Annotated in this window: 222 protein-coding genes, 2 tRNA genes, 1 pseudogene and 1 riboswitch (2 of these 226 cut by a window edge); of the genes and pseudogenes, 112 read left to right on the top strand and 113 right to left on the bottom strand. The window is 57.0% G+C overall.

The genetic code is table 11. The annotated features are described in order from the left end of the window. The 4 genes from recJ to DHN12_RS04215 form a co-directional block, all read right to left on the bottom strand. Positions 1 to 1,392: the 5' portion of a single-stranded-DNA-specific exonuclease RecJ gene (gene recJ / locus DHN12_RS04230; protein ID WP_108858993.1), read on the bottom strand. 351 nt of this gene lie to the left of the window's left edge; 1,392 of the gene's 1,743 nt are visible here — the first part of the coding sequence; it begins with the start codon at positions 1,390 to 1,392; the stop codon falls past the left edge of the window. A 90-nt stretch (positions 1,393 to 1,482) separates the two neighbouring features. After that, positions 1,483 to 2,466 carry a class II fructose-bisphosphatase gene (glpX, locus tag DHN12_RS04225; protein WP_058274789.1) on the bottom strand — a complete coding sequence of 328 codons (984 nt, stop codon included), beginning with the start codon at positions 2,464 to 2,466 and terminating at the stop codon, positions 1,483 to 1,485. 70 nt (positions 2,467 to 2,536) lie between these two features. Continuing rightward, positions 2,537 to 3,823 carry a homoserine dehydrogenase gene (locus DHN12_RS04220; RefSeq protein WP_108858992.1) on the bottom strand — a complete coding sequence of 429 codons (1,287 nt, stop codon included), beginning with the start codon at positions 3,821 to 3,823 and terminating at the stop codon, positions 2,537 to 2,539. Between the two features lie 127 nt (positions 3,824 to 3,950). Next, complete coding sequence (locus DHN12_RS04215) at positions 3,951 to 4,199, bottom strand: hypothetical protein (RefSeq protein ID WP_108858991.1); 249 nt, start codon at positions 4,197 to 4,199, stop codon at positions 3,951 to 3,953. Between the two features lie 99 nt (positions 4,200 to 4,298). Between DHN12_RS04215 and DHN12_RS04210 the strand changes: the two genes are divergently transcribed. Continuing rightward, complete coding sequence (locus DHN12_RS04210) at positions 4,299 to 4,886, top strand: TetR/AcrR family transcriptional regulator (protein WP_058277332.1); 588 nt, start codon at positions 4,299 to 4,301, stop codon at positions 4,884 to 4,886. Between the two features lie 14 nt (positions 4,887 to 4,900). Here DHN12_RS04210 and DHN12_RS04205 read toward each other — a convergent pair whose 3' ends face one another. After that, entirely contained in the window at positions 4,901 to 5,812 is a 912-nt protein-coding gene (locus tag DHN12_RS04205; RefSeq protein ID WP_108858990.1) for a pirin family protein, read from the bottom strand. A gap of 158 nt (positions 5,813 to 5,970) precedes the next feature. On the opposite strand from DHN12_RS04205, the gene DHN12_RS04200 reads away from it, so the two are divergent. Further along, complete coding sequence (locus DHN12_RS04200) at positions 5,971 to 6,465, top strand: hypothetical protein (protein WP_108858989.1); 495 nt, start codon at positions 5,971 to 5,973, stop codon at positions 6,463 to 6,465. Here DHN12_RS04200 and DHN12_RS04195 read toward each other — a convergent pair. From DHN12_RS04195 to DHN12_RS04185, 3 genes are read right to left on the bottom strand one after another with little or no spacing between them, the layout of a single operon-like run. After that, positions 6,398 to 7,033: a TadE/TadG family type IV pilus assembly protein gene (locus DHN12_RS04195; protein WP_108858988.1), complete on the bottom strand. Its 636-nt coding sequence runs from the start codon at positions 7,031 to 7,033 to the stop codon at positions 6,398 to 6,400. The genes DHN12_RS04200 and DHN12_RS04195 overlap by 68 nt on opposite strands. Before the next feature lies 1 nt (position 7,034). Beyond that, complete coding sequence (locus tag DHN12_RS04190; protein WP_108858987.1) at positions 7,035 to 7,568, bottom strand: TadE/TadG family type IV pilus assembly protein; 534 nt, start codon at positions 7,566 to 7,568, stop codon at positions 7,035 to 7,037. Continuing rightward, positions 7,565 to 9,346, bottom strand: coding sequence for a TadE/TadG family type IV pilus assembly protein (locus DHN12_RS04185; protein ID WP_108858986.1), 1,782 nt, complete (start codon positions 9,344 to 9,346; stop codon positions 7,565 to 7,567). Before DHN12_RS04185 ends, DHN12_RS04190 begins: the two co-directional genes overlap by 4 nt. Before the next feature lie 325 nt (positions 9,347 to 9,671). On the opposite strand from DHN12_RS04185, the gene DHN12_RS04180 reads away from it, so the two are divergent. From DHN12_RS04180 to rpoD, 4 genes are all read left to right on the top strand, one after another. Then, a complete protein-coding gene (locus tag DHN12_RS04180; RefSeq protein ID WP_108859115.1) occupies positions 9,672 to 11,102 on the top strand; it encodes a Glu/Leu/Phe/Val dehydrogenase in 1,431 nt (476 codons plus the stop codon). Positions 11,103 to 11,255: 153 nt separating this feature from the next. Beyond that, positions 11,256 to 11,552, top strand: a complete 297-nt coding sequence (locus DHN12_RS04175) for a hypothetical protein (RefSeq protein WP_108858985.1) — start codon at positions 11,256 to 11,258, stop codon at positions 11,550 to 11,552. 80 nt (positions 11,553 to 11,632) lie between these two features. Further along, a complete protein-coding gene (gene dnaG / locus DHN12_RS04170; RefSeq protein ID WP_108858984.1) occupies positions 11,633 to 13,582 on the top strand; it encodes a DNA primase in 1,950 nt (649 codons plus the stop codon). Positions 13,583 to 13,696: 114 nt separating this feature from the next. Further along, entirely contained in the window at positions 13,697 to 15,685 is a 1,989-nt protein-coding gene (gene rpoD, locus DHN12_RS04165) for an RNA polymerase sigma factor RpoD (RefSeq protein ID WP_058277324.1), read from the top strand. A 193-nt stretch (positions 15,686 to 15,878) separates the two neighbouring features. Here the strand turns inward: rpoD and DHN12_RS04160 are convergent, their stop codons facing one another. Then, on the bottom strand, positions 15,879 to 16,916 hold the full coding sequence (locus DHN12_RS04160; protein WP_234416544.1) for an AraC family transcriptional regulator: 1,038 nt from the start codon (positions 16,914 to 16,916) through the stop codon (positions 15,879 to 15,881). A gap of 264 nt (positions 16,917 to 17,180) precedes the next feature. Between DHN12_RS04160 and DHN12_RS04155 the strand changes: the two genes are divergently transcribed. The 6 genes from DHN12_RS04155 (at position 17,181) to ribD (ending at position 20,765) form a co-directional block, all read left to right on the top strand. Then, positions 17,181 to 17,615: a thiol-disulfide oxidoreductase DCC family protein gene (locus tag DHN12_RS04155; RefSeq protein WP_108858983.1), complete on the top strand. Its 435-nt coding sequence runs from the start codon at positions 17,181 to 17,183 to the stop codon at positions 17,613 to 17,615. 18 nt (positions 17,616 to 17,633) lie between these two features. Then, positions 17,634 to 18,164, top strand: coding sequence for a DUF4166 domain-containing protein (locus DHN12_RS04150; protein ID WP_108858982.1), 531 nt, complete (start codon positions 17,634 to 17,636; stop codon positions 18,162 to 18,164). Positions 18,165 to 18,224: 60 nt separating this feature from the next. Continuing rightward, complete coding sequence (locus DHN12_RS04145; RefSeq protein WP_234416543.1) at positions 18,225 to 18,644, top strand: hypothetical protein; 420 nt, start codon at positions 18,225 to 18,227, stop codon at positions 18,642 to 18,644. 18 nt (positions 18,645 to 18,662) lie between these two features. After that, entirely contained in the window at positions 18,663 to 19,076 is a 414-nt protein-coding gene (locus tag DHN12_RS04140; RefSeq protein WP_108858981.1) for a secondary thiamine-phosphate synthase enzyme YjbQ, read from the top strand. Positions 19,077 to 19,197: 121 nt separating this feature from the next. Continuing rightward, positions 19,198 to 19,668: a transcriptional regulator NrdR gene (gene nrdR / locus DHN12_RS04135; protein ID WP_058274803.1), complete on the top strand. Its 471-nt coding sequence runs from the start codon at positions 19,198 to 19,200 to the stop codon at positions 19,666 to 19,668. Next, positions 19,665 to 20,765 (top strand): bifunctional diaminohydroxyphosphoribosylaminopyrimidine deaminase/5-amino-6-(5-phosphoribosylamino)uracil reductase RibD, encoded by a 1,101-nt coding sequence (gene ribD / locus DHN12_RS04130; RefSeq protein ID WP_108858980.1) that lies wholly within the window; start codon positions 19,665 to 19,667, stop codon positions 20,763 to 20,765. Before nrdR ends, ribD begins: the two co-directional genes overlap by 4 nt. On the opposite strand, the gene DHN12_RS04125 is transcribed toward ribD, so the two are convergent. From DHN12_RS04125 to DHN12_RS04115, 3 genes are all read right to left on the bottom strand, one after another. Next, complete coding sequence (locus tag DHN12_RS04125) at positions 20,762 to 22,759, bottom strand: capsular polysaccharide biosynthesis protein (RefSeq protein ID WP_108858979.1); 1,998 nt, start codon at positions 22,757 to 22,759, stop codon at positions 20,762 to 20,764. The two genes, ribD and DHN12_RS04125, sit on opposite strands and share 4 nt — an antisense overlap. Then, positions 22,759 to 23,892, bottom strand: coding sequence for a polysaccharide biosynthesis/export family protein (locus DHN12_RS04120; protein WP_108858978.1), 1,134 nt, complete (start codon positions 23,890 to 23,892; stop codon positions 22,759 to 22,761). The genes DHN12_RS04125 and DHN12_RS04120 overlap by 1 nt, the downstream gene beginning before the upstream one ends. A gap of 80 nt (positions 23,893 to 23,972) precedes the next feature. Further along, a complete protein-coding gene (locus tag DHN12_RS04115) occupies positions 23,973 to 25,271 on the bottom strand; it encodes a capsule biosynthesis protein (protein WP_108858977.1) in 1,299 nt (432 codons plus the stop codon). Between the two features lie 141 nt (positions 25,272 to 25,412). On the opposite strand from DHN12_RS04115, the gene DHN12_RS04110 reads away from it, so the two are divergent. After that, positions 25,413 to 26,015 carry a riboflavin synthase gene (locus tag DHN12_RS04110; protein ID WP_108858976.1) on the top strand — a complete coding sequence of 201 codons (603 nt, stop codon included), beginning with the start codon at positions 25,413 to 25,415 and terminating at the stop codon, positions 26,013 to 26,015. Here DHN12_RS04110 and DHN12_RS04105 read toward each other — a convergent pair. After that, on the bottom strand, positions 26,008 to 27,084 hold the full coding sequence (locus tag DHN12_RS04105; RefSeq protein WP_234416542.1) for a phosphatase PAP2 family protein: 1,077 nt from the start codon (positions 27,082 to 27,084) through the stop codon (positions 26,008 to 26,010). The genes DHN12_RS04110 and DHN12_RS04105 overlap by 8 nt on opposite strands. Before the next feature lie 260 nt (positions 27,085 to 27,344). On the opposite strand from DHN12_RS04105, the gene ribB reads away from it, so the two are divergent. Genes ribB through nusB form a run of 3 tightly spaced genes read left to right on the top strand, consistent with a single transcriptional unit; the run spans position 27,345 to position 29,499 of the window. Beyond that, positions 27,345 to 28,466: a 3,4-dihydroxy-2-butanone-4-phosphate synthase gene (gene ribB, locus DHN12_RS04100; RefSeq protein ID WP_108858975.1), complete on the top strand. Its 1,122-nt coding sequence runs from the start codon at positions 27,345 to 27,347 to the stop codon at positions 28,464 to 28,466. A gap of 2 nt (positions 28,467 to 28,468) precedes the next feature. Beyond that, complete coding sequence (locus tag DHN12_RS04095) at positions 28,469 to 29,020, top strand: 6,7-dimethyl-8-ribityllumazine synthase (protein WP_108859111.1); 552 nt, start codon at positions 28,469 to 28,471, stop codon at positions 29,018 to 29,020. Then, positions 29,017 to 29,499, top strand: coding sequence for a transcription antitermination factor NusB (gene nusB, locus DHN12_RS04090; RefSeq protein WP_108858974.1), 483 nt, complete (start codon positions 29,017 to 29,019; stop codon positions 29,497 to 29,499). Before DHN12_RS04095 ends, nusB begins: the two co-directional genes overlap by 4 nt. A 154-nt stretch (positions 29,500 to 29,653) precedes the next feature. Here nusB and DHN12_RS04085 read toward each other — a convergent pair whose 3' ends face one another. Next, a complete protein-coding gene (locus DHN12_RS04085; protein ID WP_108858973.1) occupies positions 29,654 to 30,433 on the bottom strand; it encodes a LuxR C-terminal-related transcriptional regulator in 780 nt (259 codons plus the stop codon). 94 nt (positions 30,434 to 30,527) lie between these two features. Here DHN12_RS04085 and DHN12_RS04080 point away from each other — a divergent pair, with 94 nt between their 5' ends. Next, positions 30,528 to 30,824, top strand: a complete 297-nt coding sequence (locus DHN12_RS04080; RefSeq protein WP_108858972.1) for a hypothetical protein — start codon at positions 30,528 to 30,530, stop codon at positions 30,822 to 30,824. A gap of 255 nt (positions 30,825 to 31,079) precedes the next feature. Here DHN12_RS04080 and DHN12_RS04075 read toward each other — a convergent pair whose 3' ends face one another. Both DHN12_RS04075 and DHN12_RS04070 read right to left on the bottom strand, forming a co-directional pair. Beyond that, complete coding sequence (locus DHN12_RS04075; protein WP_108858971.1) at positions 31,080 to 31,505, bottom strand: SRPBCC domain-containing protein; 426 nt, start codon at positions 31,503 to 31,505, stop codon at positions 31,080 to 31,082. Continuing rightward, complete coding sequence (locus tag DHN12_RS04070) at positions 31,502 to 31,822, bottom strand: helix-turn-helix transcriptional regulator (RefSeq protein ID WP_108858970.1); 321 nt, start codon at positions 31,820 to 31,822, stop codon at positions 31,502 to 31,504. The genes DHN12_RS04075 and DHN12_RS04070 overlap by 4 nt, the downstream gene beginning before the upstream one ends. Positions 31,823 to 31,938: 116 nt before the next feature. Between DHN12_RS04070 and DHN12_RS04065 the strand changes: the two genes are divergently transcribed. Further along, entirely contained in the window at positions 31,939 to 32,370 is a 432-nt protein-coding gene (locus tag DHN12_RS04065) for an MmcB family DNA repair protein (RefSeq protein ID WP_108858969.1), read from the top strand. A 4-nt stretch (positions 32,371 to 32,374) separates the two neighbouring features. Here DHN12_RS04065 and DHN12_RS04060 read toward each other — a convergent pair whose 3' ends face one another. Continuing rightward, positions 32,375 to 32,563 carry a DUF6324 family protein gene (locus tag DHN12_RS04060; protein WP_058274816.1) on the bottom strand — a complete coding sequence of 63 codons (189 nt, stop codon included), beginning with the start codon at positions 32,561 to 32,563 and terminating at the stop codon, positions 32,375 to 32,377. 77 nt (positions 32,564 to 32,640) lie between these two features. Here DHN12_RS04060 and DHN12_RS04055 point away from each other — a divergent pair, with 77 nt between their 5' ends. Together DHN12_RS04055 and DHN12_RS04050 are read left to right on the top strand one after the other, a co-directional pair. Next, positions 32,641 to 33,123 (top strand): GNAT family N-acetyltransferase, encoded by a 483-nt coding sequence (locus tag DHN12_RS04055; protein ID WP_108858968.1) that lies wholly within the window; start codon positions 32,641 to 32,643, stop codon positions 33,121 to 33,123. A 47-nt stretch (positions 33,124 to 33,170) separates the two neighbouring features. Beyond that, positions 33,171 to 33,247 (top strand) — tRNA-His (locus DHN12_RS04050). Positions 33,248 to 33,351: 104 nt separating this feature from the next. Here DHN12_RS04050 and DHN12_RS04045 read toward each other — a convergent pair. From DHN12_RS04045 to secG, 11 genes are all read right to left on the bottom strand, one after another. Then, a complete protein-coding gene (locus DHN12_RS04045) occupies positions 33,352 to 34,158 on the bottom strand; it encodes an ABC transporter permease (protein ID WP_108858967.1) in 807 nt (268 codons plus the stop codon). Then, on the bottom strand, positions 34,155 to 35,042 hold the full coding sequence (locus DHN12_RS04040; RefSeq protein WP_108858966.1) for an ABC transporter permease: 888 nt from the start codon (positions 35,040 to 35,042) through the stop codon (positions 34,155 to 34,157). The genes DHN12_RS04045 and DHN12_RS04040 overlap by 4 nt, the downstream gene beginning before the upstream one ends. A gap of 71 nt (positions 35,043 to 35,113) precedes the next feature. Next, complete coding sequence (locus tag DHN12_RS04035) at positions 35,114 to 35,827, bottom strand: transporter substrate-binding domain-containing protein (protein ID WP_108858965.1); 714 nt, start codon at positions 35,825 to 35,827, stop codon at positions 35,114 to 35,116. A gap of 31 nt (positions 35,828 to 35,858) precedes the next feature. Then, the gene (locus DHN12_RS04030; protein ID WP_058274821.1) at positions 35,859 to 36,635 is read right to left on the bottom strand and encodes an ABC transporter ATP-binding protein; all 777 of its coding nucleotides are present in this window, start codon (positions 36,633 to 36,635) and stop codon (positions 35,859 to 35,861) included. A gap of 125 nt (positions 36,636 to 36,760) precedes the next feature. Then, positions 36,761 to 37,513, bottom strand: a complete 753-nt coding sequence (locus tag DHN12_RS04025) for a PhnD/SsuA/transferrin family substrate-binding protein (RefSeq protein WP_199913464.1) — start codon at positions 37,511 to 37,513, stop codon at positions 36,761 to 36,763. Then, positions 37,510 to 37,947, bottom strand: a complete 438-nt coding sequence (locus DHN12_RS04020) for a TerB family tellurite resistance protein (RefSeq protein WP_058274823.1) — start codon at positions 37,945 to 37,947, stop codon at positions 37,510 to 37,512. Before DHN12_RS04020 ends, DHN12_RS04025 begins: the two co-directional genes overlap by 4 nt. Positions 37,948 to 37,967: 20 nt before the next feature. Continuing rightward, positions 37,968 to 38,417, bottom strand: a complete 450-nt coding sequence (locus DHN12_RS04015; RefSeq protein WP_058276107.1) for a TerB family tellurite resistance protein — start codon at positions 38,415 to 38,417, stop codon at positions 37,968 to 37,970. 110 nt (positions 38,418 to 38,527) lie between these two features. Then, on the bottom strand, positions 38,528 to 39,304 hold the full coding sequence (locus DHN12_RS04010) for an isocitrate lyase/phosphoenolpyruvate mutase family protein (RefSeq protein ID WP_108858963.1): 777 nt from the start codon (positions 39,302 to 39,304) through the stop codon (positions 38,528 to 38,530). A 160-nt stretch (positions 39,305 to 39,464) separates the two neighbouring features. Then, complete coding sequence (locus tag DHN12_RS04005; RefSeq protein WP_108858962.1) at positions 39,465 to 39,947, bottom strand: bacterioferritin; 483 nt, start codon at positions 39,945 to 39,947, stop codon at positions 39,465 to 39,467. Positions 39,948 to 40,069: 122 nt separating this feature from the next. Further along, entirely contained in the window at positions 40,070 to 41,713 is a 1,644-nt protein-coding gene (locus tag DHN12_RS04000; RefSeq protein ID WP_058276105.1) for a CTP synthase, read from the bottom strand. Positions 41,714 to 41,871: 158 nt separating this feature from the next. After that, positions 41,872 to 42,237 (bottom strand): preprotein translocase subunit SecG, encoded by a 366-nt coding sequence (secG, locus tag DHN12_RS03995; protein ID WP_108858961.1) that lies wholly within the window; start codon positions 42,235 to 42,237, stop codon positions 41,872 to 41,874. Between the two features lie 150 nt (positions 42,238 to 42,387). Here secG and nthA point away from each other — a divergent pair, with 150 nt between their 5' ends. From nthA to DHN12_RS03970, 5 genes are all read left to right on the top strand, one after another. After that, the gene (gene nthA / locus DHN12_RS03990) at positions 42,388 to 43,002 is read left to right on the top strand and encodes a nitrile hydratase subunit alpha (protein ID WP_108858960.1); all 615 of its coding nucleotides are present in this window, start codon (positions 42,388 to 42,390) and stop codon (positions 43,000 to 43,002) included. Then, positions 42,999 to 43,676, top strand: a complete 678-nt coding sequence (gene nthB, locus DHN12_RS03985; RefSeq protein WP_108858959.1) for a nitrile hydratase subunit beta — start codon at positions 42,999 to 43,001, stop codon at positions 43,674 to 43,676. Before nthA ends, nthB begins: the two co-directional genes overlap by 4 nt. Next, the gene (locus DHN12_RS03980) at positions 43,673 to 44,008 is read left to right on the top strand and encodes a nitrile hydratase accessory protein (protein WP_058274830.1); all 336 of its coding nucleotides are present in this window, start codon (positions 43,673 to 43,675) and stop codon (positions 44,006 to 44,008) included. The genes nthB and DHN12_RS03980 overlap by 4 nt, the downstream gene beginning before the upstream one ends. 99 nt (positions 44,009 to 44,107) lie before the next feature. Continuing rightward, the gene (locus tag DHN12_RS03975) at positions 44,108 to 45,403 is read left to right on the top strand and encodes an adenylosuccinate synthase (protein ID WP_108858958.1); all 1,296 of its coding nucleotides are present in this window, start codon (positions 44,108 to 44,110) and stop codon (positions 45,401 to 45,403) included. Then, positions 45,403 to 45,645 carry a DUF2842 domain-containing protein gene (locus tag DHN12_RS03970; protein ID WP_108858957.1) on the top strand — a complete coding sequence of 81 codons (243 nt, stop codon included), beginning with the start codon at positions 45,403 to 45,405 and terminating at the stop codon, positions 45,643 to 45,645. The genes DHN12_RS03975 and DHN12_RS03970 overlap by 1 nt, the downstream gene beginning before the upstream one ends. Before the next feature lie 72 nt (positions 45,646 to 45,717). Here the strand turns inward: DHN12_RS03970 and DHN12_RS03965 are convergent, their stop codons facing one another. After that, positions 45,718 to 47,337: a hypothetical protein gene (locus tag DHN12_RS03965; protein ID WP_108858956.1), complete on the bottom strand. Its 1,620-nt coding sequence runs from the start codon at positions 47,335 to 47,337 to the stop codon at positions 45,718 to 45,720. Between the two features lie 151 nt (positions 47,338 to 47,488). On the opposite strand from DHN12_RS03965, the gene DHN12_RS03960 reads away from it, so the two are divergent. Beyond that, entirely contained in the window at positions 47,489 to 48,166 is a 678-nt protein-coding gene (locus DHN12_RS03960) for a thiamine diphosphokinase (protein WP_306418388.1), read from the top strand. On the opposite strand, the gene DHN12_RS03955 is transcribed toward DHN12_RS03960, so the two are convergent. Genes DHN12_RS03955 through DHN12_RS03940 form a run of 4 tightly spaced genes read right to left on the bottom strand, consistent with a single transcriptional unit; the run spans position 48,111 to position 51,576 of the window. After that, positions 48,111 to 49,025 (bottom strand): DMT family transporter, encoded by a 915-nt coding sequence (locus DHN12_RS03955; protein WP_108858954.1) that lies wholly within the window; start codon positions 49,023 to 49,025, stop codon positions 48,111 to 48,113. The genes DHN12_RS03960 and DHN12_RS03955 overlap by 56 nt on opposite strands. 39 nt (positions 49,026 to 49,064) lie before the next feature. Then, positions 49,065 to 49,475: a GFA family protein gene (locus DHN12_RS03950; RefSeq protein WP_108858953.1), complete on the bottom strand. Its 411-nt coding sequence runs from the start codon at positions 49,473 to 49,475 to the stop codon at positions 49,065 to 49,067. Between the two features lie 24 nt (positions 49,476 to 49,499). Further along, positions 49,500 to 50,873 carry an L-serine ammonia-lyase gene (locus DHN12_RS03945; RefSeq protein WP_108858952.1) on the bottom strand — a complete coding sequence of 458 codons (1,374 nt, stop codon included), beginning with the start codon at positions 50,871 to 50,873 and terminating at the stop codon, positions 49,500 to 49,502. Between the two features lies 1 nt (position 50,874). Next, on the bottom strand, positions 50,875 to 51,576 hold the full coding sequence (locus DHN12_RS03940) for a glutathione S-transferase family protein (RefSeq protein WP_108858951.1): 702 nt from the start codon (positions 51,574 to 51,576) through the stop codon (positions 50,875 to 50,877). A 167-nt stretch (positions 51,577 to 51,743) separates the two neighbouring features. On the opposite strand from DHN12_RS03940, the gene rpiA reads away from it, so the two are divergent. The 6 genes from rpiA to DHN12_RS03910 all read left to right on the top strand — a co-directional run bounded on the left by rpiA (position 51,744) and on the right by DHN12_RS03910 (position 58,141). Beyond that, entirely contained in the window at positions 51,744 to 52,529 is a 786-nt protein-coding gene (rpiA, locus tag DHN12_RS03935) for a ribose-5-phosphate isomerase RpiA (RefSeq protein WP_108858950.1), read from the top strand. A gap of 323 nt (positions 52,530 to 52,852) precedes the next feature. Beyond that, the gene (gene gor, locus DHN12_RS03930) at positions 52,853 to 54,211 is read left to right on the top strand and encodes a glutathione-disulfide reductase (protein WP_108858949.1); all 1,359 of its coding nucleotides are present in this window, start codon (positions 52,853 to 52,855) and stop codon (positions 54,209 to 54,211) included. 72 nt (positions 54,212 to 54,283) lie between these two features. Next, positions 54,284 to 55,429, top strand: coding sequence for an FtsH protease activity modulator HflK (hflK, locus tag DHN12_RS03925; protein ID WP_108858948.1), 1,146 nt, complete (start codon positions 54,284 to 54,286; stop codon positions 55,427 to 55,429). After that, entirely contained in the window at positions 55,429 to 56,325 is an 897-nt protein-coding gene (hflC, locus tag DHN12_RS03920) for a protease modulator HflC (RefSeq protein ID WP_108858947.1), read from the top strand. The genes hflK and hflC overlap by 1 nt, the downstream gene beginning before the upstream one ends. Further along, a complete protein-coding gene (locus DHN12_RS03915) occupies positions 56,325 to 56,519 on the top strand; it encodes a DUF2065 domain-containing protein (protein ID WP_108858946.1) in 195 nt (64 codons plus the stop codon). The genes hflC and DHN12_RS03915 overlap by 1 nt, the downstream gene beginning before the upstream one ends. A gap of 185 nt (positions 56,520 to 56,704) precedes the next feature. Further along, a complete protein-coding gene (locus DHN12_RS03910) occupies positions 56,705 to 58,141 on the top strand; it encodes a Do family serine endopeptidase (protein ID WP_234416552.1) in 1,437 nt (478 codons plus the stop codon). Between the two features lie 220 nt (positions 58,142 to 58,361). Here the strand turns inward: DHN12_RS03910 and DHN12_RS03905 are convergent, their stop codons facing one another. The 5 genes from DHN12_RS03905 to DHN12_RS03885 form a co-directional block, all read right to left on the bottom strand. Further along, on the bottom strand, positions 58,362 to 59,030 hold the full coding sequence (locus tag DHN12_RS03905; RefSeq protein WP_108858944.1) for a Crp/Fnr family transcriptional regulator: 669 nt from the start codon (positions 59,028 to 59,030) through the stop codon (positions 58,362 to 58,364). Between the two features lie 160 nt (positions 59,031 to 59,190). Then, positions 59,191 to 59,796 carry an inner membrane-spanning protein YciB gene (locus DHN12_RS03900; protein WP_108858943.1) on the bottom strand — a complete coding sequence of 202 codons (606 nt, stop codon included), beginning with the start codon at positions 59,794 to 59,796 and terminating at the stop codon, positions 59,191 to 59,193. A gap of 16 nt (positions 59,797 to 59,812) precedes the next feature. Beyond that, a complete protein-coding gene (locus DHN12_RS03895) occupies positions 59,813 to 60,715 on the bottom strand; it encodes a DMT family transporter (RefSeq protein WP_108858942.1) in 903 nt (300 codons plus the stop codon). 86 nt (positions 60,716 to 60,801) lie between these two features. Next, positions 60,802 to 61,965: a signal recognition particle-docking protein FtsY gene (gene ftsY / locus DHN12_RS03890; RefSeq protein WP_108858941.1), complete on the bottom strand. Its 1,164-nt coding sequence runs from the start codon at positions 61,963 to 61,965 to the stop codon at positions 60,802 to 60,804. A gap of 58 nt (positions 61,966 to 62,023) precedes the next feature. Next, complete coding sequence (locus DHN12_RS03885) at positions 62,024 to 62,662, bottom strand: lysoplasmalogenase (protein WP_108859110.1); 639 nt, start codon at positions 62,660 to 62,662, stop codon at positions 62,024 to 62,026. A 133-nt stretch (positions 62,663 to 62,795) separates the two neighbouring features. On the opposite strand from DHN12_RS03885, the gene DHN12_RS03880 reads away from it, so the two are divergent. Further along, positions 62,796 to 63,191, top strand: a complete 396-nt coding sequence (locus tag DHN12_RS03880; RefSeq protein WP_108859109.1) for a hypothetical protein — start codon at positions 62,796 to 62,798, stop codon at positions 63,189 to 63,191. Between the two features lie 12 nt (positions 63,192 to 63,203). On the opposite strand, the gene xseA is transcribed toward DHN12_RS03880, so the two are convergent. Beyond that, complete coding sequence (gene xseA, locus DHN12_RS03875; RefSeq protein ID WP_108858940.1) at positions 63,204 to 64,697, bottom strand: exodeoxyribonuclease VII large subunit; 1,494 nt, start codon at positions 64,695 to 64,697, stop codon at positions 63,204 to 63,206. A gap of 74 nt (positions 64,698 to 64,771) precedes the next feature. Here xseA and purD point away from each other — a divergent pair, with 74 nt between their 5' ends. After that, positions 64,772 to 66,034: a phosphoribosylamine--glycine ligase gene (purD, locus tag DHN12_RS03870; protein ID WP_108858939.1), complete on the top strand. Its 1,263-nt coding sequence runs from the start codon at positions 64,772 to 64,774 to the stop codon at positions 66,032 to 66,034. Positions 66,035 to 66,115: 81 nt separating this feature from the next. Here purD and DHN12_RS03865 read toward each other — a convergent pair whose 3' ends face one another. Next, positions 66,116 to 66,838 carry a VCBS repeat-containing protein gene (locus DHN12_RS03865; protein ID WP_108858938.1) on the bottom strand — a complete coding sequence of 241 codons (723 nt, stop codon included), beginning with the start codon at positions 66,836 to 66,838 and terminating at the stop codon, positions 66,116 to 66,118. Next, positions 66,838 to 67,161 carry a 2Fe-2S iron-sulfur cluster-binding protein gene (locus DHN12_RS03860; RefSeq protein WP_058273927.1) on the bottom strand — a complete coding sequence of 108 codons (324 nt, stop codon included), beginning with the start codon at positions 67,159 to 67,161 and terminating at the stop codon, positions 66,838 to 66,840. The genes DHN12_RS03865 and DHN12_RS03860 overlap by 1 nt, the downstream gene beginning before the upstream one ends. A gap of 127 nt (positions 67,162 to 67,288) precedes the next feature. Between DHN12_RS03860 and DHN12_RS03855 the strand changes: the two genes are divergently transcribed. Further along, positions 67,289 to 67,660, top strand: coding sequence for an OB-fold nucleic acid binding domain-containing protein (locus tag DHN12_RS03855; RefSeq protein ID WP_108859108.1), 372 nt, complete (start codon positions 67,289 to 67,291; stop codon positions 67,658 to 67,660). Between the two features lie 51 nt (positions 67,661 to 67,711). Here DHN12_RS03855 and DHN12_RS03850 read toward each other — a convergent pair whose 3' ends face one another. Both DHN12_RS03850 and DHN12_RS03845 read right to left on the bottom strand, forming a co-directional pair. After that, positions 67,712 to 68,194 carry a hypothetical protein gene (locus DHN12_RS03850; RefSeq protein WP_159089957.1) on the bottom strand — a complete coding sequence of 161 codons (483 nt, stop codon included), beginning with the start codon at positions 68,192 to 68,194 and terminating at the stop codon, positions 67,712 to 67,714. A gap of 78 nt (positions 68,195 to 68,272) precedes the next feature. Beyond that, positions 68,273 to 68,644, bottom strand: a complete 372-nt coding sequence (locus tag DHN12_RS03845) for a hypothetical protein (protein WP_234416540.1) — start codon at positions 68,642 to 68,644, stop codon at positions 68,273 to 68,275. Between the two features lie 327 nt (positions 68,645 to 68,971). Here DHN12_RS03845 and DHN12_RS03840 point away from each other — a divergent pair. Both DHN12_RS03840 and DHN12_RS03835 read left to right on the top strand, forming a co-directional pair. Next, positions 68,972 to 69,373, top strand: a pseudogene (locus DHN12_RS03840) (tyrosine-type recombinase/integrase); the annotation flags it as partial. 126 nt (positions 69,374 to 69,499) lie between these two features. Next, entirely contained in the window at positions 69,500 to 72,034 is a 2,535-nt protein-coding gene (locus tag DHN12_RS03835) for a cation:proton antiporter (RefSeq protein WP_108858935.1), read from the top strand. 882 nt (positions 72,035 to 72,916) lie between these two features. On the opposite strand, the gene DHN12_RS03825 is transcribed toward DHN12_RS03835, so the two are convergent. After that, on the bottom strand, positions 72,917 to 73,750 hold the full coding sequence (locus DHN12_RS03825) for a hypothetical protein (protein WP_108858933.1): 834 nt from the start codon (positions 73,748 to 73,750) through the stop codon (positions 72,917 to 72,919). Between the two features lie 35 nt (positions 73,751 to 73,785). Here DHN12_RS03825 and DHN12_RS24350 point away from each other — a divergent pair, with 35 nt between their 5' ends. The 3 genes from DHN12_RS24350 to DHN12_RS24730 all read left to right on the top strand — a co-directional run bounded on the left by DHN12_RS24350 (position 73,786) and on the right by DHN12_RS24730 (position 75,724). Then, on the top strand, positions 73,786 to 73,989 hold the full coding sequence (locus tag DHN12_RS24350) for a hypothetical protein (protein WP_159089956.1): 204 nt from the start codon (positions 73,786 to 73,788) through the stop codon (positions 73,987 to 73,989). A gap of 205 nt (positions 73,990 to 74,194) precedes the next feature. Further along, positions 74,195 to 74,824, top strand: coding sequence for a winged helix-turn-helix domain-containing protein (locus DHN12_RS24735; RefSeq protein WP_234416539.1), 630 nt, complete (start codon positions 74,195 to 74,197; stop codon positions 74,822 to 74,824). A gap of 99 nt (positions 74,825 to 74,923) precedes the next feature. Further along, on the top strand, positions 74,924 to 75,724 hold the full coding sequence (locus DHN12_RS24730) for a hypothetical protein (protein ID WP_234416538.1): 801 nt from the start codon (positions 74,924 to 74,926) through the stop codon (positions 75,722 to 75,724). A gap of 87 nt (positions 75,725 to 75,811) precedes the next feature. Here DHN12_RS24730 and DHN12_RS03815 read toward each other — a convergent pair whose 3' ends face one another. Continuing rightward, positions 75,812 to 76,501 (bottom strand): glutathione S-transferase N-terminal domain-containing protein, encoded by a 690-nt coding sequence (locus DHN12_RS03815; protein WP_108858932.1) that lies wholly within the window; start codon positions 76,499 to 76,501, stop codon positions 75,812 to 75,814. 121 nt (positions 76,502 to 76,622) lie between these two features. Beyond that, a riboswitch (SAM riboswitch) is annotated at positions 76,623 to 76,700 on the top strand. 65 nt (positions 76,701 to 76,765) lie between these two features. Between DHN12_RS03815 and metZ the strand changes: the two genes are divergently transcribed. Together metZ and folE2 are read left to right on the top strand one after the other, a co-directional pair. Continuing rightward, positions 76,766 to 77,956 (top strand): O-succinylhomoserine sulfhydrylase, encoded by a 1,191-nt coding sequence (gene metZ / locus DHN12_RS03810; RefSeq protein WP_108858931.1) that lies wholly within the window; start codon positions 76,766 to 76,768, stop codon positions 77,954 to 77,956. A gap of 169 nt (positions 77,957 to 78,125) precedes the next feature. Next, positions 78,126 to 79,229, top strand: coding sequence for a GTP cyclohydrolase FolE2 (folE2, locus tag DHN12_RS03805; protein WP_108858930.1), 1,104 nt, complete (start codon positions 78,126 to 78,128; stop codon positions 79,227 to 79,229). Positions 79,230 to 79,564: 335 nt separating this feature from the next. Here folE2 and DHN12_RS03800 read toward each other — a convergent pair whose 3' ends face one another. Next, positions 79,565 to 80,287, bottom strand: a complete 723-nt coding sequence (locus DHN12_RS03800; RefSeq protein WP_108858929.1) for a hypothetical protein — start codon at positions 80,285 to 80,287, stop codon at positions 79,565 to 79,567. On the opposite strand from DHN12_RS03800, the gene DHN12_RS03795 reads away from it, so the two are divergent. Together DHN12_RS03795 and DHN12_RS03790 are read left to right on the top strand one after the other, a co-directional pair. Continuing rightward, entirely contained in the window at positions 80,286 to 81,734 is a 1,449-nt protein-coding gene (locus DHN12_RS03795) for a TrkH family potassium uptake protein (RefSeq protein ID WP_108858928.1), read from the top strand. The genes DHN12_RS03800 and DHN12_RS03795 overlap by 2 nt on opposite strands. Next, positions 81,734 to 83,308: a thiamine pyrophosphate-binding protein gene (locus tag DHN12_RS03790; RefSeq protein WP_108858927.1), complete on the top strand. Its 1,575-nt coding sequence runs from the start codon at positions 81,734 to 81,736 to the stop codon at positions 83,306 to 83,308. The genes DHN12_RS03795 and DHN12_RS03790 overlap by 1 nt, the downstream gene beginning before the upstream one ends. A 55-nt stretch (positions 83,309 to 83,363) precedes the next feature. Here DHN12_RS03790 and DHN12_RS03785 read toward each other — a convergent pair whose 3' ends face one another. Beyond that, positions 83,364 to 85,097 (bottom strand): serine protease, encoded by a 1,734-nt coding sequence (locus DHN12_RS03785; protein WP_108858926.1) that lies wholly within the window; start codon positions 85,095 to 85,097, stop codon positions 83,364 to 83,366. 205 nt (positions 85,098 to 85,302) lie between these two features. Here DHN12_RS03785 and DHN12_RS03780 point away from each other — a divergent pair, with 205 nt between their 5' ends. Continuing rightward, the gene (locus tag DHN12_RS03780; RefSeq protein WP_108858925.1) at positions 85,303 to 86,232 is read left to right on the top strand and encodes a glycine--tRNA ligase subunit alpha; all 930 of its coding nucleotides are present in this window, start codon (positions 85,303 to 85,305) and stop codon (positions 86,230 to 86,232) included. An 8-nt stretch (positions 86,233 to 86,240) separates the two neighbouring features. Here the strand turns inward: DHN12_RS03780 and DHN12_RS03775 are convergent, their stop codons facing one another. Further along, positions 86,241 to 86,873, bottom strand: a complete 633-nt coding sequence (locus DHN12_RS03775) for a MarC family protein (RefSeq protein ID WP_108858924.1) — start codon at positions 86,871 to 86,873, stop codon at positions 86,241 to 86,243. Positions 86,874 to 86,964: 91 nt separating this feature from the next. Between DHN12_RS03775 and DHN12_RS03770 the strand changes: the two genes are divergently transcribed. From DHN12_RS03770 to glmM, 9 genes are all read left to right on the top strand, one after another. Next, entirely contained in the window at positions 86,965 to 87,489 is a 525-nt protein-coding gene (locus tag DHN12_RS03770; RefSeq protein WP_108858923.1) for a DUF6446 family protein, read from the top strand. Between the two features lie 7 nt (positions 87,490 to 87,496). Continuing rightward, positions 87,497 to 88,711 carry a sodium/glutamate symporter gene (gene gltS / locus DHN12_RS03765; protein ID WP_108858922.1) on the top strand — a complete coding sequence of 405 codons (1,215 nt, stop codon included), beginning with the start codon at positions 87,497 to 87,499 and terminating at the stop codon, positions 88,709 to 88,711. A 9-nt stretch (positions 88,712 to 88,720) separates the two neighbouring features. Beyond that, a complete protein-coding gene (gene glyS / locus DHN12_RS03760; RefSeq protein WP_108858921.1) occupies positions 88,721 to 90,940 on the top strand; it encodes a glycine--tRNA ligase subunit beta in 2,220 nt (739 codons plus the stop codon). Positions 90,941 to 90,983: 43 nt separating this feature from the next. Beyond that, the gene (locus DHN12_RS03755; protein ID WP_108858920.1) at positions 90,984 to 93,545 is read left to right on the top strand and encodes a putative PEP-binding protein; all 2,562 of its coding nucleotides are present in this window, start codon (positions 90,984 to 90,986) and stop codon (positions 93,543 to 93,545) included. A 186-nt stretch (positions 93,546 to 93,731) separates the two neighbouring features. After that, a complete protein-coding gene (locus DHN12_RS03750) occupies positions 93,732 to 94,373 on the top strand; it encodes a cell wall hydrolase (protein ID WP_108858919.1) in 642 nt (213 codons plus the stop codon). A gap of 73 nt (positions 94,374 to 94,446) precedes the next feature. After that, on the top strand, positions 94,447 to 95,817 hold the full coding sequence (locus DHN12_RS03745; RefSeq protein ID WP_108858918.1) for a multicopper oxidase family protein: 1,371 nt from the start codon (positions 94,447 to 94,449) through the stop codon (positions 95,815 to 95,817). 103 nt (positions 95,818 to 95,920) lie between these two features. Next, positions 95,921 to 96,841: a dihydroneopterin aldolase gene (locus tag DHN12_RS03740; protein ID WP_108858917.1), complete on the top strand. Its 921-nt coding sequence runs from the start codon at positions 95,921 to 95,923 to the stop codon at positions 96,839 to 96,841. Further along, positions 96,838 to 97,836, top strand: coding sequence for a dihydropteroate synthase (folP, locus tag DHN12_RS03735; protein ID WP_108858916.1), 999 nt, complete (start codon positions 96,838 to 96,840; stop codon positions 97,834 to 97,836). The genes DHN12_RS03740 and folP overlap by 4 nt, the downstream gene beginning before the upstream one ends. A 34-nt stretch (positions 97,837 to 97,870) precedes the next feature. Beyond that, positions 97,871 to 99,214, top strand: coding sequence for a phosphoglucosamine mutase (glmM, locus tag DHN12_RS03730; RefSeq protein ID WP_108858915.1), 1,344 nt, complete (start codon positions 97,871 to 97,873; stop codon positions 99,212 to 99,214). Here the strand turns inward: glmM and DHN12_RS03725 are convergent. Beyond that, complete coding sequence (locus DHN12_RS03725; RefSeq protein WP_108859107.1) at positions 99,211 to 100,113, bottom strand: DMT family transporter; 903 nt, start codon at positions 100,111 to 100,113, stop codon at positions 99,211 to 99,213. The two genes, glmM and DHN12_RS03725, sit on opposite strands and share 4 nt — an antisense overlap. Before the next feature lie 73 nt (positions 100,114 to 100,186). Beyond that, positions 100,187 to 101,209, bottom strand: coding sequence for a ketol-acid reductoisomerase (gene ilvC, locus DHN12_RS03720; RefSeq protein ID WP_108858914.1), 1,023 nt, complete (start codon positions 101,207 to 101,209; stop codon positions 100,187 to 100,189). Positions 101,210 to 101,341: 132 nt separating this feature from the next. Between ilvC and DHN12_RS03715 the strand changes: the two genes are divergently transcribed. Together DHN12_RS03715 and DHN12_RS03710 are read left to right on the top strand one after the other, a co-directional pair. Beyond that, entirely contained in the window at positions 101,342 to 101,797 is a 456-nt protein-coding gene (locus DHN12_RS03715) for an Lrp/AsnC family transcriptional regulator (RefSeq protein WP_108858913.1), read from the top strand. Then, on the top strand, positions 101,794 to 102,252 hold the full coding sequence (locus DHN12_RS03710; protein WP_108858912.1) for an Lrp/AsnC family transcriptional regulator: 459 nt from the start codon (positions 101,794 to 101,796) through the stop codon (positions 102,250 to 102,252). Before DHN12_RS03715 ends, DHN12_RS03710 begins: the two co-directional genes overlap by 4 nt. Before the next feature lie 6 nt (positions 102,253 to 102,258). On the opposite strand, the gene DHN12_RS03705 is transcribed toward DHN12_RS03710, so the two are convergent. After that, positions 102,259 to 102,960 (bottom strand): GntR family transcriptional regulator, encoded by a 702-nt coding sequence (locus tag DHN12_RS03705; RefSeq protein WP_199913463.1) that lies wholly within the window; start codon positions 102,958 to 102,960, stop codon positions 102,259 to 102,261. A 230-nt stretch (positions 102,961 to 103,190) separates the two neighbouring features. Between DHN12_RS03705 and DHN12_RS03700 the strand changes: the two genes are divergently transcribed. Continuing rightward, positions 103,191 to 104,318 carry an aminotransferase class V-fold PLP-dependent enzyme gene (locus DHN12_RS03700; protein ID WP_108858911.1) on the top strand — a complete coding sequence of 376 codons (1,128 nt, stop codon included), beginning with the start codon at positions 103,191 to 103,193 and terminating at the stop codon, positions 104,316 to 104,318. 13 nt (positions 104,319 to 104,331) lie between these two features. Here the strand turns inward: DHN12_RS03700 and DHN12_RS03695 are convergent, their stop codons facing one another. The 3 genes from DHN12_RS03695 to DHN12_RS03685 all read right to left on the bottom strand — a co-directional run bounded on the left by DHN12_RS03695 (position 104,332) and on the right by DHN12_RS03685 (position 106,584). Then, positions 104,332 to 105,528 carry a UbiH/UbiF family hydroxylase gene (locus DHN12_RS03695; RefSeq protein ID WP_108858910.1) on the bottom strand — a complete coding sequence of 399 codons (1,197 nt, stop codon included), beginning with the start codon at positions 105,526 to 105,528 and terminating at the stop codon, positions 104,332 to 104,334. 76 nt (positions 105,529 to 105,604) lie between these two features. Next, complete coding sequence (locus DHN12_RS03690; protein ID WP_108858909.1) at positions 105,605 to 105,853, bottom strand: hypothetical protein; 249 nt, start codon at positions 105,851 to 105,853, stop codon at positions 105,605 to 105,607. Between the two features lie 86 nt (positions 105,854 to 105,939). Next, positions 105,940 to 106,584 carry a pyrimidine 5'-nucleotidase gene (locus DHN12_RS03685; RefSeq protein ID WP_108858908.1) on the bottom strand — a complete coding sequence of 215 codons (645 nt, stop codon included), beginning with the start codon at positions 106,582 to 106,584 and terminating at the stop codon, positions 105,940 to 105,942. A gap of 100 nt (positions 106,585 to 106,684) precedes the next feature. Here DHN12_RS03685 and DHN12_RS03680 point away from each other — a divergent pair, with 100 nt between their 5' ends. Further along, on the top strand, positions 106,685 to 107,332 hold the full coding sequence (locus DHN12_RS03680; RefSeq protein WP_058273905.1) for a GntR family transcriptional regulator: 648 nt from the start codon (positions 106,685 to 106,687) through the stop codon (positions 107,330 to 107,332). 3 nt (positions 107,333 to 107,335) lie between these two features. On the opposite strand, the gene DHN12_RS03675 is transcribed toward DHN12_RS03680, so the two are convergent. Further along, positions 107,336 to 109,204 (bottom strand): glycosyltransferase, encoded by a 1,869-nt coding sequence (locus DHN12_RS03675; protein WP_199913462.1) that lies wholly within the window; start codon positions 109,202 to 109,204, stop codon positions 107,336 to 107,338. Between the two features lie 80 nt (positions 109,205 to 109,284). Continuing rightward, positions 109,285 to 110,451 (bottom strand): glutamine-hydrolyzing carbamoyl-phosphate synthase small subunit, encoded by a 1,167-nt coding sequence (gene carA, locus DHN12_RS03670; protein ID WP_108858907.1) that lies wholly within the window; start codon positions 110,449 to 110,451, stop codon positions 109,285 to 109,287. Positions 110,452 to 110,634: 183 nt separating this feature from the next. On the opposite strand from carA, the gene DHN12_RS03665 reads away from it, so the two are divergent. Beyond that, entirely contained in the window at positions 110,635 to 111,120 is a 486-nt protein-coding gene (locus DHN12_RS03665) for a GatB/YqeY domain-containing protein (RefSeq protein ID WP_108859105.1), read from the top strand. Between the two features lie 21 nt (positions 111,121 to 111,141). On the opposite strand, the gene DHN12_RS03660 is transcribed toward DHN12_RS03665, so the two are convergent. The 4 genes from DHN12_RS03660 to ctaD all read right to left on the bottom strand — a co-directional run bounded on the left by DHN12_RS03660 (position 111,142) and on the right by ctaD (position 115,236). Beyond that, a complete protein-coding gene (locus DHN12_RS03660; RefSeq protein WP_108858906.1) occupies positions 111,142 to 111,636 on the bottom strand; it encodes a DUF2244 domain-containing protein in 495 nt (164 codons plus the stop codon). Between the two features lie 44 nt (positions 111,637 to 111,680). Beyond that, entirely contained in the window at positions 111,681 to 112,280 is a 600-nt protein-coding gene (locus DHN12_RS03655; protein ID WP_108858905.1) for a 2-hydroxychromene-2-carboxylate isomerase, read from the bottom strand. A 105-nt stretch (positions 112,281 to 112,385) separates the two neighbouring features. Continuing rightward, complete coding sequence (locus DHN12_RS03650) at positions 112,386 to 113,414, bottom strand: bestrophin family protein (RefSeq protein WP_108858904.1); 1,029 nt, start codon at positions 113,412 to 113,414, stop codon at positions 112,386 to 112,388. A 148-nt stretch (positions 113,415 to 113,562) separates the two neighbouring features. After that, entirely contained in the window at positions 113,563 to 115,236 is a 1,674-nt protein-coding gene (ctaD, locus tag DHN12_RS03645) for a cytochrome c oxidase subunit I (protein WP_058277640.1), read from the bottom strand. Between the two features lie 289 nt (positions 115,237 to 115,525). Here ctaD and DHN12_RS03640 point away from each other — a divergent pair, with 289 nt between their 5' ends. Next, positions 115,526 to 115,945, top strand: a complete 420-nt coding sequence (locus DHN12_RS03640; RefSeq protein WP_108858903.1) for an HIT family protein — start codon at positions 115,526 to 115,528, stop codon at positions 115,943 to 115,945. Positions 115,946 to 115,956: 11 nt separating this feature from the next. Here DHN12_RS03640 and DHN12_RS03635 read toward each other — a convergent pair whose 3' ends face one another. Then, positions 115,957 to 116,382: a MerR family transcriptional regulator gene (locus DHN12_RS03635; protein ID WP_108858902.1), complete on the bottom strand. Its 426-nt coding sequence runs from the start codon at positions 116,380 to 116,382 to the stop codon at positions 115,957 to 115,959. A gap of 84 nt (positions 116,383 to 116,466) precedes the next feature. On the opposite strand from DHN12_RS03635, the gene DHN12_RS03630 reads away from it, so the two are divergent. Next, positions 116,467 to 117,414, top strand: a complete 948-nt coding sequence (locus DHN12_RS03630) for a cation diffusion facilitator family transporter (RefSeq protein WP_108858901.1) — start codon at positions 116,467 to 116,469, stop codon at positions 117,412 to 117,414. 298 nt (positions 117,415 to 117,712) lie between these two features. Here the strand turns inward: DHN12_RS03630 and lipB are convergent, their stop codons facing one another. Continuing rightward, a complete protein-coding gene (gene lipB, locus DHN12_RS03625; protein WP_108858900.1) occupies positions 117,713 to 118,369 on the bottom strand; it encodes a lipoyl(octanoyl) transferase LipB in 657 nt (218 codons plus the stop codon). A gap of 39 nt (positions 118,370 to 118,408) precedes the next feature. Further along, a complete protein-coding gene (locus DHN12_RS03620; protein WP_108858899.1) occupies positions 118,409 to 119,068 on the bottom strand; it encodes a DsbA family oxidoreductase in 660 nt (219 codons plus the stop codon). A 144-nt stretch (positions 119,069 to 119,212) separates the two neighbouring features. On the opposite strand from DHN12_RS03620, the gene DHN12_RS03615 reads away from it, so the two are divergent. From DHN12_RS03615 to DHN12_RS24345, 3 genes are all read left to right on the top strand, one after another. Next, positions 119,213 to 119,299 (top strand) — tRNA-Leu (locus DHN12_RS03615). Positions 119,300 to 119,465: 166 nt separating this feature from the next. Further along, on the top strand, positions 119,466 to 119,669 hold the full coding sequence (locus DHN12_RS03610; RefSeq protein WP_108858898.1) for a hypothetical protein: 204 nt from the start codon (positions 119,466 to 119,468) through the stop codon (positions 119,667 to 119,669). After that, entirely contained in the window at positions 119,670 to 119,837 is a 168-nt protein-coding gene (locus DHN12_RS24345) for a hypothetical protein (RefSeq protein WP_159089955.1), read from the top strand. 467 nt (positions 119,838 to 120,304) lie between these two features. Here DHN12_RS24345 and DHN12_RS03605 read toward each other — a convergent pair whose 3' ends face one another. Beyond that, complete coding sequence (locus DHN12_RS03605) at positions 120,305 to 121,738, bottom strand: cell wall metabolism sensor histidine kinase WalK (RefSeq protein WP_108858897.1); 1,434 nt, start codon at positions 121,736 to 121,738, stop codon at positions 120,305 to 120,307. Positions 121,739 to 122,121: 383 nt separating this feature from the next. On the opposite strand from DHN12_RS03605, the gene DHN12_RS03600 reads away from it, so the two are divergent. Beyond that, positions 122,122 to 123,372 (top strand): cytochrome P450, encoded by a 1,251-nt coding sequence (locus DHN12_RS03600; RefSeq protein ID WP_234416537.1) that lies wholly within the window; start codon positions 122,122 to 122,124, stop codon positions 123,370 to 123,372. Between the two features lie 66 nt (positions 123,373 to 123,438). Here the strand turns inward: DHN12_RS03600 and DHN12_RS03595 are convergent, their stop codons facing one another. Together DHN12_RS03595 and DHN12_RS03590 are read right to left on the bottom strand one after the other, a co-directional pair. After that, complete coding sequence (locus DHN12_RS03595; protein ID WP_108858895.1) at positions 123,439 to 124,572, bottom strand: two-component system response regulator; 1,134 nt, start codon at positions 124,570 to 124,572, stop codon at positions 123,439 to 123,441. Between the two features lie 403 nt (positions 124,573 to 124,975). Beyond that, positions 124,976 to 125,716, bottom strand: coding sequence for an acyl-homoserine-lactone synthase (locus DHN12_RS03590; protein ID WP_234416536.1), 741 nt, complete (start codon positions 125,714 to 125,716; stop codon positions 124,976 to 124,978). 557 nt (positions 125,717 to 126,273) lie between these two features. Between DHN12_RS03590 and DHN12_RS03585 the strand changes: the two genes are divergently transcribed. The 7 genes from DHN12_RS03585 (at position 126,274) to DHN12_RS03555 (ending at position 134,648) form a co-directional block, all read left to right on the top strand. Then, positions 126,274 to 127,215, top strand: coding sequence for a PleD family two-component system response regulator (locus DHN12_RS03585; RefSeq protein WP_108858894.1), 942 nt, complete (start codon positions 126,274 to 126,276; stop codon positions 127,213 to 127,215). Positions 127,216 to 127,974: 759 nt separating this feature from the next. After that, complete coding sequence (locus DHN12_RS03580; protein WP_108858893.1) at positions 127,975 to 128,202, top strand: hypothetical protein; 228 nt, start codon at positions 127,975 to 127,977, stop codon at positions 128,200 to 128,202. Between the two features lie 330 nt (positions 128,203 to 128,532). Beyond that, a complete protein-coding gene (locus DHN12_RS03575) occupies positions 128,533 to 129,516 on the top strand; it encodes a glycosyltransferase family 2 protein (RefSeq protein WP_108858892.1) in 984 nt (327 codons plus the stop codon). Positions 129,517 to 129,521: 5 nt separating this feature from the next. Beyond that, the gene (locus DHN12_RS03570) at positions 129,522 to 130,466 is read left to right on the top strand and encodes a hypothetical protein (RefSeq protein WP_108858891.1); all 945 of its coding nucleotides are present in this window, start codon (positions 129,522 to 129,524) and stop codon (positions 130,464 to 130,466) included. A gap of 164 nt (positions 130,467 to 130,630) precedes the next feature. After that, entirely contained in the window at positions 130,631 to 132,460 is a 1,830-nt protein-coding gene (locus DHN12_RS03565) for a hypothetical protein (RefSeq protein WP_234416535.1), read from the top strand. Between the two features lie 174 nt (positions 132,461 to 132,634). Then, entirely contained in the window at positions 132,635 to 133,633 is a 999-nt protein-coding gene (locus DHN12_RS03560) for a glycosyltransferase family 2 protein (RefSeq protein ID WP_108858889.1), read from the top strand. A gap of 31 nt (positions 133,634 to 133,664) precedes the next feature. Further along, the gene (locus tag DHN12_RS03555; protein WP_108858888.1) at positions 133,665 to 134,648 is read left to right on the top strand and encodes a hypothetical protein; all 984 of its coding nucleotides are present in this window, start codon (positions 133,665 to 133,667) and stop codon (positions 134,646 to 134,648) included. Between the two features lie 3 nt (positions 134,649 to 134,651). Here the strand turns inward: DHN12_RS03555 and DHN12_RS03550 are convergent, their stop codons facing one another. Beyond that, on the bottom strand, positions 134,652 to 134,957 hold the full coding sequence (locus DHN12_RS03550) for a DUF6476 family protein (RefSeq protein ID WP_058277654.1): 306 nt from the start codon (positions 134,955 to 134,957) through the stop codon (positions 134,652 to 134,654). Between DHN12_RS03550 and DHN12_RS03545 the strand changes: the two genes are divergently transcribed. Together DHN12_RS03545 and rpoH are read left to right on the top strand one after the other, a co-directional pair. Further along, positions 134,956 to 135,990: an RluA family pseudouridine synthase gene (locus DHN12_RS03545; protein ID WP_108858887.1), complete on the top strand. Its 1,035-nt coding sequence runs from the start codon at positions 134,956 to 134,958 to the stop codon at positions 135,988 to 135,990. The genes DHN12_RS03550 and DHN12_RS03545 overlap by 2 nt on opposite strands. 146 nt (positions 135,991 to 136,136) lie before the next feature. Further along, complete coding sequence (gene rpoH / locus DHN12_RS03540; RefSeq protein WP_058273882.1) at positions 136,137 to 137,033, top strand: RNA polymerase sigma factor RpoH; 897 nt, start codon at positions 136,137 to 136,139, stop codon at positions 137,031 to 137,033. A gap of 41 nt (positions 137,034 to 137,074) precedes the next feature. On the opposite strand, the gene DHN12_RS03535 is transcribed toward rpoH, so the two are convergent. After that, entirely contained in the window at positions 137,075 to 138,145 is a 1,071-nt protein-coding gene (locus DHN12_RS03535; protein ID WP_108858886.1) for a fasciclin domain-containing protein, read from the bottom strand. Between the two features lie 224 nt (positions 138,146 to 138,369). Between DHN12_RS03535 and DHN12_RS03530 the strand changes: the two genes are divergently transcribed. From DHN12_RS03530 to DHN12_RS03520, 3 genes are read left to right on the top strand one after another with little or no spacing between them, the layout of a single operon-like run. Beyond that, positions 138,370 to 139,344, top strand: coding sequence for a Gfo/Idh/MocA family protein (locus tag DHN12_RS03530; protein WP_108858885.1), 975 nt, complete (start codon positions 138,370 to 138,372; stop codon positions 139,342 to 139,344). 58 nt (positions 139,345 to 139,402) lie between these two features. Continuing rightward, the gene (locus DHN12_RS03525; RefSeq protein ID WP_108858884.1) at positions 139,403 to 139,672 is read left to right on the top strand and encodes a DksA/TraR family C4-type zinc finger protein; all 270 of its coding nucleotides are present in this window, start codon (positions 139,403 to 139,405) and stop codon (positions 139,670 to 139,672) included. Between the two features lie 13 nt (positions 139,673 to 139,685). Continuing rightward, on the top strand, positions 139,686 to 140,573 hold the full coding sequence (locus tag DHN12_RS03520; protein WP_108858883.1) for a DMT family transporter: 888 nt from the start codon (positions 139,686 to 139,688) through the stop codon (positions 140,571 to 140,573). On the opposite strand, the gene DHN12_RS03515 is transcribed toward DHN12_RS03520, so the two are convergent. The 3 genes from DHN12_RS03515 to DHN12_RS03505 all read right to left on the bottom strand — a co-directional run bounded on the left by DHN12_RS03515 (position 140,574) and on the right by DHN12_RS03505 (position 143,736). Continuing rightward, on the bottom strand, positions 140,574 to 142,394 hold the full coding sequence (locus DHN12_RS03515) for a M3 family oligoendopeptidase (protein WP_108858882.1): 1,821 nt from the start codon (positions 142,392 to 142,394) through the stop codon (positions 140,574 to 140,576). 68 nt (positions 142,395 to 142,462) lie between these two features. Continuing rightward, complete coding sequence (locus DHN12_RS03510; RefSeq protein WP_108858881.1) at positions 142,463 to 143,446, bottom strand: alpha/beta fold hydrolase; 984 nt, start codon at positions 143,444 to 143,446, stop codon at positions 142,463 to 142,465. Further along, positions 143,446 to 143,736 (bottom strand): SCP2 sterol-binding domain-containing protein, encoded by a 291-nt coding sequence (locus DHN12_RS03505; RefSeq protein WP_058273875.1) that lies wholly within the window; start codon positions 143,734 to 143,736, stop codon positions 143,446 to 143,448. Before DHN12_RS03505 ends, DHN12_RS03510 begins: the two co-directional genes overlap by 1 nt. Positions 143,737 to 143,805: 69 nt before the next feature. Here DHN12_RS03505 and DHN12_RS03500 point away from each other — a divergent pair, with 69 nt between their 5' ends. The 6 genes from DHN12_RS03500 (at position 143,806) to DHN12_RS03475 (ending at position 149,694) form a co-directional block, all read left to right on the top strand. Continuing rightward, positions 143,806 to 144,375 (top strand): tetratricopeptide repeat protein, encoded by a 570-nt coding sequence (locus DHN12_RS03500; protein ID WP_233494683.1) that lies wholly within the window; start codon positions 143,806 to 143,808, stop codon positions 144,373 to 144,375. 22 nt (positions 144,376 to 144,397) lie between these two features. Then, positions 144,398 to 147,229: a helicase-related protein gene (locus tag DHN12_RS03495; protein ID WP_108858879.1), complete on the top strand. Its 2,832-nt coding sequence runs from the start codon at positions 144,398 to 144,400 to the stop codon at positions 147,227 to 147,229. A 6-nt stretch (positions 147,230 to 147,235) separates the two neighbouring features. Next, positions 147,236 to 147,601 carry an RNA-binding S4 domain-containing protein gene (locus DHN12_RS03490; RefSeq protein WP_108858878.1) on the top strand — a complete coding sequence of 122 codons (366 nt, stop codon included), beginning with the start codon at positions 147,236 to 147,238 and terminating at the stop codon, positions 147,599 to 147,601. A 66-nt stretch (positions 147,602 to 147,667) separates the two neighbouring features. Then, entirely contained in the window at positions 147,668 to 148,006 is a 339-nt protein-coding gene (fdxA, locus tag DHN12_RS03485; RefSeq protein ID WP_058273871.1) for a ferredoxin FdxA, read from the top strand. Between the two features lie 285 nt (positions 148,007 to 148,291). Further along, on the top strand, positions 148,292 to 148,810 hold the full coding sequence (locus DHN12_RS03480) for a CarD family transcriptional regulator (RefSeq protein WP_058277666.1): 519 nt from the start codon (positions 148,292 to 148,294) through the stop codon (positions 148,808 to 148,810). Between the two features lie 116 nt (positions 148,811 to 148,926). Then, complete coding sequence (locus tag DHN12_RS03475) at positions 148,927 to 149,694, top strand: potassium channel family protein (RefSeq protein ID WP_108858877.1); 768 nt, start codon at positions 148,927 to 148,929, stop codon at positions 149,692 to 149,694. On the opposite strand, the gene cobS is transcribed toward DHN12_RS03475, so the two are convergent. Then, entirely contained in the window at positions 149,691 to 150,455 is a 765-nt protein-coding gene (cobS, locus tag DHN12_RS03470; protein ID WP_108859103.1) for an adenosylcobinamide-GDP ribazoletransferase, read from the bottom strand. The genes DHN12_RS03475 and cobS overlap by 4 nt on opposite strands. Before the next feature lie 79 nt (positions 150,456 to 150,534). On the opposite strand from cobS, the gene cobT reads away from it, so the two are divergent. After that, positions 150,535 to 151,548 (top strand): nicotinate-nucleotide--dimethylbenzimidazole phosphoribosyltransferase, encoded by a 1,014-nt coding sequence (cobT, locus tag DHN12_RS03465; RefSeq protein ID WP_108858876.1) that lies wholly within the window; start codon positions 150,535 to 150,537, stop codon positions 151,546 to 151,548. 28 nt (positions 151,549 to 151,576) lie between these two features. Here the strand turns inward: cobT and DHN12_RS03460 are convergent, their stop codons facing one another. After that, entirely contained in the window at positions 151,577 to 153,457 is a 1,881-nt protein-coding gene (locus DHN12_RS03460) for a monovalent cation:proton antiporter-2 (CPA2) family protein (RefSeq protein WP_108858875.1), read from the bottom strand. A 19-nt stretch (positions 153,458 to 153,476) separates the two neighbouring features. Next, complete coding sequence (locus DHN12_RS03455) at positions 153,477 to 153,932, bottom strand: Lrp/AsnC family transcriptional regulator (protein ID WP_058273865.1); 456 nt, start codon at positions 153,930 to 153,932, stop codon at positions 153,477 to 153,479. Between the two features lie 146 nt (positions 153,933 to 154,078). Between DHN12_RS03455 and hppD the strand changes: the two genes are divergently transcribed. Then, entirely contained in the window at positions 154,079 to 155,176 is a 1,098-nt protein-coding gene (gene hppD / locus DHN12_RS03450) for a 4-hydroxyphenylpyruvate dioxygenase (RefSeq protein WP_108858874.1), read from the top strand. 66 nt (positions 155,177 to 155,242) lie between these two features. On the opposite strand, the gene DHN12_RS03445 is transcribed toward hppD, so the two are convergent. Further along, on the bottom strand, positions 155,243 to 157,399 hold the full coding sequence (locus DHN12_RS03445) for a hypothetical protein (RefSeq protein ID WP_108858873.1): 2,157 nt from the start codon (positions 157,397 to 157,399) through the stop codon (positions 155,243 to 155,245). Positions 157,400 to 157,563: 164 nt separating this feature from the next. Here DHN12_RS03445 and DHN12_RS03440 point away from each other — a divergent pair, with 164 nt between their 5' ends. Continuing rightward, the gene (locus tag DHN12_RS03440) at positions 157,564 to 158,259 is read left to right on the top strand and encodes an SIMPL domain-containing protein (RefSeq protein WP_159089954.1); all 696 of its coding nucleotides are present in this window, start codon (positions 157,564 to 157,566) and stop codon (positions 158,257 to 158,259) included. A 2-nt stretch (positions 158,260 to 158,261) separates the two neighbouring features. On the opposite strand, the gene DHN12_RS03435 is transcribed toward DHN12_RS03440, so the two are convergent. The 3 genes from DHN12_RS03435 to DHN12_RS03425 form a co-directional block, all read right to left on the bottom strand. Then, a complete protein-coding gene (locus tag DHN12_RS03435; RefSeq protein WP_108858872.1) occupies positions 158,262 to 158,972 on the bottom strand; it encodes a GNAT family N-acetyltransferase in 711 nt (236 codons plus the stop codon). 3 nt (positions 158,973 to 158,975) lie between these two features. Continuing rightward, complete coding sequence (locus DHN12_RS03430; protein ID WP_108858871.1) at positions 158,976 to 160,268, bottom strand: O-acetylhomoserine aminocarboxypropyltransferase/cysteine synthase family protein; 1,293 nt, start codon at positions 160,266 to 160,268, stop codon at positions 158,976 to 158,978. 72 nt (positions 160,269 to 160,340) lie between these two features. Then, positions 160,341 to 161,336 (bottom strand): hypothetical protein, encoded by a 996-nt coding sequence (locus tag DHN12_RS03425; protein ID WP_108858870.1) that lies wholly within the window; start codon positions 161,334 to 161,336, stop codon positions 160,341 to 160,343. A gap of 166 nt (positions 161,337 to 161,502) precedes the next feature. On the opposite strand from DHN12_RS03425, the gene DHN12_RS03420 reads away from it, so the two are divergent. From DHN12_RS03420 to preA, 4 genes are all read left to right on the top strand, one after another. Beyond that, entirely contained in the window at positions 161,503 to 162,135 is a 633-nt protein-coding gene (locus tag DHN12_RS03420; protein ID WP_108858869.1) for a cupin domain-containing protein, read from the top strand. A gap of 159 nt (positions 162,136 to 162,294) precedes the next feature. Further along, positions 162,295 to 163,629 carry an NAD(P)-dependent oxidoreductase gene (locus DHN12_RS03415; RefSeq protein WP_108858868.1) on the top strand — a complete coding sequence of 445 codons (1,335 nt, stop codon included), beginning with the start codon at positions 162,295 to 162,297 and terminating at the stop codon, positions 163,627 to 163,629. Positions 163,630 to 163,675: 46 nt separating this feature from the next. Next, on the top strand, positions 163,676 to 164,512 hold the full coding sequence (locus DHN12_RS03410) for a methyltransferase domain-containing protein (protein ID WP_108858867.1): 837 nt from the start codon (positions 163,676 to 163,678) through the stop codon (positions 164,510 to 164,512). Positions 164,513 to 164,530: 18 nt separating this feature from the next. Continuing rightward, positions 164,531 to 165,835, top strand: coding sequence for an NAD-dependent dihydropyrimidine dehydrogenase subunit PreA (gene preA / locus DHN12_RS03405; RefSeq protein ID WP_108858866.1), 1,305 nt, complete (start codon positions 164,531 to 164,533; stop codon positions 165,833 to 165,835). 100 nt (positions 165,836 to 165,935) lie between these two features. On the opposite strand, the gene DHN12_RS03400 is transcribed toward preA, so the two are convergent. The 5 genes from DHN12_RS03400 to DHN12_RS03380 all read right to left on the bottom strand — a co-directional run bounded on the left by DHN12_RS03400 (position 165,936) and on the right by DHN12_RS03380 (position 170,379). Then, positions 165,936 to 167,195 carry a TRAP transporter large permease gene (locus DHN12_RS03400; protein ID WP_108858865.1) on the bottom strand — a complete coding sequence of 420 codons (1,260 nt, stop codon included), beginning with the start codon at positions 167,193 to 167,195 and terminating at the stop codon, positions 165,936 to 165,938. Next, entirely contained in the window at positions 167,192 to 167,725 is a 534-nt protein-coding gene (locus DHN12_RS03395) for a TRAP transporter small permease (RefSeq protein WP_108858864.1), read from the bottom strand. Before DHN12_RS03395 ends, DHN12_RS03400 begins: the two co-directional genes overlap by 4 nt. A gap of 63 nt (positions 167,726 to 167,788) precedes the next feature. Then, positions 167,789 to 168,763, bottom strand: a complete 975-nt coding sequence (locus DHN12_RS03390; RefSeq protein ID WP_108858863.1) for a TRAP transporter substrate-binding protein — start codon at positions 168,761 to 168,763, stop codon at positions 167,789 to 167,791. Positions 168,764 to 168,787: 24 nt separating this feature from the next. Continuing rightward, entirely contained in the window at positions 168,788 to 169,330 is a 543-nt protein-coding gene (locus tag DHN12_RS03385) for a 3-hydroxyanthranilate 3,4-dioxygenase (RefSeq protein ID WP_058273852.1), read from the bottom strand. 95 nt (positions 169,331 to 169,425) lie between these two features. Next, positions 169,426 to 170,379: a dihydrodipicolinate synthase family protein gene (locus DHN12_RS03380; RefSeq protein WP_108858862.1), complete on the bottom strand. Its 954-nt coding sequence runs from the start codon at positions 170,377 to 170,379 to the stop codon at positions 169,426 to 169,428. Positions 170,380 to 170,524: 145 nt separating this feature from the next. On the opposite strand from DHN12_RS03380, the gene DHN12_RS03375 reads away from it, so the two are divergent. From DHN12_RS03375 to DHN12_RS03365, 3 genes are all read left to right on the top strand, one after another. Then, a complete protein-coding gene (locus tag DHN12_RS03375; protein ID WP_108858861.1) occupies positions 170,525 to 171,298 on the top strand; it encodes an aspartate dehydrogenase in 774 nt (257 codons plus the stop codon). A gap of 2 nt (positions 171,299 to 171,300) precedes the next feature. Next, positions 171,301 to 172,245 carry a LysR substrate-binding domain-containing protein gene (locus DHN12_RS03370; RefSeq protein WP_108858860.1) on the top strand — a complete coding sequence of 315 codons (945 nt, stop codon included), beginning with the start codon at positions 171,301 to 171,303 and terminating at the stop codon, positions 172,243 to 172,245. Between the two features lie 76 nt (positions 172,246 to 172,321). Continuing rightward, a complete protein-coding gene (locus DHN12_RS03365) occupies positions 172,322 to 173,779 on the top strand; it encodes an NAD-dependent succinate-semialdehyde dehydrogenase (protein ID WP_234416534.1) in 1,458 nt (485 codons plus the stop codon). A gap of 30 nt (positions 173,780 to 173,809) precedes the next feature. Here the strand turns inward: DHN12_RS03365 and DHN12_RS03360 are convergent, their stop codons facing one another. Beyond that, a complete protein-coding gene (locus DHN12_RS03360) occupies positions 173,810 to 174,418 on the bottom strand; it encodes a TetR family transcriptional regulator C-terminal domain-containing protein (protein ID WP_108859100.1) in 609 nt (202 codons plus the stop codon). A gap of 171 nt (positions 174,419 to 174,589) precedes the next feature. Between DHN12_RS03360 and DHN12_RS03355 the strand changes: the two genes are divergently transcribed. The 9 genes from DHN12_RS03355 to DHN12_RS03315 all read left to right on the top strand — a co-directional run bounded on the left by DHN12_RS03355 (position 174,590) and on the right by DHN12_RS03315 (position 183,481). Beyond that, positions 174,590 to 175,840: a Zn-dependent hydrolase gene (locus tag DHN12_RS03355; protein ID WP_108858859.1), complete on the top strand. Its 1,251-nt coding sequence runs from the start codon at positions 174,590 to 174,592 to the stop codon at positions 175,838 to 175,840. A gap of 93 nt (positions 175,841 to 175,933) precedes the next feature. Next, positions 175,934 to 177,388, top strand: coding sequence for a dihydropyrimidinase (gene hydA / locus DHN12_RS03350; RefSeq protein WP_108858858.1), 1,455 nt, complete (start codon positions 175,934 to 175,936; stop codon positions 177,386 to 177,388). A gap of 55 nt (positions 177,389 to 177,443) precedes the next feature. Next, positions 177,444 to 178,241: an ABC transporter ATP-binding protein gene (locus tag DHN12_RS03345; protein ID WP_108859099.1), complete on the top strand. Its 798-nt coding sequence runs from the start codon at positions 177,444 to 177,446 to the stop codon at positions 178,239 to 178,241. Further along, positions 178,234 to 179,163, top strand: coding sequence for an ABC transporter permease (locus DHN12_RS03340; RefSeq protein WP_108858857.1), 930 nt, complete (start codon positions 178,234 to 178,236; stop codon positions 179,161 to 179,163). The genes DHN12_RS03345 and DHN12_RS03340 overlap by 8 nt, the downstream gene beginning before the upstream one ends. Further along, the gene (locus DHN12_RS03335) at positions 179,160 to 180,005 is read left to right on the top strand and encodes an ABC transporter permease (protein WP_108858856.1); all 846 of its coding nucleotides are present in this window, start codon (positions 179,160 to 179,162) and stop codon (positions 180,003 to 180,005) included. Before DHN12_RS03340 ends, DHN12_RS03335 begins: the two co-directional genes overlap by 4 nt. A gap of 56 nt (positions 180,006 to 180,061) precedes the next feature. Then, positions 180,062 to 181,051, top strand: coding sequence for an ABC transporter substrate-binding protein (locus DHN12_RS03330; protein WP_108859098.1), 990 nt, complete (start codon positions 180,062 to 180,064; stop codon positions 181,049 to 181,051). Between the two features lie 153 nt (positions 181,052 to 181,204). Next, on the top strand, positions 181,205 to 181,918 hold the full coding sequence (locus DHN12_RS03325) for an ABC transporter permease (RefSeq protein ID WP_108858855.1): 714 nt from the start codon (positions 181,205 to 181,207) through the stop codon (positions 181,916 to 181,918). Next, positions 181,911 to 182,645: an ATP-binding cassette domain-containing protein gene (locus tag DHN12_RS03320; protein WP_108858854.1), complete on the top strand. Its 735-nt coding sequence runs from the start codon at positions 181,911 to 181,913 to the stop codon at positions 182,643 to 182,645. Before DHN12_RS03325 ends, DHN12_RS03320 begins: the two co-directional genes overlap by 8 nt. Positions 182,646 to 182,665: 20 nt before the next feature. Beyond that, the gene (locus tag DHN12_RS03315) at positions 182,666 to 183,481 is read left to right on the top strand and encodes a substrate-binding domain-containing protein (RefSeq protein WP_108858853.1); all 816 of its coding nucleotides are present in this window, start codon (positions 182,666 to 182,668) and stop codon (positions 183,479 to 183,481) included. Positions 183,482 to 183,485: 4 nt separating this feature from the next. On the opposite strand, the gene DHN12_RS03310 is transcribed toward DHN12_RS03315, so the two are convergent. The 10 genes from DHN12_RS03310 to DHN12_RS03270 form a co-directional block, all read right to left on the bottom strand. Continuing rightward, positions 183,486 to 184,358, bottom strand: a complete 873-nt coding sequence (locus tag DHN12_RS03310) for a helix-turn-helix transcriptional regulator (RefSeq protein ID WP_108858852.1) — start codon at positions 184,356 to 184,358, stop codon at positions 183,486 to 183,488. Next, on the bottom strand, positions 184,359 to 184,484 hold the full coding sequence (locus tag DHN12_RS25055; RefSeq protein ID WP_255415451.1) for a hypothetical protein: 126 nt from the start codon (positions 184,482 to 184,484) through the stop codon (positions 184,359 to 184,361). 14 nt (positions 184,485 to 184,498) lie between these two features. Continuing rightward, the gene (locus tag DHN12_RS03305) at positions 184,499 to 185,761 is read right to left on the bottom strand and encodes a c-type cytochrome (RefSeq protein ID WP_108858851.1); all 1,263 of its coding nucleotides are present in this window, start codon (positions 185,759 to 185,761) and stop codon (positions 184,499 to 184,501) included. Further along, entirely contained in the window at positions 185,762 to 186,967 is a 1,206-nt protein-coding gene (locus DHN12_RS03300) for a formate dehydrogenase subunit gamma (RefSeq protein WP_108858850.1), read from the bottom strand. It abuts the gene before it with no gap. 73 nt (positions 186,968 to 187,040) lie between these two features. After that, the gene (fdh3B, locus tag DHN12_RS03295; RefSeq protein ID WP_058273836.1) at positions 187,041 to 187,634 is read right to left on the bottom strand and encodes a formate dehydrogenase FDH3 subunit beta; all 594 of its coding nucleotides are present in this window, start codon (positions 187,632 to 187,634) and stop codon (positions 187,041 to 187,043) included. 11 nt (positions 187,635 to 187,645) lie between these two features. Further along, positions 187,646 to 190,540, bottom strand: coding sequence for a formate dehydrogenase subunit alpha (locus tag DHN12_RS03290; RefSeq protein WP_108858849.1), 2,895 nt, complete (start codon positions 190,538 to 190,540; stop codon positions 187,646 to 187,648). Positions 190,541 to 190,668: 128 nt separating this feature from the next. After that, positions 190,669 to 190,857 carry a ubiquinol-cytochrome c reductase iron-sulfur subunit N-terminal domain-containing protein gene (locus tag DHN12_RS03285; protein ID WP_108858848.1) on the bottom strand — a complete coding sequence of 63 codons (189 nt, stop codon included), beginning with the start codon at positions 190,855 to 190,857 and terminating at the stop codon, positions 190,669 to 190,671. A gap of 61 nt (positions 190,858 to 190,918) precedes the next feature. Further along, entirely contained in the window at positions 190,919 to 191,530 is a 612-nt protein-coding gene (locus DHN12_RS03280; RefSeq protein ID WP_108858847.1) for a molecular chaperone, read from the bottom strand. Between the two features lie 4 nt (positions 191,531 to 191,534). Next, a complete protein-coding gene (locus tag DHN12_RS03275; protein WP_108858846.1) occupies positions 191,535 to 192,119 on the bottom strand; it encodes a DUF3306 domain-containing protein in 585 nt (194 codons plus the stop codon). Beyond that, positions 192,116 to 192,670 carry a DUF3305 domain-containing protein gene (locus DHN12_RS03270; protein ID WP_082637104.1) on the bottom strand — a complete coding sequence of 185 codons (555 nt, stop codon included), beginning with the start codon at positions 192,668 to 192,670 and terminating at the stop codon, positions 192,116 to 192,118. Before DHN12_RS03270 ends, DHN12_RS03275 begins: the two co-directional genes overlap by 4 nt. A gap of 263 nt (positions 192,671 to 192,933) precedes the next feature. Here DHN12_RS03270 and DHN12_RS03265 point away from each other — a divergent pair, with 263 nt between their 5' ends. Beyond that, complete coding sequence (locus tag DHN12_RS03265; RefSeq protein WP_108858845.1) at positions 192,934 to 194,886, top strand: 4Fe-4S binding protein; 1,953 nt, start codon at positions 192,934 to 192,936, stop codon at positions 194,884 to 194,886. On the opposite strand, the gene DHN12_RS03260 is transcribed toward DHN12_RS03265, so the two are convergent. Beyond that, positions 194,880 to 195,608 carry a cytochrome c gene (locus DHN12_RS03260; RefSeq protein ID WP_108859097.1) on the bottom strand — a complete coding sequence of 243 codons (729 nt, stop codon included), beginning with the start codon at positions 195,606 to 195,608 and terminating at the stop codon, positions 194,880 to 194,882. The genes DHN12_RS03265 and DHN12_RS03260 overlap by 7 nt on opposite strands. 132 nt (positions 195,609 to 195,740) lie before the next feature. On the opposite strand from DHN12_RS03260, the gene DHN12_RS03255 reads away from it, so the two are divergent. Genes DHN12_RS03255 through DHN12_RS03245 form a run of 3 tightly spaced genes read left to right on the top strand, consistent with a single transcriptional unit; the run spans position 195,741 to position 197,973 of the window. After that, positions 195,741 to 196,802, top strand: coding sequence for an Mrp/NBP35 family ATP-binding protein (locus DHN12_RS03255; RefSeq protein ID WP_108858844.1), 1,062 nt, complete (start codon positions 195,741 to 195,743; stop codon positions 196,800 to 196,802). Next, a complete protein-coding gene (locus DHN12_RS03250) occupies positions 196,799 to 197,494 on the top strand; it encodes a biotin/lipoate--protein ligase family protein (protein ID WP_108858843.1) in 696 nt (231 codons plus the stop codon). The genes DHN12_RS03255 and DHN12_RS03250 overlap by 4 nt, the downstream gene beginning before the upstream one ends. Next, positions 197,494 to 197,973, top strand: coding sequence for a DUF6505 family protein (locus DHN12_RS03245; RefSeq protein ID WP_108859096.1), 480 nt, complete (start codon positions 197,494 to 197,496; stop codon positions 197,971 to 197,973). The genes DHN12_RS03250 and DHN12_RS03245 overlap by 1 nt, the downstream gene beginning before the upstream one ends. A gap of 3 nt (positions 197,974 to 197,976) precedes the next feature. Here DHN12_RS03245 and DHN12_RS03240 read toward each other — a convergent pair whose 3' ends face one another. The 8 genes from DHN12_RS03240 to acs form a co-directional block, all read right to left on the bottom strand. Next, on the bottom strand, positions 197,977 to 198,477 hold the full coding sequence (locus DHN12_RS03240; protein WP_058278169.1) for a flavin reductase family protein: 501 nt from the start codon (positions 198,475 to 198,477) through the stop codon (positions 197,977 to 197,979). Between the two features lie 89 nt (positions 198,478 to 198,566). Further along, on the bottom strand, positions 198,567 to 199,979 hold the full coding sequence (locus DHN12_RS03235; protein WP_108858842.1) for a 3'-5' exonuclease: 1,413 nt from the start codon (positions 199,977 to 199,979) through the stop codon (positions 198,567 to 198,569). 1 nt (position 199,980) lies between these two features. Continuing rightward, positions 199,981 to 200,499 carry a hypothetical protein gene (locus tag DHN12_RS03230; protein ID WP_058277703.1) on the bottom strand — a complete coding sequence of 173 codons (519 nt, stop codon included), beginning with the start codon at positions 200,497 to 200,499 and terminating at the stop codon, positions 199,981 to 199,983. Between the two features lie 46 nt (positions 200,500 to 200,545). Beyond that, positions 200,546 to 202,369 (bottom strand): DUF294 nucleotidyltransferase-like domain-containing protein, encoded by a 1,824-nt coding sequence (locus tag DHN12_RS03225; RefSeq protein WP_108858841.1) that lies wholly within the window; start codon positions 202,367 to 202,369, stop codon positions 200,546 to 200,548. 111 nt (positions 202,370 to 202,480) lie between these two features. Beyond that, a complete protein-coding gene (locus DHN12_RS03220; protein ID WP_058273825.1) occupies positions 202,481 to 204,265 on the bottom strand; it encodes a sodium:solute symporter family protein in 1,785 nt (594 codons plus the stop codon). A gap of 5 nt (positions 204,266 to 204,270) precedes the next feature. Further along, positions 204,271 to 204,555, bottom strand: a complete 285-nt coding sequence (locus DHN12_RS03215; RefSeq protein WP_108859095.1) for a DUF4212 domain-containing protein — start codon at positions 204,553 to 204,555, stop codon at positions 204,271 to 204,273. Positions 204,556 to 204,740: 185 nt separating this feature from the next. After that, a complete protein-coding gene (locus DHN12_RS03210; RefSeq protein ID WP_108858840.1) occupies positions 204,741 to 205,424 on the bottom strand; it encodes an adenylate kinase in 684 nt (227 codons plus the stop codon). Positions 205,425 to 205,431: 7 nt separating this feature from the next. Then, complete coding sequence (gene acs, locus DHN12_RS03205; RefSeq protein WP_108858839.1) at positions 205,432 to 207,396, bottom strand: acetate--CoA ligase; 1,965 nt, start codon at positions 207,394 to 207,396, stop codon at positions 205,432 to 205,434. Between the two features lie 427 nt (positions 207,397 to 207,823). Here acs and dctP point away from each other — a divergent pair, with 427 nt between their 5' ends. From dctP to DHN12_RS03190, 3 genes are all read left to right on the top strand, one after another. Beyond that, on the top strand, positions 207,824 to 208,840 hold the full coding sequence (dctP, locus tag DHN12_RS03200) for a TRAP transporter substrate-binding protein DctP (protein ID WP_058273822.1): 1,017 nt from the start codon (positions 207,824 to 207,826) through the stop codon (positions 208,838 to 208,840). A gap of 63 nt (positions 208,841 to 208,903) precedes the next feature. Then, positions 208,904 to 209,533, top strand: a complete 630-nt coding sequence (locus DHN12_RS03195; protein ID WP_058273821.1) for a TRAP transporter small permease — start codon at positions 208,904 to 208,906, stop codon at positions 209,531 to 209,533. Between the two features lie 3 nt (positions 209,534 to 209,536). Beyond that, a complete protein-coding gene (locus DHN12_RS03190) occupies positions 209,537 to 210,940 on the top strand; it encodes a TRAP transporter large permease (protein WP_108858838.1) in 1,404 nt (467 codons plus the stop codon). Between the two features lie 52 nt (positions 210,941 to 210,992). On the opposite strand, the gene DHN12_RS03185 is transcribed toward DHN12_RS03190, so the two are convergent. Genes DHN12_RS03185 through rocF form a run of 3 tightly spaced genes read right to left on the bottom strand, consistent with a single transcriptional unit; the run spans position 210,993 to position 213,883 of the window. After that, positions 210,993 to 212,036: an ornithine cyclodeaminase gene (locus DHN12_RS03185; RefSeq protein WP_108858837.1), complete on the bottom strand. Its 1,044-nt coding sequence runs from the start codon at positions 212,034 to 212,036 to the stop codon at positions 210,993 to 210,995. A gap of 6 nt (positions 212,037 to 212,042) precedes the next feature. Next, the gene (gene ctlX, locus DHN12_RS03180; RefSeq protein ID WP_108858836.1) at positions 212,043 to 212,963 is read right to left on the bottom strand and encodes a citrulline utilization hydrolase CtlX; all 921 of its coding nucleotides are present in this window, start codon (positions 212,961 to 212,963) and stop codon (positions 212,043 to 212,045) included. After that, a complete protein-coding gene (rocF, locus tag DHN12_RS03175; protein ID WP_108858835.1) occupies positions 212,963 to 213,883 on the bottom strand; it encodes an arginase in 921 nt (306 codons plus the stop codon). Before rocF ends, ctlX begins: the two co-directional genes overlap by 1 nt. An 86-nt stretch (positions 213,884 to 213,969) precedes the next feature. On the opposite strand from rocF, the gene DHN12_RS03170 reads away from it, so the two are divergent. After that, on the top strand, positions 213,970 to 214,398 hold the full coding sequence (locus DHN12_RS03170; RefSeq protein WP_058277712.1) for an Lrp/AsnC family transcriptional regulator: 429 nt from the start codon (positions 213,970 to 213,972) through the stop codon (positions 214,396 to 214,398). A 98-nt stretch (positions 214,399 to 214,496) separates the two neighbouring features. Beyond that, positions 214,497 to 217,106 (top strand): bifunctional lysylphosphatidylglycerol flippase/synthetase MprF, encoded by a 2,610-nt coding sequence (gene mprF, locus DHN12_RS03165; protein ID WP_108858834.1) that lies wholly within the window; start codon positions 214,497 to 214,499, stop codon positions 217,104 to 217,106. Between the two features lie 3 nt (positions 217,107 to 217,109). Here mprF and DHN12_RS03160 read toward each other — a convergent pair whose 3' ends face one another. From DHN12_RS03160 to DHN12_RS03140, 6 genes are all read right to left on the bottom strand, one after another. After that, complete coding sequence (locus DHN12_RS03160; RefSeq protein WP_108859094.1) at positions 217,110 to 218,672, bottom strand: efflux transporter outer membrane subunit; 1,563 nt, start codon at positions 218,670 to 218,672, stop codon at positions 217,110 to 217,112. 11 nt (positions 218,673 to 218,683) lie between these two features. Continuing rightward, on the bottom strand, positions 218,684 to 219,829 hold the full coding sequence (locus tag DHN12_RS03155) for an HlyD family secretion protein (protein ID WP_058273814.1): 1,146 nt from the start codon (positions 219,827 to 219,829) through the stop codon (positions 218,684 to 218,686). A gap of 21 nt (positions 219,830 to 219,850) precedes the next feature. After that, entirely contained in the window at positions 219,851 to 220,213 is a 363-nt protein-coding gene (locus DHN12_RS03150) for a DUF3302 domain-containing protein (RefSeq protein WP_108858833.1), read from the bottom strand. A 34-nt stretch (positions 220,214 to 220,247) separates the two neighbouring features. After that, the gene (locus DHN12_RS03145; protein WP_108859093.1) at positions 220,248 to 220,817 is read right to left on the bottom strand and encodes a disulfide bond formation protein B; all 570 of its coding nucleotides are present in this window, start codon (positions 220,815 to 220,817) and stop codon (positions 220,248 to 220,250) included. A gap of 9 nt (positions 220,818 to 220,826) precedes the next feature. After that, entirely contained in the window at positions 220,827 to 220,982 is a 156-nt protein-coding gene (locus DHN12_RS24590) for a DUF5993 family protein (RefSeq protein WP_199528470.1), read from the bottom strand. Between the two features lie 115 nt (positions 220,983 to 221,097). Beyond that, a complete protein-coding gene (locus DHN12_RS03140; RefSeq protein ID WP_108858832.1) occupies positions 221,098 to 221,859 on the bottom strand; it encodes a DeoR/GlpR family DNA-binding transcription regulator in 762 nt (253 codons plus the stop codon). 193 nt (positions 221,860 to 222,052) lie between these two features. Between DHN12_RS03140 and glpD the strand changes: the two genes are divergently transcribed. Beyond that, complete coding sequence (gene glpD / locus DHN12_RS03135; protein ID WP_108859092.1) at positions 222,053 to 223,645, top strand: glycerol-3-phosphate dehydrogenase; 1,593 nt, start codon at positions 222,053 to 222,055, stop codon at positions 223,643 to 223,645. Between the two features lie 48 nt (positions 223,646 to 223,693). On the opposite strand, the gene DHN12_RS03130 is transcribed toward glpD, so the two are convergent. Further along, positions 223,694 to 224,421: the end of an efflux RND transporter permease subunit gene (locus tag DHN12_RS03130; RefSeq protein ID WP_108858831.1), read on the bottom strand. The gene runs 2,410 nt beyond the window's last position; 728 of the gene's 3,138 nt are visible here — the last part of the coding sequence; the start codon falls outside the window, past its right edge; the stop codon is at positions 223,694 to 223,696.

The raw sequence follows: 224,421 nt of genomic DNA, 5'->3' as shown, positions 1-224,421 counted from the left end.
CATGTCTGCAGGACCGCCTTTGCCCGCGCCTTGCTTGGCCAACAACTCGCTGAGGCGTTCCATGGCCGGTTCCAACTGATCCCGCATAACGGTCAGCCCTGCGGCCATCTTGTGCCCGCCGCCTTTGACCAAAAGTCCCTCAGCCGCCAATCGTTGGATTGATGCCCCCAGATCAACGCCAGAAACCGACCGCCCTGAACCCTTGCCTTCATCACCATCAAAGCCGATGACAATGGCGGGTCTGTTGGCGTTTTCCTTGAGGCGGGATGCCACGATGCCGACAACGCCGGGATGCCATCCTTCGCCCGCCGCCCAAACCAGAGGTGCGTCCAATCCGCGTTCCTCGGCTTGTTCCAGTGCTGCCGCTCGTACCGCGTTTTCGATATCACGACGCTCGGTGTTCAACTCATCCAACCTTTGAGACAGCGCTTCAGCTTCGGTCATCGAGTTCGTGCTCAGCAGTCGCGCGCCCAGATCGGCCTGACCGATCCGCCCGCCCGCATTGACGCGCGGACCCAGAAGAAAACCCAGGTGATAGCTGGTAGGGGCTGAATCCATACGCGCCACATCCGACAGCGCCACTAATCCGGGTCGTTGCCTCTGTGCCATGACCTTAAGGCCTTGCCGCACCAGCGCCCGGTTCGCGTCAATCAGCGGGGCCACGTCTGCAACGGTTGCCAATGCCACAAGATCCAGCAGCCCGATCAGGTCGGGACCCTTAACCTCAGCCTCACGCAGTTGCCGCCCGGCCTCAACCAGCATCAGGAACACCACGCCGGCAGCGCAGAAATACCCCAAATCACCGCTCTCATCCTGCCGGTTTGGGTTCACGACCGCCACGCAATCGGGCAGCGTTTCACCACCAAGGTGGTGGTCCAGCACAATGACATCCGCGCCTTTTGCCGCCGCGATAGGTTCATGGCTAAGCGTTCCGCAATCCACGCAGATAATCAGGTCATGCGTGGCCGCCAGTTCCTGCATTGCAGGCACGTTCGGCCCATAACCCTCATCAATTCGGTCTGGCACATACAGCGTGGCTTGCAGCCCCATCTGACGCATCCAGACAAGCAACAAAGCCGCCGAACTGCCCCCATCGACGTCGTAATCGGCAAAAACCGCGATCCGCTGCTTGTTTCGGACAGCTTCCAAAAACCGCGTTGCGGCGGTCTCCATATCTTTCATGGACCGGGGATCGGGCAGCAATTCCTTCAGCTTTGGTTCAAGAAAGCTTTCGGCTTCCATGGGTGGCACTCCGCGCCGTGCCAGAACCTGACATAGCGCACGTGGCAGCCCGGACTGTTGCACCAGCATTTCCGTGGCCCGTTCGACCTCGGCCTCCGGTCCGATCCAACGCCGCCCGGTCAGTGACTGCTCAACCCCTAAAAAGCTCATGCCTGCCTCTCATATGCTAAGGCCGGACCCTCTCGGATCCGGCCTCATTGTATCTATCGAAACCTCTGCCAAAGGCAAAGGTGCAAGCCATCACGCGTTGTCGTGCGGCCAGGTTGGCGTGCGGTAGGACATGCGGCGCACCGACCCGGTTTTGGAACGCATCAGCAGGGTGGTGGTTTCAACCCAGCCCGGCTGGCGTTTGATCCGCGGCAGCAAAGAGCCACCCGTCACGCCAGTTGCGGCAAAGATCACGTCTGCCGTCACCATCTCATCGCGAGAATAAACGCGGTCCAGATCGGTGATACCCGCCTTGGCGGCGCGGCCACGCTCGTCGTCGTTGCGGAACAGCAGGCGGCCAAAGATCTGCCCACCCATGCATTTCAGCGCGGCAGCGGCCAGAACGCCCTCGGGTGCTCCGCCTTGCCCCATGTACATATCGATGCCGGTCTCTTCGCTTTCGGCACAGTGCATGACGCCGGCCACGTCACCATCGGTGATCAGGCGGATCGAGGCGCCGGTTTCGCGCACTTCAGCGATCATCGCTTCGTGGCGGGGACGCTCCAGAATGCAGACGGTGATGTCGGCAGGCTTGCAGCCTTTGGCATTGGCCAGCGCTTCAACGCGTTCACGCGGGCTCATGTCCAGGTTTACGACGCCTTCGGGAAAGCCCGGACCAATGGCCAGCTTATCCATGTAAACGTCAGGAGCATGCAGCATCGACCCGCGCGGGCCCATCGCGATCACGGTCAGCGCGTTCGGCATATCCTTCGCGGTCAGAGTCGTGCCCTCAAGCGGGTCCAGTGCGATATCCACACCGGGACCGTTTCCGGTGCCGACCTCTTCGCCAATATACAGCATCGGTGCTTCGTCGCGTTCGCCTTCGCCGATGACAACCACACCCGCAATATCCAGCAGGTTCAGCTGTTCGCGCATCGCGTTTACAGCCGCCTGATCCGCAGCCTTTTCGTCACCACGTCCGACCAGCGAGGCCGAGGCAAGTGCGGCCTGCTCTGCGACCCGTGCAAGGCCAAGAGACAACAGACGGTCGTTGAAATCGATTTTGGCAGCGCTCATTTTTTCGTATCCTCAGGTCAATAAAGGCGTTTCATCGGGCATAGCCTGCGTTTTGTGCAGGCCGCAAGGGTCAAACCTCTTCAATCCGCAATGCGACGGGCTCACCCGACACGACATCGGTCGCGCGAAGCCCTTCCAATGCGACATCCAGCGTGGCCCGCGTGGTCTTGTGCGTCACAATCAGAACCGGCGCGGTGGCTTCGGTGTGCCCGTACTGGCGCATCCGGTCGATCGAGACACCCGCGTCACCCAGAATGGCGGCCACTTTGGCCAGCGCACCGGGTTTGTCGAACAGCGCGAGGCGCAGATAGTAGGGGGCGGGCAGGCCGGTAATGGCGGGTTTTGCGTCCTCCAACGTTGCTGCAGGGCGGCCAAAGGTCGGAATTTGCAATCCGCGCGCCAGATCGCAGACGTCGCCCATCACGGCGCTAGCCGTTGGACCTTCGCCCGCACCGGGGCCGCGCAGGACGACCTGATCGACTGCGTCGCCTTCGATGACGACCATATTGGTGCCGCCTTCCAGCTGACCCAAGGGCGAGCCGCTGGGTACAAGGCACGGCTGCATCCGCTGTTCCAGACCGCGTGCCGAGCGCTGAGCGACACCCAGCAACTTGATACGATAGCCCATGTCGGCTGCCTGATGAATGTCATCCAGACTGATATGCTGGATGCCTTCGATCTGGATGCCGTCGAAATTCGGTTTGGTGCCAAACGCGATTGAGGACAACAGTGCCAGCTTGTGCGCCGCGTCGATGCCGCCCACGTCCAGGTTCGGGTCAGCCTCGAGGTAGCCCAGCTCGGCACATTCCTTGAACAGCGCGTTATACCCCAGTTCCTGCGATTGCATCCGTGTCAGGATATAGTTGCAGGTGCCGTTCATCACGCCCATGACGCGGGTGATTTCGTTCCCGGCCAGCCCCTCGGTCAGGGATTTGATCACAGGGATACCACCTGCAACGGCCGCTTCGAAACGGACTACACGGCCTGCGGCCTCGGCTTTTTCAGCCAGTTCCTGCCCGTGAATGGCCAACAAAGCCTTGTTCGCGGTCACCACATCCTTGCCAGCGGCCAACGCGGCCTCGACAGATGCTTTGGCGGGGCCGTCTTCGCCGCCCATAAGTTCGACAAAAATATCGACATCGTCGCGCTGCGCCAATGAGACGGGATCAGTCTCCCATGCATATTCCGACAGGTTCACGCCACGGTCTTTGTTTGCGTCGCGCGCAGAAACAGCGGTGATTTCGATCGCGCGACCTGTACGCGCCTGCAGCAGGTCGGCATGGCGGCGCACGATCCGCACGACACCCACGCCAACTGTTCCCAAGCCGGCAATTCCCAGCCGCAGCGCCTGTGTCATCCCGTGGGTTCCTTTCCGCTCGAATGTCCTTGGTTTCGGGCTGTTTGCCCGTTCAAAGGTGCCTTAACGGGTTCGGCGTCGAGGCGCAATCCGAGACAGCGGTAACAGTCGGTTGAAACGCGAAAGGTCAGTTGGTTTGCACGTTCTGCAGCGCTTCGGCCCTTTTGGCCAGCGCTTCGCGGCGCGCGGTCAGGTCTTCTTCAACCTCGGCCGCTTCGTTCACGGGATTTATGGGCGGGCCAAGAATGTCCTGAAGTGGGACCAGCTTCGGGTACGCGGCCGAGCGCACATTCGGCTGTTCGCGTCCTTCCAATTCCGGGAAGTCCGTGCAGGCTGCGCAAGTCAGAAGCAGAACCAAAAGTGGCAGGGGCTTCATACCGAACCCTTTCAATGGAGACTGCCCCCGTGATGCACCTTTTGCGGCGGTCGTTCAAGCGGGGTTCTATATGAACGCTTGTTCATATACGGTGGCGGTATGGCACGTACCCAAGGCTCTCACTCCGATATCACCGGCCCGCGCATTCGAAAAGCAGCGCTGGGGCTGTTTGCTCGACATGGCTATGCCGCTGTATCCATGCGCCAGATCGCAAAAGACGTGGGTGTGCAGGCGGGGGCGCTGTACAACTACACGCCCGACAAGCAAAGCCTGCTGTTTCGCCTGATGCAGGATCACATGCAGGATCTGTTGGCTGCTTATGGTGAACTTGAAAAACCCGCCGATGCCGAGACCGCGCTACGCCGCTTTGTCGGCTTTCACATTCGGTTTCATATGGAGCGACCGGATGAAGTCTTTATTGCCTATATGGAGTTGCGCAACCTCACGCCCGAAAACTTCTCGGAAATTGAAGGCTTGCGCCGGGCTTATGAGGATTCGCTAGAGGCCATCTTGCAGGATGGGCAGAAGTCTGGGCTCTTTTCGGTTGCTGATACCAAAATCGCGACCCTGGCCGTGATCGCCATGTTGAACGGTGTGATGACCTGGTATCGTGCAGGCGGACGCTTGTCGCTGGACGAAGTTGAGCAGGTTTATTGGGATATGGTCAGACGCGCCGTAACCGCCTGACCAACTTTGTTTAATCAGTGCGCGGCGCGGATGAATGTGCCATTGCGGAGTTCTTTGAAAGCCAGTTCTAGTTCGGCACGCGTGTTCATGACAATTGGACCATGCCATGCGACAGGCTCATCAATCGGCGCGCCCGAGATCAACAGAAACCGGACACCTTCCGGACCAGCTTGAACCGTGACCTCATCACCGGTGCCGAACCGAACCAGAGTGCGGTCACCGGACAGATCACGGATGTTGACCTCTTGTCCCGCGACCTCTTTTTCCAAAAGAACGCCGGTAGGTTGTGATGCATCGGCAAAGGCCGCCTGTCCTTGGAACACATAGGCAAACGCCCGCCGGTAGGTGTCGATGCGAAAGGTCTTTCTCACACCGGCCGGAACCTGAATATCCAAGTACTGCGGGTCGGCGGCAATACCGTCTACCGGGCCGGTTTTGCCCCAGAACTCACCAACAATAACGCGCACAGTGGTGCCGTCATCATCAATGACCTCGGGGATCTCTTTGCTTTGAACATCCTGATAGCGGGGGGCTGTCATCTTTTGATCTGACGGCAGATTGCCCCACAGCTGGAAACCGTGCATTTGGCCCGCACCGTTTCCCTTGGGCATTTCCTGATGCAGGATTCCGGACCCGGCGGTCATCCACTGAACGTCGCCTGCGCCCAAATTGCCGGTGTTGCCCAGCGAATCCGCATGCTCGACCGAGCCGGACAGGACATAAGTGATCGTTTCGATGCCGCGATGCGGATGCCAGGGGAAGCCTGCCTGATAATCCTTGGGGTGATCATTGCGGAAGTCGTCGAACAACAGGAACGGGTCAAGCTCGGACGGGTCCTGAAAGCCAAACGCCCGGTGCAATTTGACGCCTGCGCCTTCCATGGTTGGCATGGCTTTGCGGGTTTCCAATGTTGGTCTAAGGGACATGATGGCCTCCTGAATTTGTGGGGATCATGTATGCTGTTGGCGATATGCGTCAATTTGCGTGCAAACACGGGTGCTGTGCGCAATTCCATAGTCGGCTTCCCTCTGTTTTTTGGAAGACAAAGCGGATAAACCCGGACCGAACAGAGCAGGGGACGTCGATGCAACAAGAAATTCTGGCCACGGTCCGACCTTCATCATCCAGACGTTGGATAGGGGTGGGGATGCTGTCGACCGTGGGTGTGCTGGTCATCTATGTCGCTTTGACCACGCCACCGGAACCGGCCTGGCTGGTCTTTTTACTTGTCGTTGGTGTGGCGGCGTTCTGGCTGGCCTATCGCATGTGGCAAGCCACCAGTGACTGGATCGAGCTGACCGAGACTGAATTGCGGACCGGTTCAGGGCAGGTGATTGCGCGTGTCGAAGATATCGAGTCGATCGATCAGGGGGTGTTTGCGTTCAAGCCGTCAAATGGATTTTTGTTGAAGACTGAGGAAAGCGCAGAAAACAGCTGGGCACCGGGACTGTGGTGGCGATTGGGGCGCCGTGTTGGCATAGGCGGCCTGACCACGGCCGCCGAAACCAAATTTATGCTCCAGGTGCTACAGCCACTGCTACATCCTGCTGACAGAAGTGATCAGAAACGCTCCCTTTGACGATGGGAACAAAACGCGGGCGCGTGAAAATGAAATTGTTGAATATGTGATCTCTGTTCAGCCATTCGGTGTTCAGAATTGGAACATAGGGTTTAGACGTTTCAACAATGATCAGTGTGTCTAAATCTGCCATTCTCGGCAGCTTTTCAATCAACGGATCAAGGTTGTCCGCGGTCCAATTGCTCTCAAACCCGCAAGTTGTAGACCACTCTACTCTATATCTCTCTTCTGTACCCTCATCTTGATCCGCGGCAATATACTGGATCGCCGACAAACGCATTTTAAGCGGTGAATTGTCGGTTACCATGCGATTGTAAACCAAATACATGGATTCCGCATAGGTATCCGTAATTTCATTCTCTCCCTCACGTGAAATCAAGTCACTTATTGTATACGCCGCCTTCAGGTTCGCCGTGTTTTCAAGAAAACCATCAAAAAATGTATAGGTAAGCGTGATAGTCCAAACGAGAACAGGAAAAATAAGAGCTGTTTCAATGGACAGGCTGCCGTTGTCCTTGCTCGCAAAAGTGCCAAGCAGGTTACAGATACGTGAAGGAAGACGCATCATTTTAAGGCTCCTGAACAAAGGTAGTCGTCGCCGTAAGTCTGACCAGCCCATCTTCGCCGGATACAGAGCGCCCCATTGCGGTCGTTGGAAAAAGTGGATCGACCTTGGCGCAGGCACGCAAAATCATCAATGCGTTTGATCCGCCATTTTGGAACTCGGTGACAGGTTGAACCTCTTCTGCTCTGTCTACACAGGTTGCTTCGATTGGAAAATTCACACCGCCATATGGGTTTTGAATAATCATCTCCAATAACATGTTGTCGGAACAGTCCCGCATCACTGCCATGTTATCGCAGATGGCATCCTTGATCGTATCGTGATCGGTATCCGTCAAATTGATCCCAAGTCGAATGTCGCGCACGACCAGATCCATAGAGCGATTTAGCATCGCTTTCTGAATTGAGACCATTGAGTATTCAATGACGCCCAGAATGAAGAATATGTACAAAGGGAACAGTATGGCGAACTCGACGGTGAATGAACCGTCTTCTGTTCGTTTAAACCGGACAACTTTTACCAGAGCTTTGCGGATCATTGCGTTAGTCTCAGTTGTTTGATTGCCGTAGCAATAGAATCAAAGACTTGCGGAAGAGTCAGGTCACCCAGTTTGCCGTCGCTTTTGACTTCATAGAAGAATCCGGCGCCGCTGGAGCAGTTTCTGATTGCTGTTACACCTACTGAAGGTGCCTCAAAGGCAATCCCATAGACATCGACATCCTTACCTTTGACCTTGGTGCAGATATCTTGCAGCCGCGTGTCCTTTTTGGTCCGGTAAATCTCGGTAAATGCTTTGTCATACCAAGTTTGATTGTGGTTGGACTGCCAAGCATAGTTATACTCGGCATTCCAGTCCAAGGTGACGCGGTTCCACAACTGCGGGTAGGTCAGGCGCACTGATTGATCTGCCGCCTCACCGCCAAAGGGTTCGGACTGGCCTTCCAGCTCCTGTCTTGTCCAGTAATACTCAGGTGTGTCGCCAGGAGCTGAGGTCCGGACGCTGTATTCGCCGCCGTACCTGTCGGTCCTACAGCGGAGTTGACCCCACCTGTTATACCAACACCTTCTGACCTCGTGCTCATAGTTGGGGTTGTACCAAACATCCGAATCCCCATCGCGGTATGCCTCGTTCAGAACCCAATTTTCGGTGTTCTCGCCGTCGGTCATGACGATCATGATTTTTTTGACATTGGATTCGTATGCCAAGGGGCGATTATCAAAAGTCACCGGAACTATTTTCTTTGGCGCCAAACCCGTGTTGGTGTCTAACCCTGTTTCCGGATTAATTGCGTCAGGGTCGGCGTTCTGTTTCGAAAGCTTGTTTATCACAGGTTGGAACTGAGGATCCAGCAGCGCGGCCCCCCATTTCACCCCGATATCAATCGACGTGTTTCCGCCGGGTGACATGGCCGCGATCTGACTGTGCAAGTCGGAAATGACGTTTGTCACTGCTGTAATATCGCTGCCCGCGCGTGTTGTGCAGACCGAGCGTGAGATTTGGTGTATTTCATCATTGTAGTCGTCGTTATAGTTTCTGCGATCGAAATGGGCCGTGCGATTGAGCTTTTTGTTTGGATCGATCCAGTATTCCGTGAAATCATTATCGACAAAGTCCACGCAGTGCGAATAATTGTGTTCAGTAGTAACACCCGGCATGTTGGCCAGAATGTTTGCGCCGGCATTCACCTGGTTGTTGTAAGGTATGATTGAAATCGAAATCTTGTCCGGGTTCTCTTTCGTGTACATCGTTGTCACGAACTGCGTTGCTGCTTCCTGAAGCACTTCCATTTTTGATTTGCTGTCAGTTGCCGAATCCCAACTCATAGAGCCGGAGATATCCAGAACCATCGCGATTTCGAGCGACCCAATGGCCTCTTCCGCGACGCTCGTGACCGAAGCCGTCAGTTGGGGATACCCGAAGAACCACATAAAATGTGTGGGAACGTCGACTTTAGCTTTTGCTGTGACTTTTCTCGATCCAACCCTGGGATCATCCTCTACTTCAGGTTCTTCCGTAAGCTTGCCGCGGACGTCGGATTTCTCAATATATGACTTGACCACTTCCGCAGGGGGGAGCTTTTGTTTGACGTTGGCCGCCGCAAGAACCGCGCGATCCAGCGTTCCCTGGAGGCTGGCTCTGTCACGTTCAAAGTTCATTATGTCAACGCCGATACCTGCTGTCGCAAATATGAGCAAAAATCCAAGGGTCACAAAGATCGTGAACACGCCACCATCCTCGTCGTGTGAAAAACGACGAGCAGCGGCGGCTGCGTTCTCAAAATTCTTGGTGTTGCACTTAAATACGCGCATTTTCATCTGGCCGACCTCGCTGAGCAGACATCCGGCGCTGCTAAGGAAAAGTTAACGTTTGAAAACTAACGGCGAATCGTGGCGTGAATTGGGCGGAAGCGCCGAAGATATGGCAACTTTGGGTGCGAACCGTAGATAATTGAACGGCTTCTTTGCCTCTGTTTTCGGTCAGGCGACAATTCTTCCAAAGTTAAGCGCCGTGCGCGACTCAGCCCGGTTCGAGAGCTTTCATGACGATTTCGGGTTTTATTGTTGCTTAATTATTGATCGTTTAGCCAATGGGTGCGACAAAACGTCAGAACGCTCGTCGTTCGTCGGCACGGAGGATTACATGACGGCCATTAATGAACCCAGCTTTCGCGAAAGTGTAGATTTGATGTTTAACAGGGCTGCGTCCCTTATGGACCTGCCGCCGGGGTTGGAGGAAAAGATCCGTGTCTGCAACGCCACCTACACTGTTCGGTTCGGCGTCCGCCTGCGCGGCGATATCCATACATTCACCGGTTACCGCTCGGTTCATTCCGAGCATATGGAGCCTGTAAAGGGCGGTATTCGTTACGCCCTTGCTGTGAACCAGGACGAGGTCGAGGCGCTTGCCGCCCTGATGACCTATAAATGTGCTCTGGTCGAAACGCCCTTTGGCGGATCAAAAGGGGGATTGTGCATCGATCCCCGTAAATACGAAGAGCACGAGTTGGAGCAGATCACCCGCCGCTTTGCCTATGAGCTGGCCAAGCGCGATCTGATCAACCCCTCGCAAAACGTGCCCGCGCCCGACATGGGAACGGGTGAGCGTGAGATGGCCTGGATGGCGGATCAATACGCCAGGATGAACACGACGGACATCAATGCACGCGCCTGTGTTACAGGAAAGCCGCTGAACGCGGGCGGCATTGCTGGCCGGGTCGAAGCAACAGGTCGCGGCATCCAATACGCCCTGCGTGAATTCTTCCGCCACCCGGAAGACATGCAAAAGGCCGGGCTGACCGGCAAGCTGGATGGAAAACGTGTCATCGTTCAGGGGCTGGGCAATGTGGGTTATCACGCCGCGAAGTTCCTGAGCGAAGAGGATGGATCCAGAATTGTCGGCATCATCGAATGGGATGGTGCGCTTTATAATCCCGACGGCATCGACGTGGAATCCGTACGCCAGTGGATCGTCAAGCATGGCGGTGTTAGTGATTATCCCGATGCGACACACTCGGCCGAAGGTGGGGCAGTTCTTGAAGAAGACTGCGATATCCTAATTCCTGCTGCGCTGGAGGCGGTCATCAACCTGTCTAATGCAGACCGGATCAAGGCACCTTTGATCATTGAGGCCGCGAATGGCCCAGTGACTGCCGGTGCGGATGAGATTCTGCGCAAAAAGGGTACGGTGATCATTCCGGACATGTACGCAAACGCGGGTGGTGTGACGGTTTCCTATTTTGAATGGGTCAAGAACCTCAGCCATATTCGCTTTGGCCGTATGCAGCGCCGACAGGAAGAGGCCCGGCACGAGCTGATCGTGAGTGAACTGCAGCGGCTGGATCGTTATCTTGGCGATGCCTGGTCGATGTCTCCGGACTTTAAGGCCAAGTACCTTCGCGGCGCGGACGAGCTGGAACTGGTGCGCTCGGGCCTCGATGACACGATGCGCATTGCCTATCAATCCATGCGCGAAGTCTGGCACAGCCGCGACGATGTCGAGGATCTGCGGACGGCGGCCTATATCGTGGCCATTGACCGCGTCTCGAAAAGCTATCGTGCCAAAGGGCTGTGATGTTTTGAAATCAGGGGCAGCCTGGCTTTGTCAGGCCGCCCCAACGGTAAGGGCTGGCCGACTTAACCACGGTAGACACGCCAAAAACTGCAATGGCAGGCCGTGCCTGCGACAGGTAAGCTGCAGCGACAGAATCGATTACCGGAGTTCCCTATGTTGCGTATCGCCATTGCAGCCGCTTTGCTGGCCACCCCATTAGTTGCGGAAGAAACCAAAGAGCAAAGCTGCCAATACCAGGCTGAAGTTGTTGCGGCGATCCAGAAGGCACGGCTGGACCGTGTAAAAGAGCGCAACGTGCCCCAGGCAGTTGCCGAAACCAGCCCGACCTGGCCCGAAAATTACAATGCTGCCATCCCTTTGATCGCGCCTTGGGTCTACGAACAAAAGATGCGCGACGTGCGTAAAAAGGATCTGGGTGCCGCGTGGCTTGAGCTGTGTTTGCAGCAATAATCCACAGCCCCATCATTTCCTTGTGGACAAACGCGCGTCATACCCTTGGCGCGCGTTCCTGTTTCTGTCAGGTTTGACCCATGTCTCTGCCCCCCGGATTTCTGGATGAACTACGCACCCGCCTGAGCCTGTCTCAGGTTGTCGGGCGTAAAGTCATGTGGGATCCGCGCAAGTCCAACCAGGGTAAGGGCGACATGTGGGCGCCATGCCCGTTTCACCACGAAAAGACCGCGTCCTTCCATGTAGATGACCAGAAGGGGTTTTATTACTGCTTTGGTTGTCAGGCCAAAGGCGATGCGATCAGCTTTGTGAAAGAGACTGAGAATGTCTCGTTCATCGAAGCGGTTGAGATTTTGGCGCGCGAGGCAGGCATGCCGATGCCAGCACGTGATCCAAAGGCACAGGAAAAACAGGACCGCCGGTCGCAACTGGCCGACGTCATGGAGCAGGCCGCGCAATTCTTCCGCTTGCAACTCAAGACCGGGGCAGGGGGCGCTGCGCGCGATTACCTGACCCGTCGAGGATTGGATGCACAGGCATTGGACCGGTGGGAGATCGGGTTTGCGCCGGATGGCTGGCAAGGTTTGTGGGATCACCTGCGCGGCAAGAACGTGGCCGAGGACCTGATCCTTGGGGCCGGGCTGGCCAAACCCTCGAACAAGGGCAAAAAGCCTTATGACACGTTCCGCAATCGGATTATGTACCCCATCCGCGATCCGCGCGGGCGGTGCATCGCGTTTGGTGGTCGGGCAATGGATCCCAATGACAATGCAAAATACCTGAACTCGCCCGAAACGGAATTGTTCGACAAGGGGCGTAGTCTTTATAACCACGGCCCTGCGCGTCAGGCCGCAGGAAAAGGGCAACCTCTGATCGTGGCCGAAGGGTACATGGATGTGATCGCCCTGGCCGAAGCCGGATTCGGGGCGTCGGTCGCCCCATTAGGCACGGCGATCACCGAACATCAGTTGCAGCTACTATGGCGCGTCTCGGATGAGCCGATCATCGCATTGGATGGCGACACGGCCGGTCTGCGTGCCGCGATGCGGGCCGTTGATCTGGCGTTGCCATTGTTAGAGGCCGGGAAATCCCTGCGCTTTGCGCTGATGCCCGAGGGCAAGGATCCCGATGATCTGCTGCGGGCCGAGGGTCCGGCAGCGGTGAAAACAGTGCTTGAAGGCGCTATCCCGATGGTCAAACTGCTGTGGCAGCGTGAAACAGAGGGCAAGGTGTTCGACAGCCCGGAACGCAAAGCTGCGTTGGATAAGTCGCTGCGGGACAAGATCAAACTGATCCGCGATCCCTCGATCCGGTCACATTACGGGCAAGAGATCAAAGACTTGCGCTGGCGATTGTTCCGCCCGCATCGCCAGCCGCAAAATCGCCAATGGCAGCCACGCGGCAAGTGGCAACCTCCGAAACAGCCGGCAACCCCCGGTGCGCGCTCATCTTTTCTGGCGTCTTCAGAAACCGCGGATATCCAGATGCGCGAGGCTGCTATTCTGGCAATCGCCATCCTGAACCCCACTGTTGTGGTCCAATTCGAACATCAGCTTGAAGAAATGGAGTGCCATGATCCTGATCATGCCGCCTTACGCGCCGCCATCCTTCGACATGCGATCGACGACCCAGAGCATCTGAAAGACCACATTTTTGAAACTTTGGGCGGCGAAGTCCTTGAAAACCTGCTGGCCCTTCGCCATGTCGCAGTAATCCCTTGTGTATTCAAACCAGGCGACGTCGAAAAGGCCGAGATGACTCTGGCCGAGGAACTCGCGAAAATCAAAGCGTTCCGGGGGTTGGATGCCGAGATTGCCGAAGCTGCAGAGGAACTGTCTGATCTGGCTGATGAAGCGCTGACATACCGGCTGGCCCAGGCCGCCGAAGAGCGCAACCGCACAAGCCGCAGTCAGAACGAAGATAGGGCGGTTTTTGACATCGCCGATAACGGCGCACGAATCAACCGCGACGAGAAAGACGCGTTTCAGGCGATCATGTCTGGCATCAATTTTGAACGGAAACGTCGCTAATGTGGTGTTTTCGTAAGGCACTGGAAAAGAAAAACGGGTAAACGGGTGGCCGAATCACTTCTACGCGCTAATGATTCGGTACAAACGAATCACCCATCCCTGCAGGAGCATTGAATGGCCGCCAAGGATACAAACGAAGACCGCAAATCCGACGAGCAGGAACAGGAAATCTCGCTGGACATGAGCCAGGCCAACGTCAAGAAAATGATCGCCGAGGCCCGCGAAAAAGGTTACATCACCTACGACCAGCTCAATCAGGTTCTGCCGCCTGATCAAGTCAGCTCGGAACAGATCGAAGACGTTATGTCGATGCTGTCCGAGATGGGCATCAACATCATCGAAGATGAAGAGGCCGAGGAAGAAGAGAACAAAGGCTCGACCGAACTGGTTGCCGCAGAAAGCAACCGAGAGGTTGCGCTGGCGGGTGCTGGTGCTGAAAAGCTGGATCGCACAGATGACCCGGTCCGCATGTATTTGCGTGAGATGGGCAGCGTCGAACTGCTGAGCCGCGAAGGCGAGATTGCCATCGCTAAGCGGATCGAAGCCGGTCGTAACACCATGATTGCCGGTCTGTGCGAAAGCCCGCTGACCTTCCAGGCGATCACCATCTGGCACGACGAATTGTTGTCCGAAGACATTCTGTTGCGTGACGTCATCGATCTGGAGGCCACGTTTGGCAACCAGTTAGACGAAGACGGCGATGTGGAAGAACCGGTTGTCGACACGTCTGCGGTTCAGGCGGCAAAACCCGCCAAGGACACCGGCCCCGAGCTGGACGCCGATGGCAACCCGCTGAACAATGATGACGACGACGACGACGACGAGCAGGCAAACATGTCGTTGGCCGCGATGGAAGCCGCGCTGAAAGATCAGGTTCTGACTACACTGGAACGGATCTCGACCGACTTCTCGATGCTGTCGGAAATGCAGGATAGCCGGATCTCGGCGACCCTGAACGAAGACGACACCTTCTCGGAAAAACAAGAGGCGACCTATCAACAGCTGCGGTCTGAGATCGTAGAACTGGTGAACGGTCTGCATCTGCACAACAACCGTATTGAAGCGCTGATTGACCAGCTGTACGGCATCAACCGTCGTATCATGTCGTTGGACAGCTCGATGGTGAAACTGGCGGATCAGGCGCGCATCAACCGTCGCGAATTCATCGACGCATACCGCGGGCGCGAACTGGACCCGAACTGGCTGACCGAGATGGCAGAAAAACCGGGCCGGGGTTGGCAGATGTTTATCGAACGCTCGACCGCCAAGGTCGAGGAACTGCGCAACGATATGGCTCAGGTCGGTCAGTATGTCGGCCTGGACATCCCTGAATTCCGCCGCATCGTGCAGCAAGTTCAAAAGGGTGAAAAAGAGGCGCGTCAGGCCAAGAAAGAAATGGTCGAAGCCAACCTGCGCCTAGTGATTTCGATTGCCAAAAAGTACACGAACCGTGGCCTGCAATTCCTTGATCTTATTCAGGAAGGCAACATCGGCCTGATGAAGGCGGTGGACAAGTTTGAATACCGTCGCGGGTACAAGTTCTCGACCTATGCGACCTGGTGGATTCGTCAGGCGATCACGCGGTCTATCGCGGATCAGGCCCGTACGATCCGTATTCCGGTGCACATGATCGAAACGATCAACAAATTGGTCCGGACCGGTCGCCAGATGCTTCACGAGATCGGCCGCGAGCCGACGCCGGAAGAACTGGCCGAAAAGCTGCAGATGCCGCTTGAGAAAGTTCGCAAGGTGATGAAAATCGCCAAGGAACCGATCAGCCTCGAAACTCCGATTGGCGACGAGGAAGACAGCCAACTGGGCGATTTCATTGAGGATAAGAATGCCGTGCTGCCTTTGGACAGCGCCATTCAAGAAAACCTCAAGGAAACGACCACACGGGTTCTGGCCTCGCTCACACCGCGTGAGGAACGTGTTCTGCGGATGCGTTTTGGCATCGGCATGAATACCGACCACACTCTGGAAGAGGTTGGTCAACAGTTCAGCGTGACCCGCGAACGTATTCGACAGATCGAGGCGAAAGCACTTCGGAAACTGAAGCATCCCAGCCGATCGCGCAAATTGCGGTCCTTCCTGGATCAGTAATCAAAAAGGCGCCTCGATTGAGGCGCCTTTTTCTTATCCGTTCACGCGATGATCACGGTGACCGGTTCAAACCTCAAATTGGCGAGAACTCACAAGGCAAGCGACGTTGTGGTCCCTATTTCTGATTTGTCCACTCATGGGACAGGCCGGGGCGAGGCTGTGCCGCAGACGACCCCCGGCCACCCAGATTGTCTTATGGTTCCAACCGGGTGCGGAACGTGCTGGGCGCCTGACCGGTCCAGCGTTTGAACGCTGTCGAGAACGCAGGTTGATCCGCATAGCCCAGAGAATAGGCGATTTCCGACAGAGGCATCCCGTTGGTGATAAAGGTCTGCGCCAAATCGCACCTCAGGTCTTCGACAATCTCACGATAGCTTGTCCCTTCATTGTTCAACCGTCTGGCAAACGTGCGCGGACTCATCCCAAGGTTCGAGGCTGCGTCGTCCGCCTGAATAATCGCGCCGGGCATCGACCGGGTGATCAGCCCCTCGACTTGCGCCCTGAGTTTTTGCGCAGGCTGGTCACTTTTTGCCTGAACCCTGTCGCCATATGACAGAAGATGCTCGCGCAGGGAGGGGTCATATGTCGGCACCGGCAGATCCAATGAGGACAGCGTCAGTATAATTTCCAACCGTTCTGCACCAAAGGACACAGGAAAGCCCGCTAATTTCTGAAACTCTTTTCTGGCTTCGCCGACCTCGTGCTGAAAGCGGATTTCGATAGGAAAAAAACTTGTCTGCGTTAACGAGCGTATGCGGGCGAGGGCCGCGAAAATCAAAAATTCGGTTCGACGGTGATATCGGGCAAAACTGGCATCCTTCCAGTCGGCTTCGATTGAAGCAAAGTTTCCGGAAACGCGCAGGCTGAAGTACAAAGCCGGGTCGATCATCCCGTGAAACCGCGACGAGTTTTCGACCACTTGCTTCAGATCGCGTGAGTATTTGCTGATATACGCCGTCAGGCTGGAGGACGACCTGAAGCCAAGCCCAGCACTGGCCGAAAAGGTGATGTCATTCAGCGCGTCGCAGGCGTAGCGGACAAACAACGCCTCTTTGTGCGCGCTATAGGCTGTTGCAGGTGGCGCAATGTCGCTGCGGCTCAGACCGGATTTGGCCAGCACGCGATCACCAATCGAAGGATCTTCTGCCCTTTGATCTAGTGTTTTGGACAACACTTGAATGCGGGCAATATCGACGTCCATGTTCAAACCCGAGTTAGCAGCGTATTTCATTTCGCGGCATTTGTTCCGGCCGCTGTCATCTATTCAAATAACAATGGCAGAATTTCGCAAGACTACATTGGGTGTCATACGTATTTTCCGCGTGCTGTCGGGTTAAGCCTTGTGGGGATGAGGTCAGAGCCCAGGAAACTTGTCGCGCAGATGACCCGCGGCTCCCCGACACATATCAATTCGCAAAGATGGCCCAGTGTCGCATTGCCCGGAATGTGCAGTGATGCGAATGTGCTTCAAAATGGGTTAGCAGGCGTAACTGATATGACCACACTGGCAACCGATGCGGCAGATGGTCAGGATTTCATTGTCTTTGACGGCGAATGCGTTCTCTGTTCGGGCTTCTTTCGTTTGATGGTCGCGCGAGACAAGGCGCAGCGGTTCAAATTTGCCACCGCGCAGTCGCCATTGGGGCAAAGGCTGTATTCTCACCTCGGACTACCGACGCGGGACTTTGAAACCAATCTCGTCGTTACCGATGGCGTGGTTCATCATCGGTTGGATGCTTTCGCAACTGCGATGCGCAAGTTGCCGGGGTTTTGGTGGGTTCTTTCGATCTGCAGGTTTCTTCCTCGCATCATCAAAGACCCGCTGTATTACGTAATCGCCAGAAACCGGTATGCAGTCTTCGGACGTTCGCCGACCTGCATGATCCCAGACAAAACGCTGCAAGCTCGCTTTCTGCCTGAGGGGTTCTGAGTGCACCCTGATCCCTTTATGCAAGCCTTGCCCGTGGGCACGAACCTGCCCAAGGCACTGCAAGCCTTGCACAGCACGGGCGGATTTTATTCCGGGCGATGCTCGGTCACGCCGGGCAAGGGGTGGCTGGCCAAACTCGCGTTGCGCTTTGCCGGCATGCCGTCCGGGGGTGACGACATCCCGGTGCGGCTCAGCGTCGAGCAAGAGGGAAACGCTTGGATATGGACGCGCGATTTCGATGGTCACATCACCCGATCGCGGCTGACTTTGGACCAGGACCAGGGATGCGTCTGCGAGCAGTTTGGGCAGGTCCCCGTATGGTTAAAGCCGGTATTTGTACCCGAGAGGTTAGAGATCCAGATCATGCGCCTCAGCCTGTTGCGAGTTCCTTTCCCGAAGGTGCTTCTACCGCAATCAAAGACCGAGGAATGGCAGGATGATGAAGGACGGTTCCGGTTTGACGTGTCGGCCCGGATGCCGCTTGTTGGGGCTTTGATCCGGTATCAGGGCTGGCTAACGTCCGATCACGCGAGGACCCGCGTTGACTGAATTGATTGTGAACCAGCTTTGCCCGGTAAGAATGTATACTATTTGAGAAATTACCTCGAAATGAATGAGAGTATGATTATGAAACAGGTTATGACATTTGCGGTTTCTGCCGCGATCTTGCTGTCTGTGCCCCTATCGTCGGCCTCGGCTGCGCGAAACGGATTTCAGACGGTTGCCGTCAACAGCAATATGTTCGAAGTGATCCCGCGGGCCCGTCAGGACGTGGACGGGTATTGGTGCGCGGCTGCAGACTTTGCGCGCCGGACTTTGGGTGCAGGTTGGCAGCAACGTATTTATGTGGTGCGCGGCTATGGTCCCAGCGAAGCAACGGGCCGCCGCACGGCTGTTCAATTCTCGCTGCAGCAACCTACAAACGTTGCCCAGCAAAGCAGTTCGATCTCAGTCGGTTTCAAGGCTGGCGAAAGCATGTCGGTTCAGGGGGCAAACGGACGTTGCAACATCCGCCCATTCCGCGACTGATCGAGGACTGGTCGCCATATGCAGACCGAGTTTATTATTTCGACGAACGGACCAGGGTTGTACGAATTCACCCGGGACGTGCGCAACTGGCTTAACTCGGTCTCAGGCGATGGTTTGCTGACATTGTTCGTGCGGCATACGTCGTGTTCGCTGACCATTCAGGAAAACGCTGATCCTGAGGTGCAAACAGATCTGCAGGCCTTTTTTGAACGTTTGGTGCCGCCGTCTGATAACCCGGTTATGGCCTATCTGCGCCATACGTACGAAGGCCCCGACGACATGCCGGCACATATCAAGGCGGCACTTTTACCTGTATCGCTTTCTGTTCCCGTGTCCGCGGGGCAACCGGTGCTGGGAACATGGCAGGGTATTTACCTGTTTGAACACCGCACCGCAGCGCATGTGCGAAAGGTCGCGGCGCATTTCGCCTGACCCCTTTATCTTGCGGTGGAAATTTCCGACTACCCAAATCCTAGCGGCTACCCTATAGTTGTGGATAAGTAAGTCATAGTGCTTACAAAAAGAGGCGGAACCAGGGACGAGGAGACGGTGGATGCGCTGCCCGTTTTGCGGAAATATCGATACTCAAGTCAAAGATTCACGCCCGGCAGAGGACCATGCGGCCATTCGTCGGCGTCGGTTCTGTCCCGCGTGTGGGGGGCGGTTTACGACCTACGAACGTGTCCAGTTGCGCGATCTGGTGGTAATCAAAACCAACGGCAAACGCGAAGATTTTGATCGGGACAAGTTGGAGCGTTCGATCCGCATTTCGATGCAGAAACGCCCGATTGATCCGGAACGTATTGACCAGATGATTTCTGGAATTGTGCGTCGCCTGGAAAGCATGGGCGAGACCGATATCCCGTCCAGCAAAATTGGCGAGATCGTCATGGAAGCTCTGGCGCGGATCGACACCGTCGCCTATGTTCGCTTTGCGAGCGTATATAAGAATTTCCAGGCGGCCGATGACTTCGAGGAGTTTGTCCACGAACTGCGCCCGCCGCAGCCTTCGACGGACGAGTGAGCGAAACAGATAAGCGATACATGGCGCTTGCCCTGTCTTTGGGGCGGCGCGGTCAAGGGACGTGCTGGCCAAACCCAGCCGTCGGTTGCGTGATCGTGCGTGACGGGCGCATTGTGGGACGCGGCTGGACCCAGCCGGGTGGCCGCCCGCACGCCGAACCGCAAGCGCTGGCTCAAGCCGGAGACGCGGCGCGGGGTGCCACGGTCTATGTCACGCTTGAACCCTGCGCCCACCACGGTAAAACACCCCCTTGCGCCGAGGCCCTGATCGCTGCCGGTGTGGCCCGTGTTGTCGCGGCCATCGAAGACAGCGATCCGCGTGTTGCAGGACAAGGCTTTGCCATGCTGCGCGAGGCGGGGATCGAAGTTGTCACCGGTGTTCTGGCCGAACAGGCAGCCCTGGATCTTGCGGGGTTCTTCCTGAAAACCGAACAGGGGCGTCCTTTCGTAACCCTGAAACTGGCCAGCAGTTTTGATGGGCGCATCGCCACCGCCACGGGGCACAGTCAATGGATCACCGGCCCAAAAGCGCGGCGTGCGGTGCATGCCATGCGAGCGCGTCATGATGCGGTGATGGTCGGGGCAGGCACCGCGCGCGCCGATGACCCATCCTTGACCGTTCGGGATATAGGGGTCGACGCTCAGCCTGTGCGAATTGTGGTCTCGCGCCATTTGGACATTCCTTTGTTGGGGCAGCTGGCGCGCACGGCTGCTGAGGTTCCTGTTTGGCTATGTCACGGCCCATCCCCGGATGCCGAGCGTGCCCGTGCGTGGGAAGGGCTTGGGGCGCAACTGCTGCCTTGCGCGCTGGACGATCACCAGATCGATGCAGCGGACTTGTTGCAGCAGTTGGGTAAAGCAGGTCTGACCCGCGTGTTCTGCGAGGGTGGGGCAGCTTTGGCCGCGTCGCTGCTTGCTGCGGATTTGGTCGATGAATTGGTCGGGTTCACCGCCGGGCTTGCGATCGGTGCCGAAGGGTTATCTGCCATCGGCACGCTGGGGTTGGCCAAGTTGGACAATGCACCGCGTTTTGAGCTGATCGAGGCCCAGGTCATCGGGCCGGATGTCATGCACCGTTGGGCGCGGGCGCTGCGTTAACGACGCCAGATATGTGCATGGGTCGCGAATGCGCCTTGTAGTTTTGACAGAACTCGAAGCAGTGGACCGCCTGCGGGTGCAGCACCTTGTGACAGCCGTTCAACCGCGACTTCTACGGGGCAGGGCTCACCTGTCACTGGGTCCAAATACCGGGGATAGTCGATCAGCGCCGCGTGAACCAAACCTAAAACCGTAGGTCGTGCGCCCCTGCGGACTGGGACGGTTCCCAAATCGTTCGTCAGCCCCCAACCCGCATAAAAAGGCGCGCCCAGGGTGGTCACATTGACACCGCGCATCAAAGCTTCGAACCCCAGTAAAGAGGTCATGGTCCAGACCTCCTGGACCTGCGACAGCAGGGCTGCCGGGTCGCATTGAGTGGCGATGACATCGGCGAGGTCTGCGGCCTCGACTGCCCCATCGCGCAAGCCCGCTTCGACATCGGGGTGCGGTTTGTAGATCAGAATGGCGTTTGGGTTTGCCTCGCGCACGGCGCGCAACAGATCAGCATTTGTGCGAACAGTGTTGGTGCCCAACTGGATCGAAGCATCGTCTTCGACCTGACCGGGGACGAGTATGCGATGCCCCTCAGGCAAATTCGGTGCGCCGAACCCTGTGTTGTACTTGGTGATTTGGGCGGACAGGATTTGAGCGATCAGCCTTTCGGCACGCAATTCCTGATCTGGCCGCAGAGTTTCCCGGGCGGCAATAAACCCTTCCAGTTGGCTGGGATGCGTCGGGTCGTAATAGATCCCCTGATTGTCCGTTGCCAATGACACGGGCGGTACAAGTTTTGCGCCCAGCCCGCGCGAGCGTAGAAAGCCATCCTCGACCCGGACGGCACTTTCCGTGCCCCTGGCTTTACTTGCCCAGACCATATGAGGACGATCTGACTGCGCCGGCTGATCGTCAGTGAAGCGGATCGTTTTTTCGCGCCCAAACATCTGTTGCAGGTGTTTGCGTTTCCACAGGCGCATACCCGAGGCCGTCCAACCCTTGTGATCCTGCCGCCAGGCGCGGGTTCTCGCCTCAAGCGTGTCCAGAACGGTTTCCAACTCGCACAGCTGGTCCCGGTATGGATCGTACCAGGTCGGATAGAGGATCATCGCTGCAGCGAACAATTGCGCGCGCGTTAGGTTGCGTTGGCGGCGTGGCAGGTGTGCTTCATCCTGCGTCAGTCCCCAACCTGCATAGAAGGGCTGGCCAAAAACACGCGGCTTATGTCCGGCCAATATCGCCTCGAACCCCATCTGTGAGGACAAGGTGTAAACGCCAACCGCACCTTCCAACAAAGCCCACGGGCTGACCGGTGTGCTGATCACCGAGACGCGATCGGTTTGGTCAGCGGTGGAGAAATAGCCTGAACGATGCCCGGCGATGGTGTCGGGATGTGTCTTGATCAGAACTTTGGCGCCAGGATTCTCTTCCTGCGCCATGACCAGCATTTCGCGAAACCGGGCCGCATCCCCGGCGCTGGCCGTCACAGCTGCGTCGTCGCGAACCTGATCCACCACCAGTACATAGCCGGGGTCAGGGGGCGGAGCGGTCAGATCAAAGGCCGAGTATTTGCTAAGTTGCAGGTCGCGCATCCGTTCAATCCCGCCCCGTGCGCGGTTCAGCAGGGCGGTGTCGTCCAAGGGATCGGTGCCCAACAGCGTTTCCAGATCGGACGCCTGAGCCGCATCGAAATGTAAGCCGGACCGATCAAGCAACAGGCCAAGTGGCGGCTCTCCGCTGCGGCCAGGATGCAAAGACCGAAGAAAGGCGTCTTCGACGCGCAGCACTGGGGCATTATTCCGAGCCGCAACAGCAAGGCCGCGATAAGCCGTCAGGCTGTTGCCCCAAACGCCGACGGCATCACCGTCTTTGGGCAGGCCAATCCGGATGTCGTAACCGGACAGGGACAATATTCGACGAATTCGGCGGGATGTCAGGAAACCACCATTGTAGACAAGCAGCCGGGTACGTTCAGACCCGGCTGTTGTTTCAAGCGACATCAGTTGCCTGTCAGCGTGGCGACATTGGCCAGCGGTGTAAGGCCGCCGGAGATCAGGGAAATAGACTTTGTCCACTGCGCATATGGCGCTTCGGTCACATAGATTGTGTCATCGTCGCGGATCACGAAATCCCGTGCAATGAAAAGCCCGTTGGGGGCCGTCAGGTTCAGCAGGTAAATCATGCGCTGATCGCCCTGCAGGTCCGAACGCCCCATCACTGAACGAGCAATGTCCTGACGTTCCTTTCGCAACACGAAAATGCCGGTCGGGTCCGAGGAGAGGGGCAGCAATCCGCCAACCTGCGCCAATGCTTCAAGCGCCGAAAGGTCCTGGGTGTCAAACGCAACCCGGGACTGGCCACCGGTTGCGCCAAGCGCAATGTACGACCGGCTGTCCGCTTCAACCAAAATGCGATCGCCGCCACGCAGAGCAACATCCAGCTTTGGGTTGCTGAACAAATCGTCGTACCAGACCGTCCCTTTTTGGTTGCCCCTGAGTAGCGTCACAACCGCTATGTCGGAACCAACGGATACGCCACCTGCACGTGACAGCATGCCTGAGAGGGTACGGGTAGGAAGTTCAATTGGATAGATCCCCGCCGACCCAATGCTTCCTGTTAGTGAAACGGTCGCACCATCTCCCGCAGCTCGACGGACTTCGACTTGAGGGTCAGGTGTCTGATCCTGCAATTTTTCAGTAATTATTTGACGCAGTTGCTCGGGCGTGTTTCCAGAGGCGCGCACACGCCCTGCATAGGGCACAAAGATGAAGCCATCAGCGTCTACCTGTACATCATTGAGTGATGTGGCAGAGCTGATGTCACCTGACAGCAGACCATCATCAACGTTTTCCCAGATCGTCAATCCCAACACGTCGCCAGGGCGAACGGTATCCGCCGTCAGGCTCTGCGCGCTGGTGAAGGAAGACGAAAAACCGAATTGGTGGACTTTGGATGTCGCGCGCGCGACTCTGTCATCCACCTCGACGACAAAGGCATTGCCACCATTTTTCACTGAACCGGCCAGAATTTCGGATTTGTTGGGGCCAGATTTAGGGAGCTGGCACGCGGCCAGTACGCTACATACAGCCACAAGGGCGGCCCCTCGCACCCAGCGAATTGGAAAGCACTGCACTGCCGATTATCCTCAGTCGTCTTTTGTTTGCGTCAACTTAGCTTGTTCGGGGTCCAACATCCAGCACCAACCAACCCGGCTTAATCGACGAGTTTCAACTGTGGCGTCGACGCCTCGTTGTCGGACAGAACGGACTGATAGGGGTCATGTGCCCGCAACAGCATGTCGGCGGCGCGGCGCAGCAATTGCCGCCGCCCGCGAAGTGAATAAAAGCCGCCGGGTAACTGGCTGGTTTTCAATAGAAATTGCCGGTAAGCCCGATAGGCTCCGTGGTCCGGTATGTCCGGGTCGGCAAAAAACTGGGCAATGGGTTGCTGTGAAACAAACTCGGGTTTGTCATAGACGGACTTTCCAAAACTGCGCAACGGGATTCCGCGCCACAGAACTTGTTGACCTGCGGTGGAATTGATCGTCACAGCTGTGTTCGCGTCATCTAGCAATCCGGCCAGTTTGCCGCCGGGAACGTAGTGCACGCGATCCGCCACTTGGTGCGCGCGGGCTATTTCGCGCGCTCTGCGACGCAGCGGCTCGCGATGGTTTTCCAGCGGATGTTCCTTCAGAACCAGAAGGTGATGGCCCGGAGCGCCTTTGGCAAAACCTGATATGACATGCTCCAAAAAGTCCGACATGCAGGTATAATCTGAATGGGCCTGCACCGAACTGTCATGACCCAGTTGCAACAGGGCCAGGTGATAGGGTGCACCGTTTTGCCGAACGCGCATGGTGGCCCAGCGACGCCTAATTCTGTGGAAAGGCATCAGCGCAAGCCGTTTGAAGTACAGGCGAAACTCTGTTGATACCGGCAATTCCCGGTGCGGCTTGAAGTTGGAGTACCTCCGGTTCAGGAACAGAACAAACCAGTGATAAAGCGCTCCGTAGAATATGTGTTGCCGCATATCGCCCCAATGGGACGGTGGCGGTGGAACCGGCGCCTCGGACTGGTCAAGCGCATCTTGCATCTGCGCGACATCCAAAGACATCAGCCGTGAGTGCCCATTTGATCCGTTGCGTTCGTAAGTGACCCACCACGGGCGCAGATACCCCTCTTCGAAGACATGGACAGTCACATCCATCTCGCGCGCAACATCCACAGCATTGGCATGAACCGGACGGGTGTCACCGTATAGAACGATATCTGTGACCGACTGCGTCCGGATCAGTTCCCGAAGGGTTTCGGGCCATTGCACGGAATGGTCCAAAAACGGGATGTAGGTGCTGCGGTCAAACCAGAACGCCTGATCGCCCGCGTTAAACCCCACGCGCAGAACATCAGCCCCGGCGGCGCGCAAAGCGCGTGCCAGTGCGCTAAAGAAAGGGCCATGCGGTCCCTGCAAAAACAGGAATACACGGCGAGGCGCGCGCGAGGCGAGTGGATGCATCCGGGTCTGCTCTTTATCGTTTGGTACCAAAATTATGCCTGTATACATCAATCCGGGCAAGGCAGGGCTTGCCCACAGCGTTTCTTGGGCTTACCTCGGCGGTTACACATACGCACAGGTTATAAGCTAAGGGTGAAAGCAATGTTCACAGGGATCGTCACCGATATCGGAATTGTTACCGTGTTGGACCAGCAAGGGGATCTGCGCGCCCGGATCAAAACCGGCTATGACACTGCGGGTATCGATATTGGCGCATCCATCGCCAGTGACGGCGTCTGTCTGACCGTGATCGCCCTTGGGGATGATTGGTACGATGTGCAGATCAGTGCCGAGACGGTGTCGAAAACCAATCTTAACACATGGCAAGTTGGCAAACGCGTGAACCTTGAACGCGCCCTCAAGGTTGGGGACGAACTGGGTGGGCACATCGTTTCCGGCCATATCGACGGCGTGGCCGAGGTTGTTGCCCTGCAGGACGAAGGCGACAGCACCCGTGTAACGTTGCGCGCGCCCAGGGAATTGGCCCGCTTTGTCGCGCCCAAGGGATCAGTTGCGCTGAACGGAACCTCGCTGACGGTCAATGACGTGGACGGTTGCGATTTCGGGATCAATTTCATCCCCCACACCAAAGAGGTGACAACCTGGGGCGATGTCTCGGTCGGTGATCAGGTGAACCTCGAGATTGACACGCTGGCGCGTTATGTAGCTAGGCTTGCTGATTGGAGTCCGACCGACCTCAAATAGAACTTTTTTTGCTCAGGATTTGGGCGACATACCAGCAGACCAAGGCGACCAACGCGCCAAGGTAACCGTCAACTGCGTAATGCCATGCCAGATGTACAGAACCGATTTGGATTACCACTGCAAAGACGGTGAACGCCCAACCAAGCCAGCGCGAGTAGCGGAATGCGAAGAGTGCCATGAGAACGCTGCTTGCGACGTGCATGCTGGGCATGGCGGAAATACCGCGGATCATGCCTTCGGTGTTGTAGTTGGTCAAAAGAAGATCGTGTACGCTAAGGGCCCAGACGGGGCTGATCTCGTTTAGCATTTCAAGCTTGAGCAACTGTTCTGTAAACGTGTCCCCAAATCCGAACTCTTCGAAATAAACTGGGCCAACTGAAGAGAACAGAGTGGCCAGAACATTTCCGCCAATGATGAAAGTCAGAGCGAAAGCCACAAGATAGGTCATGCCACGTTCCGGATCGCGTCGGTCATAAGCCGCAACAAAGGCCATGGCGTAAATTAAAACGAACCAAAAATGGTAGGCTACGTTTATCATCGTTGTGATAAAGGGGTATCCGAACACGGGCCAAAGAAGGGTCCACACATCGACACCTCCATGCAGGATCCGGTCCAGTTCAGCAAAGGTCGGATCCCAGGAAAATGGAACAAAATTCGAGACCAGGTTTTTTAGAAGTGTAAACGTGTTCGCCAGAGCAGCGAGAGCGACAAAGCATATCGTACCATCTACCAATCTGACGTAGCGAGATAAGTATGTTCTGATGTCGGATACCATCCAATGGATCGGCTTTTTCGGCCTTACGCGAAACATGGCGTAGATAAATCGCCACACTATAAATCCTGTCGCGCAAACAATGGTGAAGTTGAGGATCTTATTCAGAATTGTGATGAGATTTTCAATCAGCGGCGCCCAAAACGGAATATGAAATATCGAACAGATCACCGCGCCGGTAAGCATGTGGAGGCCAACGATGAACAAAAACAATCTGTTTCGCCAAAGCGCTGACGCCAACGTACGTTCAGCAGCTGTTAAACCGTTGTAAATGATCCCGTAATTTATCTGGTACATCTAGAGAAGTCAGTTTGATTGAAATTGTTTCGAGATAATTAATTTAAGAATTCTGAGTGGGCGTTATTGGGACTTACTAGTCTGCTCGGTCGTTTCGGGCTATAGCCTAACCCTTAAGAGTTGTATCGGGGCAAAAAACACCGGTTTTGTATAAGGTGAGCGGGCAGCCTGGCAGAATTCCGCGGCCGATTGTGCTCTGGCATTTGGCTTTCGGTTGGTCTATCCAGCCGGTCAGAAACGCTCTTGCGAAAGGCTGCCCCATGAGCTTTGAAACCCCCGGACCCGTCGAGGCCCAGCTGCGCGACGCGATCAGTCCGATCGAAGATATCATCGAAGAGGCGCGCAAGGGCCGGATGTATATCCTGGTCGATCATGAAGATCGCGAGAACGAGGGTGATCTGGTCATCGCGGCCGAGTTTGCGGATGCCGAGGCGATCAATTTTATGGCCACCCATGGGCGCGGGCTGATCTGCCTGCCGATGACGGCAGAGCGCGTCGAAGCCCTTGGCCTGCCGATGATGGCTGTAAACAACTCATCCCGTCATGAAACCGCGTTTACCGTGTCCATCGAGGCACGAGAAGGCGTGTCAACCGGCATCTCGGCAGCAGATCGCGCGCTGACCGTTGAAACAGCAATCAACGAACAGAACACGATGGCGCAAATCGCGACGCCGGGTCATATCTTTCCGCTACGCGCCAAGCGGGGCGGGGTGCTGGTGCGCGCCGGTCATACAGAGGCGGCGGTCGATATCTCTCGGCTTGCCGGGTTGAACCCCTCAGGGGTAATTTGCGAGATCATGAAGCCCGACGGCACCATGGCGCGCCTGCCTGATCTGGTCGCGTTCGCCAAAGAACATGACATGAAGATCGGCACGATCAGCGATCTGATCACCTATCGCTCGCGCAACGACAATCTGGTCGTCGAAACCTCGCGCAGGACTGTGACGTCAGAATATGGCGGCGAGTGGGAAATGCGCCTCTTCACCGATCAGACACATGGCATCGAACACGTCGTCATGATCAAGGGTGACATCACCACGCCCGAGCCGGTTTTGACCCGGACCCATGCACTGCATGAAGCGCCTGATGTTCTGGGCCTGGGTCCAAAATCGCCGCAGGAACTGCCGCGTGCGATGGAAAAGATCGCCGCCGAAGGGCGGGGCGTGGTTTGCCTGTTTCGTGAGCCGCGCAATGCGCTTTACGCAACCGATGACGAAGGCCCGCGCACCATCAAGCAAACCGGTCTTGGGGCGCAGATCTTGTCCAAACTGGGCATCCAGGAACTGGTTTTGCTGACAGATACACCGGAAACGAAATACCTGGGGCTCGACGCGTTTGGAATCTCCATCGTCGGAACCCGTTCCATTCTCAAGGATGATTGATCGTGGCTGAACAAGACAAACACGGCGTACTGCCAACGCCGACATTCGACAAGCCTGTGAAACTCTTGATCGTGGTGGCCCCGTTCTATCGCGCCATTGCCGACAATCTGGTTGCCGGTGCCAAGGCCGAGATCGAAGCCGCTGGCGGCACCTGCGAAGTTGTTGAAGTTCCCGGCGCGCTGGAAATCCCGACCGTCATCGCCATGGCGGATCGCCAGTGCAACTATGATGGTTACGTGGCGCTGGGCTGTGTCATTCGTGGCGAGACCACGCACTATGAAACGGTGTGCAACGACTCGAGCCGGGCGATCCAGTTGATGGGCCTGCAGGGTCTTCTTATTGGCAACGGCATCCTGACGGTCGAAAATGACGATCAGGCCGAAGTCCGCGCAAATACCAAAAAGATGAATAAAGGCGGTGGTGCGGCCGCTGCGGCCTTGCATCTGATTGCACTCAGCCGTAAGTGGGGCTCTTCCAAAAAGGGCGTCGGGTTCAAGCCGCCGTCCGAGTCCATCCTTGTGGCGGGCGACAACAACGGACCCACAACAGCATGACCCAGACTGACGCGCCGAAACCGGCCAACCAGAAACGCCTGATGAAATCCGCCGCCCGGCTTTATGCCGTGCAGGCGCTGTTCCAGATGGAGCAATCGGGCCAAACGACGGAAGCAGTCGTGAACGAGTTTTTGGATCATCGGTTTGGCGCTGTCTATGAGGGCGAGGAAATGCTGGACGGCGATATCCGCGTGTTCCGCAAGTTGGTTGAAGACGCAGTGAATTATCAGGCACCGATTGACCAGATGACCGACCGCGCTTTGGTCGCCAAATGGCCTATTGCACGCATCGACCCGACCCTGCGCGCCACCTTCCGTGCAGCCGGGGCCGAACTGACCCAAGGCGATACGCCACCAAAGGTTGTCATCACCGAATTTGTTGACGTGGCGCGCGCATTCTTCCCGGACGGCAAAGAACCGAAATTCGTCAACGCTGTTTTGGATCACATGGCCCGCGAAGCACAGCCAGAGGCGTTTTGAGTTAAGCCTTAGTCCAGATGAATAAGGCGCAGCCACACAAAGCGCTGCGCCTGAAATCTAATAATACGCTTGTTCAAACAAGTCTTCGGCCTCCACCACTCACAGTTTTTTCCAAAGACACCAGCATTTTATCGGAACGCATCCGGCGTGCCACCTATCGATTCCGATAGCCCGGCGGATTGATCAGGCCAAGTTGCATCGCTCGGACCAGTGCGGATTCTCTGGTCGGGGCTCTCAGTTTTTCGCGCGCATTCTTCAAATGGGTTCGTACCGTAACTTCCGAGAGGTTCAATAGTTCGGCGATTCTATCGTTTCGGTGCCCAAGAGCCAAAAGGTTCAGGACCTGCAGCTCTCGCGGTGTCAGGTCTGGAGTGGTTGGAGCAATGCTTGTGATATCGTACACACGACCGTGATTACTTGGAATATCCGATCCCAGATTAGTGGCCAGCACGGTTGCCAGGACACGCATTTCGCGGTGCCGCTCGGTCATTTGAGCCTCGGCGTCCGGTCGGCCCGATGACAGAACCACCAACTTGGCCTCGTTGTTAGGGCAGGGAACCACCAGAGAGTAAAGGTGAATATATCCGGCCTTTTCCAGATCGTGGTTCAGACCCAGCGCCTTGGAGGAATGGCCGTCCGCGGACCGGAGGCTTGCGGCCTGCACGTAGAGGCTTTCCTTGCCATTTTGAACCTGCGCCAGCATCGGATCCGCTTCGGCGTACCCTTGGCTGTCATAGCGGTTCAGCCAACCTTTGGACATTGAACTTCGAACCCAATGAATGGCGCCAGTCTCGGGTGTGAAGCAAAGCATGTTCAGGGCGTTAAACCCGATTTCAGTCAGACGGTCTAACGTGAACTCCCACCGTTCCTGATCATCATGGCACAGAGAAAGTTCTTCGAGAAGATCCAACGTGAACAGGCTGAGGGCATTCATAGAGACTCCGAATATAGTGTCGCACCCGTTGAGGCCGCGGTTTACTCAGCACGACCATGCGCTATCATCACGGTATCAGACAAGGAGCTTTGTCGTGCCCAAACTGATCCGCCTTTACATCACGCAAGTTGCATGGGGATTTGTCATCTCGGCCCTGTTTGTCGGGGTGCTGCTGGCGCTGAACGTGGCCAACTTGCGCGGCCTGATTTTCGGATCCGAGATCGGGTTAATCGCTCTGGCAATGATCTGGTTCATGAATGGCATTGTTTTCGCCGGTGTTCAGTTCGCTTACGCGATCATGAGTATGGCGGAAAAGCCGCAGGGCCCCAGGCGCGGTACACCTATTGCGGCCGAGTTCGAACCCGCCCGCGTGGCGGTGGACAAGGGCTGAGCCAACCTATTTCGGGAAATGAAGACTCTCCCAGACCGGGCGAGAGACAAATTTATGTGGCAGGACCGCCAGTCAACCGTGCGGTGTGATTCCCGAGGACCTGTATGTACAGGTGGGCGCCAGGTAATCAGGCCAGGACCTGAACAGAGCCAGCCCCCTCGGAATTGCTTAAGGCCACCAGAATGCTACCAATCACAAGAAGGGCAGAACCCGCCACGGGCCTAAGTAGGGGTTGCGGCGGGTTTGCACAAGGGGTCAGGCGTCAACAGTTTCGTGCAGCGCATTGCGCATCTTGCCCAAATGTTCGTCCCAACCGTCATCGAGTGCAAGGATCAGGCCAAATCCCTCTGCGCCTTGCGGCAGCCCTTCGTGAACCAAGCCCAGCCGTGTACCGCCCGGTACCGGGTCCAGCGTCCATTTTACGACACTAACAACGTCTCCCATGGGTTTGATAGTGAATGTATATTCGAGATATTCGGGCGGACGGGCAGCGCGTACCTCACCCCAGATCAGAAGATCGCCACTGGATGTACCGAACATCTCAAGCTTCTGACCGGCGGCCAACGGACGGCCTGGTTTGTGAAACCACTCTGCCAAGCGGGCGGGTTCGGTCAAATAGGCCCATACGGTTTCCGGCTTGGCCCTCAGGAAAATCTGCTTTTGCAGAACTGCATTCGTCATTTTTTATTCCTTTCAATAGCTTCCTTAAGATTATTCAGGCGATCATCCCAGAACTGGTCAAAATAACTGAACCAGTCGAGGATGGGGGCCATTCCATTCGGCTCCAGTCGGTTTATGCGCTCGCGTCCACGCGCCTCGACGGTGATGAGGCCGCCGTCGGAAAGAACGGTCAGGTGCTTTTTGACCGCTGCACGGGTCATATCGAACTGATCGGTCAGCTGAGCGATCGTCATGTCGCCAGAGGCAAGGATTTGGACGATCTCCCGTCGGGTCGGGTCCGCAAGGGCGCGGAACGCGTTTTGAATTTGCGTCTGCATTGGTCACCTCAATAGTGATACCATTTGGTATTGCAATTTATGAGATACCAGATGGTATCATGTCAAGGGTCTTTCAGGCGCTTGATTTTTGTTCACGAATTGTTCACATTTCAGGAATGACACTGGATTTACAGCCCGGACAAAAACTGGCCCGTGGGGTTTCGCGCCACTTGTTGGCGCATGGCTTTGTATCTGTTGAGGAATTTGTCCCCACCCGCGGTTTGCGCGTCGACGTCATGGGATTGGGCCCCAAGGGGGAACTGTGGGTGATCGAGTGCAAATCCAGCCGCGCAGATTATCTGACGGACTCCAAATGGCAGGGGTATCTGGATTGGTGTGATCGCTTTTTCTGGGCCGTCGATACCGATTTCCCAACCGATCTGTTGCCCGAGGAAACCGGGCTGATCATCGCAGATGCATATGACGCCGAAATTATCCGAATGGCACCGGAAGATAAGCTGGCACCTGCGCGGCGCAAGAAGATGATTCAGAAGATTGCAACAGATACAGCCCGCAGATTGCAGGCATTGCGTGATCCAAGAATTTGAACTGTCAGTCTTTTACGATCCGGGCAGCTTGCACGGCGGCGAGGATTTCGTCCGCGATTTCTTCCGCTTCTTCAGGTTCGAAATCCATCGGAATTTCGACGCCGTCGGCCTCGATGAACAGGCGCACCATGCCGTGGTCGGTCGGGCCGATCTGAAGGTTTGCCTGAATGTCACGTTCGGTGTTGATGCCCATTTGCGCCTCCGGGACTGAGCGTTCCTGCTAGCGCGCAAAGGGTTGAGAATCAAGCCGCCTTTGAGGTCAGGTAAGGTATGAATGATATTCTGATCAGACCATTCCGACCAGATGATGCGCCCTGGTTGGTAGAACAGCACGGCCGCCTCTATCAGCGGAACGAGGGGTTTGATGACACATTCGCGCCTCTGGTTGAAAGGATTCTGGCGGATTTCATGGCATCACACGATCCAACACGTGAGAAGGGCTGGATTGCGGAGCGGGATGGCGTGCGCCTTGGCAGTATCTTTTGTGTCGCGCTGAACGACCACACCGCAAAATTGAGGTTGTTTCTGTTGATGCCAGAGGCCCGTGGACAGGGCTTAGGTAAACACATGCTCAACACTTGCATGGGGTTCGCCCGCGATTCTGGATATCGTGATATGGCCTTGTGGACGCATGAAAGCCATCGGGCAGCTTGTGCACTTTACAGGGCTTCCGGATGGCAATTAACCGGCAGCAAAAAGGTTCATTCCTTTGGCTGTGATCTTGTCGAACAAAGCTGGGAAATTCGTCTTTAATTCTCTTGCATTCCCTGCGCGTGTTCGGTACATCGCCCCTCACGAGTGCCGCCTTAGCTCAGTTGGTTAGAGCGCTGGATTGTGGATCCAGAGGTCGCCGGTTCGAATCCAGCAGGCGGTACCATTTTCCCTTATTCATAACGCTTTCTCAGTACTTTCCTGAGATTCTCGGCAAGAAAAAACCGGGCCAAAAACAAGCCCGGTTGCCGAATTGTTTGGTTGCCTGACTTAGCGCGCCAGGTTCAGACGGAACCTCATCTTGGCCTTTCTGGCCGCTGGCAAGTGGCGGTTCAGTCGTTTGTTGATCAGCCCGAACACCCCGACTACCACCAGCGTCAGCAGGATGAAGTAGAAGGCCAAGATCGGGTAGGGAATGAACGGATTGAATGTCTTGTCGGCGAAATAGCTGGCGTAATACAGCGCGTCGCCACGTTGCTGCCAGGCGGGGAAGGCCGAAAAGAAGACCAGCGTGGTGGCATGAAACAGGAAGATTGCTTCGTTCGTGTAGGCAGGCCAGGCCAGACGCAGCATGGTGGGCCAGATGATCCGACGGAACCGCGACCAGCCCGACATGCCATAGGCATCAGCGGCCTCGATATCACCCTTGGGGATCGAGCGCAGCGCGCCATAGAAGATCTCACCGGTATAGGCGGCGGTGTTCAGGAACAGAACGATCAACGCTCCCAGCCATGCCGATGTCAGGGCGTCGAACATGGGATAGGACTTCTTCAGTGACAGGAAGAAGAAGTAGGCAAAGAAGAACTGGATGAACAGCGGCGAGCCGCGGAAGATAAAGATGAACCACTCGGACGGTTTGCGCAGCCACTTGTTGGCGGATGCTTTGCCCATTGCCATGGCGGTTGCCAGAAAGAACCCGGTGACCAATGCCATGATGCCGAAATAGATATTCCAGATCATGCCTGAACCGATCAGGGTGAATTGCTCGCACAGGGTAAAATCGTTGCGCGGCAGTAGCCGCTCACCAAGGCCCAGGGAACGCAGGCCGTAATCCTGGATGGTCTGGATGCAGCTCATGCGGTGGTCTCCTTGCGCAGAAGCTCTCCGCCTGATGTGGCCTGTCCGTGGGACAGGCGGCGCATCAGCTTTTCAAGCCCGATTTCCGAGACGCGGGTCATGCCGAGGTAGAAGATCAGCAGAGCCAGGAAGTACCACATGCGCCAGTCGCCATGGGGGTATTGCGTGAATTTTGTGGTCTTGGTCCCGCCCAATTCGCGGGCCCAATAGACGATGTCTTCGATGCCCAGCAGGAACAGCAGTGGCGTGGCTTTGATCAGCACCATCCACAGGTTCGACAGGCCGGGCAGGGCGTAAACCCACATTTGCGGCACGAGGATGCGCCAGAATGTCTGGCTGGGGGACAGGCCATAAGCGGCTGCTGTTTCCAGCTGCGCATGGGGAACCGCCCGCATGCCGCCAAACAGCACGTTGGCCGCAAAAGCACCGAAAACGATCGAGAATGTGATGACTGCGAGGAAGAAACCATAGGTCTCATGCACAAATTCCGGCGCGGTGCTGAGCGGTAGTTTTGCCGACTGGCAAACGATGAAGTCGTTGCCCTGGCGGATCGGGTCCGGCCAATCGGGGCAAAGGATCTTATGGCGCGTCCATTCAAAAGCCTGATCCAGGGCGATCACGAAGAACATGAAGAAGGCGATGTCCGGCACACCCCGTACAATAGCGATATAGCCCTTGCCCAGCCAGCTGACGGGGGGGATATGCGAGCGGGCGGCCATGGCACCAACGAACCCGAAACTCAACGCTACGGGCGCTGTGACGGCCAGCAACAGCAGGACCTTCAGGAACGACAGGTAGAACGACCAGTGCACGCCGTTGGTGAGGTAGCAGGAAAACCAGCGGAACGTGCCCAGCGTATCGGGATCAGTGCAAAACGAGAAAATGGCGGGCCTCTTGAGGTGCTAAGGCTCAGGGGCGGCGCGCCCCGGTATTGGGGCGCGCAACCTGATTCAGATCAGAAGGTCGAGGACACTTCCCATTTGGTGATCAGCTCGTTCAGGCTGCCGTCGTCCTTCATGGACTGGATGGCAGTGTTGAGCTTCTCTTTCAGATCACCGTCCGACTCGCGCACACCGATGCCGACACCACCGCCCAGCGGGACATCTTCGGCGACAAAGCGCAGTTCCGCGTCTTCATCTGCAATCGGCGCAAGGAAAGACTTATCGGCCAGAACGGCGTCAGCTTCGCCATTGCGCACGGCTGCGATGGTTTCTTCGGGGCTGGCGAACTCGACCAGAGTTGCGCCGGATTCAGCAATGTAACCGGCCTGAATGGTGCCGGTCTGTGCCGCAACAACGCCGTTCGCGACATCTACGTCGTCGGAGGTTGCAACATAAGCCGACGGATCTGGCGGCGTGTAGTTCTGAGTGAAATCAATCACTTCGTCGCGCTCGTCGGTGATCGACATGCCCGCGATGATGACGTCATAGTTGCCCGACACCAGGTTCGGAATAATCGAATCCCAGTCGTTCTTGACCCATTCGCATTCCAGGTTTGCGCGCTTGCACAGCTCGTCGCCCAGCTCACGCTCGAAACCGTCGATCTCGCCGGCGTCATTGATGAAGTTCCACGGAGGGTAGGCGCCTTCGGTGCCCATGCGGACCGTATCGGCCATGGCCATACCGGCGCTCAGCGCCAGTGCTGCTGTGGTCAGAATCAGGTTTTTCATTGTTACTCCCCTTTTTGGTTCTGTCCTGAATTTATGCCGCCATGGTGGCGGAGAGAAAACCCTGAAGTCGCGTGGATTCAGGGGTCGTAAAGATGTCTTCCGGCAGGCCTTCTTCTTCGATGAGGCCTTGATGCAGGAACACCACATGGCTCGAGATATCGGCAGCCATTTTCATATCGTGTGTCACGATGATCATGGTGCGGCCTTCTGCGGCCAGATCCTTGATCACTTTGATCACTTCCTGTTCCAGTTCGGGGTCCAGCGCCGAAGTCGGTTCGTCGAACAGCAGGGCCTGAGGCTCCATGCACAGGCCGCGCGCAATCGCGGCGCGTTGCTGCTGACCACCTGACAGTTGCGCGGGATATGCGTCGCATTTGTCGCCGATGCCGACCTTTTCCAGATACCTACGGGCGCTGTCTTCAGCCTCGGCCTTGTCGCGGCCCATTACGGTCACGGGGGCCTCCATCACGTTTTGCAGGATGGTCATATGGGCCCACAGATTGAACTGCTGAAACACCATCGACAGGTTTGTGCGAATGCGTAGGACCTGTTTGGGATCGGCCGGACGGCGGTTATGTGCGTTGCCAGTCCAGCGGACAGGTTCGCCCTTGAACAGAATCTCGCCCTCTTGGCTGTCTTCCAACAGGTTGCAGCAGCGCAGAAGCGTCGATTTGCCAGAACCGGACGAACCGATAAGTGAGACGACATCACCGCGTCTGGCGGTGATATCCACCCCTTTCAATACCTCAAGATTGCCAAAGCTCTTGTGTAGGTTCTTGATCTCGATGACCGGAGTGGAATCTGTCACGGGTGGTCCAGCTGCTATTGGTGTTGGTGCGGTACTAGGGCTGAAATTTCAGAGCAATGCAATGCGCAAATGACACGGAACGGGCCACAAACTGTCAAAATGACCAGACGTTCTGACCAAAGTGGTCACGGATCGATCAATTTGGCAGCCTCAGGGGACGGGTCGGGAACGGCAAGGTAATGCTCGGCTGGAATGTCGATCAGACCACGCAAGTGCAGCATCTTTTGGTCGGCAGGGGAAAGATCGTTGATGGCTGCACGAACCGCCTTTGCAATCTGGGGCGCATCCTGACTATTGGCCGTGATGTAGGGCAGGGCGGGCGAAGGTTCCGTTGCTGCGACCTCGCGAAGCTCAGCCCCCAAATTCGAGTGTTCCTTGAGCAATTCCCACGTAAGCGCATCCAGCGCGGCATAATCCGCGCGGCCTTCCGCAACAGCGGCTGCCGAAAGGGCATGACCGCCGGTTTCCAGCACGGAACTTGGAAGGCGGCTGTGACGTGACAGATGAACCATGGGCGCAGCCCAACCGGACTGAGAAAGCGCTTCATTGTAAGCAAAGGTGCCGCCGGCAAGCTGGTCCAGATCGCGGGTATCGTCTTTTCGGGCCACGATAGCGGACTGGTAGTACCCTGGCGGACAGCCTGCCAAACCGTAGTCCGGAGTACCAACAAGCTGAACTTTGCCGTGCAATCTGATGCGGTAAGGCATGCCGCAGGTTTGGGAGAAAACTAGGTCGGGGCTATGCCAGACATCCCAAACGTCAGCGCCACGTGTCAGATGCGCGGGGCCAAATCCAAGATGCGCCCGAATCAACGACCAGAACCGATCATTGGCTGGTTGCAGCGCGGGCATGTCATACATGCCCAGCATTGCAATCACGATTTGGCTGCCTTTTGCCGAGCCAGGGCAGAATCGACATCGCTGACACCCAGTAGGCTAACTACGAGACGCAGCAGCGAATCTTCTTCGCCGGTCCGATGCCCATCGGCCAGTGCGACCGACCACATCGCCTGAACCACGGCCAATCGGTCATCGTAAGCGACAGCCTCTTTGATCGCGCGGGTAAAGCGGACGGTATCGGGGGCTTCGGCTTCTAGATCTTCGGCGCTGGCGCGAAGGGCTGCGGCCTCAAAAGGGGGCAGGCCATAGCGTTCCGTCGATATCCGGTCGATTCGTGCCATTTCCGTGTCGGCATAGTCGTTGTCGGATCTGGCGATGCGCACCAGAAGGGCCGTAAGGGCCAAACGGGCGTCGTTATCGGCAAGTGGGTCGGGCTGCGGCTGCGTGAGCCGGGACAGAAAATCGCTGAACATGAATTGGTTATAGAAGCGGACTACTTCTGTTCCAAGCGCGTTTGTACCCGTTCATGCGCTTCTTGGCTGTCTTTAAAGCTCAGGCCCATGGCGATGCGGGCTTCTTCGACGATCTTCATTTCGCCTTCGTCCGAATTGCCATCGGCCAGAACGACCTCCCACAAAGCGTCCAGCGCGGCCAGACGTTCCTGCAGGTCGGTTGTTTCGCGGATCAACTTGCCGAATGTATCGGTGTCTGGCGCGGCGGCGTGCAATTTTTCGCAGGTGGCGCGGACTTTGGCGGCCTCGATCGCGTTGTGCTGATAGAGCCGCGCAAGAATACGGTCGATCAGGCTGATTTCTTCCAGCTTGTAATCCCGATCCGCCTGCGCCACGCGCACCATCAAAGCACCCAAGGCCAGTTCGGCGTCAGGATCGGGCAAATGGTCGTGCTGTGGCGGGCGAAACGCCTGAAGGAATTTTTTCAACATGCCGCGAGGTTATTCCATATTTTGTGGCCCGCCAAGCGCTGACTACCCGTCATAGCCGTGAATGGTCACAACTTTGCCGGTATCCGCTTGTATCGGTATCTACCCGCTGGCTAGGCGCCTGACTGCAGCGCCTGTTTCGCTTGTTCCTGCAGCCAGCCCAGCATCTTCCGGTACGGCACAGGCCCATAACTGATACGGGCAACGCCCAGTGACGAAAGCGTCGCGGTATCCGGCGTCCCGGGCAGGGCAATGATATTCACAGGTAGATCAGTCGATTCGCAAAGCCGGGCGATCATGTCCGCATCCTTGAGGCCGGGTGCAAAGAATCCGTTGGCACCCGCGTCGGCATAGGCTTTGGCGCGGGCCATCGCATCGTCGAGCATCGCCTCGTCGTGCGTTTTCGGCGCAGCCTTCAGGAAGATGTCCGTTCTGGCGTTGATAAAAGCAGGGACGCCAGCGACGTCGCACCCTTCGCGCATCGCACCAACGCGAGCCGCCTGGGTTTCGATGTCGTATAGGTCCTTGGTGCCGACAATCTGGTCTTCGAAGTTGAAGCCGACGACACCTGTTTCAAGTGCACTTTGGACATTGGCGATGAGTCCCACCGCGTCCCCGGCATAGGCCCCCTCGAAATCCAAAGAGACAGGAAGGTCTACGGCGCTGACGATTCGGCCGGCGTTGTCCAAAGCGACATCCAGCGGGATGTTCTGGCCGTCGCCAAACCCCTGCGCCATTGCAACGGGTGCGCTGCCGGTCGCCAATGCCATGGCGCCTGCATCCCGCACGGCACCGGCGCTGCCAGCGTCCCAGATGTTATAAAGGATGACCGGATCGCCCTTTTTGTGCAGGGCCGCAAATGTTTCTGCGTTTTGGATTTGATCGGTCATTTGGGCCTCTCCTGTCATCATTTACCCAACAGTAACCACTTGGAACTGTGCCCGAGTAGTGTTTTTTGGCCGCACACCGTCACTTTGCGGTGACGAACGAAAATGGGCCAACATTTGTTGGCCCGAATTCTGCGACATGGTGAGATCAGTTGAAGAGGATTTAGTCTTGGCCAGCAGTGCCAGATACGTATCTGGCGCTGAACGCCGACTCACCTAGCCGCTTAAGAAGCGACAACTCGGTCTCCAGCCATGCTTTGTGGCCTTCTTCCTCCAGCAAAATTCGTTCAAACAATGTTCGGGTTCCAACGTCGCCAGCCTCGGCCGCCTGTGCTGCGGCTTGGGTGTAGAAATCGATGGCTTCCATTTCATCCTTCAGGTCCGCGGTAAACATCTCTTCCAGGTCGTCCGCCGCCTTTGGGTTTTTCTGAAGCTCAAGCTCTGGCTTTGCACCCATGAAGAGAATGCGTTCGATATAGGCATCAGAGTGCCCAAGTTCTTCCTGCATTTCGCCGCGCATTTTTTCGGCAAGAATGTCCAAGCCCCAGTCATTCAGCACATGCGCATGCAACTGGTACTGATGCGCAGCTGTCATTTCCATGTGAAGCGCTTGTTGGAGGTTTGTTATCGTTGTCGCATTGCTCATCGGAATACTCCTGAATCTTTGAACTGCATCAAATTACGCGGCACGCGGGCCTGGTTGTTCAAATAGTTAGGAGGTTACACCCCACAAAACAATGCGGGGTGACAGTCCGACACAGATAGCTCTTAAACGAGGCGAGAGGTGTCTTTCGCTGCACGCACGAAGTCGCGGAACAGCGGATGCGGTTCAAATGGTTTGGATTTCAGTTCCGGATGGTACTGGACGCCGATGAACCAAGGGTGGTCAGACCATTCGACGATTTCGGGCAGACGACCATCGGGCGACATGCCCGAGAAGTTCAGGCCAGCTTTTTCCAGCTTGTCGCGATACTTGATATCCACCTCATAGCGGTGGCGGTGGCGTTCTTCGATATTGGTGCCGCCGTACACCTCTGCCACTTTCGAGCCATCGGCCAGTACCGCGTCATAGGCGCCCAAACGCATGGTGCCGCCTTTATCGTCACCGACCTTGCGTTCGACCTTGTGGTTGCCCTGCACCCATTCCTTGAGGTGATAAACAACAGGCTCAAAACGTTTTTTGCCCGCTTCGTGGTCAAACTCTTCCGAGCCCGCTTCGGTAATGCCAGCGGCATTGCGGGCTGCTTCGATCACAGCCATCTGCATACCAAGGCAGATTCCCAGATAGGGCACTTTGTGTTCGCGCGCGTATTGCGCGGCTTTGATCTTGCCTTCGGTGCCGCGTTCGCCAAATCCACCAGGAACGAGGATCGCGTGGAATCCTTCCAGATGCGGGGCTGCGTCTTCGGTATCAAACACCTCGGCATCGACCCATTCGACCTTGACGCGAACCCGGTTGGCCATACCGCCATGGGTCAGGGCCTCGGCAATCGACTTATAGGCATCTTCAAGCTGCGTGTATTTGCCGACGATGGCGACTTTGACTTCGCCTTCGGCATTGTGGATGCGGTCGCTGACATCTTCCCATTTTGTCAGATCGGGCTTGGGGGCAGGGCTGATCTGGAACGCATCCAGAACCGCCTGATCCAGACCTTCGCGATGATAGGCCAGCGGGGCGTCATAAATGGTCGACAGATCCTGTGCCGCGATCACGCTGTCCGGGCGCACGTTGCAGAACAACGCCAGCTTTTCGCGCTCTTTGACCGGGATGGGACCCTCGGAGCGACAGACCAGAATGTCAGGAGCCAGACCGATCGAGCGCAGCTCTTTCACCGAGTGCTGCGTCGGCTTGGTTTTCAATTCGCCCGAGGCTTTGATGTAGGGCAGCAGGGTCAAGTGCATGAACAGGCATTGGCCGCGCGGCTTGTCCTGGCTGAACTGACGGATTGCTTCAAAGAAGGGCAGGCCTTCGATATCGCCAACGGTGCCGCCAATCTCGCACAGCATGAAATCGACCTCATCCTCACCGATCGAGATAAAGTCTTTGATCTCATTGGTGACGTGCGGAATCACCTGAATGGTCTTGCCCAGATAGTCACCGCGGCGCTCTTTCTCGAGCACGTTGGAATAAATCCGACCAGAACTGACCGAGTCGGTCTTGCGCGCCGCTACACCAGTGAAACGTTCGTAGTGACCAAGATCCAGATCGGTTTCGGCCCCGTCATCGGTCACGAACACTTCGCCATGTTCGAACGGCGACATCGTGCCGGGGTCAACGTTCAGATAGGGGTCCAGCTTGCGCAGACGCACCGAATACCCTCGGGCCTGCAACAGCGCGCCCAAAGCCGCCGAAGCCAGTCCTTTACCCAAAGACGAAACCACACCACCAGTGATGAAAATAAAACGCGCCATGTTTTCGGCTGCTCCCGTGAGACGTCAAAATCAGCTGCCCGACGGTTCCGAAAAACCGCTGCACCACGGGACTTCACATATAAAGGATTCGCGCCAATAGCGCAAGAGAACCGCAAGATGCTGTTGCAGTTCTCTTTCAGGTTTCTAGGTTTTGTGGATCAGTTGGCTTGTGGAATCAGCGGCGCGTTGTCGCCATCTGCCGGAGGCAGCAGATCGTCAGCCGACGGAACCGCAGGTGTGCTTTCCTCGGTTGATGCCGGGGCCGGAACGCCCAAACGGTCGATCACCGAACTGCCCGAGGATTTCTGTGCGGCCAAAATGGTCAGCGTGATTGAAGTCACGATGAAACAAGCGGCCAGGATCCACGTCACCTTGCCCAAAGCGGTTGCCGCCGAGCGACCAGCCATTGCACCGCCGCCACCGCCGCCCATGCCAAGGCCACCGCCTTCGGACCGCTGCATCAGAACGACGGCGATCAGGCCCAGAGCCAAGAGGAGGTGGATAATGAGAACGACGTTTTCCATGGTGTTCCTGTACAGCGTGGCGTGTATCGCGTGGTACTTATGCAAGTTTTCCAGCGGGGGCAAGGGAGGAGTTGGCATCAAGAACGGTGATGTTTCAGATCACGGCAAAGGGACTGGACAGCATGGCCGCATCTCGCGCAGGCTGCGGCCATGCCACATGATGATCACGACCACCCGCACACCCTTTTGCCACCTGATCCTGCGTTGCGCGTAAAGGCGCTGGAAACGATTCTGACTCGCAAGGGACTGATCGATCCGGCGGCGCTGGATGAAATTATTGATACCTATCAGAATAAGATCGGCCCGCAGAACGGCGCGCGGGTTGTTGCCAAAGCCTGGACCGACCCGGACTTTAAAGCCGCGTTGCTGAAAGATGCCACGTCGGTTGTCGCCGATCTGGGTTATTACGGGCGTCAGGGCGAACATATGGTTGTCGTCGCAAACACGCCCGAACAGCACAACATGGTCGTGTGCACCCTGTGCAGTTGTTACCCGTGGCCGCTGCTTGGTATTCCGCCGGGTTGGTACAAATCCGATGCCTACCGGGCGCGGGCTGTGCGTGAGCCGCGCAAGGTTCTGGCTGAGTTCGGGGTGACCCTGCCCGAGACGTCCTCGGTTTGCGTTTGGGATTCGACGGCCGAGGTGCGGTACCTTGTGCTTCCGATGCGGCCAGAAGACACGGATGGCTTAACCGAAGACGAGTTGGCGGCACTTGTCACACGCGACAGCATGATCGGAACCGGCCTGCCAAAGGTGCCGTCATGACCAGAGTTCACGATATGGGGGGGCGGTTCGGCGATGGACCTGTGCACCCCGAACCCGATGATGCCCCGGTTTTTGCCGAAGACTGGCATGCGCGGGCATTGGCAGTCACACTGGCTGCTGGATCGCTGGGCCAATGGAATATTGATATCTCACGTCACGCCCGCGAGAGGCTCTCACCCAAGGATTACACGAGATTTTCTTATTATGAGAAATGGATTTCAGCCCTGACGGACCTGCTGGTCGAAAGCGGCGTGCTGACCGAAGAAGACCTACGTGGCGAGGCAGACAAAGAAGAACACCCGCTGGCGGGCCGCAAGATGAAGGCCGAAGCGGTTGCTGGTGTGCTGGCCAGCGGCGGTCCTGCGGATCGGCCCTCGAGCGTGCCGGCGGAATATGCGGTAGGGCAGGAGGTCGTGACAACACGTCCAACTGCCAACCGCCTCGTCGACGGCGGTCATACCCGGTTGCCCCACTATGCCGCCGGAGCGAAGGGGCGCATTCTAATGGTGCACGGGACGCACGTGCTGCCGGATTCCAGCGCTCACAGATTGGGAGACGCGCCTGAGCCTCTATATGCTGTTGTATTCCCGGCATCCGAACTTTGGACCAATCCGGAACATCCCAATGACGAGGTGGTTTTAGATCTTTGGCAAAGCTATCTGGGCCCGGTATGAGCGATTGCGTTGCCCATACCGCCCCTGAGCCTGTTTTTGCTGAACCCTGGCATGCGCAGGTGTTTGCCGTGACGGTCGCACTAAATGAGACGGGCCGGTTTGATTGGCCCGATTGGGCTGCGCGGTTCTCGGACACCCTGAAGCGCCATGGGCTGGATCGGGAACTGAACGGAGGGAACGACTACTTTTTCGCGTGGCTGGAAACGCTTGAGGCATTGTTGGCCGAGCAAGGCACAGCCATGCCCGACGACGTAAACCGGCTGCGCAACGCCTGGGAAGACGCATATCTGACAACCCCACACGGCAATCCGGTGCAGCTAACGGAAAAGTAGTCCCCGGAACTGCTCAACTGCGTCGAATTACCGGTTTCCCTGTCGCGTTACCCCCGTTATACGAGCCGAGTTTGATATCTCAGCGCAAAAGGACCGGATATGGCCAATGTGGTTGTTGTCGGCGCCCAGTGGGGTGACGAAGGAAAAGGCAAGATCGTCGACTGGCTCAGCGAGCGTGCAGACGTAATTGCACGCTTTCAGGGCGGACATAACGCCGGTCACACGCTGGTCATCGATGGTGAAGTCTACAAGCTGCACGCGCTGCCGTCGGGTGTTGTGCGTGGCGGCAAGCTGAGCGTCATAGGCAATGGCGTCGTGCTTGATCCCTGGCATTTGATTAAAGAGATCGGGACTATCCAGGCGCAGGGCGTTGATATCTCGCCTGAGACGCTGATGATTGCCGAAAACACACCTTTGATTTTGCCGATCCATGGCGAGTTGGATCGTGCGCGGGAAGAGGCAGCGAGCAAAGGCACCAAGATCGGGACAACCGGACGGGGCATCGGCCCGGCCTACGAAGACAAGGTTGGTCGTCGCTCTGTGCGTGTCGCTGATTTGGCGGATGAGGCGACGCTTGAAGCACGTGTCGACCGTGCGTTGCAGCATCATGACCCGCTGCGCAAAGGGTTGGGGATCGAGCCAGTTGATCGTGATGCGCTGATCGCTCAGCTGAAAGAGATTGCACAGCAAATTCTGCCCTTCGCGGCCCCTGTCTGGAAAGTGCTGAACGAAAAGCGCAAGGCTGGCAAACGCATCCTGTTCGAAGGTGCACAAGGCGCTTTGCTGGATATTGACTTCGGAACCTACCCGTTCGTGACTTCGTCCAACGTTATTGCCGGGCAGGCTGCGACGGGCGTGGGTATCGGTCCGGGGTCCATCGACTTCGTTCTCGGCATCGTCAAAGCCTATACAACACGCGTGGGTGAGGGGCCGTTCCCGACAGAGCTGGAAGACGATGATGGTCAGCGCCTTGGTGAGCGTGGGCACGAGTTCGGGACGACCACAGGCCGCAAACGTCGTTGTGGTTGGTTCGATTCCTGCCTGGTGCGCCAGACCTGCGCGACCAGCGGTGTGAACGGTATCTCGCTGACCAAGCTGGACGTTCTGGACGGATTCGAAACCCTGAAAATCTGCGTTGGCTATGAGCTGGACGGAGAACGTCTGGATTATCTTCCGACTGCCGCCGACCAACAGGGGCGCTGCAAGCCGATTTACGAAGAGGTGCCGGGTTGGAGCGAATCCACCGAAGGCGCGCGCAGCTGGGCGGATCTGCCGGCCAATGCAATCAAATACGTGCGCCGGGTCGAAGAGCTGATCGATTGTCCCGTCGCCCTTTTGTCCACCAGCCCGGAGCGGGATGACACCATACTGGTGACAGACCCGTTTGCAGACTGATGGCCGAGAAACAGAAACAAGGCCTCAGCTATAAGGCGCGCCGCCGCTGGTCTCTGGCGCTTTTGCTGATTGGATTGCCGCTCTATATCGTAGCGGTGGTAACAGTTGTGAACTGGCTTGATCGCCCGCCAATCTGGCTTGAGCTGCTGGTCTATGTCGGTCTGGGCATCGTGTGGGCCTTGCCCTTCAAGTTCGTGTTCAAAGGCGTTGGGCAAGCAGACCCGGATCAGTCGCAAGACTGAGAGGGCGCTTCTTTTCCCCAAAAAAAGGGGCCGATGATTGCATCGGCCCCTTTTTCATTTAATTTTTTGAGTTCAGCCTGCGGCGCGCTCATCATCAGGACGGAACCCGATTTGCGTCGAGGCGGCAAAACGACCTCCACCGGCTTTTTCGATCTTGCCGTCCCGAAGCAATTGACCGAACGAGCGCAGGCTTTCTTCGCGGTTGAAGTCGTCCTGCTTGAGCGAGCGGATCTTATTCATCAGCTGCGGGCGCGAGAACTGCTCCTGACCTTCGATGAACGACAGGTAAGCGGCAGCGGCCTCCAACAGGTCGGGCAGAGACTGTGCACCTTGTTCCTGTGCAAACAGGGCAAAACCACCTTCTTCGTTGGAATCGTCTGTTTCGTCTTCTGATTTGGACGTAACGCGGCGCGGGGTCACCGGACCGGCATCCTGTTCCCTTGCGTCGACACGCTGTTCCGCAACCAGTTTCAGCGGCGACGAGGTGTCCGACTGTGGGCGCATGCTGGTGACCTGAATCTCGGGGCGGCGCGGGCTGACCACCGAGGTCAGATCGCCGCGATATCCGCTTTCCTCGGACTCTTCTTGCTGGGGCCGGTCCTCGCGCTCAGCTTCGGTTGCGGCGACGGCCGTGCGCAGATGCGAATAGGTTTCGCGCTGCGTGCTGGTCGCCGGGTCATCCATCTGGCTGTCCGCCTTGTCCATCAGGCGGGACAAATCCTGATCCAGGGCCATTTCGTTCGGGGATTGACCGCCCATTGCGGCCTCAACCTTCGAGATCTCGCTTAGAACATTGGCCTCATCCTCGGCGGTCAGATAACCCTCTTGGGTCTCTGCGACTTCATCGATCTGATCCTCTTCGGTCTCTTCGCTCAGGATATTGACGGGCTCATCGGTTTCTGTCGTTTCCTCAAGATCGGTGAACAGCGCCGAGGGTGTGGGCGCCTCTTCCTCGTCTTCGTAGTCGGCGTCATGCTGCATTGAGAACGGTTGAACTGGTTCTACCGGTTCTTCCGTTGCTTCGGCCTCTGCCACGGCAGGGGTATCCTCGATTTTTTCCGCCTCAATGGCCGGTGCCATCGGTTTAGCGGCCTCTTCGGGCTTGTCCGTTTCGGCAAGGTCCGATGAATCGAGCGAACCCATCTCAAACGCGGCGGCGACTGCATCCTTAGGGGCTGCTGGCTGATTGACCAGGCTTGTGTCCTCGTCTTCAGTATAAATTACCGAGTTTTCTTCGGAATGCGAAACGACGGCGCGGATGCGCTGCAGTTTGGCGGCAATGCTATCCGCAGCCGGGGCAGGCGCGCTTTCAACCGGCTCGGCATCAGCGAAGAACGACTCGGCCCCTTGTGCAGGGGGGGTGGCACTGGGGCTCATCACATGGGGGTCTGCTTGCGCAGCGGTTGGAACCGCCGCCGGAGCGGGCTTTGCAGCCTGCTGGGTCGCACGCAGCAACAGGCCGGAATCACTCTGGCTGGCTTCTACATGTTTTGCGGCGTCGCGCTGTGCGATCCGGGTCAGCATTTCTGCGTCAGGCTGGGGGGGTTCAGAACCAAAATACCGATCTTCGGCGGAAAGATCACGGAAGTACTCTGCGATTGCCTTCATCGTTTCGAATGAATTGTCGAATCCTTCCAAAGTGCAGGAGAAGGTTCCATAAGAAACGGTCAATACCTTGTTGTTCTGTACCATCAGACGCACGTCCTCTACAAACTACGAGAGCCAACCACCTTATGCAGGCACACCTATTGGCTCGGAACTCTTTGCATGAACCTATCATTTTGTGGTCTCAATTTGTCCAAATCCGGAAAAAATGGTCAATCTAAGTAAAAAATGCCCAATTGTGCGGTCATTTGAGCCAATTGCACTGGTCGGAGGCGGGGAAATCGGCCCTGACGACCTGAATGTGATGCTGATTCGCGCCAAGACGGTCGTGGCAGCCGATGGTGGGGCCGCCCCTTTGGTAGAATCGGGTCGCATTCCGGATGCCGTGATTGGCGATTTCGATTCGCTGGACAGCCGGCACAAAGACCAAATTCCAGTGGACCGTTTGTATCCTATAGGTGAACAAAGCAGCACGGATTTTGACAAGGCTCTGCGCAGCATAGAAGCGCCTGTCGTGTTGGGGGCCGGGTTCTTGGGCGGGCGGCTGGATCATCAGCTTGCAGTTCTCAACACATTGGTCCAGAGGCAGGATCGCCCCTGTGTCCTATTGGGGGAGACTGAGGTCGTCTTTCACGCGCCGCCGCAGATTTCCCTCAGTATCACATCCGGCGATGTCGTTTCATTGTTTCCGTTCCAACGGGTAACCGGAACCAGCAAAGGCCTCGAATGGGCCATCGACGATCTGGTTATGGAACCCGGCGGGCAAGTAGGCACATCCAACCGCGCGCTGGCAGATGTTGAGCTGACGGTGGATGCGCCGGGATTGCTGGTGATGGTGCCGCGATACGCTCTGGATCAGGTTATGCAGGCGTTTGTGTCGGGGCAGACCGGGCGCTGGCCCGCTCGCGCAAAATGACATACAGGCCTGCGGCGACGGTGATGCCAATGCCGACAGCGGCCATGCCATCCGGAAGGTCATGGAAGATCAACCAGCCAAAGAACGTCGCCACTGGGATTTCAAGATACTGCATGGGTGCCAGCGTGGCGGACGGCGCATAGCGCAACGACCACGTCATGAACAGATGCGCGACGGTGCCCAGGACACCGATCCCGATCAGCAGCAGGTGACTTTCACGCTCGGGAACGAAGAAGGACAGCTCCCAAACATTGCCGATTGTTCCCAGTGCCATAACCGGCAGCAGCAGAACCGTCGCCATCACTCCGGATACAGCCTGCAAGGCGATCGGGTCGGTGTCTTTGGCAATCTGTCGTGTCACCAACATGAAGAGGGAAAAGACAATCGCAACGACCAAGGGTAACAGAGCTTCGGCACCGACCTGAACAAAGCTGGGCTGTATGACCAGCAGAGTGCCCATGAACCCGACACCGCAGGCGATCAGGCGGCGCATGCCGACCTCTTCACCAAGCACGCACTTGCCCAGCAAAAGCATGATGAAGGGCATCACAAAAACGATGGCGACTGCGTCCGCCAGCGGCAAGTATTGCAGGGCGCTGAACATTGCCGCGATAGCAACGATGTGCAGAACTGTTCGGATGAACGCCAGCCACACAAGACGTCCACGCATGCGCCAGTGCCGCCTGGTCAGGGCCACCAAAGGTATCAGGATCAACGCCTGAACGGCAAAGCGAATAAACACCAGAACGCCGACTGGTGTCGTCTCGCCCAGCAGCTTGGCGATGGAATCGCCCATCGGTGCAAGCACGCAAAAACACAGCATCAAGAAGATGCCAAAGACGGGACGATCCTGGGTCATGCGGCGACGCTACGGGTTTTGGCACCCGGTTGAAAGCGTCTATGAAATCGGCTGCACTTTCGTGTAGTCGGGTCCGATGCAGACGTGCAGGTCGTCGTCCAGTTTCAGCCAATCCAGCCGTTCTTCATGGGCCACGTGCAGCGTGGGCTGCAATTGGTTGGGATCCTCTAATGTGGCGACATACAAATGCAGTACGTCCGACATGGCTTGGGATCGAAACGAGATCGGCGTGCCGCAATTGGGACAAAAGCTGCGCTCGACACCGGGCGAGGAATTAAAGGTTTTCGGAGGCTCGCCAGTCCAGCGCCATTGCCCGTCGCGCACGCCAAAATAGGTCGTCATCGGGGCCGCACATTGCCTGCGGCAACTATCGCAATGGCAGCTCACGCAGGACAGGACCGGAGGATCAACCTCGTAGCGGATGGTGCCGCACAGGCAATGTCCTTGCATCGTTGAACTCCATTGCTGTCACTGTCAGCAGTTTGGCACGTTTACGGCCAACCCGCCCAGAGACGTTTCCTTGTACTTCTCATGCATATCATGCCCGGTCTGGCGCATGGTTTCGATCACCGAATCCAGCGGCACGAAGTGTTTCCCATCGCCACGCAGCGCAAGTGAAGCAGCCGAGACGGCTTTGATGGCCGCCAAACCGTTGCGTTCGATGCAAGGAACTTGCACCAGACCAGCGACCGGGTCGCAGGTCATGCCCAGATGATGCTCCAATGCAATTTCGGCGGCGTTTTCGACCTGCTCGGGCGTACCACCCATCACGGCGCAGAGGCCCGCTGCAGCCATTGCCGAGGCGCTTCCAACTTCAGCCTGACACCCAGCCTCAGCGCCTGAGATCGAGGCGTTGTATTTGACCAGCCCGCCAATGGCCGCTGCCGTAAGGAGGAAGTCCTCGATATGGCTTTCCGAGGCACCCGGAACGTGATCGAGGTAATAGCGCAGTACGGCAGGCATCGTGCCAGCAGCCCCGTTTGTGGGCGCGGTGACGACTTGCCCGCCAGCCGCGTTTTCTTCGTTTATCGCCATCGCATAGACGCTCATCCAGTCGTTGATGGTGTGCGGCGCGTTCAGGTTCATACCACGTTCGGCCAACAACGCGTCGTGGATGCCCTTTGCGCGGCGGCGCACTTTCAGGCCGCCGGGTAGAATGCCATCCGTCTTCAGTCCACGTTCGATACAGTTGTTCATGACTTCCCAAAGGCGCGCGGTGCCTTTGGCGAAACTGTCAGCACAGCCCCGCGCGACTTCGTTCTCGCGCTTCATCTGGGCGATGCTTTTGCCGCTAGCGTTTGCCATCTCAAGCATTTCGGCTGCCGAGTGGAACGGGAAAGGCACGGCAGGGCCGTCATTGGTGGCTTTGCCTTCGGCCAGTTCTTCCTCAGTCAGGACAAAACCGCCGCCTACGGAATAATAGACCTGCCGCAGGATCACGTCGCCCTGCGCATCAGTGGCCATCAGGATCATCCCATTGGCATGGCCGGGCAGGTTGTGGTCGTAGTCAAAGATCAGATCGGCCTTTGGATCGAATTGCAGGGTCGGCAACCCCTCGGGCGTGACTGAGTGCGTTTCAGCAATAGCAGCCAACGCGGCCTCGGCCTTGTCGTTGTCATAGGTGTCAGGAACAAACCCGGCCAGCCCAAGGATCGTAGCCCGGTCTGTTGCGTGACCTACGCCAGTAAAGGCCAGCGATCCGTGCAGCGATCCGCGAAGACCAACGAATTCAAACGGCGAGGTGCGCATCAGGTCCAGAAACCGTGCGGCGGCAACCATCGGCCCCATTGTGTGTGACGAGGACGGGCCGATGCCCACTTTGAACATATCAAAAACAGACAAGAACATATCAGGTAGCAGAGCCTTCTGGAGGGTGAGCATAAGATGGACTGGTGAAGGGGGTAACCCCCAACCCCTCGGCCGCGATGGCAGCCCGGGTTGCCGGACGGCTTTCTAGGCGCATCAGAATGGATTGCAGGTACGGCGTATCCGCCAATTGATACCAACTGCGATCAGCGCGCTCCGGGTAAAGGGACATCCACCGCATCTGGCAGGCAAGGTAGTATGTTAGGACCGAGGGCTGATCGGCGTGCAACCAGCTGGGCGCAGTTTTAGCAACGTCATCCAGAACCCGAAGATGTTGGCGTAGGCGCGGGCGGATACCGTTGCGCAAGGTTTCGGCCTGTGCCGCGTCGATGTATTTTTCGGCATAGAACAGGATGCGCAGATCGGCATGAAAAGTGTTCGATGCGAAAAATAGCCATTTCAGGAACGCAGCCCGATCCGGGTTGTCAGGGGCGGGAGCCAGTTGCGCATGTGTATCTGCCAGCCACAAAAGGATGGCGGCTGTTTCAAAGATCGGACCTTGTGGCGTTTCAAGAACCGGGATCAGGCCGTTCGGATTCAACCCCCTGTAAGCCGCGCCATCCTGTGCGTTTTGCCGACGATCCACCAAAGCCGTCTCATAAGGCAGGCCCATCTCTTCCAGCACCAGTCTGATCACCAGAGAGGCATTGTCGGGGGCAAAGTGCAATCTGTAGGGCGCGTTCATGGGCTGTATTTATACACCAGCAGGGATGTCGAACGTCTCGATTGCGACGTTTCCAATAGGAAACGCGTAGTTTCGCGACAAGTTGGCCCGCTGGATCGGCGAATTGGCGCTCGCAGTTGGGTCGGACATTCCGTATAAATTCCGCAATACCAAGGGGGAATGCAACAATGACCGGAGATTTGTCACCCATAGACAAAGCCAAATTTGTCGCGGCGCGACGGGCCGCCGATATAGTTCAGGACGGGATGCGTGTTGGGCTGGGCACCGGATCAACGGCCGCCTGGATGGTCCGCCGTCTGGGAGAGCGGGTGCAGCAGGAAGGTCTGCGGATCAAGGCTGTTCCGACCTCAACCCGCACCGCGCAACTGGCCCGTGAGTTGGGGATCGAGGTTGTCTCGCTGGATCAGGCGGGGTGGCTGGACCTGACCATCGACGGCGCGGATGAATTTGACGGCGATCTGAACCTAATCAAAGGCGGCGGCGGCGCGCATCTGCAGGAAAAGATCGTTGCCACGGCAAGCGATCAGATGATCGTTATTGCAGATGCCGGTAAAGAGGTCGAAACGCTAGGCGCGTTCCCGTTACCGGTCGAGGTTATCCCTTTTGGCTGGCAGACAACGCGAACGCTGATCCAAGAGGCGCTGGATACGATGGACGTTCTGGGCACTTCTGCCGCGCTGCGCATGAACGGAGAGGCGCCGTTTGTCACGGATGAGGGCAATCACATTCTGGACCTCCACCTTCAGCGCATCGGAAATGCCAGGCAACTGGCGCTGGTGCTTAATCAGGTCCCGGGTGTGGTCGAGAATGGTTTGTTCATCGACATCTGTGACAAAGTTGTGATCGGCCACGGCGATGGTCGGGTCGAGCTGCGCGATATCAACGATGGAACGATCGAACTTGATCAGGCGGTGGAGGCAGGCGAGAACTTGTTCTCGGATCTGGCGGATTAAGCGGAGCAGACACAGATCGCTTTTCTTCACTCGTTTTATTCGGACGCTACATTGCTTTGAGTGAAGTCGTGACCGCGAACGATTTGGGACACGTACAATTTGGCACTTGGTTTGACCAATCCAAGACGCGGAGGCCGCCGTTGAATAAAACAAATGCAACCATATCTGGGCGTTTGTTCACAACGCTGCAGCGGTTCCCTGCGCAAGTTCGAGAAATCGAAGAGGCCGGAGCCCCGGCGATCACTCTGGACAGCAGCGCGAGATAGAGTACACCCCATGCAAGGCCTGCGGGCGCTTGCGGAAATTTGGAAGAGGCAGGACAAATGAGCTTTGACTATGATCTGTTCGTTATCGGCGGAGGCTCAGGTGGGGTCCGGGCCGCACGTATGGCAGCTGGTGAGAACGGTGCCAAAGTGGGGCTGGCCGAAGAAGACCGCTACGGCGGCACCTGTGTCATCCGAGGCTGTGTGCCCAAGAAGCTGATGGTCTTCGCCAGCGAATTCTCGGGTATGGTCGGTGATGCGCAAGCCTATGGCTGGGACATTCAGGCCGGTGCTTTGAACTGGGATACTTTTCACGGCAAGCTGGTGACTGAACTGGACCGGCTTGAAGGCATCTACCGCAATATCCTGAAAAACAACGGCGTTGAAAGTTTTGACCAGCGGGCGACCGTTGTGGATCCACATACGGTCGAATTGGCGGATGGGACACGCAAGACAGCCAAGCACATCCTGATCGCTACAGGCGGTCGTCCGGTCGTGCCCGAGTTCCCGGGATCGGACCTGGCGATCACGTCGAACGAGATCTTCCACCTTGAGAAGCTGCCCCAAAGCATTCTGATTGTCGGTGGCGGCTACATCGCCAGCGAGTTTGCCGGAATCATGAACGGGATGGGCGTCAAAACCACTCAATTCTATCGCGGTGCGCAAATTCTGCGAGGATTCGACGAAGAAGCACGTGGCCTGATCTGCGAAGAGATGCGCCAGAACGGCATCGATGTTCGTTTGGGCACCAATGTGCTGGAAATGACCAAAGAAGGCGACAAGATCCGCGTCAAGGCCACCGATGGCACCGAGGATCAGTTCGACGTGGTCATGTACGCCACCGGGCGTGCCCCGAATGCGGATAATCTGGGCCTCGAGGCGCTGGGCGTGGAACGTGGCCGCAAAGGTGAGATCGTGGTGGATGAGTACAGCCAGACTGGCGTACCCTCGATCTATGCGATCGGCGACGTGACCGACCGCGTGAACCTGACACCCGTCGCGATCCGCGAGGGGATGGCCTTTGTCGAAACCGTGTTCAAAGGCAACCCGACGCCTGTGGATCATGAACTGATCCCGACCGCGATCTTTACGCAGCCGGAATTCGGAACGGTAGGTCTGAGCGAAGAAGAAGGCGCGGCACAGGAACCGATTGAGGTTTACGCGACATCGTTCAAGCCAATGCAAAAAGCCTTTGCCGGTGGAACGCAGCGCGTGTTGATGAAGCTGATCGTCAGCCAGGCGACTCGTAAAGTTCTGGGCTGCCACATCGTCGCGCCGGGCGCGGGTGAGATGATCCAGCTGGCTGGCATTGCCGTCAAAATGGGCGCAACCAAGGAAGATTTCGACCGCACGGTTGCCGTTCATCCGGTGATGGCAGAGGAATTGGTAACAATGCGGCAACCTGTGCGCACTGCTTGATTTGCAACCGCGCGCACACAAGTTACAAGGGAACCCGTGATCACACGGTCCAACACAAGGGAATAGATACATATGGCGGGCAATAGCGGCGGCCCCTGGGGGGGCGGAGGCTCCTCGGGCGGCGGAGGAAATCGGGGTGACAACGGTGATGGGCGCAAGCCCCCCGAAGGCGATGGTCCGCAGATCCCCGAGATTGATGAGCTGATGAAGAAAGGCCAGGAACAGCTGCGCGTCCTGATGGGCGGCCGCGGCGGTTCAGGCCGAGGTGGCAACGGTCAGGGCTCTGGCGGCGGTGGCCCCATCTTCACAAAAGGTACGGTTCTTATTGGTGTCGTCGTCGCGGCGGTATTGTGGGGGGCGGCCAGTTTTTACACAGTCAAGCCCGAAGAACAGTCGGTTGAGTTGTTCCTGGGCGAATTCTCGGCCGTCGGAAATCCGGGTCTGAACTTTGCGCCGTGGCCTTTCGTTACCGCCGAAGTCATCCCGGTCACCCGCGAACAGAACGAAGATATGGGCGGCGCGCGCGGCAGCGATGATGGCTTGATGCTGACCGGCGACGAAAACGTGGTCGATATCGACTATCAAGTCGTCTGGAACATCAACGACCCTGCGAAGTTCCTGTTCAACTTGCGTGATCCGCGCCAAACGATCCGTGCGGTGTCGGAATCAGCGATGCGCGAGATTATCGCTCAAAGCGAGCTTGCACCGATCCTGAACCGGGATCGTGGTGTTATCGCGGATCGCTTGCAGGAACTTATCCAATCCACGATGGACAGTTATGATTCAGGGATCAACATTGTCCGCGTCAACTTTGACAAAGCCGACCCGCCGCAGGACGTGATCGCCGCCTTCCGCGACGTTCAGGCTGCTGCGCAGGAACGGGACCGGTTGCAGAACGTAGCCGATGCCTATGCGAACAAGGTGTTGGCAGAAGCGCGCGGCGAAGCTGCGCAGGTTCTGGAAGAGGCAGAAGGATATCGCGCCCAACAGATCAACAGTGCGCGGGGTGAAGCCAGCCGCTTTAGTGCAGTTCTGGAGGAATATTCCAAAGCACCCGATGTGACACGTAAGCGTCTGTATCTGGAACGTATGGAGCAGATTTTGGGCGACGTTGACAAAATCATTCTGGACCAGAACTCATCCGGGCAAGGGCAGGGCGTTGTGCCCTATCTGCCGCTGAACGAGCTGCGTCGTAGCCCTGCCGGGGAGAGCAACTGATGCGTAAATCACCCATTATCCTCATTCTTGTCGTGATCCTTGGCGTCGTTGGCCTGTCTTCGATCTTCATCGTGGATGAACGTGAACGCGCGCTGGTCTTGCAATTTGGTCGTGTCGTCGCGGTCAAGGAAGACCCCGGTCTGGCGTTCAAAATCCCGGTGATTCAAGAAGTTGTCCGCTATGACGACCGTATCCTGTCAATTGACGTACAGCCCCTTGAGGTGACCCCTCTGGACGATCGGCGTCTGGTTGTCGATGCATTCGCACGTTACCGGATTTCAGATTTGAATCAGTTCCGTCAGGCCGTTGGTGTCGGCGGTATCCCGGTTGCCGAGGATCGTCTGGATCGTATCTTGCGGGCCGAAACCCGCGAAGTTCTGGGGTCGGTTTCGTCCCGTGACATCCTGAGCTCGGACCGTGCGGCGCTGATGCTGCGCATCCGAAACAGCGCGATTGCCGAAGCACAGGCGCTGGGCGTGACTGTAATCGACGTGCGATTGAAGGCGACCGACTTGCCACAGGCCAACCTTGAGGCGACCTTTGATCGCATGAAGGCCGAGCGGGAGCGTGAAGCAACAGACGAACGTGCCCGCGGTAACGAGGCGGCGCAGCGTGTGCGTGCGCAAGCTGACCGGACGGTGGTCGAACTGGTGTCAGATGCGCGTCGTGAGGCCGAAATCACGCGTGGTGTAGCGGACGCCGAACGTAACGCGATCTTTGCGGAAGCTTACGGCGCGGACCCGGAGTTCTTTGAATTCTACCGTTCGCTGACCGCGTATGAGAACGCGTTGCAGGGCGGCAATAGCTCGTTGGTTCTGAGCCCGGATTCCGAGTTCTTCAACTACCTCGCTTCGCCGACCGGACGACCAGCTCCGGCTGCTGCGGCCTCCGAATAATGGGGCTGATCCTTCTGGCTTTCGGGCTGGTATTGATTGTAGAGGGGCTGGCCTATGCGCTGGCCCCTTCGCTTATTGAGCGCATGTTAGAGGCATTGCGGTCACTGCCCGACCATGCGCGGCGGCTGGCCGGTTTGCTGAGCGTGGTCAGTGGCTTTATCCTGCTATGGGGGGCTTATCAGGTTGGGTTTTGATGCGGTGACCTCACTTGCAGGTAATTTCCCCGCGATCCCGAGTTGCGGGCAAGGACAAACCGACTACATTGGTTCCTGAGAAGATCTGCCCGAGGGCAGTTTTACAAGACTTGTTGACAAGGAGTTCCCAAGTGCAGGCACACGCACGCAGTATTTCAGTCCGGCAGGACGAGGGTGTTGGTTTCATGCGGCTGATGTGGCTGGCCATTGCAGGGATGATTCTTGTTCTGGCCCAAACCGTCGCAGCACAGGCGCGGAGCGAAAGCCTGGCCCCGCTGGCAGAAAAGATCAGCCCGGCCGTGGTCAACATTACCACCTCGACGTTGATTGAAGGCCAGACCGGTCCGCAGGGCATTGTGCCCGAAGGGTCGCCCTTCGAGGATTTCTTCCGCGATTTTCAGGATCGGAACGGTGATGATGAAAATCGCCCGCGCCGCAGCAACGCACTGGGTTCGGGGTTCGTGATTTCCGAGGACGGCTACATCGTCACCAACAATCACGTGATCGCCGAAGCCGATGAAATCCTGGTGGAGTTCTTCCCCGGTGATGGACAGCCGCCGGAAGAACTGCCTGCGAAGGTGATCGGCACGGACGAGAAAACCGATATTGCCCTGCTGAAGGTCGAGGCCCCGGGCCCGCTGCAATACGTGCAGTTTGGCGACAGTGACGTCGCCCGTGTCGGTGATTGGGTTATTGCCATGGGCAACCCGTTGGGGCAGGGCTTCTCGGTTTCGGCCGGGATCGTTTCGGCCCGCAACAGGGCGCTGAGCGGTTCTTATGACGACTACATCCAGACCGACGCTGCGATCAACCGGGGCAACTCGGGCGGCCCGCTGTTCAACATGAATGGCGAAGTGATTGGTGTGAACACCGCGATCCTGTCGCCCAACGGTGGCTCGATCGGGATCGGCTTTTCGATGGCGTCTAACGTTGTGGTCAAGGTGGTCGACCAACTGCGCGAATTCGGCGAAACCCGCCGTGGTTGGCTGGGCGTTCGCATTCAGGACGTAACCGAGGACATGGCCGAGGCAATGGGGTTGGCCAAGCCGGGCGGCGCGCTGATCAGCGATGTTCCGGATGGGCCGGCGAAAGATGCTGGTCTGCTGGCTGGTGACGTGATCCTCAGCTTTGATGGGGTCGAGGTCGAAGATACTCGCGGCCTTGTGCGTCAGGTCGGCGAGACAACCGTGGGCAAAGCCGTGCGTGTTGTCGTGCATCGCGATGGCGGAACACAGACCGTCTTGGTTACTCTGGGGCGTCGTGAGGATGCCGAACGTGCCGATCAGGGCGACGAGGAAACCTCTGAGGCTCCTACGGAAGAGAATGCTGACATTCTTGGTCTGACCATTTCGCCGCTGACGGACACGCTACGCACGGATCTTGGTTTGGAAGAAGACGCCGAGGGGCTGGTTGTGACCGAAGTGGATGAAGCCTCTGAGGCGTTTATCAAAGGGTTGCGCGCCGGTGATTTGATCACCGAGGCTGGCCAGCAAAAGGTGACGTCGATTGGAGATCTGGAAGCACGCATGGAAGAAGCGCGTGAGGCCGGGCGTAAATCGCTGTTGTTGCTTGTACGTCGCGGTGGCGACCCCCGCTTTGTGGCGCTGACCCTAGGCGAGTAACGCACCACATCAAACGTTGTGACAAGGCCGGGGCAATGCCTCGGCCTTTTCCGTTCCACGTGGCGCTGAAAGTAAGTGAGCCACACGCCGGGGAGGCGCATGGCTCTGGTACAGGGAGAGGCCAGTGGACAGATATCGGGGATGATTCTCTGGCCCCCTACGGTAACAACTAAGACATTAGCTATTTTGGCATGCGCCGTATGTGAAGGAGGTCACAAGGTCAGATTAAGTCGGATTCGGCCAGTTCTTTCAGGGCGTTAAAGTCCTGGATCATCAACCCGCCGCGGGATGCCTCGACGACATTGTCGCGTTTCCAGGTTGAAATCGTCTTGGATACAGCCTCGCGCGTGGCACCGACGAACTCGGCCAATTCGCTTTGGGACAGGGTGATGCGCATGGCGGGGTCGTCCTGAAGGGCAGACAGATGCAGCAATTTGCGCGCCAGACGAATGGGCATCGGCAGGAATACCTGTTCGTTCAGCTGTGACCCCATCCAGCGCATGCGCAGGCCCGCCAGACGGATCATGTCGACGGCAAGATCGGGATGCTGGCGGATCTGGTCCATCACGTCTCTGCGGCGCACGCGCAGCACGCTAGATGGCTCGGCCGCTGCTATCGTGGCGGTCCGCGGCCCGCTGTCGAACAACGCAATTTCGCCAAACACTTCGCCCGGCTTCATAAGGGTCAAAGACAGCTTGCGCCCGCTCATCGCAAGGAATGAAACCTCAAGCGTGCCCTCAGAAATCACATAGAGTGCATCGCCTTCGTCCCCCTGCTCAAACAGCACCTGGCCCTGATCCAAGGAAATCTCGGTCGCGAGTGCCGAAAGCATAGCCCTGAGTCGGTCTGATGCCTCGGACAGGAATCCGCTGTTTGGGAGTGCCTTCATGTGGTTGAGGGGTCTCCGGCTGCTGGTGTTGAGTGGTGTCCTAATGTTCCACAGCCGGGCTATTATTCCAAGGTTTTTATTGGTTTGTCTGATTGCGCGCTGTGTCACGGCTCAATATGAAAGCAAACGCTTAAGCTGCGCGCCGATTATCAGTGTTCGCCTATTGGTGGTCTGGATCATCCATGTAGCGTTGCAGCAGACTGAACTGAAGCATCAGAAACGCCATCAGCGCGATCGGAAAGGCGAAAGTTTCAATTTTGACCCACAGGTCCGTCGACATGGTGCGCCAGACAAATTCATTGGCTACGGCCAGAACTGCAAAGCAGCCGCACAACCGGCGGGTCAGGATCATCCAGCCCTCGTGGCGCATCGGAAGCATATCTTCTAGGACATAGGCCAGATAAGATTTCCCCTGCAGGAGGCCAATTCCAAGGATGAACGAGAAAAAACCGTAAACCAGCGTGGTTTTCATCTTGAAGAACCGCTCATCATTGAACCACGCGGTCAGGCCCCCAAAGAAGATGACCATGAAGGCGGTGAATATCTGCATCCGGCTAAGTTCGCCGGTCAGGACCCAGAGGATGCCCATGGCGGCCAGCATCAGCGGGACGAAGATGATCGTCGCGACGATAAAGCCGGAATATTCGGTGCCTCCGATCAGGAAACTGTCGCCACGCAGGCGCAGATAGATGAAGAAAAAGGCCAGTGGGGGCCCAAGCTCCAACGCCTGTTTCAGAAACGGATTGATTTCTTTTTTGCCTGACATGTCGGTTTCCTGATTTTTACCCGCCCATTTCAACTATTACGGCGCCCAATGCAATCAATGCCATCAGCGCGACCCGTCTTGGCCCCACAGTTTCTTTTAGCACCAGCCACCCGATAAGGGCCGCAAAGACTGTCGAGGTTTCACGTAGGACGGCGGCTTCGCCGACCTTGTCCAGACGGGTGGCCAGCATGATTGCTCCGAAGGACATAGGGGCGATGACGCCTCCGGCCAAGCCCCGCAACATTAATGGGCCAACGGCTGGGCGGTCGATCATGGCGCGCCATCTGAGGAAGGCGTAAATCGGCATCGCAAAACCGTCGATCATGAAAAACCACGCTAGAAAGGTGAACGGGTCGGCGGTGGCCCGGATGCCATAGGCGTCATAAGTCGTGTAGAGCGCGACAAACAGGCCGGTTGCGATGGCCAGTACCAGCGCGATGCCCAGCGTTTCCCGGTTGGTTTCCAGAAAACGCAAATTATAGGCGGCCAGGCCGAAGATACCGGCCAGCAGGACCAAAACGCCAAACCATTGAATTCCGGTAAAGGTTTCGCCGAATAGCAGATAGGCGCCGATGACCGTAAATAGGGGGCCAGTGCCGCGTACGACCGGATAGACGACAGTGTATGAACCCTTTGTATAGGCCATGGCCTGAAGGACCTTGTAGGCGATGTGGATCACCCAGACCACGGCGAAGATGGACCACATGTAGGGTTCAGGCCACGGCACCACAAAAAAGGCAAAAGGGGCGGCCATCAGGCAATAGCAGGCGTCGATTGCCCCACGGGACAGCCAGGGATCGTGGCGGCCTTTCTGCAACGCGCCAAATACCGCATGCAGGAAGGCGGCCATCAAAGCGAAGCCAAGAGCCAGCTGATGGCCCGCTTGGGTGCCTTCGAGAGAAATCAACCAGTCGCTCAAATGTCAGTCTTTTCGCTGGGAGGAGAGGCTGGGGGTTTTCCACCCCCAGACCCCCGGAGGATATTTGGGGCCAGATGAAAGGGGGATCAGGTTTGGTCCAGGCCAGTGAGGGCGGCGGCGAACTCTTCGGGGTCGAAGGGGGCGAGGTCGTCGATCTGTTCTCCGACGCCTATGGCATGGATCGGCAGGCCGAACTTGTCGGCCAGTGCAACCAATACGCCACCCTTGGCGGTGCCGTCGAGTTTGGTCATTACCAGGCCTGACACGTCAGCGAGGTCGCGGAATGTCCGGACCTGGCTCAGCGCGTTCTGGCCAGTGGTGGCGTCCAGCACCAGCAGTGTGTTGTGAGGGGCGGTGTCGTCGATTTTGCGGATTACGCGGACGATCTTGGCCAATTCCTCCATCAGGTCTGAACGGTTTTGCAGGCGTCCGGCCGTGTCGATCATCAGCAGGTCTGCGCCGTCTTGCTGCGCGCGGGTCAGAGCATCGAAAGCCAATGAAGCCGGGTCAGACCCCTCGGGTGCGGTCAGCACCGGCACGCCGGCGCGGTCGCCCCAGACCTGGAGCTGTTCGACGGCGGCGGCGCGAAAGGTGTCCCCGGCGGCGATAACGACCTTTTTGCCCGCGGCTTTGAACTGGCTAGCGAGCTTGCCGATGGTTGTGGTTTTGCCGGACCCGTTGACGCCAACGACCAGCACGACCTGCGGGCGCTTGGGGTAGATGGGCAGGGGCTTGGCAACCGGTTCCATTACGCGCGCGACTTCCTGGGCCAGCAATTGCTTGATCTCTTGCGTGGAGAGCTTCCTGCCCAGCCGCCCCTCGGCCATGTTGGATGTGACCCGCAGTGCGGTGTCGACGCCCATATCCGAGGCGATCAGCAGTTCCTCTAGCTGCTCAAGCATATCGTCGTCCAACGTGCGGCGGACGACTGCCTTGGCTTCGTTGCGGCTAAACAGGCGTCCCAACACCCCTTTGGATGGCGCGGCTTCGGGCGGCGGCGGAGCAGGGGTTGGATCGACCGGTGCGGGTTCAGGTGTTTCGGTCGGCTGTGGCACAGGGGCGGGTTCAGGTGTCTCTGGCACGGGCTGCGGAATTTCGGGAACCGGTTCCGGCTGCGGCTCAGGCTCGGGGATAACTGGATCGGGGGCGGACGTTTCCTCGCCACCGTCTTCGACGATGGCATCCAGCCCCTGTTCGAGGCGGGACGAGGATTTGAACAGCTTGTCCTTGAGCTTTGAGAAAAACGCCATTTTTAGTCTCCGCAGGTGTTCCTCTCACCTAATGCGGATTTGCGGCAGTTGCAAAGGGTCACAAAAACGCAATCAAAAGCCCCGCCTGAGCGCCCCAGTACAAGATCCAGATCATGTAAGGCGTGAAGCGCAGCGCCGGATGATTGGAGGGTAGCAGAAACTTCTCGGTCGCAAGGATCAAGTCTGAGGCTATGAAGGCCAGTGCGGCAGGCAGGGCCCAACGCAGCGCGCCTGTTTCGGGCAGCGTGAGGACCGCGATGCCCATACCAAGGATGATCGGTATATATCCCAGAACCGGTATTTTGAGGTCACCGGCGCGGGGGGCGAGCAGGGTTGCGGCAACGATCCCGAGGATGATCAGCGACCAGAATATACCGGGCTTGTCGAAGATTAGGGCGGTCTCGCTGGAGGGGTGACTTAGAAACAGGGCGATATAGGCCAGGTGGCCAGCCGCGAATGCGCCGATTCCTGCCATGAAGGTCGAGTCCGTCTCACGTGATAAAAGCGCATCGCCAAAGGCACACAGGGCTAGCGCAAGGGTCAGTAGCATCGGAGCGCTGCTTAGAACCGCCGTCACCGCTAGTAGTGCGACAGAGGCCGTCTTGAAGAGGGATCGCAGAGGGCTGGCGGGTCGTGGTGACATCGGCAAATAGGCCAGAGCGCTCGCGGCGGCGATCCAGAAAAGAGCGGTTGTCATCAAATGTCCCCCATTTGGTTTTTTCAGCAGCATCACCGGGATCGCCATTGCAACTCAAGCGGTGACGTTAAGGCAGCCGGTTGTGGGGAATTGTCTGTTGGCGATGCTGACCGGCATCTGCCAGAATGTTCCCATGCTCGGGCGTATTGCGATTCTTCTGACACTTTCTGCGCAGGCTGCAACGGCTCAGTCAGCTTTGTCTGGGGCTGAGTTCGACACATACACTCGCGGAAAAACCATGTTCTATGGGTTTCAGGGAACGGTGTACGGCGTCGAACGCTATTTGCCCAATCGCCGTGTGATCTGGTCTTTTCTGGACGGCAATTGCAAAGAGGGTGTCTGGTACGAACAAGCGGGCCAGATCTGTTTTGTCTACGAAGATCGGATTGACCCGCAGTGCTGGGTCTTTACCAAGTCTGACGGGGGCTTGATCGCCCTGTTCGAAGGCAACTCGGACGCAACCGAGCTGTACGAGGCCGAAGACATCAATGAAGAGATGGTCTGTCTCGGCCCCGAAGTCGGGGTCTGAAGGCGCATTTGGCTAGAATAGCGAGCCCTGGTCCGGTGCATCTTTCTTAGCTGACTTCTTAGGTGCCGCCGGTGAGGTTGTGGGCTGGCCCGCGTTCAGCAGACCATCTGCGAATTCGATCTCGAATGCGTTGTGTTTTGACGCCTGTTTCTTGGTTGTCAGAACCTCGCCCTCAGCTCGGACAACAGCGTAACCACGCTGTAACGTCGCCTTATAGCTTAGTGTTTCACGCAGGCGGTCGGCGGCGTCCAGCTGTTGCCGCATCCGATCCAGGCGCGTGGTTTGCGCCGCGTTCATACGGTCGGCCAACCTGTTGATATTCTGCTTCTGTTGTTCGATCTCTCGGTGGATCGGACGCAGGGACAAACGGGATGACAGGTTGCGTAAGGCCTCGTTTCTGGTCGAAACAAGGTTGCGCAACGTCGACGGGCGCAGATGTGCGGACAGCTCGACGACCTGCAGACGTCGGTTCTGTACGCCGCGATTTAGTGCGGGTGCCAGGCGATCCGAAATTAAATCAAGACGTTGGCGTGGTGTGTTCAACAAGCTATCCGGGCGCGGCAACGCGCGAGACAGGTCGCGAAGCCGTTGAGAGCGTCTTTGAACCGCGTCCGTGGCTGCACGAGACAGGCGTGCACCTTGCTCACCCGTCCAGGCCAGAAGTTCCATTCGAACCGGCACGGCAAGCTCGGCCGCGGCGGTCGGTGTTGGCGCGCGTCGGTCCGAGACGAAGTCGATCAGCGTTGTATCCGTTTCGTGACCCACGGCAGAAATCAGCGGAATGTCCGACGCTGCCGTCGCACGTGCGACAATTTCTTCGTTGAACCCCCAAAGGTCTTCGATCGATCCGCCGCCCCGGGCGACAATGATCAGGTCGGGCCGAGGCAGTGAGCCGCCCGGTGTCAGTTTGTTAAACCCGTCGATGGCCCGCGCAACCTCTGGAGCGCAGTTGGAACCCTGTACAGCAACGGGCCAGATCAGCACCTTGCGCGGGAAGCGATCCCGCAGGCGGTGCAGGATGTCCCGGATCACAGCACCAGATGGTGAGGTCACAACGCCAATGATCTGGGGCAGGTACGGCAGAGGCTTTTTGCGTTCGGGTGCGAACAGACCTTCAGCCTCAAGCTGTTTCTTGCGCTTTTCCAGCAGGGCCATCAAAGCGCCTTGCCCCGCGACCGCGACCTCATCAACGTTCAGGTTATATTTTGACTGCGCACCAAAAGCGGTCAGACGGCCGGTGACGACGACCTCGAGACCTTCTTCCGGCACCACCGAGAGGCCCGAAACCTGACCTTTCCAGGTGGTGCAGGCCAAAACGTTCCGGTCATCCTTGATGTCATAGTACAGATGCCCCGAGCGCGCTGTGAACACGCGTCCGACCTCACCACGCACACGGATTCGCCCGAACGTGCCTTCCAGCGTGCGTTTCACCTCGCCTGAGATGTCTGAAACGGTGTATTCAGGGGTGTTTTGGCCCGGGATCGGGTCATCAAGCAGGTCGGACATTTCAGCGCCTTGTGTCAAATGCCCGGCCAGCTTAGAACGCCCGGAAGGCGAGGCCAAGCAGATCGGAGACCTTCATGAACATCCTTATTCTCGGCAGCGGCGGGCGGGAACACAGCCTCGCCTGGGCGGTGATGCAAAATCCCAAATGTGACCGACTGATCGTGGCGCCGGGAAATGCAGGGATTGCCCAAATCGCTGAGTGCGCGGCCCTGGATGTCGAAAACGGCGGCGCGGTTGTCAGTTTTGCCGAAGAGAACGCGATTGACTTCGTGGTCGTCGGCCCCGAAGCGCCCCTGGCCGCTGGCGTCGCGGATCGTCTGCGTGAAGCGGGTGTGCTGGTCTTTGGCCCGTCCGCCGATGCGGCGCAGTTGGAAGCATCGAAGAGTTTCACCAAGGAAATCTGTGACGCGTCGAACGCTCCGACCGCAGCCTATGCAAGGTTCACTGAGGCCGAGCCTGCCAAGGCTTACGTCCGCGAACAGGGCACGCCGATCGTGGTCAAAGCCGATGGTTTGGCGGCAGGCAAGGGTGTGATCGTCGCCATGGACGAACAGACCGCGCTGGAGGGCATCGACGACATGTTCGGCGGCGCTTTTGGTGGCGCGGGGGCCGAGGTGGTGATTGAGGAGTTCATGGAGGGCGAAGAGGCGTCTCTCTTCGTCTTGTGTGATGGCGAAGATATTCTGTCCATTGGCACGGCGCAGGACCACAAGCGCGTAGGAGAAGGCGACACGGGCCCGAACACGGGCGGTATGGGGGCGTATTCCCCAGCCCCGGTCCTGAGCGCCGAGATCGAGGCGCGCGCGATGGAAGAGATCGTGCGCCCGACCATGGCCGAAATGAAGCGCCGGGGCATGCCATTTCAAGGCGTTTTGTATGCGGGACTGATGATAAAGGACGGCCAACCGAGGTTGGTCGAATACAACGTCCGCTTCGGTGACCCGGAATGCCAGGTTCTGATGATGCGGCTTGGTGCCCAGGTTCTGGACCTGCTTCATGCCGCGGCCGAGGGTCGTTTGAGCGAGACACAGGTGAACTGGGCTGACGATCATGCGATCACCGTTGTGATGGCGGCACAGGGGTATCCGGGTTCCTACGCAAAAGGATCTGCGATCAAGGGCTTGGATGCGCTTACTGAGGACAGCAGCAACATGATCTTTCACGCTGGCACCAAGGCCGTTTATGGGCAGGTTCAAGCCGCAGGCGGGCGCGTGCTGAATGTGACCTCGCGCGGAAATACTCTGCAAGAGGCGCGCGACCGGGCATATGCGATGGTTGAAAGTGTGGATTGGCCCGAAGGCTTTTACCGCCGCGATATCGGCTGGCGAGCTCTTTGAGTGGTCGGCAGGTAAGGGGGCTTTGCCCCCTCGGTCTGCGGCCTCACCCCCAGGATATTTTTAGTCAGATGAAGAGGCGGATCAGCACTTGAGCGGAATCTTCAGGCTTTGGAGCCCGGTGAATGTGCCGAGGTCAGTTTTGGTCCAGCCATTTTGGTAGGAGACGCTGATAACGCGTGTCCAGTTGCCGTTGGCAAGGATCAGTTCCGGAGTGCCGCCGCAATCGCGCAGACCGCCGGAGATGAAATCTTCTCCAATACGGTGATTGGTGAGATTGGGCAGCGATGCGATTTCGGTCAGCTCGCCGTCTGCAAATCGCCATATGCGCAGGGTTTTGGCCAAGTGAGGGCGATCGACATAGGCGATCTCGACGTTGCCGTCGCCATCCATGTCGGCCGCTCCGACCGGAGCGAGCCAGCGAAAGCGGGTTCCGATGTAGGGCGTAGCGGCGATCAGGCCGCCGCCATTGTAGATTGTAAGCCGTGCACCTTTATCACGATGGCTTTCAACCACCAGAGCTTCGCGACGGCCATCGTTGTCAATATCAATCAGGCGCGGTCGGATATCTTCGAAAACGCGCTCTTTTGGCAGCCGGATTGTGTATTTCGCCCATTCCGGCGCATATTGCAGGATCAGGGCGCCGTATTCAATCTGATCACCGAGTACCCCGTGCGGGTATCGCGCAGTGGGTTCGGAGTACTCTGCCGAACCCAGCGGCTCATACTGCCATGGCTGCTGAGATCTTGTCTGGCTCGGACAGATTCCAATTGCGATCGCGGCAGCCGCGATCGCTTTGAAAAGCATCAGATCTGCTTTTCGGGCATTTGAACAACCAGCCCGTCCAACTCATCAGTGACCTTGATCTGGCAGGTCAGGCGCGAGCGGGCCGGGTCGGGTTCAAAGGCGAAATCCAACATGTCCTCTTCCATGTCGTCCTTGGCGGGAACCTTCTCGACCCAGTCTGGGTGGATATAGACATGGCAGGTCGAACAGGCGCAGGCGCCGCCGCAATCGGCCTCGATGCCGGGGATATTGTTGTCACGGGCCCCTTCCATGACGGTCAGGCCGCTGGCGACTTCGACTGTATGTTCGGTACCGCCGTGCTCGACATAGGTAATCTTTGCCATTGCGTGCGTCTTCCTCTTTCGCTTGTCGAATTCTTCCATAGTGAAGGCATTTAGGTCTTTCCAGCCTCATTTGCGACTCGTCACGCCGCCTATGGACTTTCCTTGCGTTTGTTCTATTTTTGTTCTCATGATTGCGTTACCTACCCGCCCTGTGTCTTCGGACCGGAACTGGCCGCGCCCGCCCGCGTGTCTGCCCGCCAACCGGTTGGACGACCCGCCCGAGGGCGCGCTGGTGGCGGTCGCGGGGCTGGTGATCCTGCGGCAGAGGCCCGGGACGGCCAAGGGGGTGATCTTTGTCACTCTCGAGGATGAGACCGGCATCGTGAACGTGGTGGTCTGGCGCAAGATCTATGAATGTTTCCGCCGGGCGGTGATCTCGGGGCGGCTGCTGCGGGTCACGGGCCGGATGCAGCGGGCGCATTCGGTGACCCATGTGATCGCGGAAGAGGTCGAGGATATCTCGGGCATGCTGGATGTGCTGGTGCGGGGGGAGGGGTAGTCCGTAATACGGACAGAACGAGACATGCGCTGCAGAAGCGCCAAAGTCTCCTTAGGTCTTCGGCCAGTCATAAATTCCACCGCCTACTGACATCTTCGGGTCGTCCTTAAGTTCGCCCAAAAAGAAATCGTGCTCTTGTAACATGTCTAGAAGCACTTCATCGCGATCAGCAACCTCAGCCTGGATCGTCACTGATGAAACCGACAAGTGCCGCGCAAACGTACTGACAGGTTCCCAATCGAATTCATCTTCAATTCTGCCTGAACGAATGGCGGTCTGCATGAGGGATTTATCCAGTTTTTCGTCCGAGACCCTCAAATTCTCGATTGCCATTTCTTCGCTCTGTGCAATCACAGCTTTGAAGACTCTAAACGAAGCCTTCGGCGCAAGGTTAAAGCGCTCGCTTTCGATGACCCACCATTTCAGGTGATCGTCAAGGTCGGGCATAGCTTTTGATCGTGGATCAAATCCCATCATATCAATGTTCACCTCATCACGTTTTTCGTCGGATAGCAGATATTTAGGTATGTGCATCATCCGGGGCTATGAGGACAAAGCGGACGGTTGAAGTCCACATTTGGGAGCAAACAGCGGCTGTGCGGGACAATCCCGTCACTCGATCTGAACAAGATCATCCCAATCAATACGAAGCGTTTTCCCACCAACGTTTGGCAGTTTACTTCGTTTGACGAGTAATCCGGAAACCTCAAAGAACTCATCGATTTTCACCACAAGGAGTTGGCTGAAGTGCCGGTCGAGCCTAACGACCACAGAGTGGTTGTTCTTGAAGGGTGTGATTGTATTCACTTCAACATAGTCGTTTCCTAGGCGCCCGTCAGAACCTTTGGCGTAGTGCTTATGGAGCTTGATCCTATACATTATCGCGCCATATAGCTCAACAATATCGCCATATATGTTCAGATGTTTGCCTGTCGTGATGTGATAGTGCTGAGCTACTTCCAAGAGTTCTTCGAAAACCGGCACCAAGTCGACTTCGGCTTTTGGGTAGCGAGCTTGCAACTCGAGTCGCTCGAGATGATTATTGATACTGCGCCAGCTTATCCATTCTCCGTCATCCCAAATTGCGTTATGCGGACCCAGTGGTTCTCTATCAAAATGTCTTCCCGTAGCTTGTTGCTTCGCTACGCTATTGGTTCACCTCATGGTCAACAAGCACGGTATTTGATTGAACCGCCAACCGTGTCCGCTTTGGGCTCGAAGCACACATTCGAAGTCAACAATAAGGAGAGAGTATAGAGCCACTCTGGATTTTCACTGAGCGAAGAAGCGAAAACATAGTTCTTAACCGCTCAGATCAAGGAACGCGCTTCCATATTGAAAAGCAATACGCAGAGACCTGTGCGCTTCGGGATATCTTAGGGCACATGTGCCTCTGTTCAGAAATGGGAAGAAGATGAACTCATGGTCGGTTCAGAATACCTTTGGCCTGGCAGATTCCACGAAAGATTAAACATCTCAGCGCGTCAATACGCGCGGATTGTTCGAGATTGGGTCACATCGATCGGCCTGGAAGCAAGCCAATACGGAACCCATTCAGTAAGGCCCACGAAAGTCACCCAAATCTACAAGAAAACCGGCAACTTCAGAGCGCTTGAGCTCTTGCTGGGCCATACCAAGATAGACGGTACAGTCCGATACCTCGGCGTCGAACTCGAGGGTGCCTTGGCTATCGCCGAAGCCATTGAGATCTAGTGCCAATGGGTTGCCATCGTAGGCGGCTCAGACTGGATGAGCGAAAGTTCACACATTGATTCCACGTGGTCGATCCGGCTTTAAGAGTGGATTCCACTTACTCGTGTTCTCAGGTAATACGTAACTATGGATATCGTCGTCATTACGACCATCATCACTTCTCTTTTTGTTGTAATCGGCGTGGCGGAACCGCTGGCCGCGCGAATGCGCCTGCCTTACAGCGTTATCCTCGCCGTCCTAGGGATAGTGATCGGGCTTGGCGCGACGTTCTTTCTCGACACAGACCTGACGGATGCATTGAATCCGGGGGCACAGGCAATTATCGATCTACCGATCCGGTCAGACGTCTTCCTCTATGTTTTCCTGCCCACGCTGCTCTTTCAGGCGACACTCGGCATGAACCTGCGCAGGATGCTGGATGACTGGATGCCCATCCTGATGATGGCCGTTGTGGCAGTAATTGTTGCGACACTTTCCATTGGCTATGCGCTCAGTTGGGCAAGTACGCTGCCGCTGGCCGCCTGTCTGTTGATCGGTGCTATTGTATCGACAACGGATCCCTCAGCGGTTGTCAGCATTTTCCGGTCGATTTCGGCACCGCGCAGGCTGTCGCGAATAATCGAGGGCGAAAGCCTGCTTAACGATGCTGCTGCGATTGCTCTTTTCGGGCTATTCATGAGCTTTGTTATGCTCGGGAGACCCAATCCACTGCTAAGTGAAGCCGTGGGGCAATTTCCGCTGTTGATCGCAGGTGGAGTTCTCACCGGTTGGCTCATGGCGCGCATGGCAGTTTGGCTGATGGCTTTCGTAGGTCGCTGGGAAATGGCGCAGATTTCAATATCCGTGTCTTTGCCGTATCTCGCCTATATCGTTGCAGAACAAAGCGTCGGGGCTTCGGGTGTCATCGCGGTGGTGGCTGCAGGTCTTACGCTCAACCTCACAGGCCCCGGTCGTCTGTCACCGGCCACCTGGACAAATCTGCAAGAAGTTTGGGACCTACTGGCACATTGGGCAGGCGCGCTGATCTTTATTCTTGCAGCCTTGCTGATACCACGATTGCTGGAAGAGGTGCGGCCGTCCGACTTTGGCCTGCTGGTTGTGGTGGTTCTGGCCGCCATGTTCGCACGGGCGGCAATTCTGTTCGGGTTGCTGCCATTGCTTACGGCAATCGGTTTGTCACCTGCTGTCGAACGCCCCTATCGCACCGCAATACTGTGGGGTGGGTTGCGTGGTGCCGTGACGCTGGCTCTGGCTCTGGCAGTCACCGAAAGCACGCACATCCCGCTTGAGACGAAGCGCCTGGTCGGCATTCTGGCCACTGGCTTTACGCTGTTTACACTGATTGTTCAGGGTACAACCTTGCGCATGGTGATCACAAAACTGGGGCTCGACAGGCTTTCTCCGCTTGATACCGCCCTGTCGCGTCAGGTGGTCGCCGTCGCCTTGCAATCGGTTCGCGAGGACATGTCCCGCACAGCAGAAAACTATAACCTGACGCACGATATCGTCAGGAACGAAGCCAAACAGTTTAGTGAACGCCTGGACGAGGCCGTAAAGGCCGCCGAAGACAGTGCGCAGATCCTGGATCGTGACCGGGTCACGCTTGGTCTTATTGCGCTGGCCGGTGCAGAGCGGGACTCTGTATTGGCCAGGATGCGAGAACGCACCATGTCATCGGTTCTGAGTGAGAAGATTTTGTCCGATGCGGATCGGCTCATTGAAGGCGCACGGACTGGCGGGCGGATCGGCTATCAGCGCGCATCAAATCGGTCGGTCGTTTACGGCAGATCTTTTCGGATCGCCGTGTTTCTGCACAACCGGCTTCGAATTTCGTTCCCACTCACGCGTATCACAACGGATAGGTTCGAAAGATTGCTCATGCAACGTCTGATCCTGCAGGACCTCGATGGGTTCGTCCGCGGCCGCATCCGCCGGATCCATGGCCGCCGGGTTGCGGAATTGCTGGATGAAGTGTTGGCGCGTCGATCCGAGGCGGTTGAGACGGCGCTTGATGGTCTGAGACTGCAATTTCCCGGTTACGCCGAAAAGTTAGAGCGACGCTTCATCCAGCGAACCGCGCTGCGCCTTGAAGAACGTGAATATGCGGTCATGCGCGAAGACGGCCTTGTGGGCGAAGAACTTTATTCTGTGTTGATGCAGGAAGTGGCGACGCGACGTACGTTATCTGAAGGACGTCCGAAGTTGGACATCACTCTTAAAGGACGGGATCTGGTCAGGCAGTTCCCACTATTTTCTGATCTCGACAAGTCTTCGCTCAGGAAACTCAGTCGGGCGCTGCGTACCCGATATGCCAACGCGGGTGATACCATCATTTCCAAAGACGAATTCGCCCAGAGTGTATTCTTCATTGCTTCCGGGGCGGTGGAAGTGGAACTCGGCCGGCACACTTCGCGGCTGGGTCGTGGTGAAATGTTCGGGCAATTGGCAATGTTATTGAAACGGCCCCGTCGCGTAAACGTGCGGGCATTGGCACCGTCGACGCTGCTTATGCTCGACGAGGCAAGTTTCCGGCGCTTGCTGCGGCGAAGCAAGGCCATGCGAAACTCTGTCAAGATGAGCGCTGACAAGCGCATGATAGACCCTGCGGTGTTGGATCTGGATGAGGCAGAGGGATCCTCTGAAAAAGGGATCAAATCTTGAGAGATTCTCAATTGGAAAGGAACCGCGAAATAAAAAGTGCTGTTTCACGGGCACCAGTCGGGCCCTGTTTTGTTGAATGCCTACTCCTGTCAGAGACTTGTTCACTCGAAAAAAACCGTCACTACCCTCAAAATCTCGTACAATCGCCCCAGTTTCCGGCCTCTCATTTTCAGAGCGTCAGTCAAGAAGTGCCGCTGTATGAGACGGCGGGGTACGCGATCTGCGAAATTTCACGGCCCTTAGTCGACCTTGAGCTCGGTCTTCAAATGTTGCGGTAGCAGCCCGTATTTCGGACTTTAGCTGCAACCGCAAAATCGCAATCAGTTTGGAGGTCGGGACAGCGGACAAAACGCGAATTCGCTGCACTCTCTGAAACGCCCGGTTTGATCTTGTGGTAGTTCTATGAGGCGGATCGGAATGTGACTTGCTCGGGAATAAATTCTCCGCTTTGGCGGACTGTGCTGTCGCCTTCTCCAACCCAAGAATACTTCGTTTGCGGTTGGGCGCAGGCGCCAGAACGGATTGATACGCCTCTGTTGCTCCGTCCGCGTCACCGGTTGCCATCAACAAATAACCCAATAACTCACACGCAGGTAAAACGTGGCCCGGTGTTACTGGAGCTTTGCCAACCCTGGCCTCGACCTCTGTCGCTTCGCGCATCAATGTAATTGCGGTCTCACGATCCCCGTCCGCATACGCATACGCGATCAAGGCTTCAATGCCTTTGTTTTGAGCCTGGAGAAGGGCGAGCCAGTAACACATCTCACGCTCTTTCATCACCGCGCCAAGTTTTGCCAGCTCAGCAAGTGTTTTCTACGCGGCCGGAACACCACCTGCACTCGCCGCACCAATTCCAATCCCGAACCACCGGATTGCAACCGCTTACGGATAACGGTTCCAACTGACAGCTGTGTGCAACTCCCTAGGCAGTTGCGCTGCAGCGCCCCAATCATCCTGCTCTAGCGGAATACGGGCCGGAGCGTCGGCCGCTGCATGAGCAGTGCCGAAATTGTTCTCCAGATTTGGTTGCTGCTCCATTCTGACCAGCATTTCTTTGGCTTGGTCAACTTGCTCCAACTGCAGGTACGTATTGACACAATAGTCAACTGCATGCGGACAGTGATTGGAAACGTATTCGCCGACGGATTGATGGATGGCCGCCTTTCCGCTGCGCTGGTTCAGCGCGATGGATTCGTCCCGTAACCCCAATCTGGTAAAGATGTGAGTTGGCATGTGAAGAGCATGCGGTACCCCGGGCACAATCGACACGCAACCACGCGAAACCTCAAGGCCGGGGCCTGCCAATGCCGGGTGATCGTAGGCGTGGATGGCATAGTGATTTGCCCTTGGATGGTTTGGGGCATCGGCGCGCAGGGCATCCATCCGCTCACCGGCTTCGATCAACTCCGGCAGGGCATCCGGTCCCTTCGGTGCAACAATCAATTGCGCAAGCGAGGCAAAAGCCCGGGCATCATGATCGTCGGGTAATGCGTCAAGAACGGCCAGTTGTTCAGCAGCCCAAGCTCCAAGCCGGGCCCGATAGGACACATCTTCGCCTTCATAATAAGCCAGAACGGCCTTGATGAAGGCCGCTTCGCGTGGGGTGCCGTAGTCCATTTCAGCAAGCTGAGCGGCAGCAGTGCGACCAGCTGCTGGTTCCTCGGGCGGTGGCCCGCTAGGCCATATCGGGTGGAATTGGTCATCGCGATACCCCATTGCGCCTTTGCACAATCTGGGTCGGTCGCGGCCGATTGTTCAAACGCTATGGCGGACTGGCGATACATCATGTGGTGAAGCAACAGAAGACCGGTCTCGAATGCAACCTGTCCTGCTTCAGTACAGTTGGTTTCGAAATTCACCACCTCAAGTTTCTCATACTGCGCCTGCGCGTTGGAATCCGCAGCCGCGCTCGCCAGCAAGAGGACAATCGCTTTTGTAGGCAGTTTGATGAGTGATCCTCCATTGAACGAAGAGACAACCCGCCCCTAAACGGGCACACAACGGGATTTTTGATTTTCACACGGTTTGCAATCCAATATGTTTGTATTGGGGGCCAAAATTGTGCGTTTCAGCAAACGAAGAGTTGTGAAATCTTCTGAAAACGACCTCGGGGCGGCGATCCTAGATCGCGCGACCGGGCGCATATTTTTCAGAAATGGAATGGAGTTGGAGCTACGTCACCAATCGCGCGAGGTTCTCACATCGCTAGCCCTAAAACCGAGCGAGACGGTGACACGTGAGTTGCTGATCGCAGACGTTTGGTCTGGTCGCAACGTCTCTGCAGACAGCGTCGCCCACTGCATCGCCGAGATTCGGCGTGCTTTGGACGACGGCGCCAAACGCATCATTGAGACGGTTCCGCGCGAAGGGTATCGGCTGATCTTGCCTGAAAGCGTCGAAATCTCGCACCCCAGACAGTTCCCGTTTGGCTGGCAACTTTTGTTTGCTTTTATCGCGTTGGCTTTCTGCGCAATTTCATTCCTAGTACTGCGCCCCACTACACCTTCCAAGCCGCCAGTAATCGCAGTTTTGCCGTTCGAAGATTTCAGCTCAGCCCCGCATCAGGGTTACCTAAGTGATGCGGTAAGCGAGAGCGTCATCATCTATCTGGCGCGGTATCCGCAATTGACCGTAATCTCACGCCGCTCAAGTTTCCAATTTCGCAAAACCGACCTGGGTATATCGGAAATTGCCTCGCGCCTCAGGGCTGACTTTGTTCTCGAAGGCAGCCAGAAATACGACGGTTCTCGTTTGCGGATTACAGCGCAGCTGATCGACAGGGCGTCGTAGGCGTATATCTGGGCGGATGAGATCGACGCACCTCTGGATGCGCTGCTCAAGACAAACAGCCAGATCAGCCGGAAAATCGCCAACGCCGTTGGGTTCAGTGTGATCGACACGGCCGAAGCGCGGATGACTGCCAGCGATGCCAGCGCACTGATGATCGCAAACGCCGCGCAAAGCCGGATCATACGTAACTTTAACCGCGAAAATCTGTTGAAGAACCTTGAAGAACAAGAGCGGGCAATCCGGGACTATCCTGATTCTGCGTGGGGTTATCTTGGTCAGGCCCTCGTAATGCGTGTCGGCGCGCGGCATGGTTGGATCGAAGGAGACGAAGAGAAAACGCGCAAACGTATGTACGAACTCGCCCGCCGGGGCGTGGAACTCGCCCCTAACAATTTCATGGCCCATCACACCATGGGCCGGGTTCTGATGCACAACCGCGATGTCGAAGCCGCCACAGGCGCTTTCCGGCGCGGCGTTGAACTCAATCCATCGTCGTCACAAGTAGCCAATGGCCTGGCTGAATCGCTGATTATTGTCGGCATAACAGATGAAGCACTTGAACTGATCGCCCGATTGGAGCGCATTGATCCGCTCTATAATTGCGGGGGGCAGTGGACCAAAGCTTGGGCTCTTTGTCAGGTAAATGAGTGCGAACGTGCGCTCGATACACTTCAATCGACGCCCTCGATGCCGGTCGCAGCCAATAAAATGCTTACCGCGATTCACCATTGCGTGAGCAATCACGATAAGGCACGTAACGCCATGATGTTTTACCTTTCGGAAAACCCAAACAGAACGGTGTCAACGGAGCGGGACATTAATAGCGGCATGTGGACGGCCCCGGGGGCGCTTGAACGCTGGTTGACCGCTATGGAAGTGACCGGGTTGCCGTCGGATTAATGGCCCCTTTGGTTTATTGCAAAGTCGACATTGGTGCAGCAAACAGCAACTGCTAAGGGCTCACAGCCGACATTGGATCAACGTGCCTTACCGTTTAAACAAAACCCCCTGCGCCTGCTTGTCCCGGTGATCTCCACGCAGTTCGGCGTGTAACACGCGCCCGGATTGAACGCCCGGACGGGCACTTACTGTCTCAAGCCACCGGGCAAAGTGCGGTTTGTCCTCCAACACCTGTTGTTGCCCTTCCCACAGGCTTGCCCAGCCCCAGATCGACATATCCGCGATGGAATAGAAATCGCCCGCGACATATTCATTTTCGGCCAACCGCCGGTCCAATACCCCGTACAGCCGCCCGACTTCGGCGCGGTAGCGGTCCTTGGCATAGGGCAGGTCCTGCGGCGGCTCGAGGTTTGGCGCGTATTTCAGGAAGTGATGCGCCTGACCGGCCATCGGGCCGACGCCGCCCATTTGCCACATCAGCCATTCCTCGACGGCGATCCGGTCACGTTCGGTTTTGCCATAAAAGCGCCCGGTCTTGCGGGCGAGATACATCAGGATCGCTCCGCTTTCGAACACCGAGATAGGTGTGCCATCCGGGCCGTCCGGGTCAACGATGGCAGGCATCCGGTTGTTGGGCGCAATTTTTAGGAACTCGGGGTCGAACTGATCACCCTTGCCGATATTGATCAGGTGGGTGGTGTAGGGAAGGTCCATTTCTTCCAAAGCGATGGACGCCTTCCAGCCATTCGGCGTGGGCCAGAAATACAGATCGATCATGGTGCCTCCTCAGGTTGAGGCGATCATGCGGTATTCTGCGCAATCGGCAAGAGGCGGTTACGAAAGCGTGACACAGGGCAACCGGGCTTGACGGCCAAGAATGCGCGGCGTATTTGCATCGCAGAAGCTACGTGGCGATTTGTTACCGGATTGCGGGCCACGCTAAACAACTCCGCTAAAAGGTCAGGATGAAAGGCCCCTTTCGCTTGACCGCGTCTGGGGTTTTTTTGATGCCCTTGCCAGACAAGGGTCGAGAGGAATGAGATGAGCGAGAGCTGGAACAAACGCACCCAAGCCGTCCATGGCGGCATCCGTCGCAGCCAATACAACGAAGTCAGCGAAGCAATTTTTCTGACGCAGGGCTTTGTCTATGAGACAGCCGAACAAGCCGAGGCGCGGTTCATCGAATCCGGCCCGGATGAGTTCATCTATGCCCGCTATGGCAACCCGACCGTTTCGATGTTCGAACAGCGCATCGCGGCGCTGGAATGTGGCGAGGATGCGTTTGCCACCGCGTCCGGCATGGCTGCGGTTAACGCAGCGCTGACCTCGATGTTGCAGGCGGGCGACCATGTGGTTTCGGCCAAGGCCCTGTTCGGGTCCTGTCTGTATATCCTCGAAAACATCCTCAGCCGTTATGGCGTGGAGGTCACCTTTGTTGACGGTACTGATCTGGACGCCTGGGAAGCGGCGATCCGCCCCGAGACCAAGGCGGTTTTCTTCGAATCCATGTCAAACCCGACGCTTGAGGTCATTGATATCGAGGCGGTTGCCAAACTGGCCCATGCGGTTGGCGCGCTTGTCATCGTGGACAATGTGTTTTCCACCCCGGTTTTTTCGCGCGCGATCGAACAGGGGGCGGATGTCGTGGTCTATTCCGCGACCAAACATATCGACGGGCAAGGGCGTGCTTTGGGCGGTGTCATCATTGGCACCAAGGATTTCATCCGGGGAACGGTTGAGCCTTATCTGAAACACACCGGTGGAGCGCTGAGCCCGTTCAACGCTTGGGTCATGCTGAAAGGTCTGGAAACGATGGCGCTGCGCGTTAACGCTCAGGCAGAGACGGCACAAACCATTGCCGAAGCGCTTGAGGGGCATCCGGCGCTGGAACGCACGCTTTATCCGGGTCTGAAAACCCATGCGCAAAACGCGTTGGTCCAAGCCCAATTGGGCGGCAAAGGCGGAACTGTTCTGTCGCTGGACATCAAGGGCGGAAAGGACGCGGCGTTTGCTTTCCTGAACGCGCTGACGATCCCTGTCATCTCGAACAATCTGGGCGATGCCAAGTCAATCGCGACACATCCGGCCACGACAACACACCAGCGTCTGAGTGACGATCAGAAGGACGAACTGGGCATCACACCCGGCCTGATCCGCTTTTCCGTAGGGTTGGAGGATGCGGGCGATCTGCTTGCAGACATCAAGCATGCGCTGGACCTGTCGCAACGTTAAATTGCGGAAGCGGTTTACCGACAACCGGGTCGAAACTAGATGAAAATGACGTAAGTCATGCGATTTCCGCCGAATTTCGATCCGGGCTGTGTTTTTCAGCGTATAAAGATACACTGGAAAGCAAGCCGAACACGAATAAGGTCCGGCGACCAACCGAGGAACCCGATCGATGAACGTGCACCCCCGCGACATTGAGGATATGCCCGACAATGACGAAGCCGCAGCCGCTCTGAAGACGCTGCGTAAATGGGCCGAGTCCGCAACCGAGGCCGAGATCAGCCAGCTCGACCCGGCAATTGCGCGCATTGTGCCTGGTCTGGTGCCCGTCAATTATCCGTCCCTGTCGCGCGAATACCCTGATGGGTTCACGGTCGACAGCGCGTATCGCGCGACCTTGCCGGATCTGCAGAATGGCCCGTCCAGTCTGATCCGGGGCGCAAAACAGCAAATCCAGCATGTTGGTATCTCGAACTTCCGCCTTCCGATCCGTTTTCATCGCAAGCGCGGCGATGACCTGACGCTGGAGACCTCGGTGACCGGGACTGTCAGTCTGGATGCCGAAAAGAAGGGCATCAACATGTCCCGGATCATGCGCTCGTTTTACAAACACGCCGAGCGTACGTTCAGCTTTGAAGTCATGGAGGCCGCGCTGGATGACTATATGACTGATCTGGACAGCTTTGACGCCCGTATCCAGATGCGGTTTTCCTATCCCGACCGTGTGCAAAGCCTGCGGTCCGGTTTGGAAGGGTACCAGTATTACGACATCGCACTTGAGTTGGTTGAACAGGGCGGAGTGCGCCAGAAGATCATGCATCTGGACTATGTCTATTCCTCAACATGTCCCTGTTCGCTGGAACTTAGCGAGCACGCACGCGCAACACGTGAACAGCTGGCCACACCTCATTCGCAACGTTCAGTGGCGCGGATTTCTGTTGTGGTCGACTGCGACACGGATTGCCTGTGGTTCGAGGATCTGATTGCCTTGTGCCGCCGTGCCGTTCCAACAGAGACGCAGGTGATGGTCAAACGCGAGGATGAACAGGCCTTTGCCGAGCTCAATGCGGCCAATCCGATCTTTGTCGAAGACGCCGCCCGGCTGTTCTGCGCTGAATTGCTGGCCGATCACCATATCGGCGATTTCCGCGTGGTCGCAAGCCACCAGGAAAGCCTGCACAGCCACGATGCGGTGTCGGTTCTGACCGAAGGTCGGACCTTTGTGTCACCCAGTCTGGACCCGCGGCTGTTCACCACCCTGTTCCACGTCGGGTGACGGGGCAGGGTGGATCAATGAAGTATCATTTTTAGACTAAGAGCGGTTTTCCGCCGCAGCGCGGCAATTCATGCTGCATTTGCACGGCCGTTCAAGTAACACTGGTGTGGAATGCAGCCGTGGCAGGCGAATTTCTGTTCGTGCGTCTGCCATTCTGAAAGGAAGCTGAGACGTGCGACGCTCAGGACTTCGTGACTGCTTGATCCGCCCGAAAAATCGGGACGGGCAGCTCAATTCACTCTTTTGCAGGCTGCATCGCTTTCAGAGGAGAACTAAAGTATGAATCCAATTTCCCAACCGCTGGAATTTCAGGCTGCGGCCATCCGAATGGCCGGCTATGCGGTTAGCAACCAAATGAAAATTATGCAGATTTTGACCCGTTCGGCGATGGAACTGCCGTTTGTGTCGGTTAGTGCCTTGCACGCGTCGGCTGCTGCTCCGGCCCCGGCTGCACCCACGGCAAAACCCGCGCCCAAGGCCAAACCGGTCGCCAAGGCAAAACCTGCGGTGGCGGCCAAGCCCAAGCCTGTGGCCCGCAAGAAAGCCGCCGCAAAACCCAAGGTCGAATCACCCAAGCCGACCGCGCCCAAAACGGTGGCTGCTGTAACCAAACCCACACCGGTGGCAGCCAAATCGGCCGAAGTTGCAGAAAAGCCTGCCGTCGCCAAAGGGCAGCCGGCGGCCAAACCCATTGTGGCAGCTAAACCAAAGCCTGCCGTTGCGCCTGCTGTTGCTAGAAAAACACCTGCGCCAAAACCGGCAGCGGTTGCCAAGCCGAAACCTATGGCAGCGAACACCACAGTGCCAAAGACACCGGCCAAACCAACCGCACCCAAGCCGGTCGCGGCGAAACCTGCACCTGCCAAGCCGGTCGCGGCGCAGCCTGCGCCTGCAAAAGCCGATGCTGCAAAGCCCGAGGTGGCACAGGCAGCTGCGGCGCGTCGCCCGCGCGCCCCGTCTAATCCGCCCGCGATGCCAACAACGGCACGCAAAACGGACGGGTAAAACCCGACACCGGCTTGACACAGTCGTGCAGGCGCGCCAACGCTGCGCCTCATGACGGATATGCGCCCGGTTGGATATGTGATTGGCCTATTGGTCGCCATTCTTGGGGCGACCATGCTGCTGCCTATGCTTGCGGACTTCATCGAAGGCCGGGGCGAATGGCACGTTTTTCTGGAAAGCGGCGTCATCACGATTCTGACCGGCGTCATTCTGGCGATGAGCTGCTCGAACGGGGTGGGCGAAGGTCTGACGATCCGTCAGACCTTTTTGCTGACCACAGGGGTCTGGGTCGCACTGCCGTTTTTTGGCGCCATCCCGTTTCTGTTCGGCGAGACCGAACTGCGCTTTGTCGATGCCTATTTCGAGGCGATGTCGGGCCTGACGACGACAGGCTCGACCGTGATTTCCGGCCTTGATGATCTGCCGCAGGGGTTGCTGCTGTGGCGCGGGCTGCTGCAATGGCTGGGTGGCATCGGCATTATTGTTGTGGCCATGGTGTTCCTGCCCGAGCTTCGGGTCGGGGGTATGCAAATCTTCCGCTCGGAAGGATTTGAAACCATGGGGAAAATTCTTCCACGAGCGCAAGAGATCGCGGGCCAGATTTCCCTGATCTACGTCTTTCTGACGATTGTTTGCGCGCTGGTCTACGCAGGTCTGGGGATGGGCTTTTTTGATGCCGTGGTGCACGCGATGACAACGATCTCAACGGGCGGGTTTTCAAATTATGACGCGTCCTTTGGCACGTTTTCTGGCCCGGCAGAATATGCGGCCGCAGTATTCATGATCCTCGCGGCACTGCCGTTTGTTCGCTACGTCCAATTCGCCAATGGCAATACGAGGTCCATTTTCCGCGACAGCCAGATACGGACCTTTCTGGCGACCATTCTTGTCCTGGTGGTCATTATGGCGGTCTTTCTGACCTCCGTTTTCCCGCATCATTGGGAACAGGCTGTTCGGGAATCCCTGTTCAACATCACCTCGATCATTTCGGGTACCGGGTATGCCAGCGTCGATTACATGGGTTGGGGCAGTTTCCCGATCATGATGTTCTTCCTGATCGGTCTGATTGGCGGCTGCGCGGGTTCAACCGCCTGTTCCATCAAGATCTTCCGGTATCAACTGCTGTTTGCTTCGATCAAGACCCAGATCCGCCGCATCCGCTCACCTCATGGGGTTTTTAAGCCGCAATATGATGGCCGTTCGATTGGTCCGGACGTTCTGACTTCGGTCATGAGCTTTTTTATGTTTTTTGTGCTCTCGTTGGGCGTGCTGGCCTGGGCGCTGGCACTGACGGGATTGGATTTCATAACTGCCGTCTCCGGGGCAGCCACAGCGCTGGCCAATGTAGGGCCAGGGTTGGGGGATCAAATCGGACCGGCCGGCAACTTTGCAGGGCTCAGCGACACCGCGAAATGGCTGCTTTCAATCGGAATGCTGGTAGGGCGGCTTGAGCTTTTGGCCGTTTACGCACTCTTCACTGTCCAGTTCTGGAGGAATTGATGAAAAGACCCCTTGGTGCGCAGATTTCGCATATGCTGCGGGATCGCGGAGTGGATGTGATCTTTGGTATTCCCGGCGTGCACAATCAGGAAATGTATCGCGGGATCGAAGAGGCCGGAATCACCCATGTGCTGGCCCGGCACGAGCAGGGAGCAGGGTTCATGGCCGACGGCTATGCCCGTGCGATCGGCAAGCCGGGTGTTGCATATGTCATCACCGGACCGGGGCTGTGCAATATCATGACGCCGATGGGGCAGGCCTATACGGACTCGGTCCCGATGCTGGTGATGTCCTCGTGTCTTGATGAAACGCAAGGGGTGCACGGGCAGTTGCACCAGATGAAAGACCAACGCGCTGCGGCTGAAACCGTGACGGACTGGTCGCATCAAGCCAATACGGCGCAGGCAGCCTACAATCTGGTCGAGCGCGCTTTTGAAGAGTTCGAACTAAACCGCCCGCGCCCAAAGCACATCCAAGTGCCGATTGCACGGCTTGAGGCCGATGCTGATCCCGCACCGTTTCCCAACCAACCTGGTTTACGCTCAAAAGTTCTGCCGCCGGACTTGGCTCCGGTAATGTCCATGCTGAACATCGCACAGCGCCCGTTGTTTATTCTGGGTGGGGGCGCGCGGTCGAACCTGTGGCGACAAATCCTGACGCAGTTGGGTGCGGCCTGTTTTACCACGTATGCCGGGCGCGGAATGGCGGGGTTGGGCTATGCCTTGGACTACGGAGCCATGTTGCCACGACCGGGCAGCGCCGATGTTATCGCTTCCGCCGACCTTGTGGTCGTCGTGGGCGCGGAATTGGGCGAGGTCGACCTGTGGCGAAATGCATTGGGCCACACGGGCAATCTGGTGCGTATAGATGTGGACCCGAAGGTTCTGTCCGATCACCATCGCGCCGCAGTGAAATTACAGGCTGACGGGGAAAGCTTTGCCCATGCACTTTGGGCGGCTATCGACCATGTTAAACCTTCGACGGGCTGGACAGCGGAGGAAGTCGCTGACACGCGCCGCCGTTGGCGGGCCGAAGTGGATGCGGAACGACCGGGTATCGTCCCGGTGCTGGATGCCCTTCGCGCGGCGATGCCCGGCGACACCATGATCTATTCTGACATGACCCAGTTCGCTTATGTCGCCAAAGAGGTTTGGGATATGGGCTATCCCTATCACTGGCACCATCCGACCGGATTCGGCACGCTTGGCTATGCGCTGCCGGCCGGAATTGGCGGGGCTGTGGCGCGCCGAGGTAAGCCTACAGCGGTGATCGCCGGGGACTACGGTTTTCACTATACGATGCAAGAGCTTGGTGCAGCAGTCGAACTGGGCCTGTCTCTGCCGATTATCCTTTGGGACAACGGAAAGCTCAAAGAGATTGAGGACAGCATGGTCCGAGGTCAGATCGCCCCAAATGCGGTTGTCGCGCGGAACCCGGATTTCTGCAAACTCGCCCAGGCCTTTGGCGCGTTGTCCTCTGCGCCCTCCAGTTTGCCCGAGATGCAAGAGGCGGTCCGAGCCGCCTTTACGGCCCCGGTCCCGACACTGATCCGTGTCACGCCGGATATCCTTTAGCCAACAAAAAAGCGCCGCTCGGACGAGCGGCGCTTTGTGCGATTTGGCGCAGAGATCAATCCCAGCAATGAACCAATACGGTCATTCCGGTCGCCCGGCGGCTGAGTTCATTGGGCGAGATTTGCGCCGTCGGCTGACCCGATTGACCGGACACACCCGCCTTGGCCAGAACTTCGTTCAGGCTGTTGGCCGTTGCAGCAAGGCTGACGGACGCGGGCAGGGTGCGTCCTTCGGTCGGGGTTGGCAGCAGCATGCCAACAACCTGGCCATTGCCGTCAAAAACCGGTCCGCCCGCATCGCCGGGCTGGGCCGCCAATGCCAGACGTTTCACGCCGTCTTCTCCGTTCAGGCCGCGCACATCAGCGATCTGACCAAAGGTGAGTGTCGGTGCGCCCAAGGCGCCCTCATAAGAGAAACCCGACACCGCGATCTCAGATTGAATGCGCGGCGCATCGGCGCTGAATTCTGCCACGTTGACCGGAACCAAATTGCGGCTGGGGCGCAGAACCGCCACACCCAGATCGGCATCAGACGAGGCGAGCTGAAGCTCTTGATCGTCATCCAACGTAATGCGTGTGCAGCTGTCAGCGGCCTCAAAAACGGTCAGAACCGTGCCGCTTGTATCAGCGAAGAAACCCGAACGGGACAGACGCGGTGTGCGCACCTGCAGCCCGGACACCAGATCAATCCGCTGCTCGGTATTGGCACCCGCTGATGCGTCCAGCACCGCCCCAGTTGCAGTAAAGTCGGTCTTCATTGCAGCCAGCACTCTGGCGCGCCGAGCATCGTCACCCTCGGGCCAAACCAGTGTAAAGCCTTTGATCTGGCCATCGTCCAGCCGTGCTTCGCTATAGGTCACGATCCCATTACCGCGCCCTTCCAGCGTAAAGCTGTCGCCGCGCAGTTGTCGTGGGCCATCGAGCGGAACGATTTCCAGCGATTGCAGCACCTCATAAAGGGCGCGCAGCGTGGCTTTGTCGCCTTTCTGACTGATCAACAGGGCCTTGGCGTCCAGATCGGTTGTGCTTTTGAAGTGAACCAACGGGGCCTCATAACGGTCGAATGCGATGACACCCAGCGGCAGATCCACATCGATACCGGCCTGCGGGTCGGAGTAACGCTCCATCCCGACGCTCAGAAGGGGGGCGTTAAAGTCGTCAATCAACGCCTTGCGCTGCGCAGTCGTCAGAACGCCGGTAGCCTCAAAGCCATTGAACCGTTGCCAGTCGCCCATGGAGCGCCGCGTGCCTTGGCCAAATGCGCCATCGATCGTTGAATTGTAAAAACCCGCGGCCTGCAGGGCGGTTTGCAAATTCATGCGTTCCTGCGTGCTTAGAAGACGTTCGCTTTGCAACGCTTGTGAGCGTGTCTCGTCAGAGGCCTGCGGTGTTACGCCAACAACCGGCTGTTCCGGCTGAGGTTCAACTGGTGGCGTCACGACGCCCCGATCCAGAATGTTCTCTCCGACCGGCCAGAATTGCTGACCCAGTGCACTAGAAAACGCGATATAGCTGTCCGCAGGGATTTGCCCCTCGGCGCGGTAAACGCTTAGAACCTGTTCAGCATCGGTGCGCAAATATGGCCCGATAACAATGGCATACCATCCAGAGTTCAAGCGAAATCCGTTTACGTCCGGCAAGGTACCGGCATAGGCCCGCGCACGTTCCTGCGCTTCGCGCAGCGAGGGCTGCGCTTCGACCTGCACCCAGACACCTGCGTCCTGCTGTGCAAAAACAGCGCGCGCGCCGATGAGAAAAAGAAACAAAATTGCCGTAAATATGCGAGTCATTGTCTGCCCGTGTCTGCAGTGTTTTATCTTTGCCGGACCCTACGCGAAACAACGTACCGAAAGCCATGCCCGGAATACGGGGAATTTCCAGTGTGGCTGCGCAGTGACAGCATAGGCTTTGCCGCCCGTTGACGCCCAACGGCCCCTTGCATAGGAAGGACAAAACCCAACGGAACCGGGCGCAGTGGCGTCCAAAGGGAATGTCATGACCGACCAGTCCAGCGCACCACGTTCTTTTCAAGAGATTATCTTGCGGCTTCAGACCTATTGGGCCTCAAAAGGCTGCGCCATTCTGCAGCCCTATGACATGGAGGTTGGTGCAGGTACGTTCCACCCGGCGACCACCTTGCGCGCGCTTGGGTCGAAAACCTGGGCCGCAGCTTATGTGCAGCCTTCGCGCCGCCCTACGGATGGGCGCTATGGTGAGAACCCCAACCGGTTGCAGCATTATTATCAGTATCAAGTGCTGATCAAACCCAGTCCGCCGGATTTGCAGGACCTGTATCTGGGCTCGCTTGAGGCGATTGGCATCGACATGACCCTGCATGACATCCGGTTTGTCGAGGATGATTGGGAAAGCCCCACCCTTGGCGCATGGGGTCTGGGTTGGGAAGTTTGGTGTGACGGCATGGAAGTCAGCCAGTTCACATACTTCCAACAGGTCGGTGGCCATGATTGTGCGCCGGTCTCGGGCGAGCTGACCTATGGCTTGGAGCGCCTGGCGATGTACGTGCTTGGCATCGACCACGTGATGGACATGCCGTTCAACGATCCGCAGTCACCAAGCCCGCTTTCCTATGGCGACATCTTCAAGCAGACCGAAGAAGAATACGCCCGCTGGAACTTTGACGTGGCCAACACCGAAGTGTTGTTGCGCCACTTCGAAGAAGCCGAGGCTGAGTGCGCCGCCATTCTGGCACAGGAGCATGACGACCCAAAAACTGGCAAGCGCATCATCATGGCGCACCCAGCATATGATCAGTGCATCAAGGCCAGTCACGTGTTCAACCTGCTGGACGCACGGGGCGTGATCTCGGTAACCGAGCGTCAGGCCTATATCGGCCGCGTGCGGGCCTTGGCGAAGCAATGCGCAGACGCATTCCTGCTGACCGAGGCCGCCGGGTTCCAGGCCTAATGCGCCGCTCAGGCCAGTCCGGGCAGCAAGACCTTAAGGCCAGCCGCGATCATACTGATTGCGATGGCCGACAGGATCATGCCCATGAACCGGCTCATGATAACACGAGCATTGTCAGACAGACGTTTGGCAATGGCTGTGGCGTTCCAGAATGTCACGAACAGCAACAGAAGGACGGCCAGGAAAACGCCAGCGTAAACAATGGCATCTACCGGTTTATGGATGTGGCTCGCATACAGGATCAACGTGGTAATTGTGCCCGGCCCGACAAGGATCGGAAATGCCAGCGGATAAAAGGCAACCGTGTCCGGTTCAGGATAGGATTGCCTTTCCCCCTCGGTTCCGTGATGCGACGTGCTGGGCTTTCCGTTCAGCATGTTCAGGCCAATCATCAGAACGACCAGACCACCCGCGACACGCAGGTCATCGACGCTGATGCCGAACAGGCTGAGCGTTTGACTTCCCACAGCCGCAAACGATGCGCCGAGGATCAGGCAGTAGAGCGCCGTCTTTGTAGCCACTTTGCGTTGCTCAGCCGGGGCAAGGCCGTCGGTGACGCTAAGGAATACTGGCAGGTTCGTGATTGGATTCATGATCGCAAAAAGCGCTCCGAAGAATCCTACGGCAAGGGTGCTGTCCATTTCAAAAGTCTCTTTCCGGCCTGTAATCAATTGGAACCTGTCCTATTTTTACCGATCGTGAAAGAGGCATCGTGAGCAAAAGGAAAAGACAATGACAGGAAAAGTGCTTGCGATCATATTGCTGATCTCGGCGGCGGTAGCCGGTTTTGGGATGTATTACCTGCAGATCTACGGATTTTATTATGACGTGGAATCCAAGCTCGGACAGGACGTCATGTTGATGACTGATGGGGCCGAGGCGCCCACGCCTATATCCTACAGTGCGTTTCAGGCGATTGACGCGGACAGCTCACCCATCCGCTACCGTGCCTGTTTCGAAACGGATCTGACGCTTGCGCAGATTGAGGAAACCCATGTCGCGGTCGAGAATGCAGAGCCGCTGACCGCACCGGGATGGTTCGATTGCTTTGACGCCGTGGCGGTGGCGGATGCCCTGAAATCAGGCGAGGCCAAGGCGTTTCTGGGCGCAAAAAACATTCATTTTGGCGTTGACCGAATTGTTGCGGTTACAAATGGCGGCAAAGGCTATGTCTGGCACGCGCTGAACAATTGCGGCGAAAAGGCCTATGACGGCACCGTGATTGGCGAAGAATGCCCGGATCGACCACAGAATTGAGGATATGATGACCGCCGAGACCCTGCAGATACCTGATTTCCTCACCGCTACGTTGGGCTTTGCGGTGTATCTTTTGGGGGTCGAGATCAACGCGCGCGTCACCGCATTACGCCAGTTTAACATTCCCGAACCTGTCACGGGTGGTCTGCTGGCCTCACTGGTCGTGCTGCTGTTGTATCTGGCCTTCGATCTTGAGCTGTCCTTTGACCTTGCTACACGGGATTTTCTGTTGGTGGTGTTCTTTGCGGGCATCGGTTTGAACGCACGGCTCTCTGACCTGATATCAGGCGGCAAGCCTCTGTTTTTACTTTTGATCCTGACTTTGGCGACGATTGTTGCACAAAACGGGATCGGGGCGATTGGGGCGTCTATGTTCGGCTATCCGGCGCAGGCCGGTGTTCTGTTCGGTTCGGCATCCTTGATCGGCGGCCACGGAACCGCAATTGCCTGGGCACCCGAGGTGGCCGAGGCCACCGGTCTGGACGGCGCGACCGAGTTGGGGGTTGCCGTTGCTACCCTCGGGCTGGTGCTGGCCGCTTTGATTGGCGGGCCGATCGCAAGGCTTTTGGTTGAGGGGCGCAACCTCAGCCCCGCGCGTCCGGATGAGGACCACACCGTCGGCCTGCCGATCGATTCCGACGAAACGGCAGTAAAGATCGACCATGTCACAATCATGCGGGTCTTGTTGTATCTCAATCTGGCGATCATCGCGGGGTATTTCTTGGGGGAGGTGATCAGTGCCGCTGGCCTGAAGCTGCCCCTGTTTGTGCCCTGTCTGATCATGGGCATCGTAATTGCAAATCTGCGGGCAACGTTTTTCCCCAGCCGTCCATCGATCGAACGTACACCCTCACTGGCGCTGATCTCGGAATTCTCGCTGGGCGCGTTTTTGGCGATGTCACTGATGAGCCTGCAGCTTTGGACCATCGCGGAACTGGGTCTGGCGATCGTGGTCATCATGTCGGCCCAAACCCTGTTTGCAGTGGCCTTTGTGATCTGGGTTCTGTTCCCGGTCATGGGCAGCAACTACCGCGCTGCCGTTCTGGCCGCTGGTTTCGGGGGGTTCGCTCTTGGCGCCACCCCGACTGCAATTGCCAATATGACCGCCGTCACCAAGCGATATGGCCCATCTCCTATTGCCTTTATCGTGCTGCCCCTTGTATCCGCATTCTTTGTGGATATCGCTAATGCCATCGTCATACAGACGATCGTCAATTTCTAAGGACCGAATATGCCCGACCTGCTGATCGAATTGTTTTCCGAGGAAATCCCCGCGCGCATGCAGACCCGTGCCGGCGATGACCTGAAAAAGCGGATCACCGATGGTTTGGTCGAGGCCGGTTTGACCTATGCCTCTGCTGCCTCTCTGACGACGCCGCGCCGCCTGACACTGGCGGTTGAAGGGCTGCTGGCGGAAAGCCCGATGATCAGCGAAGAACGCAAGGGTCCGAAAGTTGGCGCGCCGGACAAAGCCATCGAAGGGTTTCTGCGGGGCGCAGGTTTGACCCGCGATCAACTGGAAGAGCGTGAAACACCCAAGGGCGCGGTTTACTTCGCCACCATCGAAAAGCCCGGCCGCCCTGCGGCCGAGATTGTGGCCGAGGTGATTGAGGTGACGATCCGCAATTTCCCCTGGCCGAAATCCATGCGCTGGGGCAATGGCGGTCTGCGCTGGGTGCGTCCGCTGCACTCGATCCTGTGCATCCTGACCGATGAGGCTGGCGCGCAGGTCGTGCCGATGGAGATCGAAGACATCAAGACCGGCGACACCACCGAAGGTCACCGTTTCATGGCGCCGGGTCGCTTTGCGGTCTCGTCCTTCGAGGATTACGCCGCAAAACTGAAACGCGCGTTTGTGGTGCTGTCGCCTGCGGAGCGCGCAGAGCACATCTGGAACGACGCCCAGAACCTTGCCTTCGCGGCAGGGCTTGAGGTCGTTGACGACAAGGGCCTGCTGGCCGAGGTCGCTGGTCTAGTCGAATGGCCCGTGGTTCTGATGGGTCAGATCGATGACGAGTTTCTGGAACTGCCGCCCGAGGTTCTGCAAACCTCGATGAAAGAGCACCAGAAGTTCTTTTCCGTGAAGAACCCCAAAACGGGCCGGATTGAACGCTTCATCACCGTGGCCAACCGCGAAACCACCGACAACGGCGCGACCATTCTGGCCGGAAACCAAAAGGTGCTGTCGGCGCGTCTGGCGGATGCCAAGTTCTTTTGGGAGAACGACCTGCGCGTTGCCAAATCGGACATCGCCCAATGGACCTTCGCGCTGGAGAATGTGACCTTCCACAACAAGCTGGGAAATCAAGCCGAGCGGATCGACCGCATCGCGGCGCTTGCCCGCGAATTGGCCTCGGTGACCGGAGCAGATGCTGATCAGGCCGAGAAAGCCGCGCGTCTGGCAAAGGCCGATCTGAGTTCCGAGATGGTCTATGAATTCCCGGAACTTCAGGGGCTTATGGGTCGATATTACGTCGAAGCCGCCGGCGAGGACACCGCCGTTGCCGCCGTGGCGCAGGAACATTACTCGCCGTTGGGGCCGTCGGATGATGTGCCCATCGCGCCGTTGTCTGTAACTGTGGCGCTGGCCGACAAGTTGGACACGCTGACCGGGTTCTGGGCGATTGAGGAGAAGCCCACGGGATCGAAAGACCCGTTTGCCTTACGCCGCGCGGCGTTGGGCGTGACGCGATTGATACTCGAAAATGATTTGCGTCTAAGATTGGATCGGTTCTTTGATAGCCAATTGGTCCGGGCAGAGGGTGCCATCAATGACGCGTTGCCGAAATCAGATGTCGAGGACCTGCTGGAAGAAATCGCGGATCACGGCGTCTTCGGTGCAGCGTTCAAAGCGGTCAAAGACAATCTCGGCGACAAGCCGACCGATGAATTTCTGGGGTTGGAGAAGAAAGTCCCGGACGCGTCCGACGATCTCCTCTCCTTCTTCCACGACCGACTCAAAACCTTCCTCCGCGACGAGGGCATTCGCCACGACATCATCGACGCCTGCATCGCGATGGACGGCAATGATGACCTCAACCTGCTGGTCAAACGTGCCCGCGCGCTGAATGCCGTGATCGCGACTGAGGATGGCGAAAACCTCGTGCAGGGGTTCAAGCGCGCCAACAACATCCTGACCCAGGCCGAGGAGAAGGACGGGGTCGAGTATTCCTATGGCGCAGATATCAAGTTTGCGGAGACCGACAGCGAAAAGGCTCTGTTCGGCGCGTTGGAAACTGCACAGGCCAAGATTGACCTGGCGTTGAAGGCCGAAGACTTTCCGGCAGCCATGTCGGCCATGGCCGGCCTGCGCGGCCCGGTGGATGCGTTTTTTGAGGATGTTCAGGTCAATACCGACAATGACATCCTGCGCCGTAACCGCCTGAACCTGCTAAGCCAGATCCGTCAGGTCTGCTCCAGTGTTGCTGATCTGAGCCGCATCGAAGGCTGATCCAGAACGCCCTTGCGCCATTGGTGCAGGGGCTTATGCTGCGGTGAAATCAAAAGGTGCCGCAGTGCAGAATAATCCGCATACTACGCTTATCACGTCCGAAGCGCCCGTTGCCGCCAACACGCATGGCGGGCGGGCGAAATGTCTGCAACGTCTGGTTCGTCTGGAACTGCCGGTTCCACGAACGGTCGCGTTGTCGTTTGATGCGGTGCATCAGATATCGGACGGCCAGGTGCCGGATTTAGCTGCTGTTCTTGAGCAATTTGATCAGACCGCGCTGCTGTGTGTCCGGCCCAGTTCCGAAGATCCCGATTGGGGCGGCCCGGGTGCCATCCTGAACATCGGCATGAATGACGCGCGCTATGTCGACCTGTCGGATTCGATGGGGGTTGAGGCCGCGGCTGCGTTGTATCTGCGCTTTGTCCAAAGCTACGCGGTTCATGTTGCGCGGCTGGACCCAGATGTGTTTGACGAGATTGACGCAGATGGCCGTGAGGGGCTGCAGGAATCTCTGAGGGCTTACGAAGATGAGACGGACGAAGCCTTTCCACAGGATCGCGGAGAGCAGCTGATTGCCGTGCTGCGTTCGATGGCACGCGCATGGGAGGGCACCTCGGCGCGATTGTTGCGTCAGGCAAAGGGGGCGCCGGCGGACGCGGGTCTGGGTTTGGTGATCCAAGAGATGATCCCCGGCGTTGGGCAGGGCGAGTGCGGATCGGGTGTGCTGCAACTAATTGATCCGACTACTGGATTGCCTCAGATCACCGGTCGGTATCTGAGCCAAAGTCAGGGGCGGGATGCGCTGGGGGAAGGCGTCGCGGCGCTGTACCTGGAAAAGGATCCGCGCGGAAAGTCCCTGGAGGAGGTCGCGCCCAAGGCATTTGCGGACCTCAAAACGCATGCGGCGCTGATGCGGGTCAAGCTGCGCGAGGAAATGCAGGTCGAGTTCGTGATTGAAAACGGCCACGTTCACATTTTGGATGGTGTCCGGGTTCAACGCAGCGCACGCGCGGCGATGCGGATCGCTGTGCGCCTGGCCGAAGACGGGATCATTCCTCCGCAAGAGGCTGTAATGCGGGTTGATCCACATTCCCTGAACGAGCTGTTGCACCGGCAGGTTCACCCTGATGCGGAACGCGACACCCTGACCACCGGAATTGCCGCCAGTCCGGGTGCTGCGACCGGCAAAATCGTTTTCACCTCGGCCGAGGCTCAGGCAAGCGCCGCGCGGGGAGAGCCGTGCATTTTGGTGCGCCGTGAAACCTCCCCGGAAGATGTGCGCGGTATGCATGCCGCCGTGGCGGTCCTGACGGAAAAGGGCGGCATGACCAGCCACGCGGCCGTGATTGGCCGGGGTTTGGGCCTGCCGTGCATCGTCGGCGCGTCCGAGATGCGGTTTCAGACAAAGAAAAAACAGCTGATGGCTCCCGACGGGCGGGTTTTCAAAACAGGCGACACATTGACCATCGACGGCAGCTCGGGTCAGGTGTTGGCGGGGAGGCCGACGATGCTCGAGGCCGCGCTGGATGATTGTTTTCAGACCCTGATGGGGTGGGCGGACGCAGAACGGGACATTGCAATTCGCGCCAACGCGGACACACCCGCAGACGCACAAACAGCGCGGAACTTCATGGCGCAAGGGATCGGGTTGTGTCGGACCGAGCACATGTTCTTTGACCCCGGTCGTCTGATCGTAATGCGCGAAATGATCTTTGCGCAGACCTCATCCGGTCGCGAAGCGGTGTTGGAACGCTTGTTGCCGATGCAGCGCGATGACTTCGCGCAGCTTTTCCGGATCATGGAGGGACAGCCTGTCTGTATCCGTCTGTTCGATCCACCGTTGCACGAGTTTCTTCCAACCACGCGCACCGGCCAACGCGAACTTGCCGAAGCGCTAGACCTGCCGGTCTCAGATGTCGAACGCAGGGTCGACGCCATGACCGAATATAACCCGATGCTGGGCCTGCGCGGCGTACGTCTGGGTGTGACGGTTCCCGAAATCTACGACATGCAGGCGCGTGCGATTTTCGAGGCGACGCTTGAAGCCAGCAAAGACGGCGCACCGGTGGTGCCCGAGGTGATGATCCCGCTGGTATCCGCCAAGCGCGAGGTCGAACTGGTCAAGGCGCGCATCGATTCTGTGGCAGCAGCCGTCGCCGGTGAACGCGGGCAGGAATTTGAGTATCGGCTAGGCGTGATGGTCGAAACCCCTCGGGCCTGTTTGCGGGCGGCCGAAATCGCGCCGCAAACCGCGTTTTTAAGTTTCGGAACGAACGATCTGACGCAGATGACCTATGGCTTGTCCCGCGATGACGCAGGCCGGTTCATGTCGGCTTATGTCCGGCAGGGTGTCTTTGTCGAAGACCCGTTTCATGTGTTGGACGCGGACGGAGTTGGCGAATTGCTTAAACTGGGGGCTGAACGCGGCAGGCAAGCACAACCGGAAGTGACGTTGTCGGTTTGCGGCGAACATGGCGGTAACCCCGAATCAATCGCCATTTGCCGAGAATTGGGCTTTGACTACGTGTCCTGTTCACCCTTCCGAGTACCTGTCGCTCGGCTGGCTGCCGCTCAACTGGCGATTTCGTCCAGACTTGGGGGTTGACAGAAGGGCGGCACTCTAGAATTAGTAGGTAACAGAAAGCGCCGTCGTCAAATATTGTTGACGAAACGGCGATTTTCCACTTGCTTTTCCGTCAGAACTGGACGTCGCCGTTTGAATTCGGTATGAGCCTCATCGCGCCCGCCGGGGGAGGGTCTGGCGCTAATTGTGCCTGTGCGAGGTTATCTGATGCTACGATACATATTGGCTGTTGCCACATTGGCAGCAACCGTGCTGCCGAGTGTTTCCGTCGCCGAGAGGGAAGCCACCGAATCTGCCAAACGCGAACTGGTAACCCGGAGCGAATTGCCCGGGCAAAAGTTTCGCGACTACTTGGGCCTGTTCAAGCCACGTAAAGAACCTGTGCTGCAACAGGTGTCCTATTCCAAGGATTGGCTGGATCAACTGCCGACTGCCGCTGGTGACGAGAATTTCAAATGTCTGGCTGAGGCGCTTTACTTTGAAGCGCGCGGCGAAAGCGTTCGCGGTCAGTTTGCCGTGGCCGAGGTGATCCTGAATCGGGTCAAAAGTAGCCGCTTTCCAAGTTCGCTGTGCGGGGTGATCAAGCAGGGAACCGGTAAGAAGTACCAATGCCAGTTCACCTACACCTGCGATGGTCAGAAAGAAGTTATCCGCGAGAAAAGAGCCTATGAGCGTGTGTCTAAGGTTGCCCGCGCGGCAATGGACGGCGTTGGCGTCGGGCTGACCGAAGGGGCGACCCATTACCACACCAAGGCGGTGCGCCCGTCATGGTCGCGCGTCTACAAAGAAACGGCCCGGATCGGCGTTCACATTTTCTACCGCCACAACTATCGGACCGCGAGCAACTGATTGACGCGCCCGCGCTGGAACCTTGATGGCGCGGGGCGTTTTCTGCCTTATGTAGCGGGCCAGGAGGTCCGCCATGATGTTGTCCCGCAGACGGTTTCTGCAAACTTCGACCGCGCTTGCCCTGCTGCCAAAGGTAGCGCATGCGGTCAGCTCTGATCTGGTCGCGCAAGAAGCGGTGCAACAGATTGCGCCTGACGGATATCCAGCTACGCCGGTTTGGACCTATGGCGGTCGCGTTCCCGGTGTCGACATCCGGTTGCCTCAGGGGGGACGCGTTAGCCGCAAGCTGATAAACAACCTGTCTCAACCGACGGCAGTGCATTGGCACGGGATCCGGATCGACAACGCAATGGATGGCGTGCCCGGATTGACGCAGGACGCTGTCGAGACGGGTCAATCCTTCGACTATGACTTTGTTGCGCCCGATGCAGGAACTTATTGGTATCACTCGCATAACCGGTCTACCGAACAAGTCGCCCGAGGTCTCTATGGACCCCTGATCGTTGAAGAATCTAGCCCGCCGGATGTTGATCAGGATCTGACGCTGATGCTGGACGATTGGCGGCTAGACCCTGAAACCGCGCATATCGCGGACGATTTTGACAATGGACACGACCTTAGCCATGCGGGGCGGCTGGGTAATCTGGTGTCCGTCAACGGCGGCTTTGATCCGGCTTATCCTGTTGGATCGGGGGAACGATTGCGATTGCGTCTGATCAATGCATCGAACGCTCGGATATTTGATTTGGCGTTGGACGGGCTGGCAGGTTGGATCGTGGCGCTGGATGGCATGCCTCTGGCAGTTCCATTGCCTGTAGAGGAGAGATTCCCACTTGCGCCCGCACAACGGGCAGACCTTGTCGTGGATGTGACGTCCGCGTCCGGAGATGTCGCGGGTCTCGCAAGTATCGAGCGGGATGGCGGCTATGGCTTGGTACGCTTTCAAGTTTCCGAAGCGTCCACATCGCAAAGGCAGGGTATTGAACCATTGCCTGCGAACAATATGCCTGAATTTCAGTATGATCAGGCACCGCTGCATCGCATGTCCCTGCAGGGCGGCGCGATGCGATGGCTGGAAGGGGCCAAGCTTGGTGATCAGGACCTGACAGGCCGTGAGCTGGCTCAATTGGGCCGGTTCTGGGCGTTGAACGGATACGCGGAGCGACCCAAGGACCCGTTTCTGGATGCGCGTCTGGGTCAGGTGCACCGGATCGAGTTTGTGAACGAAACCGTTTTCCCTCATGCCATGCACCTGCATGGTCACCACTTCCGGCTCATCCTGCCGGATGGCAGTTTGGGGCCTTGGCGCGACACTGTACTGGTGGACCGGGGCCAGACCCGTCAGATCGCGTTGGTCGCGGACAATCCGGGAGACTGGCTGCTGCATTGCCATATGCTGGGACACGCTGCTTCGGGTATGATGAGCTGGTTCCGCGTAACCTGACGCCGCATTCGATGGCTGGAAAGACGCATGTTGCGGTGTTATACGCCCGCGCATCGTTTATTTTGGGCAAATACGTCCACAAAGCCCGAAAAGGTCCGCCTGTATGAGCTCTGAAATCCGTCTTGCCTTTGCGCACCCGTCCGAGCGGTCCGAAGCGACCGCTGCCCGGGGGCCGTTGGATCGTATTTCTCTGCGTGACCATATCGTCGAGGTTGAAATCGGCGCGTTTCAGGCCGAGCGTGGAACGACCCAGCGTATCTGTTTTAACATCGTGGTCGAGGTTCGCCCGCTGACCGATCCCATCGACGATGACGTGGATCGCATCCTGTCCTACGACCGGGTGACTGAGGCGATCGCGTATGAGCTTGCGGCGGAACGTCTTAACCTGCTTGAGACTTTAGCAGACCGGGTGGCCGAGCGAATTTTACTTGAACCGCAGGCCGTAAGAGCTTTTGTCAGAATAGAAAAACTTGATCGCGGTCCCGGCGCCTTGGGTGTTGAGATTGTGCGCGGAAAAGACAAGACTCACCACGATGTCGTCGAGGAAGAGCGCCCGCATCCCCGACTGGCTTTCCTGTCGAACGAGGCCATCGCATCGTCAAATCTGACCGGGTGGATCGATCAGCTGGAAAATCGTGAACGCCCGTTGATCCTATGTGTCGGCGCGGCGGATATGCCTGTTTCACAGACTGGCCACGCGATGACCCAACGCCGAATTGATCTGTTGTCGATTGAACAGAACGCTTGGGTTTTGGCTGCCCGCGATCACCGCTGCGTTGTCGTTTCAACGCGGACCGAGCTGGATTGGGCCATGAAGAATGGCCAGATTTGCGTCTGGGCACCCTCAAAAATTGTACTGGATGCTGTTGACGGCCAATCGGCGGCACCTTCGGATGCTGTCGCGCTGGCCGCATGGTTTGCTGCCACTTTTGAGGCGAGCGAGATGATGGTGATCGGCGGCGCGCTGCCCGACGCCCCGGAAACCCCGTTGCGTGCGATCTCGGTGGACCAGGCGCAACTGTGACCGCGTATTTTCGACCTTTGGTTCAGCATGGTCCGAACCGTCCGTCGGGGGCTGTCCAAATTGCGGGCCAACCGCTGTGGTTTACCCATGTCGAACGGTTAAGCCGTGAAGAGCCCCCAAGGGTCATTGCTGTGCAGGATGTGCCAGACGATGCGCTGGACCGTCTGACGCGTCCGCGTACCGATGTTGCGGGCCTTGCCATGGATCGTCCGCACATTATGGGCATTCTGAATGCGACCCCAGACAGTTTCTCGGATGGCGGTGTGCACAATTCGGTCAGCGCGGCCCAATCTGCGGCTGAACAGATGGTGTCACAAGATGCAACCATTCTGGATATTGGCGGCGAATCGACGCGACCCGGAGCAACCTTCGTGCCCGAAGATGAAGAGATCGCCCGGACCCGCCCCCTGATCGAAGCCATCAAATCCCGCACTGATGCGTTAATATCCATCGATACGCGCAAATCCGCCGTCGCCAAAGCAGCGTGGGAGGCCGGAGCAGGGCTGATCAACGACGTAACCGGCTTTACCTTTGATCCACAGGTGGCACCGTTTTGTGTAAAAGTTGGTGCCCCGGTTTGTGTGATGCACATGCAGGGCGACCCGGGCACGATGCAGGACAACCCGACCTATGACGACGTTCTGCTGGATGTCTACGATTTCCTTGAGGGTCAGGTGGATCGTCTCGAATATCTCGGGTTAGATCGGGATCAGATTATTGTTGATCCGGGCATAGGGTTTGGCAAGACCGAGGCGCACAACTTGGCCTTGTTGAAGGGGATCAGTCTGTTTCACGGTTTGGGTTGCCCGATCCTGTTGGGCGTGTCCCGAAAAGGTATGATCGGGCAAATTGGCAAAGAGCCGCGCAAGGACGCCCGCGCGCCGGGATCAATCGCCGTCGGGCTGGCTGGATTGTCACAAGGCGTTCAGATTCTGCGTGTGCACGATGTTGCAGAAACCGCTCAGGCCTTGCGCCTTTGGGCCGCCGTCCGGTAAGGCGGAGGCAGGCAAGAAATGACGGAGTGACATTATGCGCAAGCTGTTCGGAACCGATGGGGTGCGGGGGACCGCCAATACCCATCCAATCACGGCCGAAATGGCATTGCGCATCGGGGCCGCCGCTGGCCGTTACTTCCGCCGTGACCAATCCGACGTCCACCGCGTTGTGATCGGTAAAGATACGCGCCTGTCTGGCTATATGGTGGAAAACGCCCTCACGGCCGGATTGACTTCGACCGGGATGAACGTGTTGCTGCTTGGGCCGGTTCCGACGCCCGCTGTCGGTCTGATGACACGGTCGATGCGCGCGGATCTTGGGGTGATGATCTCGGCCAGCCATAACCCGGCCGAGGACAACGGTATCAAGTTCTTTGGTCCTGACGGATACAAGCTGTCTGATCAGGCGGAACTCGAGATTGAAAGGCTGATCGAAGAAGGTGTCAAACCTGCGCAGGCACGGAATATCGGCCGTGCCAGACGGGTGGATGATGCGCGGTTCCGATATGGTGAGCGCGTCAAATCTTCGCTGTCGCGTGACTTGCGTTTAGACGGGCTAAAAGTTGTAGTCGATTGCGCCAATGGGGCCGCGCACCGCACGGCGCCCGAGGTTTTGTGGGAATTGGGTGCCGAGGTGATCCCGGTCGGCATCACGCCTAATGGTAAGAATATCAACCTCAACTGTGGCTCGACCAAACCGCAGATGGCTGCCGAAACTGTCGTGGCCCATGGTGCAGATGTCGGGATTTGTCTGGACGGTGACGCCGATCGCGTCGTTGTGATCGACGAGAATGGCCAAGTCGCAGACGGCGACCAGTTAATGGCGCTTTTGGCGACCAGTTGGGCTGAGGCAGACCGCCTGAAAGGCGGCGCGCTGGTTGCAACGGTTATGTCGAACCTTGGCCTGGAACGTCATCTTGAAAGCCATGGCTTGCGTCTGGAACGCACCGGCGTCGGGGACCGCTATGTCGTTGAACGGATGCGCGAAGGCGGGTTCAATCTGGGCGGCGAACAATCAGGACATATCGTCATGAGCGATTACGCGACCACAGGCGACGGCCTGATGGCGGGCCTCCATTTCCTGGCAGAGATGGTTCATACGGGTCGCAAAGCATCGGAATTGTCGGTGCAGTTCGAAACCGTACCGCAAATGCTGAAGAACGTGCGCTACGGCGAAGGACAAGCCCCGCTTGAGGCCGCCAGCGTGCAGGCTGCAATTTCTGACGCCGAGGCGCGGCTGAACGGGCAGGGGCGATTGCTGATCCGCAAGTCGGGTACGGAACCTCTGATCCGCGTCATGGCGGAATGTGAAGATGACGCGCTGCTGACCCAGGTTGTCGACGGCATCGTTGCCGAGGTCGAGGCCGTCACAGGCTAGCGCCCGGTTAGCATCTTTCGCAGGCTGAACCACTGACTGATGGCCAGCCCGGTCAGGATCATAGCCAGCGCCACGAAAAAGCGCAGCGGCAACGCCTCGGACAGCACCCATGCGCCGAACACCATCGACCAGATTGGCACTTGGTAGTTAACGAGTGTCATGAACACCGATCCTGCGCTGCGAATGACGGATACGCGCAGCAGTGTTGCGAATGCCGTAGGGACCAACCCCAAAACGATGATGGCAATGCTTGGGCGGGTACCTTCCCATGTCGGGACGCCTTCAGTCACGAACATGATCGGCAGCAGGATTACTGCGCCGACCAGCAGGGTTAGGGCGGCCAGAACCACAGGATCAATGGGCGGACATTGACGGGTGAAGATCGACGCCAGGGAATAACACAAGGCGGCCCCGATGCATGCTAGCTGCGCCAGAGGTTCTGAACCGTGGCCAAGTTGCGCCAAACCGGGGCCAATCAACACCAACGCACCGCTGAATCCAAGGGTCACGCCCACCAGTTTTCTCAGGTTCAAAGGCTCGTCTGAAAAGAAATGTGCCAGCGGCAGAACCATCAGCGGAATCGCGGCCATCGACAGGCCGGCAAAGGCCGAAGGCACGTATTGCTGTCCCCAGCTTAGCAAAACAAAGGGCAGGGCAGACGACAAGATACCGATCACAATGACCGAGGTCCAAAGGGCGGCGGATCCGGAAGGTAGCTTGCGGTTTGTGACCGCCATCAACCCCAGCAACATCATGGCACCCAACGTAGTGCGCGCGGTGGCGACGGTGATAGGTCCGTACCCTTCCAGTGCCATGGCAACGACCATGAACGTCCCGCCCCAGATCAGGCCGAGGGTGATAACACCGCTCCAATCGCGGGATGTGGGGTGCTGGACCATCTTAGTTTCGCCTTGAGGCTTGGCCAAAAAAGGGCGGCCTGATGGGCCGCCCCTTCGCATTCGCTTGGTGGGATCAGTTCTTTTCCTGATCGACCAACTTGCCAGCAGAGATCCACGGCATCATGTCGCGCAGTTTCTTACCGACCTGCTCGATCTGATGCTCATCATTGTGGCGGCGAGCCGCTTTGATGGTCGGCTGACCAACAGCGTTTTCCAGCATGAAGTCACGCACGAATTTGCCGGTTTGGATGTCCGACAGCGTCTCTTTCATCGCTTTCTTGGTCTGCTCATAAGGCAGGATCCGTGGGCCGGTGACGTACTGGCCGTACTCGGCAGTGTTCGAGATCGAATAATCCATGTTCGCGATACCGCCTTCATAGATCAGGTCAACGATCAGCTTGGTCTCGTGCAGACATTCGAAATAGGCCATTTCGGGCGCATAACCTGCCTCAACCAGAGTTTCGAAACCACAACGGATCAGTTCGACGATACCGCCGCACAGAACGGCCTGCTCACCGAACAGGTCGGTTTCGCACTCTTCGCGGAAGTTGGTTTCGATGATGCCCGAGCGGCCGCCACCGATGGCCGAGCAATAGGACAGGCCGATTTCCAGCGCTTTGCCGGTAGCGTCGTTGTTCACGGCAACCAGGCAAGGCACGCCGCCGCCTTTGACGTATTCGCCGCGCACGGTGTGGCCGGGGCCTTTGGGGGCCATCATGATGACGTCGATGCCTTCTTTCGGCTCAATCAGGCCAAAGTGGACGTTCAGGCCATGGGCAAAGGCAATGGCAGAGCCGGGCTTGATGTTGTCATGCACGTATTTCTTGTAGGTCTCAGCCTGCAGTTCGTCGGGCATGGTGAACATGATGACGTCGCACCAGGCTGCCGCTTCCGCGATGCCCATGACTTCCAGACCTTCGGCTTCGGCTTTTTTGGCGGATGCCGAGCCTTCGCGCAGAGCGACGACAAGGTTCTTCGCGCCTGAGTCGCGCAGGTTCAGTGCGTGGGCGTGGCCTTGGCTGCCGTAGCCCAGGATCGCCACTTTCTTGTCTTTGATCAGGTTGATGTCGCAATCGCGATCGTAATAGACGCGCATGTCGCCGGTCCTTTCTGGTTAGATTGCCGAGGGTTTTACCTGCCGGATGTTGTATTGGCGATAGGGTTGCACTTGAGTATTTGTGAAAAAGATGAAGAATAATTCGTGTAACACCAGAAATGCGAAAAATTCATGCTTGATGACATAGACCGCCGAATCCTGCGCCACTTTCAGGCCGATCCCAGCCTGACTGCTGCGGAACTGGCCGAGCGTTGCCGTATCAGCCAGGGTGTCTGCTGGCGCCGGGTCGAAAAGATGCAGGCAACCGGAATAATCCAGGGGCAGGAGGCCGTGATCGATTGGGCGGCGCTTGGGTATGCGGTCGAGGTTTCGCTGCGCGTAACGCTGGACAAGACGCAATCGCGCGCGTTTGACGAATTTACTGCCGCCGCCCGGCAAGTGCCCGAGGTGATCGAATTGCAAACATTTCTGGGCAGGGTGGATGTGCGGCTGTCCGTGATTGCCAGAGACATGTCACACTATCAACAACTCTACCGTGACCGCATTCTGACCCTGCCGCATATCGCGGATATTGAGGCCCTGATGCATATCGCGAGGGTCAAGAGCGAAGAGGTCTTGCCGGTATGACCGAATTGGATGAGCTGGACCGAAAGATACTGTGTGCGTTGGCTCAGGACGCCTCCCAGAGCGCCGGGGCGTTGGGGCGTAAGCTTGGCCTGTCACAACCGGCAACATGGCGGCGCATCCGCCGGCTGGAAACCTCGGGCGTTATCAAAGGTCGCCGGCTGCGCCTGAATGCCGAGGCGTTGGGATTTGGCGTGACCGTGTTCCTTGGCGTGAAACTGGCGCGCAAGGGCCAAATCAGTCTGGAAGATTTTGAGCGTGCCGTCAGTGCGATCCCCGAAGTTCAGACAGTTGAGCATGTGCTGGGTCTGTACGATTATCGCCTGCGGGTGGTTGCCCGCGACCTGTCGGATTTTGAGCGGGTCCTGCGCCGTCGGATCATGACCTTGCCCGGCGCAGGAGATGTCGAAGCCAACGTTCTACTTAGCGAGGAACGTTTGCCGGGACCGATCGGATAAGCCCGTTCAGTACCGCGTGCGGATGCAATATCCCGGATGGTGCGTCATCCGGGCAAATGCCATCGGATTTCCGTTCTTCCAGGTCGTGCGCTCTAGCTGGATCATCGACGTTCCAGGCGTGGTTCCCATGAATTCCGCCAATCGTCCGTCCGCGGAGATCGCGCAAAAGGAGACCTCAGCCTCGGTAAACGGAGAGGCGTTCAATAGCCATTCATGTGGGCCGTGGGTGCTCAGATCGGCATGCTCGATTTCGGGCACCGCTTCTATGTTGATCCAGCGTTCTTCCAACTGGAAGGGACGGTTGTCGGCATAATGCATGCAGATGACTTGCAGGACGCGAATATCAGCGGATACACCGATCTGCGAAGCCAGCCAACCGGGGCTTGCGACCACGTTGCGTTCAACCAGCGAGTACCGATAGGTTGCATTTTGGCTTTCAACCGTTTGACGAGCCAAAGAAAATTCTAGCTTTGCATGCTTGCTGGGTTCCTTTTTGACCCGGGTCCCGCTTTTGCGTTTGCGCTCGACAAATCCCTGATCAGAAAGCTCGCGCAGGGCACGGTTCACTGTCGCGCGTGCGCAATTGAATTCCTCGGCAAGCTGTGTTTCGGTTGGCAGAAGCGATCCCTGCGGCCAAATCCGGCTCTCGATCCGCCGTTTGACTTCGTCCCGTACAACTTGAAAACTGATCCGCTTATGCGCATTCACCTGTCGAAATACCTTTCTTCTGCAAAGTGAGTGCATCTGGTCAGAAACACGTCAGAGTGTAAAGGGCGGCTGACACTAATTGGCGTCATTTCTTGCCAGATTCGACCAACAAAATATCATTTGAGTGTTTTGTTTTTAGTTCCCTTAGGCCAGATATTCGGGTTCAGTACGGGTCTCGGCAAATTAACCCGGGTCGTGAGGCCGCTGACGACAATTTGAAAGGACAAACCATGCCAGCGCTATTGGACACCGTCGATCCCTCTGGGCTCGAAGAGTTCTCGGTCGTGTTTACGGATCGTTCTCTGAACCACATGTCGGTTCAGTTTCAGCAGGTGATGCGCGACATCTCGGGCTTGCTGAAGGATGTATATAACGCGGATGGCGTGGCAATTATCCCTGGTGGTGGCACCTATGGGATGGAGGCCGTTGCCCGGCAATTTGCGCGCAACGCCAGTGTAATGGTTGTGCGGAATGGGTGGTTTTCCTACCGTTGGAGCCAGATCATCGAATCCGGTGATCTGACGGCGTCAGCGACGGTTCTCAAAGCTCGTGAAACCGGCAATTCCAGCCCGTCGCCCTTTGCCCCCGCACCGATTGACGAGGTTGTTTCAACAATCCGTGAACAGCGTCCGGATGTTGTATTTGCCCCACATGTAGAGACCTCGGCCGGTGTCATTCTGCCCGACGATTACGTGACCGCCATGGCCGCGGCGGCGCATGAGGTCGGGGCGTTAATGGTGCTGGACTGCATCGCATCGGGTTGTGCCTGGGTCGACATGAAGGCCACCGGCGTAGACGTCCTGATCTCGGCCCCCCAGAAAGGCTGGAGCGCATCGCCCTGTGCGGGTCTTGTCATGTTATCTGAGCGTGCCGAAGCGCGGTTGGAGGAGACGACGTCTGACAGCTTTGCCGTTGATCTGAAGAAATGGCGGCAGATCATGCAGGCCTATGAAAATGGCGGGCACGCGTATCACGCGACCATGCCCACGGACGCGTTGAAGGCGTTCCGCGATACGATGGTCGAAACCGAGCGAAGCGGTTGGGAAACTCTTCGAAATGCTCAATGGAATCTGGGAAATGGAGTGCGGGAGCTCTTGAAGGGATACGGTATTATCTCTGTTGCGGCAGACGGATTTGGCGCGCCGGGTGTCGTGGTCAGCTATACCTCGGACCCGGATGTTCAGAATGGCAAGAAATTTGCCGCTTTGGGCATGCAGATCGCAGCAGGTGTGCCGTTGCAATGTGATGAACCCGAAGGTTTCAGCACCTTCCGCCTTGGTCTGTTCGGTTTGGACAAATTGTATGACGTTGACGGCACCATCGAACGGCTCAAGCGCGTGCTGGATCAGGTTCTGTGAAACTGTTCGGGCCTTAGCGTACGCCGAGGCCCATTTGCATCAAGGTCTTGCGAACAGCCGGCAAGGAATAGAGCGCATTCAGCCCCATTGCCCGCACGTCTCTTAATGGTCGCGCTTCAATCATTGAGGCGCGGTTCAACAGATCGATTCCTTTGACCCGCATCTCGATCTCGGTATGGCGGGCTTTATGATAGGCATCGAGCATCTGCGTGTCGCCCAAGCCTTCGGGGCGGGCCTGCGCCAGTTCCAGCAGACTGCTCAGATCGCCCAGCGACATGTTTAACCCCTGTGCGCCAATTGGCGGCACCACATGGGCGGCTTCGGCCATCAGTGCGACACGCTCGCCTGACAGACGTTCTGCTGATTGGCTGATGATCGGCCAGATGGTCCGGCGCGAGGCCAGTTTTAACGGTCCGAACAACCCACAGGACCGTTCGGTCATCAGCGCCTCAAACGCTTCGGGCTCGGTGTTCAGCAACTCAACCGCGCGGGGTCCGCGCTCCATCCACACAATCGCCGATGAAGGTTGTCCCTGCCAGTCAGGCAGGGGGACCAGGGTGAAGGGCCCACCCGAGCGGTGAATTTCCGTCGAAACATTGTCGTGCGGGATGGGATGTGTGACCGCAAAGGCCAATGCCTTCTGGCCATAGCGCGTTGTATGAACGTTGATCCCAGCCGCCTCTCGCATGGGAGAGTTGCGCCCGTCAGCGGCGACCACCAGCTTGCAACGAATGCGGCTGCCGTCACTCAGGCCGACGCGCGCTTCGGCGGTGCGGGTGAACAGACTGACAGTGCCTGTACCGGGGCGGAAATCGACATTGGGCAGTTCGGCCAGTCGTGCCACCATCTCGCGCCGCAGCAGCCAGTTGGGCAGGTTCCAGCCGAAGGGCAGATCCGAAATATCTGCGGCGTTGAAATCGCGCACAACGCGGGGTTCAGGAAAATCTCCGCCTGCATCCACAATCCGCATGATCTGTAAGGGGGCCGCGTGTGCGTCCAGCCGTTGCCACAACCCGCATTGCTCTAACAAGCCGTGCGCTGGTTGCAAAAAGGCGGTAGTCCGCAAATCAGAGCCGTCCACGTCGCGCTCGGTTATCGGGGGCGTCGGGTCGACGCAAATAACGTCGAATCCGGCGGCTCCAAAGGCCGCTGCGGCGGTCAGACCGGCGATTCCACCGCCTGAAATCAGGATATCACAGCTGTCTTTCATGACCTTGGCCTCCGAGTGTTGGGCAGAACCTAGTTCGGTTCTGCATCGGGTGCCAAGTGACATCCTGTCCCGCGTGTCAGCCGCGTGAGATCAGGATGAGGATCAGGAACATCACCGGCACCATCATCACGGCTGGGATGTACAGGCCCGGCAGGCCGAACAATAGGGCAGAACAGCCGCACATGCTGAAAATCGCGGCCGCTGTATAACCCCAATCTGCGCCCCTTGCATGAGCGGCATCCTTGGCCAGCCAGCCAAACAGGGGAACTGCAAATAACAGGCGCTGCCAGATGGGCAGGCGTCCGGGCATCTCGATTGCGCTCATGGGGTCTCTGATTCTGTTCGTCGCTGAGGCGCATATAGGGTCGATGATGCACCTGCAGAATGTGCAGATCGTCGCAGTGTGACAGCCTATCGCAGGCGGGCCAGAAACGCGGTCAAATCGTCGGTGTGATGGTGGATATGATCGGCCTCGTGCGGCTGGGGCGCGACGTGAACTGTGCGCATTCCCATCGCGTGCGGAGCAGCCAGATTGCGCGGATCATCTTCGAACATGGCCGCCTTGTCGGCGTCGATGCCATCCTGTGCAAAGATCGCCTCGAACGCGGCCTGTTCGGGTTTTGGACGATAGCCCGCGTGTTCTACGCCATAAACCGCATCGAACAAACCGCTGAGGCCGCGTGCTTTTAGCACACGTTCGGCATAAGGCGCGCTGCCGTTGGTGTAAACGATGCGACGGCCGGGCAAGGACCTGATGTGGTCGGCCAACTCGGCGTCGGGGTCCATGTGGCTCATGTCCACCTGATGCACGGCGTATAGATATGGGTCGGGGTCCAGGTCATGCTCGGCCATCAAGCCGGCCAGCGTGGTGCCGTATTCCCGCCAATAGTGCGAGCGCAGACGATCGGCCTCGGCCCGGTCGACGCCAATGGCCTGCACCACATAGTCCGTCATCAGCACCTCGATCTGGTCGAATAGTTGCATATGAGGCGGGTACAGCGTGTTGTCGAGGTCGAACACCCATTGGGTGACGTGCGAAAAGGAAGGTTTGACCATGGGTTGGGTTTAGGCCGCCATGCACAGGTTTTCAATGCTACACTTGATTGCACGGGCCTGAGGCGGATAGACATGTCCGAACGAGGAGAAGAAACACCCCATGCCGCAATCCCGTCAGCCCAACAAAGACGCCTATAGCCTTATTCTCGAAGCGATTGATGTGGGCGTTTACAAGCCCGGCGACCGATTGGTCGAAAGTGAGCTGGCAGAACGGTTTGGCGTGTCTCGCACGCCGATCCGCGAAGCGTTGCAGCGCCTTGAGACGCAGTCCCTGCTGGAGCGTGACGGACGATCACTGATCGTGGCCTCATTGGATCACAACCAAATGGCCGAACTGTACGTGGTTCGGCGCGAGTTGGAGGGGTTGGCCGCAAAGCTGGCCGCGAAACACGCCACCGAAGAAGAGATCAAAGTGCTGCAGGACATGGTCGCCGCTGACGATGCGCTGGTGAATGATCCAACGGCACTGTCGCGTGCCAACCGGCGGTTTCATGAACAGATCCATCTGGCTTCGCACAACCGGTATCTGGTGCAGCAGTTGAATCTTGTGCACCGCACAATGGCTCTGATGGCTACGACCTCGCTTGCCGTTCAGGGTCGCGGCGAGATTGCGCAAAGTGAGCATAAGGGCATTGTCGAGGCGATCACCGCACGGGATGAAGAGGCGGCAGAGCGCGCGCTGAAAGAACATATCTCGGTGGCGTTCATGACCCGGCTGAAACAGGATGCGGTGCTGCGCGAGAAATGACCGTTAGTGCGGCTGTACTTCTTCGCGGGCCTGCCCATGCTGAGTTTTGTCCCAGAAGAACGGGTTGCTGGCCAATTCCCACAGGGCTTTGTAGGCGGCTAATACGCCCAACGGAAAATACAGCGGCATTGTTGGAACCCACGGCATCAGGAACCGTCTTTCCTGTGCTGCTACGGCCAGCATTCCAACGATCAGATTGGTAACCTCAGCCACCAGAAACAGGCTGATGAGTGCGTAGAAGGCCCAATCAGACAAAAGCGGATCGAACGGGCCAGGCAAGCCCAGTGTCGCCAACCAGAACAGCCATAGGACTGGTGCCAGTAGAAACTGGCCAATAGTGCCCAAGAAGAATGCCTGAAAGCCGAAAAAGCGTTTGAATCCCAATTCGTTAAGCAGGCGCCGCGGCGCGCGCATGTGTACCAGGTAGGTCACCATGAACCCCTTCAGCCAGCGCGAACGTTGTTTGACCCAGGGCCAGGCGCGAAAATTCGCCTCTTCATAGGTGGTGGTATCAACCATCTCGGTTCGATAGCCCGCGCGGCTGAGGCGCACACCCAGATCTGCATCTTCGGTCACGTTGTGGGCATCCCAACCGCCAAGCTCCAGCAGTTTGTCCCTGCGAAAAAAGAATGTTGTGCCCCCAAGGGGGACGACCAGACCCAGATGCGCAATGCCTTGCAGGATGATCCGAAACCAGCTGTTGTATTCGATGGTAAAGCAGCGTGACCGCCAACTGGTGCGTGGGTTGTAATAATCCAGAACACCCTGCAGACAGACGACATCTTCATCAGCCCGCGCAAAATGCCGGACCACTCGTTCGATCTGATCCGGTTGCGGGGCGTCCTCGGCATCCCACACTCCCAGAATGTCACCACGGCAAAAATCCAACGCGTAGTTCATCGCGCGGGGCTTGGTCGTCAGCCCGTTCAGTTCCGGGACTTCCACTGTTCTGATCCAGCTGGGTAAATCCACACGGCTTACTGTGGTGCGCGTGACCTCATCTGAGGCCTCCAGCACCAGAATGATGTCCAACAACGCCTTTGGGTAGGTCAGGCGTTGCAGCCGCTTAATTAAAGCGCCTGCTATTTCTCGTTCTTTGTAAAGGGGCACCATCATCGATACGCGCGGCAATCGCAGTGGAACAGGCTCGGGGTTTGGGCACACTTGGCGGCATCTCATAAGGTATGAGACCAAGCCCGCCACGCGCAAAACCATGAACAAGAGCAGTGAAACGGTGGCCGTGGTCAAAAGAGCAGCCAGACCAACCAGAGGAATGGCTGTAAAAAAGAAAAGAAGTCCTGCAAGGGCCGCGATGGGACCCGCGCGCGCTGTTGGGGTCCAGGACCGACAGCTCTTATCTTCGTCGACCCGGGTTTCCGCGCCTTTTGTCAAAGTGTCTGAAAACGCGCCGGCGATCGCGTGATCAATCTGACTGGCCGATGCAAGTACCGGTGCAATCGTGTGTTCGGTGTGGGACAGGGCAGCGCGCACCGCGGCAAAGCGGTTTGGATTCGCGGTCGCGACCAGCAGAATCGGGCCGATGCGTTGCCATGGGATCACATTATGCTTCAGCCAGAACTCGACCGGTTTGATGTCACATAAGGTCGGCGCGGGGGGCGTGTCTTCTAGATCGGCGATTTGCAGGTTGGTTTGCTCGGACAGGGCATACATGACCTCCTGACGGCTGATCCAACCCTCTCCAACAAGGATCTCGCCCAGTGGGGCCTGTTGTCTGGACTGCAGATGCAGCGCCATTTCCAGCTGCGCAGTGGTAATGCAACCACGTTCGACCAAACAGGTGCCCAAGGGTTTCCGCGACCGAACAGAAATCGGCGCGGCGCGTGCGAATTGCTGCAGGCTATGTTCAACCATTTAGTATCCCTGACACGGTGACTCGCGTCAGGGTGGCTCAATCAAGGTTAACAGCGCGTTAACACTAAACGATGAAGTGGTTAAGCCTGTGCTTTCTTGTCTGCCATAGCGTCGGCAAAGCGTTCGAACAGATAGTAGCTGTCCTGTGGGCCAGGCGAGGCTTCGGGGTGGTGCTGCACTGAATAGACAGGGCGATCGGTCATGCGGATGCCGCAGTTGGACCCGTCAAACAACGAGCGGTGGGTTTCCACAACGCCGTCGGGCAGGGACTGGGCGTCCACCGCAAAGCCATGGTTCATCGAGGTGATCTCGACCTTGCCGGTATCCAGGTCTTTGACTGGGTGGTTGGCCCCGTGGTGGCCGTGGTTCATCTTGACGGTATGGCCGCCCAAAGCCAGCGCCAGCATCTGGTGTCCCAGGCAGATGCCAAAGACGGGCAGGTCAGTGGCGTCCAGAACTTCTTTGATCATAGGCACGGCGTATTCACCGGTGGCTGCCGGGTCTCCGGGGCCGTTCGACAGGAACACGCCATCGGGATTATGGGCCAGCACCTCGGCGGCCGTCGCCGTTGCAGGCAGAACCGTGACGTCGCAGCCAGCCGAGGCGAGGCAGCGCAGGATATTGCGCTTTGCGCCAAAGTCCACGGCGACAACTTTAAGAACCGGAGCTTCCTGACGTTTGTATCCGTCCGGCCAGGCCCACCGCATTTCGTCCCAGCGATAGCTTTGGGCGCAGGTGACCTCTTTGGCCAGATCCATACCTTCCAGACCGGCAAAGCCGCGCGCGGCGGCGACCAGTGCCTCGATATCAAAGTTACCGTCGGGATCATGCGCCAACGCGACATGAGGTGCGCCTTGCTGGCGGATGGCGCGGGTCAGGCGGCGGGTGTCCACACCGCCGATGGCGATTCGGCCACGGCGGGCCAGCCAGGTTTTCAATTCCTCAGCCGAGCGCCAGTTCGATGGCTCGGTGGGGTCCCATTTGACCACCATCCCGGCGGCAACCGGATCGCCGGTCTCGTCATCCTCAGGGTTCACGCCGACATTGCCGATATGAGGGAAGGTGAAGGTCACGATTTGTCCCGCATAAGAGGGGTCGGTCATGATTTCCTGATATCCGGTCATGGCGGTGTTAAAGCACAGTTCAGCCACGGTTTGGCCGGTGGCGCCGAAGCCCATACCGTAGAACAATGTACCGTCGGCCAATGCCAGACATGCGGTGGGCTTGGACGGGGCGTTCTGGGCCATGGCGCGACTCTCCTGCAAGGTAAACCGGCGCATACCTAAGGGGGTTGTACGCTCGGGTCAAGTCTGTTCAATTTTTGGGCTATTGTTTAAAAACAATAGGTTAGAAATATGCAACCCCTGTTGTATCGCGCTTTTTGTTTCGATATGGTCGGGGTTCCTTTGCCATGGGGATGGACAGAACATATGGATATGCGATCACGGGTGAACACTGCCCTGAAGCAAGCAATGAAAGACAAGGATGCCGAGCGTCTGTCGACGCTGCGCCTGATTAATGCTGCGATCAAGGACCGTGACATCGCCTCGCGCGCGTCTGACAATGAAGAAGCCAAAGGCTGCGGCGACGCAGAGGTGCTTGAAATTCTTGGTAAAATGACCAAGCAGCGCAAAGAAAGCGCCCGTGCCTATGAAGAGGGCAGCCGGTTGGATCTGGCCGAACGGGAACTGCGCGAGGTCGAAGTCATCGAGGAATTCCTGCCCAAGCAATTGGACGATGACGAGGTGAGCAAGGCCATTCAGACCGCAATCACGGCGACCGGCGCCGGGTCGATCCGCGACATGGGCAAAGTGATGGGTGAGCTGAAAACTCGCTACACCGGCCAGATGGATTTCGGCAAGGTTGGCCCGATGGTCAAAGATCAGCTCTGCGCTGCGCCAGGCGGCAGCTGCTAAGATCTTTTTCTTGCGAAGATGCTAAGGCTGCGCGACAGGTTCGCGCAGTTTTTTTGTGAGCTCATCAAACAGCGAAATCCGCTCTTCCTCAGACAGAAACGCGCCGATTTCAACTTCGCGGCCGTCCCCGGTCAGTGTGACATAATTCGGGACCGGGCCGCCGCGCTCATGCATTTCGGGACGTGCCCAATAGCGGTTGCAGGACCACTCCTGCTGCCCCCGTTGCGGGTGATGCTGCACCAGACGGGCCTGCGAGCCGGTCAAGGTCAACACCTCGAAAACGCTGCGTGCACGGTAATTGGACTGGATCGCGAACCACAGTCCCAGAACGGTCAACAGCATGAATGGCAGCAAACCCCACAGCAAAACCGACCCAAGAACAGCCATCAGGGGAATCAAGCCAAACAGGAAGACCGCCAACACCACACGCACCGCCCAGCGTGGGGGCAGAGAGTTATGCGGCCACAGGCGCAGTTCTTGCTCGGAACTTGAGGTTTGATTCCATCGATATGGCATGGTGCAAAAATAGCGCAACAACTGCCGGTGTCTAACAGGAAAGATCAGATGACGTGTCCGACTTTGGCCCAGGACAACGCGTCGTCCAGCCGGTCATCGCCCCAGAAAACCTCGCCGCGCACGACCAGGCTGGGGGCGCCGAAAACGCCCAGCTTTGTGGCCTGTTCGGTTTCGGTTTCAAGGGCCGAGATCGTGTCCGGGCTGCGGGCGCGGGCAAGGGTCAGGCGTGGGTCCTGCTGACACCGATGCAGCGCTTCTGACAGCGCCGTTTCGCTGCCCGCCTCAATTCCCTCTTCGAACCAGATGCGGTACAAGTTTTGGGTAAAGGATTTCCCCCAGCCATCCGCCATACCCAGCACGGCGACCTGATTGGCCAGCGCAAGATCCGAGATCGGGTAGGGTGCAGGAAGCGTTGCGTGCAGGTGGTACTTTGCGGCGCGCCGCTCGATATCGCGCCACATATATGCGGATTTGGCCGGTTTGCCCGCAAAGGGAATGTTCTGTTGTTCGGACATTATGGTGCGCACGTTGAACGGGCGCCAATTGACGGTCGCGTCATGCTCATCACACCAATCATCCAGGCGCATGATTGTCAGGAAGCTGTATGTGCTGCCGATGGAAAACCAAAAGTCAATTTCGGGCATCTGATGGCTCCGATCCCAGGGTTTCTGGATACATGATACCCTAAAATTGGCAGATTACCGAACGCACCCTGAAATGCCGTTGCGGACGCGCCAAATCGGGTCGCTCTAAAACAGAACTTTTTCGATGGGTAGCGCGGGTTGAGGCGCAACCCCACAGTCGGTCATCTGCCGCAAGTCAATCTCGATGCTGCGACAAAGGGCCGAGATCGGAACATCGGTCACATCCCCTTCGAACGGATCCTCCATCGAGGCGCTGACGCGTTCGGTGACAAAGAAGATCCAGCAGACCAGCGCCCCAACTGGCGCAAATGTCAGCCAGTCGAAGATAACAAGCTGCCATACAGAGATTTCTGCCCCGGGGATGATTGATCGCTCGTCGTTGAACGCCAGCGGCAGCATGAAGATGAAGATCCAACTGAAGACGCGACCGACCTCGGCAACCTGTCTTGGGAATGGTGTGTTTTTGATGCGCTCACATTGCCCCTGTGTCGTCGTAAACCGCGCGAGGCGGTCCATCAGGGCGACGTGCCAATAGGGGTCAATGCCACGGCTGCGCGCCAGCTCAGCAAGCTTTTCGCCCTGAAGAAACATCAGATAGGCGGCGCGATTGCTCTTGCCTTCAAGCCTGGGCAAGTCGCTTTCCAATTGGCGTTCACGCCAGCATTCGGGCTTTTGATGCAGCTCGGTGCGGTCTGAAATAGGTTTGTGTCCAAACATCCATGGACGTCGGCTGCGTCCTGTCGGCGAGGGCTGGCGCAGCTGAAAGGCAAGCATATTGAGCCATGCGATGTGACGTTCGATCAGTTCGTCGCGCAGCGCGGGATCAATCGGTGTGCCGTCGGGCAGCACCAGATTGCTAATAGTGTTGCCCCAGTCCCGGCTGGCATTGACGATCTCGCCCCAGATGCTGCGCGCTTCGGACCAGCGCGCAAAGGCCGATGTGTTTTTGAAGCCCAGAAAGAATGCCACTGCCAGCCCGAGCATGGTGACGGGCGGGCTGGGGTTCGAGATCAGCTCGATTGTCGTGAGCTCGTCCGCCAGTACAACCAGCAGCGTCCATGTCAGCACGATGCAGATAAAGCCAAAGGAGCCTTTGACCATCTGTCGTACAGTAATTCCATCGTGAAGGATCATGACCGACCGGGTCCTGCGCAATTGGCGATTGCGGATCAGTCTAACGGCTTATTCTCGGGCAAGTCTATGCCAGCGTTGTCTAATTCTCGAGGTCTGAAAAATGAAAAGCCCCGCGTCTGCGGGGCTTTGTCAGTCTATCTTGCCGGAATTAGTGGGCGTGGCCTTTATCCCAGTCTTCCTGCTTTGGCAGCTGCTCGAACGTGTGCTCGGGCGGTGGGGTTGGCAGGGTCCATTCCAGCGTATCCGCGTATTCGTTCCAGGGGTTCGGCCGGGTCTCACGCTTGCCACGCAGCAGGGCGTAGATCACGATGCCGAAGAACAGCAGGAACGAGGCGAACGAGATGAACGCGCCGATCGACGATACATAGTTCCACTGGGCGAATGCCTCAGGGTAGTCGATGTAGCGGCGCGGCATGCCCTGACGGCCCAGGAAGTGCTGCGGGAAGAAGGTCAGGTTGGCGCCAATGAAGAACATCCAGAAGTGAACCTTGCCCCAGAATTCCGAGTACTGGCGACCTGTCATCTTGGAGAAGTAGAAGTACATTCCCGCAAAGATCGCAAACACGGCACCCAAGCTCATCACGTAGTGGAAGTGCGCAACCACGTAATAGGTGTCGTGATACGCACGGTCCACACCGGCCTGCGACAGAACCACACCGGTCACACCGCCAACGGTGAACAGGAACAGGAAGCCGAAGGCGAACAGCATCGGTGTCTTGAACTCGATCGAACCGCCCCACATGGTCGCGATCCACGAGAAGACCTTAACCCCGGTCGGCACCGCAATGACCATCGTGGCCAGCATGAAGTACGCCTGCTGACGCAGTGACAGGCCAACGGTGTACATGTGGTGCGCCCACACGACAAAGCCCAGCACACCGATCGCGATGATCGCCCAGACCATCGGCAGGTAACCGAAGACCGGCTTGCGCGAGAAGGTCGCGATGACGTGGCTGATGATGCCGAAACCGGGCAGGATCACGATGTACACTTCCGGGTGGCCGAAGAACCACAGGATGTGCTGATACAGGATCGGATCGCCGCCACCAGCGGGATCAAAGAAGGTGAATCCAAAGTTGCGATCCATCAGCAACATGGTGATCGCGCCCGCCAGAACCGGCAGCGACAGAAGAATCAGCCACGAGGTGACGAAGATCGACCAGCTGAACAGCGGCACCTTGAACAGGGTCATGCCTGGGGCACGCATGTTCAGGAAGGTGGTGATCATGTTGATCGCGCCGAGGATCGAGGAGGCGCCCGATACGTGCACGGCAAAGATCGCAAGGTCCATGGACATGCCGCCTTCGGTTGTCGACAGCGGCGGGTACAGAACCCAGCCAACGCCCGAACCGAGCTGATCGTTACCACCGGGACTCAGCAACGAGGCCACACCCAGCGACGTACCAGCGACATAAAGCCAGAAAGACAGGTTGTTCATCCGCGGGAAGGCCATGTCCGGTGCACCGATCTGCAACGGCATGAAATAGTTGCCAAATCCGCCGAAAAGTGCGGGGATGACCACGAAGAACATCATCAGAACACCGTGGTAGGTGATCATAACGTTCCACAGGTGTCCGTTAGGGGTGCAGAGCTCGGCTCCGCTGCCGAACAGTCGGAAGCCTTCCAGGCACATATGCTGCACCCCGGGTTCCATCAATTCGATCCGCATGACAACAGTCATCAGAACTGAAATCAGACCGGCAAGTGCCGAGACGACCAGGTATAGAATCCCGATGTCCTTGTGGTTGGTCGACATGAACCAGCGCTGGAAAAATGTGCGCTGGTCTTCATGGTCGTGACCATGAATGGCTGCGTCTGCCATTATAGGTGCCTCCTGTTGCAACTGCACCGCGCAGTTGGACCTCTCCAACGCGCGGGATTCCTGCTGGTTTTAGATTGCGGGGGGACGACCTTCAATGGTCGAGTTTGATCTGGATCAAGATTAATTGTCGCGGGCAGGAGGGCGACCCGCGAATTTTTCACCAAATTCCGCATTCATCTGGGTATCAGCGCCCCGAATTCAAGAGGGCGGCTGGGAATTGCGTTCCCCGCTTGACCCGGGCGGGGGTGCGCCGCAGAACTGTCGGCAACGCGTCAATCGGAGAATTGAAATGACCGCCTATGATCCCGAGAATATTTTTGCCAAGATTTTGCGCGCAGAGATCCCTTCGAGCCGAGTATACGAAGATGACGATACGGTGGCCTTCATGGATATCATGCCGCGCGCGGACGGGCATCTGCTGGTGATCCCCAAAACCCCTTGCCGCAACATTCTGGATGCAACACCTGCACAATTGGCGGCTGTGACTGCAACTGTCCAAAAAATGGCCAAGGCTGTCGTCGCAGCGTTTGATGCGGACGGTGTCACGATCCAGCAATTCAACGAACCCGCCGGAGGGCAGGAGGTGTTCCACCTGCATTTCCATATTCTGCCGCGCCATGATGGTGTTGCTGTACGGGCGCCGGGAACGATGGGCGATTTCGACCTGATCGCGCAGCATGCCGAAAAGATCAAAGCCGCGCTGAGTTGACTGGGAGGCAGTTACTTCGAGTGCGCGTGTGGCCCCGCGCACTCATTATGATCGCCAAATGCGTGAAGCACAGCGCAGACATGGTCGTGCTTGCCATCGCAGGCTTTGGAAATTCGGGTCAGTTCCGCTTCGAGGCTGCGCAGGCGGGAAATACGGTCCCGTAGGTCGGCCAGCTGCCTTTCGGCAATTTCATGCGCTTGGTTAAGGTCGCCGCCAGACGCGCCTTCCAGGGAAAGTAAACCCTCGACATCGGTCAGCGGTAATCCAAGATCGCGGCAATGGCGAATAAAAAGCAGCCGTTTCAATGCAGTGTCGTCGTACCGACGCTGATTACCCGCTGTTCGGTCCGGGCGAGGCAACAGACCTTTGTCTTCGTAAAACCGGATGGTCGGAATCTTGACCTGCGTGTGACGCGACAGATTCCCAATTGAATACATCTTTTTTCCTCAGGACTCTTGAACCTCTAGTCACTAGAGGAATTACATGCAATGTGCAGCCGTAACAAGGGACACACATTTCAGATGGCACATGATCATTCTCATAAGGGGCACAGCCACGCGCACCATCACATAGACCCGGAGGCAGGGGACGCGCGTGTTGCTTGGGCCATTGCCGTCAACATGTTCCTGACGCTGGCGCAGGTCATTGGGGGCATTTTTTCAGGGTCGCTGGCGTTGATCGCCGACGCCCTGCACAATTTCTCTGACGCCATCGCGCTGGTCATCGCCTTTTTCGCCCGCAAAATCGCCCGCAGACCTGCCGACCCACGCATGAGCTTCGGCTATGGCCGGGCCGAGGTCGTCGCCGCGCTTGTCAACTATACCACTCTGGTCGTGCTGTCGGTGTACTTGTTTTACGAGGGCGTGATGCGGTTTTTTGAGCCTGAGCCGGTTAACGGCTGGATGGTCGTCTGGATCGCGGCACTGGCCTTGATTGTGGACCTTGTCACGGCTGCGCTGACTTACTCAATGGCCAAGGACAGCATGAACATCCGGGCGGCCTTTCTGCACAACGTGGCGGACGCCTTGGGATCGGTGGCTGTGATCATTGCCGGCACCGCGGTGATCCTGTTCAACTGGACATGGGTAGACCCCGCCGTCACGATCCTGATTTCGGTCTACATACTGTGGCATGTCAAAAGTGAAATTGGCGAAACGATCCGCGTTCTGATGATGGCAGCGCCCCCCGAACTGGACCCGGAGGAGGTCGCCTCGGCCATCGAGGACATACCGGGTGTGTCCGAGGTTCACCATGTCCATCTGTGGAGCATGCAGGAGCGAGAGCCTGCGTTAACGGCCCATCTGGTCGTGGACGCGGCGGCCTGGGCCGATGCGGAAGGGGTGAGAGCCAGCGTCAGACAATCACTCCGTGACCGGTTTGCCATTGGTCACGCCACGCTTGAGCTTGAGCAGATCGACCGCGCGTGTGTCGGGTCGTCTCGATTTGGGCATACAGAAGAGAAACTATAGAGTGGGATGTGAATTGCCGCTCCGATTTGGGGTCGGAACGGCAGACTCGTTAACTAATACATTTCCGATTACTCAGGATGACCCAAGATCACCGGTTAACACACCACTCACTCTAAGAACGGTGAGTCCATATTACCCGCAAACACGCAGGATGTATCCAATTGAGTGAGTTTTTCGCCCATTTGCCCTATTTGTACGGTAGCCATTGGGAAATTTCGGCTCAGTATGGAAACAGCGGGGTCAAAATTTGCGGGATTGTTAACGTCGCATTGATTCTGAACGATTCGCGGGTATCAATTCAGGCCCTATCGGGGTCAAAAACCTCTGAAAAGGTTTTCCGCAGGGCCGTGTCCACGTCCACCAGGGTGACCGGCAACCCCAGATCGACAAGCGACGTAACGCCATGTTCGGTGATGCCGCAGGGGACGATGCCAGAAAAATGTTCGAGGTCAGGTTCGACATTGATCGAGATGCCGTGGAAGCTGACCCATTTGCGCAGGCGTAATCCGATCGCCGCCACCTTATCCTCGGCAGGTTGGCCCGAAACGGTCATTGGTTTGTCATTGCGCCGCACCCAAACACCAACGCGACCGTCACGGATTTCACCATGCACGTTGAACTCGGCAAGCGCTGCGATCACCCATTTTTCCAGTTGCTTGACGAAACGGCGCACATCCTTGCCACGTTTGTTCAGGTCCAGCATCACATAGGCCACGCGCTGGCCGGGGCCGTGATAGGTGTATTCACCACCGCGCTTGGCCTCAAAGACCGGAAAGCGATCCGGGTCAGTCAGATCCTCGATCCGGGCCGAGGTGCCGGCGGTGTAAAGCGGCGGATGCTCCAGCAGCCACACACACTCATCCGCTTCTCCTGCCGCAATTGCGGCCACGCGCGCCTCCATGAAGGCGACGGCATCATTGTAATCGGTCAGCCCGTCAGTGATCTTCCATTCCATAGGGGCTCCTTACCGTCGGGGCAGAGCGAAGAAAAGAGGTCACGCAGCCTCGGTCAGGCACCGTTGCAAAAGGTCCGAATAGGTTTCGGCCCCTTGCGCACCGGTCACCAGGTACTTGCCCGCAAACACCATCGACGGGACACCTGAAACACCACGGCTGGTCCAGAACTGTTGCTTTTCGCGCACCGGCGCAATGTGATCGCCCGAAGTCAGAGCCGCACGGGCAGCGTCCCGGTCCAGACCCGCCGATTGGGCCGCATCAAGCAGGACCTCGGATTGGGATACGTCCTGTTGATTGGTAAAGTAAGCCTCGAACAGGGCTATCTTCAACGGATGCTGGCGGCCTTGCGTTTCAGCCCAGTCCAACAGTTGATGCGCGGCAAAAGTATTTACCATCCGGCTTTCGTCATTGAAGTTGAACTTAAAGCCAAGCTCGGCGCCGATCTGGGTCAACCGATTGCGGGCCTGCTGGCTCTGCTCGATCGTCGAGCCATACTTCTCAATGATATGTTCGCGCAGATTCTGGCCCTCTGGCGGCATATTGGGGTTTAGCTCAAAAGGATGCCATCTGAGATTGGCGAGCACGTTTTGTTCTTTCAAAGCCAGGTCCAACTGGCGAAACCCCACGATGCACCAGGGGCACACAACGTCTGAGACGATATCAATCTGGACAATTGGGCGGGGATCTTGCACGGTCATGGGCGGGCTCCGGGGAAGGGGGAAATAAACGCTGTCTGCAGTACAGATAAGGATGGCACTGCGGAATTCAAATCGGCGTGTTTTTTGCCTCTTCACATCCTGCTCACCACCGTCTATATGCCCCTCTACCAAGTCATTGGCGGTGCGGTCGTGGCGGAATTGGTAGACGCGCAGCGTTGAGGTCGCTGTGGGGTAACACCCGTGGAAGTTCGAGTCTTCTCGACCGCACCAGAACTAGCTTGATCAGTTGGTTTTAGCTATATAAATAAGGGCAATCAGTATTCTTCGAGTGTGTCGCACAACGCAAACAGCACACAATGGCTTTTAGAATGAGATCAAATACATCGCCCCTATCAGCCCTGCTCAATGGCGTTTCCGTATACGGTGGCCCAATCGGGTGCGTAAAATCCGTGGCGAAGACTACTACCAGAAGCACATTAAGGCGCGTGAAGGGGCAGATTTTCAGCGTGAGCGTGAGTATCAGTTTCAGCTGAGAAACTTTGACGCGATTGTTGAGGATACGTACAGGCGGCAACCTGAGGTTGACACTAGATCTGCCACTCAGAAGTTCATCGACACCCAGCAATTTGCAAAGCATTAAATGGCGGGTGTTCAAGGGTTGGACCCCGACGATAGCTGGACCCGTCGGCTAGTGGGGGAAAGCCTAGAAGCCCGCGAAGTTGTAGCCGCTATCCTGAACCTTAATCAAGAACCCCCGAAGCCGATGTTGTTCGACATGCTGGATATTTACGCGCAGGACAACGAGTGAATTAGTTCAAATAGAGAGTGCCGAATCGATGAATAAGCTGAAAAACGTTAACAGTTTGGTGGTCATTGGCTTCTTTGTTTCCAGTTTCTATCATTTGGAATAGCGGAAACGAACAAAACACGAGAAACTCTCAGTGCTTGGATAGTTCATACCTTAATATAATTCTTGTGATATCGCGGCCTGCAAGTAGGAGGCCTTTTTGCCGAAAGTTGTGAATCTACCGCATCTTAGGAAATGTACTTAGTAACGAGTTTGCTGTTCCGATCGCATGATCGGAACAGCATTTTCTTTTTGGAGTTGCATTGGCATTACGCAGACTCCCTCTATTCACCACAGGCGGTTTCGAGTGTGCCACGGGGTCTTGTGATTTTAGGGTTAACTATACCACGGAAAATCCGCTCTGGAACAATGGGATTGCTTCGAAGTAGTACGATGATGTGCCATCGAAATTGCTCAGTAGGATTCCGCTAATGTTGCTTGGATTGCATGGCGCAGGGTAGTGAGGTCTGCTCGTCTCCGGCGGCACCTACTTCATGCCCGCTTATGGCGGGAAGCATAATAAAAAACTCTGTGCCTTCACCAAGTTTGCTTCTGTAGTCTATTTCTCCTCCAAAATGCTCCACAATTTCCTTTGAAATGTGCATCCCGAGCCCTGTACCGCCTGCGTGACGTTCATCGGAAGAGTCAATCTGTGAAAAGCGATCGAAGACTTTGTCCTGGCACCCCTCGGGTATCCCTATGCCGTGGTCTTTGACGAAGAGGCGAATCTTCCCACGGACTTTTTCGCATCCGACGGTTATCTCGCCTCCATCAAGGGAAAATTTGGCTGCGTTGGAGATCATGTTGGCTAACACTTGAAGAAGGCGGGACGCATCACCTTTAACGAACAGATCTTTGTTTCCCCTTATGTCCTCCACAATTTCTACGTTGTGAGCACTGGTGTACCCGGTGTTAACGGAAATCGCTTCCTGAACCAGCGTATGTACATCAATAGTTCCATCACGGTAGTTCATTTCACCGGCCTCCATTTTTTGTATGTCCAGCACATCATTGATAAGTGATGCTAGCCGTTCGCTGTTTTTGCACGCTAAGTGTATGAGGCTTTGCATTGAATCTGGAACTTCACCCAATGCGCCTGTGTTGATTAGGTCAAGTGACCCCTTGATCGATGTAAGAGGCGTACGCAGCTCATGGCTGACTGTCGATATGAACTGAGTCTTTGCAATGTAGGCCGCTTTTGTTCTTTCGTGCTCTGCTTTGAGCTTTTCGAGTTGCTCCAAATTCCTGCGGTAGAGCTTCAGAAACACCATCGAACAGTCGATCAGAAAATACATTACAAAGATAACGGTGAAGAAGTGCAGCCAGAGTTCAGACGAAAGCTCGGGGCGTTCGATCCAGATATCCTTGACGACAATCAACATGAACGAAACGCCGTACATGGCCAAACGGACAATCATCGCCCACAGAAACTGATGGTTGTTCATTGCTGCAAACAACGCCGCAGCAAACAAGAAGAACATTGGCGTAAAGTGACCACCGGCGGGCTGTGCGAAAGCAACTGAAACTGCGTACAGGCAGATTGCGGCTGAGCTCAGGACCGTGTTCAACAGAATCCAAACAACCATCATACCTATTGCTTTGTGCTGGTCTGGCTTTAAGCGCGGTACGCGTTTGGCCAGCAATAAATCTTGCACTTCACAAATGAGGATCGTCCCATAGAACAGCATGGCGTTAAAGGGATCGAAGAAGAACGCAGTCAAAATGGTCGTGGCCAGATAAATAGCCTGCCGCTGCCACAGAAGCGCAAAGCTCATGGCAGTATAATCTATGATGTTTTGCAGAAGCCGGTTTTCCGTTTCACCGGAATCCCGGTCCGGCAGATTGGCGTCGATGGCTGTCATCCAAATGTCTTCGTTTTTCGCGCTTGGAAAGTACCAATACCGGCATAATGAGGACTTAGTTGGTCCAAATTGGGTTCACAGTTTGGCATCAATCCTTTGAAGCCTATCGCGATTGTTGGGCGATTCACGCAAGTTTTTGGTATAGGAAACCGCAAATTTTTTGCGCAATTGCAGAGCAGGGTACCCAAAATCGAGGATCTCGTTGCTAAGTGGGAATTTTTTCACCTTAATGTGTCCGAAAGAAGTAATAATTCTAAAAGGGTTGGGGTTTGACTGCAGTTGAAATTACGAAGTTGAGGCAGGGTACTGTCGCTCCTGTTACCGCTAGGCTTGCGACCAAGCCGGTGACACTGCTTCAGTTTGCAAGGTCAGCTGGCCGCAACATGTTTGAAGTCATCCCGGCAGAAACTCTGCGTGAAACTTATGTTCGTGGACCTTTGAACATACACTATATCTGCGATCCTGAAATGGTAACAGAATTACTCGTCGGCCAGGGCCGTTCGTTTCCCAAAGCCAAGTTCACCAAAGACATTATTGGATCGGCTGTAGGCAACGGTTTAATACTCTCAGAAGGGGAAAAATGGCGTCAGCAGAGGCGAAGGTATTCTCCATTGTTCGCCGCCAGAAACCTCCCGGTTCTGGCTCGGCATTTTGCAGAGACTGGTGTCGAGATTGCAGACTCATTGGCGGAACACGAAGGCCCTGTAGATATTGCACAAATTGCGCCTGCATCAACATTGACGAATATTTCTAGAGTGATTTTTTCAGGTAATAAGGAAGTCAGTTCAGAGCAGGTACGAGTGGGGCTGATCAAGTATTTCGAGTACATTTCTGATCTGTCCCTTTTCGATTTAATGGGTTTGCCAAAGTGGTTGCCGCGGAAAAATTGGCTACGCAGCTTGGCCCCGGTTACTAATATGCGAGACCTCGCCAGACGGGTCATAGATCAGCGTCGGGCCGAAGGCCGTAGCGAGCCATTGGACTTCCTCGATTTCATGATTGAGGCGTTGAAAACCGATTTCGAAGATGAAGCGACAACTGTTGACAACCTTTTGACCTTTGTCGTCGCTGGTCATGAAACTTCCGCTAACGCATTGGCCTGGGGATATTATCTGCTGGCCTTGCACCAAGATATGCAAACAAGAGTTAGACAAGAAATTCGATCTGTTCGCCCAGAAGGCCTATTGGAATTCTCGGACCTGGAGGCAATGCCACTCTTGCGCGCGCATGTTAAAGAGACGCTGCGGCTTTATCCCTCGGCCGCGTTTTTTGCCAGAGACGCAGCTGCGGACCTTGAAATTAAAGGGGTAAAGATTGAAAATGGCGATGCGTTGTTTTTCCCAGTTTACTCTTTGCACAGAAATGAAAAATTATGGGATGCTCCCAACGACTATCGGCCGGAACGGTTCCTGGGATCTACACTGCCGCGAGGTCAGTACATTCCGTTCGGAGATGGTCCCAGAATCTGCATTGGCGCTCAGTACGCTGAAACTGAGATCATGGTGCTTATGGCTTCGGTGCTCCGTAGAATAAATTTTTCGATTACTGAGTCAGAAATACCGGAACCAGTTTTGACGTTCACCATGCGTACCAGTGGCCCACTCATCCTCAATGCCGAACGGGTTCGCGACTAAAGTTAATATCTAAACCCTAGTGCTCGACTTCTGTTCGAGGCCGGCCTTTGCCAAAGACAAAGCTTGCTACCGGCGAGTGAGGTAAGTGTCATCGCCGTACATTTCACGCAGGACGGTATCAAACAATCTATTGTTGACCATTTCTTTGCGATGCGGCGTGTGCTTTGAAATCGAGGGGCAGGTCGCAACAAGGCCCTTTCTGAGGTTGGTCTCACGAAGATTCACCTTTTTAACAGCCGTGTCCAAAGATGCGAATGCTCCAACCTTTGTAATTGAACGAAGCGACACCGGTGTACTCTTCACCACCTTAAGATGGACAGAGGCGCATCGGTTACTGAGAACGGTCCTTAGTTCCTGGTTTAGAAAAGCTTCGGTTGGAATATTCAGGGTGCGTTCCCGTCCATGTGTAATAACGAGAAAAACGCCACTCCCTCGATAGGAATAGATTCCTCCGGCGGCCTGTGTTGCCTTTTGAATGCAAAATCCAATGTCGGAAACAGCGCGCCGAAAATCTCCAAATTCCCTCAGATCAAAGTGGTACCCCGCATCGCGAAATTTGATTGCTGTAACCCAGGAGTCAAATCGGCGCCCCCGTGAAAGCTGCTCCACATAGTTGTCGAACTCGACATACCCCAAGCATTGTTCCTGCTCGTCGATAGACAGGGGGTCTTCAAAACTGAATTTCTGATTAAAATCCAGTTCACTACGAAGACTTTCTATCGACGCTGAAGAGGATTGGGTTTTCTTTCTCTCCATCATTAGAAGATGGGCGGCGTTCATACGGCTGCGCAATTCGAAGAAGTCGAAGGGCTTAGTTATGTAATCAAATGCGCCTTCTAAAAATGCCCTCTCGATGTTCTGCCTGTCATCTAGAGCAGTTAACATTATAACAGGTGTTTCCAGATTGTCCGGCAAGTTTCGGATTTGCGAAAGCAACTCTATCCCAGAGGTTCCGGGCATCTGAATGTCAACAAGCAAACAGTCGAATGGGGATTCCGCTGCTTCTATCTGCCGAATCGCTTCATCAGCTGAACTGGCGGCAACCACTTTGCAGTTTTCGAGTTCAGGAAGTGCTGATTGGAGCAATTTCAGAATGTCAGGATCATCATCAACCGCCAGAACAGCAAGCGCGGTCTTTCTTTGTGCTCGAAGCTCCAGCTTTTTTTGGAACCGATCACTTACGAATGTGGAATGTCTCATAACTGGTGAACCGCCGATATCCTCATAACGGGTTAAACTTATGAGGCGAGTGGGTCGAAACAGCGGCAAAAATGGAGAAAATCGTCGTAGAAAGGGGTTTTTTCTTGACCTTTATTTGGCGCCAGCGGCTTCAACGACGAGTTGCCAGTTATTGTTGTGAACTACCGTCGCATTCTCCTAACATTATTTTTTTGGCAATTTGTTCGTGCCTAAGAGCAGTCTAAGATCGCAAAACTACGGAATTGAACAACGGTTGGAAGTCCAAACATCAATTCTGGAAACCCCACTAACATGCAAAACAGCCGCGGTTTCCCAATAGTCAGAAAATCAATCATAGTTGCTAAGAAATCTGCGCCGAGCGTCCAAGAGTACAAAAGACGCTCTAGTGGCTGAGTGGTTCCATTTACTTATGGATGTTGAACAAAACCGACTGACTGATGGTGCCATCGATGGAAAACTTTGCGCCGACAGGCGAGGCATTGATGCCCAGTCGCCGTGACCACCGTGCCCAGACTGAGGGGACGATGCCCAGTATGCTGGTCGCACCACCTTCCATCGCGACAGTAGTCATCTGGTGAAACAACTCCTGTTGAACCAGCAGCCTGCGTGACGATGCAACATCCTTTGCCACGAAGAAACGGGATGCTTCCCAAACAGAGCGCTTTACCGGGGCGTCCATAAACAAAACGTCAGATGGTATTCCTTTAAGGATACCTCTTTGCGCGTCGCGCAGCATATAACTATATACACCGCATTCTGCAGTTGTGGGTAGAAGTCGCACACCGCCTAAAACTTCACCGAATTCATGCAACACAATCCATCGACAGGCTGGCGTGTCGTATTGGTCGAATTCCATCCCGTCAGCTTCACCAACTTGCCACTTTAACTGGTCAATGAAAATTGACTTTCTGGTTTCAAGGTATTTTGCCAGCAGGGTGCCATACTCGTAAATATTGCGAAAATTAAGTGTAGTCGCGCGAATATTGCCAATGTCACCACGTGACGTTGGCGGACTGCTTTTGACAGCAAAAATTTCTAGTCGCGCCAAAGCACTTGGTGCGCCTGAAGTCCCGTTAGCAGGTGTCAGTTCCGGAAACCCCTCCGGGAGCGGGTATGTCTGCTTATACCTGAGTGGTCTGTCCATATTTTACTCATATTTTTGACACACTTATGGCAAGATTCAGTTCAGCAAGTCCACAACCCTATGCGGTAGTTGCCCGAATAGATGGATAGGTGTGTCTAAATCTCCTCCCTCCCTTTGGTTGAGTTTACTGACTGACCAAAAACTTTAGATAGTTCTTGGCTGTTATTTTCTCCCGCAGGCTTCATTTATTTCCTCGCGTCTGGCAACATTTTGAAAAAAGGCAGCTTCTTTTGCGTATTTCTTTCGAATTCACGATGGATCAGGCGCCGTCTCGCTCTCCGATAATGTTTCGAGGTAGCCGTGACGGCTGATAGGAGTAAAATCAAAATGGCATCAAGAATTGGAGGGATTTACTTTTCAATATGAGCACTTGCGCGGAAAATATTGTGCAAATTAAAAAAAATGCACAGACATAAGGAAGCCCGCCTTATGTCACCGTTTTGCCGCCTTCGTAAAAGAGGATGAAGAAACCCTGAGTGTTTTATGCGCCAGCCAAACGTTGCCTTAAGTCTGCAATGCCCAACGTTTGGTGAGGTGCAAAAGGTTGGTGAAAAGTTATGCGTATACTTGCTGTAGACGACGATCCGAGCATCCTGGAGTTGCTAGATAAAGTTCTGGACGCGTTCGGTTATAAAGATGTCGTCACCGCCAGAAGTGGGCGGGAGGCCATTGAAATACTGTCGAGACCTAACGAAGCGTTCGACTGCTTGCTACTGGATGTGCAGATGCCGCAAATGAACGGCATTACTCTTTGCGAAGAAGTGCGAAAACTACCGGAACACACGTACACGCCCATTATCATGGTGACCGCCATGGTACAAAAAGAGTACATCGACGAGGCATTCGGAGTTGGGGCCACAGACTACGTTACAAAGCCTTTTGAGTTCTCTGATCTGAAGCAGAGGTTGTCCGACGCGTATAGGATGGCAGCGGAACGCAGAGCCGCAATCGAGGTGCTCGAAGCTGAAACGGATTTTGAGTTGTGTTTTGACAATAGTCCGGACGTTCGCTTAAGTGATCCGCAATGTTTCGGAGAATTGCCCGGATTCATTGGGTTAGCTGAATTTGAGAACTACGTAATTCAGCTTTCAACGATGCACTCCATGGCTGCAAAACTTGTGGCGGTTAAATGCACAGGCGCCGAACAAATTTATAAGACGAGCACGGTCAGTGAATTCCGTAGTGCCATGACTTTAGCTGGCACAGCGGTTCTGTCAGCTAATCAGGAAGGGCGTAAAGTGGCGACCTATTGGGGAAATGGCGTGTTCTTGGTGATCTACGACAATCAAATTAACTTGAGAGTGGACCAGTTGGGTGCTCCGCTTCCGGGAGCATTGAAAGATATTTCCGGTGATGCCACTTCAGGCCGGCCAATTGGCTTCCAGGTGAGCGAAGAAGTTATGCTAAAAGCCAAAACCAAGATGGAGGCGTTGTTCTTGATAGACAAGGCCGTCGAAATGGCTGAAATGTCGGAAGGTCGAGCGGCGAATATCGGTTGAAAAACTGCACACATGGATGGTGATTATGACCAGATACTGGTGGAAAGAGCACGTTAAAACGCCCTAAGTTTTTTTGGGGGGGTGAAGTAAAGCTACGCGCTCAATCATAGGGCGGTCAAACTGTATGCATTTGCCCTACTTTGTTCGATCCTAGCGCCCATCCGGCAGCAACAATTCGGAGAAAGAACCCGTCAGCCTTTTCTCGGGATCTGACTTGATGCGAGATCTGGTATCCCCGCCTTTCTTTCATTCCCTGAATAGTAAACTCTTATCTTTCTATGGCTTCACACCCAAGATGCGCTCATTTGTTTCTGCGCCTTGCTCTGTAAACCCAAGCGAAGTGGGTTGGGCCGCTGACGGCAATTCCTCCAATTTGGTCCTTCGGTTTGCCGCGTGACCACTACCAATATTTGGGTCACCCTCAGGTTCTCAAATAATTCCAAGAGTTCTGCGGAGTTTTCGAACTCTCCAACTTCTTGGCACAGTTTTGTATGAGGGTTCAGTTTTGAATGAAGCAGTTAAGGTATTGAAAAATAGTGATTTAGTAAACAGCGTTGGTATAGTAATTGCCCTGTTAATCGGGTCAGTATTTTTGGCTGTCGTATCGCCTGAGTTAGGTTTCGTCACGGGCTTATTGTTGTTGCTTGTGCCGGGGTTTGCGCTGATCAAGCCGCTGCCTAAGCACAGCTGGGCCATAGAGGTTTTAGCTTTGCTGTATTGTCCTTCGTGGGGATGCCAGCCACGTTCGGGTCACTTAGCATGGTAAACGAACAAGAGGAAGTTGAACCAGCGTCACTTAAACAAGACAACCCAGAGGCATACCTTCCCTCGCCAAAAGACAAGGACCAAGAACTCTGGATGTCCGAAATGGCGGATATCGGCCCGGAACGGTATGCTGCTGAATTAGTTCGAATTGACAAAGAGCAGGAACTTCGCCATGCGGAGGCAGCGGCACGGTGTGAAGCAGAAAACCCTCTGCACGCGTAAAGCGTGTGCCATAACTATCTGGACGAAAAAACCGGAGCCGATTGACAGCCTCCACAATAGACAATACCTCCTTGCACAGCACACATTTGGGGAAACCTGATGGCTAAAGAAGGGCGTTTTGCTCATAAAATTATTGGGTCTGAGAAGCTAATTCGAAATCGCCAGATGCTTCTCGACCGCACCATTATTCACCCGAAAAACACGAATTTCAGCGCCTCTGCCGTGTAGAGTTGCACCAGTTTACGTTGGAATGACCACTTCACTATTTCCTGTCTCGCCCACGCGGATCGGGATGTGTATGAGTGGGCAATACTATTTGGGAAGGGTAATATGTCTCAGTCCATCACCGTGTTCACAACGATGAAGAACGAAGGCCCGTATATGCTGGAATGGGTGGCGTTCCACAAAACGCTCGGCATCGACCATTTTGTGATTTTCACCAACGATTGTGATGACGGAACGGACAAGATTTCTGCTAGGTTGCAAGAGCTTGGCCTGGCCACTCATGTCAGTAACGAAGTGAAGGAGGGGGGTAATCCCCAGCACCAGATGATGCACCGTGCGCGCCGCCAGCCCAAGGTCAAAGAGGCCGATTGGCTGCTGTGTCTGGATGTAGATGAATTCTGGAATATCCGTTGCGGAGACAACGGATTTCATGACCTTATTGCCGAGGTTGAGCAAAAGGCAGGTCAACCGGTTGATGCGATATCTTTCGCGTGGAAGCTGTTTGGAAGCTCGGGAAACATCAGTTTCGAAGACAGACCGGTGACCGAGGTATTTTCGATGGGGGATCAAGAGTTCCCCTATCATTCAAGCCGTGCTTTTGGGCTGAAAACGCTGTTCCGAAATAATGGCAAGTTCACCCGGTTTGGTCCGCATCGCCCAAAGGGCTTTGCCGAGGAGGTAGCGCCAGACATCGCTTGGTCAGATGCTGGCGGAAAGCTGTTTTCAGCCGATAAGGTCGGTTGGCGGGCGTGGCGCGGGTTCGACCATTCCTTGGGACGCATCCACCACTATTCAGTCCGGTCCATGGACGGGTTTCTGGTCAAGCGCGACCGGGGACGCACAAACCACATCAAGGTGGATCAGGGACAAGCCTACTGGCAGGACATGAATGCCAACAAAGAGGCCGACCAATCCATCTTGCCTGCCGCACGCCGCGCCGCGCCTCTGCTGGCCGATCTGAAGGCGGATGAAGAGTTGAACGAATTGCACGCGCAGGCTTGCGACTGGCACCGAGCCAAAGTGTCCGAAATCAAGATGCGCCCGGAATGGGTAGAGTTTCGCGTCTGGCTTGCCGATAACCTGATCTGATCATCATGGCCGAAGACCTTTCGAAAGAGCAGCTGAAACCGGAACACCCTGATCGCAAGACAGGGTATGAGCGTATCCTGACGGATCCCGCTCCGCCTTGGTTTGTCGAGCTGTACCCAGGCGGCGAAGGCACTGGGTACTTTCAAAAGCTGGAACGCCACTCGATCCTGTTCCATCAGCGCTACCCGAAGCGTCTGGTGGTCAGCTTCGACAATATCGCCAACGCCAATGACCTGTCCTTCGCGCGCGAGCCGTGGGGCTGGAAATTCTTTCGCGACGAAGGGTGGTCCCACATGGGCGTCTTCGCGCGCACCAAGGCATGGTATCGCGACCCCGAGATCATTTCCTATTTTGAAAACAAGGTCGCCGAGGGGTTCTTTGACCGGTTCGATCAGGTGGTTTTTGCAGGCGCATCGATGGGCGGCTTTGGGGCACTGACCTTTTCGGCGCATGTACCCGGCGCGCATGTGATCGCGTTCAACCCTCAGACAACACTGGATGAACGGCTGGTGCCTTGGGAAACCCGCTATAGGTTCGGCCGCGTACAGGATTGGGATCTGCCGATGAGCGATGCGGCTCAAACTGTTCAGACAGCTGGTAAGGCTTACGTCTTTTACGACCCATTCTTTGATCTGGACCGGCAGCAGGTTCAGCGTCTGCAGGGCGACAACGTGATGTTGCTCAAGACCTGGTTTTCAAACCATTTCGCGGCGCCCATGCTGCGCAAGCTGGATATCCTCAAGCCCGTGATGCTGGGGGCGATGGACGGCTCACTGGATACGGTTGGGTATTACAAGATGATGCGCGCCCGACGTCGCCTGCCTATGTATATTCGGGGGATTGAGGCCATCGGCGCCGAGCGGCACCCTGACTTGGCGGCAAAAGCCCGGCAGCGGTTCCGCCGACTGCGCCGGCAGGCCATGGCCGAGAAGGAAAGGGACGCCTCGTGACCGCCGCCAAAGGCGTGTTTGTCGGTCAGCGCAAGGACCGCATGGGCGCGCGGTTGCTGATGATGCTGACTTGCATCCGGCTGGCCGAAGATTTCGGCACGACATACCGGGTGAATTGGTTCCCGCAGGGCGCGGACGCGCCCGAGCTTGACCACCCACAAGAGTTGTTCGCGCAGGATTGGATTGATGAACACTTCCTTACTCCTAAGGAGTTCGGAGCTCTTTCGCAGAATGCCTTGCCGATCTGGTCCTTCCAAAGCGACACGTCGCCCGACCGCCTGATTGCGCATCTCAACGCCGGACGGTCGGTGTTGGTCGAGGAAGGTTTCGAGGTGCTGGCCTTCCCGTGGGAGGACGTCGAGACCATCCGGCCAAGGTATCGCGACTTCATTCACCGGGTCGGGTTCACGGAAGAAGTACGCGAAATTATGGATTGCGCGGATGCCAGGCTGTCAGGGCAGGGTGTATCTGCCTATCATATCCGCCGCGGTGATATTCTGAATGGGTTGCCGTGGAAGCACACGACCTGGCCCGCAAAGATCGAACCCGAAGAACTGTATGAGGCACATCTGGCGAAGAATGCGGATAAAGCGGCCATTATGTTCTCGGACCAGCCGGAACTGATTGCTCGGTTTCAAAAACGGTATCCACGGCTGATGCAGATGCAGGACATTGCCGATGTTTCCGGAATGACACGTGCGCAGCGCGACTTTCTTGAATTGTACGCTATGTCCCGTGCCAACTCAGTTATAGCTCCTCCTGTTTCTGCATTCTCAATGGCTGCCGCAAGATTGTCTGGTCAGCAGCACATGACATTTCGGGAAGCTCTAACATATGAAGAACGCAACGCCGCTAACGACAAAGCGATTGAACGGCTGAAATCAGGACCTAACAAATTCCTGAACTCGTCAGAAGCGGCCCATATTTATTCCAAAGTTCTGTTCCACCTTCACTCATTTCGGTTTGAAGATCGTTCAGTCGAGGCCGTCGAAATCGCGGAACCGTTACTGGCATCTGGTGCAGATAACGCCTTTTTGCCCAGACTTCAGGCCCTCAATTTGTTCTACCAAAAACGTTGGAGAGAGGCTTTGGATTTGACCGAAAAATCACTGGCCGACCCGAATGTTTGGCCTGAAGACTGGGCGGCGCTCTGCGCTTTGCGATGCGCTATTCTGGGTCAACTTGGCAACAGATGGCGCGCAGCCCAATCCTTTTGCCAAGCTATCTGGTCAAAGCCACTCAGACCCGATGTGGTTGTCTTGTCTTCTCGCGCATTGTATCGGGATCAATTGTCTTTGCGGTTGCTTCCACCGACCGATTGGATGTTGCAAAGATCTATGCGCCGTCCCTGGTATAGCTTCAATTCGTTTATTGCACAGCGTAAAGTGATTTCCCGGCTTCCTTGTAATTTCGACGCACTTTTATTGGACTGGGCGGACTTAGCCATAGACCAAAAAGCACGAAGGTTGCTGACCAGTTCCAAGCGGCTAAGAACACTTGAGTGGGGTCTGAACAGGCCAAAGGATATAATGGATGAAGATCTCTCGGTTGTCAGTTTTTCGACACAACTTAGATTGCACCTGGGCGACCTGTGTCGAGCGAACGCGATCGACATTTCACGGGACATTGCTTCAAAGCAGCCTGAAAATCCTTTGTATCACAAAAGGCTAGCTGAGTTACTTGAAGCAGAGGGTGATGCTTCGCGCGCGCGCCTTACTATGGCTGAGGCGCTTGCATGCGATCCTGATAACCCGTTTCTGATTTTTGCAATGGGCAGGTTGCTGGAGCGAATAGGGGCAACAGAGCAAGGTGAATCCCAAATTATAAGGGCTGCGGAGCTGGATGTTGCAACTGCATCAATCCAAGGCATGGCCGGACAAATATATCTTCGGCGAGGAAACAAGGCGAAGGCACGGCGCTTTTTGCAGAAAGCACATAATCTGTATCCATCCTACAAGCGGTTCAAGAACCAATTGAATCGCGTGGAGCGTTGATTCACAACGCCTTTTTCACAAGCGTGATCAAAGTGTTTCGCGGTAACATCGGGTAAAAAAATTCCTTGCACTTTTACAGGTTTGTCCTTGGTTGTATGAACCCACGCAACTAGGTTGCGGCTCTATACCCAGCGTGACTTACGCGCCAAGGGAAGAATGACAAGGCAACAGGCTATGGCTGAACAAGATCCGCGCTATGTCAGCGTGACTCCAATGAAAAATGAGGGGCCATTTGTACTGGAATGGGTTGCTCATAACCGCGCGATTGGTGTTGATAAGATTGTCGTTATGACCAATGACTGTACTGATGGCACGGATGCATTGCTACAGCGCTTGGATGATCTCGGCATTCTGAAACACGTAGACAATAATTCAGGTAAACAAAGCAGCCCGCAAAAGCGTGCGTATAGAAAATTTCTAACTATGGACTTCGCCCAGCCAAATGATTGGGTCATCGTCATCGACGCGGATGAAATGATAAATGTTAAGACTGGTGATAATACTCTGCGTGCTTTGACCGATGCCATTCCGGACGCAAAAACAATTTCAATGACTTGGCGTTTGTTTGGGAATGCCGGAAAAGTTGGTTATGAAGACCGGTTCCTCTCGGATCAGTTTCGGCGCGCAGCGGCTGAAAACACAAAGCGTCCTGCCCAAGCTTGGGGGTTCAAAACAATGTTCAAGCGCGGGCTGTGGGACAGGTTGGGTGTGCATCGACCACATCGGGCAACGGTCGAGACTATGGAAGAATGCCATTGGTACAACGGGTCAGGGCAGTTGATGCCAGATCGCTATTTTACTAAAAGCTGGCGGTCGATGGGGGATTCCGTTGGGTATGATCTGGTTCAGGTAAATCACTATGCTCTAAAATCCTGCGAAAGCTATCTGGTCAAAAAGATGCGGGGTCGCGCGCATCACCTTGGCGATAGCTTGGGCATGAAATACTGGGACATGATGAACCAGAACGCAGAAGAGGATGGCTCGATCGACGCCACCCTGGACCGCAAACGCGGATATTTTTACGAAATGCTCTCTGACCCCGAGGTTGCGCGCTTGCATCATGCGTCCTGCGATTTGCACCGCCAACAGATCGGGCAATTGCGCGACCTGCCCGAGATGCAGGACCTCATGCAGCAGATGACCGCAGGTTTCTCGGCCAGCCAGCAGGCATGACGCAGCACAGTTCGGGGACAGGAGCTAGGTAATGCTTTGGCTGCACATGGGGATGCCCAAAACCGGCACGACTGCCTTGCAGGGATTTCTGCGCCGGAAACATTCGGTCATGAACGAGATCGGCCTGCATTATATGGAAACTGGCCGACGCCGGCTGGATGGCGGCACACGTCTGGCGATAAGTCACAACATCGTCGCCTTTCACATCAACCAGAGCGCTGATCCGATGGATCCGTTTCGGTCTGCCATGACCACTGAATACGACGCGCATGCGGATCAGAACTGTGTTGTCTCTTCCGAGATGTTCTATGGCTGCAATCTGAACCGGCTGGCCGAGGTTTTTGCTGATATCCCCTCGCGTGGATTGACGATCACTTACTATTGCCGCCGGTATTCCGATTTCTTCGAGGCTGATTACAAACAGCGGGCCAAGGCAGGGCGGCTGTCCAACGGCGGGACAGAATACATCCGCCAGCAACTTGATCTTATCCGCAATCACCCGGAACGGTTGAGCTTTTCTGCCAAGCTGGCCGAAATCCGCACTGCCTTTCCCGGCGTCACCGTTGCTCCGCTTTTATACGAACGCGCGGGCATGGTGCGGGGGAATGTAGTCGATGACTTCCTGTCTCGGATCGGTACGCCATTGGCTGAGGAAGTTTCAGCAGGAGCCGTGTCCAACCCGTCGCAATCCCGCGCGGCGAGCGAAGCTTTTGGTGTCATCTCCCGTGCGCTGGGGCGTAAGAAGAGCCGCCAGTTACGCCGGATATTTGTCGATGATCCTGTCATGGTGCGCCGGAATGATGTGCTGGAACCAGATGAGCGCGCTTGGCTGGACGAATTCCTAGCCAAGCAGGATACCGCCTTTCAGCAAGAGTTCTTTCCCGACCTGCCCGAACTGTTCACCCCGACAAAGCTAAGCGATGAGGACAAGACGTTCCGCCGGGATACGCCCGAAGAGTATGAGGCGTTGCGTAAAGCCTCTGAGATTGTGTTTCGGTTGGCTTTGGACAACTGATCGTTATTCCTGAACGGCGATTTCCTGGCGCTGTTTTCCGGTCGTCTTGTCAAAAATCAGGATTCGGTTGTCATCGGTCACGACCGCGTACCAGTTGCTGCCGATCGTTACAGCCTGTGCTTTGGCCCCGTCCGGAAGCTCGATTTGATCGGGCAGGGTGGGAGTTCTGTCCGATAGTCGGATGACAATCAGTGCGAATGTCACTAGAACCCCGCCAATCATCACCGCGGTCAGCAGCATGACCATGCGCCGCAGCAAGCGAAGCTGCGGTGTTTCCTGCGGTTCTTGGGGTTCGGAAGGGACAGTCATGGGCACCCGCCAGATTGAATTTCAGATCGCGGCCGATCCGCCGCCACGCCTTGATAAGGCGCTTTCGCGGGATGTACCAGCGGATGAAAACCTGTCGCGCACTCGTCTGACCCGTCTGATCGAGAACGGCGAGGTGACAATCGACGGTGTCGAAGTTCGGGACCCCAAGGCCAAGGTAACCGAAGGCGCCTCGGTGTCGATCTCCGTCGCCGAAGCAGAAGAAAGCCACATAGGTCCCGAAGATATCCCGCTGAACGTCGTCTATGAGGACGCGGACCTGATCGTCATCAACAAACCGGCAGGCATGGTCGTTCACCCTGCGCCGGGCTCGCCCAACGGAACGCTGGTCAATGCGTTGCTGCATCATTGTGGCGAGGACCTGTCAGGTGTGGGGGGCGTCAAACGCCCTGGCATCGTGCACCGCATCGACAAAGAAACCAGCGGCTTGCTGGTGGTCGCCAAGTCTGACGCGGCCCATCACGGGTTGGCGGCGCAGTTCGAGGCGCATAGCGTCGAACGCTATTACCGCGCGATTTGCTACGGCGTGCCGGATGCGAATGATCCACGTTTGCGAGGCATTAAGGGTGTCAGCTTTGAACCGGGCAATATCATGCGCCTGACCACGCAATTGGCGCGGCACAAAAACGACCGGCAGAAACAAGCGGTTCTGTTCCACGGTGGTCGGCATGCGGTAACTCGGGCGCGGTTGGTCGAGACATTTGGCAACCCGGCAGGCATCGCGCTGATTGAATGTTGGCTGGAAACCGGCCGAACGCACCAGATCCGTGTCCATATGGCCCATGCCGGGCATGGGCTGGTTGGCGATCCGGTGTATGGGGGTAAACGCAAGCTTGCGGCGAAAGCCTTCAATCCGGCCGCTGCCGAGGCTGTGCGCAGTTTTTCGCGACAGGCGTTGCATGCCGCAGTTATAGGCTTTGAGCACCCTGTGACAGGTGAAAACCTTCGGTTTGAGGCCGATTTGCCAAAAGACATGGAATTTCTGATTGAACAACTGCGCGCGCCGCTGACATAATACGCAAACATACGTGAGTAACGCGTTCTTAGCTTTCCTTTATCAATCGTTAATTTCAAACTGTTACCAGTACCTCTTGAATGGATCGGGACTTATTCCCATATCCCATGTTAACGAAGTAAACATTTGTCGGAGGGACATGAATCATGGCAAATTACGCAAATCTCCCCGCGCCGACGCCCGAGGGCGGCCTGAACCGCTATATGCAGGAAATTCGCAAATTTCCGCTGCTTGAGCCGGAAGAAGAGTACATGCTCGCCAAGCGTTGGGTCGAAGAGCAAGACACTGAAGCTGCACATAAAATGGTCACGTCGCACCTGCGATTGGCGGCCAAGATTGCTATGGGCTATCGCGGCTATGGCCTGCCACAGGCCGAGGTGATTTCCGAGGCCAATGTGGGCCTGATGCAGGCGGTCAAAAAGTTTGATCCGGAAAAAGGTTTCCGGCTGGCGACCTATGCAATGTGGTGGATTCGTGCCTCGATCCAGGAATACGTTCTGCGGTCGTGGTCGATGGTCAAGCTGGGCACCACATCGGCACAGAAAAAGCTGTTCTTTAACCTTCGCAAGGCCAAGGCCCGTATTGGTGCGCTGGAAGAAGGCGACCTGCGTCCTGAAAACGTCAAGCGGATCGCTACTGATCTGGGCGTGACCGAAGCTGAAGTCATCAGCATGAACCGCCGGATGTCTGGTGGTGATGCCTCGCTGAACGCGACCGTCGGGTCCGAAGGCGAAGGTACCATGCAATGGCAGGACTGGCTTGAGGACGAAGATGCCGATCAGGCGGGCGATTACGAAGCCCGCGACGAGCTTGACGCCCGACGCGAGCTTCTGGCCGCTGCGCTGGATGTCCTGAATGACCGGGAAAAGGACATCCTGACTCAGCGCCGTCTGATGGATCAGCCTGTCACACTGGAAGAGCTCAGCACCCAGTACAATGTCAGCCGCGAGCGTATTCGTCAGATCGAGGTTCGTGCCTTCGAGAAGCTGCAGAAAAAGATGCGCGAACTGGCTCGTGAAAAGGGCATGCTGGGTACTGTTTGACCCAATTGGTTCAGCCCGCCACAACGGCGGGCTGATTTTCTTTAGGCGAAAATAAAGCTGTCTTCGGTCAGATGTCCGGCTCCAACACCCGTAAGGACAATACTGTCCCCGTCCCCTAGTTCGATGGTGGTCTGGAAGAAGCCACCCGATATATCATCCTCGATATCTTCAAACCCGGCGATGCCTTCGTAGCCGGACAAGTCAATCTTGTCCTTTCCGACCCGGAAGTCGACGATCCAATCATCGCCATCCCCGTTTTCAATGACAAACATGTCTTTGCCACGTCCGCCGAACATGATGTCATCATCGGCTCCACCGTCGATCACATCGGCCCCTCTGCCGCCGAATATCGTATCTTCGCCTTCATCACCGCGCAGAATGTCTTTGCCACGACCGCCAAAGATCACGTCGTGTCCAGCGCCTCCAAGCGCGACATCATTGCCTCGGCCAGTATTGATGACATCATTTCCGCCACCACCATGAACGAAGTCCTGACCGCGCCCGGTAAAGTAGAACTCGTCCGAGTCGTCGCCGAGGATGAAATCGGTGTTCTTCTGACCCAGAATGTCCGTAACCGATACAGGCAGAAGGACTCCGTTTAGGGCGTGAATGATCCCGTTTGTGGCTTCAATATCGGTTTGGATGATACCCGGATCGGCGATGCCGTCATCCGCATCGCCCAGACTTGGTGGGGCGCTTTGAAGGTTCAATTCAACTGACGAACCCTGCAACGTTTCGATCTGCGCGCCGTCGCCCAGGCCGGCAACGGCAGCCAGGTCGAATTCCCCGTTCACCACGTGGTATTTCAGAACCTCTGTCAGCAGGGGGATAGGATCCCCTCCGCCCAACAGAGTCAGCGCCTTGACGATGTGCCCCAACGCGCCTGCTTCGTCCGAACCTGCATAGCCCAATGCCTGGGCAAGTCCGATAAAGGCGGCGTCGGTCGGGGCGAATACCGTAAGGCTGGCCTCGGGGTCATCCAGTACCCCAGCAAGGCCGGCGGCAACAACGGCCTCGCGCAGGATGTCAAAATCTCCGTTGTTGTCATCGAACGAGCCGACGGCTCCGCTCATCAACACGGTTCCGGTAATTGTCTCTGTCGGTGTTGGCATGTCTGGCAATCTCCCACCCAGTTGGTCACAACATCAATCCCGGGTGCTTTGAACGGACAATGCCGACTACCCGGTGACATAGTTGCTACGGCGCAGACAATGAAACGGATCAAGAAATTCTCAGGTTTGCGTGCGTTAATGGGCGGAAAACACCACGAACCCCCTGACTTTAAAGCGATTCCCTGATAGAGACGGCACAAGCTAACAAAGGATGAGGCGGCGGTATGCAGCAACCTGTTCAATGGGGCGTTCTGGGCGCCGCAAAATTCGCACGACAGTTCATGTCGCCGGCAATTCACGCGGCGGACGGGGCCCGGTTGGCAGGTCTTGCCACGTCGGACGCAGCCAAGGCTGAGCCGTTCCAGCAGTACTGCCCTGATCTGACGGTTTATGGCAGCTATGACGCCCTTTTGGCGGATCCCAAAATCGACGCGGTCTATATCCCGCTGCCCAACCACCTGCATGTCGAATGGAGCCTCAAGGCACTGGATGCCGGCAAGCATGTTCTGTGTGAAAAGCCCATGGCCATGTCCGCGCCCGAGTTTGAAGCGCTGATCGAAAAGAGGGATCAGACCGGTTTGCTGGCGGCCGAAGCGTACATGATCGTGCACCACCCGCAGTGGCAATTCGTACGGCAACTGATCGCGGATGGGGCGATCGGAAAGCTTGTGCATGTGACCGGCGCGTTCAGTTTTGACAATCGGGCGGACACCGGCAACATCCGAAACCGGGCCGAAACCGGCGGCGGTGGGCTGCGTGACATCGGCGTCTACGTGATTGGAAGCGCCCGGTTCGCCACTGGGCAAGAACCAGTTTCGGTGCAATCCGCGATCCGCTGGGAAGATGGCATTGATGCCTTCACCGAGATACGCGCGCAATTCCCCGATTTTACCTATTCAAGCTACGTCTCGATCCGGATGCACCCGCATCAGGAAATGGTGTTCCATGGCGAGGGTGGCGTGATCCGCCTGACCGCGCCTTTCAATGCGCGTGTTTTTGGTGAGGCACGGGTGGAACTGCATCGTCCGGGTCTTGAGGTTCAGGTCACGCGGTTCCCGGGCGACGATCACTACAAGCTTCAGGTCGAGGCGTTTTGCCAATCAGTCCGCGACGGGTCTGATTACCCATGCCCGTTGGAATTCTCGCGCGGAACGCAGGCAATGATTGACAGGGTGTTTGAGGGCGCGGTCGCCCTCTGACTTGCCACGCAGCGCTCGGCTGGACTAATCTGGCTGTCACCTGATCAGGAGGGAGACCATGGCAGGCGGTTGGGCGCGTGATGGCGCGGTGAGCGAACAGATTGAAGCGTCCATTACGGACGAACTGGCCCGGATGCAGGCGCAAAAGCGGCCTGTCGGGGAAAGCCGGACCCATTGCGCCGAATGTGAAGAGCCGATTCCAGAAAAGCGGCGAGCTGCCATTCCCGGTGTTAAACTCTGCCTGGATTGCCAGCAGGATCGGGACGGGGCCTTCAAGGGCCGTTCCGGCATCAATCGGCGCGGTTCTAAAGACAGTCAGTTGAAGTAAGCGGGGCACAAGGATGCCCGACACCAAAGAGAAGCAGCCACTCTTGCAAAACGGGCTGGTTCTTGGGTTTCTTGCGGCTTTCCTGTGGGGCACGCACAGCGTCATAGTCCGCTACCTGACCAGCGATCTGGGAGGGCTGCAAATTGCGGTAACGCGCCTGTTCATCGCAGCCATCGCCATCTATTGCATGCTGCGCGTGATGCGGGTCGCTGTTTCAATCCGGTTGAATGACTGGAACTTTCGGCTGGCCGTTCTGTCCACTGTGGTCAACTACATCCTGTTCCACATCGGGCTTGAACATACCGGTGCAGCCAATGCCATGGTTCTTGAGAACACGGCGCCGTTCTTTGTGCTGATCTTCTTGTATTTCTTTGCCGACACGCCCGTTACGCGCACAGACATACTTGCTACGGGGTTGGCGATTTTCGGCGTCTTCCTAACGGTTTATCAGGATTTCCAAGGCGGTGGAGAGCCCCTGTTCGGGGACTTGCTTGAAATCGGCGCAGGGCTAAGCTGGGCGGTTTTCCTAATCTCGAGCAGCCGGGCGATGCGAAATTCTGAAACGACCGGAGAACGTCTGAACTTCCTATTTGGGATATTCTTGTGCTCGGGTGTGCTTTTGGTCCCGCTGGCGGCATTTTCACTGCAGATACCTGCAGCCAACGATGTCGTGTTCCTGATTTTGTTGGGGGTGCTGCCGACCGCTTTGGCCTACTACCTGTGGTACGAGGCCGCCGCGCGGGTCTCGACGTTGACCGCGACCTTGATGTTCGCCGCATCCGTGGTGTTCACGTTCATCAACTCAGCCCTGTTTCTGGGGGCCGCAATCACGCCGGTCGCGGCCCTAGGGGCTGTGTTGATTGTGGTCGCCATTTTCCTGACGACCAAAAGCCAGAAGTGACTAGTTTTCCATCGCTTCCAGCTCGTCGATAAAGCCGGAAATCATCGACAGACCCTTGTCCCAGAATTTGGGATCGCTTGCATCCAATCCGAACGGGGCCAACAGTTCCTTGTGGTGTTTGGACCCGCCTGCACGCAGCATTTCGAAATACTTGTCCTCGAACCCGTCCGCACCGCTTTCGTAGACCGAGTATAGCGCGTTCACCAAACCGTCACCGAACGCATAGGCGTAGACGTAGAACGGTGAATGGACGAAGTGCGGGATATAAGCCCAGAAGGTCTCGTACCCATCCATGAATTCAAATGCGGGCCCAAGGCTTTCGGCCTGAACGCTCATCCACAAAGCGTTGATGTCATCCGGGGTCAGCTCGCCCTCGCGACGGGCGGCGTGCAGTTTGCATTCAAAATCGTAAAAGGCGATCTGACGTACGACCGTGTTAATCATATCCTCGACCTTGCCGGCCAGCAGCACCTTGCGCTGTTCCGGAGTTTCGGCCTTGTCCAACATCTTGCGGAAGGTCAGCATTTCACCAAAGACCGAAGCCGTTTCTGCCAACGTCAGTGGGGTAGAAGACAGCATCTCGCCCTGATCGGCCGCCAGTACCTGATGGACGCCGTGCCCCAACTCATGCGCCAGTGTCATCACGTCGCGCGGTTTGCCGAGGTAGTTGAGCATCACATAGGGGTGAAGCTCGGTGACGGTTGGGTGCGCAAATGCGCCCGGAGCTTTACCGGGCTTCACGGCCGCGTCGATCCAACCCTTCGAGAAAAACGGAGCCGCGATTTCACCCATTCGGGGATCGAAGGCAGTATAGGCGTCCATGACCGTCTTCTCTGCTTCGTCCCAATCAACGATGCGCGTGTCTTCCATCGGAAGCGGTGCGTTGCGGTCCCAAACCTGCATTTTGTCCAGGCCCAGCCATTTGCGTTTCAGCTCGTAGTAGCGATGGCTGAGCTTGGGGTAGGCGGCCACAACCGCCTCGCGCAGAGCCTCAACGACCTCGGGTTCCACGTCATTGGACAGGTGGCGACCGGTTTGCGCGGTCGGCATGTTGCGCCAGCGGTCGACGATTTCCTTTTCCTTGGCCTGTGTGTTGTGGACGCGGGCAAAGGTTTTGACGTTGTCCTGAAACACGCTGGCCAACTCACGCGCAGCTGCTTCGCGTTTGGCGCGGTCCTGCTCTGTCAGAAAGTTCAGGGTGCCTTCAATGTTTAGCTCTTCGCCGTCTACGGTGAAAGTCAGCCCGGCAATGGTTTCGTCAAAAAGACGCTCCCACGCGTCGCCAACAACGCCGAGGTCGTGCAGGAATTTCTCAAGCTCGTCAGATAGTTGGTAGGGTTTCATCGCGCGGATTCGGCGGAAGACCGGCTCGTACCGCGCCAGATCGGCATTCACATCGAAATGCGCCTTCAGGACATCATCGTCGATGCGGTTGATCTCAAGCGTGAAGAACACCAGCGGGGTGGTGAAGATGGTGATCTTTTCCTGCATGTCGGACAGGAACTTGGCACGCTCGGCATCTGTGGTCAGCTGATAGTAGCGCAGGCCGGCAAACGACATGATGCGCCCGGCGATTGAATTGATCTTCTCATTGCGCTCGACGCAGGTCAGCAGACCCGCAGCATCCAGATCAGCCAGCTTACCCCCGTAGTCTTCGGCAAACGAGGCGCATTCCTTTTCCAACCAGTCCAGATCGCGGGACAGTTCGGGCGCGTCCTCTGAGGTGTAGAGATCGGTCAGATCCCATTCCGGCAGGTTGCCCAGATTGCCGGCACCTCCGGCAGCATTTGCGTCTCGGACGGGAAAGGGAAGGTCGCGCATGGATCACCTCGATAATAGCTTTCGCCAACATCTAGGCGCGCGAGACGGGGATCACAAGCGGTGCGTGATCAGACTTCGGAAGACAGAACCGGTTCCGGCACCGCGTCAGTTTGCGCGGCTTTGAAATGAGCGGCCAACTGGTCAAAGACCGGCCCGCGCACGTCGGGCGCTTCCATCAGAACTTCGTGCTCGCCATCCGGGATTTCGACCAAAGTGCCACTGGGCCAGTTCGCCATGCGGGCGCGGATAGCCTTGCGATCGACAATCTGTTCATGGCTGCCCAGAAAGGTAAGACACGGCGTATCCGGTGCGGTCTGGTCCATCAACCAGACGCATTCATCCAACGCTTCGCGCAGCCAGATTGTCGAAGGCGCGCCAAGCGCCAGCTCGGGCTGTGCAGCCAGTTGATCTTTCATCATCTGGAACATGTCCGGATCGCGGGTCAGTACATTACCCTCGAACGGTTGGGAGGCCACATAGCTTTCCAAGGATGTGGTCGGTGGTGTTTTTTCCCCCAACCCGATCCTAGGCCCCCAATAGGCTGTCAGACGGCTGAGCGGTTTCATGATTGGGGTAAAGAAAATGCCCCACATCGGCCCGGTAAAGGCACAGGCGGCAAAGCAGTTCTTTTCCAAAGCCGCGCGCATACCGATTGCCCCGCCCATGGAATGTCCGATCACGAACCAAGGCTTCGGCAGGTTCAGTTCGGTTGCCAGGTCCAGCGTGGCCTGAACGTCTTGTTGATAGTCCGTGAACTGCTCGACATGCCCGACGCGCGGGTCATCCAGTAACCGGTCGGCCAGGCCCTGGCCGCGCCAGTCGACGGCCAGAAAGGCAAAGCCGCGATCCGTAAACTCAGCCGCGCAATTGCCGTACTTTTCGATATATTCGGTGCGGCCGGGAAACATCATTACCGTGCCGCAGGTATCGCCTTCGGGCAGCCAGTGGCCCACCCGAATGCGTGTGTTGTCCGCTGTGTTCAGCCAATGAGCCTGACCACCGGCGGGGACGCCGGCCATGTCTGCAAAGAAAGGGGCCGGCGACAGGTCCATCAGGCTAGCGCCGATGCCAGTTGCATGGCAACGCCCATGTCACCGTCCACGGTCAGCTTGCCTGACATGAACGCGCCGGTAGGGTTCAATTCACCGCTGAGTATTTGTTCGAACGTGTCCGCATCGGCGTTCATGGTGACGTCTGTTTCTTCGTCACTGACGCGCGCGCCGCTTGCGTCCAGAACGATTGAGCCCAGATCTGCGATGGCAAATTTTGCCGACGCGGTAAAATCGCCGCCCGACAGTTTTTCGTTCAACGCGGCTGCCGCTTTTTCCAGAGTGTCGCTCATGATTCTCCTCACTATGTTTGTGCGCCGGGAATGGACATCCGCGGGCGCAGCGCTACACTGAACGTTGTTATGAGCATTGCAAGCACCAATCTCAAAGGTATCGTCGCGGCAACAGCGCTTCTAGTCACGTTTTCCATTCCTTCTTTCGCCCAAACGGCGGATTCCAAGGATGAGGAACAACTATTGCTGCAACTGTCGGAGGCGACCCCCGAACAGGCGATGAACATAGATCGTCAGCTCAAGGCGCTGTGGGCGCAGTCTGGCTCGGCTTCGGCGGATCTGTTGCTTGAGCGCGGGCGCGAGGCGCTAGAAGATGGCGACTCTCTGGCCGCGATCCAGCATCTGACTGCGCTGACTGATCACGCGCCACAATTCGCCGAAGCCTGGCACGTGCGGGCCTCGGCCTTTTTCGGGATCGAACGTTTCGGTATGGCTGCGGCTGATCTGGAATACGCCTTGACGCTGAACCCCAACAACTACGAGGCTATCTACGGATTGGGACTGATTTTTGAGATCGTCGATCGACCCGACAAAGCGCTGGACGCTTATGAGCGTGCTTTAGCTATACATCCCCATCACGAAGAAGTAACCAATGCCGTGAATCGACTGAAGCCCCGGGTCGAGGGCTCGGCCCTCTAACAAGCTGGGGCAGGGGGCAAAGGTGAGCGGGTCATCCCGAATCGTGGCCGTACTGGGCCCGACCAACACAGGTAAAACCCATTACGCGATTGAGCGGATGCTGGGGCACCGGACAGGTGTGATCGGCCTGCCGCTGCGTCTGCTGGCACGCGAAGTCTATGACAAGATCGTCGCGATCCGCGGACCGTCGGTCGTTGCCCTTGTAACGGGTGAAGAGCGGATCGTTCCGCCGCGTGCTAAATACTGGGTCTGCACTGTTGAGGCGATGCCCGAAGGTATGGGCGCAGATTTCGTAGCCATCGACGAAATCCAGCTGTGTGCAGATCCCGAGCGTGGACATGTTTTCACCGACCGTCTGCTGCGTTCGCGCGGAACTAACGAGACGCTGTTTCTGGGCTCTGACACTTTGCGCGGACCGATTGCAGCATTGGTGCCCGAAGCGCAGTTCATTCGCCGTGAACGAATGTCTCAGCTAGTTTATTCCGGTTCGAAAAAGATCAGCCGCATGCCCGCACGCAGCGCCATTGTCGGGTTTTCGGTCGATAACGTCTACGCCATTGCCGAGCTGCTGCGCCGCCAAAAGGGTGGGGCCGCCGTAGTCATGGGCGCGCTTAGCCCGCGCACCCGAAATGCGCAGGTCGAGCTGTATCAAAACGGTGAGGTGGACTACCTCGTTGCAACTGACGCCATTGGGATGGGTTTGAATCTTGATGTGAACCACGTGGCGTTTTCGTCGCTGACCAAATTCGACGGTCGTAGGATGCGCCACCTGGCCCCCAATGAACTGGCGCAGATCGCAGGTCGGGCAGGGCGCGGGATGTCTGATGGTACGTTTGGCGTGACGGGTGAGGCTCCACCGCTGGACGACGGGGTCGCGCAGGCGATCATGGACAGCCGGTTCACGCCGATGAAAAAGCTGAATTGGCGGAATGCCGCTTTGCGGTTTGGCTCGGTTGAGGCCCTCATCGACTCGTTGGAAGTCAGTCCAGACAGCGAACATCTGATCAAGGCCCGACCCGCAGACGACCTGAACGCTCTGAAATCGCTGTCTCAGGAGGCCGAGGTCATCGCCCGCGCCAGCGATGGGCCGTCCGTCCGATTGCTGTGGGATGTGTGTCGAATCCCCGATTTTCGCGGTATCAGCCACGCAGAACACGCCAGCCTGCTTGAGGTGATCTATGGTCATCTGCATGAACGCGGCGCTATCCCTGACGAGTTCATGGCGCGGCAAATCCGCCGCATCGACAAAACAGATGGGGATATTGATGCACTGTCCAAAAGGTTGGCATATATTCGCACCTGGACATATGTTGCGCAACGAAACGGATGGGTGCGTGACGAATCACATTGGCGCGCGGAAACGCGCATTGTAGAAGACAGGCTGTCGGACGCTCTGCATGATCGTTTGACTCAGAGATTTGTGGACCGGCGCACGTCAGTGTTGTTGCGCCGGCTCAAACAGAAGGAGGCCCTTTTGGCCGAAGTAAATGACAAGGGTGAAGTGACCGTCGAAGGAGAATTCGTCGGTCGTCTGGAAGGGTTCCGGTTTACCCCGGACAAAAGCGCACAGGGAACCGAGGCGAAAGCTCTCAAATCGGCCTCTCTGCAAGCTCTCGCACCGCAATTCCATCTGCGTGCAGACCGCTTCTACAACGCGCCCGATACCGAAATTGATTTTACCGATCAGGGTGGCCTGATGTGGGGTGAGTATGCTGTTGGCAAGCTGGTTGCCGGGGCAGAACCCCTCAGGCCGATGGTCGAGGTTTTTGTGGATGAGGCTGCAGGCCCTGAAGTCGAACAGAAAGTGCAGCGTCGTCTGCAGCATTTCATCGACCGTAAGGTGGCCGCCCTGTTCGAGCCGCTGCTGAACCTGTCGCGCGACGAAGAGCTGTCAGGTCTGGCCAAAGGGTTCGCCTTCCGCATGGTTGAAGGGCTAGGCGTTCTGCCGCGCGCCGGTGTTGCGCAAGAGGTCAAAGATCTGGATCAGGACGCACGTGGTGCGCTGCGTAAGCACGGCATCCGGTTTGGTCAGTTCACCATCTTCATGCCGCTGCTACTGAAACCTGCGCCGACGCGCTTGCGTTTGGTGCTGTGGGCGCTGGCCGGTGGATTGCAGGAATTCCCTGACGCGCCGCCTCCGGGTCTGGTCACTGTTCCGGTCGCTAAAGGCGCGCCCGAGGGCTACGATACCATGTGCGGTTACCGCGATGCCGGCGAGCGTTCGATCCGTATCGACATGCTGGAACGTCTGGCAGACATGCTGCGTGCCGAAGACAGCCGGGGTGGTTTCGAGGCCAAGCCCGATATGCTGTCGATCACCGGCATGACGCTTGAGCAGTTCGCGGATCTGATGCAAGGGCTGGGCTATAAGGCCGAGCGCGGTGAGCGTGAAAAGGTGAAAGCTGCACCGGTCGAGGCCGAAAAGCCTGCGACCGATGTGATGGAACAACCCGCCGCCGAAGAAACCCCGGCACCCGACGCAGAAGTCGAAGAGGTCGTCGCGACCGCCGAGGCGCCAGCCGAGGTCACCGAAAGCACCGAGGCGGTAGCCGAGGCTCCGGCAACCGAACTCGCCTCAGATGAGACCGAAGTTGAAGTGTTTTACACTTTCACCTGGGGTCGTCAGCGCCCGGCGAACCGTGCTCCGCGCCGCGAACAGCGGCAAGGACAGGGGCCGGGCAAAGGCAAGCCGCGCGGCAAACCGCAGGATGGTCGCGGCAAGCCTCAGGGCAAGAAGGGTGGCAAACCGCAAGGTGGCAAGACGTTCTCATCTCGTCCGCCCCGGAAAGAAAAGGCGATCGATCCCGATAACCCGTTTGCAGCAGCGCTTATGGGTTTGAAGGACGGCAACTGATCTGCGATGGCCGAGGCCAAACTGCGGATCGACAAGTGGTTGTGGCAGGCGCGGTTCTTCAAGACCCGCAGCCTGGCCGCCAAACAGGTCAGCGGCGGCCATGTCCGATTGAACGGAAACCGGGTTCTGAAACCGGCACAGGCCGTCGGGCCCGGTGACGTTCTGACCTTCCCCCAAGGCCGTATCGTGCGCGTAGTACGCGTCGAAGCAGTGGGGGAACGGCGTGGCCCGGCGACCGAGGCACAAACGTTATACTTCGATATGACGGAAAAGAAGGACGTGCCTCCTAAGAATCCGGGATTTGAGGGAAGGGGTCGTCCAACAAAGAAAGATAGGCGCGCGCTTGATCTTTCTCGCCCCCGGGATGGTTGATCCTACCTTGAAGAGAAGGCCAGACTGAATTAGCTAGACGCCCAAACCGAGAATGGGAATCCCACAATGACCTATGTCGTCACCGAAAACTGCATTGGCTGCAAATACACCGACTGCGTCGAAGTGTGTCCGGTGGACTGTTTTTACGAAGGTGAGAACACATTGGTCATTCACCCCGACGAATGCATCGATTGTGGTGTGTGCGAACCCGAATGCCCTGCGGACGCCATTCGTCCCGACACTGAGCCTGGAATGGAACAGTGGGTCGAGTTCAACCGGAAGTTCTCGGAGCAGTGGCCGGTTATCGTGACCAAGAAAGACCCCTTGCCCGAAGCGGAAGAGCGTGACGGCGAAGAGGGCAAGATGGAGAAGTATTTCTCTGAAGCGCCCGGCGAAGGCGGCTAAGCGATTCGGTAACTGAACCGGGTAGTTTGAATAACGGTCTACTGCTGTATCGCTCTGAAAAATCTGGGGTTTCTTCACCATTGTGGGGACCGGACTTTCGGGCGTCGCAATTTTGTGATATACTCAGAAACTGAATGATGAATGAGATGGGGATGACTCCGTAAGTATGTACGCTTTGGAGTTCTGATTTTTTGACAAACTTACCGCCTGACCGGGCCTGATATTGGCACGGTTTGGGGTCTTTTGTTGTCTCTGCCTTTCTCTCGTAACCAAGGATGAACCTGTATGTCTAAGTCGAAAAAGCTTGAGTTCCGCCCGAACGATTATGTTGTCTACCCCGCCCATGGTGTGGGCCAGATCATTTCGATCGAAGAGCAGGAAGTCGCGGGATACTCGCTCGAGCTGTTCGTCATTTCTTTTGAAAAAGACAAGATGACCCTGCGGGTGCCGACCAACAAGGTTACCGAATCCGGCCTGCGGTCCCTCAGCTCGCCTGACGTTATCAGCCAGGCGATGAGAACGCTGAAGGGTAAGGCCAAGGTTAAACGTGCGATGTGGTCACGCCGGGCGCAGGAATATGAACAAAAGATCAATTCCGGTGATCTGATCTCGATCGCCGAGGTTGTGCGCGATCTGCACCGCACTGACGACCAGCGCGAACAGAGCTATTCTGAACGTCAGCTATACGAAGCCGCGCTGGAACGCCTGACCCGAGAAGTCGCGGCTGTGTCCGGCGCAGGTGAAGTGTCGGCGGCCAAGCAGATTGATGAGGTTCTGACCTCGCGCGCGGCCGCGGCTGCCTGATCGCTTCTCCAGTCAATTTTCTGGCCGCTCCCGAAAGGGGGCGGCTTTTTCGCGTTGATGGCTTGGTGAAAGCTCAGTTTACGGCTAATTTTCCAGCTAGAAGAGGCGCGTAGACAGTGAACCTAAAACAGACAGTTAAATATCTATATATCGGCCACGACCCCATTTCCGTCTGGTTTCGCTATGGCTTGATCCTGTTTGACGCGATCACCATCGTTTTCTTTGTCGCCACGGCAAATGGCGAACACGGCACGGGATTCACCGTTGCCAGCCTGATCATCGGGTTCTTCATCGTGCTGGATTTTTCGGCGCGGATGTGGATTTCAAAGGATCGCTTGAAGCTGTTGCGCCAAGTCTACACGATGGCCGACATTGTTGTGATCGTCTCGTTGTTTCTTGATCTGTTTCTACCTTGGAATCTGGCGTTCCTGCGTATCTTACGAGCGCTACGCCTGATCCATTCCTATCACCTGCTAAGGGATCTGCGGCGGGACAGCGATTTTTTCCGGACGCATGAGGACGCAGTGATCGCGGCGATCAACCTGTTGGTGTTCGTGTTCGCCACGTCCACCGCTGTTCTGGTGTTCTTCATCCCGGAAAACAGCCCGCACGCCTATATCGATGCGCTTTACTTCACCATGGCAACCCTGACGACCACCGGGTTCGGAGACATCACGCTGGCGACCCCGGGGGGTAAACTGTTTTCGGTCTTCATCATGATCGTCGGGGTGGCGTTGTTTGTCCGGTTGGCGCAGGCGATTTTCATGCCGCAGAAAGTACGCCACAAATGCTCTACCTGTGGCCTGTACCGTCACGATCCTGACGCGGTTCACTGCAAGCATTGCGGCGAAACCCTGAGGATCGAAACAGGCGGGACGACTTAGATCGTTGCAACCAATGCCAAAAGGAACGCAAGCTCTGCCAGTTGCTGCGAGGCACCAAGGACGTCCCCCGTTTGTCCATTGATTTTGGTCTTGGCGACAAGTGCCAAGATTCCAACGTTCAGCGCGGAAAATACCGTTGCCATCAGCGCGCTTGGTCCAATCAGCAGCAGCGATAAGACGACCGCAAGGCCAAAGCCTGTCGCCGCTGTCTCGGCCTTTGGGCCGCCGACGGAATGGCTCAACCCGCTGTTTCTGGCGTTGGGTAAAGCTGCCATGAGGATGGGCATGACTGCGCGTGAGACGATGCAGGCCGCCAGAATACCCGCAAATGTGTTGGCCGATAGAAGCGTCGCGATCAGCGCGACGCGCAGTAATTGAGTGAAGATCAGCGTCAGAACGCCGTAAGCACCGGCATGGCTGTCCTTCATGATTTCCAGACGGCGTTCGGTGGTGAACCCGCCCCAAAACCCGTCAACTGTGTCCGCAAGCCCGTCTTCGTGCATCGCGCCTGTGGCGATCACCAGTACCGCCACAAGTAAAACGGCGCTGGCGAATGCGGGCAGGCCGAATGCACCTGCCGTCCAACCGACGGCACAGGCCAACGCCCCGACGACCAGCCCCACCAGAGGAAAGGCCCAGGCCGCATTGGCTTGCCGCGCAAACAGATATTCCGGCAGGCGCGGCATCGGCAGTCGCGTCAATAGGACCAGCGACAGCGGAAAATCCCACGCGGAAAACAGTTTGGTGTCGTTTTTGTTCACTCCCGCGCCTTTCGGGGTCTTGTTGGATCGGACGCTTCGGTTAAACACACAGGACCACTCTGATGCAACGAGGCTTTGGATGCTGCCGGAATTAAAAGACCTGAATACCCTTCGCGAGGTCCTGAGTAACGCTCCGGGACCGGATGGCAATGCGCTGCAAGGTGCTGCCGAACGCAACGGACAACTGACCAAACCCCCCGGCGCATTGGGCCGGCTTGAGGATTTGGCGATTTGGTATGCGGGCTGGCGTGGGGATGCCCAGCCGCAGATCTCTGCCCCTCAGGTCATCGTATTTGCGGGCAATCATGGCGTCACAGCACAAGGCGTCTCGGCCTTTCCGCCGGAAGTGACCGTTCAGATGGTCATGAACTTTGAACATGGCGGCGCGGCGATCAATCAGTTGGCCAAGGCGGCGGGCGCGACGATGAATGTGCACGCGCTGGATCTGGATCGACCGACCGCGGATTTCACCTCAGGTCCCGCGATGTCCGAAGAAGAATTGCTTGAGGCCCTGCGCGTGGGCTGGACCGCCGTGGACCACAATGCCGATTTGCTTGTGGTTGGCGAGATGGGCATCGGCAACACGACCCCGGCGGCTGCCATCGCATGCGCTTTGTTCGGTGGCGACGCCGCAGACTGGACTGGGCGTGGCACTGGGGTAGACGATACCGGTTTGGCCAACAAAACGCGCGTCGTGGCCGAAGGCATCGCCTTGCATGGCGGGTCGGGTGACGGGTTGGAAATCCTGCGCCGTCTGGGCGGGCGTGAAATCGCGGCCATGGCCGGGGCCATCGCCGCTGCGCGTGCCTTGCGTATCCCGGTTATTCTTGACGGCTTTATCTGCTCGGCGGCTGCGGCCTGTCTGGCAAACATGTCCGAGGGTGCATTGGATCACACGGTTGCTGGCCACCAAAGTGCCGAAGGCGCGCACGCAGCGGTATTGGCCAAGCTGGGCAAAGAGCCATTGTTGAGCCTTGGATTGCGTTTGGGCGAAGGCTCGGGCGGGGCGCTGGCGATCAACATACTTAAAAGCGCGGTCTCGTGCCATTCCGACATGGCGACATTTGCCGAAGCGGGTGTTTCGGACGGCTGATCAAACCGCCTGATCCGGCAGGGCCGGGTCAGGCTGATTTCTTTGCGTGTTTCTCGGCCAGTTCCAGCAGCTCGGTTTCCAGGTCTTTTTCAAGCTGCCGCGCCCGCTCGATGTACTTTTTGTTATCAGCGGTTGGCATTCCGGGAATCCACAGCTCTGCCAGATCACGCACAGACGCGCGGTCGTGGTGATAGAATGTCTGCTCGGCCTGAGCCGCCTCGTATTCGCTCAGACCTACGTTTTCCAGGACATAGCGACCTGCCCGTAGTGATCCATCAAACATCTCGCGGACAATGTCGTTCGCTCCGGCCTGATACAATTGGTAGACATGGGTGCGATCACGCGCACGGGCCACGATGTGCAAATCCGGGCGTTGACGCCGGGCAAAGCCGACCAAACGTGTGACTTGCTTCGGGTCATCCATCGCAGCCACCAGCACGGTTGCCTTTTCAAGCCCCGCGGCGCGCAGCAATTCTGGCCGCGTGGGATCACCCAGAAATCCTTTGACACCAAAACGACGCATCAACTGGATTGTCTCAATATCGTGGTCCAGCACGACCGTCTTGAACCCGCTGGCTTGGACCAATCGGTTCACGATCTGACCAAAGCGCCCAATGCCGGCGATAATGACCGGGCCTTTTTCGTCGATCTCATCGGGCTCGGCCTCGGGGACGCCATCACCCATACGGCGCGACAGCAGATCGAAGATGATGAACAGCAGCGGGGTGATCAGCATTGTCAGGGCGATGATCATCAGCAGTTTTTGCGACAAATCCGGTGGGATGACGTTTTGCTGCGTTGAAAAGGCCAACAGCACAAAGCCGAATTCGCCTGCCTGCGCCAATCCCAATGTGAACAACCAGTGATCCCGACCACGCAACCGGAACGCGCGACCGACCAAATACAGGATGATGCCCTTCGCCAGTATCACCAGTAGTGCCAGACCGATCAAGTCCAGTGGGTCGTTGAAGAAATAGCCAACGTCAATCCCGGCGCCGACAGTGATAAAGAACAGCCCCAGGAAAAGTCCCTTGAACGGTTCTAGGTCGCTTTCCATTTCGTGGCGGAATTCTGAGCTTGCCAGAACAACACCCGCCAGAAACGCGCCCAGAGCAGGGGAGAGTCCGACTAGTGTCATCAGGAAGGAAATGCCCACGACGATCATCAGCGCCAGCGCCGTATACATTTCGCGCAGCCTAGTGGCGTGGATGAACCTGAACAGTGGACGCGTCAGGTAGATGCCAGCCAGAATGACGAAGGCAACTGCGCCGATGGTGACCAGCGTAACGGCCCAGCCGGGCAGGCCCTCGACAAGTGACAAGCTATGATGTCCGGCATCATGGAGCGCATCCGCGCCGCGGTCGATTGAGCCGTCGCTTTCGATATGAGGCATTGCAGGCAACGCCAAAAGCGGCAGCATCGCCAAAATGGGAATGACCGCGATGTCCTGCGTCAGCAGCACTGAGAACGTCGCCCGACCTCCATTTGTCTGCATCAGCCCCTTTTCCGACAACGTTTGCAGCACAATCGCTGTGGATGACAGAGATAAGGTTAATCCGACGGCTAGTGCGACCGACCAAGGGTGATTTGCATATATGGCAACTGCAGCGATGACTGCGGTGGACAGCAACACCTGCAGACCGCCTAGTCCCAGAAGCCTGTCGCGCATGTCCCACAAGGCGCGCGGCTCAAGCTCGAGCCCGATCAGAAACAGCATCATGACCACACCGAATTCGGCCACGTGCTGCAGGCTTTCGGTCTCGGCCCCCACAAGCCCGAAGACAGGGCCAATGACAATGCCAGCGGCCAGATAACCCAGAACTGAACCCAACCCCAGACGTGCCGACAAGGGCACTGCTATCACGGCGGCAGCCAGATAGATTGAAGCCTGGTAAAGGAAATCGTCCATGTTTGTCCTCTCGGTCCGGTCAAGTGGGCAATGGCGCGTCGCGTTTAAGTTGGTCCATCACGATCTGGCTGTGCACCCGTGCCACTGCAGGATGCGGCAGTATCACCTGGTGAAGCAAGCGGTTGAGCGCGGAAAGATCGTCGCAATAGACGTGCAGCAGGTAATCTGCCTCTCCGGTCATCGTCCAGGCGCTGGTGATTTCGGGGCGGGTGTCGACCATGCGGGCAAAACTCGCGGATTGTTCCGGGCCATGTGTGCCCAAATGCACCTGAATGAACCCTTGGACCTGCAGGCCAAGTTTTAGGGGATCCAGCCGTGCCGCATATCCGGTGATATAGCCTTCGGCCTCAAGCCGCTGACGGCGGCGCCCGGCCTGGCTTGGTGACAGGTTCAGCATTTCACCCAATTGATGCGCGGTCAGATGTGCGTCCTTTTGCAGGGCAGACAACAGCCGCGTATCGGTGGAATCCAGCATATGCGGAGTTTCTCCAAATTTACCCGTGTTCACGCGTGATTTACGCATATGTTCATAGTTTACACGAAAACTATGCGCAGAAACAGCGCTTGGTAAGGCGTATTTTGGAATCAGCAAAGAAATTCCTGTTTTTTAGGAGACGCGCCATGGGTCCTTTCCCGCACAACGCCCCGAAATCTGTCATCAGCCCTGAAAATCCAGCCGGAACCGATGGGTTTGAATTTGTCGAATTCGCCCACCCCGAGCCACAGGAACTGCGCGATCTTTTCGCCAAAATGGGGTTCGAGTTGGTCGGACACCACACGGACAAGCCCCTGGTTGAGCTGTGGCAGCAAGGGGACGTGACCTACATCCTGAATGCCGACCCGGAGAGCTTTGCCGCTAAGTTCGTGGCCGAACACGGCCCCTGCGCCCCTGCCATGGGATGGCGTGTCGTGGACGCGCAGAAAGCCTATGAACACGCGGTGTCAAAAGGGGCCGAGCCCTATGACGCGGCGGACAAGACCATGGATGCCCCAGCGATCAAGGGTATTGGCGGTTCGCTGATCTATTTCATCGATCAGTATTATGAAACATCGCCTTACAATCAGGAATTCACCTGGGACAAACAGTCCAAACCGCGCGGCGATGGGTTCTATTACCTCGATCACCTGACGCACAACGTCTACAAGGGCAACATGGACAAGTGGTTCAAATTCTACGAGAGCCTGTTTAACTTCCGCGAAATCCGCTTTTTTGACATTCAGGGCAAATTCACTGGCCTGTTTAGCCGTGCGCTGACATCGCCCTGTGGTCGTATCCGTATTCCGATCAACGAAGACCGGGGCGAAACCGGGCAGATCGTATCATACCTCAAGAAGTATAAAGGTGAGGGTATTCAGCATATCGCGGTGGGTAGTGAAGATATTTACGCCTCGACCGATGCGATTGCGGAAAAGGGCCTGAAGTTCATGCCAGGGCCCAACCAGGCCTATTATGACATGTCCAAGGAACGTGTTGTGGATCATGATGAACCTCTGGACCGGATGATCAAGCACGGCATCCTGATTGACGGCGAGGGTGTGCTGGACGGTGGCGAGACCCGGATCTTGCTGCAAATCTTCTCGAAAACCGTGATCGGCCCGATCTTTTTCGAGTTCATTCAACGCAAAGGCGACGATGGGTTTGGTGAAGGGAACTTTAAGGCTCTGTTCGAATCCATCGAACGCGAACAGATCGAAAGCGGTGAAATTTCAGCTGCTTAACGGCATAAAGTAATTTACCAAAGGGCGGTCGGGGATATCCCTCGACCGCCTTTGTCTTTTGAACCGTCAGCTCCGCGGCATTTTCAGCGTCAGGTTTCTTCCGCGCTTTTGGTAGCGCAATTCGCTGTCGCCAATGGCGATAACATTGCCGCCGTCCAGCCTGTCTCCGACTTTCAGTTTTTTGTACCGACCACTGGGCAACCGGACGAGCGCGCGCCGATTGGCCGGGGTCCCGTAAACCCCAATCAGGTTCAGCTTGCGCAAGTTGAGCGCATTGTCGATGGTCGCCTGCCGCGCCACCGAGGCGGTCGACGGGACTTTCGGTGCCACGGCCTTTGGTTGGAAAGAACCAGCTTCGTCCGAGCTTTGATCGACCGCTGCAGTCGATCCAAGATTGGCGGTGCTTGTGTTTGTACTGGCCGGTCGGGCAAGTCCGGCTGGTCGTGTTTTGGGGCGCGGAACGCGAACGACTGCCAAAGCCGTCGGCGTTTCGTCGATTTGAGGGCTACTTTGCAGGGACTCGGGGCGCAGTTTCGGACGCAGAACCGCCAGTTCTTCGCGTGTGCGTCCGCCAAGTTGTTGGCGCTCGAAGCTTTCCAGCAAGTTGGCGGGACGTGGATTTGGTCGTTTCTGCGCTAAGCGGGCTGTAGGATCTTCCTCTATCGGCTCTTGCTCGAATCGAACCGGAACTGCCGGGGGAACCTTGGCGGGTCGGCCAAGGTAAACGACTACTCCGTCGGGGTTCAGGGTCCCTTCGGCTGAAGGCGTGACGAGGCCGCGTTCGTCCAGATCAAACTGGACTCCGGCCTGAGCGGGCAGGGCGTTTTGTTCAAACGGCAGGTCAGTTTCAAAGCTGCCGACGGGCGGAAGTGCCACCGCGTCCTGCGACAAATCAGTGCTGTCCAGGGATGCCAGATACAGGTCCTCTGGCGACTCCAGGACCGGATCGGGCAAAGGTTCGGGGGCGAAGATCTCGATGCCTGCTTGTGACGAGATTTCCGCTGGTGCAGGCTCTTGTCCCACCGGTTCGACCTGGGTCGGTGCCACGTTCAGCGCTTCGAGGATTGCAGCATCGGTCGCGCTGAGATCAGCGGCGGTTTCTTCGACAGGTTCGGTTTGCGGCTCTTCCTCTGGCGCGGTTGCGACCGCCTCGGGTTCGAATTCAAGCTCCGGATCGCCGTCAACCTCTTGTGTCTCGGCGATCTGCTCGTCAGATGCGAGGTTTGGCACAGTTTCTTCAATCGAAACCGCCTCGGCTACTGAGGATTCGGCGTCGTCAGATCCAGTCAACGACCACACGGTTAGGGCAATACCAGCAACAAGAGCCGCCGCCGCGGCTGGAACGGCGTAGCGGTTGATTGGGGGTGTGGCTTTCGTTTTGCCAGCAATATTCGCGTGGGGCGCTGAACGAAACTCCGTCGGGGTCTCAGTATCAGCGATCGCGTGAATGGTAGGGCCATCATCTTCTTGGGCAGGTTCTTCACCCTCAGCGGGTTCCACTGCTGCAGTCGCATCGGGCGCGGAAGGAACCTCCGTTTGGTCTTGGGTTTCAGCGATCGCCCGATCGGCAGCAGCTTCATTTTCTTTTGCAGATTCTTCTACCTCTACCGTGTCCACTGTGCCGGTCGTGTCGGGGGCTGAAGGAAACTCTGTCGGGGTCACGGAATCTGCAATCGTGTCTGCGATAGGTCCATCATCAGTTTTGACAGTATCCTCAACCTCGAACGGTTCCGCAGCAATGACCGTGTCTGGGGTATCGATCTCGAACCGAGGTTCAGACGGGTATTCCTGACCCTCGATCGGGGTTGAATACTGCACCGGAACAAACCCGTGCTCGGCGGCAAATGTCCGGGCCTCATCCAGGGTTTGTCTGGCGATAGCAGCAATATGGGTTGTCGGACCGACGGTTGCGGTGTCAAAGGCGAGCTCCTCCAGCGGATAGGGAGTTGCCTCGGTCAGTTCCGCCCGCACTTTTTCGGCGCTTTCCTTGGGGCTTAGGCCCTCTGTTGATACAGACAAAAACCGCACCTGATCCGCTGGTATCACCAGCTTGCAGTTCAGGTCGTTTTCAAGGGCAAAGCCCTGATCCCGCAATGCGATGATCTGCGTATTCAGGTCGGGCGCATCCAGAGCAACCTCGCCAATGCAGAACCAGTCACCATCCGAATGGTGGTGCAAGGATATTCCGGTCGAAGAAAAAGACAGCGCAAAGGCGGGTTTCATAATCCGGAAAAACCATAGTTGTCAGCATCTGTGCAAACGATCATTCGTCCGCAGAGTGACATTAAAGCAGGATCCCGCCGAGGGAAAGAAAAAGCCGGTCTTTCCCCTTGTTCGGCAGACCCTCGCCACCCCATGTTGGGGGAAAGAAAATTGGAGGGAAGACCTTGAATAAAATCGCTTTTCTAGCCGCAATTCTGACGATATCAGTTGCTGGCATGACCCATGCGGAAGAACGTCGCATCTCCGTTGACGCGGCGGGAACTGTGCAGGCCGCGCCTGATATGGCGACCATAACTCTGGGCGTAACTAACGAGGACGCGCAGGCCTCGAACGCGATGAAGGCCACTTCGGAATCGGTATCTCAGGTCCTGAGTCGGTTGCAGGAACTTGGGATCGAAACGCGTGATGTGCAGACCCGCGATGTGTCTTTGTCGCCGGTTTGGAACAACCGGAACAGCGCCAGCGGAGATCGACCCGAGATTTCCGGTTTTGTCGCCTCGAACCGAGTCGTTGTTCGTGTGCGTGACCTGTCGCAGCTTGGCACGATCATGGACGCAGTCATCCAGGACGGAGCCAATGATTTTGGTGGGTTGAGCTTTGGCGTGCAGGATCCAAAACCGCTGCAAGCGCAGGCGCGGGCCAACGCTGTGGCCGAAGCGACCGCCAAGGCCGAGCAGTTGGCACAGGCGGCTAACGTGACACTCGGACCAGTTCAAGAGATCAGCGAACAGGTCGGTGGCGCGCGCCCCGTGGCCATGATGCGGGAATTCAGCGCTGCGGATGCAGGTGGTGTACCGGTCGCAGGTGGCGAGGTGTCCGTTTCGGTCACCGTCACCATGGAATTCGAGATCTCTGAGTAACCTCAGACGCTTGCGCGGGCCTTCAAAGGTTGCCTTTGTTGGCCCGTCTGGTCAAAGTTGTCCGGCGATAGCCAATCCTCAAAGGCGCTGCGAATGCGGGGCCATTCGCTGTCGAGGATGGAATACCACGCCGTATCCCGGTTGCGACCTTTGTAATGGGTGGCCTGTCGGAAAATACCTTCAAAGGTAAAGCCCAAACGCTCGGCCGCGCGACAGGACGGCGCGTTCAGCGCGTCGCACTTCCATTCGTAACGGCGATAGCCCAACTCATCGAACACGCGCCGCATCATCAAGAACATAGTCTCGGTCGATTGCGGGCTACGCTGCAACAAGGGTGAGAAGTGGATGTGTCCCACCTCGATCGCACCCGCCGCCGGGTCAATCCGTAGAAATGAAGCCATACCCACCGGCGTCTCGTTGCTGTCCAGTACCGTGTGGAACATCGGATCGGAATCCATGCAGGTCTCACGGGTCCAATCCTCAAACTCACGCTCGCCGTCGAACGGCCCGTAGGGAAGATAGGTCCAGTTGTTGCCATCCGTGTCGTTGGCAAACGCCCGGAATAACCTGGGCGCATGCCTATTCACATCAAGCGGGACAACGGAACAATATCGGCCCTCCATCGGCGTGTAGGGTGGTGTCGGGCGAGGGAAATCGCCCGTTACCGGCAATCCGATGGGTTGGCCCAGATCATTGGTGTTGTGCCCGCTCATGGATCAGGCCGACGCTTTGGCCAGCGCCTGATCAAGATCGGCGATCAGGTCATCGGCGTCTTCGATACCAATGGACACGCGTACCACACCCGGACCTGCGCCCGCGGCCTCTTGCTGTTCTGGGGTCAGCTGCCGGTGCGTGGTCGAAGCCGAGTGAATGATCAGCGACCGTGCATCGCCCAGGTTGGCCACGTGGCTGAATATCTCAAGCGCGTTGACTAGTTTGATACAGGCGTCATAGCCGCCCTTGACCGCGAAGGTGAACAGCGCGCCTGCGCCCTTCTTGTAGTGCGCTTTGACCCTGTCACTGTAGGGCGAAGACGGCAGCCCGGCATAAGTGACGTATTCCACGCGGTCATCTGCCTCGAGCCATGCGGCGATCTTTTGTGCGTTTTCGACGTGACGCTCCATCCGCAGGGACAGGGTCTCGATCCCCATCAGCGTATAGTGTGCCGCCTGCGGGTTCATGGTCATGCCCAGATCGCGCAGGCCAATGGCAATCCCGTGGAAAGTGAAGGCCAGCGGGCCGAAGGTCTCATGGAATTTAAGCCCGTGATACGCCTGCTCCGGTTCGCTGAGCGAGGGGAACTTGTCATTCGCCGACCAATCGAACTTACCCGAATCAACGATGCACCCGCCAGTGACGGTGCCGTTGCCGGTCAGATACTTAGTGGTCGAATGCACAACCAGCGTCGCGCCGTGTTCGATCGGGCGGCACAGGTATGGCGTGGCCGAGGTGTTGTCGACGATCAGCGGAATACCCGCAGCGTCAGACACATCCGCCAGAGCGCGGATGTCGGTGACATAGCCGCCGGGGTTGGCAATGGATTCGCAGAACACCGCCCGGGTGTTTTCGTCGATTGCGTCTTTCACGGCGTCCAGATCATCGGTATCGACGAACTTGGCCGACCAGCCAAAGCGTTTAATGGTCTGGCTGAACTGCGTAACCGTACCGCCATACAGTCGGGTCGAGGCCACCACGTTACAGCCCGGTCCCATCAGTGGGAACAGCGCCATGATCTGCGCCGCGTGACCTGACGAGCAGCAAACCGCACCGACACTGCCTTCCAGCGTGGCAATGCGTTCCTGCAGAACGGCCACGGTTGGGTTGGTCAGGCGGGAATAGATGAAGCCAACCTCTTGAAGATTGAACAAGGCGGCCGCGTGATCCGCGTCGCGGAACACATAGGCTGTCGTCTGATAGATCGGTGTCTGACGCGCGCCAGTTGCGGGATCGGGCCGGGCGCCCGCGTGAATTTGAAGCGTATCAAAACCGTAGGTGGGGCCGTCAGACATCTTGGAAATCTCCTGTTGGAAAGTGCGTTGCTGAATCTCTAGGCGATTGGGCGCGCGCAGACAACATTCCTGTCAGCGCATCCAAAGACCATTCTTGCGTATCATGTTGCGAATAACCTGCTCGCGTTTGGGAAGGTTCTCGCGGTCAAACATGTCCCTGATTTTGTGACCCTTGCGCTGCAGCACCAGCTTCTTGATCGGGTCGTACCCCTTGAGGACCTTCTTGACCTGGTTTGGCGCAACCACGGTTTCCAGCACCTCGACAGCGTGATCGCTTTCACGAGCGTAGAGCAAGGGAAACAGGCGGTAATGACAGCTGACCGATCCGTCCAGAAGACCTGCGGGCAGGGCATCGCGACCGCCGCCGAACGAATGGATAACCAGCGGCAGTGCAGCCTGATCCAGCCAGGGGTCAAAATTCTGTCCAGCCATCTCGGGGATCTCGCCGTCGCGGATCGTGCGGGCATAGTCCAGAAAGCGCTTTCCGAAGGTGTGAGGGCAGGAATGAAAGAAATACCCGGCATTGAAGTACAGATAGCGCCGCCAGTAATCCACAGGTTGGCTGGTATCCAGTGAACTGTCGAAATCCAGTCCGAACCTTTGATAAAGCGCCTTCCAGATCCCATCCAGTCCAGGACCATACAAGGTTGGTTTGGGCCAGGTTCCTTCGACCCTTAGTGATGCGCCGGGGCGGTCAAAGTCGAAGGGGATGCTGGTCAGATCGCCGGTGATCAGTGTGTCACTGTCGAAAAACACAAAGGGCTCACCCTCGGGCATGGCCGGCAAAGCTTCGATCTTGTTGCCATAAGGGTAGCTGGCGCCAAATACACTGTTTTCGAACGGCAGGATCTCGGCATCCAACTGACGGAGTGCTTTCAGCAGATCCTCGTCCTGGATGGTAGGGTCCTGCGGCCAGCGTGGACCGGGTTGTGGAACAGCCACGAACAGTCGACCGGAAAAATCAGGGCTGCTGTGGCGTAGCGAGGCGGCAAACAAAAGGGCTTCGTATTGCAGACGGTTGTTTTGCCCGATGATAACGATGTTGAATTTCGGGGCGCTGGCCTGCATCGGTGACTTTCAGTACTTGTGGGTGCCGTGGTCCGGCGCTGCTCGGGTTTCTTGTCGGACGTACAGTATGCAGGCGCGCCCGTCAAAACCAGATGCGATGCGTGCAATTTGAAAAATGTCGGCGCAATCCCATGTTAGGGACACGTCCCCGTTCAGGAGTGCCCCCATGAGGATCAACGCAGATTTCACCAAACGTGTTGCAGTTCATTTCGACCAGAATGAATGGATCGCGTCGCCAGCTGCCGGTGTGGAACGCAAGATGCTGGATCGCATCGGCGAGGAGGTTGCCCGCGCAACGACAATCGTCCGTTTTGCTCCGGGCAGCGCGTTTTCGGCCCACACACATGACGGGGGCGAAGAATATCTGGTTCTAGACGGCGTTTTTCAGGACGAAACCGGTGATTTCCCGGTCGGCAGCTATGTGAGAAACCCTCCAACCTCGTCGCACACACCTTCGGCTAAAGAGGGGGCGACAATCCTGGTGAAGTTGCATCAGTTTGACCCGGATGATCGGACAGAGGTACGCCGTTCGATCAATGGTCTGGGGAACACTCAACTGTTCAAAGATGCGAATGAAGATGTCCGCGTGTTCAATCTTGCGGCGAGCGAGGCGTTGGATCTGGACGTGTCGCACGGAATGGAGCTGTTTGTGATCGAAGGTTCGCTGAGGGAATCTGACGAGGATTTCACGACCTGGGACTGGCTGAGATTGCCGCCGGGCGCGCGATCAACCGCCGTGGCTGGGCCTTCTGGGGCGCGCGTTTGGACCAAAACAGGGCATTTGGCCCAGATGGTCTGATATGTTCGCTGCAAGAAAAACAGGCAGAAACAAAGGAAAACCGGGTCGATTGGCCCGGTTTATTCATTTTTTGACCATTTGGCAAATTTTACCATTTGATAAAAAAATACTTTGTGGCAAGCTGAGGTCACAACGAACATATCTACAGGGAGTAGAGTGATGGCACAGGGCCAGATTGCCCCCGGCATTGTCTCCGGGCGGCTGTCCAGCGATGAGCTGACCTCGAATTTCACGGATTTGCATCCGCCACTGGCCCCCCATGAGGCCGCCGTGGCAGCGGATCGGTGCTATTTTTGTTACGACGCGCCATGCGTCACAGCCTGTCCGACAGACATCGACATTCCGCTGTTCATGCGCCAGATTCAGGCTGGTCAGCCCGAAGCGGCGGGTGAGACCATTTTGGCTCAGAACATTCTGGGCGGCATGTGCGCCCGCGTTTGCCCGACTGAAACGCTGTGCGAAGAAGTCTGCGTGCGCGAAACCGCCGAAGGTTCACCGGTCGAAATCGGTCGTCTTCAGCGCTACGCAACAGACAGCGTGATGGTTGGCGGAAGTCATCCGTTCCAACGGGCCGCACCCACCGGCAAAACAGTTGCCGTAATCGGGGCAGGACCTGCGGGTCTGGCCTGTGCGCACCGGCTGGCGATGTTTGGGCATGACGTGGTGATCCACGAAAGCCGCCCCAAACCGGGTGGGCTTAACGAATACGGGATCGCCGCGTACAAATCGACAAACGATTTTGCTCAGGCCGAAGTCGCCTGGCTGATGAAGATCGGCGGTATTTCTATCGAGACCGGGTCCGTATTGGGCGAGGGCGTCTCGCTGGACGGTCTGGTTGAGAATTACGATGCAGTTTTCCTGTCTATCGGCCTTGCCGGGGTGAACGCGCTGCGTGCGCAGGGTGCTGATCTGGACGGTGTACGTCACGCGGTCGATTTCATCTCCGACGTACGTCAGGCCTCGGACCTGTCGCATCTGCCGGTGGGTCGCAATGTCGTGGTAATCGGTGGTGGCATGACCGCTGTGGACGCAGCGGTGAAATCGAAACTGTTGGGTGCCGAACATGTCACCATCGCATACCGCCGTGGTCGTGATGCGATGGGTGCCAGCCGGTATGAGCAGGACCTCGCGTCCTCGCACGGCGTCAAGATCATGACCAACGTGCAGCCCGTGGCCGTACACGGAAACGGGGCAGCGGCCGAGGTCGAATTAGAGTATACGTCCAGTCACGACGGTCAGCTTTCTGGCACCGGAGAGATGATCCGCATACCCGCTGATCAGGTCCTCAAAGCGATCGGTCAAAACCTAGATGGCGCGCCAGAAGGGCTGAATCTGGATGGCAACAAGATCGCTGTGTCTGGCGCGGGGCGCACCTCGATGGGTGGTGTCTGGGCCGGGGGCGATTGCGCGGCGGGTGGCGAAGACCTGACCGTGACCGCCGTCGCCGAAGGCCGGGATGCGGCGATGGACATCCACGCAACGCTCGTTTCGTGATAGGATGGGGCATTCACCCCATCCCATTCGCTGCTGAGGTATCCTCATGTCCCAGATCGAACAAGCCGTTGCGCATAACTATACAACTGGTGCTCTTACGGAACGCATGCGTGAGGCGCTCAAAGCCAGTGGCATTGATCCAAATGCGGCCACGGTTGCCGACCTAAAGGCAGGTGATGAGTTCCATACGGGCGGTGTACTTGCGACCGACAACCTGTTTGCCCAGCTTTCGCCGACCCACGCGACCCGTGTGCTGGATGTCGGCTGCGGCATCGGTGGGACGTCGCGGTACATCGTGGATCGTTATGACTCGACAGTGACCGGGGTTGACCTGACGCCGGAGTTTGTCGAAACGGCCACTGCTTTGAGCCAGATTGTCGGTCATTCCGAAAAGACCAGTTTTCTGGTGGGTAGTGCACTGGAGATGCCCGTACCGGATGCGGGCTTCGATCTTGCCGTCATGATGCATGTCGGGATGAACATCGAAGACAAAGCAGGTCTGTTCGCGGAAGTCTCGCGAGCACTGGGCAGAGATGGAATCTTTGCCCTGTTTGACGTGATGGGAGGGGACGTGGAGGAATCGCTGGCCTTTCCTCTGCCGTGGTCAACCGTTGCCGGGACATCCTTTGTTGATGCGCCGGATGTTTACAAGAATGCCGCAGCCGCCGCAGGCCTTGAACTGGTAGCCGAAGCAGACCGGACCGAGTTCGCGCTTACATTTTTCGAAGAGGTGTTCGCGCGCATCGCCGAAAGCGGCCCGCCGCCCTTGGGCATCCACCTGATGATGGGCGAGACGGCGCCCGAAAAGTTTCAAAACTACGTCACGAACCTCAAGGCCGGGCGCATTCGTCCGACCGAAATGATATTCAAGAAAACCGGCTGAGCCGGGAAGGGAGAAGCCATGGCCGATCTAACAACAAACTTTCTGGGCATTTCCAGCCCCAATCCTTACTGGCTGGCCTCAGCACCGCCGACAGATAAGGAATACAACGTGCGCCGCGCTTTCGAGGCCGGGTGGGGCGGTGTCGTCTGGAAAACGCTGGGCTCCGAGGGGCCACCGGTCGTAAACGTGAACGGGCCGCGCTACGGCGCGATCTATGGCGCGGATCGCCGCCTGTTGGGTCTTAACAACATCGAACTCATCACCGACCGCCCGCTTGAGGTGAACCTTGAAGAAATGGCGCGGGTCAAGGCCGACTATCCGGACCGCGCGTTGATCGCCTCGATCATGGTGCCTTGTGAAGAAGAAGCCTGGAAGGCCATCCTGCCGCGAGTCGAAGAGACCGGTGCAGACGGGATCGAACTGAACTTTGGCTGCCCGCACGGGATGAGCGAACGCGGAATGGGCGCAGCCGTAGGACAGGTGCCGGAATATATCGAGATGGTCACCCGCTGGTGCAAGAAATACTATGACCGGCCCGTGATCGTGAAGCTGACGCCAAACATCACTGATGTTCGCAAGCCTGCTGAGGCAGCAAAAAACGGTGGTGCTGATGCAGTGTCACTGATCAACACGATCAATTCGATCACCAGCGTCGATTTGGACACGTTCAGCCCGGAACCGTCGATTGATGGCAAAGGCAGCCACGGTGGGTACTGTGGCCCGGCAGTGAAGCCAATTGCCCTGTCGATGGTATCAGAGATCGCGCGCGCCGAAGCCACCCATGGCCTGCCGATTTCCGGCATTGGGGGCGTGACCACTTGGCGCGATGCGGCAGAGTTCATTTCGCTGGGCTGTGGTAACGTTCAGGTGTGCACGGCTGCTATGACCTACGGCTTTAAGATCATCGACGAACTGACCGCAGGCCTGTCCAAGTGGATGGACGAAAAAGGGTACACAAACGTGTCCGAGGTTGTCGGTCGTGCGGTTCCAAACGTGACCGATTGGCAATACCTGAACCTGAACTACGTGGCCAAGGCCAAGATCGATCAGGACGAGTGCATCAAATGCGGTCGCTGCTATGCCGCGTGCGAAGACACCAGCCACCAGGCGATTTCCATGTCTGATGACCGGGTGTTCGAGGTCATGGATGACGAATGCGTCGCCTGTAATCTGTGCGTGGATGTTTGCCCGGTCGACGGCTGCATCTCAATGGTGCCTATAACGGCCGGAGAGGTCGATCCGCGGACCGGTCTGGAAGTTCAGCGCGATTATGCCAATTGGACGACCCATCCCAATAACCCGATGGCCAAAGCTGCCGAGTAACTCGGGTACTGAAAACATGAAGGGGCCCGAAAGCGCGGGCCTCTTACCAGATGCTGCCCCCATACGGGCGTTCAAAGTCGCGTGGCGACATCACGTTCTGCTAGATCAAGTAGGTCGACAGGCTTGGGACATAGCTTAGCAGGATCAAGACGGCGGCCACCGCAATCAGGAATGGCCAAAGTGATTTCAGAATTGCTCCGGGGGTCGTGCCGCTCATGGATGAGGCGATATAAAGGCCAATTCCGACGGGTGGCGTAAGCAGGCCAAGAACCAGGTTTAGGCACACGACAACGCCGAACTGATAGGGGCTGATATCGTAGGACCCAGTGGCAATCGGCAACAGAATGGGCGTGATCAGGATGATGGCGGCGATCCCGTCGATCACCATCCCCACCAAAAGCAGTGCAGCATTTATGATCAGTAAAAACATGAACGGATTAGATGTGATCGACGTGATCAGCCCCGCCAGCTGCTGTGGTATTTCTTCGTAAATGATGACCCACCCAAAAACGCTGGCCGCCGCAATCATAAACAGGATCATCGATGCGTTTGCGGCTGTTCGCTTGAACATCTCGCCCAGATGTTGCGGCTTTAGCTCTCCGTAAATGAGCCACCCGACCAGAAATGCGATCAGCGAAGCAATGGCTGCGGATTCTGTCGGCGTAGCGATGCCAAACAGAATGCCACCGATTATTGACACCGGGATGAGCATCGCGGGCAGGGCGGCGATCAGGGCCTGCAGAGCATCGCGGCGGGACATCCAGACGCCCTTCGGGAATTGCTGAAACCAACCGACAAGCGTGATCACCAAAGCAAAGGCCCCTGCCAGCAGCAGGCCGGGTATGATCCCGGCGATGAACATGTCGCCGATGGGAATCTGCGCCAGAACACCGAAGATAACAAACATCATCGACGGCGGGATGACCGGCGCCAACAGGCCCCCGGCGGCTGTGGTGGCAGCGGCGAAGCCCTTGCTGTAGCCTTCTTCCTCCATCGCGGGGACCATGGCGCGGGACATCACAGCGATCTGCGCGGTCGCCGAACCGATGATGGCGGCCATGAACATATTGGCCAGCAGATTGATATAGGCGAGCCCACCCCGAAACCCGCCCACGAAAACGCGCGCCAAGGCGACCAATCGACGGGTCATGCCACCTTCGTTCATCAATTCTCCGGTCAGCATGAAGAGCGGGATAGCCAGCAGGCCGTAGTTTTCCAACCCGCCGAACATCTTCTGGGCGAAACTGTCATAAAGAACCGTGTTCCCGCTTTCCCAGATGTACCAGATCGCGGTGATCGCCAGCACGATGGCGACAGGGACCGACAAAAGCAGGGTCGCCAGAAAGACAATAGGACTCATGCCGGCAACCCTCGTTCAGGTCGCGCGACAAGATGCATTGTTGAATGCAGCGTGGCCCCCAAGGCAAATAGCCACATCACTAACCAAAACAGGAATTTTGGCAGCCCGAGTGTCGAGGTCGGCTCAGCATAGATGAAGTTGAAGGTGTTGCCCTGAAAAGCTATTGCGTCGAACCCAGTGCGGGCGATGTCCAATGGCAGAAACCAGCGCCAGCAGACCCACAGCATCGCGATTGCAAAAATGAAGACAACGATATCGACTGTTTTTTGGATGATTGCCCGGACCTGAGGCGGAACCAGATCCACAAGGATTGTGATCGAGACCGAATTGCGGTGATGTAACGCCGCGGATGCGCCAAGGAATGTCATCCACACCATGGCATAGATTGCCAGTTCATCCACCCAGAACAAGGCGTTACCCGCAGTGCGTGTCACGACATTCAACAAGATCAATAGGGTGACGCAAACGGCCAGTGCTGCAGCACACCATAACTCAACCCACGCCCACGCTGCAGACAGCCGGTATAACATCGCCGATCCCCTATGGAAAAGGGCGCAGGATTGACCTGCGCCCTTTCCTTGAAACGTTCAACTTTATTTGGTTTCTGCCGCAGTCTCCCGCAGCGCGTCAAGGGACGAGGTTTTTTCAGACCAGATGCCGTTCCACTCCTCAATCGCATCGCCAAAGAATGAGGCGTCAACTTTTTTGTAGGCCTTGCCGGTTCCCTCGATCTGTTCCAGCCACTTCGCTTCGTTGGCAACATAGGCGTCGATGGTGCTGTCGACGTGTTTTGCCATCAATTCACCGATCATTGCGCGGTCTTCTTCGGACAGTCCCGCCCAGACTTTGGCCGAGACCAGCCCGACCATCGGGAACATCATGTGGTCGGATTGAACGATCGTGTCGGCGTGATCGTAGTATTTTAGCACCCAGATCAGTTCAGCATCCATATCAATGGCGTCGACCTGCCCATTGGCAAGCGCGTCATAGACCGCAGGCAGCGGCATCGGCGTCGGAGCAGCTCCGACCGCGTTGTAGAAGTCCAAAATTGGTGTGAACGGAGTGATCCGCAATTTCAGACCGGACAGGTCCTCGGCTGAAGACACATCGCCCCGGCTGACGATCTGGCGCAGTCCGGCCATACCGTAACCTAGGCCTACAACACCTACCTGACCGGGCAGGGGTTCCAGCATCGTTTTGGCGGTATCCGAACGTAGGATGCGCCCCGCGTGGCCGATATCATCCGCGAGATACGGCGCATAAAACGCACCCAGCTCGGGCGCGCGGTTCGATACCTCGGCCACGGTCATGAAGGCCATGTCCAGCGCGCCAGTCTGCAATTGTTGCAGCATCTCTGCCTCGTTGCCCAACTGACGGGCAGGAAATACAGATACGGTATGGGCACCACCGCTGGTTTCGTTCAGTTCGGCCCCAAAGGACTCGGCAGCTTTGGTCCAGATATGCGGAGGTGGCGTGATCAGGCCCAGACGGAATTCATCTGCATGGGCGGCCAGCGATGTCACAGCAAGCGCTGCAGCCGAAGCGGCGATCTTAGCAAAATGTTTCATGTTCTTCCCTGTTGTTTGTTCATCTCAGAGTGTGACCCAGCCCTCTGGCGGCTCTTTTCCCGGGTGCACGGTCTGGCAGTTCGGGCATGTTCGGTCTTCTTCTGATGAATAGAATTTTTCGTAGACCGGCGGCAAGTCCTTGACGATAGACTGCAATTGCATCTCGGCCCGATGAACGCGGGTGCCGCATTCAAAGCAATACCATTCGATCGCGTCCAGCTCGCCTGTCTGCCGTTTGGGTTCGATGACCAATCCGATTGAGCCTTCTTGCGGTCGCTGTGGTGAATGGCGCACATGCGGCGGCAGCAAGAAGATCTCACCTTCGCGGATCGGAACGTCATAGAATTCCTCTCCGTCATACAGTTTCAGCACCATGTCGCCTTCCAGCTGATAGAAGAACTCTTCGACAGGGTCGTCGTGGTAATCTGTCCGTTTGTTCGGCCCGCCAACAACGGTGACCATCAGGTCTGCGTCCTCCCAGACCTGTTGATTGCCGACCGGCGGTTTCAGCAGGTGACGGTGTTCGTCGATCCATTTCTGAAAGTTGAATGCACTTAACTTCGACATGTCCCACTCCCTGTTGGCAGAAGTTTGGCCTGTTTTTTCATAACCGCAAAGAAATTATCCGTATCTAGATATCCGATTTGCTTATATCGATGTGGCTATGGCTTCAGGCCGCTTTCCGCGAACCCTTTGCGGATGATCTCTTTTTCCGCATCCGTCAGTTCAAGCATTGGGGGCCGCACACGCCCTCCGACCTGTCCCAGCAACTCTTGCCAGTATTTTCCAAAAGCGGTGGGCTTGCCTGCAGGTTTGGTTCGCTTCATCGCGTCCCGTACTGGGTTCAGGCTGTCAAACACCTTGCGCGCCTCATCCGCTTTGCCCGCAAAAGCCAGCCGCGTGTATTCATTCATGCGCTGATCGTTCTTGGACTGGATCTGATAGGGCGGGGACGAGCATAGGTACAATTTCCAATCAAGCTCCAGAATATTGTCTAACCATTCATGTTCGGCCGAGGTTGAGACATGGATTTTGTCGCCCACCATATGCGTCAGTTTCACATACATCTCACGCGGGACTGAGTATTTGATCGCCACGATGTTAGGCAGATCCGCAATCCGTGCGCATTCTTCGGGCTGCATCAGGTATCCGCTGTCCGGGTGGCTCCACATCGCGATCCCGATGTCCAACTCATCGCAGAACCGCTTGTAGTACTGGTACAAAACCTCTCCACGATCCTGAACAAAGCTTAGAACAGGGGCATGCAAGACGATATAATCGGCCCCACAATTCTGCGCATGGCGAGCCAGTTCCAGCGCTGTGTCCATGTTCTGATCCGAGACCGAGACAATCACACCGGCTTTGCCCGCGCATTCGTCAACCGCAATCTCAAAGTTGCGCTTGCGCTCATCAAGGCTCATCGAAAAGAACTCGCCCTGTTTGCCTGCCACGAACAGTCCCTGGATATCCAGATCGTCAATCCAGTGCCGGATGTTCGACCGCAGCCCGACCTCATCTAGTGACAAATCATCGTTGAAAGGGTTCAGGGCTGCGGCCCAGATACCGGTCAAGTTCTCGCGCGCATAGGCTTTTGCATCGTGTTTAGAGTAATTCATATCAGGCGGACCTTTTGGTTATCCTGCTAAGAAAGCCCGATCATATCGTCTGATCCAATGCGAAAGCTGGGAATTGGATATCAGAAATTAGAATATCCATAGAATATCAATTTAGGAATCTTTGGCACTGGGTTAAGTTTGCCGCATGAAGATTGGATTGATTGGAAAAGGCGCGATCGCGCAGCATGTCTTGGATGCCATTCAGGCACGAGGGCATCAGGTTCGTGCGGTTCTGGTTCGCGCAAGCAGCGTCTCGCAGGAACCGGATTTATTTGTGAGCTCTGTAAATGATCTCACTTCCAGGGCAAGTCTGGTGATCGACTGCGCGGGCCATCAGGCGTTGGCGGAGTACGGTCCTCAGGTTTTGTCCCGTGGCATTGATATGGTCACCGTATCCATCGGCGCATTGGCAGACCGGCAGGTCGCGGATGCACTGGAGTCCTCCGCTCGCGGCTCGGGGGCCAAGCTGTACCTGGCCAGCGGTGCCATCGGTGCGCTGGATTGTCTTGGTGCGGCTGCGACCGGCAAGTTGGACAAGGTTATCTATGTCGGGCGCAAGCCACCGCGGGGCTGGAAAGGTTCAATGGCTGAGGACAAGTTAGACCTCGAAAATCTCACCAAGACGGAAACGCATTTCAATGGCACGGCTCGCGAGGCCGCGTTGAATTATCCCAAAAACGCAAACGTGGCGGCGGCAGTCGCTTTGGCTGGGCTAGGGTTCGATGACACGCAGGTTCAACTGATTGCGGACCCTTCAGCCAACGGCAACACTCACGAGATCGAGGCCCAAGGCGAATTCGGGCGGTTTCATTTCCAGATCAGCGGGAATTCCCTGCCGGACAATCCACGCAGTTCTGCCCTGGCGGCCATGAGCGTGGTGGCCAAGGTCGAACAGCTTCTGGACCCAATTGTGATCTGACTATGGTGGGACGTCACTCACGCATCGTCGATCGCGCCCTGACCCGGCTGAAACTGCGCCAACTGCGCCTGCTGGTTGCTGTGGGTGCGCATGGCAATATCCAGAACGCAGCACGCGAGCTGGGCATTTCACAACCCGCAGCAACCAAGATGATTCAGGATCTTGAACTGGATTTTGAGGTCAAGCTGTTCAGCCGAACCAATCGGGGCGTGATCCCGACCGTGTTTGGAGAAACCCTGATCCGTCATGGCAAGCTGATCTTTGCGCAGGTCTCGAACGCCGCGCAGGAACTGGACGACCTGAACGAAGGAAATGCGGGCCGCGTTGTGGTAGGCACTTTGCTGGCAGCGTCGACCAGCCTTCTGCCAACGGCTATTGAAATCCTGCTCGCTGACCGTCCGAACGTGGCCATCAAGATTCATGAAGGCACGAACGAAGTCCTGATGCCACGGTTGCTTTCGGGCGAGATCGATATGGTGGTCGGGCGCCTGCCATCCCATCGGCATCGCGATAAGATCAGGCAGGAAAAGCTGTTTGAAGACCGTATTCTGGCGATTGTCGGCAATCAGCATCCTTTGTCCGAACGTCAAAACATCTCGTTCGCGCAGACCAAACCCTTTGGCTGGATTGTGCCACCGCTTGAAACCACGCTGCGGCGTCAGCTTGATCATTTCTTCGTTGGTCAGCAGCAATACGTCCCGCCTGTGATGATCGAATCCGTGTCCTACCTGACCAACCGGGCCCTGTTACAGTCGCGGGATCTGATCGGGCTAATGCCGGCCGAGGTCGTTTCGCAGGACATCGACCATGGCTACTTATCGCCTCTGGATTGGGACGTCCCATTTGGCCAAGGGCCGATTGGCGTCTCGTTTCGGGCAGATACCGATCTTTCGCCCGCCGGTCGGGCCTTCAAATCGGCGCTGCATGAGGCGGCGCGGCGGAAATGAGGTCAGGTATTCGCCAAATTGATATCAGTATTCCCCCAATTCACTTGAAGTAATGCCAGCCTTTGCGTGATTTGAAATGGTCAAACTCGGAGGCAACGGTTTCATGTATCCTGGGCTCAAGCTGTTCATTGCAGGCAAATGGCGCACAGCCAGCCGCGACATTCCGGTTGTGAATCCGGCGACCGAGGATGAAATCGGTCGTCTTCCATGCGCCTCAAGGCAGGATCTGGATGACGCCCTGGAGGCTGCAGTCCGAGGGTTTCGCGTATGGAGTCGCACCTCACCGCGCGAACGTTCCGACACAATCCTGCGCGCTGCTGCGCTGATGCGGGAACGTCAGGAAGAGATTGCCCATGCTATCACCATGGAACACGGCAAGCCGCTGAAGCAGGCCAGGCTTGAGGTTATCCGAGGGGCAGAGTTTTTTGAATGGGACGCGGGCGAGGCGATGCGGACCTATGGGCGGGTCATCCCTGCGGCTCCGGGTCACAAGTTTTCCGTTCATCACCAGCCTATCGGTGTCGTCGCAGCCTTTTCACCCTGGAATTTCCCGATGAGCCAACCGGCGCGCAAAATCGCTGGCGCGCTGGCCTCGGGCTGCTCGATCATCCTGAAGGCGGCCGAGGAAACGCCTGCGGGGGCCATACACATCGCAAAGGCCTTCGAAGATGCGGGTCTGCCTCCGGGTGTGCTGAATCTGGTGTTCGGAGAACCGGCGGAAATTTCCGGCCATCTCATTCCGCAGGATCCAGTCAGGCTCGTGGCTTTCACCGGCTCAACGGCTGTGGGGCGGCATTTGACCACTTTGGCATCGCAACATATGACATCGGTTCTCATGGAACTGGGCGGCCACGCGCCCGTTATTATATGCGAAGATACCGACGTTCAAACCGCTGGGATTTTCAGCGCCGATCGAAAATTGCGCAATTCCGGGCAGGTGTGCACATCGCCCACAAGGTTCTTTGCGCATGAGAGCATCTTTGAAGATTACGCCACAACTTTCGTTGAACGCGCTGCGGCAACCGTTGTCGGAAACGGCATGGACGAAAATGTGGAAATGGGGCCTCTGGCAAATGACCGGCGGGTGCCTGCACTGACCGAATTGGTGGAAGACGCCCGTGAAAAGGGCGCGACGGTTGCCACGGGTGGCGCCAAACATGGCGACAAAGGGTACTTCTTTCAGCCTACCGTTCTGATGAACGTGCCGGAAAACGCCAGAATCATGCAGGAGGAACCCTTCGGTCCGGTGGCTGTGATCAATCCGGTATCCTCACTGGATGACGCCATCGATAAGGCAAATTCGGTTCCTTTTGGGCTGGCCGGATACGCGTTTACAAATCGTGCGGACTACATCGATCGGCTGATTGACGAGGTTGAGGTTGGTAACCTGTCGATCAACACGCTGGAGGCGTCTATGCCCGAAACCCCCTTTGGTGGGGTAAAATCCAGCGGTTATGGTCGCGAAGGCGGCACCGAGGGCCTCGACAATTACATGGTCGTAAAAAACGTATGGCATTCTGCCAAAATTACCTGAGAATCGGGACATCCGACAAAAGCGGTTTTTCTACGGCGCCAGAAGTTTTCGGTAGAGCGTATCGATAAAAGGTTCGGCCCCCTCAAACGGGTCTTCGTCGCCCAGAATTGCGCGAACCTGAACGTCGAAATCCGCGTAATGTTGTGTCAACGCCCAGATTGAGAAAATCAGGTGATAGGGGTGCAGGCGCGCGATTTTGCCCTGATCCATCCACCGCGTGAGAATCTCCGTTTTCTCATCCACCAGCGTTTTAAGATCATTGGACAACGACTCGTGAATACGCGGTGCTCCCTGGACCAGTTCGTTGGCAAACAAGCGGCTTTCGCGTTGTAAGTCCCGGCTCATCTGCAGTTTGCGTCGGATATAGGCTAGGATTTCCTCCATCGGATCCCCATCCGCGTCCAAATCATGCAGTGGGGCCAGCCAGATCTCTAGCAGGCCTGACAGCAGCGCTGTGTGGATCGCCTCTTTCGACGGGAAATAATACAGCAGGTTCGGTTTGCTCAGCCCGGCCTCGGTGGCGATTTGATCTACGGTCGCCCCACGGAAACCATGCGCCGAAAACACGTTCAGCGCGGCCTCGAGAATCGCGGCTCGGTTCTTTTTCTGAATTCGGGTCGGGGCGCGGTCTTTGGGCATGTTTCCTGACTGTCTCTTTTTCCGCCAAGCGGGCACCAAATATGCCGAATTTTCCGGCGGCACCATGCAATTTCTTGACTGATGTCGAACCCGTGATAGCGTGAGTTTGACCAGATGGTCAAATCAAGACACCAAAAGCGAGCCAAATCGCAAGCAACAGGGAAGAACAAGATGGCAGCTCCGGCGCAAAACCTCAGGATCAATGGCGACAGACTTTGGGACAGCCTGATGGAGATGGCCAAGATCGGCCCCGGTGTTGCGGGCGGCAACAACCGCCAAACCCTAACGGATGAAGACGCAGAAGGGCGCGCATTGTTTCAAAAGTGGTGCGAAGACGCCGGTTGCACCATGGGTTTGGATCAGATGGGCAATATGTTTGCCCGTCGCGAAGGGACTGATCCGGATGCGTTGCCGGTCTATGTCGGCTCGCATCTGGACACCCAACCAACCGGCGGCAAGTATGACGGTGTGCTGGGTGTATTGGGCGGGCTGGAGATCATCCGCACGCTCAATGATTTAGACATCAAGACCAAACACCCGGTCGTTGCGACCAATTGGACCAACGAAGAGGGTACACGTTATGCGCCGGCGATGCTGTCTTCTGGCGTATTTGCCGGGATGCACACGCAGGACTGGGCCTATGACCGCGAAGATGCCGAGGGCAAGACGTTCGGCGATGAGCTAAAGCGCATTGGCTGGCGGGGAGACGAAGAGGTCGGTGCCCGCAAGATGCATGCCTTCTTTGAATTGCACATCGAACAGGGGCCGATCCTTGAGGCCGAGGGCAAGGACATTGGCGTTGTAACGCACGGGCAGGGGCTAAGTTGGACGCAGATCACCGTGACAGGCAAAGATGCACATACTGGATCTACTCCGATGCCGATGCGCAAAAACGCGGGTCTGGCGATGGGGCGTATCCTTGAGAAAGTGGATGAGATCGCGTGGTCCCATGCGCCCCATGCCGTCGGTGCTGTTGGGCATATTGATGTGTTCCCGAATTCTCGCAACGTGATTCCCGGTAGGGCGGTGTTCACGGTCGATTTCCGCTCGCCGGATTTGGCGGTCATCACAGATATGGAAAACTGTTTGCGCGTTGTGGCTGAGGATATCGTGGAAGAGATGGGCCTTCAGATCGAATTCGAAAAGGTCGGCGGGTTTGACCCGGTGAAGTTCGACGATCGCTGCGTCGAGGCGGTTCGGGACGCGGCAGAACGGCTGGGATATTCGCACACCGATATCATCTCAGGGGCGGGGCACGATGCCTGTTGGATCAACCGGGTGGCCCCGACGGCCATGGTCATGTGCCCTTGCGTTGACGGGTTGAGCCACAACGAGGCGGAAGAGATCAGCAAGGACTGGGCCGCAGCCGGGGCGGATGTTCTGTTTCATGCGGTCGTCGAAACGGCCGAGATTGTGGAATAAGGGGGCGCTGCCCCCGTCGCCTGATGGGCGACACCCTCGGGATATATTTGGCCAGATCAAGCAAGCGGCGCAGACCGCGTCAGGGAGATTAGAATGAGCACTGTTATCAAGAACGGAACCGTTGTGACCGCCGACTTGTCTTACAAGTCGGATGTCATGGTCGAAGATGGCGTCATCACCGAGATCGGGATGGATCTGAAGGGTGACAAGGAATTGGACGCCACGGGATGTTACGTCATGCCGGGTGGAATTGATCCGCATACCCATCTGGAGATGCCGTTTATGGGCACCTATTCCAGCGATGATTTCGAAAGCGGTACGCGGGCTGCGCTGGCGGGCGGCACCACGATGGTGGTCGATTTTGCGCTACCGAACCCTGGGGAAAGCCTGTTGGACGCGTTGAAACGCTGGGACAACAAATCCACCCGCGCCAATTGTGACTATTCGTTCCACATGGCCGTGACCTGGTGGGGAGAGCAGGTGTTCGATGACATCAAAACGGTGATCGAGACTCGGGGTATCAACACGTTCAAGCACTTCATGGCCTACAAAGGCGCGTTGATGGTGAATGATGACGAACTGTTCTCGTCGTTCAAGCGTCTGTCCGAACTGGGCGGCATCGCTATGGTTCACGCCGAGAACGGCGATGTGGTGGCGGAACTCAGTGCCAAACTGCTGGCCGAGGGGAACAACGGCCCCGAGGCGCACGCCTATTCCCGCCCGCCGCAGGTAGAAGGCGAGGCGACCAACCGCGCCATTATGATTGCTGATATGGCGGGCGTGCCGCTTTATGTGGTGCATACGTCCTGCGAGGATGCGCATGAGGCGATCCGGCGGGCCAAATTGCAGGGCAAGCGGGTCTGGGGCGAACCCCTGATCCAGCACCTGACGCTGGATGAAAGCGAGTATTTCAACCAGGATTGGGATCATGCGGCGCGTCGGGTTATGAGCCCTCCGTTCCGAAACAAACAGCATCAGGACAGTTTGTGGAATGGCCTGCAATCGGGATCGTTGAGCGTTGTGGCAACAGACCATTGTGCATTTACCACCGAACAAAAGCGCTATGGTGTGGGCGACTTTACCAAGATCCCCAATGGCACCGGTGGGCTTGAAGATCGGATGCCGATGCTGTGGACCCATGGGGTGAACACCGGGCGTTTGACACCGAACGAATTTGTGGCTGTGACTTCAACGAATATCGCCAAGATATTGAATTGTTATCCGAAAAAAGGCGCTGTTCTGGTTGGCGCTGATGCGGATCTGGTGGTTTGGGATCCTGAAAAGTCCAAGACGATCAGTGCCGATGCACAGCAATCCTCGATCGACTACAATGTATTCGAGGGCAAAGAGGTCAAAGGCCTTCCGCGCTTTACCCTTACTCGCGGGCACGTGGCTGTGCATGATGGGGAAATCCGCACGCAGGAAGGCCACGGCGATTTCGTTGCACGTGAGGCCAATACCACTGTGAACAAAGCGCTGAGCACCTGGAAAGAGCTGACCGCGCCTCGGCCGGTTGAACGGACGGGCATCCCGGCGACGGGCGTATGATGCGTGCGGGCCACAATTCATGCGGCCCAAAATCAAATCTTTTCAAGGCTATGGAATGAATACTGAAAGCACTACCCAGCCCGTTATCGAGGCAAGGCAGCTGGATCTGACCTTCCAAACCAATGACGGACCAATCCACGCGTTGAAAGACGTGAACCTGACGGTCGACAAGGGTGAATTTGTCAGTTTCATCGGCCCCTCAGGCTGCGGAAAAACCACCTTTTTGCGCTGTATCGCTGCACTTGAAACACCGACCGGAGGAACCCTGACAGTCAATGGCATGACCCCGGATGAGGCGCGGCGGAACCGGGCCTATGGCTATGTGTTTCAGGCGGCGGGGCTGTATCCTTGGCGCACCATCGCCAAGAACATCAAGCTGCCGCTTGAGATCATGGGATATTCGACCACCGAGCAGAATGAACGCGTGAGAAGCGTTCTGGAACTTGTTGATCTTGAAGGGTTCGGGGGGAAGTTTCCATGGCAGTTGTCCGGGGGCATGCAGCAGCGCGCCAGTATTGCGCGGGCGTTGGCATTTGATGCCGATATCCTGCTGATGGACGAACCTTTTGGGGCGCTGGACGAGATCGTGCGCGATCACCTGAACGAACAGCTTTTGGCGCTGTGGGCACGTACGGAAAAGACCATTGGTTTTGTCACGCACTCGATCCCCGAGGCGGTGTATCTGAGCACGAAGATCGTCGTGATGAGCCCGCGGCCAGGGCGAATTACGGATGTGATCGATAGCCCGCTGCCGAAAGAACGTCCATTGGACATCCGCGACACGCCTGAGTTCATCGAAGTGGCTCATCGTGTGCGCGAGGGTCTACGGGCGGGGCATGCGGACGATGAATGATGGGTTCAAAGCTTTCTGGGCAGTTCTGACCGTTCTCGCGGTGATCGTCGTCTTTTGGTATGCGGCCTGCATTCCAATGAACATCAAAGGTGTTTTGACGGAACAGGAGCGTGCAGGGGCCGAAGTTCAGCCACCTTCGGCTAAAGATCGTCGGGATATGTCCGAATTCGGACTGGTGTTGAATAACAGCTTTGCCATCCCCGCCACGTGGGAGCAGGACCGGCCCCGCCTGCCGGCGCCGCATCAGGTCGCCGTCGAGATGTGGGAGACCACTGTACAGAAAAAAATCACCTCGAAACGGTCACTTATCTATCATGGCTGGGTCACGCTAAGCGCAACGATTCTGGGCTTTGTGATCGGTACTGGATTGGGTGTTCTGCTGGCTGTCGGGATCGTGCACAGCCGCGTCATGGACCTGTCGGTGATGCCATGGGCCATCGTCAGCCAGACGATTCCCATCATCGCTTTGGCGCCAATGATTATCGTGGTGCTGTACTCGGTGGGCATTCAGGGGATCATCCCCAAGGCGGTAATCTCGGCCTATTTGAGTTTCTTCCCTGTGGTTGTCGGTATGGTGAAAGGGCTTCGCAGCCCGGATGCAATGCAACTGGACCTGCTGCGCACTTACAGCGCCAGCCGGTCGCAGGGGTTCTGGAAGCTGCGCTTGCCCGCATCGATGCCGTATCTGTTTACGTCGCTGAAGATCGGCATTGCGGCTTCGCTGGTCGGTGCCATCGTTGGTGAATTGCCAACAGGGGCGGTGGCCGGTTTGGGTGCGCGTCTACTGGCAGGCAGCTACTATGGACAAACCGTGCAGATCTGGTCTGCCTTGTTTGCAGCGGCCATTCTGGCGGCTTGCCTGGTCGGGTTGCTGGGGCTTGTAGAACGGAAGGTCCTGAAAAGAATGGGGATGGCGCAATGATACTAGTGCTGTTTGCAATCGTCGTTTGGGTCCTGGGTTGGTGGCTGAATAGCCGTCTGGCCAGCGGGCCTTATGCGGACACGCGCATCGTGCGATTTCTGGCTCCGTTCATATTTGGCGTAACGATCATTGTCATTTGGGAGCTACTGGTCAGAGGGCTAGACGTGTCTTTGGTCATACTGCCGGCGCCATCCGTAATTGCGGTACGCTTTGCCAATAGCCTGCCGATCCTGTGGGAGGATTTCGTTCAGACCATCATAAAGGGCGCGTTCAGCGGGTACATCATTGGGTGCTTCGCCGCATTCCTGATGGCAATTGCGGTGGATCGCTGGGATTTCCTCCGACTTGGGTTGCTGCCCGTTGGGAACTTTGTCGCAGCGCTGCCAATTGTCGGGACCGCACCTATCCTGGTGATGTGGTTCGGGTTCGACTGGCACTCCAAAGCCGCTGTTGTCGTGGTGATGGTGTTCTTCCCAATGCTGGTCAACACCGTGGCTGGTCTGCGTGAGGCCACGGCCATGCAGCGCGACCTGATGGAGACCTATGCGGCCACCTATTGGCAGAGCTTCCTGAAGCTGCGATTGCCCGCTGCGATGCCCTTTATCTTCAACGGCTTAAAGATTTCTACCACCCTGGCGTTGATCGGCGCTATCGTGGCAGAGTTCTTTGGCTCGCCCACGCTTGGCATGGGCTTTCGGATATCCACCAGCGTGGGGCAATTGTCGCTGGACATGGTCTGGGCCGAGATTGTGGTGGCCGCTTTGGCCGGAACCGCATTTTATGGTCTTGTCGCAATGATCGAAAAGGCGGTGACCTTCTGGCACCCGTCGCAACGTGGATAAAACAATAATTCAACAGACCCCAAAAGGGGCACCAACAGCAACTAGGAGATATGAAGATGAATAAGCTACTCAGCGGGGCGATAGCCGCCTTTAGTCTGGCCGCCAGTTCGGCTTTCGCTGCGGATGAGGTGACATTGCAACTGAAGTGGGTCACGCAGGCTCAGTTCGCGGGCTACTATGTTGCCAAGGACAAGGGGTTCTACGAGGAAGAGGGACTGGACGTCACTATTCTGCCCGGCGGACCAGACATTGCACCGACGCAGGTGATCGCAGGTGGCGGCGCTGACGTGACCGTCGAATGGATGCCCGCCGCGCTGGCTGCACGCGAAAAGGGTTTGCCTTTGGTCAATATCGCGCAGCCGTTCAAAAGCTCGGGTATGATGCTGACCTGCTGGAAAGATGCCGGGATCGAGGCACCCGAAGACCTTAAGAACCGCACGCTGGGCGTTTGGTTTTTTGGCAACGAGTTCCCATTCATGAGCTGGATGAGCCAACTGGGGATCGACACGGGTGGCAAAAGCGAAAGCGGTGTGGAAGTTCTGAAGCAAGGCTTCAACGTCGACCCGCTGCTGCAGCGTCAGGCCGATTGCATCAGCACCATGACCTATAACGAATATTGGCAGGTCATCGATTCCGGCGTCAACCCGGATGAGCTGGTGACCTTCAAGTACGAAGATCAGGGTGTCGCGACATTGGAGGACGGCCTTTACGTGCTGGAGGAGAACCTTGGGGACGCAGCGTTTGTCGACAAGATGGAACGCTTCGTTCGCGCCTCGATGAAGGGTTGGAAATACGCCGAGGAACACCCGGATGAGGCGGCCGATATCGTGCTGGAAAACGATGAGACCGGCGCCCAAACCGAAGAGCATCAGAAACGCATGATGGGCGAGATCGCCAAGCTGACCTCAGGTTCGAACGGTTCGCTGGACCCTGCCGATTTTGAGCGCACCGTTGCCACCCTGCTGGCGGGCGGTTCCGATCCTGTGATCACCAAGCAGCCAGACGGCGCTTGGACGCACCAGATCACGGATGCGGCGCTGAACTGATCCGCTTCGCACTGACTGAAAAGGCGCGGTCCCAAACGGGGCCGCGTTTCCTGTTTCTTATGTCGGAAATGTGTCTGTACTTGAGATCGAAATGGCGTAGAATTCTATGAATAACAGCGCATTTCATACGAAACTGGCGATCGTCCGAAGAAAATGCATGGATTTGCAGTAGAATTCAATACGGCATTCACTCTGATCCTGAATGGGGATCCAGAGCTTTGGGCGATTGTGCTGCTTTCCCTGAAAGTTTCCGTTTTTGCCGTCCTGATTTCTGCACTGATTGGCATGCCTGTTGGCGCCGCGCTGGCTGTTGCACGCTTTCCGGGGCGGCGGGTTTTGATCATTCTTATGAACGCGCTGATGGGGTTCCCGCCGGTGGTCGTAGGCCTGCTGGTCTATCTGATGTTGTCGCGATCCGGGCCTTTAGGTGTGCTTGAACTGCTCTACACACCGACCGCGATGATCATCGCGCAAGTGGTCCTGGTGACGCCCATCGTCGCTGCATTGACCCGGCAGGTGGTCGAGATGCTGGCCGAGGAATACTCGGAACAGCTCCGCTCGCTCGGCGTGTCGCGGCTGGCCTCTGTACCGGTACTGCTGTGGGATGCGCGGTTGGCGCTGGTTACGGCCTTGCTGGCCGGATTTGGCCGGGCCATTGCCGAGGTTGGGGCGGTCATAATCGTTGGCGGAAACATCAATCACGTGACGCGGGTGATGACGACGACCATCGCGCTGGAAACGTCCAAGGGAAATCTTGCGCTGGCCCTGGCGCTCGGCGCGATCCTGATCGGTATTGCCATAGCGGTGAACGCCATGGTCAGCACGCTTAGCCTGCGGGCTGAGAGAGAAGGATTGCGCCATGCGTGATCTGGTCTCGGAAATGGCGCGGCGTATCACCGTTAACGGATTGCAGATTGCGCGTAATGGCACCGCATTGCTGGACGTTCCGCACCTGACATTGAGCGGGCCGGGGCCGACCTTAATCCTTGGACCGAACGGCGCGGGCAAAAGCCTGTTGCTGCGGTGCCTGCATGGGCTGATTGCGCCGGACAAAGGGTACGTGGAGCAAGATGGAGTTCCTTTGAATGCTGATCACAAGGCCCGGCAGGCGATGGTGTTTCAGCAACCCGTCTTGCTGCGCCGGTCCGTTGCAGCCAATCTGGATTTTGTCCTGAAACGGCAGGGCCTGCAGCGCGTTGCTCGCAAGACGCGTATTGCTGATTTGCTGGCCCAAGGCGGGCTTGATGGCAAAGCACGGCAAGCGGCCAGATCGCTGTCGGGAGGTGAGGCGCAGCGGCTGGCCATCCTGCGCGCGCTGGCGCTGGACCCGGATACCTTGTTTCTGGACGAACCGACCAGCGCGCTGGACCCCGGCGCCACTCAGGTGATTGAGCGGATGATCCTGCGCGCATCAGAAGGGGGGGTGCGCATTGTCATGGTGACCCATGACATCGGTCAGGCGCGCCGGCTGGCATCGGATGTCGTCATGATGCAGGGCGGTCATGTGGTTGAACATGGCGATGCGCGTCAGGTATTGGACGATCCCAAAAGTGATGCCTCGCGCAAGTATCTTGCGGGCGGATTGGTGACATAATAATAAATCTGGAGTTTAGAATGATCCGGAATTTCATTCGGGCAGCATTGGTTTCACTTGGCTTGTTTTCAGGTCCGGCCTTGGCCGAAGAACCATTTATTGTGGTGCAATCAACGACCTCGACCCAAAATTCGGGACTGTTGGATTACATCCTTCCTTGGTTCGAGGCGGAAACCGGGATCGACGTGCGCGTTGTTGCTGTGGGCACCGGGCAGGCGATCCGTAACGCAATCAATGGGGATGGTGACGTTCTTTTGGTCCATGCAAAGGCCGACGAGGAGCAGTTTGTCGAAGACGGCTGGGGCGTTGAACGATTTGACGTGATGTATAATGACTTCGTTCTTGTCGGTCCCAAATCAGACCCGGCCAAGGTGAAGGGCGGATCGGATATCGTGGCCGCTTTGACCGCGGTATCTGAGGCCGAAGTCCCCTTTGCATCACGCGGGGACGACAGCGGGACCCATAAGGCCGAAATGCGCCACTGGAACGACGCCGGAGTAGATCCTGCTGCGGCATCGGGTACGTGGTACAGGGAAACCGGTTCAGGCATGGGCGCGACGTTGAACGTGGCCAGTGGCATGGATGCTTATACCCTGACGGATCGTGCGACGTGGGAGTCCTTTGGCAACCGAGGAAACCTTGAGGTGTTGGTCGAAGGTGATCCGCGCTTGTTCAACCAATACGGCGTCATTCTGGTGAACCCTGAAAAACATGCGGGTGTACGGGCGGCGGCTGGCCAACGGTTCATCGACTGGTTGATCGGTCCGGACGGGCAGGCAGCCATCGAGGCCTTTGAGTTGAACGGTCAGCAGCTGTTTTTTCCGAACGCGAAATAAGGGATCACCCGCTGGCGCCGTTGTGGTGGATCGTTCCCAGACCGGACAGGTCGTAACCACCAAATTCATCGGCGCGGGTCAGGAACCGGTCGGACTGCACAAAGCTGAGCAATTTCAGCATCGGGTCATCGAAATAGGCTCGACGCCAAATCGCCAGGTCCAGGCGTTCGGTATGCGTCGGAACAAACTCCAGATCGTACAGCCCAGCCAATGCGCCTAGTCCGAACCCGACCTCGGCCTTGTTGTCATGCAGGGCAATGGCTAACTCTTCTTCTGTGCGGGCGCAGGTGGGAAGGGTTTCCAGATCGTTGCGGGTTATTTCGTGGGCCTCAAGCTGTGCGTCGAACAACCGCTGGCTGGCCGCGCTGTCCTGACGCAAGATGACACGACGGCCTTTTAGCTGCGCAAAACCCTGAATATCCGACGCGCCCGGTGCCAGCAACAACCCACGCTCCCGCTGCGCGACTTCGAACAGAACGACCGGGGCCTCACCCAAAGCGTCTTTCAGGGTCTGGGTGTTGAAACCGCCATCCTCATGAATATGTAGCGCTGCCGCCTGCGCGTTGCGGTCTTTCAGGCGGGTCAGTCCATCGAATGAGCCATCATAATAGGTCGCCAACCCCGAACCACTTTCGCGCAGCGCCCAGTCCAGCAGCGGATCATGGCTGCCTGCGACAATCGGGGGCAGAGGCGGCTCGGCCACATGCGGACCAGATCGTGATGCGTTGAGCCAGGCGATCACCTCGGCTCGTGGGAACAGCAGTTTGCCCATGGCGCGTACGCAAGGCACCTCACCCGATGAGGCAAGATCATAGGCCTTACGCTCGCCAATGCGCAGCAGATCGGCCAGTTCCTTGGTGGTCAGATATTCGGACATTCAGTCGAGACGCACAGCCGAGCTAGTGCCGGCATCCGCAGCACTGAAACCGATCTGTTGCAGCGTAAAAGGCGCGGCGACAGTGATCACCGCCATTACGGCGACAGCAGCAAGAAAGGCTTTCATAGGTCTCCTCCGGCTCAATTTTCTGGCGCCGTAGCACGGCGCAGAAAGGCGATAAGGTCGTCCCTGTCCCTGAGTTCGGTGATCCGTTGCATCGGCATCTTCGACCCCGGAATGAAATGGTCCGGCCCTTCGTCAAACAGAGCGTTTATCGTTTCTTCATTCCAAATGATATCAGAGTCTTGCAGCGTGTCCGAGTAAAAATATCCCGCAAGCGTACCGGCCTTGCGCCCGAACACACCATGCAGCGTTGGACCCGCGCGCCGTTGCCCGTCGGGTGTCAGGCTGTGGCAAATCGAACATTTGCGCGCAAACTGGCGTTCCCCGTTTTCCATTTCTTCAGGGTCCTTCAAAAAGCTGGGCTCTGCCGCGGCCATCTGTTCCTGATCGCCAAGCGAGGCGACCGGCCAGCTGTACATGGCCTCGTCAATGCCGCCGGCATGCAGGTTTTGACCATCCGGCGAGAAGGCCAGCGCCCAGACCGGGCCGCGTAAGGTGGCCCTGAAATCCTGCGCGATACGCCATTCGACCGTGTCGATCACCATGATATAGCCTTCGCCATCTCCGACAGCCAGCATGCTGCGATCCGGGCTAAGCGCCAATGCAAGGATCGGTCGGCGTTCCAAGGTGAAATCACGCTCATCACCGGTTGTCAGGTCAAGGATGCGGGTGACACCGTCGACTGCGCCATAAGCAATCCAGTTGTCCTGCTCGTTCAGCACCAGTTCGTTGATACCAAAGCCATGTTCCACGAATCGGTTGGTTTCCTGCCCGCTGGCGATGTCCCATATGCGCAATGACCCGTCGATGCTTGCGGAATAGAGCTGTGAACCATCGGTCGAGAATTCGACGGCGTTTATGCCACTGCCAATGGGGCCAAGGATCGACGACGCCGAACCGTCAACCGGCCATAGACCGATTGTGCCGTCCCAACTGGCCGTTGCCACGTGGGTTTTGGATGCGGCCACGCCCACGATCTTGCCTTTGTGCTGACCTACAACCTGACCTCCGGGCCACCGGCGCAGAGTGAAGTCATCTCCTGCCGAATAGATGGCGGTGCCGTTAAAAACGACCGAATTGACGGCGGCTTCGTGGCCTTCCAACCATTTTGGGGATTGATCCGTCCAAACACCGACCGAGTTGTCAAAGCTGGCCGTGGCGATCCGGCCATCGGGTGCTGTGGCGATCCCCATGATGGGTCCGCCGTGGCCCTTGAGTGTAAAGAACTCGGCCATTGCGGGCAGGGGCATCAACGCCAGAGCCAGAACCAACTTGCGCATTTATTCGGCGGGCGAGGCCGCCCCTTCGCTGGCCTCTTTTGCCTGCACCTCTTCCAGCCACAGCGAGTGATGCTCGCGGGCCCATTGCTCTTCCACCTCGCCGGTTCCCATGGCGTCAAACGCACCTTCCATGCCGACCGATCCCAAATAGATGTGGGCAAGAATGATCGCGATGAACGCATAGGCGACCATAACGTGCCAGATCTGGGCGTATTGCATCTCTTCCTGCGGGGACATCTGCACGGGCAGGTTCAGGCCCAGCATCTGCGGAATACCAGTCGAATTCGCGATTGAGAAAGTCTTGGCAAACAGTGGCATTTCGAATGGGAACAGCAACGACAGACCGGACAGGCTGATCGAGACGCCCAGCAGAATACAGAGCCAGAATATGATCTTTTGCCCGGCGTTGAATTTCTTGGCGGGTGGGTGGCTGCCTTTGGTGAACAATCCGCCCCCAGCAGCCAGCCATTTCAGGTCGGTGCGGTTCGGGATGTTGTTAGAAATCCAGTTCACGGTCACGATGATCAGCCCTAGCATAAAGGCCCAAGCCAGGTTGTTGTGCAGCCATTTGCAGCCCTGGGCAATTGCCGCGAACCCTTCCTTGCCGAAGATTGGGATCAGGAAATCACGGCCATACAAAGTCAACAGGCCGGTGATGCCCAGGATCAGGAAGGACCCGGCAAACAACCAGTGCCCGAACCGCTCGATCCCGTTGAATCGCAGAATCTTCCGCCCGGTCTTTTCACCATCAATCTTGATCTTTCCGCGGATCAGGAAAAACAGCAGCAACAGAACAAGCATACCGCCGATGATGTAAGATCCGTATTCACGCAAAGGACCGGTGCGAAAATTCAGCCACCACATGCCGCCGTCCTGGATCAGTACAGTTGCGGCCGGTCCATGAGAAGACACGGTCACTTCTGCCGAGCCGTAGCGAAGTGCGCGATAGACATCGCTGTCCGAGGCAATTCCGCGCGTGCCCAACTGGCCAAGCAGGCCTTCGGCGTTACTTTGGCCGGTATTGTCCGAGCGATAGCTGTCATCCACCTTTTCGCCTCGCTGGCGCGCCATGATATCCTCAAGCGTAGTCGCGCCACCAGTCGCCGTCCTGTCGGCAGGTGCGGCGGCTTCGGTTTCACTTGATTGGGCGATGGCGGTTTGGGCCATCGAAAATGTCAGCAGCAATACGGCGAGTAAGCGGATCATCTGAGCCTCGGTCAAAATCCCTGTTCAGACGACCCACGAAAGTGGGTCGTCTGTTTGGTTCATGAAGACGGATTTAGCCGTCTTTCTGGTCGTAGGCTGTGCCCCAACCCCATGCGCCCGAGCCAAACCCGCGCGCCACGACGCGCTCACGGTAGATGGCGGACACAACATCGCCGTCACCGGCGAGCAGGGCCTTGGTGGAACACATCTCGGCGCAGATGGGCAGTTTGCCCTCAGCGATCCGGTTGCGACCATACTTTGCGAACTCTGCGGTCGAGTTGTTTTCTTCAGGACCACCGGCGCAGAAGGTACATTTGTCCATCTTGCCACGTGATCCGAAGTTGCCCGCCTGCGGGTATTGCGGCGCGCCGAACGGGCACGCATAGAAGCAATAACCGCAGCCAATGCACAGGTCCTTGGAGTGCAGGACGACGCCTTCTTCGTTCTGATAGAAGCAGTCGACCGGGCACACCGCCATGCAAGGCGCATCCGAGCAATGCATACAGGCCACCGAGATCGAGCGTTCGCCCGGGTTGCCGTCATTGATTGTCACCACCCTGCGGCGGTTGATGCCCCAAGGCACCTCGTGCTCGTTCTTGCACGCGGTTACGCAGGCGTTGCACTCGATGCAGCGTTCAGCGTCGCAGAGAAACTTTGCTCTAGCCATTATCGTTCTCCTTACGCTGCCGAGATCTTGCAGAGAGTACACTTGGTCTCTTGCATCTGGGTTACTGAATCATAGCCATAGGTCTGGGCGGTGTTGGAACTTTCACCCAAGACATAGGGGTCGGCACCAGCAGGGTATTTTTTCCGCTGGTCTTCGCCCTGAAAATGGCCGCCAAAGTGGAACGGCATGAAGGCCACGCCGGCACCGACCCTGTTGGTCAGCATCGCCATCACCTTGACCTTGCCGCCCTCGGGACCTTCGACCCAGACCTGTGCCCCGTCACGAATGCCCAGATTGTTGGCATCGCGCGGATTGATCTCGACGAACATGTCTTGCTGCAGCTCGGCCAGCCACGGGTTCGACCGTGACTCATCGCCGCCGCCCTCATACTCGACCAGACGACCAGACGTTAGGATTATCGGATAATCCTTTGAAAAGTCGTTCTTTTGGATCGATGCATAGAGCGTGGGTAGGCGATAGGCCTGACGGTCCTCGTAGGTCGGATAGTCCTCTACCAGATCGCGACGCGGAGTATACAACGGCTCGCGATGGATTGGGATCGGATCCGGGAAGGTCCAGACAACCGCGCGGGCCTTGGCGTTCCCGAAGGGCGCACAGCCATGCTCGATCGCGACCCGCTGGATGCCGCCGGAAAGGTCGGTCTTCCAGTTGGTCTCTGGTCCCGCAACGGCGTCGATGGCCGCGCGTTCCTCAGCCGTTAGATCGCCATCCCAGCCAAGGTCCATCAGCATCTGCATCGTAAATTCAGGGTATCCATCCTGAATTTCCGACCCGACACTATAGACCCCTTCGGCCAGCAGGTTGTCACCGTCGCGTTCCACACCGAAACGGGCGCGGAAGGTCAGGCCGCCTTCGGCCACCGGTTTGGACATGTCATAGAGGTTTGGTGTCCCCGTATGACCCATCTCAGCCGTTCCCCAGCAAGGCCAGGGTAGACCGTAATACTCTCCGTCGTTGGGTCCACCAATGGCCTGCAGCGTGGTTCTGTCGAACGTGTGCTGGTTGGCCATGTGGCTTTTCAGACGTTCCGGTGACTGACCAGTATATCCGATGGTCCAGAGGCCCGAGTTGAACTCACGCGTGATGCTTTCAACATTCGGGGTTTCGGGATCTTCCATCTCGATATTGCGGAATAGCCGATCTGCCCATCCAAACTTGTTGGCGAACTTGGCCATGATGACCTCGTCCGGCAGACTTTCGAACAGCGGTTCCACAACCTTGTCACGCCACTGCAGCGAGCGGTTCGATGCCGTGACCGAGCCGCGGGTTTCGAACTGCGTACAGGCGGGCAACAGGTAGACGCCATCAGTGCGATCATGCAGAACGGCCGAGACGGTGGGATACGGGTCGATCACGACCAGCATGTCCAGCTTCTCCATCGCCGTCTTCATTTCCGTCATCCGGGTCTGCGAGTTGGGCGCGTGGCCCCACAGCACCATGGCACGGACGTTGTTGTCCTGATCCATGTTTGCCGGGTCTTCCAGAACACCATCGATCCAGCGGGAGACCGGGATGCCGCGCTCGTTCTGAAGCGGTTTGTCCTTGCCTTCCTTGTCCTTGATCGTGGCGAACTGGCCCGCCAGCCATTCGGGTTCTTCACCCCAGACACGTGCCCAGTGACCCCATGCACCTTTTGACAGGCCATAATAGCCGGGCAGGGTGTGGGACAGAACCCCAAGGTCCGTTGCGCCCTGAACATTGTCATGGCCGCGGAAGATGTTGGTGCCACCACCCGAGGTGCCCATGTTGCCAAGCGCAAGCTGTAGCACGCAGTAGGCGCGGGTGTTGTTATTGCCGTTGGTGTGCTGCGTACCACCCATACACCAGATCACCGTACCGGGACGGTTGTTGGCCATGGTGCGTGCAACACGCTTTAGCTGCGAACCGGGGGTGCCGGTGACGCGCTCGACCTCATCCGGGTTCCACTTGGCAACCTCTTCACGGATCTGATCCATGCCCCAGACACGGGTGCGGATGAACTCTTTGTCCTCCCATCCGTTGTCGAAGATGTGCCACAGAATACCCCAGACCAAGGCGACGTCTGTACCAGGACGGAAGCGGACATATTCATCCGCATGCGCCGCGGTGCGCGTAAAGCGCGGGTCGCAGACAATCAGTGGCGCGTTGTTCTGCTCTTTCGCGCGCAGAACATGCAACAGCGAGACGGGGTGCGCCTCGGCTGGGTTGCCGCCGATGATGAAGATGGCCCGAGAATTATGGATGTCGTTATACGAATTGGTCATGGCGCCGTAGCCCCATGTGTTCGCAACACCCGCAACAGTGGTCGAGTGGCAGATACGGGCCTGATGGTCCACGTTGTTCGTGCCCCAATAGGCGGCGAACTTGCGGAACAGGTAGGCCTGTTCGTTGTTATGTTTCGCAGAACCCAGCCAATAGACGCTGTCCGGCCCGGATTCCTCGCGGATGCTCATCATGCCGTCGCCGATCTCGTTGATCGCCTCTTCCCAGCTGATGCGCTTCCACTCTCCGCCTTCCTTCTTCATCGGATACTTAAGGCGACGCTCGCCATGGGCATGCTCGCGAACTGCCGCCCCCTTGGCGCAATGTCCGCCCAGATTGAACGGGCTATCCCAACCGGGCTCTTGCCCGATCCAGACGCCGTTCTGCACTTCGGCGACGACGGTACAGCCGACCGAGCAGTGGGTGCATATGGATTTGATATTTTCGACGGCCTGATTGGCCGCTGTCTGGGCACTGGCTGGCGTCACGGTTCCACCCGTGGCGCTGATCGCGGCAAGGCCGCCGATCGTCAGGCCCGAGCCACGCAGGAATGCGCGGCGATCGACGGTTTTCTCGCCGACCTGGGACAGGATACTTGTCCGCTGGGGGCGTCTCGCAACCCCGTTGGTCTTTTTCCTAAGCATTTGTTTCCTCCCTTGCGCGCCGTGTGAGCCACGGCTGGCTTGGTACTGCTGGTGCCGACGTCAGGGCCAATCGCAACCGTCAGTCGGGTGTGACCTCGTCCGGGTTAGAGCCGGGCGCTGTCGTCGCGCTAGAAGCGTGCGCTTTTCAAGTATGCGCGCGTGTGCGCGGTATCCTGAATGCGGGTCTCATCCGTAGGCAGCTCGGCTGCCTCGGCTTTTCCGCTCAGGCTGGCGGCGGCAACGGCAGCGGGCGCTGCGGTTCCAGCCAGTTTGAGGAAGTCGCGGCGCGTTGCGCCTTCTTCCTTGGTCTTGCTCATGGGTTTCTCCTCTCCCATTTGCGAGTTAGCACCCCTTGGGGCGCTGGTGAGTGACAGCGCTTCACGCTGCCGTCATTCGGAAGGCTTCGCGCTCGATCTCCATGAAGACCCGACCGGCTGTGCCGATCGAGGCATAGAGAACAGAGTTTTCGGCGCCTTCCAAATCCGAATAAAAATGCATGGCCCAAGGGCCGATATGTTTGTTCCAGAATGCCCTCTGGTCTTCCAAAGATGCAGCTGCGCCGAAGCGACCAACGATCATGCCCGCCATCATCTCCATCAATGAGGCGATGTTGTCTTCCGGTTCAAAGACATTCCGGGATCGGGTAATGCCACGCATTGCCATGTCGTTGCGAAGCTGCGCCAGCGGTTTCTCATTCAGGAATCCAGTAAGGTAGAAGCTGGCGTAGGGCAGCAGTTCGCCGCGTCCCAACCCGATGAACAGCGCGTTGAATTCACGTTCCGCTGCGGCGGGCTTGGTCACTTTGGCGACGCGGGCCATGGCCTGAATGGCCTGTCCAAGATCGGTGCCGTCGCCAGTCAGACCGGCCACCTGATCCAGCAGCATCTGATCGGGCGGCGCAGACAGAAGCAGCCCCAGAAAGTTGTAGAAATCCGCGCGCATGCGATCCTCTGCCGAGACATTCATCTGTTGCGCTTCACTTGCGGTCATCAGGTTATCCTTCGAATTCAAATTTCATGCGGCGTGGGGCAGGGGTGACCTCAGCCTCCTCAGGCAGGTCCGGCGCTATGTCCACCTCAGCCACCAGAACGGGCCCTGGTGTCGCGGTTTCGGGTGACGCAGTGTCGTCCTGCGGTTCATCCGGTTCAATTGTTTCGTCCGTCTCGCTGTCTTCGGCCTCAGCGGCCAGCGCCTCGACATGTGCAAGCATACCTTTGCCAACTTGATACGCTGTCTGAATGTTTTCGATCACGCAGGCGGCGTCGGTATAATCCTCGCCGTAGTCCACAAGGCCATCGACATTGGCCAGAACCGGGTTCAGCCGCCACAGCCGTCGCAAGGCACGACGGCGCAGACGGTCAGGCACCGCCTTGGCCATAAAGCCCGAGACGTCATCGCCCGCCTGCAATTCGTCAGGGTCGGGCAAGTTGAGTTCATTTAGAATCTCCGCATCGGATTTATCTTCCAGTTCGGCGTGTTGGGCAGCAATGCTCTGTTCTTCAATCGCGATGACTTCGGCTTCGGCTTCGGCCTGTACTGCCGCTTTGCGGCGGGACCAGAAATCGCGGGCTTGGGTCACTGCACGATCCTCCGCGGGGCGCGGTACACGTCTGACTCTTGCCGGATGCGTGCGTCCCCCTTGCCGTCTTCGACCAGATCGATCCGCTTTTTGTCTCGGCGACGTTTCACAAAGACTTCGTCGTTATGATGTTCCAGAGCGAAGTCCCGCACCCAGGCGATCAACCCATCGGTCATCGGAATTTTCTCAACGATCTCTTCACCGGTATCCGCGTAGTCCTGGCCTTCGAAAGGCGACGCGGTAACCAGAACTGCATCCATTGGCCTTTCACCATCCAGTGCATCACGAAGAACAAGGTAGATCGACGGTTGGCCGTCCGACAGGTTCACCATATAGGCTTCGGTCTCGTCCGCCCAAAGGGTCAGGGGCAGGGTCGCTGCGTGGTACTCAATGGCCTCGCCTTCGCGCCGCATTTCGTGCCAGTCCGCGGGCCCGGCACCGGGCAGCACGGCGATGGCGCGCCAATTCCATTTCGCCCAGCGGGTTACACCGGGTGTTTTGCGCACGACGACGCCGATTGGCATTTCAATCTGGCTTGCGGCCTTGGCCACTGGCTCCTCCCCGGAAGGCTCTCCCATGCCCTCCCATAAGTCCACTATGGTACACAAAGCGCTCAGGTGCCAAGCCCGCGTCGTACGACCTTAGTCGTAATGGCTGGTAGCAAAATAGTGATCCCCGCAAACGGACGCCTTTGTTTATTGTAAAGAAAGGGGATTCCGTGGCCAAATGGCCAGCTGTCCCAAAGGGTTTACATTCCAGCAACGGGGATACAGCCTGCGATGCGAAGAGGTGGAGAAGTATCCGGGGGAGGATCATGGGCACCAAACTACTTTTATGCGACTGCGCCGGGTCTCAACCTCTGAATTCCGACAAGATCGGTTCGGCCTGCGAGATAGAATGTTCTAAGGTTTTTACAGCGCTTTGCACGCGAGAGTTGGAAGCGGCGGCCGCGGAGCTACAACAGGGGGACACCATCATTGCCTGCGGACAAGAGCAGGAAGTGTTTCAGGCCTTGGCCGAAGAACTGAATGTGGACGCCCCGGGCTTTGTTGATCTTCGTGACAGGGCCGGGTGGTCTGATGAGGGCGCGGATGCGGCCCCCAAGATGGCCGCCCTGGCCGCCGAAGCCTTGTTGCCGCAGCCGGTAACGCCCAGTGTAGACGTCTACAGCGAAGGCACATGCCTGATAATCGGTCCCGGCGATGTCGCATTTGCGCTTGCTGAAAAACTGGCCGTTACACTGGCGGTTACGGTACTGGTCACGGATGAGGCCGAGCCTATGTCGCGCTCGTTCGACGTCGTGCGTGGGCGCATCAAATCGCTGAACGGTGCGTTGGGTGGGTTTACTATGCGGCTTGAGGCGTTTCAGCAGCTTGAGCCCGGCGGTCGCGGAGCTTTTATGTGGACAGAGGCACGTGACAGGGCACAATCGGGCTGTGACATCGTTCTGGACCTGACCGGCGACACACCCTTGGTTCAGGCCCCGGCCAAACGCGAAGGCTATCTGCGGGCTGATCCCAAAGATCCATTGTCCGTTGAACGGCTGGCGTTTAAGGCGGCCCAATTGGTCGGCACCTTCGAAAAGCCACTTTATGTGCGGATGGAAGAAACGCTGTGTGCCCATTCTCGGGCAGAACAGGTCGCTTGCACGAACTGTCTGGATATCTGCCCGACAGGGGCGATCACACCCGCAGGTGAGCATGTGGAAATCGACCCCATGATCTGCGCCGGGTGCGGAGAATGCGCGGCAGTGTGTCCATCGACCGCAATAACCTACGAAGATCCGCCGGTTTCGGCGTTGCTGTCACGGATGCACATCCTGGCGCGCACCTATCGGCGGGCCGGTGGAACCGCGCCGCGCTTGTTGGTGCATAATGCCCACGGGGCCGAGATGATCCGACTGGCGGCCCGTTTTGGACGTGGGTTGCCTGCCGATGTGATTCCGCTGGAGCTGAGTGTGATTTCAGGCTTTGGACATGCCGAGATGCTGGCTGCTTTGGCGCATGGTTTTGCGCGTGTGGACGTCTTGCTATCCCCAACGACTGAGCGGGATGCGTTGGACCGTGAACTGGCCTTGGCGCTGACAATTGCAGGGCCGAATGCCTTGGGGTTGGTGGATGAGGCCGACCCGGATGCGCTGTCTGATGTCCTTTATGCGCAAGATGTCCCTCAGCCTTTGGCCGACCCGGTGCTGCCATTGGGCAACCGCCGCCAGATCGCCCGTTTGGCTGCGCAGGCACTGAATCCCAAAGCTGAAAAGCCGCTGGCCTTGCCGGAAAACGCGCCCTATGGGGCGATCGCTGTCAACACGGATGCCTGTACTTTGTGCCTCAGCTGTGTGTCGCTGTGCCCGTCGGGTGCTTTGATCGATAACCCGGACAAGCCGCAATTGAACTTCCAGCAGGATGCTTGTCTGCAGTGCGGGTTGTGCAAAGGCATCTGCCCGGAAGACGCGATTGCTCTTGTCCCGCAGCTTGACCTGAGCGATTCAGCCCTGTCTCAGCAGGTGCTGAATGAAGAGGAGCCGTTTGCTTGTGTAGAATGTGGGGCACTGTTCGGAGTTAAGTCCACCGTGGAACGGATCATGGAAAAGCTTGCCGGTACACATCCGATGTTTGCCTCCTCGGACAAGGCGCGGATGATCCAGATGTGTGACAATTGCCGCGTGAACGCACAGTTCCAGCAAGAGGACAACCCGTTCCAGTCTAACCCGAAACCTCGTGTCGTTACGACCGAGGATTATTTCTCAAAACGAAAGGATCACTGAAGCTGTAACGGTGCGCCCAAGTCCGCTGCGGTAATGACCGAGACAAAGGCAAGGATGGCTTCCAGATCGTCCAGCGTCATCTCGACGGGATAGATGGGCGATGGACGCTGTGGATCAAACGGAGGTGTCAGCCCGTCAATCTGTGTGAACGAGGGGTGCGGGTTGAGGGCGAAGAACGCCTCAAATCTCTCCGACCAGTCCGGCATGGCGCGCAGCACCGCGAAAGAGGGGGTCGAACCCAGACCATTCATCCGGTTTTTAGGTCCGATCACATGGCACCGGCCGCAATGGGTCATCGACAATTCCTCGCCGCGCAGCGTATCGCCGTCGATCACTGTTTCGGTTTCCACGGCCGCGATATCGAAACTGGCCGAGAAAGGCGTGCCTTGCTCTGGCGCATAGCTTTCAACCGTCCGCTTTCCGATATCGGACAGCAGCCAGTCGCGGAATCGCTCATGTTTGACGTCCTCTTCGATCCGAAGGTGATAGATCACACCGTCGCGTGCGAACACAGGATCACCCGGAGGCGCGGTTTCCAGCACCAAAACGCCGGCATCATCTGCAATAACCCGGATCCCGGTCTTGAGAGAAAAGCGAGGAAGGATATGTTGCAGCAGACCAGAGTCAGCAACCTCGTCCGGCGCGGCAAGACCAATCGCCTCTTGCGACCAAGAGGGGGTGGCAGAGAGCGTCAGGCTCAGGCACAAGAGGACAAAGCGCATGCCACAGCCTAACGGCACGGCACCAAATGCGTCAAATGAACTGAATGAGACGGAGACACGTGCAATGAACGGCAACCACAGCTTGTCGATACGCAGAGCCCTGACCACCGGGTTCCAAAAGGAGAATGACGCATGAGTGTTCGTGACGCAGTTCTTGCAAACCTGAGAAAGATCACCGACCCCGTCTCTGGACAGGACATCGTCAGCGCTGGAGTTGTTCGCGCGCTGAACGTCGAAGGGGACACGGTGCGCTTTGTGCTGGAGATCGACCCCAAGCAGGCCGAGCAAATGGAACCCGTCCGTGCCGCAGCCGAACAGGCCGCGCAGTTGGTCGACGGTGTTTCCACGGTCTCGGCCATGCTGACCGCGCATTCTGAAAAGGCACCGCCGGATCTGAAGCCCAAGCCAAAACCTTCCCAGACCGGGCCGCAGGCCGTGCCGGGTGTCGACAGGATTATTGCTGTGGCTTCAGGCAAGGGCGGCGTTGGCAAGTCCACCGTTTCCGCAAACCTGGCTTGTGCCTTGGCAGCTGAAGGGCGGCGCGTTGGTCTGCTGGATGCGGATGTTTATGGGCCGTCGCAACCCCGGATGCTGGGTGTTTCGGGCCGTCCAGCCAGTCCCGACGGCAAAACGATCCTGCCATTGCGCAACCACGGCGTCACCATGATGTCGATGGGTCTGATGACCAATGAAGGGCAGGCCGTTGTCTGGCGTGGCCCGATGCTGATGGGCGCGCTGCAACAGATGATTGGTCAGGTGCAATGGGGGGCGCTGGATGTTCTAATCGTCGACCTGCCGCCCGGCACCGGTGACGTGCAGTTGACGTTGAGCCAGAAGTTCAACGTGGACGGTGCCATTGTTGTCTCGACCCCTCAGGACGTGGCTCTGATCGATGCCCGCAAGGGGATCGACATGTTCAACCAGCTCAAGACGCCCATCCTTGGGATGATTGAGAATATGTCGACGCATATCTGTTCGAACTGCGGGCATGAAGAACACTTGTTCGGCCATGGCGGCGTAAAGTCCGAGGCCGAGGCGCTGGGCGTTCCTTTGCTGGGTGAAATCCCGCTGCATCTGGATATCCGGGTTGCCGCTGATGGCGGTGCACCGATCGTGGTCAGCAAGCCCGACAGTCCGCAAGCCGAAGCGTTTCGCCAAATTGCGCGCGGCATGATTGCCCAGGGCAACGCATGAACGAGCCGGTCTTTCCCCCTTTGCTGACGGGCCACCCGGTGCAGGGTGGGGAAGACCCGTTCGAGCGCGCGCAGGCCATGGCTGCGCTGGGCTGTGATGGCGGTACCGTGGTTTATAACATTCAGGCCGATCGTCTGCGTGTGGCCATCGTTTTTGCCCCCGAGGTTGTCTTGCGCGATGCGATGGCAATGGTGCCGCTTTGCGCTGTTGGGTTCCAGAACGCGCTGGGCGCGCTAGCTCCGCCTGAGGTCGCGGTTCATCTGGGGTGGGACGGGCTGATATGTGTGAATGGGGCCAAATGCGGAATGTTCCGTGCGGCAGCTTCGGATGCAGATCCAGAAGCAGAACCGGATTGGCTGATCGTCGGTTGGGATTTGGCGCTGCTGCAAACCAGTCAGGCACCGGGCGAAAACCCGGATGTCACCGCACTTTACGACGAGGGCTGCGCGGATGTCTCGGCAACGCAGCTTGTCGAAAGCTGGTCGCGGCACATGATGACATGGCTGAACCGCTGGCAAGAGGACGGCAACGCGCCTGTGCACGGAGAATGGATAGGCCTGCTGCGCGGAGTGGGAGAGCCCTTCGGTGAAGCGGGCGTGTTTCTGGGAACGGATGAACGGTTCGGCATGCTGATCCGGCAAGGTTCAGATACACAGCTTCACCCGCTGACGGAATTGTTGGAGAACGGATGATGAAACTAGCGCGCGCAATCCATTTCGACGAAAGCGACATGAATGTGTTCCACTCCCCGGCGCGAACCGGGGAATGGTGCATTTCGGGCGGATTCGAGTTCTCAAATTGGGGCGAAGGCGATCTTGAAGGCAAAGCGCGTCAGGCTTTTGCGAATGGCTGGTTAGGCGTGGAAACCTTTGGGCGGGTGACATTCGTCGCGGTCACGCAGGTGGAACAGGGCGAGCTGGATCAGATCGCGCAGAGCCTTGCTGAACACTTTGTGCAGCTTTACGGGGCACCGTCGGTCGAGGCCGCCATGGACGTCGCACGGGCCGAGATCGCCCACATGTCCGAGCTGTGTGATGAGCATAACCCAAACACGCTGCTGACCGTCTCGCGTGAGCTGTCAGACGCCGGAGTGCGTGAGGCTTTCCGTGTGATCACGCCGCAAGAGACTCAGCTAGAGGCTCTGGCCGTACATGGGTCATTGGACGAATAACCGTCAGATCAGATCCGCAAAGCCGCCAAATTGACCGCGCTTAAAGATCAAACCTTTGCCGGTGCGGTACATGACCTTTTGAACCTCACCAACAATGATCAGGTGATCCCCCGCATCGTGTTGGGCGTGCACCTGACAATCGAACCGCGCCAGACAACCGGATAATTGGGGCCGGCGCGCCGGGTCGTGGGCCCATTCCGCGTGCGAAAAATCCTTGCCGTCGCGAGCAAAGCGCAGGGCCTGTTCCTGTTGATCCTGTCCCATCACGTGGATCGAATAATGTCGGCTGGTGTTGAAATCGTCGAACCGGTTAGAGTCTTTGGCCAAGCACCACAAAACAAGTGGCGGGTCCAGCGATACCGACGCGAACGAGTTGACCGTAATGGCTCGAGGGCCCTGATCGGTGTTCGTGGTGATCACCGTCACACCGGTTCCGAAACACCCCAACGCTTCGCGAAAAGCGGTGCTTTGATCCGGGGTTGGAGTGAATTGTTTTTCCGTCATTGCGCGCTAATCCCGTGGCCGTGCCTCAGGTGCCACGACGCGCGGGGTTTGTCCATGAAAAGCTGCGTCCGGTATGCGTGTTTTCTGAACTAGTTCAGGTCTTCCAACAGACGGCCATGTTGGCGCGTTGCCTCAACGACTAGGCCAAAGGTTGTCATGCCGCGCGCCTGCAGCATCGGTAGCATTCTGACCAGCGCTTCGGCGGTTGCGACGGCATCGCCCGAAGCGGTGTGGCGCAGATGTTCGGGGATGGTGATCTCCAACCGTTCGCACAGAGCATCCAGTGTGTGTTTGTCACTTGCCCCGAACAGCACAGCAGACAACAGAACGGTATCCAGAATGGGGTGATCCCAATCGACATCCATGCGTTTTGCATGTCGCCGCAAAAAGGCCATGTCGAATGGCGCGTTATGGGCCACGATCACTGCATCGCGGGCAAACTGATGCAGCGCGCGCCCGGCATCGGCGATGCCCGGCGCACCCTGAACCATGCGATCACTGATCTTGTGTACCTTGGTCGAGGCCGGAGGGATCGGGATGCCTGGATCAACCAATGTGTCCAATTGCTCTCCGTCCACGATGCGCCCGTTGACAACCCGTACAGCTCCGATCTGAACGATTTCGTCCTTGTGTGGCAGCAGTCCGGTGGTTTCGGTGTCAAACACGACGAAACACAAATCTTGTAGAGCTAGGTTTTCGAAGGTCTCATCCGTCGACGTGTTCAACAAGTCGAAGTCATACACCAAAGGCCGTGCGGCTTCGGGTGCGATGTTCACGGCACTGTCCTCGAAGATCAGCATGTATCCGGGTGCGCTCCCAAGAGGTTTCATGCGCGTGCGGTAACTCTGCGTACCATCGACGCTGGTCAGCGCGCAGGCGACCTCCAGCCCGGTCTTCACCAGTTTGGAATGGGCCTCTTCCAGCAGGTCAGATTGCAGGTATTCAAACAACGAGGCATTCAGCCGGGGATGCGCAATCTGTGCCAGAACCTCGGCCGCCTGACCATCGTACAAAACGATCTTGTGTGTTGGGCTGGCCAACAGCATTGCAACTGGAATTTCGGTCAGTAAGGCCGTTAGACGGTGTTTTTCTGCCGCCAGATGTGCCGTTTCCTCAGCCACGGCCTGCGCCACGTCCATGGTTTTACCCGACAATTGGTCGGCCAGTCCGGCCGCGGCTGGTGCCAGATCACCCAGATATCGCGCGGCCTGTGTATCCAATTCGGTGCTGACCCCGGCATGCGCGCGGGCCCTAAGTTGGGCGGATATCCGTTCGATTGGCTTTGCAACATTGTCGTCGAACAATAACCAAACCGCCGCGGTCAAAGCCAGAAACCCAAAACCCATCAGGATTTCGGCAAAGATGAAGGAATCAAGCAGATCAGGATTAGCAACGCGCCGATAGCTGATCCATAGTGCTAGCGAGCTGACAGTCAGAGCGCCAAAGGCCAGCAGGCAGAAGAATAGGAAAATGCGCAGACGCAGGCTTAACCGGTTCAGCATGTCACACTCCGCAGGTTGCCTCGACAATTGGGTCACTTGCGGTGACGTCGATCCAGTCGGCGTTCAGCAGCCGCCCGTCATCCGCGAATTCTGCCCCATCCGCAAGGTTGGCGCGGCTGAACTCTTTGCAGTTGACCACGACCGGCAGTTTTGAGACCGGGGCCCAGCGACCAAAGAGATACAGTTCCACCAACCGTTGTTCGGGAACCTGTTCATTGGTGCGAACGGAACCGGCATCAATGGCGGCAAAGCGGTCTACGAAGGGCACAGCATAGGTCCAGGGGCGATAGAAGGCGCGACTTTCAACTTCTTGAATGACGGTCATACCTTCGGGAAGGGTATCGCGTGTGCGGTCGTACCAGGAATATTCACTGGTAATCGTCATGCCGATCATACCCAGACCAGCGGCAACGGGTGTCATCCAACGGGGCAGGCGGCCACCCGTCACTTTGTTCAGAACCATTACGATGCCGGCAAAGGCAAAGCCTGCAAATATGGTGCCAATCAGTTCCAGAAACATGTGACTCTCCGTATGTCTGGCATATTCGCCAATAGTTATCGCCGCCTTAGCCCAGCATTCCCTTGCCGTGACTTACTGCCGATTGCATGGTTTTTACCACAACGAACGCATCCCGAAGATGACTTCGCTCAAAATCCGACAGGTCTGAGGGCGGCAGGAAATTGTCCGGCTTTCGATCGCCCTTCACAAGCCTGACCTGATGCTCAAGGCGGGTTTCTGCGATCAGATCATACGCATCCAGCAAATCCCGCGCGCCCGAGGGGCTGAGGATGCCGCCAGATGCGGCTGCTTTCAGACGCGCCCGAGTATTGGCTTCGGTCAATTGACCCTGAAGGCTGTAGTTGCGCGCAAGATCGACGACGGGGACCACGCCATTGTGTTTGAGGTCCAGCGTATTGCGATGTTCACCAGACCGGATGGTCGCAAACCCGCGCAGCAGCCCTAGCGGAGGCGTGTGCTTAAGCGAGTTCGAAATCATGTGCGCCACAAAGATCGAGTTTGCGTTGGCCGCTGCCAGTGTCTCGGCCTGCAGATCGTCGAACAGGTGAAAGGCCCCGCCGATAGGGCGGAGGTCGAACATGACTGAGGCCAGCATCTGCGCCTCGGGGTTCGGTTTGGCGATCCATCCGTTGAAGTAGTCGCGCCAGACGCGCACCGGCTGACACCATCGTGGGTTGGTCGCCATCATGTCGCCCGGGCAATAGAAATATCCGCAGGTGTCCAGGCCATCCGAGACGTATTTGGCAAGCTCGGCGAAGTACTTCATATCGGCATCGGTCACGCTGTCGTCCAGCATCAGACAGTTGTCCTGATCGGATACTCCAGTTTGTTCTTGCCGCCCTTGCGACCCACAGGCCAACCACAGGTAGGGAACGGGTGCTGGGCCCAGCTTGTCCTCGGCCAAGGCCAACAGTCGGCGGGTTGCCGTGTCTGCAATATCCGTTATCAGCCGCGTCACGATCTCGTGCCGGTTTCCGGCAGCCACCAGTTGCACCAGAAGCTGCGGGATTTCAGCCGTCACCACCGCCATTTGATCCGCTGAGTCCGCTTGAGCGATCCGGCGGACAAGCTCTGCCGAATTCACCGCCTGATAATGGGTCAGGTCCGTCTGGGTCACAATTCCAACAAGGCGTCCGCCTTCGCTGATCGGGATATGACCGATCCCGCGTTCCATCATCACGTGCAGAACGTCCGATCCAATGTCAGATGGCGACAGGGTGATTGGGTTCGCTGTCATGATCGCTGACACCGGCGTCTCTGCGGGCATGCCATTGGCTACGTATTTGCCCGAGATGTCGCGCAAGGTGGCGATGCCCAGCAGGTTATCCGTTTCGGTGACGCACAAGGATGAAATGTGCTTGTCACGCATGATCCGGGCGGCTTCTTGAACTGATGTGTCCGGTGGACAGGTTGCAGGGTTATGCGCCATAAGAACGTCAATCGCGCTGGTGGCTAGGCTCTGCGGGCCGGACCGGTTCGAACGGGTCCGGTTGAAGAATTTCGAAACGACGTCATGCCCATCGATCAGCTCGCGCACCAGATCTGGCGGCAGGACCAAAAGAACCGACGGTGTATGCGCACGCGCCTTGGTCGCGGCCTTGCCGTCTTTCAGTAGCCCACGCTCACCAAACGAATTGCGCAGACCAAGATGAGATACCACGGCGTCGTTTTCATCAGTGATTTCGACGTGCCCCTCATAGATCACGAAAACACCGGGCAGAGTGTTCCCAAGTTCGTACACGGGAAAGTCTTCCTCGACCTCCCAAACCTCGATCTGATTGGCGATCTGATCCAGTGTTTCTGGGGGCAGGGCATCATAGGGGTGGACGGATTTCAGGAACCGGGTGATTTCGTCATGAGACAGGGGCATCGTCAAATCCTGGCTTTCCGGTTTTGAAAAATCCCGCCCGGCATAGTGCCGGGCGGGAGTAGTCGGTCGAAAGATGCGGCACGTGAAAAGGATCCATGCACCGTATCATACTCATTTATTCTGAGCTGCGCCTGCGCCACGGGGAATACGCACGCTTTCTACCAATTCCACGATCTCCGGCGGAGTCTCTTTGGTCATTCCGGCGACGACGTAAGCAACGCCGAAGTTGATCATTGCACCGATGGCGCCGAACGAGGTCGACTTGATCGGACCCAGAAGCGGATCAGCATCAGTGAACGAGTTGGTGCCCGGAATGAACAGCCAGCCCTTGTGCAGGAAGATGTAGACCAAAGTTACGGTCAGACCAGCCAGCATACCCGCGACAGCACCGGTGTTGTTGATGCGGGTCGAGAAGATCCCCATCATCAGCGCCGGGAAGATCGAGGCAGCCGCCAGACCAAACGCCAGGGCCACGGTTTGCGCCGCAAAGCCCGGTGGGTTCAGACCCAGATAGGTTGCAACAACGATGGCCACGGCCATGGCGATACGAGCAGCCAGAAGTTCTCCTTTTTCAGAGATTTGCGGGTTGATCGCACCTTTGACAAGGTCGTGGGATACCGCCGACGAGATCGCCAGCAACAGACCCGCAGCGGTCGACAGAGCGGCCGCAAGACCACCGGCAGCGACCAGACCGATCACCCAACCCGGCAGGTTGGCAATCTCGGGGTTGGCCAGAACCAGGATATCGCGGTTGAACTTGGTCAGCTCGTTACCGACCCAGCCTTTTTCTTCCGCAAGAGCCTGCATGTCGGCATTCTTGTCGTTGTAGTACTGGATTTTGCCGTCGCCGTTCTTGTCTTCCCAGTCCAGCAGGCCGGTTTTCTGCCACGTCTGCATCCAGTCATAGCGCGGATCATTGTCGATATCCTCGACCGAGACAGCGCCACCTTCGATGCCACCGTTGGGCCACATCATGTCGGTGATGTTCAGACGCGCCATTGCGCCAACCGCAGGGGCGGTCAGATACAGCAGAGCGATGAAGACCAGCGTCCAGCCAGCGGACCAGCGGGCGTCAGACACTTTCGGCACGGTGAAGAAGCGCATGATCACGTGGGGCAGACCGGCGGTGCCGATCATCAGCGACAGCGTGAACAGAACCATGTTCAGTGTGTTCGAGTGGTGGGCAGTGTATTCGTTAAAGCCCAACTCGGTCACGATCGCATCCAGCTTGGTCAGCAGAGGCTCACCGCTTGCGGTGTCGCTGAACAGACCCAGCGCCGGAACCGGCGTACCGGTCAGCTGCAGCGAGATGAAGATCGCCGGGATTGTGTAGGCGGTGATCAGTACGCAGTACTGAGCGACCTGAGTGTAGGTCACGCCTTTCATCCCACCGAACACTGCGTAAGCAAACACGACACAGGCACCGATCAGCAGACCGGAGGTGTTCGATACCTCGAGGAAACGGCCAAAGGCCACGCCCACACCGGTCATCTGACCAATAACATAAGTCACCGACGCAACGATCAGACAGATCACCGCAACGATACGCGCGGTCTGGCTGTAGAAACGGTCGCCGATGAATTCTGAGACAGTGTATTTGCCAAACTTACGCAGATAGGGCGCAAGTAGCAGTGCCAGCAGCACGTAACCGCCAGTCCAACCCATCAGGAAGGTCGAATTGTCATAGCCGGTAAAGGCAATCAGGCCCGCCATCGAGATGAACGAGGCCGCAGACATCCAGTCTGCCGCTGTTGCCATGCCGTTGGTGACCGGGTGAATGCCGCGACCGGCGGCGTAGAATTCCGATGTGGAACCCGCACGGGCCCAAATCGCGATGCCGATGTACAGCGCAAAGGACGCGCCGACAAAGAGCAGGTTAATGGTAAACTGGTCCATTCCGCTTACTCCTCATCCACGCCAAATTCGGCGTCCAACTTGTTCATGCGCCAAGCGTAGTTGAAGATCAGCACCAGAAAGACAAGGATTGATCCCTGCTGAGCGAACCAAAAGCCCAGATCGGTGCCGCCAACTGCAATGCCGGACAGCAATGGACGCAGCAGAATGCCGAATCCAAAAGACACCAGCGCCCAGATCACGAGGCTGATGTAGATGAGACGCAGGTTCGCCTGCCAATAGCCCTTGTCGGCCTCGGCAGTCTGCGCGGAGTGTGTTGATTGATCCGCCATTGCGGGTTCCTCCTTCGCTTCTTCCATGGGCGACCCGTTGTCCAAAACCTCCAACGCGCGGGGTCGCTTTTCGAAATGCCGAATGCCAGGGTGGCATCAGGCACGACTTCTCCGATCCGCCAAGGCGGGTACTTTGAAGTTTTCCTTTAGGAATTGGGCCCTTATTCAGGGCGGGCCGTCTTCCCTTAGTTCATGGCGTCGCTGACAATCCTTTCCAGATTGCCCGCGATGTCATCGATATTGCCCATGGCGTTCAGGCCTTTCAGAACGCCGTGGTCTTGGTAATAAGTAATCAAAGGCGCGGTTTGCGCGTGATACGCAGCCAGCCGCGAGGCGACGGTTTCGGCGTTGTCATCAGCACGGCGCTTGAACTCGGTGCTGCCGCACTTGTCACACTTGCCTTTAACAACAGGGACCTTGAACGTGTCATGGAACCCTTCGCCACATCCGGCGCAGGTGTAGCGGCCCGAGATACGGATAACCATTTCGCCGTCCTCAACCTCAAGACTGATGGCGGCGTTGATCTTCTGCCCGGTTTCCGACAGCAATCCGTCCAGCGCCTCGGCCTGAACCGTGGTGCGTGGAAAGCCGTCCAGAATGACGCCCTTGGCGCAATCCGGTTCAGCAAGACGGTCGCGCAAAATGGCAATGACGATCTCGTCGCTGACCAGATCGCCGGCTTCCATCACCGCCTTCGCGGCCTCGCCGGCCTCGGTCCCTGCGGCGACAGCCGCACGCAACAGGTCGCCAGTGCTGAGTTGTACCAGCCCGAACTTGTCCTCGAGCATACGAGCCTGTGTTCCCTTCCCGGCACCCGGAGGGCCGAGAAGGATCAAAACAGCGGGTGTAGTGATCGTGGCAGCGTCCATCACATCCTCACTTGTTTGCACGGTTTTCGATCAGGTCTTCGACCACCGATGGATCGGCGAGCGTGGACGTGTCACCTAATGCGCCAAAGTCGTTCTCGGCAATCTTGCGCAGGATACGGCGCATGATCTTACCCGAGCGGGTTTTGGGCAGACCAGGGGCCCACTGGATTACGTCGGGCGACGCAATCGGGCCGATCTCTGTTCGGACCCATGTACGCAGCTCTTTCAGCAGCTCATCCGACGGCTCACGGTCATTCATCAAGGTGACGTAGCAATAGATGCCTTGCCCTTTGATCTCATGGGGATATCCGACCACGGCGGCCTCGGCTACAGCGGCATGCGCTACAAGCGCGCTTTCGACTTCGGCGGTCCCCATGCGGTGGCCCGAGACGTTGATTACGTCATCCACACGACCGGTGATCCAGTAATCACCATCCTCGTCACGACGGCAGCCATCACCGGTGAAGTAGTAACCTTTGTAGTCCGAGAAATAGGTCTTTTCGAACCGCTCATGGTCGCCCCAAACAGTACGCATCTGACCAGGCCAGCTGTCTTTGATGCACAGAACACCTTCGACGCCGTTGCCGTTGATCTCGACGCCTGACTGCGGATCCAGAACCACGGGCTGAATGCCGAAGAATGGCTTCATGGCAGCACCCGGTTTCATCGCGTGTGCACCGGGAAGGGGGGTCATCAGGTGACCGCCGGTCTCGGTCTGCCACCACGTGTCAACGATGGGGCAATTTCCTTTGCCGACAACTTCATTGTACCAGTTCCAGGCTTCGGGGTTGATCGGTTCGCCCACGGTGCCCAGTAGTTTCAGGTCGCTTAGATCATGCTTCTCGACCCACTCGTTGCCTTGCCCCATCAACGCGCGGATTGCGGTTGGTGCGGTGTAGAACTGGTTGACCTTGTGCTTGGCGCACACCTCCCAGAAACGGCCCGCGTCGGGGTAGGTAGGGACACCTTCGAACATCAGTGTAGTCGCGCCGTTGGCAAGCGGGCCGTAGACGATATAGCTGTGGCCTGTGACCCAGCCCACGTCAGCAGTGCACCAATACACATCGCCCTCGTGGTAATCGAAGGTGATCTCATGGGTCAGCGATGCGAAAACCAGATAGCCGCCAGTGGTATGTACCACACCCTTGGGTTGTCCGGTCGAGCCGGAGGTGTAGAGGATGAACAGCGGGTCTTCTGCGCTCATCTCAGCGGGCGCGCAGTAGTCGTCCGCCTCAAGCGCCATTTCGTTATAGTCGTAGTCGCGGTCGGCAATCCATGTTGTCTGACCACCTGTGCGCTTGACCACCAGGCATTTAACTGTGTCTTTGCAGTGCAGAAGAGCAGCATCCGCATTGGATTTCAGCGCAGTCTTGCGGCCGCCTCGAGGGGCCTCGTCGGCGGTGATCACAACCTTTGCGTCGCAGCCATTGACGCGCGCCGCCAGAGCGTCTGGTGAGAAACCCGCAAAGACGATCGAATGGATCGCGCCAATTCGCGCGCAGGCCAGCATGGCATAGGCGGCCTCGGGGATCATCGGCATATAGATCACGACGCGGTCGCCTTTACGCACGCCCAGCGATTCCAGAATGTTTGCCATCCGGCAGGTCCGGCGGTGCAACTCAGCATAGGTGATGTGCTGCGCTTCGTCTTTTGGATCATCCGGTTCCCAAATGATCGCAGTTTGATCGCCGCGGGTTTTCAGATGGCGGTCCAGGCAGTTGGCCGAAACGTTCAGCGTGCCGTCTGCGTACCAGTTGATTCCAACCGAGCCGAAATCATAGTTTACATCTTTGACTTGTTTGTAGGGCTTGATCCAGTCGATCCGCTTGCCTTGTTCGTCCCAGAACGCGACGGGATCGTTGATCGAAGCCGCATACATCTCAGTGTATTTTTCAGCGTTAACATGCGTGCGGGCCACGGTTTCGGCGGACGGCGGAAAGGTATTGGCTTCTGCCTGGGCAGCGGTTGTCATTCTGAGGCTCCTCCCTCTGGATCATATTGAATCAGACCGATTTTGCCTGCTGAACTGGCGATGTCGATCTGTTTCCTCCTTGTGCGCAATAATACGGAGAGCTGAAAACAAGGAAATAAATTACCGATTTCTCACGATTAGTTTGTAAATTATTTTTTTTTCACGAGGTGATTTTGTAAATAAAGTGACTATCATTGGGAATAGTAGTTTTTTTACATAGCCTTGGGTGTAATGAAAATTTGTGTGGAAATAAGCCGCCCGATTACAACTAAATTGTATCTGAAACTCACCTTTCGGTTGTTAGCGCTCAACGGTGCCATTCCTTGCTGGCCATGAATGTTGACCGGGGGTTGGCACATTCCGATGTTGGCGCTAGCTTTGACCGCAAGCGCCCCAGCAAGGGGGTGCAGCAAAGGGAGAAATCAGAATGAAAAAGATCTTGAGCGGCTCTGCTGTGGCCGCCTTGTGTGTTGCGTTCGTGTCCGAGGCAGCCGCAACTGAATGGAATGCTTCGGTCTGGGGCAAACGTCGTGCGTTCACCGAGCATGTTGAGAAACTGTCTGAGTTGGTCAGCGAAAAGACAAACGGCGATTTCACCATCAATGTCAGCTACGGTGGTCTGTCCAAGCCGCGCGAAAATCTGGATGGAATCGAAATTGGTGCGTTTGAGATGGCGCAGTTCTGTGCCGGATATCATCGCGACAAAAACCGCGCGATCACCGTTCTGGAACTGCCGTTTTTGGGCGTGAACAACCTGGATGAGGAAGTTGCCGTCAGCCACGCGGTTTACGATCACCCTGCCGTCAAAGATGAGATGGCGCAGTGGAATGCGCGTATCATCATGACCTCACCCATGCCGCAGTACAACATTGTCGGAACCGGCGACCCGCGTGACGAACTTGCCGAGTTCGAAGGCATGCGTGTCCGCGCCACAGGCGGTCTGGGCAAGGCATTCGAGGCGGTAGGTGGTGTGCCGACCTCGGTTCCTGCAACCGAAGCCTTTAATGCAATGGAGTCCGGTGTCGTTGACACGGTCGCCTTTGCTCAGCACGCGCACCTGTCTTTTGGCACCATCAACGAAGCAGATTGGTGGACGGCTAACCTGAACCCCGGCACTGTGAATTGCCCGGTTGTGGTCAATATCGATGCCTATGAGGCACTGCCGGCTGAGCATCGCGAGGCGTTGGACAGTTCGATCGACGAAGCGATTGATCACTATCTGGCCAATTATGGGTCGCTGCTGGACCAGTGGGACAGTGTTTTGGATGAAAAGGGCGTCGCAAAGGTACAGATCGATGATGCGGTAATCGCAGAGTTCCGCACCAAAGCTGCCGATCCCATCCGGGCACAGTGGATTGAGGATATGTCCGCTCAGGGTATCCCTGCGCAGGACCTGTATGATCTGGTCCAGTCCACGCTGGAACAGCAACGCAGCGGTAACTAAGCACAAAATCCGGGTGCTCATCGGGGCATCCGGACACCAATAAAAATACAGGGGAACACCGCAATGGCAGGACAGGCCACGGTGCTTGAAGACAACAGCCTCCTGAGTTCTTTGGACCGTAAGTTGTTAAGGTTAGAGCGGTTTCTGGCTCTGATCAGCGGCCTTGCCGTGTTCAGTCTTATGGTTCTGGCGGTTGTCTCGGTCAGCGGACGCAATGCGATTAACGCGCCTTTGCCCGGTTATGTCGACTGGATCGAACAGGCGATGCCGCTGATTGCATTTCTGGGCATTTCATATGTTCAGCGCGATGGCGGTCATATCCGGATGGACATTGTCATCTCACGCCTGCACGGGCGGGCGCTTTGGTTGTTCGAGCTAATCTCGGTCCTTCTGATCCTGGTGTTGATGCTGGCCTTGGTCTGGGGCAGTTGGTCCCATTTTGACCGCTCGTTCGATTTTGGCGCGCCGATGTGGAGCCGGGACAGTTCAATCGACATCGGTATCCCGCTTTGGCCGGCCAAACTGCTGGCACCTGTGGCGTTCTCGGTGCTTTGCCTACGGTTGTTACTTCAGGTTTGGGGATATGGTCGCGCGCTGATCGTAGGGGCCGAAAGCCCGGTAGCGGTTCCACTGATCCAGGACGCCGCCGCACAAGCCGCCGCCGAGGCTGAGCAATTCGAAGGGCAGGACTAGCACATGGACTCGATTGAAATTGGCTTGTGGGTCACAGGTGGCCTGCTGGTTCTGGTTTTTACCGGAATGCGCGTGGCCTTTGCGGCGGGTCTTGCGGGGCTGGTTGGGCTGGTTTGGATTTTCTGGGCCAAGTTCGGATACGATCCGGATCGCTTCGGCAAAGCATTAACCGTCGCGGTAAAGACGGCGGGGCAGGTGCCACATTCCAAGGTTGCGGCCCATACACTCAGCCTGATCCCCACCTTTATCCTGATCGGTTATCTGGCCTATTATGCGGGGCTGACTCGCGCGTTGTTCGAGGCCGCTAAACGTTGGGTTGCGTGGGTGCCCGGAGGGCTCGCGGTTTCGACTGTGTTCGCCACAGCCGGGTTCGCCGCCGTTTCCGGCGCGTCGGTGGCAACTTCGGCGGTGTTCGCCCGGATCGCTATCCCCGAGATGCTGAAGGTTGGTTACAACAAACAGTTCGCAGCCGGAGTGGTCGCAGCGGGCGGTACACTTGCGTCCCTGATCCCGCCATCCGCGATCCTAGTGATCTATGCGATCATCGTGGAACAGGATGTGGGAAAACTGCTGCTCGCCGGGTTTATCCCCGGTGCATTCTCTGCCGTTGTGTACGGTCTGCTGATCGTTGGCATCGCGGTTGTGTTCAAAAACGTGGGTCCACCGGTAACAGGTTTCACCTGGAAGCAGCGTTTTGCGTCTCTGCCGGGCGCGTTTCCGATTGTCGCGGTGATCCTGATCATCATCTGCTTTGTCTATAACCCGTTTGGAGAAAAGGCTTGGGGCACTCCAACCGAAGGCGGGGCTATCGGTGCCTTCATCGTCTTCTGTTTTGCCCTATTTCACGGAATGCGGTGGCCCGAGCTGAAGTCGGCGCTGCTGGAAACCGCCAAACTGACGGCCATGATCTTCACGATCATCTGGGGGGTGCTGATCTACGTACGGTTTCTGGGGTTTGCCGATCTTCCGGGCGCGTTCTCGGACTGGATCACTTCGTTGGAAATGTCGCCGATGCTAATCCTGATCTGTATCCTGCTCGCTTATGCGGTCTTGGGCATGTTCATGGACGCCATTGGGATGCTGTTGCTGACATTACCGGTCGTCTACCCGGCGGTCATGGCCCTGAACGGGGGTGAGACGGTCAGTGCCGCCGAAAGCGCCTTTGGCATGTCAGGTCCGATGTGTGCGATCTGGTTTGGTATTCTGGTGGTGAAAATGGCCGAGTTTTGCCTGATCACGCCTCCTATTGGCCTGAATTGTTTCGTCGTTGCCGGGGTGCGCCCGGATTTGAGCGTTCAGGACGTGTTCAAGGGCGTTACGCCGTTCTTCATCGCCGACGGCGTAACGATCGCGCTGCTCGTGGCGTTTCCCGGTATCGTACTCTACCTGCCGTCATTGGCCGGATAGAAAAAGCCCCCGGTGGTGAACCGGGGGCTAGTCGACGTGAAGTGCGGGTTCTTCAGCTCGCCCGCATCAGCATCCCATACAGATCCCTTGGATCATCCGGATCGGCCAACATGTCTAAAGGTTCAAAGAAATCAGTGTCTTTGATGGCGGACTGAACGTAACGCAAGGCTGAGAAATCTTCGATCGCGAAGCCAACACTATCAAACAGAGTGATCTGTCGGTCGTCGCGTCGGCCCTTGGCCTGACCGGTCATGACCTGCCACAATTCGGTCACCGGGTGATCCTCGGCCAAAGCCTGAATTTCGCCCTCGATGCGTGTTTGTTCCGGGTATTCGACGAAGATGTCCGAACGCAGCAAAATATCGCGGTGTAGTTCGGTCTTGCCGGGGCAATCACCGCCAATTGCATTGATGTGGACGCCCGGTCCAACCATGTTGTCGGTCAGGATCGTTGCGTTTTTCTTATCTGCGGTGCAGGTCGTGATGATCTGAGCGCCTTCGATGGCGTCCTCGGGTGTTTTGCAATGCACCACCGTCAGACCGGAATTTTTAAGGTTTGCCGCGCATTTTTCGGTGGCCGCATGATCGGTATCGTAAAGGCGCACAGTGTCGACCCCGCACATGGCCTTGAACGCCAGGCATTGGAACTCGGACTGAGCGCCATTCCCAATCATCGCCATAACACGCGATGAATTGGGTGCCAGATAACTGCCGACAAGGGCCGAGGTTGCCGCCGTGCGGAGGGCGGTTAGCATCGTCATCTCGGTCAAAAGCGTAGGGTAGCCGGTATAGACGTCGGCCAGAAGGCCAAAGGCTGTCACGGTCTGCAGGCCCTCGGACGTGTTCTTGGGGTGCCCGTTGACGTATTTAAACCCATAGGCCTCACCATCCGAGGTTGGCATCAGTTCGATTACGCCCTGGGGAGAATGCGCCGGAATGCGAGGGGTCTTGTCAAAGCTCTCCCAGCGTTTGAAGTCGGATTCAATCTGAGCCGCGATCTGAGTGATCATCTTTTCAAGCCCGATATGGTGCACCAGCCGCATCATGTTGTCGACGGATACAAAGGGCACAAGCGCCTTGTCAGAAGGTTGCATCATGGTCTCCTATCGGCGGGAAAGGTGGATACCGGCGATCATGCAACGTACTGATCCTCCGGCTGTTTCAATGGTTGGAACCGACAACGGAAGCAGAGTGGCACTGTCTTCGATAATGTCGGTCTGTTGGGGCGTCAGCGCATCTTTGGCGCGGCTGGAAAGAGCTAGCACGAGGCCATCACGACCACTAAGCTCGATGGTGTTTCCAGCAAAGTTTGCGATCTGGTCATGGGACAGATCGATGACGGTGCGACCGGATTCTTCCAATCGCGCCTGCACGGCCGCGCGGCGTTCGGCATCGATGATCATGTCGAGGCAGATCAGTGCATAATGTGTGCCGATCCCCATCAGGACATTGGTGTGATAAACGTCTCGGCCTGCGTCGTCCCTAGCTTCGAACGCGATGGGTTCGTAGTTGAAGTTCGTGCAGAACCGCTCCAACAAAACGGGATCAGCGCGGTTTGACTTGACCGTGTAAGCGATGCGGCCGACGTGATCGAGAACCATTGCTCCGGTACCTTCCAGTGCGAGATCGTCCTGTTCCAGCCCCGAATAATCGATTACGTCCTGAACGCGGTATTCCTGTTTCAACAACTCGATAACATCTGTGCGACGTTCGCGTCGACGCGACGGAACAAACATCGGATAGATTGCAATGTGTCCGCCGGGATGTGTCGAGAACCAGTTGTTGGGAAAGACACTGTCCGGCGTGTTTTGTTGGCCGTGATCATCAAATACATGAACTGTGACGCCTGCATCGCGCAGTTGTTCGACTGCGCGATCATGTTCTTCGCGCGCGGCTGCTGAAGTCGCTTCGGCGGATCGGTGTGCCAGTGTCTGAAACGCATTGTCATGGCGAGTCTCTGGGTTCGACACAAACTCATGCGGTCGAACCATGACGACAGCGGAAGGAGATTGAAGGGAATTCATCAGAAACTCCGGGTCGGGCGGTCGAAGATGCGGCGGCCCAACAGGGACGCGGCCAGATCGACCATCAGTTTTGCGGTTCGTCCACGTTCATCCAGGAACGGGTTCAGTTCGACCAAATCCAGCGAGCAGACGAGGCCGCTTTCGTGCAGCAGTTCCATCGCCAGATGGGCTTCGCGTTCGGTCGCGCCACCGGGAACAGTGGTGCCAACAGCGGGCGCAATTGAAGGGTCCAGAAAGTCGACGTCCAGCGAGACGTGCAGGATACCGTTTGCTGCGCGTACTCGGTCGAGGAACGCGATCAAAGGTGCCTTGATGCCGTGCTCATCAATGCTGCGCATGTCTGCCAGCATGGCCTGATCCTGTTCCAATCGTGCACGTTCAGCCGGGTCCACGGAACGCAGACCAATCATGCCCACGCGGTCCGTTGGAATCGGCGCAGCCAGCGGAGGGAAGGCGTCAAACCCGGGTTGCCCGGTGAAATAGGCAACCGGCGTGCCGTGCAGGTTGCCGCTGCCGGTGCTGTCAGGTGTATGAAAGTCACTATGGGCGTCAAGCCAAAGCACAAATAATGGTCGCCCGATCCCGCCGGCATGTGCTGCCATCCCGGCAACTGTGCCCATGGACAAGGCGTGATCGCCGCCCATAAAAATCGGCAGTCCGTTCGGCGCGGTATCCTGTGCGGCGCGGCTCAGGGCGCTGGTCCAGCCGATGCACTCGGGCAGCGCCACAAGGTGTGGATGCTCCGGTACATCTGACGGATCGGCGCTGACATTGCCGATATCCGACACCTGGTGCCCGAGGTCAGTCAGAGCTTGTTCCAGACCGGCCACCCGGTAGGCATCCGGGCCCATGCGGCACCCCTGACGACGCTTACCTGCGTCCATTGGTGCGCCAACCAATATTACATTTTGCGTATCCATATGACTATCTAGACCCTCGTGATGGCTTGCGAAAAGACAGCAAAATGTTCAAAATGGCATTCGGATAAACGAAATGAGAAGCAGTCATGGACGATTTGGATAGCAGGCTGCTCAGCGCCTTGCACCGGGATGCAAGGGCGTCCCTGTCCGAGCTCGCCGAAACGCTGGGTGTGACGCGCACTACGGTTCGCAGCCGCCTGCAGCGCCTCAAACAGTCCGGTGAAATTGTTGGGTTCACGGTACTCACACGTCAGGACGTGGCGCAAAGCCCGGTGCGCGGCTTGATGATGCTGGAAATCGAAGGCCGCGGGACGGAGCGCACAATGGCCCGAATTGCCGCCATGCGTCAGGTGCGTGCTGTTCACTCCACAAACGGAAGCTGGGATCTGATCGCCGAAATCTGGACCGAAACACTAGCCGAGCTGGACGAGGTGCTGTTCCAGATTCGCCGTATGGAGGGGATCACTAAGTCCGAGACCAACCTGCTGCTGTCCACCCGCAAAGGTCGGTTGTGACCCCCGTAGTGCTTTGAGCCTGAACGAAAATGTGCAAAAGTTGGCTTGCGCGTTTCGATCGTGCAGAGTGTGATCGCGCCTGAGAGCAGGGACAAAGCATGGCAACTCATGAAAATGTCGAAGAACTCTGGGCTGTACGCCTGGCCGAACGGGTTTCGGGGTTTCTTGAAAAGCCCCTTGTCCGGATCGCGATACCGATTCTGGTCACGCTTATTGCCCTGACCGTCCTGCACGAGCTGTCTTCGCACGTCAAATGGGCTGATGTAAAAACCGACGTCGCGAATACATCGTGGAAACTGATGTTTTTCGCCCTGTGCTGGACGGCTGTCAGCTTTTTATCTCTCTCACTTTACGATGTGTTTGCCGTGCAAAGTGTGGCAGATGGCGAGGTCCCTTTGCCTGTCGCAGGCATGGCTGGCGCCTGTGGCTATGCCGTGTCGAATTGCCTTGGGTTTTCCTACATCACCGGCACGGCGATCCGGTATCGGATCTATGCGTCTCTGGGTCTTGATCTGGGGCGGGTCGCGGGGGTGATTGCCACTTCGTGGATCGCATTCTGGTCAGGTTTCATTCTGCTTCTGGGCGGGTTGCTAACCTTTCATCCGGATGGCGTGTCCAAGGTTCTGCCCATAAGTGACACGGTCGAAACCGTGATAGGGTTGTGCCTGCTTGTTGGTTTTGCAGCCTTGTTCATTTGGCTCTCCAAGGGGGGCCGCAGACTGGCCACCGGTGGTTTGGGCTTCAATTTGCCGGGCGGCAAGTTGCCGGGATTGCTGACGCTGGCGGCTGTGGGTGACCTGTTTGGGGCGTCCATGACGCTGTACGTGTTGATGCCGGATGATCTGGGGGTCGGGTTTCCGTTCTTCTTCACCGTTTACATTGGCGCCATCGCCGTTGGAATTTTAAGCCACGCCCCGGGTGGGATTGGCGCGTTTGAGGCTACTCTAATCGCCGGGCTTGGGGCGTCGGGTCGGTCTGACGTGATCGCGGCCCTATTGCTTTATCGGTTGATCTATACCTTCCTGCCGTTCGCCATTGCGACGCTGTCTATCGCGGTGGCCTCGGTCCTGACGCATCGACATCACATCGGTGGCGCGGCCACGTGGGTTTACCGCGTGATCCGTCCGATTGTTCCGATGGTTGCGGCCGGAGTTGCCGCTGTGGCGGGTGTCATTCTGCTGGTGTCCGGGGCGTTGCCTGCAGGCAGCGAGAACCTTAGCGCATTGCGGGACTTTCTGCCTTTGTCCTTCGTTGAAGCCTCGCATCTTGCCGGAAGCGCTGTCGGCGTTCTACTGATCCTTATTTCACGCGGCCTGTTCCGCAAACTGTACCGCGCATGGATAGTGGCCATGCTGCTGATGGTTGCTGGGTTCGTCGCATCGCTGACCAAGGGTCTCGATACGCACGAAGCGATCAGCATGTTGGGCACAATCGCCTTGCTGGCTACGTTCCGCGGCGCGTTTTACCGGGTCAGCGGGGCGTCGATATTCCGCCTGAACATCCCGTGGCTGGTCAGCGTGGTCGCCTTGCTTCTGGTCGTCTTTTGGGTCGGCCTGTTTTCCTATTCCCATGTTGAATATCAGAACGCCTTGTGGTGGGAGTTCGCGTGGAACGGTGACGCCTCACGCTTTTTGCGATCCAGTCTTGTGGTGGCGGTTATCCTTGGCGTGGTGGCCGTGAATTCATTGTTCGGGCGCGAGGTTCCTGAACCTGTCCGAACGGAGATCCCCGAGGTTGTTGAACGTCTGGTCATGGAAAGCGAAGACACCGAGTCGCAGATTTCACTGACCGGCGACAAGCAATTCCTGATTTCACCGGACGATGACGCATTTCTGGCATATGCCGACACGGGCAATGCGCTGATCACCAAGGGGGAACCGGTTGGGGATGAAACCGCCGGAAAGCAACTGATCTGGCAGCTGCGCGAAATGGCCGACCGCGAGGGCAAGTTGTGCGCCTTCTACAGCGTATCAACTAAGTACCTGCCGACGTTTCTGGATCTGGGCCTGTCTATTCTGAAGATCGGAGAGGTCGCGCGCGTGCCGTTGAAAGATTTCTCGCTGGATGGCAAATCTCGAAAGCGGTTCCGTCAGGCCAAGAACCGGGCCGAACGAGATGGGTATGTATTCGAGATCATACCGAAGGACAAAGTGGGCCCTGTGTTGCCCGAATTGCGCAAGATTTCAGATGACTGGCTGGAGCATAAGGCTGGTGAAGAAAAGGGCTTTGCCTTGGGCGGGTTTGACGATGAATACCTGTCCTATTTCGATTTTGCGGTGCTGAAGAAGGCAGATACGGGAAAGATCGTCGCATTCGCCAACCTCTTCCAAGGCGGGAACAAGTCCGAATTGTCGTTGGACCTGATGCGGTATGAGCCGGACGGGTCGAACTTTATCATGGACGCCTTGTTTGCCGAGATGATGACCTGGGGGGCAGAGCAGGGGTTCCATTGGTTCTCGCTAGGGGCGGCACCGTTTTCGGGAATTGAGAACCGGCAACTGGCGTCTTTCTGGAACCGCGTCGGAGGGTTCGTATATGAGCACGGCGAGCAGTTCTATCACTTCGAAGGGCTGCGATCTTTCAAGCAGAAGTTCGATCCGGAGTGGAGCCCGAATTACCTCGCCAGCCCCGGTGGGCTGGCAACACCACGTATTCTGTACGAGGTGAACATCCTGATTTCAGGCGGTTTGCGCGGGCTGACGAAGTAACACTCAGTTCAGACTGGCGCGGGTCGGGGTTTTCTCCAGCAGATCGCCCCAATCCGTGCGATATGCCATTTCGGCCAGAACGGTTTCTGGCAGGAATTCTTGGTTCTGCCGGATCTGCCAGCCGCCTCCCAATCCCTTGTAAACCGCAACCAGATTGCTGGAAACCTGCTGGCGGGCCTGAATCAAATTAGCCTGAGACCGCAGCAGGGCTGTTTGGGTGTTCAGGATACGCGAATAGCTTGCGATACCGTCCCGGTACTGGTCGATGGCGATATCAGCCGCTTTGCGCGACGCCGCGACGCTTTTTTCATAGAAGCCAACTTGCTTGCGTGACTGGGCATAAGCCACCATCGCGCTTTCAACCTCGGAATAGGCGGTCAGGACGGTGTTCTGGTAATTGGCGATCAACGCCTGATAGGCCGCATCTTGTGCGCGGACGTTGTTTTTGATCCGGCCATAGTTGAGCACGTTCCAGACCACTCCGGCATTCGCGAGCCCGGTGGTGCTGCCTGCTGAAAACAAATCCTGCCCGCCCGAGGCCTGCAGGCCAATTGCACCTGACAGGATGAATTGCGGATAAAGGTCGGCCAAAGCGATCCCGACCTGCGCTGATTGCGTGGCTGCTGCCAACTCTGCCGCGCGAACGTCCGGACGGCGGCGCAGAAGTTCGGCGGGGACGCCAACGGACACATTCGTACGTGCAGAGGGGATCCGCCCGGAATTGCCTAGTAGGCTGGTCATGCGGGAAGGGGTGGTTCCCAGCAGCACGGCCAAAGCATTTTTGGCCTGTTGAAGATCACTTTCAATCTCTGGCACCAAGGCCTTGGTATTATTCAGCAAGGCCGTGGATTCCTGCACGTCCAGCTCGGTTGTTACGCCATTGTCAAACCGCAGTTGGGTCAGATCGGCAGATTCCTGTTGCAACTGGATGTTGTCACGCGCCACGGCCAGCGACTCCTGCAAGGCACGAATGTTGACATAAAGCGCCGCGACATCGCCGGTCAGCGTGACAAGCGCATCATCATAATTGGCCACTTGGAGCGCCAGATTGGATCGCGCGGCCTGAACGCCCCGACGTTGCTGGCCCCAGACGTCCAATTCCCATTGAGCATCAAACCCGACTTGCGAGGTCGAAAACTCGGTGTCCAGCGGGATGATCCGGCGGATATCGGAAATCGGTCCGAGGTTGTCGCTGACCTGACGGCGTTCAATGGATGCGCCGATGGCCTGTGATTGCGGATACAGCTCGCCAAACGCAATGCCCAACTGCGCGCGTGCCTGCAGAACGCGAGCACCGGCAACCTGCAGATCAAGGTTCTGGGCATAGGCTTCGGCTATCAGTTTGTTGAGAGTGGGGTCGTTGAACGTCTCCCACCATTTCACCACAGGCGCACTGCGCGAGGTCAGGCCGCTTTGGACTGCGCTTGGGGTGTTGACCTCAATCCACTGCTTCACGACCGGAGAGTTCGGGCGCACGAAGTCCGGGCCAACTGGCGCACAACCGACTAGAAGGGCGGCGCATAGGGCTGTACCCATCAGTCGGCGGTAAAGTCTGGCCGGGGTCATCATTTGCGTCCTTAGATATCCAATGGTCGAATGAAGTTGGCGAAGGAATAGAGACGAATGTTGATCCGTCGCAGAAACTCAAAGCTTTTGCCTTGACCGGTATAAATCGCCACGGCCGCGTGACCACCGGCAGGGAAGGTGTGCCCGTCCGGGATATCGACCGAGATTTGCACGGCAATGCGTCCGGGCAGTTTTGGCAGCTCAAACCCCGGCAGGCGGCCAGACGGCAAGTACTGACCTTGTCGGGTTGCCCACCAGATTGCCTCGACCTTGCCGGTCAGGATTTCACCCGGATACAGATCAAGAGCAACTTCAACGGGTTGGCCAACCTCGACAAATTTCAGGTTCTGTTGTCGGTAGGTCGCAAGAATATAAGGGTTATCTTTGGTGACAAAACTGGCAATAGCGCCCAGACGGATATCGCCGACGACCAGACCGGGACGCGCCTGTTGGGACACGATCATGCCGTCTTCGGGGGCGTAGATTGTTGTGTTGTCCAGAAAATACTGGGCCTTGTCTAATTGCGCCTGTGCCTGAAGGATGCCGGTGTTCACGCCGTCAATCTGGGAATCTAGCGCAAGCTGAGCCTTTTCCAGATTTGCCGTGGCCTCTTTGACCTGAGCCTGATCCTCAGTCACCTGTTCGTTCCAGCGATCTAGCTCGTCCTGCCGCGCACCACCTGCGGGTACAAGATTTTCGTATCGGGCTTGCTGCGTCTGTGCGTAGGCAAGTTGAGCGTTGGCACGCTCAATGGCTTCCCCTGCGGCAATGACGTCCTGTTCAAGGATCTTGGCGTTCTGCTCGGCCGCGACCAGTTGCGCTGTGGCTTCCTCAACCTCAAGCGCGAACACAGTGTCGTCGAACCGATACAGGGGATCGCCCTTTGTGACTTCGGTATTTGGCTCGACCAGTACCTCAGTCAATATCGTCGGTTCGGTCAGCCGTGGGACGATCTGGATGGTTGAGCGGACCACGTGGCTGTCGATAGAGAACGGCTGGAAAAACCGAAGGGCGACAAGAAAGATCAACAGCAGGTGCGCACCGACCCAGAAGGATACGATGCCCCACATGATGTTGAACTTCAGCCACTGGAACTTGAAGAAGATAAGCCAGACAAAAATGATGTAGAAAAGCGTAATGCCGAGGGCGACAAACATATTTTGTAGTTTCCTTTGGCGTTAGCTCTTTTGCGTCTCTTCCGGATCCAGCGGGTCGCGGTATTCTTCCGTCAACTCACCACCCAAGCGCTTGATTTCTTTGCGAACCGCCTCACGCTCATCAGCGGGCATGCGGCGGATATCGACCACCGTTCCATCGTGGAACGCCCAAATGAATGCATGGACCCAAGGCACGATGGCGAGAAACCCCATCCAGCCCATGATCTTTATAGCCTCGGCATGGGGGTGATTGCGTTTGATCGCGATGCGGCCCGGTAGTCCCATCACGAATAGAAACAGCGCCATGACGGCGGCCAGTAGCAAAATCAACGCAACAAATGTCAGGTAGTCGTAATAGCCCAGTGGCTGCCCAAGTAACCCCATGTTTGTGCCTCTGTTCGGGAAGGTTATCCCATCCTCAGTTGTTGGAGCCCAGTTCGTCAATCACTTTGTAGCTGGTTGGCGGGTCGGCGCAAATGCCAGGACCACATTCAAGCAGTGTCGAACCGGCATTCAGAACAGCCAGACCAAGCATGATGAAGAAGGCAGTTTTGGCCAAGGTGCTTCCACCGAAACGAGGCTGATCCGAAGTGTCGTCAGCGTATTGGCGATCAAACAGCAGCATAACCGCGGTGCCCAACAGGATCAGGAAAAAGCAAATGGCGGCCCAAGTGTAGTAGTGCAGCCCCAACACGGGCGAGCCGTAATGACCCGTGCCGGGAACGATATGCAGTAGGATCTGGCGCACCGATACGCTGCCGCCATAAAGCGCTGCGATTAACATCAACGCATAGTGCTGCGGCCGCGCGCCGTATAGCAGGTTCAAGCCCAGCCCAACGCCCACGGCGACAAAGCCAACGCGTTGCAGCAGGCAAAGTGGACAGGGCAGCTCGTAAAGCGTCAGTTGGTAAACAAAGGCCAAAAGCAGCACTAGACTGACGGCCAGCATGCCTATGGAGTTCAGGGTTCGGGACAATTCTGGTGTCATCATCGCCCCCTACAACTGAATTGTCAGTTGGCTGGTGGCGTGGAATTTCAGCCAGTACACACTCAACGCCAGCGTGAAGAAAAATAGAGCATTGGCTGCCGTTGTTTGTCGAAAATAATTCAGCCCCATGGTGGCTGTAAGTAACGCGAATAAAAGCGCTATCATGGCCCGGTTCTCCCCTTCCGTGCAACGACCGCAATATCGCGATACTGTCAGGCACTGGGAGGTCTGGCAAGAAAACTCTTACCCAGTTCACCTTTTAGGAGAACTACTTAGGGGGTCATTGGCACACGCGAAGGTCGGTCTTCCACGCCTGACACCTCTTGCTTAGGCGGTCCGTCAGAGGCCGGTCGGTGTAGAACGTGTCGATCTCAGCCAATGAGGTGATACGCGCGGGGGCTGCACGCTGAAACTTTGAATGATCGGCCACAAGAAAGGTGCGCCGTGTCTGGGCCAGGATCGTCTGGCTCACTTGGACCTCTTGAAAGTCAAAATCCAATAGGTCGCCATCGGCATCTAGTGCCGAGCAGCCGATGACCGCATAGTCGAACTTGAAGTGCCGGATGGTTGCGACCGTCAGATTGCCGACCAACCCGCCATCCGATCTGCGCAGGACACCGCCAGCAACGACGATTTCGCAATCGGTGTTCTCGGCCAGAATATTGGCGACATTCATGTTGTTTGTGACAACCATCAGGTTTTTGTGGTTCACCAATTGGCGCGCAACCGCCTCGGTCGAGGTACCGATGTTCATGAAAACCGACGCGCCGTCCGGGATGTCTCGGGCGCAGGCCGACGCAATACGCGCTTTGGCCTCATCGTTCAGGGCGCGGCGATCCTCATAGCCAATATTGGAAACGCCCGAGCGAATTACGGCCCCGCCATGAACCCGGTCCAGCTTCCCCAGATCCGCCAGCTCAGACAAGTCGCGGCGTATGGTCTGAACCGTGACCCCGAACTGAGCGGCTAGGTCATCCACCATCACACGGCCATCCTGTCTGGCGATGTTCAGGATGTCTGACTGGCGAAAGGAAAGGGACATGGTCGGCTCCGAAACGGTGTGGGTTCGTTTTTGTTCTAATTTCGAAGGGTTTCCAAGAGATCTGTTTGGCCACACTTTTGAAACGCTTCGATTTGTGGTGATAAAACGAAAAAAAACGAAAGTAAACGTTGACGAAACGCGCGTTCATCGGGTTAATGAGCCCGGTTTTTCCAACAAAGAGAATCATCCGGACATGGAACGGCACACGGACAAGGTCACGGACCTTTTCATCATTGGTGGTGGGATTAACGGGTGCGGAATAGCGCGCGATGCGGCCGGGCGCGGATTGTCCGTGACATTGGCCGAGATGAACGATCTTGCTTCGGCGACGTCATCGGCCTCGACCAAGCTGTTTCATGGCGGCTTGCGGTATCTGGAGTATTTCGAATTCCGTCTGGTGCGCGAGGCGTTGATCGAGCGTGAAACACTACTGCGGGCGATGCCGCATATCAGCTGGCCGATGCGGTTTGTATTGCCGTATCACAAGGATATGCGGTTTGATTCTGAAACGCCGACCTCGCGACTTCTCAGCACCGTAATGCCTTGGATGAAGGGACGGCGCCCGGCGTGGCTGATCCGTCTGGGCCTGTTCATGTATGACAATCTGGGTGGGCGCAAAATCCTGCCGGGGACAAGCTCACTGGATTTGCAAAGCGCACCGGAAGGCGGGCCGCTGCAGGACAAGTTCCACACAGCCTACGAATATTCCGATTGCTGGATCGAGGATTCCCGGTTGGTGGTGCTGAATGCCCGCGATGCTGAGGCACGTGGGGCGAATATTCTGGTACGGACCGAAGTTCTGGCGGCCAAACGTGTTGATGATCTGTGGGAGATCACTATGCGCGATAAGCAGAGCGGCGAAACGCGGGTGGTGCAGGCCAAAATGCTGATCAACGCGGGTGGCCCCTGGGTTGGGGACATCATCCAGACCAAGATCCACATCAACTCTCGTGAAGGTGTGCGGCTGGTGCGCGGCAGCCATATCGTGACGCCTAAGCTCTATGATCACGACAAATGCTATTTCTTTCAGGGTGAAGACGGGCGCATCATTTTCGCCATACCCTATGAGCGCGATTTTACGCTGATTGGCACAACGGACCAGGATCACCCAGACCCGGCAGAGCCCCCGATCTGTACGGAGACTGAGCAGGACTATCTGTGCGCGTTTGCCTCGAAGTATTTCCAAAAACCGGTTACGCGCGACGACATCGTGTGGACCTATTCTGGTGTGCGTCCGTTGTATGACGACGGGGCCAGCAGCGCCACCGCGGCGACGCGGGATTATACGCTGAAAGTTGACGCGCAGGGTGGGGCGCCTGTGCTGAATGTCTTTGGTGGCAAGATCACCACCTATCGGCGCCTCGCCGAGAGTGCGATGGACAAAGTGTCCGAGCACTTCCCCGATTTTCCCGGCCCCTGGACTGCAGGCGTTTCGCTTCCGGGCGGCGATTTCCCAGTTGGTGGCGTACCGGATTTGGTCGAGGCACTGTTGGCCGACTACCCGTTTCTGGACCGTGTCCGGGCGCAACGTCTGGTTCGCGCCTATGGCACTGAGGCCAAGACAATTTTGGGCGACGCCAAGTCCGTATCGGATCTGGGCGATGACTTCGGTGCAACGCTAACCGCGCGGGAACTGGCGTGGCTGATGGATAAGGAATATGCGCGCACGGCCGAAGATGTTGTCTGGCGCAGAAACAAGATGGGTCTGCGGTTAAGTGCCGAGCAGATCGCTGGTATTCAAGGCTGGATGGATCGCAAAGCCAAACCCGTCGCAGTGAACGCCTGACCAAAAAAGTAAAAAGCCCCGCCAGTTTGGCGGGGCTGTTGTTTTGGATCACGCGGCCTCTTCTGATGGGCCCGGATCGTCTTTGGTTCCCTTGATCCATTCCCGCATCCCCTGCAGCAGAGCGTAAAGGACCGGCACTAGGATCACGCCGACCAGAGTAGCTGCCAGCATCCCGCCGAACACGGCGACACCGATGGCTTTCTGGCTGGCAGCACCCGCGCCACTGGCGGCCAGAAGCGGCACAACACCCAACAGGAAGGACAGGGCGGTCATCATCACCGCGCGGAAACGCTGAAAGGCGGCCTCTGCTGCGGCGTCTTTGACCGACAACCCGTTGGCGCGTTGTTCCATCGCGAATTCAACGATCAGAATACCGTTCTTCGAGGCCAACCCCACAAGCATGATCATCCCGATCTGCGTATAGAGGTTGATGTCGCTTCCCACGATAGCCACGGCCGCCACCGCCCCGAACAAAGCGACGATCACCGATAGCAGGATCGACACAGGCAAGGTCCAACTCTCGTATTGCCCCACAAGGAAAAGGTATCCGAACAGGATCGCCAGACCGAGGATGATCACAACCAGACCACCGGTCGCCAATTGCTGCTGCGCGGTCCCGGTCCATTCAAAGGCATAGCCCGGGGGCAAGGCAGTCGTGGACTCCTCGGTCATGACATTGATCGCGTCACCAGTGGATAACCCAGGCGCCGGAACCGCCGTTACGGTCGCCGAACGGAACAGGTTGTGACGTTTCAGCAGGACCGGACCCAGTACGT

This window comes from Ruegeria sp. Alg231-54, from assembly GCF_900143525.1.
GTDB lineage: Bacteria > Pseudomonadota > Alphaproteobacteria > Rhodobacterales > Rhodobacteraceae > Ruegeria.
This window is presented reverse-complemented; position numbering and strand designations above follow the sequence as displayed.

Excerpts from the sequence above, each read along its gene's own strand:
- DHN12_RS03635 (WP_108858902.1), bottom strand. The coding sequence starts at position 116,382 with ATGTATTCAATTGGGAATCTGTCGCGTCACACGCAGGTCAAGATTCCG.
- DHN12_RS03835 (WP_108858935.1), top strand. The coding sequence starts at position 69,500 with ATGGATATCGTCGTCATTACGACCATCATCACTTCTCTTTTTGTTGTA.
- lipB (WP_108858900.1), bottom strand. The coding sequence starts at position 118,369 with ATGGAATGGAAGATCACTGACGGGCTGACCGATTACAATGATGCCGTC.
- DHN12_RS04065 (WP_108858969.1), top strand. The coding sequence starts at position 31,939 with ATGACACTGGATTTACAGCCCGGACAAAAACTGGCCCGTGGGGTTTCG.
- DHN12_RS03770 (WP_108858923.1), top strand. The coding sequence starts at position 86,965 with ATGACAGGAAAAGTGCTTGCGATCATATTGCTGATCTCGGCGGCGGTA.
- DHN12_RS03710 (WP_108858912.1), top strand. The coding sequence starts at position 101,794 with ATGACCGAATTGGATGAGCTGGACCGAAAGATACTGTGTGCGTTGGCT.
- DHN12_RS03170 (WP_058277712.1), top strand. The coding sequence starts at position 213,970 with ATGGACGATTTGGATAGCAGGCTGCTCAGCGCCTTGCACCGGGATGCA.
- DHN12_RS03145 (WP_108859093.1), bottom strand. The coding sequence starts at position 220,817 with ATGACACCAGAATTGTCCCGAACCCTGAACTCCATAGGCATGCTGGCC.
- metZ (WP_108858931.1), top strand. The coding sequence starts at position 76,766 with ATGAGCGAGAGCTGGAACAAACGCACCCAAGCCGTCCATGGCGGCATC.
- DHN12_RS03280 (WP_108858847.1), bottom strand. The coding sequence starts at position 191,530 with ATGACCGCAAGTGAAGCGCAACAGATGAATGTCTCGGCAGAGGATCGC.
- nthB (WP_108858959.1), top strand. The coding sequence starts at position 42,999 with ATGACCAGAGTTCACGATATGGGGGGGCGGTTCGGCGATGGACCTGTG.
- DHN12_RS03685 (WP_108858908.1), bottom strand. The coding sequence starts at position 106,584 with ATGGTCAAACCTTCCTTTTCGCACGTCACCCAATGGGTGTTCGACCTC.
- rpoH (WP_058273882.1), top strand. The coding sequence starts at position 136,137 with ATGGCAAATTACGCAAATCTCCCCGCGCCGACGCCCGAGGGCGGCCTG.
- DHN12_RS03965 (WP_108858956.1), bottom strand. The coding sequence starts at position 47,337 with ATGGTACAGAACAACAAGGTATTGACCGTTTCTTATGGAACCTTCTCC.
- DHN12_RS03385 (WP_058273852.1), bottom strand. The coding sequence starts at position 169,330 with ATGTCGAAGTTAAGTGCATTCAACTTTCAGAAATGGATCGACGAACAC.
- DHN12_RS03415 (WP_108858868.1), top strand. The coding sequence starts at position 162,295 with ATGGCACAGGGCCAGATTGCCCCCGGCATTGTCTCCGGGCGGCTGTCC.
- DHN12_RS03455 (WP_058273865.1), bottom strand. The coding sequence starts at position 153,932 with ATGCTGGATTCCACCGATACGCGGCTGTTGTCTGCCCTGCAAAAGGAC.
- DHN12_RS04145 (WP_234416543.1), top strand. The coding sequence starts at position 18,225 with ATGAATGAGAGTATGATTATGAAACAGGTTATGACATTTGCGGTTTCT.
- DHN12_RS03580 (WP_108858893.1), top strand. The coding sequence starts at position 127,975 with ATGGTAAACGAACAAGAGGAAGTTGAACCAGCGTCACTTAAACAAGAC.
- DHN12_RS03225 (WP_108858841.1), bottom strand. The coding sequence starts at position 202,369 with ATGCCCCTGTCTCATGACGAAATCACCCGGTTCCTGAAATCCGTCCAC.
- DHN12_RS03980 (WP_058274830.1), top strand. The coding sequence starts at position 43,673 with ATGAGCGATTGCGTTGCCCATACCGCCCCTGAGCCTGTTTTTGCTGAA.
- dctP (WP_058273822.1), top strand. The coding sequence starts at position 207,824 with ATGAAAAAGATCTTGAGCGGCTCTGCTGTGGCCGCCTTGTGTGTTGCG.
- DHN12_RS04110 (WP_108858976.1), top strand. The coding sequence starts at position 25,413 with ATGTTCACAGGGATCGTCACCGATATCGGAATTGTTACCGTGTTGGAC.
- DHN12_RS03365 (WP_234416534.1), top strand. The coding sequence starts at position 172,322 with ATGGTCAAACTCGGAGGCAACGGTTTCATGTATCCTGGGCTCAAGCTG.
- DHN12_RS03310 (WP_108858852.1), bottom strand. The coding sequence starts at position 184,358 with ATGTCCGAATATCTGACCACCAAGGAACTGGCCGATCTGCTGCGCATT.
- DHN12_RS03900 (WP_108858943.1), bottom strand. The coding sequence starts at position 59,796 with ATGTCAGGCAAAAAAGAAATCAATCCGTTTCTGAAACAGGCGTTGGAG.
- DHN12_RS03800 (WP_108858929.1), bottom strand. The coding sequence starts at position 80,287 with ATGAGGCGCAGCGTTGGCGCGCCTGCACGACTGTGTCAAGCCGGTGTC.
- DHN12_RS03265 (WP_108858845.1), top strand. The coding sequence starts at position 192,934 with ATGGGCACCAAACTACTTTTATGCGACTGCGCCGGGTCTCAACCTCTG.
- DHN12_RS03390 (WP_108858863.1), bottom strand. The coding sequence starts at position 168,763 with ATGAAACATTTTGCTAAGATCGCCGCTTCGGCTGCAGCGCTTGCTGTG.
- DHN12_RS03690 (WP_108858909.1), bottom strand. The coding sequence starts at position 105,853 with ATGAGCGCAATCGAGATGCCCGGACGCCTGCCCATCTGGCAGCGCCTG.
- DHN12_RS03825 (WP_108858933.1), bottom strand. The coding sequence starts at position 73,750 with ATGGGGTATCGCGATGACCAATTCCACCCGATATGGCCTAGCGGGCCA.
- DHN12_RS04220 (WP_108858992.1), bottom strand. The coding sequence starts at position 3,823 with ATGACACAGGCGCTGCGGCTGGGAATTGCCGGCTTGGGAACAGTTGGC.
- DHN12_RS25055 (WP_255415451.1), bottom strand. The coding sequence starts at position 184,484 with ATGAAAGCCTTTCTTGCTGCTGTCGCCGTAATGGCGGTGATCACTGTC.
- DHN12_RS03360 (WP_108859100.1), bottom strand. The coding sequence starts at position 174,418 with ATGCCCAAAGACCGCGCCCCGACCCGAATTCAGAAAAAGAACCGAGCC.
- DHN12_RS04200 (WP_108858989.1), top strand. The coding sequence starts at position 5,971 with ATGCAACAAGAAATTCTGGCCACGGTCCGACCTTCATCATCCAGACGT.
- DHN12_RS03970 (WP_108858957.1), top strand. The coding sequence starts at position 45,403 with ATGGCCGAGAAACAGAAACAAGGCCTCAGCTATAAGGCGCGCCGCCGC.
- DHN12_RS04195 (WP_108858988.1), bottom strand. The coding sequence starts at position 7,033 with ATGATGCGTCTTCCTTCACGTATCTGTAACCTGCTTGGCACTTTTGCG.
- DHN12_RS04215 (WP_108858991.1), bottom strand. The coding sequence starts at position 4,199 with ATGAAGCCCCTGCCACTTTTGGTTCTGCTTCTGACTTGCGCAGCCTGC.
- DHN12_RS03230 (WP_058277703.1), bottom strand. The coding sequence starts at position 200,499 with ATGTTTCTGGAACTGATTGGCACCATATTTGCAGGCTTTGCCTTTGCC.
- DHN12_RS03375 (WP_108858861.1), top strand. The coding sequence starts at position 170,525 with ATGAAGATTGGATTGATTGGAAAAGGCGCGATCGCGCAGCATGTCTTG.
- DHN12_RS04060 (WP_058274816.1), bottom strand. The coding sequence starts at position 32,563 with ATGGGCATCAACACCGAACGTGACATTCAGGCAAACCTTCAGATCGGC.
- fdh3B (WP_058273836.1), bottom strand. The coding sequence starts at position 187,634 with ATGGCTAGAGCAAAGTTTCTCTGCGACGCTGAACGCTGCATCGAGTGC.
- DHN12_RS03235 (WP_108858842.1), bottom strand. The coding sequence starts at position 199,979 with ATGCTGAACCGGTTAAGCCTGCGTCTGCGCATTTTCCTATTCTTCTGC.
- DHN12_RS03680 (WP_058273905.1), top strand. The coding sequence starts at position 106,685 with ATGCCGCAATCCCGTCAGCCCAACAAAGACGCCTATAGCCTTATTCTC.
- DHN12_RS24590 (WP_199528470.1), bottom strand. The coding sequence starts at position 220,982 with ATGATAGCGCTTTTATTCGCGTTACTTACAGCCACCATGGGGCTGAAT.
- DHN12_RS03185 (WP_108858837.1), bottom strand. The coding sequence starts at position 212,036 with ATGATGCAACCTTCTGACAAGGCGCTTGTGCCCTTTGTATCCGTCGAC.
- DHN12_RS04070 (WP_108858970.1), bottom strand. The coding sequence starts at position 31,822 with ATGCAGACGCAAATTCAAAACGCGTTCCGCGCCCTTGCGGACCCGACC.
- DHN12_RS03535 (WP_108858886.1), bottom strand. The coding sequence starts at position 138,145 with ATGCCAACACCGACAGAGACAATTACCGGAACCGTGTTGATGAGCGGA.
- DHN12_RS04010 (WP_108858963.1), bottom strand. The coding sequence starts at position 39,304 with ATGACCGATCAAATCCAAAACGCAGAAACATTTGCGGCCCTGCACAAA.
- DHN12_RS03340 (WP_108858857.1), top strand. The coding sequence starts at position 178,234 with ATGAATGATGGGTTCAAAGCTTTCTGGGCAGTTCTGACCGTTCTCGCG.
- preA (WP_108858866.1), top strand. The coding sequence starts at position 164,531 with ATGGCCGATCTAACAACAAACTTTCTGGGCATTTCCAGCCCCAATCCT.
- DHN12_RS03545 (WP_108858887.1), top strand. The coding sequence starts at position 134,956 with ATGGGCACCCGCCAGATTGAATTTCAGATCGCGGCCGATCCGCCGCCA.
- DHN12_RS03255 (WP_108858844.1), top strand. The coding sequence starts at position 195,741 with ATGAGTGTTCGTGACGCAGTTCTTGCAAACCTGAGAAAGATCACCGAC.
- DHN12_RS03195 (WP_058273821.1), top strand. The coding sequence starts at position 208,904 with ATGGCAGGACAGGCCACGGTGCTTGAAGACAACAGCCTCCTGAGTTCT.
- DHN12_RS03655 (WP_108858905.1), bottom strand. The coding sequence starts at position 112,280 with ATGCCCGAAATTGACTTTTGGTTTTCCATCGGCAGCACATACAGCTTC.
- DHN12_RS03715 (WP_108858913.1), top strand. The coding sequence starts at position 101,342 with ATGCTTGATGACATAGACCGCCGAATCCTGCGCCACTTTCAGGCCGAT.
- DHN12_RS03320 (WP_108858854.1), top strand. The coding sequence starts at position 181,911 with ATGCGTGATCTGGTCTCGGAAATGGCGCGGCGTATCACCGTTAACGGA.
- ilvC (WP_108858914.1), bottom strand. The coding sequence starts at position 101,209 with ATGCGCGTCTATTACGATCGCGATTGCGACATCAACCTGATCAAAGAC.
- DHN12_RS03300 (WP_108858850.1), bottom strand. The coding sequence starts at position 186,967 with ATGATCCGCTTACTCGCCGTATTGCTGCTGACATTTTCGATGGCCCAA.
- hflC (WP_108858947.1), top strand. The coding sequence starts at position 55,429 with ATGCGTAAATCACCCATTATCCTCATTCTTGTCGTGATCCTTGGCGTC.
- DHN12_RS03605 (WP_108858897.1), bottom strand. The coding sequence starts at position 121,738 with ATGACAGCCATCGACGCCAATCTGCCGGACCGGGATTCCGGTGAAACG.
- DHN12_RS03215 (WP_108859095.1), bottom strand. The coding sequence starts at position 204,555 with ATGGCGGATCAATCAACACACTCCGCGCAGACTGCCGAGGCCGACAAG.
- DHN12_RS03555 (WP_108858888.1), top strand. The coding sequence starts at position 133,665 with ATGCTTTGGCTGCACATGGGGATGCCCAAAACCGGCACGACTGCCTTG.
- hydA (WP_108858858.1), top strand. The coding sequence starts at position 175,934 with ATGAGCACTGTTATCAAGAACGGAACCGTTGTGACCGCCGACTTGTCT.
- DHN12_RS04020 (WP_058274823.1), bottom strand. The coding sequence starts at position 37,947 with ATGTTCAGCGATTTTCTGTCCCGGCTCACGCAGCCGCAGCCCGACCCA.
- DHN12_RS04015 (WP_058276107.1), bottom strand. The coding sequence starts at position 38,417 with ATGTTGAAAAAATTCCTTCAGGCGTTTCGCCCGCCACAGCACGACCAT.
- DHN12_RS03500 (WP_233494683.1), top strand. The coding sequence starts at position 143,806 with ATGAGCATTGCAAGCACCAATCTCAAAGGTATCGTCGCGGCAACAGCG.
- DHN12_RS03865 (WP_108858938.1), bottom strand. The coding sequence starts at position 66,838 with ATGCTTTTCAAAGCGATCGCGGCTGCCGCGATCGCAATTGGAATCTGT.
- DHN12_RS03425 (WP_108858870.1), bottom strand. The coding sequence starts at position 161,336 with ATGCAGGCCAGCGCCCCGAAATTCAACATCGTTATCATCGGGCAAAAC.
- DHN12_RS03550 (WP_058277654.1), bottom strand. The coding sequence starts at position 134,957 with ATGACTGTCCCTTCCGAACCCCAAGAACCGCAGGAAACACCGCAGCTT.
- DHN12_RS03305 (WP_108858851.1), bottom strand. The coding sequence starts at position 185,761 with ATGCGCAAGTTGGTTCTGGCTCTGGCGTTGATGCCCCTGCCCGCAATG.
- DHN12_RS03750 (WP_108858919.1), top strand. The coding sequence starts at position 93,732 with ATGCTACGATACATATTGGCTGTTGCCACATTGGCAGCAACCGTGCTG.
- DHN12_RS03815 (WP_108858932.1), bottom strand. The coding sequence starts at position 76,501 with ATGATCGATCTGTATTTCTGGCCCACGCCGAATGGCTGGAAGGCGTCC.
- cobT (WP_108858876.1), top strand. The coding sequence starts at position 150,535 with ATGCTGCCGGAATTAAAAGACCTGAATACCCTTCGCGAGGTCCTGAGT.
- DHN12_RS04155 (WP_108858983.1), top strand. The coding sequence starts at position 17,181 with ATGACCACACTGGCAACCGATGCGGCAGATGGTCAGGATTTCATTGTC.
- DHN12_RS04175 (WP_108858985.1), top strand. The coding sequence starts at position 11,256 with ATGTTGCGTATCGCCATTGCAGCCGCTTTGCTGGCCACCCCATTAGTT.
- dnaG (WP_108858984.1), top strand. The coding sequence starts at position 11,633 with ATGTCTCTGCCCCCCGGATTTCTGGATGAACTACGCACCCGCCTGAGC.
- DHN12_RS04075 (WP_108858971.1), bottom strand. The coding sequence starts at position 31,505 with ATGACGAATGCAGTTCTGCAAAAGCAGATTTTCCTGAGGGCCAAGCCG.
- DHN12_RS03355 (WP_108858859.1), top strand. The coding sequence starts at position 174,590 with ATGGCAGCTCCGGCGCAAAACCTCAGGATCAATGGCGACAGACTTTGG.
- DHN12_RS03785 (WP_108858926.1), bottom strand. The coding sequence starts at position 85,097 with ATGACTCGCATATTTACGGCAATTTTGTTTCTTTTTCTCATCGGCGCG.
- rocF (WP_108858835.1), bottom strand. The coding sequence starts at position 213,883 with ATGGATACGCAAAATGTAATATTGGTTGGCGCACCAATGGACGCAGGT.
- DHN12_RS04140 (WP_108858981.1), top strand. The coding sequence starts at position 18,663 with ATGCAGACCGAGTTTATTATTTCGACGAACGGACCAGGGTTGTACGAA.
- DHN12_RS03745 (WP_108858918.1), top strand. The coding sequence starts at position 94,447 with ATGATGTTGTCCCGCAGACGGTTTCTGCAAACTTCGACCGCGCTTGCC.
- DHN12_RS03285 (WP_108858848.1), bottom strand. The coding sequence starts at position 190,857 with ATGAGCAAGACCAAGGAAGAAGGCGCAACGCGCCGCGACTTCCTCAAA.
- DHN12_RS03140 (WP_108858832.1), bottom strand. The coding sequence starts at position 221,859 with ATGTCCCTTTCCTTTCGCCAGTCAGACATCCTGAACATCGCCAGACAG.
- DHN12_RS03245 (WP_108859096.1), top strand. The coding sequence starts at position 197,494 with ATGAAACTAGCGCGCGCAATCCATTTCGACGAAAGCGACATGAATGTG.
- DHN12_RS03775 (WP_108858924.1), bottom strand. The coding sequence starts at position 86,873 with ATGGACAGCACCCTTGCCGTAGGATTCTTCGGAGCGCTTTTTGCGATC.
- DHN12_RS03575 (WP_108858892.1), top strand. The coding sequence starts at position 128,533 with ATGTCTCAGTCCATCACCGTGTTCACAACGATGAAGAACGAAGGCCCG.
- DHN12_RS04160 (WP_234416544.1), bottom strand. The coding sequence starts at position 16,916 with ATGAAATACGCTGCTAACTCGGGTTTGAACATGGACGTCGATATTGCC.
- folE2 (WP_108858930.1), top strand. The coding sequence starts at position 78,126 with ATGAACGTGCACCCCCGCGACATTGAGGATATGCCCGACAATGACGAA.
- DHN12_RS03380 (WP_108858862.1), bottom strand. The coding sequence starts at position 170,379 with ATGAATTACTCTAAACACGATGCAAAAGCCTATGCGCGCGAGAACTTG.
- acs (WP_108858839.1), bottom strand. The coding sequence starts at position 207,396 with ATGACAACCGCTGCCCAGGCAGAAGCCAATACCTTTCCGCCGTCCGCC.
- DHN12_RS03240 (WP_058278169.1), bottom strand. The coding sequence starts at position 198,477 with ATGACGGAAAAACAATTCACTCCAACCCCGGATCAAAGCACCGCTTTT.
- carA (WP_108858907.1), bottom strand. The coding sequence starts at position 110,451 with ATGGCCCAGAACGCCCCGTCCAAGCCCACCGCATGTCTGGCATTGGCC.
- DHN12_RS03660 (WP_108858906.1), bottom strand. The coding sequence starts at position 111,636 with ATGCCATATCGATGGAATCAAACCTCAAGTTCCGAGCAAGAACTGCGC.
- DHN12_RS04205 (WP_108858990.1), bottom strand. The coding sequence starts at position 5,812 with ATGTCCCTTAGACCAACATTGGAAACCCGCAAAGCCATGCCAACCATG.
- DHN12_RS03460 (WP_108858875.1), bottom strand. The coding sequence starts at position 153,457 with ATGGACGATTTCCTTTACCAGGCTTCAATCTATCTGGCTGCCGCCGTG.
- DHN12_RS03665 (WP_108859105.1), top strand. The coding sequence starts at position 110,635 with ATGGATATGCGATCACGGGTGAACACTGCCCTGAAGCAAGCAATGAAA.
- DHN12_RS04115 (WP_108858977.1), bottom strand. The coding sequence starts at position 25,271 with ATGCATCCACTCGCCTCGCGCGCGCCTCGCCGTGTATTCCTGTTTTTG.
- DHN12_RS03790 (WP_108858927.1), top strand. The coding sequence starts at position 81,734 with ATGAAAAGACCCCTTGGTGCGCAGATTTCGCATATGCTGCGGGATCGC.
- DHN12_RS03395 (WP_108858864.1), bottom strand. The coding sequence starts at position 167,725 with ATGTTATACCGGCTGTCTGCAGCGTGGGCGTGGGTTGAGTTATGGTGT.
- DHN12_RS03520 (WP_108858883.1), top strand. The coding sequence starts at position 139,686 with ATGCCCGACACCAAAGAGAAGCAGCCACTCTTGCAAAACGGGCTGGTT.
- DHN12_RS04150 (WP_108858982.1), top strand. The coding sequence starts at position 17,634 with ATGCAAGCCTTGCCCGTGGGCACGAACCTGCCCAAGGCACTGCAAGCC.
- DHN12_RS03630 (WP_108858901.1), top strand. The coding sequence starts at position 116,467 with ATGGCACATGATCATTCTCATAAGGGGCACAGCCACGCGCACCATCAC.
- gltS (WP_108858922.1), top strand. The coding sequence starts at position 87,497 with ATGACCGCCGAGACCCTGCAGATACCTGATTTCCTCACCGCTACGTTG.
- DHN12_RS03505 (WP_058273875.1), bottom strand. The coding sequence starts at position 143,736 with ATGAGCGACACTCTGGAAAAAGCGGCAGCCGCGTTGAACGAAAAACTG.
- DHN12_RS03595 (WP_108858895.1), bottom strand. The coding sequence starts at position 124,572 with ATGAGACATTCCACATTCGTAAGTGATCGGTTCCAAAAAAAGCTGGAG.
- DHN12_RS03315 (WP_108858853.1), top strand. The coding sequence starts at position 182,666 with ATGATCCGGAATTTCATTCGGGCAGCATTGGTTTCACTTGGCTTGTTT.
- nusB (WP_108858974.1), top strand. The coding sequence starts at position 29,017 with ATGACCCAGACTGACGCGCCGAAACCGGCCAACCAGAAACGCCTGATG.
- DHN12_RS03325 (WP_108858855.1), top strand. The coding sequence starts at position 181,205 with ATGCATGGATTTGCAGTAGAATTCAATACGGCATTCACTCTGATCCTG.
- DHN12_RS03860 (WP_058273927.1), bottom strand. The coding sequence starts at position 67,161 with ATGGCAAAGATTACCTATGTCGAGCACGGCGGTACCGAACATACAGTC.
- fdxA (WP_058273871.1), top strand. The coding sequence starts at position 147,668 with ATGACCTATGTCGTCACCGAAAACTGCATTGGCTGCAAATACACCGAC.
- DHN12_RS03945 (WP_108858952.1), bottom strand. The coding sequence starts at position 50,873 with ATGTTCTTGTCTGTTTTTGATATGTTCAAAGTGGGCATCGGCCCGTCC.
- DHN12_RS03515 (WP_108858882.1), bottom strand. The coding sequence starts at position 142,394 with ATGCGCGACCTTCCCTTTCCCGTCCGAGACGCAAATGCTGCCGGAGGT.
- DHN12_RS03950 (WP_108858953.1), bottom strand. The coding sequence starts at position 49,475 with ATGCAAGGACATTGCCTGTGCGGCACCATCCGCTACGAGGTTGATCCT.
- DHN12_RS03620 (WP_108858899.1), bottom strand. The coding sequence starts at position 119,068 with ATGACCGTGCAAGATCCCCGCCCAATTGTCCAGATTGATATCGTCTCA.
- DHN12_RS03740 (WP_108858917.1), top strand. The coding sequence starts at position 95,921 with ATGAGCTCTGAAATCCGTCTTGCCTTTGCGCACCCGTCCGAGCGGTCC.
- DHN12_RS03160 (WP_108859094.1), bottom strand. The coding sequence starts at position 218,672 with ATGACCCCGGCCAGACTTTACCGCCGACTGATGGGTACAGCCCTATGC.
- DHN12_RS03420 (WP_108858869.1), top strand. The coding sequence starts at position 161,503 with ATGAGGATCAACGCAGATTTCACCAAACGTGTTGCAGTTCATTTCGAC.
- DHN12_RS03910 (WP_234416552.1), top strand. The coding sequence starts at position 56,705 with ATGCGGCTGATGTGGCTGGCCATTGCAGGGATGATTCTTGTTCTGGCC.
- DHN12_RS03430 (WP_108858871.1), bottom strand. The coding sequence starts at position 160,268 with ATGTCTGACGGCCCCACCTACGGTTTTGATACGCTTCAAATTCACGCG.
- DHN12_RS04180 (WP_108859115.1), top strand. The coding sequence starts at position 9,672 with ATGACGGCCATTAATGAACCCAGCTTTCGCGAAAGTGTAGATTTGATG.
- secG (WP_108858961.1), bottom strand. The coding sequence starts at position 42,237 with ATGGAAAACGTCGTTCTCATTATCCACCTCCTCTTGGCTCTGGGCCTG.
- glyS (WP_108858921.1), top strand. The coding sequence starts at position 88,721 with ATGCCCGACCTGCTGATCGAATTGTTTTCCGAGGAAATCCCCGCGCGC.
- DHN12_RS03220 (WP_058273825.1), bottom strand. The coding sequence starts at position 204,265 with ATGGACCAGTTTACCATTAACCTGCTCTTTGTCGGCGCGTCCTTTGCG.
- DHN12_RS24345 (WP_159089955.1), top strand. The coding sequence starts at position 119,670 with ATGGCGGGTGTTCAAGGGTTGGACCCCGACGATAGCTGGACCCGTCGG.
- glmM (WP_108858915.1), top strand. The coding sequence starts at position 97,871 with ATGCGCAAGCTGTTCGGAACCGATGGGGTGCGGGGGACCGCCAATACC.
- DHN12_RS03480 (WP_058277666.1), top strand. The coding sequence starts at position 148,292 with ATGTCTAAGTCGAAAAAGCTTGAGTTCCGCCCGAACGATTATGTTGTC.
- DHN12_RS03190 (WP_108858838.1), top strand. The coding sequence starts at position 209,537 with ATGGACTCGATTGAAATTGGCTTGTGGGTCACAGGTGGCCTGCTGGTT.
- ribB (WP_108858975.1), top strand. The coding sequence starts at position 27,345 with ATGAGCTTTGAAACCCCCGGACCCGTCGAGGCCCAGCTGCGCGACGCG.
- DHN12_RS03510 (WP_108858881.1), bottom strand. The coding sequence starts at position 143,446 with ATGGACCTGTCGCCGGCCCCTTTCTTTGCAGACATGGCCGGCGTCCCC.
- DHN12_RS03700 (WP_108858911.1), top strand. The coding sequence starts at position 103,191 with ATGCCAGCGCTATTGGACACCGTCGATCCCTCTGGGCTCGAAGAGTTC.
- DHN12_RS03590 (WP_234416536.1), bottom strand. The coding sequence starts at position 125,716 with ATGGACAGACCACTCAGGTATAAGCAGACATACCCGCTCCCGGAGGGG.
- DHN12_RS04105 (WP_234416542.1), bottom strand. The coding sequence starts at position 27,084 with ATGTACCAGATAAATTACGGGATCATTTACAACGGTTTAACAGCTGCT.
- DHN12_RS03650 (WP_108858904.1), bottom strand. The coding sequence starts at position 113,414 with ATGATCCTTCACGATGGAATTACTGTACGACAGATGGTCAAAGGCTCC.
- DHN12_RS03880 (WP_108859109.1), top strand. The coding sequence starts at position 62,796 with ATGCTCGGGCGTATTGCGATTCTTCTGACACTTTCTGCGCAGGCTGCA.
- DHN12_RS03260 (WP_108859097.1), bottom strand. The coding sequence starts at position 195,608 with ATGCGCTTTGTCCTCTTGTGCCTGAGCCTGACGCTCTCTGCCACCCCC.
- DHN12_RS03155 (WP_058273814.1), bottom strand. The coding sequence starts at position 219,829 with ATGTTTGTCGCCCTCGGCATTACGCTTTTCTACATCATTTTTGTCTGG.
- DHN12_RS03335 (WP_108858856.1), top strand. The coding sequence starts at position 179,160 with ATGATACTAGTGCTGTTTGCAATCGTCGTTTGGGTCCTGGGTTGGTGG.
- DHN12_RS03725 (WP_108859107.1), bottom strand. The coding sequence starts at position 100,113 with ATGGTCCAGCACCCCACATCCCGCGATTGGAGCGGTGTTATCACCCTC.
- DHN12_RS03675 (WP_199913462.1), bottom strand. The coding sequence starts at position 109,204 with ATGGTTGAACATAGCCTGCAGCAATTCGCACGCGCCGCGCCGATTTCT.
- DHN12_RS03290 (WP_108858849.1), bottom strand. The coding sequence starts at position 190,540 with ATGCTTAGGAAAAAGACCAACGGGGTTGCGAGACGCCCCCAGCGGACA.
- ftsY (WP_108858941.1), bottom strand. The coding sequence starts at position 61,965 with ATGGCGTTTTTCTCAAAGCTCAAGGACAAGCTGTTCAAATCCTCGTCC.
- DHN12_RS03525 (WP_108858884.1), top strand. The coding sequence starts at position 139,403 with ATGGCAGGCGGTTGGGCGCGTGATGGCGCGGTGAGCGAACAGATTGAA.
- DHN12_RS03330 (WP_108859098.1), top strand. The coding sequence starts at position 180,062 with ATGAATAAGCTACTCAGCGGGGCGATAGCCGCCTTTAGTCTGGCCGCC.
- DHN12_RS03975 (WP_108858958.1), top strand. The coding sequence starts at position 44,108 with ATGGCCAATGTGGTTGTTGTCGGCGCCCAGTGGGGTGACGAAGGAAAA.
- DHN12_RS03490 (WP_108858878.1), top strand. The coding sequence starts at position 147,236 with ATGGCCGAGGCCAAACTGCGGATCGACAAGTGGTTGTGGCAGGCGCGG.
- glpD (WP_108859092.1), top strand. The coding sequence starts at position 222,053 with ATGGAACGGCACACGGACAAGGTCACGGACCTTTTCATCATTGGTGGT.
- DHN12_RS04190 (WP_108858987.1), bottom strand. The coding sequence starts at position 7,568 with ATGATCCGCAAAGCTCTGGTAAAAGTTGTCCGGTTTAAACGAACAGAA.
- DHN12_RS04210 (WP_058277332.1), top strand. The coding sequence starts at position 4,299 with ATGGCACGTACCCAAGGCTCTCACTCCGATATCACCGGCCCGCGCATT.
- hflK (WP_108858948.1), top strand. The coding sequence starts at position 54,284 with ATGGCGGGCAATAGCGGCGGCCCCTGGGGGGGCGGAGGCTCCTCGGGC.
- DHN12_RS03795 (WP_108858928.1), top strand. The coding sequence starts at position 80,286 with ATGACGGATATGCGCCCGGTTGGATATGTGATTGGCCTATTGGTCGCC.
- DHN12_RS04125 (WP_108858979.1), bottom strand. The coding sequence starts at position 22,759 with ATGTCGCTTGAAACAACAGCCGGGTCTGAACGTACCCGGCTGCTTGTC.
- DHN12_RS03905 (WP_108858944.1), bottom strand. The coding sequence starts at position 59,030 with ATGAAGGCACTCCCAAACAGCGGATTCCTGTCCGAGGCATCAGACCGA.
- DHN12_RS04005 (WP_108858962.1), bottom strand. The coding sequence starts at position 39,947 with ATGAGCAATGCGACAACGATAACAAACCTCCAACAAGCGCTTCACATG.
- DHN12_RS03370 (WP_108858860.1), top strand. The coding sequence starts at position 171,301 with ATGGTGGGACGTCACTCACGCATCGTCGATCGCGCCCTGACCCGGCTG.
- DHN12_RS03955 (WP_108858954.1), bottom strand. The coding sequence starts at position 49,025 with ATGACCCAGGATCGTCCCGTCTTTGGCATCTTCTTGATGCTGTGTTTT.
- DHN12_RS04055 (WP_108858968.1), top strand. The coding sequence starts at position 32,641 with ATGAATGATATTCTGATCAGACCATTCCGACCAGATGATGCGCCCTGG.
- purD (WP_108858939.1), top strand. The coding sequence starts at position 64,772 with ATGAACATCCTTATTCTCGGCAGCGGCGGGCGGGAACACAGCCTCGCC.
- hppD (WP_108858874.1), top strand. The coding sequence starts at position 154,079 with ATGGGTCCTTTCCCGCACAACGCCCCGAAATCTGTCATCAGCCCTGAA.
- DHN12_RS03850 (WP_159089957.1), bottom strand. The coding sequence starts at position 68,194 with ATGCACATACCTAAATATCTGCTATCCGACGAAAAACGTGATGAGGTG.
- DHN12_RS03345 (WP_108859099.1), top strand. The coding sequence starts at position 177,444 with ATGAATACTGAAAGCACTACCCAGCCCGTTATCGAGGCAAGGCAGCTG.
- glpX (WP_058274789.1), bottom strand. The coding sequence starts at position 2,466 with ATGAGCGCTGCCAAAATCGATTTCAACGACCGTCTGTTGTCTCTTGGC.
- DHN12_RS03530 (WP_108858885.1), top strand. The coding sequence starts at position 138,370 with ATGCAGCAACCTGTTCAATGGGGCGTTCTGGGCGCCGCAAAATTCGCA.
- DHN12_RS04045 (WP_108858967.1), bottom strand. The coding sequence starts at position 34,158 with ATGAGCTGCATCCAGACCATCCAGGATTACGGCCTGCGTTCCCTGGGC.
- rpiA (WP_108858950.1), top strand. The coding sequence starts at position 51,744 with ATGACCGGAGATTTGTCACCCATAGACAAAGCCAAATTTGTCGCGGCG.
- DHN12_RS03695 (WP_108858910.1), bottom strand. The coding sequence starts at position 105,528 with ATGAAAGACAGCTGTGATATCCTGATTTCAGGCGGTGGAATCGCCGGT.
- nthA (WP_108858960.1), top strand. The coding sequence starts at position 42,388 with ATGCCACATGATGATCACGACCACCCGCACACCCTTTTGCCACCTGAT.
- DHN12_RS04185 (WP_108858986.1), bottom strand. The coding sequence starts at position 9,346 with ATGAAAATGCGCGTATTTAAGTGCAACACCAAGAATTTTGAGAACGCA.
- DHN12_RS03560 (WP_108858889.1), top strand. The coding sequence starts at position 132,635 with ATGGCTGAACAAGATCCGCGCTATGTCAGCGTGACTCCAATGAAAAAT.
- DHN12_RS03600 (WP_234416537.1), top strand. The coding sequence starts at position 122,122 with ATGTTTGAAGTCATCCCGGCAGAAACTCTGCGTGAAACTTATGTTCGT.
- DHN12_RS24735 (WP_234416539.1), top strand. The coding sequence starts at position 74,195 with ATGGAGTTGGAGCTACGTCACCAATCGCGCGAGGTTCTCACATCGCTA.
- rpoD (WP_058277324.1), top strand. The coding sequence starts at position 13,697 with ATGGCCGCCAAGGATACAAACGAAGACCGCAAATCCGACGAGCAGGAA.
- ctlX (WP_108858836.1), bottom strand. The coding sequence starts at position 212,963 with ATGAATTCCCTTCAATCTCCTTCCGCTGTCGTCATGGTTCGACCGCAT.
- DHN12_RS04000 (WP_058276105.1), bottom strand. The coding sequence starts at position 41,713 with ATGGCGCGTTTTATTTTCATCACTGGTGGTGTGGTTTCGTCTTTGGGT.
- DHN12_RS03570 (WP_108858891.1), top strand. The coding sequence starts at position 129,522 with ATGGCCGAAGACCTTTCGAAAGAGCAGCTGAAACCGGAACACCCTGAT.
- DHN12_RS03855 (WP_108859108.1), top strand. The coding sequence starts at position 67,289 with ATGATTGCGTTACCTACCCGCCCTGTGTCTTCGGACCGGAACTGGCCG.
- DHN12_RS04035 (WP_108858965.1), bottom strand. The coding sequence starts at position 35,827 with ATGAAAAACCTGATTCTGACCACAGCAGCACTGGCGCTGAGCGCCGGT.
- DHN12_RS03885 (WP_108859110.1), bottom strand. The coding sequence starts at position 62,662 with ATGACAACCGCTCTTTTCTGGATCGCCGCCGCGAGCGCTCTGGCCTAT.
- DHN12_RS03410 (WP_108858867.1), top strand. The coding sequence starts at position 163,676 with ATGTCCCAGATCGAACAAGCCGTTGCGCATAACTATACAACTGGTGCT.
- DHN12_RS03400 (WP_108858865.1), bottom strand. The coding sequence starts at position 167,195 with ATGAGTCCTATTGTCTTTCTGGCGACCCTGCTTTTGTCGGTCCCTGTC.
- DHN12_RS03640 (WP_108858903.1), top strand. The coding sequence starts at position 115,526 with ATGACCGCCTATGATCCCGAGAATATTTTTGCCAAGATTTTGCGCGCA.
- gor (WP_108858949.1), top strand. The coding sequence starts at position 52,853 with ATGAGCTTTGACTATGATCTGTTCGTTATCGGCGGAGGCTCAGGTGGG.
- DHN12_RS04085 (WP_108858973.1), bottom strand. The coding sequence starts at position 30,433 with ATGAATGCCCTCAGCCTGTTCACGTTGGATCTTCTCGAAGAACTTTCT.
- xseA (WP_108858940.1), bottom strand. The coding sequence starts at position 64,697 with ATGTCCGACCTGCTTGATGACCCGATCCCGGGCCAAAACACCCCTGAA.
- DHN12_RS03780 (WP_108858925.1), top strand. The coding sequence starts at position 85,303 with ATGACCGACCAGTCCAGCGCACCACGTTCTTTTCAAGAGATTATCTTG.
- DHN12_RS03585 (WP_108858894.1), top strand. The coding sequence starts at position 126,274 with ATGCGTATACTTGCTGTAGACGACGATCCGAGCATCCTGGAGTTGCTA.
- mprF (WP_108858834.1), top strand. The coding sequence starts at position 214,497 with ATGGCAACTCATGAAAATGTCGAAGAACTCTGGGCTGTACGCCTGGCC.
- ctaD (WP_058277640.1), bottom strand. The coding sequence starts at position 115,236 with ATGGCAGACGCAGCCATTCATGGTCACGACCATGAAGACCAGCGCACA.
- DHN12_RS03250 (WP_108858843.1), top strand. The coding sequence starts at position 196,799 with ATGAACGAGCCGGTCTTTCCCCCTTTGCTGACGGGCCACCCGGTGCAG.
- DHN12_RS03445 (WP_108858873.1), bottom strand. The coding sequence starts at position 157,399 with ATGAAACCCGCCTTTGCGCTGTCTTTTTCTTCGACCGGAATATCCTTG.
- DHN12_RS03435 (WP_108858872.1), bottom strand. The coding sequence starts at position 158,972 with ATGAGCGGGCACAACACCAATGATCTGGGCCAACCCATCGGATTGCCG.
- DHN12_RS03150 (WP_108858833.1), bottom strand. The coding sequence starts at position 220,213 with ATGGGGTTACTTGGGCAGCCACTGGGCTATTACGACTACCTGACATTT.
- DHN12_RS03210 (WP_108858840.1), bottom strand. The coding sequence starts at position 205,424 with ATGGACGCTGCCACGATCACTACACCCGCTGTTTTGATCCTTCTCGGC.
- DHN12_RS03940 (WP_108858951.1), bottom strand. The coding sequence starts at position 51,576 with ATGAACGCGCCCTACAGATTGCACTTTGCCCCCGACAATGCCTCTCTG.
- DHN12_RS03915 (WP_108858946.1), top strand. The coding sequence starts at position 56,325 with ATGGGGCTGATCCTTCTGGCTTTCGGGCTGGTATTGATTGTAGAGGGG.
- nrdR (WP_058274803.1), top strand. The coding sequence starts at position 19,198 with ATGCGCTGCCCGTTTTGCGGAAATATCGATACTCAAGTCAAAGATTCA.